This window comes from Tardiphaga sp. 619_E2_N8_4, assembly GCF_051810905.1.
Taxonomy (GTDB): Bacteria; Pseudomonadota; Alphaproteobacteria; order Rhizobiales; family Xanthobacteraceae; genus Tardiphaga; species Tardiphaga robiniae.
The window spans coordinates 1,304,124-1,532,948 of sequence record NZ_JBPWQJ010000001.1 but is presented as its reverse complement, the minus strand read 5'-3'; the positions used below and the strand labels follow the sequence as shown (position 1 = coordinate 1,532,948).

Sequence of the window (228,825 nt, the reverse complement as noted above, 5' to 3'; positions counted from 1 at the left end):
TAGCCGATCGCCCAAACGATGGTGAGATAGAAAGTCATCACCCACCAGCGCGGCAGCGGCGTGTTGAGTTCTTTGATGCCGTCCCAGGAGTGACCCGTGGTGGTCTTGCCAGTGGCCTTGTCGAATTCGCCTTCGTGATCGCTCATGATCTGATCAATCCTCTCGCAACGGCTGACGCGCGGCTGCGTCAAACATCGCCTTGTTGCGGGGCCACAATGCGTAGGTCAGAATTGCAATGAAGATTCCGACAAAGACCGGCGTCCAGAATGTGAGGACGAGGTTCGACGCGAAGTTCTCGACGGTCAGGATTGCGCGCATGCTTCCATCTCCTCAGCGGAGGTTTGCTTTTTCGTTATAAAGTTTGAAATCGACCAGCGTGCCCAGCATCTGCAGATAGGCGACCAGTGCATCCATCTCGGTGGGCAGACCCGGCTTGCCATCGAAGTTACGTGCCACCGATTTCGGATAGCGCTTGAGCAGCGCGTCGGTATCGCCATTGTCGGGATCGGCCTGGGTCTTCAGGTCCGCCACCGCATTGGTGATCTGATCGTCCGTATAGGGCACACCCACCGCGCGGTTGGTGCGCAGATGATCGGCGACGTTCTCGGTGCTGACAGGCGTCTCGGCCAGGAACTTGTAGGACGGCATCACCGATTGCGGCACGATGGCGCGCGGATTGCTCAGATGCGTGACGTGCCATTCATCGGAATATTTCGCGCCGACACGCGCGAGATCCGGACCGGTGCGCTTCGAGCCCCACTGAAACGGATGGTCATACATGCTCTCTGCCGCCAGCGAGTAATGCCCGTAGCGTTCGACCTCGTCACGCAGCGGCCGCACCATCTGCGAATGACAGAGATAGCAGCCCTCGCGGACATAGACGTTGCGTCCCGCCAGTTCGAGCGGCGTGTACGGCCGCATGCCCTCGACGGCTTCGATGGTGCTCTTGAGATAAAACAAAGGTGCAATCTCGACGATGCCACCGATGGCGATGACGAGAATGATACCCACGATCAGGACGATCGAGTTCTTCTCGAAGATTTGGTGCCGGCTCCAGAACGACATGATTGATCCTTATTCAGCCGGCTGCAACGTGGCGCCGGGGCTCGACAGCGCGCCCTCTTCCGCTTCGCCGACGCGCACGGTCATCCACAAATTCCAGGCCATGATCAGCGCGCCAATCAGGAACAGACCGCCGCCCCCGGCGCGGATGATGTAGAACGGGTGCATCGCTTCGACGCTTTCGATGAAGGAATATTCGAGGAAGCCTAGCGACGTGTAGGCACGCCACATCAGACCCTGCAGGATGCCCGACACCCACATCGCGGAGATGTAGAGAACGATGCCGAGCGTCGCGATCCAGAAATGCCACTCGACCAGTTTCAGGCTGTAGAGTCCCTTGCGATTCCACAGCCACGGCACCAGGCAATAGAGCGCGCCGAAGGAGACGAAGCCGACCCAGCCGAGCGCGCCGGAATGCACGTGACCGATGGTCCAGTCGGTATAGTGGCTGAGCGAATTGACCACCTTGATGGACATCAGCGGACCCTCGAAGGTCGCCATGCCGTAGAACGCCACCGACACCACCAGCATGCGCAGCACCGGATCTGTGCGCAGCTTGTCCCATGCGCCGGACAGCGTCATGAGGCCGTTGATCATGCCGCCCCAGGAGGGCATCCACAGCATGATCGAGAAGGTCATGCCGAGCGTCTGCGTCCAGTCGGGCAGTGCCGAATAGTGCAGGTGATGCGGACCCGCCCAGATGTAGAGGAAGATGATCGCCCAGAAGTGCACGATCGACAGCCGATAGGAATAGACCGGTCGCTCGGCGCGCTTCGGAATGAAGTAATACATGATGGCGAGGAAGCCGGCGGTAAGGAAGAAGCCCACCGCGTTATGGCCATACCACCACTGGAACATGGCATCCTGCACGCCGGCCCAGGCGACATAGGACTTGGAGCCGAAGACCGAGACGGGCAGCGCCGGATTATTGCCGAGATGCAGCACCGCGATGGTGATGATGAAGGCGAGATAGAACCAGTTGGCGACGAAGATATGCGGCTCCTTGCGCTTCACGAGCGTCATCAGGAATACCAGCAGATAAGTCACCCAGACGATGGTCAGCCAGAGATCGGCATACCATTCCGGTTCGGCATATTCCTTGGATTGCGTGACGCCGAGCAGATAGCCGGTGCCGGCAATGACGATGAAGAAATTATAGCCGAGCACGACGAACCACGGCGCAAGATCGCCAGCGAGCCGTGTGCGGCAGGTCTTCTGCACCACGAAGAACGAGGTCGCGATCAGCACGTTGCCGCCGAAGGCAAACACCACCGCCGACGTATGCAGCGGCCGCAGCCGGCCGAACGAGGTCCAGGGCAGATTGAAGTTCAGGTCCGGCCACGCCAACTGCATGGCGATCAGCAGACCCACCGTGAAGCCGGCGATGCCCCAGAACACCGAGGCCGCAGCAGCGAACTTGATCGGTCCGAAATTGTAATTCGGCCGCCCGTCGATCTCCTGCGGTGGCAATGCGCCGCGCTCGAAATAACGATTGAGGATGACGAACACGGAGGCCAGGCTGGCGAAGCCGGCCAGCGTCACGTGGAAGGCATAGGCTGCATCTTCCGCCTTGGCCGCTGCGATGATGGAGAGAAATACGGTGGCCACGAGGATCACGGTCAGACCGGCCTCTCCGATCGTCATCCACTTCACGCTGTCAGTCTGGTTCGTCATGATGATTCTTTCCCGAGCACGCACCCATCAATCACGGCGGCGCGCTCAGTGAATTGATTGAAATCAAAGTCGGGGGAAGCTCGCTTGCTGGCTGCGCGAGGCGTCAGGCGAGAGCGGGAGCCGCGACGGATTCGGTGTCCAGCAGCCGGATGCGGCCCGGCAGAATCTCGATCGTGCCGCGGCGTTCGAGCTTGGCCAGCGTCCGGCACACGGTCTCGACGGTGAGGCCGAGATGATCGGCGATATCGCGCCGGCTCATCGGCACCGGCAGCGGATCGACATCGCGGCCGAGCCGTGCCAGCCGGTCGCGCCAGTACGTCAGGAACACGATAAGCTTCTCTTCCGCTGCACGGCGGCCCAGCGAGAACATCTTGTCATGCGCGTCGGCGATCTCGGCCGCCATCAGCGTGACGATCTCGTTCAGCACATAGGGCCGGTGACTGGCGAACTGCGCGAATTTCTCACGCGGGATTTCCCACACCACTGCAGGACCGATTGCAGCGGCGGACACTTCATGATGCCCCTGCGTTGCGATCTCGAGGATGTCGCCCGGCAGCGCAAAACTTGTGATCTGGCGACGACTATCGCATTCGGTCCTATAGATGCCGACCACACCCTCGACCACGCTGAAGCATTTGCCCGCCGGCGCTCCCTGCGTGAACAGCACATCCTGCGAAGTATAGGGCACCCGCTCGCCCAGGGCCATCAACTGGCGCAGATCGGCGGCGCCCAGATGAGACAGGAAGCCGCCCGGCTGCGCAGCCGCATTCGCACAAGGCGCAGCGAACGACGATGCAGCCATCAGCTTTGTCATGCGCTCCCCGGGTTTCGTTGGCCTCGCGGAGGTGCGGGGCACTTTTAGATAACCGGATCAGCGCGGCACACATTGATACACATCAATCGCCTCTTACCTCTCCCCGCATCTTGCGCGGGGAGAGGTCGGGTCGCGCGTGATCCGGGTGAGGGGCGGCGCACTGCAGTTGCCGCCTAGCAAGACCTATCGAATCGAAGAAGCGGAGATGGCAGTGGCTGAGGTGCCACGCCCCTTACCCCACCCCTCTCCCCGCGCAGAGCGGGGAGAGGGAGCCGGCCGCGTCTGCCGCAACTATTCAACTCTAACGCGGCCGGATGAAACTAAAACCTCTCGCTTTCGATGGCCGCAACCGTCCCGGCATCGAGCAGATGCTGGCCCCAACCGCGTTTCGCCAGCGCATGCGACAGCTTCGGCGACACTAGCAGCAACAGCACAGTCATCATCAGCGGCACTACGCTGAGCCAGTCGATGCGCACCGGCGTGAGCTCTTCGGTGCTGCCGGCATAGTCGCCGCGGCGACGCAGGATATCGCGGCAAATGCATAGCAGATCGCGCCTGTCGCCGCCGCGCTGCGCACTGCCGAGCAGCACCTGCATGGCCTGATGCGTGACCACGCCCTCTCGTGTCGTCGGTGCGACATCCGGCGTCTCGCCCAGGGAAACGCGCAGCAGCAGATCGACCAGATCGACGCCGGCCAGATAAGCCGCCATCGGCTCCACCAGCCGCGGATTGCAGTCGATATAGAATGGCCCGCTGTCATCGTCCGGCATGATGAAGTCGATCGACAGCGCGCCGTGCCAGGCGAGATGCCTACCGATGGCCGCGAGATCGCCGCGCACGCGGTCTCGCCGCACGCTGCGCTTGATGGCATCGCCGCCGCCGGCGCCCTCCATGATCTGGCGAGTGACGTGAAGGCCGACCAGTTCGCCCCGGCAGAACACACCCTGCGCCTTCTCGGTCGCGCCCGTGACACGGGCCTGCACCAGTACTTCGCCGGCAAAGCCGTTGCCGGCCTCAAGCTCTTTCATTGCCAGCGCGAGGTCGGCATCATTGCGCACCATCCAGACGCCACGGCTCGCAGTGCCGATCGCTGTCTTGATGACGCAGGGAAAACGGACTGCAGCACGAAGCGTATCGGCGCCGGCGACGATCTGGGTCTCGGGTTGCGGCAATCCAAGCTCGCTCAGCATACGGCTGAAACCGGCCTTGCTATGCGCCGCCCGATAGCTCGCGAAGGGCGGCAAGGCTAGGCCGGCCAGCGGCCTCAGCCGCTCCTGCACCCTGGCGAACAGGAAGCCCTGTTCGTGGATCGGCAGCAGCACGTCGTAGTTGCCCGTCGCCAGCAGGCCTTCGATGAACCGCAGGAAGCCCGAGGGATCGTCCCTCATTCCCGGGCAGCGGCGATATATGCGGACAAATCGCGAGAACCGCGCCAGCCCGGCAGCGGCGGGATCGCAGACATCCACCACATGGCCGGCGAGGCCGAGCACGGTGACAGCCTCCCGCGCGGAGGTGCTGGTGCCTTCCGACAGCAGGATCCGCAGCGGCTTAAAATTCGGGCTGCTCGTCATCATGCTCAATCATGTCGCATTCCCGGGCCGTGGTCGCGTTTCCCGATGCCGCCCTGCACGGGCCGCAACACCTGCATGTCGCAGCGCTGATAGACATTAACCTGCTGAGAACGTAGGCATAGCGCACCTTTTCGAGGCTGCAAAAGCGGCCGTCAGCCGCCTTGGGTGGAAACGCATATGGTCGATATTCCGGCCTCGACCTCGCATCTCGCGTCGCGTGACCACGTCCCTTCGGCGACGCGGACGCTGACGGCGATTTCCACTGCGCATTGGGTCAGCCACTTCCACATCTTCGTACTGCCAATGCTGTTCCCGTTCCTGAAGGACCGGCTCGGCGTCGGCTATATCGAACTCGGCTTCGCCCTCACTACCTTCGCTGTCGTCTCTGGCCTCACTCAGGCGCCGATCGGCTATCTCGTCGACCGCATCGGCGCGCGCAAGATCCTGATCCTTGGCGTCATGCTCGGCGGCTGTGCGCTGATCGCGCTCGGCCTGTTGCTCAGCTATCCCGCGCTGATCGTCTGCGCCGCGCTGCTTGGCCTTGCCAACAGCGTCTATCATCCGGCCGACTACGCCATCCTTGCCGCGCATATGGACGAGTCGAAGATGGGCCGCGCATTCTCGATCCATACCTTTGCCGGCTTCGTCGGCGGCGCAGTCGCGCCTCCCCTGATGGCGGCACTGCTGGTCGGTATCGGCGGCCAGGGCGCGCTGATCGTCGCGGGAGCCATCGGCGTGGCGATCGCACTGATGCTGATCGTGGTCGGCATTCCCGATGCCGGCGCGATGGCAGATGGCGATGACGCAAAGGGCGCCGAATCGCCGAAGGTCAGCATGATGACCCCGGCGATCCTGATGCTGACGCTGTTCTTCACGCTGCTGTCGCTGTCGCAGAATGGCATCAACAGCTTCGGCATCGTCGCGCTGATGAATGGCTACGGCACATCGCTGTCATCGGCGAATATCGCCCTCACCGCTTTCCTCGCGGCCAGCGCCGTCGGCGTGCTTGCCGGCGGCTGGCTGGCCGATCGGACCAGACACCACAGCCGCGTCGCTGCCGTGTGTTTCACGATCAATGCCGCCATCATCTGTGCCATCGCAGCGTTCACGCTGCCGACGCCGGTGATCGTCGCGGCCATGACCACCGCGGGCTTCCTCGGCGGCGTGCTGACGCCGTCGCGCGACATGCTGGTGCGCGAGGCCGCCCCTCCCGGCGCCGCCGGCCGCGCTTTCGGCATCGTCTCCACCGGCTTCAATTTCGGCGGCATCATCAGCCCCATCCTGTTCGGCTGGTTCATGGATCACGCGCTGCCGCATTGGGTGTTCGGCGCCTCCGCCTGCTTCATGGCGGCGACGGTGCTGCTGGCGCTGGTGTCGGAGCGCAAGCGATAACGGGTTGTCGTCCCCGCCTGCGTGGGGACGGCGGGGAGCGGTTCTGTTATAGTCTCCGCCGCATGCTCACGGTTCGCCACCTCACCAAATCCTATCGCTCAGCCCAGGAACAGGTCGCCGTTCTGCGCGGTGTCGATCTCAGCGTTGCCGCCGGCGAGAGCGTGGCGCTGACCGGCGAATCCGGCAGCGGCAAGAGCACGCTGCTGCATCTGATCGCCGGTCTCGATGAAGCCGACGGCGGCGAGATCACCCTTGGCGACATCGTCGTCACCGGCCTCCACGATTCCGCGCGCGCCGCGCTGCGCCGCGACCGGCTCGGCCTCGTATTCCAGCAATTCAACCTGATCCCGTCGCTGTCGGTCGCCGACAATCTGGCATTTCAGGCGCGCATCTCCGGCAAGCACGACGCAGCCTGGCAAAGCGAACTCACCGAACGGCTCGGGCTTGATGCGCTGCTCAAGCGCTATCCCGAACAGCTCTCCGGCGGCCAGCAACAACGCGTCGCCATCGGCCGCGCGCTGGCCTCGAAGCCGCTGCTACTGCTCGCGGATGAACCCACCGGCAATCTCGACGAGGACACGGCTGACGAAGTCTTGAGGCTGGCGCGCGATCTCGTCGCCCGCACCGGCTGCGGTTTCCTGATGGTGACCCACAGCGAGCGTCTTGCTGCGACACTGGATCGCCGCATCCATCTTCATGCCGGATTGATCGCGTGAGACGCGCGCTCTGGATCCTTGCAGTACTGCTCAGCCACTGGCGCCGGCATCCGATGCAATTCGCCACGCTCCTGATCGGCCTGATCGCCGCGACCGCATTATGGAGTGGCGTGCAGGCGCTCAACCAGCAGGCGCGCACCAGCTATGACCGCGCCGCCGCCGCCTTCGGCGGCACGCGCACGCCGATGCTGGTCGCAACCAATGGCGGCGCGTTTTCGCAACAGCTCTTTGTCGATCTGCGCCGCGCCGGCTGGCCGGTCTCGCCCGTCGTCGAAGGCCGCGTGCAAATCGGCGGCCGCTCCGTGCGCCTGCTCGGCATCGAGCCGGTGACCATGCCTGTCGAAGCCAGCGCTGCGACGGAGATCGGCAGGACCGGCGCGCAGGCCTTTCTCACACCGCCCGGGCAGGTGCTGGTCGCGCCGGAAACACTGACCAGCCTCGGCCTTACTGAGGGTGCGACGCCTGCGCTCAACGACGGAGCCCTGCTGCCGCCGTTGAAATTGCAGCCGCAGCTCGCGCCCGGTGTGCTGGTGGTCGATATCGGCATCGCACAGAAACTGCTGAAGATGCCGGACCAGATCTCGCGCCTGCTGATCGGCAGCGCCAAGGGTCCCCGCGCGTCGCTCGGCAGCGTCGCCGGCGATCGGTTGCGGCTGGTGCAGCCGGATGCCGAGACCGATCTGGAACGTCTCACCGACAGCTTCCATCTCAACCTCACCGCCTTCGGCCTGCTATCCTTCTTCGTCGGGCTGTTCATCGTCAATTCGGCCATCGGCCTCGGCTTCGAGCAACGACTGCCCATGCTGCGCACCTTGCGTGCCTGCGGCGTCTCGGCGCGGCAGCTCAACAGTGTGCTGATCCTCGAACTCGTCAGCATCGCACTGATCGCCGGCGCCATCGGTCTCGTCTGCGGCTATTTCATCGCCGCATCGCTGCTGCCCGACGTTGCGGCCAGCCTGCGCGGGCTCTATGGCGCGCAGATCCCGGGGCAACTCACGCTGAAGCCCGAATGGTGGTTCGCTGGTCTCGCGATTTCCATCATCGGTGCGCTGCTGGCGGCGACATCGAGCCTGCTGAAAGCTGTCCATCTCCCCTTGCTCGCCACCGCACAGCCCTATGCCTGGCAACAGGCACAGCATCGCTGGCTGCGACTGCAAGGCACGGGCGCATTGCTCGTGTTCATCGCTGCCGGACTTGCGCTCTGGTTTGGCGATTCACTGATTGCTGGCTTCTTCGTGCTTGCCGCATTGCTGCTCGGCGCAGCGCTCGCATTACCGGTCATTCTCGGCATCGTCCTTGCCGGCGGTGAACGCAGCACGCGACGGCCACTCGTCACATGGTTCTGGGCCGACAGCCGGCTGCAGCTCTCCGGCCTGTCGCTGGCGCTGATGGCGCTGCTGCTGGCGCTCGCCGTCAATGTCGGCGTCGGCACCATGGTGGAGAGTTTCAGCCGGACCTTTACGGGATGGCTCGACGGGCGGCTGGCGTCCGAGATCTATCTGAACTCGGCGAGCGAGAGGCAGGCGAGCGAGATCAAGACCTGGCTGAAGACGCGCCCCGACGTGCAGGCAGTTCTGTCGGGCAGCCGCACTGACGTGCAGTTCAACGGTGCGCCGATCGAGCTTCTCGGCTTCGCCGATCACGCCACCTATCGCGATCAATGGCCGCTGCTGGATTCAACCAGCGACGCATGGGATCGCGTGCGCAGCGGCGACGGCGCGCTCATCAGCGAACAACTCTCGCTGCGCATGAAGCTCAAACCCGGCGATCGTCTGGACGTGCCGACGCCGACCGGTACATGGCCGATGGACGTCGTCGCCGTGTATGCGGATTACGGCAATCCCAAAGGCCAGATCGGCGTGAACATCGATGCGCTGGTCAAACATTTCCCTGACATCTCGCAGACCCGCATGGGCCTGCGCGTCGCACCTGCGAATGTGCCGGCGCTGATCGCAGCCATCCGTACGCGCTTCGGCCTCGACGGCCGCAACGTCGCCGATCAGACGACGGTGAAAACGGAATCGCTAGCGATCTTCAACCGCACCTTCGCGGTAACGACCGCGCTCAATGCCTTCACGCTTGGCGTCGCCGGCGTCGCACTCCTTACCAGCCTGCTCACGCTGAGCAATTCGCGCCTGCCCCAACTGGCGCCGCTCTGGGCCATTGGCATCACGCGTCGCCGCCTTGCCGGCATCGAGTTGTTGAAGACGCTGTCGGTCGCCTTGATCACCTCACTGCTGGCGCTGCCGCTCGGTCTGCTGGTGGCGTGGTGTCTGATCGCCATCGTCAATGTGAAGGCCTTCGGCTGGCGCCTGCCATTCCATGTGTTTCCGCTGCAACTGGTCCAATTGCTCGGCGTCGCCATGCTGGCCTCGCTGCTCGCAGCCTTGCTACCGATCCTGAAACTGCTGCGCATGCAGCCGGCCACACTGGTGAAGGTATTCGCCAATGAGCGCTAGCCTCATCACGCGTCGCAATTTGATCGGCGGCATCGCGCTGCTCGGGCTCGGCGGTTCACGCACATTCGCCCAGGGCTTTGCCGGCCTCGGCCGCGACGCCGAAGGTTTTGCGGCTGTCGTTCCGGGCCGCCCCCTCATCTTTCCGGCTGATCACGGCCCGCATCCGGATTATCGCATCGAATGGTGGTACCTCACCGCCAATCTCACGGACGCATCAGGCAATGCCTATGGCGCGCAGTGGACGCTGTTTCGACAGGCGATGGCAGCCGGCGCGCAGGGCGACGGCTGGGCGACGCCGCAGATCTGGATGGGTCATGCGGCGGTGACATCTGCAAAGTCACATCATGCGACAGAAACCTTTGCCCGCGGCGGCATCGGCCAGGCCGGCGTGACGGCGATGCCGTTCCGGGCATGGATCGATGCATGGGAGATGCGCGGCATCGAAGGCTTCAACCACAGGTCGGTTGCGCCGCTCGATGTGTCGGCATCGTCAGCGGATTTCAACTACCAGCTCCGTCTGGACGCAAAGCAGCCGCTCGTGCTGCAGGGCGATAGCGGTTACAGCCGCAAATCCGAACGCGGCCAGGCATCGTATTACTACAGCCAGCCCTATTTCACCGCATCGGGCGTGCTGACCATCGACAGCAAGGAGATTGCCGTCACCGGCCACGCCTGGATGGACAGGGAATATTCGAGCCAGCCGCTCGCTTCCGACCAAACCGGCTGGGACTGGTTCTCGCTGCATCTGCCCGATAACGCAAAGCTGATGCTGTTTCGTCTCAGGCAGAAAGATGGCGCGCATTATTTTGCCGGCAACTGGATCACCGCGGACGGAAAATCCGAACAGCTTGCCTCAGGCGCTATAGATATGACGCCGACGGTCATGACGGAGATCGCCGGCCGCAGGATCCCGACGTCATGGAAGGTATCGATCGCATCGCGCGGATTGCAGATCGCGACCTCGCCGCTGAATGCCAGGAGCTGGATGACGACGAGCTTCCCCTATTGGGAAGGGCCGGTGAGCTTCACCGGCAGCCACAGCGGCGTGGGTTATCTTGAGATGACGGGATATTGAGGCTGTTACCTAACCTCTCCCCGCCCTTTGCGGGGAGAGGTCGACCGGCGAAGCGCAGCGAAGACGGTCGGGTGAGGGGCATGGCACACTGCCTACCCGATCACCCAACTCTCTGATCGCATCATCATCCGATCCGCGAATACGAGCTTGCGGCGAACGCTGTACCTTGCCCCCTCACCCGGAGCCGTCGCTTCGCGTCGACTCCGACCTCTCCCCGCAAGCGGGGAGAGGTTAAGGAAGCGAAGCTTACTTCGTCAGCGGGCAGCCGCTCTCGGCTGCGGTCGGATAGGCCTTGTCGCCGGGCACCACGGCGAGCTGCTTGTAGTAATCCCATGGCTTCTTGGATTCCGACGGCTTCTTGACCTCGAACAGATAGAGGTCCTTTACCATGCGGCCATTGGCGAGCACCTTGCCGCCCTGGGCGAAGGCGTCATCGACCGGAAGTTCCTTCAGCTTCTTCGCGACAGCTTCGGAGTCCTTGGTGCCGGCCGCCTTCACCGCCTTGAGATAGGACAGCGTCGACGAATAGGTGCCGGCCTGGATCATGTTCGGCATGCGCTGGGTGCGCTTGAAGAAGCGATCGGCAAACTCACGCGACTTGTCGTCGCGGTCCCAGTAGAAAGATTCCGTCAGCACCAGGCCTTGCGCCGCCTGCAGCCCGAGGCCATTCACTTCGGCCAGCGTGAGGAGGAGACCGGCGAGCTTCTGGCCGCCGGCGACGATGCCGAATTCAGCCGCCTGCTTCACGGCGTTGGTAGTGTCGAGGCCGGCATTGGCAAGGCCGATGACCTTGGCCTTGGACGCCTGCGCCTGCAGCAGGAACGACGAGAAGTCCGACGAGTTCAGCGGATGGCGAACGGCGCCGAGCACCTTGCCGCCCTTTGCCTTCACAATGTCGCCGGTGTCCTTCTCCAGCGAATAGCCGAAGGCGTAGTCCGCGGTGAGGAAGAACCAGGTATCGCCGCCAGCTTCGGTCAGCGCGCCGCCGGTGCCAACACCCAAGGCGCGTGTATCGAACGACCAGTGGAAGCCATAGGGCGTGCAGGCATCGCCGGTGACGCGCGACGAGGCCGCGCCGACCACGATGTCGATCTTCTTCTCCTGATTGGAGAGCTCCTGCACCGCGAGCGCCACCGACGAGGTGGTCAATTCAGTGATCATGTCGACGCCTTCGACGTCATACCAGCGCCGCGCGATCGAGACGGCGAGATCAGGCTTGTTCTGGTGATCCGCGGTGACCAGTTCGATCTTCTTGCCGAGCACCTCGCCGCCGAAATCCTCGATCGCCATCTTGGCGGCTTCGACCGAATATTTGCCGCCGTAATCGGCATAGACACCGGACTGATCGTTGAGAATGCCGATCTTGACGCCTTGCGCCGAGGCCGGCGCGGCCAGGAAAAGACCGCACAGCGCAGCCGTCGACAACAGTCCGAACTTCATCAATGCCTCCCAGGTTTTCAATTTGGGCGCACGCTATGTGAGAAGCTCGGGACGAACCAGATAATCTTTCGACTTAGCCGAAATGTGCAGATCAGCCTTGCGTTAGTTCAAGATCACTCCCAACGACGATTGCTGCAACGCACGCACGCTGTCACTGCATCCGCTTTTTCAGCGCCGCGTCGATACAGGCGAGTTCCCGCTCGATCTCCGCGACCATCGAGACAGGATCGGTGTCGGAGATCAGGTGCATCTTCTCGTATGTCCCATCCTGAATGCTCTTCAGGATGGCCAGACGATCGTCCCGATAACCCTGCAGGCGCTCGAAATCGCCGCGCTCGGCATATTTCGCGATGAGTTTCTCGAAGACAGTGCTCATGGGTGGAGTTCCTTGGCATCAAAAGCGCGGGGACAAAATGCCCCGCGCCGTGAACGGTCGGCGATCACAAACCGCGCAGCACCAGCCGGTTGAGACGGCTCGCAAACGCGGCCGGATCTTCTGGCAATTCGCCGTCGAGGATCTGCGCCTGCTCGAGCAGCAGGAACGCGATGTCGGACGCTTCGCCGCCCGCCGCCTTGTCGGCACCGGCGATCTTCGCCACCAGCGGATGACGCAGATTGATCTCGAGGATCGGCTTGGTGACGCTGCCGCGATTCTGCATCGCCAGCATGCGCTCGAGCTCGCGATCCGGACCGGCGCCGCCGGCGACGAGACACGACGCCGACGTGGTCAGACGCGTCGAGACCTTCACGTCGGAGACGCGATCGCCGAGCGCTTCCTTGATGACGGCAATGGTCGCCGCCTCATCGGTCTCGGTCTTCGGCTCGTCCTTGGTCGCGTCTTCATCAATGCGCGGGATCAGATCGAGATTGACCTCGCCCTGGCTCAGCGACTTCAGCGGCTTGCCGTCGAAATCGAGCGGCGCCGACGACCAGAACGCATCGACCGCGTCGGTCAGCAGCAGCACTTCGATGCCGCGTGACTTGGCGGCTTCCAGCTTCGGATTCGACTTGAGACGATCGAGACTGTCGCCCGCGAGATAATAGATCTCGGTCTGGTTCGGCTTCAGGTCAGCGACATAGTCTTTCAGCGAGCGCTTCTCGCCCGAGGTCGTGGTGAAACGCGACAGCGCCAGCAGCTTCTCGCGACGCTCGAAATCCTCATAGATGCCTTCCTTGATCACCGGGCCGAAGGCGTCCCAGATCTTGGTGAAGGTCTCGGCATCCTTCTCGCTCAGCGTCTCCAGCTCACCGATCACGCGGGTCGCCACGGCCTTCCTGATTTGCGCGAGCTGTGGATTGTTCTGCAGCATCTCCCGGGAGAGGTTCAGCGGCAGATCCTCGGCATCGATGACGCCGCGGATGAAGCGCAGATAGGACGGCAACAGGTCCGCATCGTTGGTGATGAAGACGCGACGCACATAGAGCTTCACATGGCCCTTGCGGTTCGGCTCAAACAGGTCAAACGGCTTCTGCGATGGCGCGAACAGCAGCACCGCATAGGAATAGCGGCCCTCGGCACGGTAATGCAGCGTCATCGCCGGTTCGTCATAGGCATGCGCGATAGACTTGTAAGCCGCGCTGTAATCCTCCGGCGTCAGTTCGGACTTGGAACGCTGCCACAGCGCGCTGGCCGAATTGATCTGGCGCGGCTCAGCATCGCCGTCCTTGAGCATGATCGGAAACTGGATGTTGTCCGAATAGGCGCCGACAATGCGCTCGATCTCATAGGTCTCGAGATATTTCTTCGCGTCTTCCTTCAGATGCAGCACGATGGACGTGCCGGTCGGCACGCTCATGCCGTCGCTGACCTGGCCGATCTCGAAACCGGCACCGCCGGTCGAGGTCCAGGTGAAGGCATCATGGGTGCCGGCGCGATGGCTGGTGACCACGATCTTCTCGGCCACCATGAAGGCGGCGTAGAAGCCGACGCCGAACTGGCCGATCAGGTTCGAGCCATCCTTGGCTTCGGTGAGCCGCGACAGGAACGACTTGGTGCCGGAGCGCGCAATGGTGCCGAGATTATCGATCAGCTCCTGGCGATCCATGCCGATGCCGGTATCGACGATCGACAGCGTACCGGCCGCCTTGTCCGGAATGACGGTGATGTTGGGCGACTGGCCGTCGGGGATCAGCTGCGGATTGGCGATCGCCTCATAGCGCAGCTTGTCGCAAGCGTCGGACGCATTGGAGACCAGTTCGCGCAGAAAAATGTCGGTCTCGGAATAGACCGAGTGAACCATCAGGTTCAGCAATTCGGCGACTTCGGCCTGGAACGGCTGGGAAACGGGTGCAGCGGTGTCAGTGGTCGTCATGAAAAGTGCCCGATACTGGTAAGGGAGAGATCACGCATATAGCGACGCGGATTTGCCGAGTCCATGGTTCGAACCGATGGTTTCCGCGCGAAAAGGCTGATCGGGAACTGAAACTCGCGACGCTACTTTGAAGCAGCGACCTGCGATGCGAGCAGAGCCGTGGTCGCATCGAGATCGACCAGCGGATAGACCTCGAACTGCGCCGGGATGATATCGGCCCATTCGTTCAGGATGCGATGCAGCACTTCATTGCCATCGACCTTGAACACCGCGACCACGCCGCGGCCGACGCGCGGATAGATGTGCTGGCAGACACCCGACGCCTGATACCCCGCCATCCACGGCCAGAAGCTCTGACGCGCGGCCGCCATGTCGGACGGACGATCGGCGCGCGGATTCGAGATCACCAGAAACAGCATCGCTGATCTCCTGTTGGCACACTCAGAGTGCGTCAACCCTGCAGCGCACCGTGATAGGCGCTTTCCAGCATGGCCAGGCATTCACGCGCACGTGCCTGCGCGATGTCGTTCGCGGTCTGGGAGATTTCGCGGAGATCGCGGATCGCCAGATCGACGGCGCTCAGTAGATCGATTTCACACTCATCGGCCTGGGGGGCCGCTACACGCATGGGGAAAGGGATAACTACACTCACTGGCACGCCCGCTCTTCACGATTGCAACGCTCGAATCACTCGCGACTCATTTGGCCTGCGAATGGTTAAGCCAATCGGTAGGAAGCAACGGATCTGACGTAAAACTGTCGCGCCGCCGTCAATCCTGCCAGCTCACCGGCGGGATCAGACCGACGGACGGGTCATCGCCAGGGTCATCCGACGGCTGGATCGTGGGCGCTTCGTCCTGTTCGGGCGTCGCGTCGATAATCATGGCCGGCGACGGAAGCTGTGGAACGGCCATGCTCTGCTGCCCGCGCCGATAAGATTCGAATTCGAGCTGTTTGGCGAAATACCGGAACAGGTCAGCCGCGTATTTGCGCTGCTCGGGGCTGGACGCCGAGGCGATCTGGAAGATCAATTCGTCGGACAGTTCCGACGTGGTCGCACCGGTCAGGTCTTCGAGAACGCTCATCACAATGGCTCGGCCTATGAAGCTTTGAGCCTGCACGAGTGTGGTTGATATCGCGTTGTTGGTCAGAGCAATCGGGGGGCGCGTGCATAAGCATCACTAATGACGCCCTAATTTGTACCGCTAGGGGGGCATCGAACGTCCTGCGGATGCGGCCGCGCATGCCCAGACGCAATGAGATAGTGCCTATTGCGCACTCTTGCCGCTTATTCGTGCAAGTCGGCGGAACCCGGCACACGGAAAATTAAGCCACGATTAACCATGACCGGGCAATAACCGGGAGGTAACTGATTGCTGTCAACGGGGATACGACGATGGTCTTGGCAATGAACCGCAGCAGTCATTCTGCGCATGCCAATGCAACCGAAGAGAACGACGATAGCTCCGATATCTCCGCGCTGATCGGGCGGTTGACCGCCGAGGTCAACGAGATCGCCTGCGAGAAAACCCGGTCGATCCAGCACATCACCAACCAGATGAAGATGCTGGCGCTGAACGCGCTGATCGAAAGCTCGCGCGCGGGAGCGCAGGGCGCGGGCTTCGCCGTCGTCGCGCAGGAAGTGCGCAATGTCGGCCAGCAGGTCGAGACCATCGCGCGCGATCTGGAATCCCAGCTCACAGCCCGCACCGGCAGCCTGATGGCGTCGATCGAGAAGATGACCGAGCGCTCGCGCGGCGAACGCATGGTCGACCTGTCGCTGAATGCCATCGAGCTGATCGACCGCAATCTCTATGAGCGCACCTGCGACGTCCGCTGGTGGGCGACCGACTCCGCCGTCGTCGACTGCGCGGCCGCACCGAGCGACGCCACCGTCGCCCATGTATCGGAGCGGCTCGCCGTGATCCTCGGCGCCTACACCGTCTATCTCGATCTCTGGCTGTGCGACATGCAGGGCAATGTCATCGCCAGCGGCCGTGGCGATCGTTTCAATGTGACGGGCCAGAATATCGCCGGCACCGCCTGGTTTCGCGACGCCCGTACGCTGCGCTCCGGCGACGACTACACCGCGGGCGACGTCGAGCGCCAGCCGCTCCTGAACAATGCGCAGGTCGCGACCTATTGCGCCAGCGTGCGCGAAGGCGGCAAGGCCAATGGCCGCGCCATCGGCGTGCTCGCGATTCATTTCGACTGGGAAGCCCAGGCGCGCGCCATCGTCGAGGGCGTTCGCGTCGACGACGACAAGACGCGCGTACTGCTGGTGGATTCGAACCTGCGCGTCATCGCCTCGTCCGACGGCCAGGGCCTGCTCACCGAACGCATCCCGCTGGCCTTGAACGGCCGCCGCAGCGGCTTCTATCACGACCGTTCGGGCGGCCTCGTCGCCTTCCATGCCACACCGGGCTATGAGACTTACAAAGGTCTCGGCTGGTACGGCGTGATCATGCGCGGCGCCTAGCCGCACGATCTAGTCAATGACGACTTCGCTGCGATAATCTCCCCTACGCCATGAGCGGGAGACAGCGATGACCGACGTCACTTTCGAACCGGCAATTCCGGTTCTGCGCATCTATGACATTGCTAAAGCGAAGGAGTTCTATGTCGACTTCCTCGGCTTTGCGATCGACTGGGAACATCGTTACGAGCCGGACTCCCCGCTCTACATGCAGGTGTCGCGCGGCGGCGTGAAGCTGCATCTCAGCGAACACTATGGCGACGGCACGCCGGGCAGCGTGGTCTATATCCGCGGCAGCAATATCGCGGCTTTCGCAAAGGAGCTGCATGACAAGCGGGCCCGTTTCGCGCGCCCGAGTCCGACCGATACGGCCCCAAAGATCACCGACCCGTTCGGCAATGTGCTGCGCTTCGATGACGCGACCAACACGCACTGAGCCCGCCGCTTCAGCCATCGCTGCAACGAGAGAACTTACCCGTTCAACCAGTTCCGGATCTTCGCGAAGAACCCCGTGTCACGTCGCACGCTGACAGGCCCCACGGCAATTGGCCGCACGGGCTCGCCATCCACGACCGGCGCTGCCCTTGCTGCCGCCAGCGCCATGGGCCCGACCTGCGCGAGGAACGCATGTTCATGGCTGCGCGTCAGCCGCGCCAGCGCGGCGTCAAATGGCAGCCACGCGACTTCGCTGATATCCTTCATCAACTTGCGTGACGGCGCGGCCGCGGCCTCCATGTGCCAGAAATGCACGACCTTGGTCCGTTCACCGAGCGGATAGGCCAGGGCACCGAGATAGTCATGCACCGACGCGGCATGGCCGGTCTCTTCCAGCACCTCGCGCTCGGCTGCGTCGCGCGGCGTCTCGCCATTGTCGAGCTTGCCCTTCGGCAACACCCAGTCGCCGCGCTTGCGCAGGCAGACCACGGCGAACAGCGGCGTCTCGCCCCGCTGCACGACAATGCCTCCCGCCGCCATGATGATATCGCGCGCCATGATTGTCCTTAACCGCTAACGCACAAAGACGCCATCGAGGTCATCCTCGATATGAGCACGAATGATGGAATCGAAGTCCGGTTCCGCCTGGAAACCCAGCGCCAGCGCACGTTTGGTATCGAACATCGTGGGCCATCCGGCAACCATCGCCATCGTGGCGGGATCTGGCACATGCTTGATGCGTGTCACAACACTGTCACCTGCCACGCGGCGGAGCGCCGCGATCATGTCCGCGACCGATGCCCGCACGCCGGGCATCATCACCGTGCGGCGTGCGCCGAGCTTGGCGCTGTCGAGCGTCGCGCCATGAAGCAGGAATTCCGTCGTCGCGCGCGGACTGGCATGTGTCTGCCCGACGTCGTCGGTTACCGGCAGCACCGCCTCACGCCCGGCCAGCGGCTCGCGAATGATATTGGAGAAGAAACCCGACGCTGCCGCATTGGGCTTGCCCGGCCGCACGCAGATATTCGGCAGGCGAATGCCGATGCCGTCGAAGAAGCCGCGCCGCGTATAGTCCGCCAGCAGCAATTCGCAGATCGCCTTCTGCGTCCCGTAGCTCGACAGCGGCGTGTGAAAGAAATCGTCGGCGATAGGACCGCTATAAGGCGCGCCGAAGGTCGCGATGGACGAGGTGTAGACGATGCGAGGGCGATAACCACCCCCCATCGCGCGGATCGCCTCGAACAGATTGCGCGTGCCGTCGAGATTGACCGCGTAGCCCTTGTCGAAATTCTGTTCGGCTTCGCCGGAGACGACCGCAGCAAGATGGAAGATCAGGTCAGGCTTTGACGCCAGCAGTGCTGCGGGCGCATCCGGTTTTGCGAGATCGACCATGATGCTGCGCGCGCCAACCAGATCGCTGGGGATCGCATCGGCCATCGCAAGATCGCCGATTTCCCCACCGCCGACATGACCGTCCTTCAGCAGCCGCTCACACAGCTTGCGGCCGATCATGCCGGCCGCGCCAATCACCAGAACCTTCATTCCTTGATCTTCACTCTTTGGGCGCCGACAGCTTGTAGATCTCCAGCGCGTCGGCATCGGCGCCGCGCACCGCCTTGCCCATGCGGAAGATCTGCGCCGCGAGCGCAGCCATCGGCACCGGCGTCGATGTGTCCTGCGCCACGGCGACGACCGTATCGAGGTCCTTGAGCATCGTGTGGATGTGGCCGAGCGGCGGCGAGTGAATGCCCTGTGCCATGCGCGGCACGAACAGTTGCAGCGGGATCGAGTCTGCAAAACCACCCGCGAGTGCTTCCGGCAGGCGTTTGGCGTCGATACCGGCATTCACGGCAAGTCGCGTCGCTTCGGCCAGCACCGCCATGGCGCAGCCGACGATCACCTGGTTGCAGAGTTTGGTCATCTGCCCGGCGCCGGTCGGCCCCATATGCGTGAAATTGCGCGCCATCGCCAGAATATAGGGCCTGACACGTTCGACATTGGCGGCCTCGCCGCCCGCCATGATCGCCAGCGTGGCTTCCTCAGCGCCCTTGGTGCCACCCGACACCGGCGCATCGATCCAGCCCATGCCGTTCGCCGCCTTCAACCGCGCCGCGATGGACTTCGTCTTATCCGGATGAATCGAGGAGAAATCGACGACCAGCTTGCCATTGCCGTCGGTGCCGGACAGGCCGTTGTCGCCAAACACCACTTCCTCTACCGCCGATGCATCGGTGAGGCACATGAAGATAATGCTCGCATGGGCGACGACATCACGTGGGCTGGCGGCGACTTTCGCACCGGCCTCTACCAGCGCAATGGCCTTGCCGGGCGAGCGATTCCAGACGGCCACATCGTAACCGGCGCCCAGCAACCGTTTGGTCATCGGCAGTCCCATCAGGCCGAGGCCGAGGTAACCGAGCTTCTCTTTGCCGCCCGCTGAATCCACCATTTTGACGCCGTTGTCCTTCTGCCGCCGAGCCACGCTGCTCGCATCTGCGAGCTATCTACGCTGCGTCCGCAGCCGCAGCAACGATGATATCAACGCCTGCGCAACTGCCAATTGTTGCGCCACAGCACGAATGAATGTTGGGCACGGACCTCGCTTGCCAGAATATTTGAAGCATGAAAGGCTTCAAGACAGTGGGGCTTTTCTTTTGGCCGTGTCTGGCCATCATCAAACGGAGTGAGCGGGCATGAAGCTGGGTTCTTCGAAGTGGCTGATGGCGGCGACTCTCGCGGCGGGGGCGCTGACGGGTGCGGCGCAGGCGCAGACGATTCCGACCATCAAGGTCGGCTGGACCATTCCGGCCGAGGAATCCAAATACTGGATGATGAAGCGCCCGACCGAATTCACCAATCTCGGCAAGACCTACAATATCGAATGGACCCAGTTTCAGGGTACCTCGCCTATGACGCAGGCGCTCGCCGCCGGCGCGCTGGATTGCGCCACCCAGGGCGTGCTGTCGCTCGCCAACGGCGTCAACGGCGGCAACCTCAAGGCCTATATCGTCGCGCAGCACGTGTCGGAAAAGCCCGGCAGCTTCTCGGTCTACTGGGCCGTGAAGGATGACTCGCCGATCAAGACCATCGCCGATCTCAAGGGCAAGAATGTCGGCATTTCCGTCATCGGCGGCGGCACCTATGGTCCGTTCAAGATGCTGCTGAAAGGCGCCGGCGTCGATCCCGAGAAGGACGTCAAGCTGATCGAGATCGGTTTTGCTGCGTCCGAAGATGCGCTGCGTCAGGGCCGCGTCGACGCCATCAACATGAACCAGCCATTTGCCGCGCGCATGGAAGCCAAGGGCGGCACACGCAAGCTGTTCTCGCTGAACGAGGCGATGCCGAACATCGTGCACATCCTTGAAGCCTGCCGCGCCGATTTCGTCGACAAGAACCCCGAACTCGCCAAGGCCTATGTCGCCGACATCACCCTTGGCATGAAGAAGGCGCTGGCCAACCGCGAGGAAACGCTGAAGGTCGTCAACGAAGTCATGAAGGCACCGATCCCGGTGCTGGAGACCTATCTGCTGAAGGAGAACGACTTCGCCCGCGACCCCGGCGCAGCACCGAACTTCCCGGCCATGCAGAAGATGCTCGATATCTATACCGAGGCCGGCATGCTGCCGAAGATGGACGCGATGCAGTTCAAGCACCCGACCATCGTCGCGCCGATCCAGTAGAGCAAGACACGACATCTCACTATATGATGTCCTGAGGCCACGCCCCACGGCGTGGCCTCACTGCATTGGACGACAAGACCAAGAAACGGACAGATCCCATGAAGAAATTGCGATCCCGCGTCACCACCGACGGCCTCGACCGTGCCCCGCACCGCGCTTTCATGCGCGCCATGGGCCTCGACGACGAGGCGATCGCAAAACCCATGATCGGCGTGGTGTCGATGAAGGGCGAGCAGACGCCCTGCAACATGACCCATGACTTTCAGGTCGACGCCGCCAAGACCGGTATTTCCGAAGCCGGCGGCACGCCGCGCGAGTTCTCGACCATCTCGGTCTCCGATGCCATCAGCATGAACCATGAGGGCATGAAGTTCTCGCTGCTGTCGCGCGAGATCATCGCTGACAGTATCGAAGCCGTGATGCATGGCCTCGCTTACGACGCGCTGATCGGCTTCGGCGGCTGCGACAAGACGTTGCCCGGCGTCATCATGGGCATGGTCCGCTGCAACGTACCATCGATCTTCATCTATGGCGGCAGTTCGCTGCCGGGACTGCACAAAGGCAAGACGCTGACCGCCCTGGACTCCTATGAAGCCGTCGGCGCCTTCATGACCGGCGACATCGACAAGCAGGAGCTGGAGGCCATCGAACGCGCGTGTCTTCCGACCATAGGGGCCTGCGCCGGCCAGTTCACCGCCAATACGATGGCGATGGTGTCCGAGGCACTGGGCATCACAATGCCCAATGTCTCGATGATTCCCGGCGTCTATGCCGAACGCGCGCAGTTCGCCCGGCGCGCCGGACGTCTGGTCATGGACATGCTGCGCAACGATGGCCCGCTGCCGCGCGACATCGTTACGCGCAAATCGCTGGAGAACGGCGCCGCCATCGTGGCCGCCACGGGCGGCTCCACCAATGCCGCGCTGCATCTGCCGGCCATCGCCAACGAGGCCGGCATCAAATTTACCATCGACGATGTCGGCGAGGTGTTCGCGCGCACGCCGCTGATCGGCAATCTGCGGCCGGGCGGCAAATATGTGGCCAAGGATGTCCATGACATCGGCGGCACTGCCGTCGTGATCCGTGCATTGCTTGAGAGCGGCCATATCGACGGCTCCTGCATCACCATCACCGGCCGCACGATTGCGGAAGAATACGGCCACGCCAACAAGGCCGATGGCGAGATCATCTACAGTTCAGCAAAGCCGATCATGCCCGATGGCGGCGTCGCGGTGTTGAAGGGCAACCTGTCCCCCGATGGCGCAGTGATCAAGGTCGCCGGACTGAAGAAGACAGTGTTCGAAGGCACGGCGCGCGTGTTCGAGGACGAGGAGAGCTGCGTCGCCGCGGTGAAGGACCGCAGCTACAAGGAAGGCGACGTGCTGATCATCCGCAACGAAGGCCCGGTCGGCGGCCCCGGCATGCGCGAGATGCTCGGAGTCACCGCGCTCATCTACGGCCAGGGCATGGGCGAGAAGGTCGCGCTGATCACCGACGGGCGCTTCTCTGGCGCCACCCGCGGCATGTGCATCGGCTATGTCTCGCCGGAAGCCTATATCGGCGGCCCACTCGCGCTGGTGCGCGATGGTGACAAGATCCGCATCGACGCGCCTGCGCGGCGACTGGATCTGATGATCAGTGATGCCGAATTCGCCGCGCGCAAAGCGGCGTGGACCCAGCGTCCGCCGCGTCATCGGGCCGGTGCGCTGGCGAAATATGCCAAGCTCGTCGGACAGGCCCCCGGCGGCGCCGTCACGCATGATGGCGGCGCGGAATGGCCGTGGTTTGAGTGAGTAGTCCTGGCGCCGGCAGTGCGCTCCTTCTCCCCGCACTGCGCGGGGAGAAGGTCGGGATGAGGGGCAAGGTAACGGCCTATCATCTCGCATGGTCTATCGCGTCGGGATCGGTGCGACCGTGAGTGCGATTGTGCGACGACTACAGCGCGCCGCCCCTCACCCGCCGCGAAGACGCGGCGACCTCTCCCCGTAAAGAACGGGGAGAGGTTAGAGCGCCGTCGCGGCCCTGAGCTCATCCGCCATCGCCGCCTTCAGTCCAACCGCCTCGATCGCGCGGCGCGCCGCCGCAACCAGATCCTGATTGCCTTTGGCGCGGCAGCCATCCGGCAGCAATTCGTTGTTCTCGAAGCCGACGCGGATATGGCCGCCGAGCAATGCGCCCGCGGTGACGCAGGCCGTCTCCTGCGCACCGAAGGCGCAGACACTCCAGTGTTCGAATGTTGGCGCACCGGGCGCGACGAACGGCAGCAGATCGGCCGGGTGCGACGTCTGCCCCGCCGTATAACGGCCGAGCACGAACAGCACCGGCAGCTTCTCGAACGGCACTAGCCCGCGCTTGCGAAACTCGGCCAGCCGCGCAGCATCCTGCGCATCGTAGAGAATGATTTGCGGTGTCGCGCGCTCGCGCTTCATCCAGCCGAGCAGATCGGCGAAGGCCTGCTCCTCGCTGGCATCGGGCACCAGTTCGCGCAGCGCCAGCGACGCCGCTTCCGGCTTCACCGCCTGCACCACCGCGCGCTGCTGCGCCGGCGTGTATTTGCCGAGCGCCTCGGAGGTGATCTGGATGACGAGCCTGTCGCCGACTGCGCTGCGGATCGCCGCGATGGCGTCCCGATAGGCCGCCGCATCGAGCAGGTGACTGCCGTCGGCGTTGCGCACATGGGCATGGATCATCGCCGCGCCTGCCTCGAGGCAATGCGCGGCCGTTACCGCCAACTCCGCCGGCGTCAGCGGCACGGCGGGATGATCGGCCTTGACCTTGCGGCCGCCGTTGGGGGCGACCGCAATGGCAACGGGTGACATGATTTACGGAATCGCTGCGATGACGGCGATCTCGACCTTGATGGCGGGGTCGGCGAGCTTCGACTCGACGCAGGCGCGCGCTGGGCCAACTTCGGGCACCCAGGCATCCCACACCGTATTCATGGCATCGCGGTCATTGATATTCGGCAGCCAGACGGTGGCGCTGAGGATATTGTTCTTGTCGGTGCCGGCTTCCTTGAGGAGCGCATCGATCTTGTCGAGCACCTGCTTGGTCTGCGTCTTGACGTCGCCCGAATATTCATCGGGCACCTGGCCGGCCAGATAGACGGTGTTGCCATGGATGGAAGCCTGGCTGAGACGCTTGCCGGGACCGAGACGCTTGATCATGCAGAAGTCTTTCATTGAGTGTGGAACGGAGTGACCCGGGCGCGACCATCCCCGCTCGGAACTGGCCCGTCAAGCCCATGACGCCACACGGCACAAGTGGCCCCGCGTGGACCACGTCCACTATTCCGCGGCGCGGGCCCGCTTCACGGCATCGTCCATCAACGCCTTTGGCGCTGGCAGCCGCAACCGGCGGCCATGCTGCAGATAGAGCAGCGCGACACGCTTCGGATCGGACAGGTTCCAGATTTCGACCGCGGGCAGCCGCCCCACCAGCGTCACGGACGGCCGATGTGCGATGACATGGGACAGGATCGCGGACTTTGGCCCCTTTTTGAATTTCCGGCGCACTTTTCGCGCGGCATTCTCATTGGCCGCGTGCCAGCGGATCTTGGGTCCGCGGCGACGGTTCAGAAGCCAAGAAAAGATTCGCAAAATGAATGGCATACGGCTTTTCTTTTTGCCCGGTTGCAGCGACGCTGGCGCGGTCGCGCACTCATTCTCTTAGAACGGATCATCGACAGGGGTAAAGCGGCGCGATCAAGGCGAAACGTCGCGATGCCATAGAGAATGAAGCATTCTCTCGGGAATGACGCGTTCTCCTGGGGGAACGACGCGTTTCCCGGGATATACGCGACCCTCGAATCAGGAATAGACCTGCGCCATGTCCGTTCCCGCCGGCGCCTCGCGTCAATCGAAAAATCAGCCAGACGTGTTCCAGACCTCGGACGCATTGTCCGTGCTGCATTCGGTGTTCGGCCTGCCGGGTTTTCGCGGTGCACAGGAAGATATTGTCCGCCACGTGACCGATGGCGGCAATTGCCTGGTGCTGATGCCGACCGGCGGCGGCAAGTCGCTATGTTACCAGTTGCCATCCTTGCTGCGCCCGGGCTGCGGCATCGTCGTGTCGCCTTTGATTGCGCTGATGCGCGACCAGGTCGCGGGCCTGCTCGAGGCGGGCGTCAAGGCGGCGGTGCTGAATTCCACCCTGTCTTGGGACGAAGCCAACGAGGTCGAGCGGCAATTGCTCGCCGGAGAACTGGACCTTCTCTACGTCGCCCCTGAACGTCTGGTCACGCCGCGCTGTCTGTCGATGCTCGGCCGCGCCAGGATCGCCCTGTTCGCCATCGATGAAGCGCATTGCGTCGCGCAATGGGGCCACGATTTCCGGCCCGAATATATCGGCCTCTCGGTCATCGCCGAACGGTTCCCGAACATTCCGCGCATTGCGCTAACCGCAACCGCCGACGATCTGACCCGGCAGGAGATCGTGCAACGCCTCCGCCTGGAAGACGCACCGAATTTCGTGGCGAGCTTCGACCGGCCGAACATCAAATACGAGATCGTCGACAAGACCAACGCGCAGAAGCAGTTGCAGGCTTTCATCAGCGACCGGCATTCCGGCGAGGCCGGCGTGGTCTATTGCCTGTCGCGTGCCAAGGTCGAGGACACCGCCGCCGCATTGAACAAGGCCGGCATCCTCGCGCTGCCCTATCACGCCGGGCTCGACGCACGCCTGCGGGAGACCAATCAGGATCGCTTCATCAATGAAGACGGCGTGGTGATCGTCGCCACCGTCGCCTTCGGCATGGGCATCGACAAGCCCGACGTGCGCTTCGTCTGCCATCTCGATCTGCCGAAGAGCATCGAGGCCTATTATCAGGAAACCGGCCGCGCCGGCCGCGACGGCAAGCCGTCGAATGCGTGGATGGCCTATGGTCTTTCCGACATCGTGCAACAGCGCCGCATGATCGACGAGTCCACGGGATCGGAGACCTTCAAGCGCGTCTCCATCGGCAAGCTCGATGCGCTGGTCGGCCTCGCCGAGACCGTCGATTGCCGGCGCACCCGACTGCTGGGTTATTTCGGCGAAGAGGCGACCGGCACGCGCTGCGGCAATTGCGACAATTGCCTCTCGCCGCCGAAAGTCTGGAACGGCAGCGTCGCCGCGCAGAAGCTGTTGTCCTGCGCCTATCGCACCGGGCAGAAATTCGGCGCCATGCATCTGGTGGACGTGCTGATCGGCCGCCTCACCGACAAGGTCAAGCAATTCGGCCATGACAAGCTGTCGGTATTCGGCATCGGCGGCGAACTCACCGAGAAACAATGGCGCGCCGTGATGCGGCAACTGGTGGCGCGCGGCTTTCTCTATGCGGACGCGGACGCGTTCAATGCGCTTAAGCTCACCGAAGAAGCGCGCGGTGTGCTGAAGGGCGAGATCGAGCTGATGTTCCGCGAGGAGACCGGCGGCACCGGCCGCGCCCCGCGCAGCAAATCCCGCCGCGGCGATCTTGCGGCACCGCGCAGCGACAACGCCAATCCCGATCTGCTCGCTGTGCTGCGCGCCTGGCGTTCCGAAGTCGCGAAGAAGCGCAACGTCCCGGCCTATGTCGTGCTACACGATGCCACCATCGATGGCATCGCCAGCGAACATCCCACCACGCTCGACCAGCTCCGCGAAATCCCGGGGATCGGCGACAAGAAGCTGGAGCATTACGGCGACGAGATCCTCGCGCTGGTGAATGCGACGCCGGGACGATAGCGGGCGATCGACGCCACCGATGTCTATCGGGCGGGCTTGTATCCCTTGATGACGGACTCCGACTTCTTCAGGGCCGCCACAAGTTCTGCCCCGGTCATCAATGCAGTCGTCTGGCTGGACTTGATGGCGCCGCCCGCTGCAATCGCGACGGCGATGGCCGCCATGCTCTCGATATCCGGCACATCGGCGATCAGCATCACGTCATATTCGCCCAGGCAATACCAACCTCCGATCAATGTTCCTCCGACAGCCTCCGTCGTCTGGCGTCCAACGGATTCAACGCGGTTCTGCGGATTCTTCATTTGCGCGGCCCATGATTCCGGCGTGTAGGCAGCCTGATACATATAGAGCGGCATGTTCGACCTCCGTCAGCCGGGATTGTCCTGACCTTTCACCGGGAGAACAGCGCGAGCTTCGCCATTTTCACGGCACGGCCTAACTCTATTCGCGCGATGATACCGGCTGCGATCTGCATGGTGGCGCCGATTGCCCAGCTCAAACAGATGATGCCAGCCGTCCTGGGGCGCACGGTTTCGCCCAGAATGATACTGGAGACTGACGTGATCGCCGTCACCGATGTTATGAAGGTACCGGCCGCAGTGAGCAGCTCCACCATATCCGCACTGTTGCCCAGCCCGCGCCATAGCGGCAGATGCATGCGGTAATCGGCAGGAACCTGGGGCAGATCGATCCCGAGATAGAAGCCGGTAGCCCCGTAAATGATCATGGCGAACACGACTTCACCCGAACCAATGACCTCGATGAAGCGGCCGACCTCGGCAACGAACAGCCCGCAGGCAGCCCCAACCAAAGCGAGTCCGGTCCGTTCGAGAATGTGCGCCAACCTGCTGAGGGTCGAGCGGGTATGCCACGATGCGCTGGGCTTGATGATCATGTGATCCTCGTCTGCCCATGAGCCTGTCGAGTGGGAGTTTTGAGGTCCGTCCTCCGCAATAACAAGCAGGAGTGCTTACCTAAATCGAGTGGGGTAGCGGTACCTGCTTCGGTGACATGTAAACACACGCTCGCATTCTCGCGGCGCTTGCGCGTCCGAGGTGTAAGCATTCCTTCCCGCCCCCTTGTGAGAGGGCGTGCGGAACGCCGGGTGCCCGTTGCACCCTTGGGCCTGATGCGATGCGGTCTTCCGCATGGGGTAATGCATCAGGACTTTCGGAGGCACCGAGCGATTGCCCAGCGTTCCGCCTGCGGCGTTTTTTCGGTTGCTTGCACTTTGCCTCGACGAACGCTCCGATCGCGAATTAAAGTCCCAAGGCGATGGGAAGGGAGCCTCAAGCGAGTAAGCCGAACGCGTTTTGACTTGGTCGTCCGTCACACTGTCCAGGGGTCTGTCGATCCCAAGGCCGGCCGTCTCCTTGCCAGTGGCAGTGCTGGCGCAGATCCGTCCTGCCCGAAGACAGACGTCCCCCATGAACCGCGTAACGCCGCATCTCCGGCGTCCACCGCATCCAGCCCCGCGAACGTGACGATCGCGCTCGCCCCTCTCATCGGGGCCGGACGATGGAGAATATAATCCATACAGGGATGTTGTCAATGGAAGATAGGAAAAATATCTGAAAACTGTCTCGCCGCCCCAAGCTGTCATTCCGGGGCACGGGCGCGCCTTCGCGCACGTGAACCCGGAATCCCAGCATGTTCAGCAAAACACACCGAGATTCCGGGCTCAGTCCGGTCCGCTTCGCGGTCCGTCCTGCCCCGGAATGACGAGCGTGGGTCGGGACTCCCCGGCATCGAACAATACGTATGACGCGAATACCGCCAAAGGCGCCAAAACCGCTGCATTCGTAAGTATCCGGCTACGCGACGAAACAAATCTCCGCTTCCACGAAACAATTTTCTACACGGACGCCATCGGCTGGAAACCGGCCGGGACTACACCTCCATGCAATAAGTAGCCGCGTAGACGGCAGGAGGCCGCCATGAACCACTCGATCCACAGCGCAGACCGCAGCACGCATCTGAAGATCGTCGTTGTCGCCCTGGTTGCCGGCATCGCGGTTGCAGGTTTCGGCATTGCCGCCCGCACGGGCACCAGCGACGGCACCCAGACGGCCCGCGTCATCAAGGCCGGTCAGCCGACCGCGCTCACCAGTTCGAACACGACGGCGGTTCGCTGATTATCGCATCAGGACACCGGACCGGTTTGACTTAAATCAGCGTGATGTGCCGCTGATCCCGGGATCAGCGACATGCGCCGGTGATGCCGGCGCACCGCGCGTTTCAACCTTGGCACCCTCGACAGCCCTTCTGCCCTGCCATAGTAAATCCTTGAGCGCATCGACGCGCCCGAAGATGCAGGACAGACCTTTGACTGTGACAGATGTGGCGCCGGGTGCAGGCGAAGCCAACAGCACCATTCGTCAGGCTTCCGCGACGAGCCCCCAAACTGCAACCGACGCGATCATCAATTCCTATGCCGGCCGATCGATGCCTATCGATCATCTGCGGACCTTCGTCACGCCCGAGATGAATTTCGCGACGCGCACCATCAAGGCGGGCGCACCGGTGCGGCCACTGATCTATAGCAAGCACACGCTGCCTGACTTTCCGATCGTCTCCAATGGCGCGAGTTACGACATCTACGACTATGTTTCGCGCAACCGCGTCGCCGGAATTCTGGTGATGAAGGACGACGAGGTTCCGCTCGAACATTACGATCTCGGTATCGAGGCATCGACACGCTGGCTGTCGATGTCGATGGCGAAATCCTTCAGCACCACACTGATCGGCGCTGCCATCCAGGACGGGTACATCAAGAGCGTCGACGATCCGCTGGTGACTTATCTTCCCGAATTTTCCGGCACCGCCTATGAGGGCGTCAGCGTGAAGACGCTGATGCAGATGACGTCAGGTGTGCGCTGGAGCGACGACCAGACCGACGCGAATTCCGAGCGCCGCAAGATGCTCGCATTGCAGGTCGGGCAGGAGCCCGGTGCCGTCATGCGCTACATGGCTGAGCGCCCGCGCGCCGCGGCGCCTGGCACACAATGGACCTATTCGACCGGCGATACCCATGTGGTCGGCGCGCTGGTGAAGGCCGCCACCGGCAAATGGCTGAGCGATTATCTCTCGGAGAAGATCTGGTCCAGACTCGGCATGGAGGCCGATGGCGCCTGGTGGCTGGAAGCGCCCGGCGGGCTGGAAGTCGCCGGCAGCGGCCTGTTCGCCACCCTGCGCGACTATGCCCGGTTCGGCCGGTTCATTCTCGATGACGGCGTGATCGATGGCACCCGCGTGCTGCCGGAAGGTTGGGTCCGCGAGGCCGGGGCCTCCAGACAGATCAACGGCCAGCGCGTCGATTACGGCTATATGTGGTGGATCGTGCCGGCGCCCGACGGCACGCTCGACGACGGCGCCTTCGTCGCGCGCGGCATTTTCGGCCAGATGCTGTACATCAATCCGAAACAGCGCGTGATCTGCGTGGTGCTGAGCGCACGCTCGAAGCCAACGACGCTGAACGCGCCGATTCTGGACAATGATTTCTTCAATGCGGTGGTGAAGGCGCTGAAGTGAGGCGCTGGCTCTTAACCTCTCCCCGCTTGCGGGGAGAGGTTAAGAGCCGCTCGCTTGTTCTACCCCACTTTGCTCCGCTTCGCCTGCGCCGCGACGCTCAGCTCGGGCCAGTCTTGCGCGATGGCCTCGATCAGCCAGTTGCGATAGCGGCGGATCAGTGGCGCGTCCCAGCGGTCGGCGCGGGTGATGAAGTGATAGATGCCGTCCGAATAAGGCTGAAAGCTCGCATTGCCTTTTCCGATCTCGACGAGGCGGCCGGATTCCAGCTCATGCGCAACCACCATATGGTTAGACAGCGCGACGCCGCGGCCGTGGATCGCAGCGTCCAGCGTCATGTGGCCCTGCCACAGGCGAGGACCGCCGAGGTCGAGTTCGTCATAGATGCCGTGCGCCGCCAGCCAGTGCGCCCAACTGTCGAAATCCTCTTCATGCAGCAGGCGCTGGCTGAGCAGATCGCGCGGCGTCTCGATCGCCGGCATTGAGGCCAGGTAGGCCGGGCTGGCCACCGCGACGATCGGCACACGCGCCGCCTCGATGCAACGCAGGCCGGGGGTGAGCTGCAGCGGGTTGCCATAGACCGACTCGAAGCGGATATCGATATCCGTCTCGTGCGAGGCGAAATCCGGCCGGCGATCGGTGGGGCGTAGCTCGATATCGACGTCGCGATTGGCCTTCTCGAACAATCCAATCTTGCGCGACATCCAGTGCAGCGCGAAGCCCGGCGCGCACCAGATCAGCAGGCGATGATTATCGCCGCGCCGCATCAGGTCGATGGTGGCATCGGCAATGGCATCCATCGCCGCCGCAATATGCCGATGATAGCGCACGCCGTCGTCGGTGAGCGAGATGCTCGACGACGTTCGGTCGATCAGCTTGGTGCCGGTCCATGATTCCAGCGTGCGCAGATGCCGGCTGATCACCGCATGGTCGCGCCCGAGGCTCTGCGCCGCGCGGCGCACGCCGCCGAGCCGCGCCACCGCATCGAAGGCACGCAGCGCCTCGAAAGGCGGGATCGACTTGCGCGACGGCGGGTTCAGCGCCGGGGCCGGCGCGGCTCCGGAGTCGTCCATCACGACAGGATTGGGGCCTGGACTGGAGACCGGCTTCATCATCCATCCACATTCGGTTGGCGGCACGACCGCCAGGCGGATCGTCCCAACGAGACAAGTATTCAGCGAAGCAAGAGACATGCCGGTGTGCACAGAAGCAAGTCGGCAGGGCTGCGGCAAGATGGCAGCCTAGCACGGTGCGCCCGGTGCACCACCATGCCCCTCATTGGCATCTTCCGGGTCATCTTGATGGCGTTACCCTCGTGAGATCTAACGATGGCTCATCGCGCCCTGCGCGGCGGCCGCGGCATGGGGATCACGACACTGACCGATCTGTTTCAACGGCCACGCTACCGCGACCCGCTCAATCCCGGCGGCCCCCTGCTGCCGCGCTCAGGCTGGAGCCGGGCGCCGATGCATCGCTGGACCTTCCAGCACATCCGCGAGATGACGCCGACCGCGCAGGTCTGGCGCGGCCCAGGCCCGGTAATGCCGATGCGCGAGAATTTGCAGGCGCTCGATACGGTTGCTTTCAGCTTTGACGGCCGCGATCTCAGTTTCGAGAACTTTCTGACGGACAATGCCACCGACGGCATGCTGGTGCTGCACCGTGGCGCCATCGTCTATGAGCGCTACTTCAACGATATGAAGCCGCACAGCCAACACCTGTCGATGTCGATGGCCAAATCGATGGTCGGCATGGTGGCCGGAATTCTCACCGACCGCGGCGTGCTCGATCCCAAGGCGCCGGTGACGCACTATCTGCCGGAGCTCGCGCGCACCGCCTATAGCGGCGCGACGGTGCAGCACGTGCTCGACATGACAACCGGTGTCGTGTTCGACGAATCCTACACCACGCCCGGCTCGCATATGGTCAAGCTCGGCTATGCCTGCGGCTGGCGCGTCAACGATCAGCCGGACTACCCGCGCACCATGTGGGAGCTGATCCTGACGCTGACCGAACAGGACCGTCCACACGGCGCGCTGTTCCAGTATCGCTCCATCGAGACCGACGTGCTCGGCTTCATCCTCGAACGTGCCACCGCAACTTCGCTGTCCGAACTCGTCAGCCGCGAATTATGGGCGCCGATGGGCGCGCAGGAGGACGGCTATTTCACCGTCGATCACGGTGGCTTCGCGCTGGCCGATGGCGGCTTCTGCGCAAGCCTGCGCGATTATGGCCGCTTCGCGCAGATGATCGTCAATGGCGGACGGTCCGGCGAATGCCAGGTCATTCCAAATGCATGGATCGACGAGACCCGCAACAACGGCAACACAGAGATTTTCCAAGGCTTCTTCCGCGAAACCCTGCCCGAGGGCGCCTATCACAACAAATGGTGGATCGAGGATCCCCGGGGGCGGGCCATGCTGGCACGCGGCATCTTCGGGCAGCTCATCTATATCGATCCAGAGTCCGAATTCGCCTTCGTCAAGCTCTCGACCTGGCCCGAGGTCACCAGCGTGCCCCGCGCCCGCGAGGCCGTCGCCACCGCGCATGCGATCCGCGATGCGCTCACACGATAACCGAAAGGCAGCGTGATGGGCCGCTTCCTGCTCGGACGTCTGCTGCAGGCGGTGCCGACACTGATCATCGTATCGGCAGCGATCTTTTTTGCCATGCGGCTGATCCCCGGCGATCCCGCTTCCGTCATGCTCGGCGATCTCGCGACACCCGAACAGGTCGAGGCGCTGCGCCGCGAGATGGGCCTGTCCGGCGCGCTGCCGTCGCAATATCTGACCTGGCTCGGCCATATTTTTTCCGGCGACTTCGGCAAGTCGATCTCATCCGGTGAACACGTGCTGCCGCTGATGCTCGATCGCTTCGCGGTGTCCGCAACCATCGTCGTCACAGCCGTGGTGTTTGCCGCGCTCATCGCGGTGCCGGCCGGCATGTTCGCGGCTTGGCGGCAGGGCACCTTTGCCGACTACGGCACCGTGGCACTCTCGACGCTCTTGTTGTCGATCCCGAGCTTCTGGCTTGGCCTGATGATCCTTCTGGTGTTCGGCATGTGGCTCGAATGGTTTCCCGTCATCGGCTACGTATCGCTGAGCGAGAATTTCCGTCAGGGCGTGCTGTTCATCTTCATGCCGGTGCTGACGCTGATCATGGTCGAACTCGGCCCGATCGTGCGCATGGCGCGCGCCTCCACCATTGAGGTCTCCCGGCTCGAATACATCACCCATGCCCGCGCCAAGGGCCTGTCCGAATCCGAGGTGATGTGGCGCCACGCCTTCCGCAACGCCTTTGCCCCGACCTGGACGCTGATCGGCCTGATCCTCGGCGGTTTGCTCGGCGGCATCGCCATCACCGAGACAGTGTTCACCATTCCCGGCCTTGGCCGCCTGCTGGTCGAGGCGATCTATGCCCGCGACTATCCGGTGGTGCAGGGCTGCATCCTGTTCATCAGCGTCATCTATGTCATCGTCAATCTGGGCGTCGACATGCTGTACCCGTTGTTCGATCCGAAGATCGCCCAATGACGCGGTATCTCCCCCGCCTCGCGCGCGGCCGCGCCAATCTCCTGATCGGCGGCGGCCTCGTCCTGCTGCTGGCCTTGCTCGCCATCTTCGGGCCGATGCTGGCGCCCTATGATCCGCTCAAGCTCAACCTGCGCGCCGTGCTGAAAGCACCTTCCGCATCGCATCTGTTCGGCGCCGACGAATTCGGCCGTGACGTGCTGAGCCGACTGATCTATGGCGCACGCACCACCGGCTGGATCGCGCTCGCCACCGTTGCCATCGCCGTCTCGCTCGGCCTGCTGTTCGGCATCGTCGCCGGCTTCCTCCGCGGTTGGACCGACCGCATCCTGATGATCCTCAACGACTCGCTGCTGGCCTTTCCAGGCCTGCTGCTGGCGCTGTTCATCATGGCGATCTCGGGCGCCAGCCGCGAGGCGCTGATCCTGGCGCTCAGCGTCGCCTATATGCCCGCCGTGGTGCGCGTCGCACGCGCCAGCGTGCTGTCGGTGCGCGAACGCGAATACATCGAGGCATCGCGAGTGATGGGCAATTCGGAACTCGTGACCATGGTGCGCCATGTGCTGCCGAACTGCATGGCACCGATCACGGTACTGGCCACCACGATGTTCGGCTGGGTGATCCTGTCGGAGAGCGCGCTAAGCTTCCTCGGCCTCGGCGTACCGCCACCGGCGCCGAGCTGGGGCAACATGCTGGCCTCGGGCCGGCCGTTCATCACCCAGGCGCCGTATCTCCTCATTTTGCCGGGCCTGTGCATCTCGCTGACGCTGCTCGGCATCAATATGCTGGGCGATGCGCTGCGCGACTGGCTCGACCCGAAGATGCAGGCGTAATGCGATGACGATGAAACCCGATCCATCGCAGCCCGTCATTGCCGCCGAGCATCTGACCGTGACCGTCGGCCCCGACGGCAACAAGCTCGTCGACGATGCCAGCTTCTCCATCATGCCCGGCAGCATGCTGGCGCTGGTCGGCGAATCCGGCTCCGGTAAAACCATGGCGGCACGCGCGGTGCTCGGCCTGTTGCCGACACCGCTGATCGCCGCACCCGGCAGCAGCATCAGGTTCCGCCACACCGAACTGGTCGGCATCGCGCCGCCGGCGCTGCGCAAAATCCGCGGCGCCCATATCGGGATGGTGTTCCAGGAGCCGATGGTGTCGCTCAATCCGTCAATGACCATCGGCCAGCAGATGGCGGAAGGTCTCAAACTGCATCATCGCCGGCTGTCGCGCGGCGAGATCCGCGAGCGCTGCCTCACGATGCTGAAGCGCGTCAGCATTCCCAACCCCGTCCATTGCCTCGACGCCTATCCGCATGAATTTTCCGGCGGCATGCGCCAGCGCATCATGCTGGCCTCGGTGATGCTGCTGAAGCCGGATCTTTTGATCGCAGACGAGCCGACCACGGCACTCGACACGCTGGTGCAGCGCGACGTGCTCGATCTGATGGTGGAACTGACGCAAGAGAACGGCACCGCGGTGCTGCTGATCAGCCACGACCTCGGCATGGTTTCGCATTATGTGCGCGATGTCGCCGTGATGCTGAAGGGCCGGATCGTCGAACAGGGTCGCAGCCTCGACGTGCTGTCGTCGCCGCAGCACGACTATACTCAGCGTCTCGTCGACGCGCTGCCGCGACGAAGCGCAGGCGGCTTACGCAACGCCCGCACGATCAAACCGCTGGTCGAATTGCGCGACGTGGTGATCGACTATGCGGGACGCCCGCGGCTGTTCGGCCGCCTTGAGGCCAAGCGCGCCGTTGATGGCGTCGATCTCACCATCGGCGAAGGCGAGACGCTGGCGCTGGTCGGTGGCTCAGGGTCCGGCAAGACCACGCTGGGGCGCGCCACCGTCGGCCTGATCACACCGACCTCCGGCAGTATCGCCTTCCGCGGGGGGCAGATCATGACCTGGCGCGGCCGCGCCGCGCGGCTGCAGCGCGAGGAAATGCAGATCATCTTCCAGGATCCGTATTCCTCGCTCGATCCGCGCCAGCGCATCCGCGACATCGTCGGTGAACCGCTGCGCCTCGATACCGCGATGGATGGCAAGGCGCGCGACGCCCGCGTGCGCGAGGTGCTGGACGAGGTCGGCCTGTCCCGGGATTTCCTGCGAAGATTACCGCATCAACTGTCCGGCGGCCAGCGCCAGCGCGTGGCCATCGCCCGCGCCATCGCAAGGCGGCCCGCATTCGTTGTCGCCGACGAGCCGGTGTCGGCACTCGACATGACGGTGCAGAAGCAGATCCTGAAGCTGATCCGCGAGTTGCAGGAGCGCTATGGTTTCGCCTGCCTGTTCGTCTCGCATGATCTCGGCGCGGTGGAACAGGTGGCCGATCGTGTGGCGGTGATGCAGAACGGAAGGATCGTCGAGGTCGGCAGCCGCGACGACATCTTCGATCGTCCGCAGCATGAGTATACGAAGCGGCTGCTGAATGCGGCGATGCTGCTGGATCGGAGGTTTGAGGGGGCTCACACTCAGTCCTCATCCTGAGGAGCGGTCGCCTCGACCGCGTCTCGAAGGATGGCAGCGTACTCCGGGGCCTTCGCCATCTCATGGTTCGGGACGCGCGCAAGGGCGCGCTCCTCACCATGAGGACGGAGTGCGAGGTATAGAGTGCCACGAAGAAACCCGGAGCCGTCGCTGGCTCCGGGTCTTCAAGTCTGCCGTAACGCTGCGGGCAGTTACGACTTCTTCCACACACCCCAGGCGCGCGGTTTTTCGAGCGGCCACGACTCGTAATTCACGAGTTTTGGCGAGACCGCCTCGATTACGGGATAGTAGTAAAGCCCGAGGATCGGCACTTCCTCTTCCATCTTGGCATGGAGCTGCTTGAGGACGGCCTTGCGCTCGTCGAAGCTGATCGCGTTTAGCGCCTTGAGATACAGCGCCTGCGCGTCCGGATCATCCCATTGCGAGGTCGGCGCCTTGCCCTTGTTGCCGATGATGGTGCCATACATCAGCATCGGGTCGGCACGGGACGAATAGCCGAACGACTGCAGCTGGAACTTGCCGCTCATCCAGTTCTCGAGCTGCGCCGCCCAGTCGATGACGTCGAGCTGCACGTTGAAGCCGGCGGCGTTGAGCATGGCCTGCACCACAACGGCATTTTCATACATGCCGATATAGCGCTTGTTGGTCTGCATCTTGATCGGCTCGCCCTTGTAGCCGGCCTCCTTCAGCAGCTTCCTGGCGGCTTCCGGATCGTATTTCGGCCAGGCCTGGAACGACTTGTCGAAATAGGCCGAGGATTCCGCGACGCCCGAGGGATTGAATTCGGTGAGCCCCATCAACTTGGTCTCGGCCATCTCCTTGAAGTCGATCGCATGTGCCAGCGCCCGGCGGATCTTGACGTTCGACATCAAGGGGTCAGTGGTCTGGATCAGGATCGCCGACAGTGACAGGCCCGGCGCGGTCTTCACGACGGCGCCGCGCTTTCTCATTTCCTCGATGCGCGAGACCTGCAGATAGGTAACGATATCGACCTGTCCGGCGAGCAGCGCGGTTTCCGCCGCGGTCTTGTCGGGGATGACGACGAAACGCACCTCGTCGAAATAACTGGTCCGATCGCCGCCGAAACCGTCGCGTTTCTGCTTCGACGGGACATAGTCCGCGAACCGCTCCAGCGAGACATATTGCTCCTTGCGCCATTCCTTCAGCCTGAACGAGCCGGAACCGATCGCCGCCCCCGCGATCCAGTTGCCGTCAGCGTCGACATTTTTCGGGCTGGCGATCCAGAAATTGCAGACGATATCGGCAAGCCGCACCAGGAACAGCGTGTTCGGCTTGTCGAGCGTGAAGACCACGGTGCCGTCGTCCGGTGCTTCCACCGACTCGACCTTCATGCCGCGCGACCCGTCGAAGCTTGCGGCGCAGACCCATGGCGCACCGGACTTCGGGGCCGCCATGCGGCGGTCCCACAGCCACTTGACGTCGGCGGCCTTCACCTTGTCGCCGTTGTGATAGACCATGCCGTCGCGGAGCTTGAAGCTGTAGGTCTTGCCGTCCGGCGACACGTCCCAGCTCTCGGCGGCGGCGGGGCCGATGGTCATGTCGTTCCTATGCGCGACAAGCTGCTCATAGATATGGTTGAGGACGTGATCGGTGAGATTGTCGCTGCGCGACGCGTCGAGCGTGCGGATATCCGCCGTCATCACGATCCGCATTGTGCCGCCGCGGATCGGCTCCTCGGCGGCGGCAGCGCTTGCGAATGTGAAAGCCGCGACAATGGCGGCGAAAGCAGATCTCATCCTCATGCGGCTCTCCAAATCACGTTGCACAAATGTCTAAAGTCCAAAGTTCCGTGCCGTCTGGTCGAGTGCGCGCTTGAGCTTGTCGACGAGTTCATCGATCTCGGCATGAGTAATGACCAGCGACGGGCTGAGTACGATCGACTGGCCGACGGCGCGAACGATCAGGCCCTGATTGTAGGCGGCCTCGCGGCAGAAGACCCCGGCGCCGTCCTCGACCGTGAAGATCTCGCGGGTGTCCTTGCCCTTGACCAGTTGCAGCGCCGCCAGCGTGCCGATGCCGCGCACCTCGCCCACGACCGGATGCTGTTCGAATTGCGCCAGCGCCTGATGCAGATAGGGGCCGATATCGTCGCGGACGCGATCGACCAGGCCTTCGCGTTCAATGATGTCGATATTGGCGAGCGCCACCGCGCAGGCGACGGGATGGCCGGAATACGTATAACCATGGGCAAGCAGTCCGCCACTGCCAATCGTCTCGAACACCCGCTTGTTCATCGCAACCGCGGCGATCGGCAGGTAGCCGGAGGACAGGCCCTTGGCTAGCGTCATCAGGTCCGGTGTGACACCATAGGTCTGCGCGCCGAACCATTCGCCGGTGCGGCCAAAGCCGCAGATCACTTCATCCGCAATCAGCAGCACATCGTATTTGCGGCAGATGCGCTGGATTTCCGGCCAGTAGGTCGAGGGCGGATCGATCACGCCGCCGGCGCCCTGCACGGGCTCGCCGATGAATGCCGCAACATTCTCCGGTCCGAGTTCGAGGATTTTCCGCTCCAGCGCCTGCGCGGCCTGCAGCCCGAATTCCTCCTTGGTCAGCTCGCCGCCGAACATGTACCAGTGCGGATGCTGGATATGCGCGAAGCCGGGCAGCGTGCCGCCGTCCATGGCATGCATATGCGGCATTCCGCACAGGCTCACGGCTGCCAGCGTGCTGCCGTGATAGGCCATGGTGCGACTGATGAAGGTGCGCTTGGCCGGCTTGCCCTGCAGCTTCCAGAAATAGCGCACCATGCGGACGATAGTGTCGTTGGCCTCGGAGCCGGACGAGGTGAACAGGAAATGGTCGAGGCCCTCCGGTGTGAGCTGAGAGAGCTTGTGCGCGAGCTCCGTCATGGCCGGCGTCGTCGACTGGAAATGGTTGCTGTAGAAGGGCAGCTCCGCCATCTGCCGTGTGGCGGCATCGACCAGTTCCTGCCGGCCATAGCCGACATTGACACACCATAGCCCGGCCATGCCGTCGAGAAATCTGCGGCCGTCACTGTCCCAGATCTGGCAGCCCTCGCCTCGCACCACGACGCGTGTCTTGCCGCCGGTGATCACGGCAGGATCGGTGAAGGAATGGACGTGATGCGCGCCGTCGAGCGCCTGCAAATCGCCGGTTGTTCTTGTTGTATCGAGCATGTTTTTCTCCGACGACGCCGGACAGCCACGAACAGGGCCAGCGTCAACGAAGGGATCATCGAATTGCCCAGGCGATTGCGGGAGATGCCAAACAGGGGGTCGGTGGTGCGCGCTGCGCACCGTGAGGGATGACGCTTCAATAAGAACTCGTCATGCCCGGGCTTGTCCCGGGCATCCACGCCTCACTTCACTTCTGTCAAAAACGTGGATGGCCGGGACAAACCCGGCCATGACGGCGGAGAGAGGCGTGCGCCGCGGCTCTACGCGTGGCGATCGAAATCCGCCGGGGTCAGTTCGATCGGCTGGCCATGCGGCGTGCGATCGGCGGCGTGGTCCCAGGCATCGCGGTAGCGATGCAGCGCATCCGCCGTCGTCACACCCTTCTCGGCGATCAGGTTTTCCAGCGTCGCTAGCCAGTGCCGGTAATAGGTCTCGCCGGTGTCGGCATCGCCGCCCGCCTGGGCGCGCTTGATCTCGGCAGCCAGCGCCGCAGCCCATTCCATCCAGGTGAACACGCCGCGCTCATGCAGCGTCACGGCCATGGCAAAGGCCTGGGCCTCCCACGGCTCGCGAAACACCGGACCCTCGGCGTCACAGGGGATGCTCGGGATTTCGGCCGTCGCACGCGTTGCAGCTTGAGTATTGGTCGTCATCACACCGGCTCCAGACATCAGGCGAATCCTACACCGACGTGCGCCTCACGCAAATGTCGCTGCGTGACGCGCATGGCAGGTGTCTAATTCCTGACCTGCGAGAAAAACTCCAACATAAAGCGCGATATGCGGCGCGTTGCCCCGTCTGCAGGCTCACACTGCACAATCTGCGATCTTGCTCCGCTGAATAATTTTGGCGTACCCGTCGCTGCACTCGATCCCGTGAATAAAAGGTAGACTTAAGATGGAAAAGCCAAGCCTCATCCTGACCGGAGGACGCGTGTTCTGTGGTCTCAACGAGGGCTTTGTCGAAGCCATCGCGATCGCATCGGGACGCGTGCTGGCGACCGGTTCGGCCGAGATAATCGCCGAGCTTGCCGGGCCGGATACGCGCATCATCGAACTCGCCGGCCGCACCGCCATCCCGGGCCTGAACGATGCGCATATGCATCTGCTGCCGCTCGGCCTGACCATGACCGAGATCAATTTGCGGCCGGAGACCGGCGCCAACAGCATCGGCGAGATCCTGCGCCGCGTCGCCGAGAAGGCGAAGACCGCCAAGCCCGGCGAATGGATCAATGGCCGCGGCTACGACCATTACGAGCTCGCGGAAAAGCGTCACCCCACCGCGGAAGAGCTCGATCAGGTCGCGCCGAACAATCCGGTCTATCTCAAGCGCACCTGCGGCCATGTCGCTGTGATCAACACGCAGGCGATGCGCGCGGCCGGCATCGGCCATAACACGCCGCAGCCCGATGGCGGCATGATCGAACGCCGCGACAACAAGCTCACTGGCCTGCTCGCCGAACGCGCGCTACGCCTGATTGTCGATGCCGCGCCGAAGCCCAGCGCCGAACGTTTGCGCGATGCGATTGACCGCGCCAGCCGGTTCATGCTCGAGCAAGGCTTCACCAGCGTGATGGATGCCGCGGTCGGCATGGCCGCGGGCATGGATGAGATCGATGCCTACGAGCATCTTGCGAAATCGAACACGCTGCCGATCCGCACCTGGGTCTGTATCTACGGCAACACCGACGGCATCGGCGATCAGGCCCATGCTGCAGGTTATCGCTTCGGCCGCGAGGTCGGCATGCTGCGCTATGGCGCGATGAAAGTGTTCGGTGACGGTAGCGCCGGCGGCCTCACCGCCGCGATGTCGGAGCCCTATCTCGTGGGCGATCCCGAGAACCGCGGCATCTTCTGCTACACCGACAAGGAAATGCACGACTATCTCGCGCATTATCACAGCCTCGGTTACCAGCTCGCGATCCACGCCATCGGCGATGCCGCCATCGAACAGGTGCTGTCAGGCATCGAGAAAGCCTCGACGGCGGAGAACCCTATCCTCGGCCGCCGCCATCGCATCGAGCATTGCGGCTTCCTGAGCGACAGCCAGATCGCACGCATGGGCGCCGCGGGCATCGACCCGGTGCCGCAGCCGGTCTTCATGTATGAATTCGGCGATCTCTACATCACCAATCTCGGCCAGGCGCGCACTGATGTCGCCTATCCCATGCGCAAGTGGTTCGACGCAGGTCTGCATCCGGCGGCGAGTTCGGACGCGCCGGTGTCCACCACCGATCCGTTCAAGAACCTGTTCACGATGACCACGCGCATGTCCAACCGTCATACATTGCTGGGCGAAGGACAGAAGCTGTCGATGGCGGAAGCGATCCACGCCTACACCTATTTCGGCGCCTATACGCAATTCGCCGAAGATCGCATGGGCCGTCTGGTGCCGGGCCAGCTCGCGGATATCGCCGTGCTCAGCCACGACGTCTTCACCTGCGCGCCCGAGGAAGTCGAGAAAGACACTCGCTGCGATCTCACCATTCTCGGTGGCGACGTCGTCTTCGACAGGCTGGGTCAGGTCGCGGTCGCGGCGGAATAGAGAGCGCAAGACGCGGCGATATGCGGTCAATGCCCGCTGTTCAGTCGTATCGCAGCAAAGATCTGTTTGACGGAGGCCCTTGCCGTAAGGGCGCCGCTTCGTCTGTGCATAAAGGTACCGTCGCCAGATGACGTGGCGACGGCTGCCGATTCAAAAACGACACAGTGCCTCAGCGGACGCGCTTGCGACAGGAGGCACCTGTTCCGCTGACCGCTGCACGGCATTGGTCGATCGTGTCATAACTACAATCGGTGCCCCGCGACTGTGATTTGGCGCACCACGCCCTCCCCTTGGCTTCGCTCTGCGTGGTGACGAATACCATGCTCGCGCTCGCCACAATCGTGGAAACAAGCAGGGACAATAAGAAACGCTTTTTCAGGTTCTGCATCGCATCCTCCTTTTCAATCGTCGGAATAATGGATGACGCGATTGCATCACGATATCGGGTGTTGACCTGATCCGGGCCGCGGAATCACCCCTGCGATCACAGCGAAAGATCGTGACGCGCTGGAATGGCTATCGCAGCCGCAACGGTGCAATCGTATCGCTCACCTGCAATAGCGATGCGATACCGGGTGGGATCTTCCGCTCGATGTGCGGATCCAGCAACGACCATGGCGCCAGTAATACCGGTTATGCCAATGCCGCCTGTGACTCCCCACGGCCGCTCCGGTGGCAGCACCAATAGCCGCGCCGCGTCGGCCGCCGACGGCGCCGCCAATGATGGCACCGGACACTGCGCCGCGTCCTGCTGCGCTTTGGGCAAGCGCATCCGCCAGCGGAACCACAGCGGAAAGCGTGAGTAAAACGAGCAAGGTTGAGATCCGGCGCATGCGTTACTCCCTGGAAATTGATTCTTATGGCCGCCGCCCACATGTCCCAATTTGAAATGCACTTCCAGAGCCATGGCTATCGGGGAAAACCCTCGGTCGGTGCGCGTGCCGCGCCTGGAGAGTCCCTACGCCGTCATCTGGTCGCGGAACCAATACCGGCCGCATGTGTCGGCGCCTTACTAATTATTCACTGGGACCCGCCTCCCTTCCGAATTATTGGAGGCGATGCGATACTATTTCCATATCCTGCACGGGCCGAAAGTTTTTCCCGATGAGGTCGGAAGCCGCCTTTCGAATGCGAAAATTGCAATCACGCAAGCGCAGGCCCTCGCTACGGAGTTGAGCAAGGCCGGCGCGCTTTGCAGGTCCAGCCTGGTGTTCGTTCTGGACGAGAACGGCAACCGGATCTTCAGATGCCGGGCCAACTGACGGCTTCGCATATGGCTGCCGTCGCATAGGCGGACGGGGACGTCGCCGAAGAAGTTACCGCGTATCAGGGTAAAGCCCGATACCCGCTCAGGTGCTTTCCCCTATATCTCCCGTCGGGTTTCAATTTTTCCGGGCCATCTTGCACCACGTCGTCATTTACGGGGGTCGGTCGTGCGGGCCAGAATCTTCAGATTTGCAAAGATCCTGATGGCGTTTGTCGGCATCGCGCTGATGACGATCTTCGCTGTCCGCATCTACGATTCGCAGCGCGGACTGCCACTCGAGACATGGCATACCTACGTTCCGCATGAGCTCCATGCGAGCAAGCTGGATACTGCCGACTGGGCGCAATACATGGCGGCTGAGGCGGAGCTTTTCGACGAAGTCCAGCGCGAGGTATCGCAGAAGCTCGATGCGACAGAACGTGTGCCACCCAATCGGTACTTCGAAGGCAGCCCGGTCTATCCCCCGCATTTCGTGCAGGATTTCAACCGCTCCTTTGTGCTGGAGCCGAAGGGGAAGCCGATCGGGGCGGTCGTGCTTCTTCATGGCCTGACGGATTCCCCCTACAGCCAACGCCATATTGCGCGCTTTTACCGCGATCAAGGTTTCCTGGCGATCGTCCCAAGGCTGCCGGCACATGGCACGGTTCCAGCTGCACTGACCGATATCGCGTGGGAAGACTGGATGGCTGCCACGCGGCTCGCAGTGCGGGAAGTGAAGAAGCGTGTGGATTCGCCCGTGCCGCTGCATCTGGTGGGATTTTCCAATGGCGGCGCGCTGGCCATCATGTATGCGCTGGATGCCATCGACGACGAAAAACTGTCACGACCCGACCGCCTGATACTGATCTCGCCGATGGTCGGCATCACGAGTTTTGCACGGTTCGCCGGCCTTGCGGGATTTCCGGCAATTCTGCCCGCCTTCGCCAAGGCCGCTTGGCTCGACGTCGTTCCGGAGTTCAATCCCTTCAAGTACAATTCATTTCCGGTGAATGGCGCGCGTCAATCGCATCTTCTGACCAGGGCTCTGCAACGGAGGCTCGCGCGCTATGCGAGCGAAGGCAGACTGAGCCGGTTTCCACCCATCCTGACATTCCAGTCGCTGATGGATTTCACCGTCAGCACGCGGGCCATCGTCTCCGATCTCTATGCCCATCTGCCGGCCAATGGGAGCGAACTCGTTCTGTTCGACGTCAACCGCACCGCCCGATTTGGCCCTCTGCTGCGCACCAGCACCGACACCGCGCTGGCGCGCATTGTACCCGCCGGCCCGCGGCGCTACCGCCTCGCCGTCATTACCAATTCCGGTGACAATAATGACGACGTGATCGAGCGTGTGACCGAGGCCGGCACCGTCGACGAGCATTCCCGCCCGCTCGGCCTGAACTATCCACGGGGCTTCTATTCGCTATCACACGTGGCGCTGCCATTTCCGGTCAGCGATTCTCTCTATGGGGCGGAGCCGGACAAGTCCGAGGATTTTGGCGAGAACCTCGGTACCCTGGCGCCGCGCGGCGAACGCAATGTGCTGATCGCCAGCCTCGACTCGCTGATGCGGGCGTCATCAAACCCGTTCTTCCCCTATATGGTCGGCCGGATCGGTGAGAGCATTCTCACCCCCGCAAAGACCGCCCAACCTGCCCGATAAAGCGGTGACCGATGATAAATGCCGACTATCGAAGAACGAGATTGGATATGCCTAGTGCCAGATTCAATCCGATCTGGCCCTCGACAGAGAGCGGCTGCAGCGTGATCGTACGGCGGGATCCGCCGACGAGGACATTGGCGCCAAGACCCAGGCCGATGGCAACATTTCCGCTTGCCCCGACATAGCTGCCTCTCAATGTGCCGCGGCCGATATTACTGTTCCGCGCAAAGACGCCCCAGAACAGTGTCCCTCCTCGGGTTACGCCAACATCGAGGCCAACCCGCCTGATCGTGCCCCTGTAACTATATTGCCGCGCAGCCACGGTGGACAGGAAGACACATTGCATCTCCTGGCGTGAGCCTAGAACCAGCCCAACTCTCGGACCGGTGCTGCATGTCAGTCCGCCGACGCGGAAAAGCTGTTGCGCATGAGCCGGTGCGGATAGCATCTGCGGGATCAGGAAGGCACATGCCACGGTCAATATGCGAATGCTGAACATCTGCTTCCCTCTCGGAGCCGCGACAAAATAACCAGGCTTCTGCCGGACGAGGCTAGCCGTCAGCACGCAATAGGTAATCGGGAAAAACCCTGAAGAGGTCGTGATGAGTACCCGGATTGCCGGGGAACATTGATCTGGATTCAGGTACGCGCAGCAACGCTGTCCCCGCGGAAAATTCCAGGCCATGCGCAGAGGCCGGAGCGCCACAACTACGGCTGCTTTGCCTCGCTTTTGGCCGAATCCGGAAACTTTAAAATTCGGTAAGAAAGTGGCGGCGCCGATGGACAAACGCCATCTTCAGCTTAGGCGACCGCTCCTGAAACTTCCCAGATATCGCGGGCCCGGATGGCCGGCCGCAAGAGCCCAATCGTCGTTATCTCTGAAGAGAATGGTCGGGTGATGTTTGGATCAATCAAGGCGTTCATCTCGCGTGCGATGGAAGACGCCAATCAACGGAAAAACGTCGAGCAGAGAGAGCTTCTCATCGTGACCGCGGCATTGCTCATCCGCGTTGCCACCGTCCATAGCGAGCTATCGAATATCAGGCGCGCCAGATTGCATGCTATTTTCAAATCGCATTATGGGCTCGATGACACGGCTACGACTCAGCTGCTCGTTGATGCAGATGCAGTCGCCCGTAGCGCGGTCGATCTCTATCGCTTTACCCGGCAACTCAACGAGTTCCTCGATGACGATGGACGTCGACGGATCGTTCAACTGATGTGGGAGATCGTTTACGCGGATCAGCGGGTGAACGAATTTGAAGAGAATCTGATCTGGCGTGCGGCAGACCTTCTGGGTGTATCGTCCCGGCAGCGTGTCGAGCTTCGACAGCGCGTCGTCGCTGACATAAAGAATTTGGCCGCGGTGTCAGCCTGACGCGATCAGGCGCATCCTAGAGATGCCGATCTTCGGCATACTCACTGGGCCAACAGCACCACTCCGAGAGCCAGTGTTAGCGCGAGCAGTGAAATTCCAGCCACGTGCCATTGGCGAAACGTGCCTTCCGCTTGCTCGATGGTCCTGCCCCAGGCCGGAGCGATCTTCACGCACCGGTCCAGAACCACGACTATGTCTCCCTCGGGAATATGGGGCAGCCGTCGCACCCAGCGCCACAGCACTGCCGCCAATATGGCGCCCAGCAGAACTGGAAACAGGGCTTTCCACAGCAGTTCGGGCGCCAGAGGATTGGGCAGCATCCCTTCGGGGACCGCGAGGAATAGCGCCCATGGCACGATGAGCGACGCTACGGCAGTCGACAGCCATGGCCAGAACAGGCTCGGCGCAGCGGTCGCCTCGTAGTCCGTTGATGACGTCGTCACCAGGCCTCGCACGAACTGCAGCATGAGCAGCGTCGTGCCGACAGCAGACAGCGTTGCAACCGTGTTGGCGGCCCCGTCTCCGAGCGGTCCGTCGACCACGATTTTTGCCAGCGCACCGCCGGTCAGCGGGAGACCGCCAAGGCCGACGGCAATGATCGCCACTGGGACAAGGATGGGCAGCAGATATCGGCGACCGGTCGCCGCGATCACACCGACGGAGAGAAACAGCGCACCTTTGACCAGAACGTGGTTCGCAGAATAGAAGATCGCCGCCAGTGCAGCGCGGCCATCTCCGGCGATCATGCCCATACCGATGACGGCCACGATGAATCCCATCTGGCTGACGCTGGAATAGGCCAGCACAACCTTGGGCCTGCGTTGCGTCATTCCAATGACTACGCCGTAGAGCGCCGCGAACAAGCCGGCGGCTGCGAGTAATGTTCCTGCATAGGGCAATGCTGTATCGAGGGGGAGAAAGCGGATCATTCCGAGGATGCTTGCCTTGACGGCTGCACCACTCAGCACTGCGGCCGCCGGCGCCGGCGCTGCTGCATAGGCCCGTGGCATCCAGACGTGAAATGGAACAAGGCCAGCCTTCATGCCAAAGCCTGCGATCAACAGGCCGATGATCAGGTCGCGGTGCGGCGACGTCGGGAGTGCGGCAGCGGCATCGCCGATCAGCAGCCCATCGCCGGGAATATTCATCGCGAGCAGCACGAAGGCGATGAGCAGCAATGTCTCCGCCAGCAATCCAAGGCCGATATAGAGTGCCCCGGCCCGCCACGCATCGGCCGTTTCATGCTGGATGATGAGGCCACAGGCGCCAAGCGTCAGCATCGCCAAAAACAAATAGAAACCTACCATGTCGGCAGCGAGAAAGACACCGATGCACCCCGTCAGTGCGGTGAGCCAGCACACGGCGAACCGCCCGCGGTTCGGCCTGCCCTGCAGATAGGGCGATGCGTAGGCCCCGGCCGTGATCCACAGCAGCGCAGCAACGCCGAGCAGCAGCGCCCCGGGGAGATCAAAAGCGAAAGTCAAATGCAGACGGGCGGGGCCGACGACAAGCGGAGAATCGTCGGAGACAAGGAGCACGGCCACAAATGCAGGGACCGGAGCAAACGCCAGATACGAAGGTATTCGCAGCAATGCCATTGGCCAGAGGCAAGCCAGCAGCATCCCGAGCGGAAAGAGCAAGGCGAAAGCCAGCAAGGGATAAGCCTCTATCATCGCTGCCAAGCCATCGGCGCCTCCGGGCGCCCAACTTGCAATACATCGATCGGACCGAGCGCCACGAGCCCCAGCAGAACCGAGAGCAACGCCAGCCCCAGCGCCGCCACTTCCTGATACTTCGGCACCGCGGCGTGCAATGTCAGCGGCGCGCTTGGTGGGCCCATCGCCCGCGACAGCACGATGAAGATATATGCGCTCGTGAGCAGCCCGCCTGCGATGATCACGATTGCCCACCACCATTGTGCCGTTGCAATCGTCGCCTCCAGCAACAGCCACTTTGCCAGAAAGCCACCCGTCGGCGGCAACCCGATCAGGCATAGGCCACCGAGGCCAAAGGCGAACATCGTCATGGGAAGCGCCCGCGCGATCCCGCCAAGCTCCGAAATCTGGTCATGTCCAAGCGCGGCATAGACAAGTCCGGCAGCCATGAACATGGCTGCCTTGGCGGTGGCGTGCGAGATGGCCTGGAGCATGCCTCCCGTCAGGGCATCGCCATACTGGAGATGCAACGGGTCGGCAGCGAGCGGAAACATCAGGAACAGATAGCCGATCTGCGCGACCGTCGAATAGGCGATCAGCAATTTGAGCCGTCGTTGGCGTAGCGCAACGACATTGCCGCATATGATCGCCGACGCCCCCAGCGCCCCAAGGAGTTGACCGCCGGCTACGTTCAGCAGACCCGGCATGGCGTCGAACCAGAGCCGCACGACCAGAAAGAATGATCCCTTCACCACGACCGCTGACAGAACCGCGCTGGCTGCCGCCGGTGCGCCGGCATGCGCCGGGGGAAGCCAGAGATGCAGTGGAAAGAGCGCGGTTTTGGCGAACAGCCCCACCGTCATCAGCGTGGCAGCAGCGAGCGTCGCTGGTTCAAGACGCACGCGCTGCGACATCAAGACGATGTCGAGGGTCCCATAGCTGCCATACAGCAAGGCCGTTCCGACCAGATAGAGGATCGAGCCCAGCAGCGCAAAGAGCAGATAGCGCAATGCTGCCTGCAAGGTCTCCCCGCGACCATCGAGACAGACCAGCGGCACCGCAGCGAAAGTCAGCAGCTCGAGCGCAACGTAGAGGGTGAACAGATCGCCGCCGAGAAAGATCATGTTCATCGCGCCCGAGATCGCCATGAGCATGACCCAGAATACCATCGGCGCGCGGGTTTCAACGGACGCTGCGCGACTGTCGAAATTCGCATGCGCAAACACGCCGATGAGACAGATCACGATGGCCATGGCCACCATCATCGCGACTGAAAGTCCGTCGGCGCGCAGCGTGATGCCGAGCGGGGACTGCCAATTACCCACAATGTAGCTCAGCGACGTTTCGCTTTGCCATATTTTCAGGAAGACGATGCATGCCACGCAGAGGCCTGCGGGCAACAGGAACGCAGCAATCCTTTCGGCGTACCGCCCGCCAAGGACAAACGACAGCAGGATGCCGACAACCGGCAATATGATGGCCAGAACAAGAAGCGCCCCGTCGGCAGTTGTCGCCTCAAGCGCGGTTGCAGCCGGCATCAGGATTTTTCCTCGCCGGTTTCAGAACTGTCGGAACCGATCGAGGCGCGGCCGGTCTCATCCCCAAGACGCTGCACCAGCGCGACAGCCATGGCCGTCGCCGCGAACGCGACGACAATCGCGGTGATCACCATCGCCTGAGGAACAGGGTCACCACCGAGCCCGGCCGCTGCCGCCCGCCTGGCGATAATGCCGAACAGCAGAAACACACCGCTCCCGAGCAAATTGAATGCAAGGATCTTGCGTAGCGGCTCGGGATTCGTGATGAACCCGTACAGTCCGATGCCCACCAGCGCTGCGCCACACAAGCCGAACAGCGTTGCCGCGTTCATTGCTGTGGTGCCCGTACCGGGGGTCCTGCGGCCAGCATGCCAAGCGCCACAGCGATCGACAGCGTGAGAGCGGCTTCCACGGCGACAATCAGCGGTTTGGCGTAGCCCGCCGGGTAAGCCAGGAAAGCGTCAGCGAATACCCATCCAGCGAGGCCAATGGCAAGGAACAGCACCGGCCCGGCGACGAGCAGACCACGCAGCCAGAGCCGACCGATCGCAGGAGCCCTCTGTAATCCTGCGACAATGACAAGGAGCCACATCGCGGCCAGCACCGTGCCGCCCTGAAAGGCGCCGCCAGGGTCTTTCGCTCCGACCCAGCACATATAGATTCCGAACACGATTCCCACCGGCGGCAGAAGCTGAGCCAGAAAGATCAGCGTGGGATCGGGCTTTGCGTAAACCTGCAAGCCGGGCATTCCACCCCAGGCATGATCTGGCGCCAGCGACCAGACCCCGAGCAAAGCGAGCAGCAGGACCACCTTTTCGAGCAGCGTGTCGAGCGCGCGGAACACGAACAGCACGCCGGCGACAGGGTTGCCGAGACCACTCGGCGGCAGGTTTACCATCACGGTGGGCGCGAGTGTCGGAATAGCCTCCGGCGGATAGAAGATGGCAACGGCAAGACCCGCCGCGACCAGCGCACACAATGCACCTGCGGCAAGCCACAGCGGATAACCAACCCTTACACTGTCGACATTCACGGAGCGGGAACGCGCAACGGCGCCGAGCAGCAACAGGCCGGTCATGCCGCCGCCGATCGCCGCCTCTGTCAGAGCCACATCGACAGCGTGGAGCCGGACCCATGCCATGGACAGAAGCAGCCCATAGACGACGAACATGACAACTGCGGCGAACGCAGTGCGCACAAGGATGGCTGAAGCACCGATCGTCAGGATCAGCGCAACGAGAGCGACATCGAAGACGGAGGCAATGCTCATCCGTCCGCTCCGTGGTGGCGTACCGCACCGGCGATCAGTTGGGTGACGACCGCCCCGGACAGCTGGACCAGCAGCCAGACGATCACCAATTTGACCGCGAACAGCAGGCTGCTCGTCTGCGGCAGCAAGCCCAGAACGATCAGGCCAAGACCGAGATTGTCAACCTTGGTCAGGGCGTGCAGACGCGTCAGCGTATCCGGGAAACGCAACAGACCCACCGTGCCCGCAAGGAAGAACAGCGCTCCTGCGGAGACCGCGCAAATGGTCAGGATATCCATGACGAGGCTCATGCGCCCCTCACTCCCCTTTGGCTTCGGATGACGCGCCGGACGCGTCTCTGACGAATGCGACGGCCGCAAATGCTGCGAACAGCGCGAGCATCACACCAACATCCATGACAGGCGGCGTCTCGGTTGCGACCGCGAGCAGAAGGAGGATGGCGACTCCTCCCGTGCCCAGCAGTTGGACGGCCATCAGGCGGTCCACATCGGCCGATCGCCGAAGAATGGCGAACAGGCCCAGCGCCACCGTCAGCAGCACAAAGACCGAAGCACCCAACAGTAGGCTAGGCATCGGACCTTGCGCCTCCGAGCGCCCCCATGCACAGGGTTTCCTCCATCGACAATTGTTCGACGACGGGCTGCGTCACATCGAGACAATGAATGGCCAGACTGCCGTCATTCGACGTTCCGCACGGAAGCGTACCCGGCATCAGGCTCATGATCGCGCAAAACGTATTTCGCTTCCTGCCCGGCGGCTGCTGCGCCTGATAGGTGATAAAGCCCGGCTGCAGCGGCAGTCGTGGGTGAAGCGCCCGCAGCGCAACGTCCGCTCCCGCGACAATCGACTGATAGAAAAAGTGCAGGACGAATCCGGCAAACTTGATCGGGCGAAAGCCCCACTGTTCGACAGGAAGCAGCTTGAGGCTCGCCCAGGTCGCTGCGGCAGCTGCAATCAGACCGGGGCCCCAATCGCCGGGATCGCCGCGCGTCAGCGCCAGCCAGAAGCCGAAGAAACCGATAGCGCGGATCACAGCACTGCCGATGGCATCCGACCACCTCGCCGGACTCGCCTCGCCAATATTGCCGGCCTTGATCAAATTCATTGAAGCCACCCTAACGACTGTTGTCCGTACTCCGCTTTGATTTCTGCTTGCTCTTCGTATTGTAAACGGGCTGCTGGGGCTCCTCGACGACGATCGGGTGCTGCGGAATCTTCAGACGATCGATGCGCACGTCGTCCCGCAAGGCATCCCGGTCCATCCGGTCGCCACGCTCGACGGAATCGCGTGGCTCCGCGCTGGCGGCGAATGCCGTACAGATGAAGAGAATAGCGGTACCTGCCGCCACAATCGAATTCCGCATGACCGCCTCTTGTGTCCTGATCGCTAAAACGCGAAGTCGAGCCGTGGGCCGATCAGCCAGTCTCTGTAGTGACGCAGCGCCACGTTTGAGTTTCGCGCCTCGTAGATGACGTTCGTGGTGAGCGATACGTTGCTGGCGATGTTGTATTTCAGGCCGAGAGACGCCGAATAGATCTGGTCCTGCCGGTCGCGGTTCAAGCCGTCTGTAAACCAGAACGCTTCGATGAAAGGCGTGCTGACGATCGACCATTTCGAATTCAGCTCGACCTCGATGCCAAGCAGCGCATCGGCACGCCAGCGCCTGGCCTCAGCGAGATCGGAGAAACGATAAGTGAGCTGGAGGAGCGGCGAGAGCGTGACATTGTCGAAGCTGAAATCACGCGCGATAGCGCCGGTGACGTCGTGGGAGGTGAAGGCGAGATCGCGAAACACGCCGTCGTAGTCATATCTGTTTTCGTAGGTGGCGCTTATTCTCCAACCATACAGATTCTTCGTCAGCCGCGCGCCCAGACGCGCAATGGCGGCATTGCCGTCGTGCTCTCTGGAAAATGCCTCAAACTGAGCACGTGCAAAAATACGGTAGGACAGGTCCGGCGCAAGTTTGCCGTCCAGCCGCAAGCTCACATCGGGCTCATAGTAAAAATCCCCCCGCCGGTCGTCGCGCGAAAACAGGGCATTGGCCGTGTAGGTGGGCGATAGGGATCCAACAACGCTCCATGTCGGGCTCATCGACGTGTATTCGACCTTTCTGAGCTCGGTCAGATCGATGTCGGCAGCTACTGCCCCGCTGGCATAAAGGAAGCTTGTTGCTGCCAGGACAATTCTGGATCCACGCATTGCACACTCCCCAGACAACTACTCTCCGTCGGTCGATGGTGCTGGCTTCGGTATTAACAATCCCACGATCTCGCTCCCCCGAGCAGAGAATGGTCGATTGCGTTAGTAATCCACGGCATCGCGGATGATCGGGCAGGTCATACAGTGACCGCCGCCACGGCCGCGACCGAGTTCGGCGCCGACGATCGTAATCACCTCGATGCCTTCCTTGCGGAGCAACGTGTTGGTGTAAGTGTTGCGGTCGTAGGCGTAGACGACACCTGGCGATGCGCAAACGAGGTTGGCGCCACTGTCCCACTGGGTCCGTTCCCGCTGGTAGTCACTGCCACCGGCTTCGACCACGCGGAGCTTCTTGAGGCCCAATGCTTCCTCTACAACGCCGACAAACGACTTCTTCTCGGCATGCAACTCAACACCGCTCGGATGATCGCTCGGACGATAGGAATAGGTACGTGTCTGGTTCATGAAGTCAGGCGCGAGCAGCACGCAGTCGCGGTCGGCGAATGTGAAGACAGTATCGAGATGCATCGCCGCGCGGATCTTGGGCATTGCCGCAACGATGACGCGCTCCGCGGCCTTCTTTTTAAAGAGGGTCGCGGCAAGCTGGCTGATCGCCTGGCGTGAGGTGCGTTCGCTCATGCCGATCAGCACGACGCCCTTGCCGATGGGCATCACATCGCCCCCCTCCAGCGTCGCCAGTCCATGATCCTCTGTCGGGTCACCCCACCAGACATTGACGTTGCCGGCAAAATCGGGATGAAATTTGTAGATCGCTGTGGTGAGGATCGTTTCCTCGTGTCGCGCCGGCCAGTACAGTGCGTTGAGGGTGACACCGCCATAGATCCAGCAGGTCGTGTCGCGCGTATAGAGCGTGTTCGGCAGCGGCGGGAGAAGATATTCAGTCGCCCCCGCGGCCTCCTTCACCATCCTGAGTGCCGCGCCCCCATGTGCTTCGGGAAAGTCATGGGTCGACAGGCCACCGATCAGCGTTTCCGCGAGCTTTCGGTTGTCCAGCCCGGACAAGTAGCTTTTGAGCTCGTCGATGAAGCCAAGGCCAACCTGGTTTGGCACGACCTGATTGTCGAGGATCCAGGCCTTGCCCTCCGGGACTGCCAGCGTCTCGGCGAGCAGGTTATGCATCTCAACGACATCGACGCCGCGGTCCCGCATTTTGGTGACGAAATCGAAGTGGTCGCGCTTCGCATTATCGACCCAGAGCACGTCGTCAAACAGCAACTGATCGCAGTTGGACGGGGTCAAGCGCGTATGGGCCAGGCCCGGGGCACAGACCAGGACCTTGCGCAGCTGGCCGACTTCTGAGTGCACACCAAACGGGACTTTTTTTGCACTGGCCATATTGAACTCCCATCGGTTTCCTAGATGCTGATATAGCCGGTGGCGAGGCCGTGGATGCCGATAACGCATCCGACCACAGCGACGCCGAACAGGACCCATTCTGCCGGAGAGAAGAGCTGCTTGTTGAGCTCCCTCCGTGTGATGAAATACAGGATTGTGCCGGGCGCGTAGATGATGAAACCAAGCAGCAGAAATTTCATACCGCCGGCGAACAACAGGAAGATCGTGTAGGCCGTCGCCAGAACAGCGATGATCGTGTCCTTGCGAAGATCGCTCGGATCGGTCTCGTAAGTCTCCTTGCGATAGACCAGCATCAGCGCGAACGCCGCCGAGAGGAAATACGGAATCAGCGACAGGTGGCTGCACAGCGAAAGAGCGAAGGTGAAGGCATCGTCGGAGAACAACGTCGCGATGAGAACAGCCTGAACCAGCAACGTGCTCATCAGGAGCGCCATTGATGGGACCTGGTTTGCGTTTTCGCGCGCCAGGAAGGCCGGCATGTCTTGCCTCTTCGCGGCGACCGACAGCACTTCGGCAGCCATCAGGGTCCAGGCAAGATAGGCCCCGAGCACCGAGATAATCACGCCGATGCCGATGAAGATGGCACCCCAATGACCAACGGCCGCTTCGAGCACGCCGCCAACCGAGGGTTGACGCAGTTGCGCCAGTTCTTCGCGGGGGAGGATGCCGTATGCAAGAATGGACACCAACGCGAACAAGGCCAACACGGCCAAAAATCCCGTTACAGTCGCAATACCGACGTCCTCGCGCCGTTGCGCGAAGCGGGAGTAGTTGCTGGCGCCTTCGATGCCGAGAAACACGAAGACCGTTACCAGCATCGTCGCCTTGATCTGCGCGAAGAGATTTCCGTAGTCCCCGCTTGCGCCGCCCCAGAGGTTTCCGACGAACACATCCGGCTTGAAGAAGAAGATCGACAGGACGACGAACAACAGCAGCGGAATGAGTTTGGCAATCGTCACGATCTTGTTGATCGCTGCCGCCTCCTTGACGCCGCGCAGCACAAGGAAATGGAACGCCCAGACACCGACCGACGATAGTGCGATGGCAGTGACCGTATTGCCCTGACCGAGCGCTGGGAACAACGCGCCGAGCGTCGACTTGATCAGAATCCAATAGGATACGTTGCCGACGCAGGCACTGGCCCAGTAGCCAAAGGCGGAGAAGAAGCCGACATAGGGCCCGAACCCCTCGCGCGCATAGGCGTAGACGCCCGCATCGAGATCCGGCTTGCGGTTGGCCAGCGTCTGAAACACAAATCCCAGCATCAGCATGCCGGCACCGGCGACGGCCCACGCTATCAGCGCTCCATAGATGCCGGTGGCTTGAGCAAAGTTACGCGGTATCGAAAACACACCGGCGCCGACCATGCCGCCAACCACCATGGCCGTGAGCGTCCAAAGCGGCAATTTCTGGTCACCTGCACTGCTCATGGCCAAAGCACTCCCATGTGCAGAAGCGGTCGGCCTGCAGCAAATGGGACATGCAGGCGACCACCTGCGACCGGGGCCTGCAAGACGCATCGACAGGATTGAGGAAAGTGACGGGTTTGAGAAAGGTTCGGCCGCGAAGAGCGTGCGCACCGATTGTGTTGCGCAGCCTCATACGGTGGCCGCAGGAGCCACGCCGGTGCGCGCAAGGCGCGGGCAGATGTAAACAACATCAGGTCCTGCACCGGGCGTCCCCTTCCAACATCAACTACTGGAAAGAAGAGCACATTCGGGATGCACCACGATATCGGGTGATGCCCTAGATTGAAGACCGGGAGTTACCCTAAGTGCCGAAGCGTCCGGCGTGAAACGGATACGATCTGACTATGCTTGCGTCGATCGGAGCGGCTCCGGCGCCCTCTCTTTTCCCCCGAACCATGCCACATACAATGTGGGCAGAAAGATCAGAGTGAGAACCGTCGCAACCAACAGCCCACCCATGATCGCAAAAGCCATCGGTCCCCAGAACACCGTTGGGGCGATCGGTATCATGCCGAGCACGGTCGACACGGCCGTCAGCATGATCGGGCGAAAACGAGAGCTTGAGGCATCCAGCGCGGCGTCCCACACGCTTTTCCCGTCATCGCGCTCAGCGTCGATCTGACCGATCAGGATCACCGCATTTTTTGTGATCATACCGAGCAGCGCGAGAATGCCCAGAATCGCAACGAAGCCGAGCGGTCGGCCTGACAGCAGAAGGGCGGCGACCACGCCGATGAGCCCAAGGGGCGCCACGCTCAGGACGAGAAACAGCCGCTGAAAGCTCTGGAGCTGGATCATGAGGACCGTAAACATGATCAGCAGCATCACCGGCACAACGGCGATGACCGATGCCTGCGATTTCTGACTTTCTTCGACCGTTCCGCCAACAACGATCCTGTAGGATGGTGGAATGGTCTTCGTCAGAGCCGCAATGGCCGGCGTCAGCGAATTGACGACGGATTCCGGAATTGCACCGGCGGTGATATCCGTCTGCACCGTCAGGGTCGGGACACGATCGCGCCGCCAGATCAGGGGATATTCCTGCTCGTATTCGAAAGTTGCAAACTGGCTGAGCGAAACCGTCTGCCCGCCTGGCAGCGGAACTTGCAAATTACGCAAGTTGGGCAATGAGACGCGCTGTTCATCGACCGCGCGAGCAACGATATCGATCAAATAGATATCATCGCGAACCTGGGTGACCGTGGTGCCTGAGATGACCGTATTCAGCACGCCTGCCAGGGCTTGAGAACTCAACCCCAGCAAACGCGCCTTGTCCTGATTGACCCGAATACGCACCTGCCTTGCCGGCTCGATCCAGTCAAAATTGACACCATTCGCCTGGGGATTGGCGGCGACGACCTGAGCAAGCTTGAACGCAATTTCGCGCACCGTGCCTGCGTCAGGACCACTGACACGATATTGGACGGGCCAGCCGACCGGCGGCCCCAGCTCGAGGGGCGAGACCCGTGTAATCGCACCGGGAAAATCATTCGCCAGAAGCGTCTCCAGCTTTGCGCGGATACGTTCACGCGCTGCGACATCCTTTGCGACGACCACTGACTGGGTAAAGAAATCATTTGGCAGTTGAACATTGAGCGGAAGGTAGAACCGGATAGCACCGCGGCCCACATAGGTGCTCCAGCGCGCAACGTCTGGGTCGCCCTTCAGGGCGGCATCGAATTTCTGTGCGGCTGTCTGGCTGGCATAGATGGATGCGTTCTGCGGTAGGCTGATATCGACGAGCAATTCCGGACGATCGGACGACGGGAAGAATTGCCGGGGGATGAACGGGAGAAGAAGAAACGAACCGACGAAAAGCACCAGCGAGAGCGCGATGGTCAGCCATTTCGCCCGCATGGCGAATATCAGGAAGCCGCGATACCACCTGAAAACCCTGCCGGGGGCGTCTGTCTTGCGTTCCTTCGGCGGCTTGAGGATGACAACGCCCATCAGCGGAGCAAAGATCACGGCAACGAACCATGAGACGATCAGCGCGATACTGACAACGGCAAAGAGGGAGAACGTGTATTCTCCCGCAGAACTCGCGGCAAAGCCGACAGGCACGAAGCCCGCGATGGTCACCAGTGTTCCTGCCAGCATCGCAAACGCATAGGTGCGAAAGGCAAAGCTGGCAGCCTGGACCTTGTCGTCGCCTGCGGCCAGGCGATTCAGGGTGGCATCCGTGGTGGTCATCGCATCGTCGACGAGGAGCGCGAGGGCGATAATGAGTGCGCCGAGCGATATGCGCTGCATGTCGATTCCCGCAAGCTTCATGATCGGGAACACGATGGCGAGTGTCAGCGGTATGGACAGCGCAATGATCAGGCCCGGGCGCACGCCGAGGCTGATAAAACTCACCACGAGAATGATCGCAATTGCCTGCAGCAGCGACATCATGAATTCGGAGATGGCGCTCTCGACCGTGACAGCCTGGTCGGCAATGAGCTTCGGTTCAATGCCAATCGGCAGATCCGCCGTGATCGCAGCCATCGCCCGCTTGAGGCTCTTGCCGAGCGCGAGAATGTCTCCGCCGTCACGCATCGATATGGCCAGGCCGATGGCCGGCTCGCCATTGACGCGAAACAAAGGCTGCGGCGGATCGGAATAGCCGCGCGTAATCCGGGCGATGTCGCTCAAGCGGATCATGCGGCCGCCGGCAACAAAGTTTATGTCAGCAACATCCTGCTCGGACTGAAATGCGCCGGACACCCGAAGCGATAGTGTCTCGTCGCCCGTTTGAATCGTGCCAGCTGGCCTTATGATATTTTGCGTCTGGAGAGCGGACAGCAGTGCGGTGCGGTCGATGCCAAGGCTTGCCAGTTCCTTCATCGAAAATTCAACGAAGATCCGCTCGTCCTGAGCTCCCAGCAACTCGATCTTCGATACGTCGGGGACAAGAAGAAGCTTCGAGCGGACGTCTTCCACATAGTCGCGAAGCGCGCGGTGCGTGAAACCGTCGCTCGTGAAGCCATAGATAATTCCGAACGTATCGCCGAAATCATCGTTAAACCCGGGTCCGACCACCCCTGCCGGCAGCGTATGGCGGATGTCACCAATGTTCTTGCGGACCTGATACCAGGTGTCGGAGACTTGTTTGGCGTTCGCGTTCCCCTGCAGGTTGACGAAGATTGTGGTGACGCCTGCCCGCGTGAAACTGCGCAGGAAGTCCAGATGCGGTGTTTCCTGCAGCTTGCGCTCGAGCCGCTCGGTGACCTGTTTGACGGTCTCCTCAACCGTTGCTCCGGGCCATGCCGCCTGAACGATCATCGTCTTGATGATGAATGACGGGTCCTCGCTGCGACCGAGGCGCAAGTAGGACAGGACACCGAAGATAACGGCAACAATCATGACATAAACCACCAGGGAACGGTGCTTAAGTGCCCATTCCGAGAGGTTGAAGCCGGTCATTGCTCTGACCCAAGAAGACGTATTTTCTGGCCGGGGTGCAGCGCCTGCACACCCGCGGTCACGATGACCTCCCCCGTGTCGAGTCCCTGAGACACCACGACCTGCGCTTGCTCGAAGCGCAAGACGTCCACGTTTCGGATCGAAACCGTGCGACTCGCGGGATCGACAATCCAGACTGCGGGCTGTTGATTGGCCCTCGTCAATGCCGATGCCGGGATCTCGATCATGGGGACGGCATCCATTTCCATGCGCCCCACGACGGTCGCGCCAAGCCGCATGGCCGCCGGCGGATCCGTCAGGCCAACCTTGATTTCAAAGGTGCGCGTGACGGGATCGGCCTGGGCGCCGACCTCACGGACACGACCGTGAGCCGTCACCGCGGGATCGTCGGTCAGGCTGACGGCTATTTGCGGATCGCTCGGTGCCGATCGAAAAAATTGAGCCGGTACGTCAAAGACTGCGTCGCGGCCATCTTGCCGCGCCAGCCTGAGAATCATTTGCCCAGCCTGAACAACTTCTCCGGCGCCAGGTCCGACAGCGGTTATGACGCCCGGTGCATCTACCTTCAGCTCGGTAAAGCTCACCAGATCATGTGCCGTCTTGAGCTGGGCCTCGGCGGCATCGACCTGCGATTGAGCGGTTTGTTGCGCCTGCGTTGCCTGGTCGTAATTGACGCGGGTGGTCCAGCCCTGTGCAAGCAACGTCTGCTGACGATCGAAATGGTTGCGTGCCTGGGTCAGTTGCCCCTGCGCGGCCGCGACTGCCGCCTGGGCCTGGCGCAACGTGTTCAACTCATTCTGGGATTCAAGCCGCCCGATGACCTGACCGGGCTGCACCCGATCTCCGGTCTTCCCGTTGTTTTCGATCAGCCGACCCGAGATACGAAATGCCAGCGCCACCTCGTCTTCCGCTTCGATACGGCCGGTGAATGAAAGCGGCGCGCCCGCAATGCTCTTCGCAACAGTGACTGTACGCACGGGCCGCACGACAGGAGCGGCTTCATCAGACTCTCTGCCGCACGCCGTCAGCAGAAACGCCGGCACAATTGTTAGAATAATTATAATCGTCCGATATCGTGTAACTCGACATAGGTAGGCATGACGCGCATACGCAGGCATAAAGAAACCCTCGCTGAGCAAAATTGCACACCAGATTCGCTGACCACCTCGCAAAAGCAGATAGCTGGCTTTTGCCTGCGTGATCGCCTGCCCGCCAATTCTTCTATGACTCAAACTATTCTGGGGGTGCGGATATCTACCCGGTATCGGGGAAACTACTGATCGCACCAACGATTCTCTGACGCGCTGCTGGACGCTCTCAAACCGTAGCGGGATTCATGCGCCCTGTTGATGACGACAAGGTTCCTTGTGCAAAGCAAACGCGGCAATTAACTGAAATTACTTCTATTGTTACTTCGTATATTTCGAGACTGAGTACAGTCAGTCGCACATCGGACGATCTGGCGACATCTTACTTGACGCCGATTCAATCAAGGGTATTTAGTAAGGATAACTTCGCGCAAGAGAACGATGGCATTTAACCTTAGTGGTTACTCGCTACTCGATCCAAGATGCATCGGACTACATGATGGCCCACAAGGCTCACGTAGACGACTCGTGTCGAATTCACGTTCGGGAAAAGATCGTGGTTCACGACACTTTCAACGGCACCGCTAGTGCACGAGCAAAATCGAAACTTGGCAAATCAGGCCCTGGTAAGCAGCTCTTAGCGCTTCAGGAGGATATGCAGCAGCGGATTGCATCAGACCTTCACGATTCGACTTGCCAGCATCTGCTGGCCGCGAGTTTGAATATGATGCGAATGAGGTGCGCCGTTGCTGGCATCGGCAGCGCCATAAAAATTTGTGATGAGATCGATGCGTCGATCGGTGAGGCCCTTAGGGAGATCAGGGCATTTACCTACCTCCTGCATCCCCAGAATTTGCTCGACGGCGGATTGAAGTCGGCGATCGAGGAGTTTGTGGTGGGGCTTTCATCGCGGACATCGCTGGAAACGCATCTCAAGATCGATGCTGCGGTCGATGCATTGCCTAACGAAACGCAGCGCTCATTGCTGAGAGTTATCCAGGAAGCCCTCGCGAACGTCTTCAGGCACGCGAAAGCGACGCAGGTGACTATCTCGATCAAGGCCACAGACATCAACGTCACGCTTCGGATCAGCGATAACGGCTGCGGAATGCCGATTTCTCAGGCGAGAGATCGCCATAAGGCAGTGCCGCTTGGTGTTGGAATTCCGGCCATGAGAACGAGACTGGATCAGATGGGAGGCACATTTGAGATCCACTCGTCATCCACAGCGGCATGTAGCGGGACAACGGTGTACGCGACTATTCCACGAGCCATCTCGCGCAAAGGAAACAAACCAGCGGGTATCCACCAGGGCGACCGAGGATCGACGAAGATCCGACCGTCGCATGGCTAAAGGTCAGCTAACGGATTCAACAATCTGACGCTCAGCGAGGGCAACGAACTCCAGGGGCTGGATCTTCTCGATGAAAGTATTTTGCCGCCTGTAAGGAAATGACATCGGAGTACTGAGGACCATGAAGCAGATTATGATAGCCGATGATCATGACGCGGTGCGGGCTGGAATTCGTGCAATTCTGGAACGACGTCCCGGATGGGAGGTCGTTGGCGAGGCTCGCGATGGTAAAGAAGCCGTTGCTTGCGCCATCGAGAAGCAGCCGGATGTCGCTATCGTTGATTACTCGATGCCATTCATGACCGGCCTCGAAGTTGCGAGGCGGATGAAGGAGTACAAACTTCCAACAGAGGTGCTTATCTTCACGATGCACGACTCGATCGCGCTCGAGCTACAGGCATCTCAAGTTGGCGTTCGCGCATTCCTGCGAAAATCCGATGCCAACAAAATGCTCCTGGCGGCCGTTGAATCACTGATGCATCACAGATCGTTTCATGCCGGCGAGACTTGCGGCACAATGGTCGGATCATCCGACGGAAATATTGGCACAAGCCGATCGCTTTCGCCGCGAGAGAAGACAATCGTTAAACTGGTTGCCGAGGGTTACAGCAACAAGCGTGTAAGCGAGACCTTGAATTTGAGTATCAAGACGACCGAGACCCACCGAGCTGCGGCGATGCGCAAGCTTAACGTAAAATCGACTGCAGGTCTGGTTCGGTACGCCGTACGAAACAATCTAGTAGAAGCGTGATTGCGCAAACATGGTCGACGGCCTTCACGGATTTGGCAGCCGTGACGCATATCATTTCGAGGCGGTCGTTCTAGCGAGCTGCTTTCGTCAATTGGATATGGCCAGTGGTTCCAACGAATGGGAACGGCACTGTGAAGCAGATCTTGATTGCAGACGATCATGAAGTCGTGCGATCCGGATTGCGCGCGATCGTCGAAAGCCGTGCGGACTGGGCTGTGAGCGGAGAAGCGAGCGATGGCAGGGCTGCGGTCGCCATGATCAGGGAGTTGAAGCCCGATATAGCAATTGTCGACTATTCCATGCCCGTCCTGAATGGTCTGGAGGTGAGCCGTCAGATCAAGTTGCATTACCCCCGGACGGAGGTGCTCATCCTGACAATGCATGAAAGCAATGAAATCCTCACCGAATCCCTCCTGGCAGGGGTACGAGGCTTCTTGTTAAAGTCAGATGCGCGACATCATCTCATTGCAGCGATCGACGCATTACTCAATCACCGGCCTTACTTCACCGGTGTGGTCGTGGAAAAATTGCTTCACGACTACCTGGCCAGCAAGAAGGACAAATCGAAAGTCCTGCTGTCGTTACGCGAGCAGAACGTTGTCCAGCTGATCGCCGAAGGACACACCAACAAGTCCGTCGGCACGGTACTGAATCTCAGCGTGAAAACTGTCGAGGCCCACCGCGCATCCGCTATGCGCAAACTTGGAGTTTCCTCCACTGCCGAACTGGTCCGGTATGCAATTCGCATGAAACTGATTGGACCCTAGCTGCCATAGGAAATGTGGGGGACCATGCCTGAGCCGAGAGTGGATCAAGCCATCCTGGCCAAGGACGTTCGAAGTCAGGATCTTCCGACGGCAGGCGCGAACGCCGACCGGCGGCTGACCCTCGGGGGAGCACTCGTTATTCTGGGTGTTGCCAGCGGCATCTTCCTCGCATGGCGCGCGTCGTCCAGCCTTCTCATCATATTTGCGGCGATCTTGCTTGCATCACTTCTCGATGCCTGCGCTCGGTCGCTTGGTCGATACATTCCGATCGGGCGCGCGTGGCGGCTAACCATCGTGATCGTCATCCTGACAGCAGTGATCGTGCTCGGCACAATATGGGGGATTGGAAAAATCCCCGAGCAGGCCCGGATCCTGATGCGCGTCATGGACGCCCAACTGGATATCCTGCAACAACGTCTGCTGGCTTTTGGCGTGGATCTGTTCGGCCCGGACGGAGGGCGCGACTTTTCCCGCTGGTTTCCCGATCACGACAAGCTCTTTGGCCACGCGCAATCGGCCGTCGGGACCGCCTCGAGCTTTCTTGCCAATACGCTCGTCATCATATTTCTTGGCCTTCTCTTTTCGCTCGATCCGCAGGCCTATCGCGACGGCGTCGTATTGTTGGTCAAGCCCTCCTCGCGCGAGCGCATGCGTTCTGTTCTGGATGAAATGGGCGCCGTGCTGCGCTCATGGCTCATGGGACAACTGATCCGGATCGTCCTGATGACCGCCTGCGTGTGGCTGGCGCTCTATTTGCTCGGGCTTCCAAGCGCCTTCCTGCTCGGCCTGCAGGCCGGCCTGTCGAACTTCGTGCCTTATCTCGGGCCGATATTGGCCAGTATCCCCGTGGGATTGGTGGCAATGCCGCTTGGCCCCTCGATGGTGATCTGGGCCATCGGGATCTACACCGTTATTCAATCCATCGAGGGCTATGTGATCGGCCCGCTCATTCAGCGGCGCGCGGTGGAGCTGCCGCCCGCATGGACGCTGGTCGCCATCGTCCTGCTCGGCTCTCTGTTCGGCGTCCTGGGAATTGCGCTTGCGATGCCGCTATTCGCGATCGGGCGCGTCGCCGTTCTTCGGCTCTATGTAGAGGACTGTCTGGGAGATAACTTGAACGACGGTCCTCACCTTAGATAGGCGCGGGAAGCTCCGACTAGATGGAAATATTGCCCATCGCAAGATTGTAGAGGCCAGCAGCCGCTGCCACGAGGATCGCTCCGAACAGGATTCCCTCGGCAGACGCAAAGACCGTTGCTTTCTGCTCCCGCCGCGCGATCACAAACAGGATCGTGACCGGCGCATAGAGAAGCGCCGAAAGCAGCAGGAAGGTGGGACCGCCTGCGTAAATCATCACAGCCGCGTAGATCGTGGCAAGCGCACCGCGCACCCAGTCGATGGCGCGGCTACGCGGCTCTGTCCGATATGTTTCCCCGGTCCATGCGAGCTTAAGTCCGTATGCCGCGACAAACAGATAGGGAATGAGCGTCATTGAACTCGTCATCTTCAATGCCAACGTAAAGGCATACTCGGCAAAATAAGTAACGAGCAGGAACAGCTGAATCAGGCAGTTGGTAAGCCACAGCGCCCCTGCGGGTACTTTATTGACGTTCTCGCGCGTGAGGAAGCGCGGCATCGTGCCGCTGACGGCTGCGGAATGGAGAACCTCGGCGGCGAGCAATGACCAGGACAGATAATTTCCAAGCACGGAGATCAGCAGGCCGATGCTGATGAATACCTTGCCCCAGGGTCCCACGATCGCTTCCAATACGCCCGCCATCGACGGCGTCGCGAGCGCGCTTAGCTCTGGGCGGAGCAGAATTCCATAGGACAGCATGGTGACCAGGACAAGCAAAGCAAGCACACCGAGAAAACCCAGAACCGTCGCGATCCCAACATCATTGCGGTCCCTTGCATAGCGCGAGTAGACGCTTGCTCCTTCGATCCCCACAAACACGAATACGGTGACGAGCATCGTGTTGCGAACCTGGTTCGACACACTGGCAAAGCTCGGCTCCTCACCGCCCCAGAAATTGAGCGCGAAGACGTCGGCCTTGAACGCAAAAGCGGCAACGACGATGAACAGGAGTATCGGTATCATCTTCGCGAATGTCGCAATCGTATTGAGCGCAGCAGCTTCCTTGATGCCCCGGAGGATAAGGATATGAACGCTCCAGAGCAGCAACGAAGCGGCCACGATCGCAACGGGCGTGGTGCCGTCGCCAAACACCGGAAAGAACTGTCCCAATGTCGCTTTGATCAGCACAAGACACGCAACATCGGCAAGGCAGCATCCGATCCAGTAACCGGCCGCAGATGCAAAGCCGGCATAGTCACCGAAGCCAGCTTCAGCATAGGCGAAAATACCCGTATCGAGATCGGGCCGACGCCGGGACAGCGTCTGAAAGACGAAAGCGAGCATCAGCATTCCGGTGCCGGCGATGCACCAGGCAATCAGGGCGCCGAGACCGCCCGTGGCGCGACCGAATGCCGATGGTAATGCAAAGATCCCGGAGCCGACCATCGAGCCGACCACGAGCGCAATCAACGCGCCGCGCGAGAGCTTCTGATCGGATGAATTGGATGATGTTCCCATTTTTCTGTTGAACCTGACGCTCGAAGACGATCGGTCGAATGAAGAAGGACCGGTATTGGCGCAGCAATAGGAGGGCACCGTTTCCGGATCCCTCCTAGATCGTTCCGGCTATCCGTTTGCACCTTCTGCAGTCGACGACACGGTGTCATCCTCATCGAGTAGAACAGCCGCCCTGGAAAGCCGGTCGAAGAGTTTTCTGCGAGCTGCAACGGGTGGCCAGGCGTAAAGAAGGATTTCCGAAGGCTTCCAGATCGCAACCCAGCCCAGAATAAGAAAGCTCTCTGACAGAACCCTCGAAAACGGTCCCTCCGTCATTCGCTGAGCGAAGACCCAGCCGAGCAAGAGGCAAATGAAAAGGATCACCATTCCGACGACGAGTGACAGCCGGCCGGTCTTGAATAACTCGCTCAGTTCGTGCGAGACGGCCTGGCTTCGAAGGCCAAAGTAGTATCTGACGGCGGCAGCGATATCGGACGCATGCGTTTTCCGGAGTTCATCAGGCGGCAGATAGATGACGATTTCAATTAAGACACGGTCGGAAAACTCCAGCGCGCGATCAACGATATAATCTTCAGCCTGTAGCGCGAGATCAGTCTCGCGGAACGGAGACGGATCGAGCGTATCGAAGAGCTGCGATACCTTGCGAAGCTTCATTTCTATTCGCCCGACTTGTGCCCCTTCGGTCGAACGGTTTCTCATAGCCTTTCTCGATCGTCTTCGAGCAACACAGCTTGCTGGCGCGGCCGTCGCAGGGAACGTCCGACGAGCCGAGAAATCCCAGCAGATCATTGACGCTGCCACCAGTACAATCAGGTGTTTCCCCTAGGGCGAGATGCAGATCCAGATTAGGGAACGCCGATTGCGCCGCGTTTGTTGCGTCCAGCGACGCCTCACCCAGGCGGGAAACAAATTGGCAGCTGCGAGCTCATCGGGAAATCCCCTAAGTCCACTAAGGTGATCATCCGATATCGCATCGGCCTCACAGAAGCTTAGGCTCGCTTTTTGAAGGAGGTAGCGCCGTTTCGGAATTCGCGACAGCGGACAGAATTACGACTGGATCGCCGATGAGTGAACTGGACCTGCCGCCGAGCCGGGATACTGAGGACATTCGCTTCAGAACGAGAAGTATCGTCCTCAGGCAGCTCCCCTTTCTCGCGATCCTCGCGCTCGCAATCGCGGGCGTGGCCTATACGAATTTTTCAGGCAAACCGCTCATTGGCTATTGGGAGTTCCTCGCCCTCGCAATTGGTGTCGTATGCGTCGTGACTGAATGGACCGAGCTCGACGACAGGCAGGCTCGGGTTCGACTGGTATGGACCCAAGCGCTTCACTGGATCGCTGTTCTTGTTACGATGAACATCATGCTGCTGGCAGGCGTTCAACAGCTTCTGCCTGCGCCTGCGACGAGTCTCGTGCTTTTGATGTTGCTGGCGCTTGGCACTCTTCTCGCCGGCCTGAACTTTATGTCGCTGCAAATGGGCTTTCTCGGCCTCTCAATGGCTCTGGCAGTTCCCGCGATCTCCTGGATCAAGCAATCGGCGCTCTTTCTGATTCTGGTTGTGGTCTTCGTGATCGGCCTTGCCATGTCTTTCTGGTCGCTCCGGACGGATACGCGTCGATCGGAGCGAACGGCGTCTTCACGGCCTGCCTCGCCGGGCGATCCGGTTGCCGGTCACGAAGACACATCGGACGAAGATACATCGGACATCGAAGCAGCTCGCCGGCGCCTTGGGCTAAGCGACGATTAGCGGGTCTGACAAACCAGGAAGCTGCGTTAGGCCGCATGGAGATGCGCAGCTTTTTCATTTAAGAGTTTCCGTGGGAGCGATCCTTGTTGGGAGATGTCATGAAGCGCTTTATTGCTGCGGCAGGTTCAGGGCTGATTTTCTTGTGCGCTGCGTTCTCCGCGACTGCAGACCCTCGCGACTCCGTCGAGCGCGGTCAAAGACTGGATTCTGAAGCAATTCGAGACGATGTCCGCACCAACCGCCTGAAGACACCAGCGTCACCGCTCAACGTCGAACAACCGCGGCAAACTCAAGGACAGACACTGCACCGCAGAGGGCGACCACGCTTGCACGCCATGCCGCGACCTCCGAGCGAGCGACAATTGCGGTTGCGCCGGCAACAAAAATCAGTCGAGTGACGCTAGCGTAACGTCAGCGTCGCTATTCCCGCGGCAAGGCTCACGCCGATCTGGCGCTCAAGCGACAGTGGCTGGAGCATCACGGTCCTGCGAGATCCCCCGATCAGAACATTAGCGCCCAGACCCGGGCCAAACGCCACACTGCCACTCGCGCCGACGTAATTTCCACGGAGCGTACCCCGACCGACCTGTGAGTTTCGGGCGAAGACCCGCCAGACCAGCGCGCTCGACGGAGTCACACCGAGATCCAAGCCGATACGGCGCACCGTTCCCTCATAGATGTACTGCCGTGACGCATTTCGTATCCTGAACACGCATCGCAGCGTCTGACGCGAGCCGATAATCAGGCCGATCCGGGGATTGCTCATACATGTCAGCGTTCCTGCCCTGAATGCGGCAGAGGAAGCCGGCAGCGATGAAACGCAGAGCAAAAGGGATGCGCCGAAAAGTCCAAGCAGGGCCTTCTTGATCATGGGAGCCTCCACTTTCTGCGCGAGAATATGGCAGTGGCTATTCAGCGCCGCAAGATCGCCACGTCAGGCACAACTCACAAGCTGACTCGATTTCGATTCGAATAGTTACGACGCGATGCGGCTCGGCGCGGTTCTTCTCGTCGATACATTTCCGCAGACGATTGCGAGTAGCAGCATTACGCGATCGATGGCCTTGCGGTCGTATCCTCCGCTGCATCCGCATGGTCAAGCGCGCCCGCCAGCACGTCGATCCGCTCCGGCTCAAGCAAGCAAAGCTGCTCATCCGGCCCTGCCGCAAGCCTGTGAATATAGAAGTGCGTGCTCGTCGCATCAGCAGCGGCCATGACCGGTGACGGCGCCGAAATGACCTTCAACGCGCCAAAGGTGCCGATCCAGTCGATATGGCGATGTCCGTGCATGACGACGGCTCGATCGGCAAAGGCCTCCAACCGACGTACAAACCAGCTGCCGTTGATCACAGCCGTGCCGATGCGTTCCGCGAACGCGGTCACTGGCATCGGATACTCCATCAGGTGATGATGCAATGCGATTATCCAGCGCGCTTTCGGGAACTGAGCGATAAAAGCCTCCAGCCGGCGAGTCTGCTCGATCGAGACGAGGCCAAGTGCATTGGTGAAGGAGAAATGTGTTTCAGCATTGGAATTGAGAAGCGCTATGCCGAGTCCATTCTCCTCCGGAGGCGGAACCACCATCGGATACAAGTCATCGAAGATCCCACGTAACCGGGCTGCACGCTGCAGGCCACCAAGACCCGCGAAGTCGGCCATCTGACGGCGATACGGCGCCAACGCGTCGGTCAGTGTCGTCGTATGACCTTTCGCGTCTTTCACAACAAACGCACGATCGCCCTGAATGGCAGCGATGGTCGAAAGCGTGCGGACCTGTCTCAACCGTTTGCCCGGACTGAACGGGAGATCCAGCCGTGCCGGATTCGCCCGGTCCACGATATTGATGTCGTGATTTCCGGGCAGCACGAAGGTGCGCGCGACGAGGTCCGGATAGTGTGACAGGACGTCCAGAAACTCCGCCCATTCGGTCGCCCGTCCGGCATCGGTCATATCGCCGCTGACAAGCACATGGTCGAGCGGATCAACGGCGTGAATGGCGGCTAGCCGCGCCATCACCTGCTGCAGACGCTCATTTCCCTGCGGTCCGGCACGCCCGCTTTCAATGCGAAAACCGTATCGTTCGCCGACCACATGGAGGTCCGACAAATGAGCCACACGCCAGATCCCGGCATGCGCCGGCGCTGCATCGAACGCGACAATGTCCACCGGCTGCGCCATACGGGCATCGGCCAGACCCCAGACAAGCGATGCGCCGGCAAGATAGCCGCATATCAGGACTGCGGCATTTGCCAGCGTTGGAATGATCAAACGATGAGGAACACCAAGATCTTCAAGGCCTCCTGTCCAGCGCGAGGCTGGCCACGCCCAGATTGCCACCGCCACGGCACAAATGGAGATGGCGATTCCTGCCGCGGCCGAATTCACCGCGCGCAAGCGCGCTCTTCCACGCACGGTCAGATGTCTCCCCAGCATCTTCTCCGTCAGATGCTGCAAGCCCTCGCGGCCGAGAACATATCCAGGCTGGACAGCAAGCGCATTAAGAGACCAGAAGTTGGTCTCGGCGACCCGAAACAGAGGCTTCCAGCCGATCCAGCCCAGCGCGACGATCCCGATTGCCACCAGCACCGCGCCGATCTCCGTCAGGACGAGAACCTTGTCCGACAGAGTTGAGAGCCAGGCAGAGGCGACCAATGCCGCGAGGCCCAACGACACCGCCGGCAATAACAACGATACTGTCCAGGCAAACAGGAGCTTCGGCAGACTGACTTCAACAAGCAGGCTCCCGGCCATCGAGAGCAGGGTTCGCTGTTCAGGGCTGGCGGCATCGTCCTCGATATCGCCCCTACGCGGGTCGATCGTTTCCTTGTTCCACTCCTTCGTTGGCTCGTCGTCTCCCGCATCCCCTCTCTTCATGGCATCGCCTCTTGCGAGCAGGCATGTTCCTGTCACCAGAGTGACGCTATCACATCTTCGACGACATCCGCGCGCGTCAGGGTTTGACCCGATTCAACATCACCGCTCGTATGATGTAATTACCGAAGCATGGCGAGAGATGAGCGCGGCAAATAGAGACAGGTCACTGAAAATATCACTCAATTTCTCAAACATGTTGCGGCATGCAGATCTAATTAGGCGGTTCAAGACTTCTGAAAATTGAGACAGCGAGGCATACCCATATCGAGCGCATCTTCCCGTTCTGATTGACGGACTACGCCTTTGGTAATATCCATTCGCCCCGTGCGATATCAAAAATCAGGCTGATAAAAAGCCGGAACGGAGTCCCATGGACTCGCAATCGATCGCAACACAGGCTGAACGGCCTGATGTCCCGACTGGGCAATCGACCTGGTCGGAGACTGTTCAAGGGCTGGCGCCTGAAACCCGTCGCCGCTTCACAACAGCTTTCATGGGTGAACTATCATTCGCGGCCGCCATTTGCGGGCCCATGCACGTCCGCGCCTCACCGTTGATCTTGCGATGCCGGCGCCATTCGGAGTCGCTACGATTATCCGCTCTGCCATGCAATTCCGGTGCCTCCTTATATCCCTGACGTTCCTTTTCTATCCGTGAAAGGAGAAGTTCTATGGAAGCGATGGATCGGCGAAACCTCTTGCAGGGCCTTCTGTTCAGCGCGGTCGCCACGGGCCTTGGCACGAGCGTCTTTCTGACGACTGCCAAGGCCGCGCCAATCCCGCTGCAGAAAGACCTTGCCAACAAGTTGGAGCCCCTCACCGAAGACGCCCAGGTGGTTGTGGCAGGCCGGCCGCCACGCAGGGTCCTTCACCACCCGCATCGATCGTGGCGACGTCGTCGCCGTGTGTGTTGGTGGCGCCATGGTCGCCGCGTCTGCGCTTGGCGCTGATGGTGTGAAACGCATGCGCTGTGACACGGGCGGCCTCAAATCATAGCGCAAAAGCAGCGCAGGAGCGGGAGGACAAGATGACGACGTATGGCAATAGTTCCTCGGTAAGCGTCACCGGCTTGTCTTCACCGCCGTTCTGGATATGCGTACTGCTTGGCATCGTTCTGATTTTGGCCGGGCTCCTGATCCTCGGCGACGTCGTTCTCGCCACTGTCATCAGCACGCTGTTCATCGGCTGGACGGCCATTGCCGCTGGCGTGTTCGAAATGATCCATGCGTTCTGGACCAAGGGATGGGGAGGATTTCTCTGGCAGATCCTCCTCGCCATTCTCTACGTCGCATTCGGCATCGTTCTGGTGCAACAGCCCGTCGCCAGCGCGATCATCCTCACCTATGTCCTCGGTATATTGCTGCTGGTTTCCGGCGCCATTCGCGTGCTGCTTGGATTTAGCCGCTGGAGCAAAGGGGGCTGGATCATGCTGGCTTCAGGACTTTTCGGCGTTCTGGCAGGTCTAGTTATTCTGACAGGTTTTCCCAAGACGGGCCTGTGGGTCCTCGGCTCTCTGCTGGCCGTCGACATGATCTCCCACGGTCTGGCGTGGCTCGCTTACGCGTGGCAGCTGAGAACCAAGGCAGCATAGCGGCAGAAGGAACCATCAACGACGAAGGCCACGTGGCACGTAGAAATCTCTCAGTCAGGAGGAATAGAAATGTCAGATCTCGTTGCGATCATCTATCCATCCGAGGCCAAAGCCGAAGAGGTGCGGCAGCGTCTGTTCAAGCTGCAGAAGGAATATCTGATCACGATCAGCGATGCCGTTATCGCGGTAAAAACCGAAGCCGGCCCCGTGAAACTGAACCAGCTGATGAATACCACCATGGCCGGCGCGGCCTCCGGCAGCTTCTGGGGATTATTGATCGGCGTGCTGTTCCTGAATCCCCTTCTCGGCGTAGCACTGGGCGCCGCATCCGGTGCATTGGGCGGCGCACTGACGGACTATGGCATCAATGACGACTTCATGAAGGAGCTATCGGCAAACCTTCAGCCGGGAAATGCGGCGCTGTTCGTTCTCATCAAGAGCATCACTGCAGACAAGGTGCTCAAGGAAATCCAGGACGCCGGCGGCACCGTGCTGAAGACGTCCCTGGACGATGCCAAGGAGCAGGCGCTCAGGAACGCGCTCGCCAAGGCCACAACCGAGCCCCAGGCTCAGGCAGCACCAGCGGCGTCGACGACCACGGCATCCAAGCCCGCTGCCTGAGTTTGCTTGGGCTGGCATGGGTACAACAGAAGCGCTCGGCGTAGATATCTGCGCCAATTGCTCTTGTGCGTATCGTCGCCGTAAATAACGAAGTCCGCCTGATCTTGCGCAGATCAAGCGGACTGTTGAATTTGCGTTCGAGGTGTCGTTGTTAGGCCGGCGGCTTACTCCACCTTACCCATTTCCTTGAGCACTTCGTTGGCGGCTTTGAAGGCATCGAGGCCGGCCGGGATGCCGCAATAGACCGTGGCGTGCAGCAGCACTTCCTTGATCTCGTCAACCGTGACGCCATTGGTGATTGCGCCGCGCGTGTGCAGCTTGATTTCCGGCGCGCGGTTCAGCGCCGTCAGCATTGCGAGGTTCAGCATGCTGCGGGTCTTGCGATCGAGGCCCGGACGATTCCACGCATAGCCCCAGCACCATTCGGTGGTGATGTGCTGGAACGACATCATGAAGTCATTGGTCGACTGCATCGACTTGTCGACATAGGCCGCGCCGAGAACTTCGCGCCGCGCGGCAAGACCGATGTCGAACATTCCGCCGAGTGTGATGTTCTGATCGTAGCTCATATTGTAGTCCTTCCGTTTGCGATTGCTAAGGGTTCGACGTCGTTCGCCCGTCTGCCTCGATCATATGCCGAGATAGGCCGCGCGAACGGCAGGATTTTCATTTAATTCTGCAGACGTGCCTTGCAGTGCGATGCGACCGCTTTCCAGCACATAGCCGCGTGTCGCGACGTCGAGCGCCAGTCCGACATTCTGCTCGACCAGCAATATCGAGGTTCCTCGACTGTGGATCTTGGTGAAGGCGTCGTGCATCTCCTCGACGACCTTCGGAGCCAGACCGTGGCTCGGCTCATCCAGCAGCAACAGCTTCGGCTGCAGCATCAGCGCGCGCCCGACAGCGACCATCTGCTGCTCACCGCCCGAGAGCGTGCCGGCCAACTGGCCGCGCCGCTCCCGCAGACGCGGAAACAGTTCGAAGATGCCTTCCATGCGCGACGACAGATCCTTGGCATGGCGCGCGGTGAAGGCACCGAGCATCAGGTTTTCTTCCACCATCATATCCGAAAACACATGGCGCCCTTCGGGAACATGCGCGATGCCCAGCGTGGGGATGTCATGCGAGGCGCGGCTCGACAGATCATTGCCTGCAAAACGCAACGTGCCGGTGACATGCGGCACCAAGCGCGAGATCGCGCGCAGGATCGTACTCTTGCCCGCGGTATTGGCGCCGATGATGCAGACGAACTCACCTTCGAACATCTGCAGATCGATGCCGTGCAGGACTTCGATCTCGCCGTAACCGGCATTGAGGCCCTTGATCTCGAGCAATGGCTGAGACGCACTCATTTGTGGGCCTCCATCGAACGGCCGAGATAGGCTTCCACCACCACCGGATCGTTCGCCACCTGCTCCGGCGTGCCATCGGCCAGAAGGCGACCGAAGTTCAGCACCAGGATGCGATCGCAGATCGTCATGATTGCGCGCATATGATGCTCGACAACCAGCAGCGTGATGCCGTCGTCGCGCAGCGAGCGGATCAGGTTCATGATCTCCTGCATCTCAACCGGGTTGAGCGCCGCCATCACCTCATCGAGCAGCAGTACTTTGGGGCCGGTGCACAATGCGCGTGCCAGTTCGACGCGCGCACGCTCGGGGAATGAGAGATTGCCGGCAAGCTTGTGAGCAACGGATTTGAGCCCGACGCGGTCGAGGCAGATCAACGCCTCCTTGCGCGCAGTCTCTACATCGTGGCGCAACAGGCCTGCGGTGAGCACGTTGTCGAGCACCGAACTTTCGGCAAACAGCGCCACGTTCTGGAACGTCTTGGTCATGCCGAGCGCCGCGACCTTGTGCGGCTTCTGGCCAACGACGCTGGTGCCGTCGAGCTGGATCGAGCCACTGTCCGGGCGAATGAGGCCGACCAGCGTACTGAAGAACGTCGTCTTGCCGGCACCGTTGGGCCCGATCAGGCCGACGATCTGTCCTTTCGGCACCGAGAATGTCACGTCGGACAGCGCCTGAAGCCCGCCGAAGCGACGCGAGATGCCACGCACATCGAGAATGGTCATGAGCGTGCCTTGCTCGAGAAGCGCGCCATCAGCGAATCGAACACGGTGATGAAGCCCCGTGGACGCCACAGAATGACGGCGATCAGAATGACGCCGAAGATCAGTTGCGACAGGCCCGCCGCGCCCGACGAGAACAGATCGTTCATCAGCTCCTCCACGGGGATGATGAACAATGCGCCGAGGATCGGACCGATCGCCGTACCGACGCCGCCCAGAATAGCGATCAACGCGACACGAATGGAGATGGACGCGGCGCTGAACACCGTATCCGGATCGAAGAACACCGCGACCTGTGCATAAAGCGTGCCCAGCATGGCCATCAGCACGCCGGAGATCACCGCAGTCTGCAGCTTCACCTTGGTGGTGTCGATGCCGATCACTTCCGCAGCAGCCGGATTTTCCTTGATGGCGCGCAGCCGATAACCCATGGCACTGCGCCGGATCGCCTCGAAGATGACCGTCACGATGATCAGGGCAATCAGCGCGATATAGGCATGCGGCAGCAGCTGCTTGAACGAATAGGCCGCGATGCTGGGCGGCACGAACGGCACCGAGAGGCCGACCGGCCCGCCGGTGAGCGACGTCCAGACATTGGCGATGACGCGCATCACCTCGCCGAACGCCAGCGTGGCCAACGCAAAGTAGTGTCCCTGCAATCGCATAGTCGGGACGGCAATGATCAGTGCCGCAACGCCACCGAGAAAGCCGCCGGCAAACATGCCGATCCACGGGCTGATGCCGAATTTCAGCACCAGGATGGTGGATGTATAGGCGCCGATGCCGAAGAAAGCTGCGTGGCCGAGCGACGTCTGATTGGCCAGACCGCCGATGATGTTCCAGACCTGCGCCATCGCTGCGAATAGCAGCGTGAAGGTGAGCACGCGGATCCAGTATCCGGTCGGGCTGAGCAGCAGCGGCAACACAGCCGCAATGGCGATCACAGCCAGAATTGCGATCCAGCGTTTCATCGGGATGCTCCCACGAGGCCTTGCGGCCTCACCGCGAGCACGAAGATAAAGACGATGAACAGAATGAGGTTCTGCAACTGGATCGGAAAGAACAGCGAGGACAATGCCTGAATGACGCCCACCGCGAGCCCGCCAACGACGGCACCCGCAACGCTGCCGAGACCACCGAGCACAACGACGGTGAACATCAGCACGACGAACTGGCCACCGACCCCGGGGAAGACAGTGACATAAGGCAGGATCACCGCGCCGCCGAAGGCCGTGAGGCCGACGCCGAGTGCGAAGGCGATCTTGTACATCAATGCCGTATCGATCCCCATCAGCTGCGCAGCCATCGGGTTCTGCGCCGTCGCGCGCATCGCCCGGCCGAACCAGCTCGTGCGCATGAACCACCACAGGGCCAGACCGCAGGCCAGCGACATGCCGAAGGCAATCAGATACGGCACGCTGATGAACAGCGCGCCGAGCGACAGCGACATGGTCTGGTAGGACGTGGTCACCGAACGAAACTGCGAGCCGAACAGCAGCAGCGATCCATTTTCGATCACGATCAACAGACCAACGGTGAGGAAGATCTGCGCCACCGAGGGCGCCTTCAACACACGCGCGATCAACTGCCCCTGCACCAGCCAGCCGATGCCGAACGCCACCGCGAAGGACAGCGGCGCGGCCAGCACCGGATCAAGGCCGAGATAGGCCCAAGCGAACCAGGACACGAACATGCCGATCATCAGGAATTCCGCCTGCGCGAAATTCACGATGCCCATCACGCCATAAACCAGCGTCAAGCCGATGGAGATGACGGCGTAGACGCCGCCCACCAACAACCCATCGATTATTGCTTGTAGAAATGACACTGCGATCTTTCTTCAGTTCGTCAGGATTTCCAGACCGCAGTGCCCTTGGCGACGTCCTTCGGCCAGACCGTGACGAGCTCCTTGTTGCGCCATTGCGCCATGACGGGAACGGACAGGGTATTGAGGCCGGTGCTGTCGAATTCGACGGCGCCGCCGGTCATCGCCTTGGTCCAGCCACCGGTGAACTTCGCGCCGCGCAGCGCCATGGTGACATCCTCGGCCCTGGCCGACTTCGCCTTCTCGATCGCCTGCACCAGCACGTCGAGCGCGACGGCGTGTTCCAACGCCTCATGCACCATGAAGTAGCCAAAGCGCTTGCGGAAACGCTCGGTGAGATCCGGCGCGAGATCGTAATTGGCAGGCGCGATCGACAACACGTTCTCGGCGAATTCGCCGAGGCCCTTCTCGAAATCCGGAATGACATAACCGGCAGCACCACCGATGGCCGGGATCGTGATGCGCTGCTGGCGCATGGTGCGGATCAGCAGCAGGCTGTCGTTGAGATAGGACACCGGGAAGACGGCCTGGGCACCGGACGCACGCAGTTTGTTGATCAACGGCGTGGTGTCGGTGATCCCCAGCGGATAGGCATCGTCCATCGCTATGTCGATATTGGCTGCCTTGGCAGCGGCACGAAGGCCGGCCGCCTGCGCAGTGCCATAGGCAGTGTCTTCATACATGATCGCGATCTTGTCGATCTTGGCGCCGGATGCCTGCGCAATCGCCAGCGTGTAGTCGAGCTGCGCCTTGCCGAGCGCAGATGCCTTGGCGACGATCTGGAAGATGTTCTTGAAGCCGCGACCGGTGATCTGGTCGGCGAAGGACATGGTGAGCAGCGGAATGTCGCGACGCTCCGTGACTTCCGAAATCGCAATGGTCAGCGATGACGCGAATGCGCCGAGGATCGCGGTCACTTCGTTCTGGGTGATGAGGCGCTGCGCGACGGTGCCCGCGGTGGTCGGCGTCGAGGTCGCGTCCGCCACGATCAGATTGATCTTGGCACCGCCGAGCGCCTTGATGCCGCCGGCTGCGTTGATCTCATCGGCGACCAGCTCGATGCCGTTGCGCGAATTGATGCCGAACTGCGCATTGGCGCCCGACAGCGGCATGATCACGCCGATATTGACCGGCTTCGCCTGCGCGCGTGCCGACGAAACAATCATCGGGCTGGCCAGCAGAGACGCGGTTCCGGCGAGCAGCGAACGTCGGCTCAGGCCACCACGATGGGAGGTTGTCTTGGACATGGGCGTTTTCTCCGAATGCAGAACGGCCTTTGCGGCTTCGTCGGCAATTCGACATAAAACAGACGAGCGGTCAAGCTGCTTGACAGATTGTCTGATAGGCGGTCAACTTGACGCATGGCAAAGATCGAATCGGACCTGAATGTCTCGCGGGAATCGACCAGCCTGCGACTGCTGGTTGAAAATCGACTACGCTCTGCAATCGGTAGCGGGCTGTTCAAGCCTGGCCAGCGGCTGATCGAGCGTGAGCTGTGCGAACAGGTCGGCGTCGGCCGCACCTCGATCCGCGAGGCGCTCCGGCAACTAGAGGCAGAGGGCCTCGTCACCACGATCCCGCATCGCGGCCCGATCGTCAGCACCATCAGCGTCGAGGAAGCCGAACAGCTCTACGATCTGCGTGCGCTGCTGGAGGGTTATGCCGGCCGCGAATGTGCGCGGCTGCGCGATCCGGAGATTATCGGACGGTTGCGCAAACAGTTCGTCCAGATGGGCGCCGTTGCCGGTCAGGAAGACCGCAGCGACCTGTTGGCCGCCAAGACTGAATTCTATGCTGCGCTGCTCGAAGGCTGCGGCAATGTTTTCGTCGAACGCTTTCTGAAGATGCTGCTGAACCGCGTCACGGTACTGCGCATGACATCGATGACCCAGTCCAATCGCATCGGCCGCAGTCTTGCCGAAATCGAGACCATCCTTGTGGCGATCGAGGCCGGCGACGAAGATGGCGCCGAGCAGGCTTGCGTCCAGCACATCAAGAATGCCGCCGCGATAGCGCTGGAAGCGTTGCGGCGCGATAATCCCTGACAAGCGCGATCACCTGCCGCGCCAGATATCGCATAAAATAAGAACTTGAAGAGGAACGCCCGTGTCGAATTCAGCCGCCATCAATCCGCCCGCCAAGATCGCCGTCATCGGCCTCGGCAATATGGGACGCCCCATGGCCGCATGCATTGCGCGCGCAGGCTATCAGGTGGTTGGCTTCGATACGTTTGCAGAAGCCCGCGCCAAATATGCCGAAGCCGGCGGCACGTCAGCTGCGACCGTCGATGAAGCCGTTAAGGACGCAGCCGCGGTCATCACGCTGCTGCCAGATGGCAAGATCGTGCGCGCGGCCGTGGAAGGCTTCAAGGCGAAGCTCGCGCCGGGCACGGTGGTGATCGATATGAGCTCCTCCGCTCCGATGGGCACGCGCGCGCTCGGCGAAGAACTGATCGCGGCAGGCCTTGCTTTCATCGACGCACCGGTGTCGGGCGGCGTGAAACGCGCCGTCGACGGCACGCTGGCGATCATGGCCGGCGGCGACGGCAAGACCATCGATCGCGCCGATCCCATGCTGAATGCCATAGGCAAGTCGGTGTTCCGCACCGGTCCGCTCGGCTCCGGTCACGCCGCCAAGGCATTGAACAACTACGTCTCGGCAGCAGGCCTCGCCGCTGCCGCCGAAGCCGTTGCCATCGGTGGAAAGTTCGGCATCGATCCGAATGTCCTCGTCGACGTGTTGAATGCCTCCACCGGGCGCAACAATTCGACCGAAAACAAGCTCAAGCAGTTCATCATTCCCGAGAAATACACATCGGGATTTGGGCTGGCCTTGATGGCGAAAGATATCCGCACCGCCGACGAGCTCGCACACCAGATCGGCGTCAGCGCGCCGCTGGCAGACGAAGTCGCTGCATTGTGGGATGCTGCACTGGAGAAACTCGGACCGTCGGCCGACCATGTCGAGATTGGCCGCTATCTCACTGCCAGGAAGTAGGTAACGTTGGGCATGGGCCTGATCGACGAGCTTCGCAATCGACTTGCGGTCGCGATTGCCGCGCCGGAGGTGCAGTCTTTTGCGCGCGGACTGGATCTTGAAATTCAGTTTGGGATCGATGAGGCCGCCGTCGCGATCGCTTGTCGCAACAACCAGCCGGTTGTCAGTATACCCAGCAATGCGCCGGATATCGCGCTATCTGGACCAGCCACAGCATGGCTGAAGGTGCTGGCGCCCTGCCCGCCGCCGACCTATCATTCGTTTTCATCGATCCAACTGCGCAACACCAGCTTCACCGTGACCGGCGATGCGCTGGTTGTTGCGCAGGCCCGCGCATTTCTCGAGGCCGTATTCGCGAATCTGACGACGCCGGCCGCGCATGGGGTCGAAGTCGATCTCACGCGCCTTGAGGGCCGCTATCACCGCGTGCACAGCGCCGGCGGACAGATTGCCGAAATCTATTCAGAGGCCACGGGCACCGGCAGGCCAGTGCTGTGCCTCCACACAGCCGGAGCGGATACGCGGCAGTTTCACGGCGTGATGTGCGATCCCGAACTCGGGCGCGACTGGCGCCTGATCGGCTTCGACATGCCGCATCACGGCCGCTCGATGCCGCCCATCGGCTGGGATGGCAGCATCTATCAGCTCGATCAGCCGACCTATCTGGACTGGTGCGCGAGCTTTATCGAACAGGCGATCGGTGAACCCGTTGTGGTGATGGGCTGCTCGATGGGCGCCGGCATCGCCATGGCGCTCGCCGCAGAGCGACCTGATCTCGTTAAAGCCGTGATCGCGCTCGAAGCGCCTGTGCGCCCACGCGGCCGTCGGAACGAGTATCTCACGCATGCACGCGTCAATGGCGGCTGGCATTCGGCAGCCTATGTGCGCGGATTGATGAGCCCGTCCAGCCCCACTGAGGATCGCCGACGCGCTGCCTGGATCTATTCGCAGGGTGCGCCGGGCATCTATGACGGCGATCTGGCTTTCTATTCGGACGAGTTCGACGGCGAGCAGACCGCCAAGCTCATCGATGGCCACAAGATCCCCGTATATCTCCTGATCGGTCACTACGACTTCTCCGCCACCGTGAGCGATGCCTACGCGCTCGCCGAATGGATCGAGGGCGCCGTGGTGACAGAGATGCCGGAGCTCGGGCATTTTCCGATGACAGAGAATCCGCCGAAAATGCTGGACTATCTGCGTCCCGTCTTCCAGGCACTGCGGAGTTTGCCGCTTTGACTTCGCGGAAATCAATCCGGCGGCTGCAGCCCCGGTGACGCCACCCAATTTTCGACCTTCGCGTAAAACCGAAACTGCTGTGCTTTCTTAAGCAACTCGTCTCTCTTCGGGCCGGGCTCCAAGGCGTCAGCTCGCTCAGCGCAATTTTTCGCCATTCGCGCGTAGTCACTGGGTGTCATATGCGAATCCCCCGATTCGGCGTTGGCATACTACCAATCTAAATCTGGGCGAAAATTAGTTCTGAAGATCAATCTTAAGCCGGCGCGATATCTGAGTATTCACAGACACGGCTACATCGACGTTTTTTGTGCCACCATGACGGTCGGATCGGCCAGGCTCGGTACGACGATCAATCTCTTCACGGCGCCTGCCTTGTAGGCCTGCAAGAACGTTGCGTAGTCCTTGAACGATACGCAACCGTTCGAATCTCCCTTTGGTCCCATCAGGTAGCTGTGCGTAAGCAATCCGGCGCGGCCAAACAGATCACCTTGACCCACCGGCTTCATTCTCAATGCTTCAACGCCGTGAAACGGCTTCTCTCGCTTGCTCAGTTCATATATCTGCGGTGGCGTCGCGCCTCGATCATGGACATGGACTTGCGCTGGATCGTCCATCAGATCGCCAAGTCCGGAGTGAGCCTCGAGCCTCGTTCCGTCGGGCATGTAAACGGTGCGCGCGGAAATGTCGTAAAGTGCCGTCCGCGTTTCCGCCAACGTTGGAGGTGCACTGTCCTTTCCGTCACCGGAGATTCCACCCTCGGGTGACGCAGATGCCAAAACAGTTTCAGACGGCTGTAGCATCGCGAAGACTTTTTTAAGTGCTGCGCTCACGTTGGACAAAGGATCAGACGGTGTTGACGCTTGATCGGGCAGAGACACAGCAATCAAATTGGCCGCTGACGGTCGGACTCTCGGTAGCGGCACTTTTCCATTCACCGCCGAGATTCCGAGCGAACTGTCGGCGGGAAGCACTGGCTGCGATCGCATTGCTTGCGCGAGCTGCGACTTAGCCCGCTGAACTTCCAATTCGACATTAGAAGCCGACACTTCAAAATCAAACGCTTGTGGAAAACGCTGAACGAACGAGACGTCGTCGAGCTGGGGACTACTTGGATTTTTGGCCTTAAAGAAGCTCAGTACATTTTGAGGCTCTCGAACATACGCGCATAACGTCAGGGCCGCAGCGAGGGCTCCGACAGACGCAGCAGCGATAACAATTCGAGATCTACGCAATTGATGCCCCGGACACGACGCAAAAAGGCTACCCAATGATTCAGGCTCAAATCAAGCCAACGAGCCTGACGTATTAGGCCATTTTGGCCTTGCCAGACTTTGCGCCATTCAGGAAGGTCCGTCTCCCAGAGCGAGAGATTCCTTTTCCAATCCAGCCTGCCGATACAGGCTCCTTAAAAACCTGGCCATCGACGCAGGCGTCATCCTGTTACCGCGCGCGGGACGCGGAAGGACGACGGCCGGCTCGCAATGGATCAGATGGTTAAGAGGGGTGCTGGCGGAGAGAGTGGGATTCGAACCCACGGTACGGTTTCCCGCACACACGCTTTCCAAGCGTGCGCCTTAAGCCACTCGGCCATCTCTCCGGCGCGCCTTCTCATGACGGGCCGGAGCGAGATTTGCAAGGGACCGCCGGCCCGGCCCGGCGGTTTTTCTCAAATTATTGAAGGATATAGGGAATTCGGGGGAGCCTTGGCGCCGCCTGCTGGCCCTGGCGAGCGGCGAATCGGCTTGCGATGCGTCGGCACTGCCCCCGCGCCAGCGGGACCTGCCCATTTCGCCTGGGCGGCGCCGCGGCTCAGTGGAACCGGCTACCGACCCCAGCGCCCAGCGATTGGACCGGCCAGAGTACGGCCGGCTCAACCGGCAGCGTTTCCACCGGCGTCTTGTCATTGGCGACATGGGCTTGCTGAAGCGCCTCGACGAAATCGGCGAACCAGTCCTGAATGGTGCCGGCGCGCAGCTTCGCCATCATGGCTTCCCAGCGCATCCGGCGCTCCAGTAACGGCATCGAAAATGCGGTCGCGATGGTGCGCGCCATGCCGTCCACATCATGCGGATTGACCAGCAGGGCCGTATCGAGCTCGTTGGCGGCGCCGGCATATTTCGACAGCACCAGCACACCGGGATCGACCGGGTTCTGCGCAGCGACATATTCTTTGGCGACCAGATTCATGCCGTCATGCAGCGGCGTAACGAGGCCGACCTGCGCGGTGCGATAGAGGCCAGCGAGCACGGTCTGGCTGAAGCCCTTGTTGAGATAGCGGATCGGCGTCCAGTCAACTTCGCCGTGACGCCCGTTAATATCGCTCACCAGCTTCGCAAGCTGGTTCTGCAGATCGCCATAGGCCTCGATCGTGCCGCGCGACAGCGTCGCGATCTGCAACAACGAGACCGAGCGCTTGAGCTGCGGCTGCCGCGTCAGCATGCGATCGAATGCATCGAGACGATTGACGAGGCCCTTGGAGTAATCGACGCGATCGACGCCGATGGCGAGTTTCTCGCCGTTCAGGCTGCGGCGCAGCCGCGACACATCGGGATGCGACGCCGCCTTGGCAGCATGCGCAGCAAACTTCGCGGGATCGATGCCGATCGGAAATACCGCACAGCGCGACACACCGTAACGCGACATCACCACACCCCCCGTCGTGTCCAGGCCGAGCTCGCCATCGACATAAGACAGGAAGTTGTCGCGATCATCTTCGGTCTGGAAGCCGATCAGATCGTAAGCGAGCATTGCCTCGACCAGTTCGCGATGATGCGGCACGCCGCCAAAAATATCGCGTGCCGGCCACGGCGTATGTAGGAAAAAGCCGAGCGGATGCCTCACGCCAAGCGCACGCAATTCTGCGCCGAGCGCAAGGAAATGGTAATCCTGAATCCAGAACGCAGTGTCGGGCTTGCGGAACCGCAGCAGCGCGCGCGCGAAGAACGAATTCACTTCGCGATACGACTCATAATCGTCGTGCGACGTGCAGATCAGGTCGGTACGGGAATGCAGCGCAGGCCAAAGCGCCGAATTGGCGAAGCCTTCGTAATAGCCACCGTAATGCGCGGCAGGCAGATCGAGCATTGCCAGCGCACCGGCGCCAAGCGCCTCAATTTCGGCAAACGGTTCCTTTTGCGCGCCGTCGCGCACGCGGCCGCTGGAACCCACCCAAATCGCGCCAGATTTCTCCACCACGGGCAGCAAGGCTGCTGCCAGACCGCCGGTCATCGGCTCATTCGCCGAAGCGCGCGATACTCGGTTTGAGACTACGACGAGATTCACAGGGTCCCCTCCTGATTGCACACATTGATAAACGTCCGTTCATCAATATGGTTCCTCGTCACCATTCGACCCAATTGAAACCAAATTCGGGCACGCGACGATGGAACTCACCTTTCAGTGAGTTCCATCTGCATCGGTATCAATGACATGAGGTGAATCACTTCGATTTCGCTGCATCGTCGATCAGCAAGCGCGCGAGCCATGCGCGCACATCGCGCGGCTCGTCGAAGTGACCCGACACACCTTGCGCACGGCGACCGACGGAGAATGCGAGACCATTCATGCCGGGCATGATCGCAAATACAGATTCGTCGGTGACATCATCGCCGATGAAAATCGGACGGCGCCCGCTGAACGGCTCATGCGTCATCAATTCGATCACGCCGGTCGCCTTGGTCACACCAGCGGGCTTGATCTCGCAGACAGCCTTGCCGGGCAGCACTTCGATCGGCGCATTCGGCAGATCGGCACGGATCGCGGAGACCGCATCATAGATCGCCTTCTCCGCATGCGGCGCGAGACGGTAGTGCAGCGCGAGCGCATAGCCCTTGTCCTCGAGCAGAATGCCCGGGCTCAACTTTGCAATGGCAGCAAGGCGACGCTTCAATTCCTTGTCCATCGGCGGCGCGCCTGACGCGACCGATTCATTGTCGCCTGACAATCGCATTTCGGCGCCATGACCGCCGACGGCAGGAAACTGCATCGGCGCAAAGATCAGATCGATATCGTTGATCGAGCGGCCCGAAACGAGCGCCATGGCGCCATTCGTGCGCTGCAGCAGCTTGCCCATGGACGTCGCCAGATCCGGCGGCACCCACACTTCACGCGGCGTCGGCGCCAGATCGAGCAGCGTACCGTCGATATCGAGCAGCAGCGCACATTCGCTAAGCCGCGGCAATTCCGCACCCGGATACAGCACCTCTTCAGAATGCGGCGCATCGTCGACAGGGATTTCGATAATTTTCTGAGACATGTCCATGAAGTTACTCCACGACGGCCAGCGGCCGTGCAACTGATTCAAGCGGCTGGCGTTCCGCCGCGACGGCATAGCGCCAGCCGACGATCGCAGCCACGATCATCAGAACAGCGCCAAACAGGTAGCCGGCAAACACGCTGTTGCGCGACCCGGTATCGATCAGCACGCTAAACAGCGCCGGGCCGGCAACGCCGCCGATCCCGGTGCCGATCGCGTAGAAGACAGCGATCGCCAATGCACGCACCTCGATCGGGAACGTCTCGCTGACGGTGAGATAGGCCGCACTCGCCGCCGGCGATGCAAAGAAGAAGATAATCATCCAGGCGATGGTCTGGGTCTGTGCACTCAACACATCGATCGAGAACAGATAGCCGGAGATCGCAAGCAAGATGCCCGACATCCCGTAGGTAACCGCAATCATGACGCGGCGCCCGAGCGTATCGAACAGCCGGCCGAGCAGCAGCGGTCCGAGAAAATTGCCTGCGGCAAACGGCAGGATATACCAGCCGACATGGTTGGACGGGATACCGAAGAAATCCGTCAGTACCAGCGCATAGGTGAAGAAGATCGCGTTGTAGAAAAACGCCTGCGACGCCATCAGCACGAGTCCGACCAGCGACCGTTGCCGATACAGCACGAACAGTGTCTGCGCGACTTCCTTCAGCGGCGTATGATCGCGCATCGTCAGCCTGATCTTCGGCAGCGCGGCCAGAACCGACGGCTTGGCCTTCTGGTGCGCGGAGATTTCGATCTCAGCCACGATCTCCTCTGCGCGCTGCGGCTGACCGTGGATCATCAGCCAGCGCGGGCTTTCCGGAATCCACATCCGCATGAACAGTACGATGAGACCCAGAATGGCGCCGGTGAAATAGGCCAGCCGCCAGCCATAGGATTGTGAGATGACTGCGGGGTCCAGCAGGACGATGGCACAAACGGCGCCCATAGCCGCTCCCAGCCAGAAGCTGCCGTTGATCACCAGATCGGTCCAGCCGCGATAGCGCGCTGGGACAAGCTCCTGAATCGTCGAATTGATCGCGGTATATTCCCCGCCAATGCCGGCACCCGTCAGGAATCGAAACACGGCATAGCTGGCAAGATTCCATGACAACGCTGTCGCGGCAGTCGCGGTGAGATAAAGCGCGAGCGTAATGAAGAACAGTTTCTTCCGGCCGATGCGGTCCGTCAGCCAGCCGAAGCCCAGCGCGCCGATCACAGCGCCTGCAAGATAAGCGCTGTTGGCAAAGCCGACATCGAGGTTCGAAAACTTCAACGCAGGATCTTCCTTCAGCGCGCCGGATAGCGCCCCCGCCAGGGTCACCTCAAGGCCATCGAGTATCCATGTGATACCGAGCGCCAGGACAACCCGTGTGTGAAAGCCACTCCAGCGCAGCGCATCCAGGCGCGCGGGAATATCGGTTTCGATGATACGATCCGAGTCAGAAGCTGACGTCTGGCTCGGCATCGGCGAAGCCGCGATATCCGCGCTGCTCAGATTAGCCATGCCGCCTTGCTCCTGAGCATTTGCTCGCTACCCCACGGACAAGCGGAAATCGACATCAACGCGAAAAGCCCGAAACCTTGCGGTGACGGGTGATTCAGCGCCAGAGGGTTACATTCTCCGTGAAACAACCCACGAAGAGCGCGTTGGTTCCCATTTTATGCGGGGAAGTGGGACCTAGAGCGAAACGGCGTAATGCTCGTATTCGCCGCGTACCAGTTCGATATGGGCACGCATCGCCGCCGCGGCGCCATTGCGATCGCCGCGCATGATGGCGACGACGACGCGGTCATGCTCGGCCTGCGATTTCGCGAGACGACCGAGATTGCGGAACTGGGCTCGCCGGAACGGCTGCACCCGCACCCGGGTCGCAAGCGTGATCTCGGCGATATATTCGTTCTGCGAGCCCGCATAGATCGCGTTGTGAAAACGCTCGTTCACTTCGTGGAAGCGATCCGGATTGCCGTCGTAGCTCAGCACCCGCAGCTCTTCGTGAATGGCCTCCAATCCGTGACGTTGCACGGCCGGCATCCGTTCGGCGGCGAGACTCGCACATATCGCTTCGAGCTCGGCCATCGCCTCGAACATGCCGGTGAGACGATCGATCGACGGCTGCGCCACGACGGCACCGCGATGCGCGCGCGAGTCGACAAGGCCGCTGGCCGTGAGCTGACGCAACGCTTCACGAACGGGCGTGCGCGAAACATTGAAACGCTGTGCCAGATCGGTTTCGTCGAGTGAGGTACCGGGGGGCAGCACGCCGCGCACGATCTCGTCGGCCAGTTGCAGGCGGAGTTCTTCGGCGCGCGTCATCTTGCCGGTGATAGTCCCGGCACGGTCAACCCGGCTGACCGGCCCGGCGATGCCCGCCTTGCGGCGCGGCTTCCCCGGCTGGATCAGCATGTCGTCGAAACTCATCCCTTGGCGCCCTGCGGTTCGTCGATCAGGCTGACAGACGCCGCCACGATTCGCCAGCCTTCCGGAAAGCGGATCCACGTCTGCATCTGTCGACCGACCTTACCCGGAGCCGTGTCGCGATAAAATAGCGTCGAGGCGACCGCAGTGTCGCGGCCATAGGCGGAAATCACCGTGCGCGCAGTGCGGCGCATCAATCCGACCGGCGAGCGTGCACCGCGAAATGCCTGGATCTCGTCATAACCGTAGAGGTTTTCACCCATCCCATAGCGCAGCGTCCGCGGATCGTTGCGAAACAATTCGCCAAGCACCGCCGTATCGTTGGTCGTCAGTGCCTTCTCATAACGTGCGAAGGCGGCGCCCACTTCGGCGATGACGTCCGGCAGATCGATTTCCATGTCAGAACCCTTTTGCGCGGGGCGCGGCAACGACGCCGGCCCGCTCCAAAGCATAAGCGACGCGCAGCGCGATGTCTTCCCGCCACGGCGCCGCAATGATCTGCACACCGATCGGCATCGGATCGAGCGGCACGGGGACGGCGACCACGGGCAGACCGATGAACGAAATCGGCTGGGTATGGATGCCGATATTGGCGCGCACGGGCAGTTCGACGCCGTCGAGCACGAAAGTCGCCTGCCCCAATTTGGGCGCGATGCAAGGCGTCGCCGGCGCGATGATCACATCGACGTCCTTGAACAGTTCGAGCACCTTCGCGCGGTACCAGCGACGGAATTTCTGCGCCCGATCGACCAGCGGCGCCGGCACCATGGCGCCGGCCAGCAAGCGGCCACGCACTGCCGGATCGAAATCATTGGGACGCGCGCGCAAGCGATCCAGATGCAGCGAGGCGCCTTCAACGGTCGAGATGACATAGGCCGCCGAACGCGCGCGGGCGACCTCGGGCAGCTCGATGTCGCGCGTGACACCGAGCGCCTTGGTGACACGCGCAACGGCTTCCTGGGCCTCGGAAAACAGGTTCTTGCGGAAGTATCCGCCGGCTGCAGCGATACGGAGGCCGCCGATATCCTGTCCAATCAGCGCCGTCACCGGCTCGATGGCGCGGGTTGAACACGCGGCATCCTCGGCATCGGGTCCCTGCATGGCGTCGTAGGACAGCGCGAGGTCCTCGACCGATCGTGCGAACGGGCCGAGATGATCGAAGCTCGCGACAAACGGAAACGAGCGCGCCCGCGACAGCCGGCCGTAAGTCGGCTTCAGGCCGAAGATACCGCAAAACGACGACGGCACGCGGATCGATCCGTTGGTGTCCGACCCCAAGGCAAGCGGCACGAGACTGCCGCCGACGGCGCCGCCGGAACCGCCCGATGAGCCGCCGGTCATCCGGGTCACGTCATGCGGATTCCGCGACGGCCCGTCATGAATATTCTCGCCCGTAAAATCATAGGCATATTCGCCCATATTGAGCGCGCCGACCAATATGGCACCCGCGGCTTCCATGCGTTCGACCAGTGTCGCATCGCGGGTCGAGGTCGAACGATCGCGATTGATCCTGGAACCGGCGCGGGTCGGCAGGCCGGTGACATCGAACAGGTTCTTCACCGCAAACGGCACGCCTGCCAGCGGGCCGACGCTTTGACCGGCGGCAATCGCGGCATCAAGCGCCTTGGCCGTTGCACGTGCGCGCTCGGCAGTGACATCGGTGAATGCGTTCAGGAGCGGATTGTGCTGCGCGATCCGCGCCAGCGCAGCTTCGGTGACAGCGAGCGCCGAGATTTTCTTCGCGGCAACCGCCTGGGCGATGTCGGAGGCCGGGCGCCAATCGCCTTCGGGGGTGATAACGGGATCAAGCTGCATAGATGCTCGCCGGCTCGGTTTCATCTGGCAGCGAAAACTCGTCGACCATTTTAGCCATTTTCAGCGTCACCGCGAGATTGGCACGGACGGACGGCTTCCACGCGTCTTCGATCGGCAGCGCCAACGCCCCGGCGACGGCGTCGATATAGTCATCAAGCGGTTCGGCCACGGTCCCTCTCTCGATCTGTCTCAATGAACCGGCAGCGGCGGATGCGGGATCGCCGACAGCAGTTCCTTCGTGTAGTTATCCTGCGGTGCATCCAGCACAGTCTCTGTCAGGCCCTGCTCGACGATCCGCCCGGTGCGCATCACGATGACACGATCGCACAGCAAACGCACCACATTCAAATCGTGCGACACGAACAAATAGCTCATTCCCATCGACTGTTTCAGGTCCTGCAGCAGGTTCAGCACCACCGCCTGCACGGAGACGTCGAGCGCGGCGGTCGGCTCGTCCAGGATGATCAACTTCGGCTGCAGCGCGATGGCCCGCGCAATGCCGACGCGCGCCTTCTGGCCGCCGGACATCTGATGCGGAAAGCGATCGAGCAATTCGAGCGGCAGCCCCACCTGTCGCGCGAGGTCTTCGCATTTTGCACGCAATGCATCGGAGCCCTTGATATCGCCGAGCTGCATGATCGGATCGGCGATGGCCCGCGCCGCCGTGAAACGAGGATTCAGGCTGTCCGTGGGATCCTGAAACACCATCTGGATGCTCTTGCGCAGCGGCAACCGCGCAAAGGAATTCGGCGCCATCTCGCCGATCTCGTCGCCATCGAAGGAGATGCGCCCCGAGGTCTTGTCGATCAGCCGCATCACCATCATCGACGTCGTGGACTTGCCGCAACCGGATTCGCCGACAAGACCGACGCTCTCGCCGTGGCCAACCGTAAAGCTGATGCCATCGACAGCACGAAACTTGTCCGGCTCGGTCGGCGGCTTGCGCGAGAACAGTTTTGCCAGAGAGGCGGTTGCGCCCTGGCGGGCATATTCCTTGACCAGATTTTCGACGGTGAGAAGGGGCCTCTGCTCCCTCTCCCCGCTTGCGGGGAGAGGGTCGGGGTGAGGGGGAGTCAGAGATTCACTCGCCGGCTCCCCCTCACCCAACGCGCTGCGCGCGTCGACCTCTCCCCGCAGGCGGGGAGAGGTAAGAAGAGCCTGCACCGGCATTGCCGCGCGTTCTTCGGCCGGCAGCAGATCGCGCAGCGAGACGCCAAGCCGGGGCGTCGCCTGCATCAATTTCTTCGTATAGGCGTGTTTCGGATTGGCGAAGATATCGGCCGACAGCGCCGTCTCGACCACCCTGCCCCTTTCCATCACCACGACACGGTCGCAATAGGCAGCCGCCAGGCCGAGATCATGGGTGATCAGGATCGTCGACATGCCGCGGCTCTTGGTGAGCTCGACGACCAGATCCATTACCGCCTTCTGCGTCGTGACGTCGAGGCCGGTGGTCGGCTCGTCAGCGATCAGGAGCTGTGGATTGCAGGCCAGCGCCAATGCGATCACCACGCGCTGGCACATGCCCCCCGAAAGTTCGAACGGATAGGCGTGATAGCGCTCGCGCGGGCGCGCGATCTTGACCTGCTCCAGCGCCTCGATGGCTTTCTCCGCGCGGTCTGCACTACCGGCCTGCGCATGTTGCCGCAACACGTCCTCGATCTGGTCTCCGACCTTGCGGATCGGATTGAGCGCCGCGCGCGGATTCTGGAAGATCATCGAGATTTCGCGGCCGCGTAGGTCGCGCATCTGGTTCTCGGTTGCGCCTTTGATATCGACGCCGGAGAACATCACCGAACCTTCAGCGATCTTGCCGGCGCGGTCGAGAATGCGCATCACCGCATAGGACGTGACGGATTTGCCCGAGCCTGACTCGCCGACGATGCCCAGCGTCTCGCCCTTGGCCACAGAAATATTGACGTGCTGCACGGCCTTGACGATGCCGCGCCGCGTGGCGAATTCGACAGTGAGGTCACTGACGTCGAGAAGCGGTTGAGCGGTCATGTCCGGGCCCTCAGGTGCGTCGCTGCGGATCAACGATGTCGCGCAGACCGTCGCCCAGCAGGTTGAAGCAGAACACCGCGATCATCAGCGCGAGGCCGGGAAACAGTGCGATCCACCATTCGCCCGACACCATGAAGGACGCGCCTTCGGCGACCATGATGCCCCATTCCGCGGTCGGTGGGCGAACGCCGAGACCGATGAAGGAGAGGCCCGCGGCATTGAGGATCGCATAGCCCATGGTCAGCGACATCTGCACGATCATGATCGGCATGATGTTCGGCAGGATATGCACCAGCAGGATGCGCATCTCGCTATTGCCCGACAACCGGGCCGCCTGCACAAAGCCGGCCTCGCGGCGGACATTGGCTTCGGCGCGAGCGACACGCGCATAAAGCGGGAAGTTCACGATGGCGGTGGCGATGATGATGTTCTGCACGGTGTTGCCCAGCGCAGCGACGATACCCATGGCCAGCACGAACAGCGGAAAGGCCATGATCGTATCGGCAATGCGGCCGACGATGCGATCGGTCCAGCCGCCGAAATAGCCCGAGGCGATGCCGGCGAGGCCGCCCATGGCGAACACCAGGATGACCGAGGCAATGGCGATGACGAAATCGAGCCGGGTCGCGACGATGACGCGGCTGAAAATGTCGCGCCCGAGCTGATCGGTGCCGAACCAGTGCGCCGCAGATGGCGCCTTCAACGCCTGCGCCGTGTCGCTGGCGAGCGGATCGTAAGGTACGATGTAAGGACCGAACAGCGCTGCGAACACGATCAGCACCAGCAGGCCGAATGCAAACGCCGTGACGCGGTTTTCACCGAGGATGTAACGGGTGTGTGACAGCGTCGCGGCAAAGCCGGAGGTACGCTTTGCGGGCGCAGGCTGCGACGCGGGAACGGCTTCGGAATCGACAGGCGTGACAGCGTTCATGGTTTCCCCCTCACCCTTCCAGCCGCACGCGTGGATCGATCACGCCGTAGAGAATGTCGATGATCAGATTGATCAGCACATACATGACCGCCATGGTCAGCACGAAGCCCTGCACCGGCGCGAAATCCGACGAGATCAGAGCTTCGACCGCGTAGGAGCCGATGCCCGGCCAGGCGAACACCTTCTCGACCAGCACGTTGGCACCGAGCAGGAACGAGAACGTCATCGACAAGGTGGTGATGACCGGCAGCATCGCATTGCGGAAAGCGTAAGTAACGATCACGGCGCGTGGCGACAGACCGCTGGCGCGCGCCGTGCGGACGAAGTCGGACGACAGGATCGCCAGCATCGAGGCGCGGGTCATGCGCGCGATCGGCGCCAGCGAGAAGATCGCCAAAGTTGCCGTCGGCAGGATCAACTGGTTGAAGGCGGACCTGAAGGCTTCCCAGTCACGAGCGATGAGACTGTCGATCAGATAGAAGCCGGTCACGTTGGGCGGCGTCGACGCGAACACGTCGAGACGTCCGAGCGGAGCCGGCGACCAGCCCAGCCTGAAATAGAAGACATAGACCAGTACCAAGCCGGTGAAGAACACCGGCAGCGATACGCCGGCCGTCGTCGTCACCCGGCAGAGATGATCGATCCACGAGCCCGGCCGGGTGGCGGCGAGAATGCCGAGCGGAATGGCGATCATGACCGAGACCAGCAGACCCAGCAGCGTCAACTCGGCCGAGGCCGGCAGGCGATTGCGAATTTCAGTCGCCACCGGCTGGCCGGTGGTCAGCGAGTTGCCGAAATCGCCCTTGGCCAGATCCGCGGTGTAGCGGAAGAACTGCTCGATCAGCGGCTTGTCGAGACCGAGCTTCCTGCGAATTTCCTCGATCGCCTGTTTGTCCGCCGACGGCCCTGCGAAATAGGCCGCGGGATCGCCTGGCAGCGCGCGCGTCAGCAGGAATGTGACGATGACGACCCCGATCAAGCTCGGGATCGCGAACATCAGTCGTTTGCCGATCAGGCTGAGCATGACACATCACGCCTTCACGAGCGCGCGATAATCGAGCCGACGATGGAACCAGTATTGGTAGCCGGAGATGTTCTTCTGCATCGCCACGTTGACATAGGGCTGATACAGCGGGATCCGCGGCACATCAGTGAAAGCGAGATCGACGAAGCCCTTCACATCGGCATCATAGGCGGCCTTGTCGCCGGTTGCGGCGGCGGTGCGCGCACCGTTGATGAGCTTGTCCATCTCGGGCGACTTGTAGCTCATGGTGTTAAACACCGAATTGTCGCCGTGATAGCACCAATAGAAGAAGTATTCGGGGTAATCGAGCCAGCCGGAGAACACGTTGGTGTAGAGCGGCATCTCCTTCTTGTTCAGCTCGGTGCGCCAGTTGGCGCCGGGGATCTTGTTGATGGTCGTCTTGATGCCGATCTGGCCGAGGCTTTCCTGCACCAGCACACAGAGTGGCTCATTGACGACAGCGAAGCCGAGATCGAATGAGATCGTGGTCTCGAAGCCATTGGGATAGCCGGCCTCGGCCAGCAGAGCCTTCGCCTTCGCCATGTCGGTATTGTATTTATGCGGCTGCGGCCATGCGACTTCGGTGGGCTTGTCGGCTGATGCGCCGTACATCGGATTGGCGAGACCGAACAGCACGGCATCGACGATCTTCTGATAGGGCAGCGCATAGGCCACGGCCTGGCGCACCTTCGGATTGTCGAAGGGCGGCTTGGTGACATTCATGCCGATATACTGGATGCCGTTGCTGAACGGCAGCGACACCACGTCGAGCTTGCCGTTGGCCTTGATCTCCTGGAAATCCTTGTAGGGCAGTTCATAGGACATATCGGCATCGCCGCGCTCGAGCAGCGCGCGCCGGTTGCCGGCCTGCGGCACCATGCGCCAGATCACGCGCTTGATCTTCGGCATCGGGCCGGAGACCCAATCATCATTGCGCTCGAGGATGACTTCGGTGCCCGCGGTCCACTTGGTCACCTTGTAGGCACCGCCGCCTGCGGTCTGCATCTTGGTATATTCGAGACCCCACGGATCCTTCTCGGTGGCGTTCTTCTTCACCAGCTCGGAATTGATCACGCAGGGGACGATAACAGCGAGATCCGGAATCGTCAGGCGATCCTTGGTGGCGAAATCGACGCGCACGGTATGATCGTCGACGATCACGAACTGCTCGGGCTTTTTCAGCGAGCCGGCACTCATCTGGAAGGTCGGAAAACCGCCGACGCTGACCGAACGATCCAGCGACCACTTGACGTCCTTTGCCGTCACCGGCGTGCCGTCGTGAAACTTGGCGTTCTTGCGCAGCTTGAAGGTCGCCGACATGTCGCCAATGGTCATGTCCTCGGCGAGTTCGGGCTTGAACTTGTCGCGGTCGTAATAGGGCACGCCGCCGGGGCCGGCCTTCATCTCGTGGCCGATCAGGCGGTCGTAGCAATTCCAGGACACTTCATAGCCGGGCACATTGGTGCCGACGCCATGAATGTCGAGATTGTTGGGACCGCTTTCGGAGACGATCAGCAGGGTTTCGGATCGGGCGTCTGCCTTGGCGGACGAAAAGATTGCCGGGCCGGAGACCATGGCGCCGGCCGCGGCGCCTGTGGCGGTTTTCAGAAAATCACGACGCTTCATTCTTGCTCTCCCCAAGGGCGCGAGTGGATCGGCTTGGGAACAGACATCGCAAACTTCGTGCCAGAGCTTAACGAACCCCTAATGCGCGCCTAGGCATCTGATAAACCTTGCATTTCTGCAACGCCTCCGACGGTCAGCATCGCCAGAGACTCAATCACGTTGCATACAAAGATATTGATATGCATAAAATTTAGACCGCCCCGCGTACTTGCCCGGTCATTACTCGCCCGATTCCGGCTTGACATAAACGGCTTCCGCCTCCTTATTGCGAATAGTTCGCATTAGCATTCGCATCAGATCAGTAACCTTGGGGAATGGCGTGAGTTTGAGGTTGTGGGCGTCGATCACGGGAGCAGCGTGCCTCTCATCAATCTGGATTGGAGAGGCGAAGGCCCAGGAGGGGCAAACGCTGTCGGAAATCGTGGTCAGTGCCGAGCGGCAGAAGGAAGCAGACGGCTTCCAGTCCACCACTCTGCTCACGGGTGACGCCCTGCAGCGCACGACCTCCGCCTCCATCGCCGACCTGCTGGCCACCCAGCCGGGCGTTGCCGCATCGACCTTTGCGCCGGGCGCGAGCAGGCCGAATATCCGCGGCCTCGACGACTATCGCGTTCGCATTCAGGAGAACGGCATCGGCAGCCAGGACGCCTCGGATTTCAGCCAGGACCATCAGGTCCCGGTGGACCCGCTCTCCGCCGACAAGATCGAGGTGATCCGCGGTCCCGCAACGCTGCGCTATGGCAATCAAGCCATCGGCGGCGTCGTCAACGCCAGCAACAATCGTATTCCGGAAAATCTCGTGCCGGACAATTTCAGCGCGCGCATCAAGGGTAGCGGCTCCTCGGTGGATAGCAGCATCGACGGTGCGGCCAGCATCGATGCGTCAGGCAACAATGTCGCCATTCACGTCGATGCCTTCGGCCGCAGCGCCGGCGATTATAGAATTCCCGGCGGCGGCGTGCAGGCCAATACAAGGCTGCGCTCGGAAGGCCAGTCGGTCGGCGGCTCCTACATCTTCGATGGCGGCTATATCGGCACCGCGATCCAGCACATCACCAGCCTGTATCATATCCCCGGCATCGCCGAATCCGCGTCGCGGACTCGCATCGATCTCGAACAGACCAAGGTGACCAGCAAGGGCGAATGGCGCGCGCCAACCGACGGCATCGCAGCGATCCGCTATACGTTCGGCGTCAGCGACTACAAGCATGGCGAGCTCGGCATCGGCAGCAACGGCGTCGATGGTCTGCAGAACACCATCACCAACAAGGAAATCGAAGGCCGCTTCGAACTGGACCACGCCGCGGTCGCAACGCCGCTCGGCGCATTGACCGGAAGCTGGGGCGTGCAGGCCAGCAACCGCAAGCTCGCCACCGCGGGTCTGCTCGGCGGTTTGCTCGCACCGACCAATACGGACACCGTCGCAGGCTTCGTGTTCGAGCAATTGCAGCTCTCGGACACACTCAAATTCCAGGCCGCCGGTCGTATCGAAAGCCTGTCAGTATCCGGCATGGCGCCAATCTTCCCCAGCAATTTCCTGCCACCACCCGACACATTTTCCGAGACCGCAGCGACGCGCGATTTCACCCCGAAGAGCTTCAGCTTCGGACTGCTGAAATCACTGCCCTGGGACATGGTTGCCAATCTGAGCGTACAGCGTGCGCAGCGCGCGCCTGCCGCGCCCGAGCTTTATTCGCGCGGCTCTGACGGCGCATCCGGCACCTTCGTCATCGGCAATCCGGATCTGAAAATCGAAACCGCAGAGTCGGTCGAAGTCGGCCTGAAACGTAGCAGCGGCCAGCTTCGCTTCGAGGCGAGTCTCTACTACACGCGCTATCTCGATTTCATCTTCAAGCAGGTGACCGGCAACTTCTGCACCGACACTTTCGCAAGCTGCGGCGCGACCGGCCCACTGCTGCAAGTGGCCTACGGTCAGCGAGATGCGAACTTCCGCGGCGCCGAGTTGATGGCACAACTCGATGTGACGCCGCTCAGCGACGGCATGCTCGGGATCGACACCCAGTTCGACGTGGTCCGCGCGACCTTTGCCGATGGCAGCAATGTTCCGCGCATCGCACCGATGCGTGTCGGCGGCGGCGTCTGGTGGCGCAGCGCCGAATGGTATGCCCGTTTGGGCGTCCTGCATGCATTCACGCAGAACGACATTGCGCTCAATGAAACTTCGACGGCCGGCTACAATCTGCTGAAGGCTGAGGTGAGCTATACCCACACATTCGCGAAGGTCGACGGCGGCCTGCGCGACATCACCTTCGGCGTCACCGGAGACAATCTGCTCGACGAGCAGGTCCGCAACCACATCTCCTTCAAGAAGGCGGAGGTGTTGCAGCCTGGACGCGGCGTGCGGCTCTTCACGAGTATGAGATTTTGAGCCCAATGACCTTGGAATCGCTCCAGTTTGGGCCTCAACTCGGCCTCCAGAGGGCGACATCGTTCACATGCGAAGGTATTCTTCGCCATCATCTCCCATTGCAAACTTCGACCGACGGAATGCAGCCCCTATGACAAGATCCTGGTCTCCCATCGCAACTGTATTCCTGGCGGTTGGCGGAACGGCGGCGGTTCCGCAGTTTGCTGTCGCTGCGACCACGGAAGCGTTGCTTCCGCATAATCTGTCCCCATGGGGCATGTTCATGAACGCCGACATCGTGGTGAAGGCCGTGATGATCGGGCTTGCCATCGCCTCGCTGGTGACCTGGACGGTCTGGCTCGCAAAGACCATCGAACTCAACCGCGAAACACGGTCTGCCAAACGGCGGCTCGACATACTGGAAAGCGACACGACGCTAGCCCAGGTCGAGCGCGACAGCGCCAACGCCCGCGATCCTGTGGCCCAGCTCATTCATTCGGCAGTGCGCGAGACTGCCCTCTCCCATGGATTGTTTGATGACGGCTTCAAGGAGCGCATTGCGCTCCGCCTTGAGCGCGTCGAACAGGCTATGTCGCGCCGGATCTCCCGTGGCATCGGCGTGGTCGCAACGATCGGTGCGACTGCGCCCTTTGTCGGCCTGTTCGGAACCGTCTGGGGCATCATGAACGCCTTCATCGGTATTTCGGAAACCAAGACCACCAACCTCGCCGTCGTCGCGCCGGGCATCGCAGAAGCCTTGCTCGCGACAGCACTCGGTCTTGTCGCAGCCATTCCGGCCGTGGTGATCTATAACCAGCTCGTTCGCAACATCACGACTTACCGTGCGCTGCTCGGCGATGCCTCCGCACAGGTCATGCTGCTGATGAGCCGCGATCACGGTCGTCGCGGCATGCCGATCTCGCGGGCGGCGGAATAGATCATGGCTGCAAGATTAGGTGGACGCTCAGGCGGCGGTGACGACCTCGAGGTCAACCACGAAATCAATGTGACGCCTTTCATCGACGTGATGCTGGTTCTGCTGATCATCTTCATGGTGGCGGCGCCGCTTGCAACGGTCGATCTCGGTGTCGATCTGCCGGCAAGCGCCGTAGAACCACAGCCGCGCCCCGACAAGCCGGTCTTCGTCACCGTCAAGCCGGACCTGACGATCGCCGTCGGCGAAGACATCATCCCACGCGATACGCTGAGCGGCACGCTAGATGCTGCGACCAAGAACAACAAGGACGAGCGCATCTTCCTGCGCGCGGACAAGGTCGTGAGCTATGGCGATCTGATGGAAGTGATGAACCTGCTGCGCAATGCAGGCTATCTCAAGATCGCGCTGGTCGGCCTCGACGGACGAACCTCTGCGCCATGAACGTCTTTGCGCTACATGCGCCGACCGACAGCGTCGGTCTTCGCTGGACCGGGTCGGCGATCGCTATCGTCGCGATCCATGCCGGCCTGATCGCTGCAGGCATCTGGTGGTACCATCAACCGAACCCGCCGGGCGTTACGATGCCGACCATCATGATCGACATGGCGCCGGCCACCGCCGCGCCTGAAACGCAACCACTGGATATCGCGCCCGGCCCCGAGATGCAGAAAGCGGAATCGCCGTCCGAGCCACCGCCCGAACCGGTTCAGCAGAAGCAGGTGGAAGAACAGATCCCGCCGACGCCGCTGATGGAGAAGCCGGTCGTCGAAGCACCGCCCGAGCAGAAGACCGAGCCGACGCCCCCCCCGCCCGAGCCTGCCAAGATCATTCCCGATCCGCCAAAGCCGGTGCCGGAAAAGCCCAAGCCGAAGCCAATACGCGCCGAGATCAAGAAGAAGCCCAACGATACGCCAGCAGCGCCGCAGACCACTGCGGCACCGCGCGCAGAACGTGTTGCGCCTGCAGCATCGGCTGCAGCGGCCGGTGCCTCGAGGGCAGCGTCTGCGTCTTACAATCAGCTCGTTCAATCACACTTGCAACGCTTCAAGCAATTTCCCCAGAGTGCACGCACCGGTCAGTCAGGCACGGCAGTCGTCAGGATCGCCTTTACACTCGATCGCAGCGGTCGCGTGCTGTCTTCTCGCCTCCTGGGATCGTCGGGAAATCAAGCGCTCGATGCCGAAACGCTCGCCATGGTTCGTCGCGCGCAGCCATTCCCGGCATTTCCGCCGGAGAAGACCGGCGGTACAGAGGCGTTCAATGTTCCACTGCGATACGACCTTCGTTAGCAACAGCCGAAGATCGTGACGCGCCGCGACCGGGCAGATATCACTGCACCGGATTGGCGCGCTCGAACTGGCGCAGCAGTTTGTTACCGCGCTCTGCTGCAGCGTCGAGGGCCTCCTGCGCAGGCTTCTTGCCGCTGAAGGCCTGTTCCAACTCATCCTCGATGGCGTCGCGGATCAGCGTGAACGAGCCGAGGCGCAATCCCTTCGAATTTTCCGTCGGCGCCTTGAGCGTGATCTGTTCGATGGATTTCACGGTGCCGGGGTTGCGGTCGTAAAAACCCTGCTGGCGCGTGAGTTCATAAGCGGCGCGTGTGATCGGCAGGTAACCCGTCTTCTGATGCCAGGTCGCCTGCACTTCAGGCTGCGAAAGAAACGCAAAGAACTTCGCGACGCCCTTATATTCTTCGCGCGGGCGATCGCGCAGCACCCAGAGCGTTGCGCCGCCGATGATCGAATTCTGTGGCGCCGCCGTGACATCCGGCCAATACGGCATCAAGCCATAGCCGACCTCGAATTTCGCATTGGCGAGAATGTCGGCGCGGGTGCCTGACGAGCCCAGAAAAATCCCGCATTCGCTCTTCTGAAAGCGTGGCTCAGCCGCTGTCGCACGGCCGCTGTAGTCGAAGACCTTGGTCTTCTGCCATTCGGCAAGTTGCGTAATATGCCTCACCATCAGCGGATTGTTGAAGGTGAGCACGGCGTCCAATCCACCAAGGCCGTTGGACTTGGTCGCCACCGGAATGTTGTGGAATGCCGAGAAGTTCTCGACATTGATCCATGACGGCCAGGCCATCGTGAAGCCGCAAACCGCGCCTGCCGTCCGCAATCGCTTGGCAGCTGCGCCGAGTTCCGGCCAGGTCCGCGGCGGCTCGTCCGGATTGAGTCCGGCGGCACGGAACAGATCCTTGTTGTAGTAAAGGATCGGCGTCGACGCATTGAATGGGAAGGACAGCATGTTGCCGGCCATGTCGGTGTAGTAGCCCGTAATGGCTGGCAGATAGGCTGACGGATTGAACGCCTCCGCCTGATCGCGCATCAGCTCATAGACGGGATAGGTTGCGCCTTTGGCGGCCATCATGGTGGCCGTCGCGATTTCGTTGACCTGGACGATGGCCGGCTGGGTCCGGGACCGGAAGGCAAAGATCGACGCCGTGACGGTCTCGGTATAGTTGCCCTTGTAGACCGGAACGATGCGGTAGCCCGTCTGCGTGGCGTTGAAATCCGCGGCCAGCTTTTCAACGTGCCGGCCGAGTTCTCCGGACATCGCGTGCCACCACTGAATGTCGGTGGCGCGTGCGGGCGTCGCCGTCTGGCTGACTGTCACCACGAGCGCGAGATATCCGAGCGCCGCCTTCAACTTCATTTCATTCTGCCCTTACAACGCCGTCGGCTGCCGGCCTGCTGTGCTAATCATTCTTGTTGGGAGGCCAAAGCTTCCGCCGCCCAATAAAATAATGATTCCATTATAGTTTTGATCGAAATTGCCCCGCACGATGGCGTTCACCGGACACGATCTGCCGCAGCACTCTGTTGCGACTTCGCGGCGTTCGGTTCAATCGGGACTGCGCCAGTTCAACCAGTTGTTGCAGGTTAATAGCCAGCACCGCCTGTATTTGCTACATTGAACTGTCTCGCAACCTCAACGAAACTCTTTCAGACTATAAAGATCGAGTTGCCGGGTTGTGATGCACGGCTGTCTCACCGATTGAACCTTTCGCAAGGCCGAATGACACACCTGTGGTGACGAGCCCGCACAACGGAGTTTCTGAAGGACAGGACGAGCTGGCGGCGCGAGGCCGGACCGGCCTCGTCGCGGCTGTCCGTGCGATTCCGATCCGCTGGCGCATTTTGTCCATCGCAGCCCTGAACTCGGCGGTCGTCCTCGTCCTGGCGGGATTGATCTGGAGCGGCTCGCGGGTGCTGTCCTCCGCCTGGGACGATGTGCGCCAGGTCCGGCAGTCCGATCAGGTTCTCGCCCTGCTCGAGAGCGAGACCGGCCGGCTGCAGAACCTGATCCATCGCTATATCAATCAGCCCAGCCCCGAACTGTTCGCCGAAATCCTGCTATTGCGCGAGGCTGTGCTCGGGACACTGAACACCCGTGCCTCCACCGACCCCATGCTGTCCGGCTCGGTTGCCGAGCTGGAGCGTGTCACCGAGCGCTTCCTCAGCGGCTTCGGTGAATTACGGACGCTTCAGACAACCATTGCCAAGACTTATGAGGAACAGGTGCTCGGGCCTGCCAAGGACATGGCGGGACTGTACTCCATCATCGAGGGCGCCACCGGCCAGCGTGACGCGCTGATCTGGCCGGCACTCGGCAAGTCGCGTGAGGCATTCACCGCGATGCTGGTCGCCGCCAACGCCTATTATCTGTCGCTGGCATCCGCCTCGGCCGAGGATGCACGCCGCAACACAGAGACGATCGAGCGTACTATCCCGGTCATGACCGACCTCGCCGACAATGATCTGCAGCGTATTGCGCTGCAGCGGCTCAAGGGACGCTCAGTTGCACTCCGCCAAGGGCTCGCAAAACTGTCCGAACAGCTCTCCAGCCGCACGGACCTGCTGCGCAATTCGATCGATGCCAGCCAGGCCGACACGATTGCTGCGATCGATGGCCTGTCCGTCAAGATGCGCCAGCGCGAGCAGTCCGCGCAGGCCACTTTCGACCGTACGCTGACGGCGATCTCCCGCAATGTCATGGTCATCGCGGCGGCCTTTCTTGGGCTGATCATCACCGCAGGCATCATCATCGCGCTGAGCATTCGCCTGCCGCTGCAGCAGATCATGGCCTCGATGCGGGCGATCACCTCGGGCGACTATGATCGCAAGGTCCAGGGCACGGCCGCCAAGGACGAGGTTGGCGCCATGGCCCGCGCCGTCGAGGTGTTCCGTGAGAACGCCGTCGCCAAGCGCGAAGCCGAGAACGAGCTGCGTGCATCGAAAGAGAAAGCCGAAAGCGCCTTGCTCGAACTAAATGCCGCACAGCAGAATTTGATCGACGCCGAACGGCTGGCCGCCCTTGGCGGTCTGGTCGCCGGCGTGGCCCACGAGGTCAATAATCCGATCGGCATCAGCCTCACCGTGGCTTCAAGCTTCGCGCGGCGCTCCGAAATGTTCGAGGCCGAACTGCGCTCCAATGCCCCGCTGCGGCGCTCGCAATTGGAAGAATTCGTCAAGACATCACGCGATGCGGCGCAGCAACTGGTCGCCAACCTGCATCGCGCCGGCGAGCTTATTCAGTCCTTCAAACAGGTCGCCGTCGATCGGTCCCACGCCGAACGGCGGCAATTCAGCCTCTCCGAGGCCACCGATCAGATCATCGCCAGCCTGCGCCCCGTCCTGAAAAAGGCTCCGATCACACTGACGGTCGACGTGCCGGACGGGCTGATGATCGATGGCTATCCCGGGTCCTACGGCCAGATCCTGACCAATCTGTTCCTGAATGCGGCCAATCACGCATTTCCGGACGGCAAACCGGGCGCCATCGCTATCACCGCCAAGCCGCGCGGCACCGACGACATCGAGATCAGCTTCTCTGACAACGGCGCCGGCATGAGCCCGGACGTCCAGCGACAGGCTTTCGACCCGTTTTTCACCACGCGCCGCAACGAAGGCGGCACCGGCCTTGGCCTCCACATCGTGTACAATCTGGTGACCCAACAGCTGGGTGGCCGGATGATGCTGGAGTCAAGACTGGGACAAGGCACGACATTTCGCATTATCATGCCGCGGGCCGCCACTGGCGCCGCCGGATCATTTGACGGGACTACGCAATGGCCGACCAGGACGATGTCCTCTACCTGATTGAAGACTCCGGTGATGTCCCGGAAGAATCCAATAACCGAAAATGGAAGATCGCGGTCATCGACGATGACCAGGCCGTGCATGAGGGCACGCGCTTCGCGCTGAGCGATTACACCCTGAACGGCCAGTCGCTGGAAATCCTGTCGGCCTATTCCGCTGCCGAAGGCCAGGCCCTAATGCGCGAGCATACGGATATCGCGGCCGTGCTGCTCGACGTCATCATGGAGACCGACGCGGCCGGCCTCGAACTGGTCGAGTTCATCCGCAACGAACTGCACAACGAAACCGTTCGTATCATCCTGCGCACCGGCCAGCCCGGTCAGGCGCCGGAGCGCCGGGTCATCGTCGACTACGACATCAACGATTACAAGGCGAAGACCGAACTGACCGCCGACAAGCTGTTCACCTCGCTGACGGCCGCGCTGCGCAGCTATCAGCAACTCGAACGCATGGTGCAGACACGGCGCGGCCTCGAAATCATCATCGACGCCGCCTCGACGCTCTATGATTTCAAGTCGATGCAGCGGCTTGCCGAAGGCGTGCTGACGCAGATCGCCTCGCTGCTGAATGTGGATTGCGCCGGCATTCTGGTGCTGCGCGATGGCGGCGTTGTCGGCGACGACTATGCCGTCCTCGCCGGATCAGGCTGTTACAGCCGCTTCATGGGTACCGCCACCTCGCAGTCGCTCGATCCGGACCTGCGCCAGATGGTCGAAGATGCCTTCAAGCGCCGCAAGCATGACTTCGCCGACCATCGGACAGCGCTCTATATTCGCACCGGCAGCGGCCGTGAGGTTGTCGTGCTGCTGCAGGCGGAGCGGCAATTGTCGGAGACCGATCGTTCGCTGGTTGAGATCTTCGGCAGCCGGCTGTCGATCGCCTTCGACAACGTGATCCTCTATCAGCAACTGCACGAGGCCAATACGCAGTTGGAAGACCGCGTGGCGCAGCGTACCCGCGCCCTGATGCAGGCCAATCGCCGGCTTTCCGCGCAGTGGCTGCGGCTGCAGCGCGCCAACGGCTTCAAGAACGAGATTCTGGGTACCGTCGCCCATGACCTGAAGAATCCACTCGGCGTGATCCTCGGCCGCACCGAGATGCTGACCGAGCTGATATCCGCGGGATCGCCGAAGGAAAACATCTCCGCGCAGGTCGATCACATTCGTGACGCCACCAAGCGACTGACCTCGATGGTCGATCACCTGATCTCCGACGCCATGGCGGACGCCTTCGATATCACCATCCGCCGTGAGCCGGTCGATCTGGCGACGCTGGTCCGGGACGTCGCTGAAGCGAACCGGCCGTCTGCGGTGAACAAGCAGCAGGACCTCTCCGTCTCGGCGCCGGACCACCACGATCTCACCATGTGCGATGCCGACCGGATGCGCGAAGCGATCGACAATCTCGTCAGCAACGCCATCAAATACAGCCCGATCGGCGGCAAGATCGCGCTGCTCATCACAGGCGATGCCGATTATGTCCGCATCAGCATCAGCGACGAAGGTCCCGGCCTGTCGCCGGAGGATCTCGACCGCCTGTTTGGTCGTTTCCAGCGGCTTTCAGCCAAGCCGACCGGTGGTGAAAGTTCAACCGGCCTCGGCCTGTCGATCGTCAAACGCATCATCGACATGCATGGCGGCGAGGTGAATGCACATAGCCCCGGCCAGGGCGCCACCTTCACCATCCTGCTGCCAGCCACCAGTGAGGGCCTGTCATGAGCCAGAGCCCGCATATCGTCATCGTCGACGACGAAGCACCCGCCCGCGAGATGGTGGGCGACTATCTCAAGATGCACGGCTTTGCCGTGACCCTGTGCGACGGCGGCAAGAGCCTGCGCAGCGAGATCGAGACCAAGGTGCCGGATCTCGTGGTGCTCGACCTCAACATGCCCGAGGAAGACGGGCTCTCGATCATCCGCGACCTCAAGAGCCGCATCAATGTGCCGGTGATCATGCTCACTGCCACCGCGAGCCCGATCGACCGTGTCGTCGGCCTCGAACTCGGTGCCGACGATTACATCGCCAAGCCCTGCGAACTCCGCGAATTGATGGCGCGCATCCGCTCGGTCTTGCGCCGAAGCACGCCGGTGAAGGGCGCAGCAACAGACGCAACGCCTGCCAAGGAGAGCAAGGATCATCTCGTGCGCTTCGGCACGAAATGGCTCGATCTGGAAGCGCAGGCCCTGCGCGATGATGAGGGCAACGAACATCCGCTGACAGCCTCTGAATTTGGCCTGCTCAAGGTATTCGCCGCGAATCCGAAGCGCGTGCTCTCGCGCGAACGGCTGCTCGAACTGGCCAATGCCCGCGATGCAGAGGCTTTCGACCGGGCGGTTGACCTACGGATCATGCGAATCCGCCGCAAGATCGAGCCCGATCCGACGAAACCCGCCGTGATCCGTACAATTCGCGGCGGGGGCTATTTGTTCTCCCCGGTGGGCGACAAGGCCTGAGCACCCCTTTTGGAATCTATCTCATTCAATTTACACGCATTTCACCTCTGAATGTTTCGTCGCAAACCCTGCGATGAAACAATTCTCCGGTTCCATGAAACCATTTTCCGCTTTTGAAGCAGACGCCCTGAAACCGGGGCTCCTTAACAATCCTCCCAACGAAGCCGCAACGCGGTCTCTTACGGGAGTTAGTCATGCAGAACGTCATCGCCCTCAATGCCGCCGGTCAGCAGGGTATCATTACGGCCCGCGCCACCTCGGATGAGATGCTGCTGGAGAATATCGCCAGCGGCGACCGCACAGCGATGCACACGCTTTATGCCCGGCACAATGTGCGGGTCTATCGCTTCGTTCTCCGCATGCTGCGTGACACGTCGGCGGCGGAAGATCTGGTCAGTCAGGTATTCCTCGACGTGTGGCGGACCGCCAGCCAGTTCGAAGGCCGCTCGCAGGTCTCCACATGGCTGTTGTCGATCGCACGCTTCAAGGCACTGACCGCGCTACGCCAGCGTAAATATGAAGACATCGACCAGGACGATGTCATGGAAATCGCCGACCAAGCCGATACACCTGAGGCGTCGCTCGATCGCAGCCGCACCAGCGCCATTCTTCGCGCCTGTGTCGCCAAGCTGTCGCCGGCGCATCGCGAGATCGTCAACCTCGTCTACTATCATGAGAAGTCAGTGGAAGAGGTCGCCGGCCTGATCGGTATCCCCGCGTCGACGGTGAAGACCCGGATGTTCTACGCCCGCAAGCAGCTCGCCGATCTCCTGAAGACCGCCGGCATCGACAGTATCGCAGCGTAATCTGCCGCGTTCCTTTTGCTCCAACGTTCCAGACGTCAGTTCGCGTAAACCTCCCCACCTCCAGCGACCCGGACGGGATGCCCCCTTCCGGGTCGTATTCTGTTTGGAGCTACGGCTTTGTCATCGTCGGCGGACGCACGAACTTCCGCACCGACCTGCGCAATACATCTGACAAAATTGGACAAATTGTCTACGAGTCCAACGGCGAACGCCAATGTGGGCAGATGGACAGCCTTTTCAAGACGTTGCCGAATCCGGGCGGCCAACTAACAAAGACCTCGCGCAGTTTCGCCCGCGCGCTCTGCATGATAGAACACGTCCAGACTACACATGGACGGATGCAGATGTTCGAAGGCTTTGACCCTGTCATACTAGCCCGAGCGCAATTTGCGTTCACGATGTCATTTCACATCATCTTTCCCGCGTTCTCCATCGGGCTAGCGAGCTATCTCGCCGTGCTCGAAGCGCTCTGGTTGTGGACCGGGCGCGACGTCTTCCTCAACCTGTTCAATTACTGGCTCAAGATCTTCGCCGTGGCCTTCGGTATGGGCGTGGTCTCGGGCATCGTGATGTCCTACCAGTTCGGCACCAACTGGTCGGCCTTCTCCGACAAGGCAGGACCGATCATCGGCCCGCTGATGGCCTATGAAGTCCTCACCGCCTTCTTCCTCGAAGCGGGCTTTCTCGGCGTCATGCTGTTCGGGCTTCAACGCGTCGGACCCAGACTACATTTCTTCGCCACGCTGATGGTCGCGATCGGCACGCTGTTTTCGGCCTTCTGGATTCTCTCGGCGAATTCCTGGATGCAGACGCCGGCCGGCTACACTATCAACGCTGCCGGCCAATTCGTTGCGGCCGACTGGTGGAAGGTGATTTTCAATCCGTCCTTCCCGTATCGTCTCGTGCATATGGTGCTGGCGGCCTATCTCACCACGGCTTTCGTGGTCGGCGCGGTCGGCGCCTGGCATCTGCTCAAGGATACGCGCCTGCCCGGCCCGCGCGTGATGTTTTCCATGGCGATGTGGATGGCGACACTGGTCGCGCCGCTGCAGATTCTTGCCGGCGATCAGCACGGCCTCAACACGCTCGAGCACCAGCCAACCAAGATCATGGCCATGGAAGGCCATTTCGAGAGCCATCCCCATGGCGCACCGCTGATCCTGTTCGGTCTCCCGAGCCAGGCCGAAGGCAAAGTGAACTACGCCATCGAGATACCCAAGCTCGGATCGCTGATCCTGAAGCATGACCTCAATGCGCCGATGGCCGGGCTCGATACTGTTCCGCGCGAAAACTGGCCGCCGGTGCCGGTGACCTTCTGGTCGTTCCGCATCATGGTCGGCATCGGCTTTCTGATGCTGGGGCTGGGACTGCTGAGCCTCTTCATGCGCTTCCGCGGCAAGTTCTATGAGTCGCGTTTGCTTCACAGCTTTGCGCTAGCGATGGGACCGGCCGGCTTCATCGCCGTGCTGGCCGGCTGGGTCACCACCGAAACCGGGCGGCAGCCGTTTACGGTGTTCGGCCTGCTGCGGACCAGCGACTCGGTCTCGCCGCTGGCGGCGCCGGCCGTTGCGTCGTCGCTGATCGCTTTCGCCATCGTCTATTTCCTGGTGTTCGCCGCGGGCACGATCTATCTGCTCCGGCTCATGGCCGCGCCACCGCATCATGATGAGCAAGGCCCGGCCGGCAACGTCCCGAGTCGCGCGGCGGGCATTACCCCGGCCGTAGGCGCAACCGCATCGGGGCGCGCGTCATGATCGATATCGCGGTCGTCTGGGCCTTCATCATCGCCTTTGCCGTCTTCGTCTATGTCGTGATGGACGGCTTCGATCTCGGCCTCGGCATGCTGTTTCCACTCTTCCCGAAGAAGGAAGACCGTGACGTCATGATGAACTCGGTCGCCCCGGTCTGGGACGGCAACGAGACCTGGCTGGTGCTCGGCGGCGGAGGGCTGATGGCGGCGTTTCCGCTGGCCTATGCGGTGCTGATGCCGGCGCTCTATACGCCGATGATCGTGATGCTGCTGGGGCTGGTGTTTCGCGGCGTCGCCTTCGAATTCCGCTGGCGCACCACGCGCGAGCGCAATCTGTGGGACATCGCCTTTGCCGGCGGCTCGCTGATGGCCACGCTCGCGCAGGGCGTGGCGCTCGGCGCGATCCTGCAAGGCATCGTCGTCAACGGTCGCCACTATGGCGGCGGCTGGTGGGACTGGCTGACACCGTTCAGCGTCCTGACCGGACTCGCACTGATGGCCGGCTACGGCCTGCTCGGGGCCACTTGGCTGGTGCTGAAGACCGAAGGCGCGTTGCGCGATCAGGCCTATCGGCTGAGTTGGTGGCTGCTATTTGCTATGCTCGCCGCCATCGGTCTCGTCAGCATCGCGACGCCATTTCTGGATGCCGAATATGCGCGGCGCTGGTTCGCCTGGCCCAACATCATCCTGACGGCGCCGGTGCCGATTGCAGTTGCAGCCATCACGGCGCTCTTGATGCGAAGCCTCGCGGCCAAACAGGATTACCGGCCGTTCTTCCTGTCGCTGGCGCTGTTCGCATTGTCCTATGCCGGATTGGGCATCAGCATGTGGCCCTATATCGTGCCGCGCAGCATCACCATCTGGCAGGCCGCGTCGCCCGACAATAGCCTGCATTTCATGAGCTACGGCGTCGCCGTGCTGGTTCCCATCATCCTCGGTTACACCGCCTGGGCCTATTATGTGTTTCGCGGCAAGGTTCGCGCTGGCGCGGGCTATCACTGATGACACCTGCGTCGCAGCAAAAGCCCGTCCCTTCAGACAAGCGCCCGCTGATGCAGCGCCTGTTGTGGTTTGTTGCGCTGTGGCTGGGCGGCGTCGCCAGTGTGACCCTCGTCAGCTACGTGCTGCGACTGTGGATCGCACCGAAATAGACGCGGTGACCTTTAATCAAATCGTCACCCGCGGACGGCAAATATGCCGGCGACTCACGACGTCCGCGCGCGGACCGTCGCCCGCTGATTTCATGGTTCCCGTGATTTGGCTGGGATGATACAGAATATCGGACGCGAAACCGGAGATACCTGCGATGATCAACATCCGCCGCCTGCTTGGCTTTCAGCTCGTCGCCGCAGCCAGCCTGATGTTGTCGATCACGCAAGGCCTCGCCCAGCAACCGCGCCCGGATGTCGGCGACGAGCCCGGGCTGATTGCCGACGACTCCGTTCAGCTTGAACCGGAATTCCAGAAGCAGATGGTGCTGTACCGCACCACCGAGGCACCGGGCACCATCATCATCGCGACCTCAGAGCGCCATCTCTATGTGGTGCAGGGCAATGGTCGCGCGCTGCGTTACGGCATCGGCGTCGGCCGCGACGGCTTCCAGTGGCAGGGCCTCTTGAAAATCTCGCGCAAGGCGGAATGGCCGGACTGGACGCCGCCGCCGGAAATGATCGCGCGTCAGCCCTATCTGCCGCGCTTTATGGCCGGCGGCCCCGGCAATCCGCTCGGCGCCCGCGCGCTCTATCTCGGCGCCACCGTCTATCGCATCCACGGCACCAACCGGCCCGACACCATCGGCACCGCCGTATCGTCCGGCTGCTTCCGGCTGGTCAATGCCGATGTCGCCGACCTCTATGAGAGGATCCCGGTGGGCACCAAGGTCATCGTACGGCAGAAGCCTGAAATCTGATCTGCGCCTCGCCGCACAGCTCTTCGATCCAGTTTTTCTCTGACATATTTTTCTCTGAATACGGGGCGGACGTCGCATGGGGATGAAGCGGACTTTCACGACCGGGCTGGCCATCGGCCTGGTGGTTGCCACTGCAGTGGCTGCGGCTGCGATCACCTATGAGCGCTACGACACCAAGACGCTGAAGCGCACCGTCAAACGCGACGCAGTACTCTGCGGCGTCAATACCGGCCTGCCCGGCTTCTCGTCGCCGGATGCGCAGGGCACCTGGACCGGCTTCGATGTCGACTTCTGCCGCGCCGTTGCCGCTGCGATCTTCAACGATCCAAAGAAGGTGACCTTCGTTCCGCTCGACGCGTCGGATCGCTTCAAGGAGCTGCAGAGCCGCAAGGTCGATATCCTGTCGCGCAATTCCACCTGGAGCATGTCGCGCGAAACCAATTACGATCTCTATTTCCCCGCCGTATCCTATTATGACGGCCAGGGCTTCATGGTGCCGAAGTCCCGCAAGATCGATTCCGCATTGGAACTCGATGGCAGCAAGGTCTGCGTCCAGGACGGCACCACGACGGTGCTGAACCTCGCGGACTACTTCCGCAGCAACAACATCAAATATACCGAAGTGAAGTTTCCAAAGCTGGACGAAGTCCTGAAGGCCTATAATTCCGGCCAGTGCGACACCTTCACGGCGGATGCCTCGCAGCTCTATGCGCTGCGCCTGACCATGAGCAAGCCCGACGATCACCTGATCCTGCCCGACGTCATCTCCAAGGAGCCGCTGGCCCCCGTGGTGCGCCAGCGTGACGACGACTGGATGATGATCGTGAAGTGGACGCTCTACGCCATGATCAATGCCGAGGAGCTTGGCATCACCTCGAAGAACATCGACGAAGCCCTGAAGTCCAAGAAGCCCGACGTGATGCGTCTGGTCGGCACCGAAGGCGCCTATGGCGAAGACCTCAGCCTCTCCAAGGACTGGGCTGCCCGCATCATCCGCCATGTCGGCAATTACGGCGAAGTCTATGACCGCAATATCGGCGAAGGCTCGAAGCTGAAGATTCCGCGCGGGTTGAACCAGATCTGGAGCGCCGGCGGCATTCAGTACGCCCCGCCGATCAGGTAGGTACTTAACCTCTCCCCGCATCTTGCGCGGGGAGAGGTCGACCCGGCAGAGCACAGCGACGCCGGGGCGGGTGAGGGGCATGGCACAGGGCCAGCGCCAATCTCTCACTCTCTAAGCAAAGAATTCCACGGGAAGCTTCGGCGCCCATCATCGGAGCGATCCGATGAACTGCCGATGAGGCGCGCGCCTGCCATGCCCCTCACCCGCCGCGAAGACGCGGCGACCTCTCCCCGCAAAGCGCGGGGAGAGGTTAAGAGCGCCCGCCTCAATAATTCTTCAGCCGCGCCAGTTGGTCCGCGTGATAATTGCTGTCCCCCAGCAATTCCTGGCAGACCCGCGCTCGCTTCATGAAGAAGCCGATGTCGAACTGATCGGTCATGCCCATGCCGCCATGCATCTGCACGCCTTCCTGCACGGCCAGCGTCGCCGTGGTGCCGGCCTTGGCCTTGGCGACGGCAATAGCGGCCGGCGCCGTCGGCGCGCCGTCGTCGATCAGCTGCAGCGCCTTCAGCACCGCCGCACGGGTCACCTCGATCTCGGTATAGAGATGCGCGGCGCGATGCTGCAGCGCCTGGAATTCACCGATCAGTTTGCCGAATTGCTTGCGCTCCTTGAGATAGGTCACGGTGCGGCCGAACACTTCGTCTGACAGGCCAACCATCTCCGCCGCGACGGCGCCGCGGCCGATATTCAGCACGCTGTCCAGCAATGCGCCGCCCTGATCGACATCGCCGAGCACGCTGTCGGCGGTAACCTCGACATTGTCGAACGTGATCCGCGCTGCATTGTGCGAATCCACCATCGCGGTGCGCTCGAGCGCGATACCCTTGGCCTTCGGATCGACCAGAAACAGCGTGAGGCCCTCGCGCTCACCCGGCGCACCTGCACTGCGCGCCGCGACGATCAGGAGATCGGCGGTGTGGCCATCGACGACAAAGGCCTTCGCGCCGTTCAGCTTGAAGCCATTGCCGGAGCGCGCGGCCTTCATCGCCGTCTGCAGCGGGCGATGCTTCGCGCCTTCGTCGATGGCCAGCGCCGCCAGCAGCGCACCATTGGCGATCTTTGTCAGATATTCCGACTTCTGGGCGTCGCTGCCCCGATTCAGCGCCGAGACGCCCAGCACAGCCGTGGAGAAGAATGGCGACGGCATCAGTGTGCGGCCAATCTCTTCCATCACGACGCCGGCTTCGACGGCGCCGAGCCCGCTGCCGCCGAACGCTTCCGGCACCAGCAATCCGGCAAATCCCATCTCGGAAAACGCACGCCAGTAGTCGCGCGAGAACCCGGTCGCATCCTTGGCATCACGCAGCTGCCGGAAATGACTGACCGGCGCCTTGTCGCCGATAAAGCCGCGGGCACTGTCGCGCAGCATGGTCTGTTCTTCGTTGAGGAGGAGAGGCATGGGTGTGATCCGATGATGAGGCGGTCTGGCGACCAAATTGATCCTAGCTCAGTCCTCATGGTGAGGAGGCGCGAAGCGCCGTCTCGAACCATGAGATGGAGTGCACCACCATCCTTCGAGACGCGGCCTTCGGCCACTCCTCAGGATGAGGGCAGAGTGAAATTCACGCCCCCGGCAAATCCAGAATGCGTTTGGCAACAATCCCCAGCATCACTTCGCTGGTGCCGCCTTCGATCGAATTCGCCTTGGTGCGCAGCCACGCACGCGGACGTGCGCCTTCATGCGAGCGCTGGCTTTCCCATTCCAGCGCATCGATGCCGCCCGATGACATCAGGATTTCATGGCGGCGCTTGTTGAGTTCGGTGCCGTAATATTTCATCGCCGACGAAAACGCCGGATGCGCCTGACCGGCTTTCGCCAGATCGACCGCGCGCTCTGCCGCACAGGCCAATGCGGCCTCATCGACTTCGAAACTTGCGATTTGCCCGCGCAGCATCGCATCGTCGAGGCGGCCCTGTTCGTCCGCCCCGATGGAGTCGGCAGCGACCTGGCCAAGCGGCCGGCCAGCACCGCGCTCGCCCATGCCAGAGATCATCGCACGCTCGTGCTGCAGCAGGTATTTCGCCACGTCCCAGCCGCGATCGACAGTGCCGAGCACATGCGACTTCGGCACGCGGACGCTATCGAAGAAAGTTTCGCAGAAGGGCGACTTGCCAGAGATCAAAAGGATCGGCTTGGTCGAGACACCCTTCGACGCCATGTCGAACAGGATGAAGCTGATGCCGTCATGCTTCTTGCCGGACGCGTCGGTGCGCACCAGGCAGAAGATCCAGTCGGCATAGTTCGCGTAAGACGTCCAGATCTTCTGACCGGTGATGAGATAGTCATCGCCGTCGCTCTCGGCGCGCGTTTGCAACGAGGCCAGATCGGAGCCGGCATTCGGTTCGGAATAGCCCTGGCACCAACGGATCAGGCCTGCGGCGATCTTCGGCAGATGCTCCTGCTTCTGCGCGTCGGTGCCATATTTCAGCAGCGCCGGCCCGAGCATGGAAATGCCGAACGACACCAGCGGCAGACGGGCGGAGATCGCAGCCATTTCCTGGCGCAGGATCTTCGTCTGTTCGCCGTCGAGGCCGCCGCCGCCATATTCCTTTGGCCAATGCGGCACGGTCCAGCCCTTGTCGCGCATCCGTTCGAACCAGAGACGCTGCGGCTCGGATGAGTACTTCGCATTGCGACCGCCCCAGAATGTATCCTCATCCGAACTCATCGGCCTCCGCATCTCCGGCGGGCAATTGGCCTCAAGCCAGGCGCGCGTCTCGCTGCGAAATTGATCGAGATCCGACATCAGCGTTTCCATCCATTTTGTGCGCGGGATGCCGAGCATCCGCAATGTTGTTGGGCGAAGCTTACTCGCCACTTCGTGGAATTCAATGGCCTGCTGCAAAGCGGAAGTAGTCAGGCTCGCCATTCCGGTGTATCGCCAGAGAACAACGAGCAAAAACACACGAGGAAACAACATGCGTCTCAAGTGGCTTTCGCCTGGCGAAATGTCTCCCGACCAGAAGTCCATCTATGACGAGTCGATCGCCAGCAAGCGCGGACGCCCGCCGGAGCCGATGATGGCCTGGCTCGCCAGCCCGAACATGGCCCGGCACGCGACCCGCCTCGGCGCGTTTCTGCGCTACGACACCACGCTGACACCCGCGCATGCCGAGCTGGCGATCCTCGTCACCGCGCGGCACTGGACCGCGCATTTCGAATGGTATGCGCACAAGAAGATGGCGCTCGACGGCGGCCTCGATCCCGCCATCATCGAAGACATCAAGAACCGCCGCACGCCGACCTTCAGCGAGAAGAAGGCGCGGGTGATCTATGACGTCGCCAAGTCGCTGCACGAGGCGCAGGGCCTGTCCAAGCCGCTCTATGACGAAGCCACCGAGACGCTGGGCGCCCAGGGCCTCGTCGAGATCATCGGCCTGTGCGGCTACTACACCATGGTCTCGATGACGCTGAACACCTACGAGTTCGGCCTGCCGGACGGGCTGGTCTCGGAACTTGCGTAGGCGATGCCCCTATGGGTAAAGCGCCGCGAGACCCATCAATCCAATTCCTGGAAACGATGGGTTTCGCGAAGACGCTCTACCGATCCTGCGATCGCGTGACTAGATCGTGCTGAGCGCCATACCCCTCAGGAGTTTCCCATGCCCGACCAAACCCTACCGATCCCCGCAGGCACACGGATCGGGCATGTTCACCTGAAGGTTGCCGATCTTGATCGCGCGCTCGGCTTTTACCGCGACGTCCTCGGCTTTCAGGTCAAGCAACGCTATGGCGATCAGGCTGTCTTCATCGCCGCCGGCGATTACCATCACCACATCGGCCTTAACACCTGGGAGAGCAAAGGCGGCCAGCCGCCGGCGCCCGGCACCACAGGTCTTTTCCATACCGCGATCCTGTATCCCACCCGCGCCGCATTGGCCGACGCGCTGCACCGCGTACTCTCGGCCGGCATACAGCTTGACGGCGCCAGCGACCACGGCGTCAGCGAAGCGCTGTATCTGCGCGACCCCGACCAGAATGGCGTCGAGCTCTATTGGGATCGCCCGGAGGCAGACTGGCCACGGAATGGCGATGGCGGGATTGCGATGTTTACCAGGCGGCTGGATGTTGAGGAGCTGCTGAAGCAGCGGCAGACATAAACTCAGTCCTCATCCTGAGGAGCCGCGCCCTTCGCGCGGCGTCTCGAAGGATGTGCCAAGCAGCTCATGGTTCGAGACGGCGCTACGCGCCTCCTCACCATGAAGTTAGAGCTTTGCTCTTCCGCCCCCGCACCATGATCAATACTGCTGCGGCCACCTGCAACGCCATGCAGACATAAAACGGCACGGCGTAACTGCCAGAAAAATCGCGCAGCCAGCCGACGATGCCCGGACCGAAAGCGTAAGTGACCTGCGTCGCCGCCGTGATCAGGCTAACCAGCACCCCGAACGAGCGGGCGGCAAATTCGCGCTGCACGATCAGCGCCGGCAGCGTGATCAGATTTCCAACCGAAAAGCCGAACAACGCGCAGGCAAAGAACACCAGCGCCTCATTGCGCGAATTGATGATGATCGCAAGCGCCGTCGCCTGGCTGAGAAACGACAGCGCCGATGCCAGTCGCTGATTGAGCCGGTCGATCACTGTCGAGAACAGCACGCGGCCAACCACCGCCATCAGCGTCAGCAGTGATACCGCGGCTGCCGCGCGCTCGCGGCCGATCACCGGATCGAGAAACGAGATCAGGTGCACGATGAAGCCGACCTGCGCAAACAATCCGAACGCAAAAGCAATGGTGAGCGTCAGGAACGCCACGTCGCGCATCGCCTCCGCGCGAATGCGTGTCGACGATGGCGCGCTGGCCGTAACGGCAACACCGCCTTGCGCAGCGCTCGCCGCACGATGCGGCGGATGGCCGACGAAGATGATGATCACCGGGACGAGCAGCACAAGCATCGCGATCGCTGCTGCGATAGTCGCGCCGCCAAAGCCGAAGGCATTGCTCGCCGTCACCATCAGAGGCACGCCGACGATGCCGCCGAAACTCGCGCCATTCAGCGCAAGGCTGATGGCCATACCGCGCTTCTTGTCGAACCACAGACCAAGCGTGTTGGTGATGGCGCCGAGACTGGTGCCGGCCCACCCGAATGCGAGCAGCACATTCACCGCATAGAGCTGCCAGGGCGACGTGATCTGTCCGAGCAGGATGGTGGCAAACGCCATCACGCCGACGCCGGCCAGCAAACAGTTGCGCGGCCCGAGCGCACGCATTGCTTCACTCACGAATGCGACGAGCAACGCGCCGACGAGATAGAAAAACGTGGTGGCCGTTGCGATGGTCGAGGCCGGCCAGCCATGCACGCGCTGAAGTTCCGCGAGATAGACGCTCTGGCCATAGAAGCCGAGCGCCCAGCCGAATGTCGCGAGCAGGAAACAAACACCGACGATACGCCAGCCGTCGTAACGAGCCGATGTCTCGTCATTTACCTCGGGCTTCTTCGGCCCAGTCGGAGTCGCGTCCATTCCGGATCTACTTTCATTACGTTTCGTCCATCATGCTGCTCTGCGACAACACGCCGCGCTGATGTACCACCGTGATTAGAATTAACCACCCGTTTTACGGGCCAAAACGCTTTTGGATTAACTTCACAATCAAGCCATTCAAATCTTCACACCCTTGGCAGCTGCATTCGGCAGCGCCATATGGTATCGTATTGGATATGGAGGATTTTGAACCGTGAATGCGCTCGCCGAAGTGACTGAACAGACCGACCGCTCGCTCCTGATCGTGGAGGACGACAAGCCGTTTCTGGAGCGTCTTTCGCGTGCGATGGAAACACGCGGCTTCACGGTCACGTCCTGCGACTCCGTTTCCGAAGGTCTCGCCCAGATCAGCAAATCAGCGCCCGCTTTTGCCGTAGTCGATCTTCGTCTCGGTGACGGCAACGGCCTCGATGTCGTGTCAGCGCTGAAGCAACAGCGTCCCGATGCGCGCGCCATCGTGCTCACCGGCTATGGCAACATCGCCACCGCCGTGACGGCGGTGAAGATGGGTGCTGTCGACTATCTGTCGAAGCCGGCCGATGCCGACGACGTCGTTGCAGCGCTGCTTGCGATCGACAATGACAAGTCCGAACTGCCGAACAACCCGATGTCGGCCGACCGCGTGCGCTGGGAACACATCCAGCGCATCTATGAAATGTGCAATCGCAACGTCTCAGAGACCGCACGTCGTCTGAACATGCATCGCCGTACGCTGCAGCGCATTCTCGCCAAGCGCGCGCCGCGCTGAGCCTTCTTTAAAAGCTAGATTTCGTTCGGCAGGGCTGCATGACCTTGAGGGTCGTGCAGCCTGTTCAGTCTGTGCGCCGCGGTCATAGCAAAGCGCAGCATCATGCCCTTGCGCGTCGGCGCCGGCAGACGATGCTCCGGCGCATCGCAATGGACATGTGCCCCATAGGCATCCGCCACGATCAAACCGGTATCACCGGGAAAGATCTCGCATGGCAGATCCTGCGTAAAGGCAAAGAACAGCCGGTCGCAATGCGCCCGATACTCGGGCCATTTCTGATCCGCCCGCAGATCCTCCAATGACGATTTGATCTCGACGATCCAAATATCGCCGCGCTCGTTCAGCGCGACCAGGTCCGCCCGCCGTCCGGACGGCAATGATAGTTCGCTGACGCATGAGAATCCCAGCGACCGCAGCAGCCTTGTGGTTCCGCGCGCAATGGCCAACGCCGTCTCCGACTGGCGGCGATCGAAAATCAGCGCGGGGGTGTGAACGGCATTCGATTCCATGGCGACAAACTTAGCCGATTTCGGCGGGGCCGCCCATCACGTCTCCCGCCGGTCTGCCGCACGCTTGCCGCAAGCCGGACGCAAGTTTTCCGCAAGCGACGACGTGCGCCGAAAATCGCTGCAGCCCGGATTACGGAGACATCTCATGAGCTTAGCCCATCTCGGTCGCGTCGTTCTGCTCGCGGCTGCCGCAACTTTGCCGCAAGCGATTTTCGCCGGTTCCGCGCAGGCCAAGCCGACCGTCGAAGTCGCCTTCGTGCTCGACACAACCGGTTCCATGAGCGGGCTGATCGAAGGCGCCAAGCGCAAGATCTGGTCGATCGCAACCACGATCCTCGACAGCAATCCCGACGCCGACATCCGTATGGGTCTCGTCGCTTATCGCGACATCGGCGACGACTACGTGACCAAGACCTTCGACCTCACCACCGACATCCAGGATCTCTATGGCAACCTGCTGCAGGTCCGGGCGAAGGGTGGCGGCGACTGGCCGGAAAGCGTCAACGAGGCGCTCGATGTCGCCGTCAACAAGCTGCAATGGACCAAGGGCAACGATGTCAGACGCATCGTCTTCCTGGTCGGCGACGCACCGCCGCATATGGATTATCAGCAGGACACGAAATACACGACCACGCTCGAAGTCGCGAAGCAGAAGGACATCATCGTCAACGCTGTTCTCGCAGGCGCCGCCCGCGATACGGAGAAGGTCTGGCGCGACGTTGCCCAGCGCGGCGACGGCCGTTTCATCGCAATCCCGCAGGATGGCGGCCAGATCGTCATCATCGAGACGCCCTATGACGAAGAGATCATCATCCTGCAGAACGACATCAACAAGACGGTGATCCCTTACGGCCCCCGCGCACTGCAGAAGCACACCGAGAACAAGACACGACAGCTCTCGGAAGTCGCAGCGGCGGCGCCCGCCTCGGCAACGGATATGGCAAGCTACATCAACAAGCGCGCGAAAGTGTCGTCGGAAGCCGTCACCGGCGGCGGCGACCTCGTCAGCGACGTGTCCGCCGGCAAGCAGAAACTCGACAGCGTGAAGGAAGATGAATTGCCTGAGGCCATTCGCAAATTGTCGCCACAGCAGCGCGCCGATGAACTCGGCAAGCAAATGAAAGATCGCAAGGCGCTGAACGACAAGCTGACCGCGCTGGTGGCCAAGCGCGATGCATACCTCATGACCCAGCGCGACAAGGCGCCGGCCAAGGCGTCGTCCTTCGACCGCGAGGTGGAGGCGACGCTGAAGGTGCAGTTGAAGAAGTAGAACGCGGTCGTCCTTCCTCCCCTCTCTCCCAGCGCAGCGAAGCTGCGCGCCGTGCGAGAGGGTGCCTGAGCGAAGCGAAGGCGGGAGAGGGCCTTGAGCGAGCGCCCCCTCTCCCGTCTCGAACTGCTTCGCAGTTCGATCCACCCTCTCCCACCAGTCGCGGCTGCGCTGCGCCCCCGGGGAGAGGGGAAGAAGAAACCGCCCAAATTCCTCTTTTCTCGCCCGCAAAAATCAGCATTGTGGCGCGATGACAGATGAAACCGAACATAAAGCCCAGGCCGGCGGCACCATCATTCCGGTGACCCTGTTTCAGCAGAACTGCATGTTGCTGTGGGATGAGACCACGCGGCAGGCCGTGGTGATCGATCCCGGCGGCGACGTACCGCTGATCCTGGACGCCATTGCCAAGGCCAATGTCAAGGTCGAACAGATTTGGCTCACCCATGGCCATATCGACCATGTCGGCGGTGCCGACGAACTGCGCGAAACGCTGAAGGTCGAAATCATCGGCCCGCATGTCGCCGATACGTTCCTGCTCGAACATGTCGAGGACAGCGGCGCGAAATACGGCATGACGGGCACCCGCAACTTCATGCCTGACCGCTGGCTCAATGAAGGCGACACCGTCAGCGTCGGCGGTCTGACCTTCGACGTATTGCACTGCCCCGGTCATTCGCCCGGCAGCGTCGTGTATTACAGCAAGGCGATGAAATTCGCCCATGTCGGCGACGTGCTATTCGCAGGCTCCATCGGGCGGACCGATTTCCCCGGCGGCAGCCATGAGACATTGATCAATTCGATTACGACGAAACTGCTGCCGCTCGGCGACGATGTCGGGTTCATCTGCGGTCATGGCCCCGGCTCCAGCATCGGCCAAGAGCGCATGACCAACCCGTTCCTCACCGGCCAGGCATAATCCCGCCATGAGCGACGACAGGGCTTCCGGGGAGCAAGGAGCGCTTTCCAAGCACATCCTGCCGAGCTCCGGGACGATGATCGGCGTCTGCGCGACGCTGATCGGACTGGTCAAGATCATGGAGCCGCAGATCGGCCCCAGCCGGGTCGATGAATATTCGGCCATCGCCTCGCTGTTCTTTCTCGCCAGCGCGGTCGCGTCCTACACGTCGATGCGGAAGTCGCAAAACCGCCAACTCAGCGAGCGCTGCGAGTCGATTGCCGATCAGTGCTTTCTGGGAGGTCTCGTCGCGATCACGGTAATCATCCTGTTTTTCGCCTACGAAGTCATCTAGCCGGATCAGTCGGCTCGAGCGGGATCGGCCCAGTCTTCTATCTGCGATGCCGCAATGGTGCGCTTGGGTTGATATGGATTGAGGGTGCCGGCTGTAGCGGTCCAGCCTTTGGCCAAGATTTCCCGGGCGAACAGTTTTGCATCGATTTCGGATTTGAAGGTCCTGGTCGTACGCACACCGTTTGTCGCACGAGTGTCGGACTTCACGGATTTGTCGGGGCCAAACGCCACATACCAGATATCGGGCTTCGTCATCATGGTGTAGTAACGCGAATTGTGACGAAAAGTTGCACCTCGTGTGGCATGTGCGGCGCCAATTTTGCTTAGCGCTTGGTCGTATGCCGCGGCTCGACAATGTCCGATACCAGGCCGAGCTTCTCCAGCAGGCGAATCGTCAGATAGGTGGTATCGAACTCCCACCAGCGATGGCCATGGCGCGCGGAACGCTGATCGGCGTGGTGATTGTTATGCCAGCCCTCGCCATGGGCGAGGTAGCCAATGAACAGATTATTGCGGCTGTCCTCATCGGTCGCGTAGTTGCGGTAGCCCCAGATGTGGGTGACCGAATTGACCGCCCAGGTCTGATGCCAGACGAAGACGGTTCGCACGAAGACCGCCCAGATGACGATGCTCAAAGCGAACTGCACGGCCTCGGCCCATGAGCCGCCCCACAGCAGTTTGCCGGCCAGGCCCGCAAAGAAGAAGACGTTGATCTGGATGAGCAGGATCTTCAGCTGCCAGAGATTGCGCTCCAGCGCGACATAGAGCGGATCGCGCAGGACGTCCTTGGCATATCGTTCATAGATGCCGAGGCGGGACAGGTCCGGGTTCTTCACCAGCAGCCAGCCCATATGGCCCCAGAAGAAGCTGGCAAGCGGGCTGTGTGGGTCCGGCTGCTCGTCGGACTTCTCGTGATGACGGCGATGGATGGCAACCCAGCGCGCCGGCGTATCCTCGGCGCAGCAGATCGCCACGACAACGAAAGCGTGCTCCAGCCATTTCGGACACTTGAAACCACGATGCGTCAGCAACCGGTGATAACCGATATTGATGCCGATGAGGCCGAACAACCGCGCTGCGATGACCGCCACGATCACCGCTGTCCAGTTGAAGAACATCGGCATCAGCGCGAGTAGTGCGAGTGCGTGAAAGGTGGCGATGGTGAGCGTATTGAGCCAGTCGATGCGATAGGGCTGCACGCCGTCCGGCAAAGCGAGACCTGTCTCGGTACGATCGGCAAGGGGAATGTCCAGTGCGATGGCAGGGGCGATCTGATCGCGATTGCTGGTAGCCATCGTTCTCCGCATCCGGGCGATTGACCGCCGCGTGGTGCTCGTGTGATTCCCCGGCACTTCTCTACGCGAGAACATCGGCGCTGACTACAGATACGCCGCAGGCCATAGATGGAACAAAACGGGCCGCCTGAAGGCGGCCCGTTCGAAAAGTCATTTATTGATCGGCTTAATCGATCACTTCCACGATGCGATGGGTGCGCGGCTCGACGAGAACAGTGCGACCATTGACCACGGTGTAGCGGTATTCACGGGCGGAATTGTATTCTGCCGGAACCTCGTAATAGGTCACGCCGCTCTCAGGCAGCACGGCACCGACACGAACTTCGTTGCTATAGGTGTAGGATGGGCGACGCTGTTCCACGACATAGCTGCGGAACCGCGGACGATCGTCGACACCGAGCACGCCGGCTACGCCGCCGACAACACCACCGATGGTGCCGCCTACGATAGCGCCCACAGGACCAGCTGCGCGCTCGCCATCGCGCGCACCACGCTCAATGCCTCCGGGGACACCCTGAGCCTGAGCAACGGCGGGAAGAGCCATCATGGCAACGATGGCAGCGGTTCCAAGAAGACGGCGGATCATGATGATCTCCAGTTTTGATTGATCGGTATTGCGCCGATACAAGCTCGCGGCCGCACAATGGTTCCGGCGATTGAACTGTTAGAACCTGCGCATCGAGGCTGAAATATCTGTAGAGATATGGAACCGGAGGGCTACGCCTTTTATTCTGACGCGTTTTCTAGACGCGAACCGGTATCCACTTCGCTTGAAAACGCTTTAGCTCGTGACCATCGCGCAGATGCGTCGCAGGAAATGATCGAGGTCGAACGGCTTGGTGATCATCTCCATCCCAGGCAGCAGAAAGCCTTTCGCCATAACGACGCTTTCGGAATAACCGGTGATGAACAGGATCTTCAAGTCCGGCCGCGCCTCGCGCGCTTGATCGGCAAGCTGACGGCCGTTCATGCCGGGCAGCCCGATATCGGTGACCAGCAGATCGATATTCGGCGTCTCGCGCAGGACCCGCAAGCCCGACGGACCATCAACTGCCTCAAGCACGCGATAGCCTTCGTCCTTCAACATATCGACGATGACAGAGCGCACCACCGGCTCATCCTCGACCACCAGCAGGGTTTCGCCTGCGGCCACATGCTGATCGCCCTTCAGCGGGGCCGCATCCTGTGCGGCAGCGTCTCCCTCATGGCGCGGCAGATACAGTTTCACGGTCGTCCCGATATCGAGCCTGCTGTCGATGCTGACATGTCCGTTGGATTGACGCGCGAAGCCGTAGATCATCGATAGGCCGAGGCCCGTGCCCTGCCCGATCGGCTTTGTCGTGAAGAACGGATCGAAGGCGCGCGCCACGACCTCCGGGCTCATGCCGGTTCCGCTGTCGCTGACGCTGATGCAGATATAGTCGCCGGGCGTCAGAGCCGGCGCATTGGCATTGATGGCATCGACGCGCACATTCTGTGTCGCGATCTTCAGGTGCCCACCATCAGGCATCGCGTCCCGCGCATTGATCGCCAGATTGAGCAACGCGCTCTCCAACTGGTTCGGATCGCACAGCGTGCACCACAAATCGGGCGCCGCCGCGATATCGAGATCCAGCGTCTCGCCGATGGTCCGGCGCAACAGATCCTCCAGCGAGACGATCAGCATATTGGCATCGACGCTTTTCGGAATCAGCGGTTGCCGCCGCGCGAAGGCCAGCAACCGGTGCGTCAGCGCAGCCGCACGATTGGCCGAGGTCATCGCAGCGTCGATATAGCGCGCGATATTGTCGGTGCGACCCTGACCGAGCCGTGTCTGCATCAGGTCGAGCGAGCCGACGATGCCGGTGAGCAGGTTGTTGAAGTCATGCGCGATGCCGCCGGTGAGCTGACCGACAGCCTCCATCTTCTGCGACTGCCGCAGCGCCTCTTCAGTATTTTTAAGGCGTTCGGCAGCAGCCTTCTCGGCAGTGACATCGCGCGCCACGCAATAGATCTGGTTCTGATCCGGCACCGCCGTCCAGGACAGCCAGCGATAGGAGCTATCCTTGTGGCGAAGGCGATTCTCGAAGCGGATCGTCGGCTCGCCGGCAGCAAGCTTATCGACCTCGGCCATCGTCCTGGCCTGATCCTCGGGATGCTCAAGCCAGCGCGAGGTCTTGTTGAGCAGCTCGGCCTCGCTCCAGCCAAGCGTGCGCGTCCAGGCCGGATTGACAGTGCGCCAGACGCCATCATGGTCGGCGACCATCAGGAGATCCTGCGACACGCTCCAGATCCGGTCGCGCTCACGCGTCTTGTCGCGCACGCGCTGCTCCAGCGTCTCATTGAGGTCTGCAAGTTTTGCCGCGAGCTGACGCGCCTCATCCTCGCTCTTGCGCAGCGCCTGCTCGGCCAGCACCTGATCGGTGACGTCGGTATGCGCACCGACCAGCCGCAGCGGCTTTCCCGCGTCGTCCCGCTCGATATAGGACCGCACTGAAATCCAGCGGGTCTGGCCATCGCTCGGGCGAATGATGCGATACTGCACAGTATAGTCGCGCACGCCGCTTTTCACCGCGTCGCGAAACTTCTGCTCCGTCGCCTCGCGATCCTCGGGATGGATGCGACGCACCCAATCTTCGTGCGACTCGTTGGCCGCTTCCGGCGGCAAACCATGAACGATCAGATATTCGGGCGATCGACGATTGCGGAAGCCGGTACGCAGATCGACTTCGAGACCGCCGATCTGGCCGATCTGCTGCACGCGCGCGAGCTCTGCTTCTCGCTCACGCAAGACAATGGTCGCTTCATGATCCCGGGTAACATCGCGGCAAACCACCAGCACACCGCCGACGCCGTCATCCAGATCGAGCGGACTGTAGCTGTAGGTCCAATAGCTGTGTTCGAGCTTGCCATTGCGCGTCATGGGGATCAGCTGGTTTTCGTGCCAGGTGGCACCGCCGCCACTCATCACCTGCGCGATCTGCGGGCCGATGATGGGCCAGATCTCGTGCCAGAATTCACGGCCGCGCGCGCCCAGCCCTACGTGATGCTGTTGTGCATCCATGGTCAGCGCATAGGCATCATTATAGAACTGGATGAGGTCCGGTCCCCACCAGATGAACATCGGGTGGTTGGTATTCAGAACGATCCGGATCGCGGTGCGCAGACTCTGCGGCCAGGTGTCCGGTGCTCCGATCGGATGCGACGCCCAATCGTAAGCACGCATCAACGCCCCCATCTCGCCTCCACCGGCGAGAAAGTCGGGCGAATTCGGTCGATGGGCATCCAACATGCGCGGGCAATCGGTACGCAAGACCAGTCTGACGTATCTTGAGAACTTAGCGCCCTGTCAGACCTGGCGCAAATCGGCGCCGATCACGCCCTGTTACTTGTCAGGGTGACTTGATGAGACCGGCGGCCGTGAGGGCACGGGTAATGGCACCGTTGATATCGATAGACCGCCGTCCTGCGGGATCGCGGCACGCGCCACCTCGATCGCCTGACGTGCGCGGCTTTTGCGTCACCAATGAGACAACAGCATCCGCCGGCGCGGCGGGTTCCACGGCTGCAGCTTCGACATTGCGCGGTGCAAGCTGCCGGGTAAGGCCGAAGAACTGCGCGATATGATAGGAGGATGAGATTCCGGCTTCGAGGAGGAAGGCACCGGCGGCACCATAGGGCTCGTCCTGTCCGGCAATCGCCAGCGGCGTGCCATGCGCCATGTCGGTGATCGTGAAGGATTCCACGACGGTTTCACCGTCCTTGTTCCACCACACCTCACGCGGATAGCCGTCGACATCCACCGCCGACATCGGCGCCGGCGGCAGGCCGTGAAGGTCGAGCCATTGCTTGACGATCTCGCCGGCATTGGCCGGATTGACGGTGCGATCGGCACTACCATGCCAGACGGACACTTTCGGCCACTCACCGGTATGCGGCGATGCCTTGCGCACGAGGTTGCCGAGATCGTTCGCGGCACGCGGCGCCGCGCGATACATACCGCTCAGCGCTTCCTGCATGGTGGTGGCGATACCGTAAGGCAGGCCCGCAATGATGGCGCCGGCCGCAAACACGTCAGGATAGGTTGCGAGCATCACCGAGGTCATCGCGCCGCCGGCCGACAGACCCGTAACGAAGATACGCTTGCGGTCCACATCGTGGTCCACGGCCATCTGCTCGATCATCTCTCGGATCGAGAGCGCTTCGCCGCTATCGCGCGCGATGTCATCGGCATTGAACCAGTTGAAACAGGTGTTGCCATTATTGGATGACTTCTGCTCGGGCATCAGCAGCGCGAAACCATAGCGCTCGGCGAGAGCAGACCAGCCGGTGCCGTTGTCATAGCCCGCAGCATTCTGGGTGCATCCGTGCAGCACGACGACCAATGCCGGCTGCGCTGCCAGCGTGGCGGGCACGTAACTGAACATACGAAGGTCGCCGGGATTGCTGCCAAAACCCGTTGATTCGCTGATCGGGCTCAAACCTGCCGACGCACGGCCGCGCGCCAACCCCTGCAACGTATTGATTCCGGGCGGTTTCGGGAGATTGCGGAGGAAATCGATATTATCGGCAAGAGACACGGCAGCTCCTAGGTCGTCAGGCTTATACAACAGTACCGACGACATATGGTTGCTGCACTGCAAAATAAAACAAATACGGTTTCAATATACCTATCAACGAAACGAGAGGCGCCCCGGACGCTTCCGAAATTACCTATATTGCAAAGGAAGCCCCGCAGGGCCGGCCATAACATGGCCAAGTCATACGGGGCGAGTCGGGGAGAGATGACGAGTTACTGTTTCATCTCGTTCTTCATCATCTTGTCTTTCTTCATGCCGTCCTTGTGCATGGAATCCTTCTTCGCGCTATTTTTCGACATTCCCTGGGTGCCCGTGGCCTTGGTCTCGCCTTCCTTCGCCGTCGTGCCGGTGCCCATCTTGGTCGAATCCTGGCCGGAGGGGCCGGTCGCCTGGGCAAAGGCTGCGAACGGAGTAGCGCCGATGGCCGTGGCGCAGATCGCAACAAGAATGGTTTTCCGCATGGGTCAGCTCCTGTTGAGTGAACGGCCTTCAACGCGACGTGGTTCGAAACGTTCCTGTTCCGTCGGCCGTCAATTACCGGTTCCGCACACGGTTTCGCGATTGACGTCACACCAGACCGACGATGTGCAAAAGCACACCCGCGCCTGCACAAGCCAACAGGATCTGCAGCAAACCAATCCTCAGATAGAAGACCCCGAGCAGCGCCGCGACCGACAGCGCGACAGCCCATCCATTGACGCTCTGCAGAACCGGCATGTCGAAGCTGAGTCCGAGCGTGCGAACAGGTTTCACCTCCCGAAACATCGTGTGGATGGCGAACCATATCGCCAGGTTGAGGATGACGCCGACCACTGCGGCGGTAATCGCCGCCAGCGCGGCGCTCAGCGCGCGGTTGCCACGAAGAGCTTCGACGAACGGCGCCCCGAGGAAAATCCAGAGAAAGCACGGCGCAAAGGTCACCCAGGTCGCGAGCAATCCACCAAGCGTGCCCGCCAGCAGCGGCGGCAACATCCCCGGTGCGCGGAAGGCGGCCATGAAGCCCACGAATTGCAGCACCATGATCAACGGACCAGGCGTGGTTTCGGCCATGCCAAGACCATCGAGCATCTCGCCCGGCTTCAGCCATGCGTAGTGATCGACGGCCTGCTGCGCGACATAAGCGAGAACCGCATAGGCACCCCCAAAGGTGACCATCGCCATCTTGGAGAAGAAAACGGCAATCTGGCTGAACACGTCATTGCTGCCGAATGCCACGAGCAGCACAGCGACGGGCGTAAGCCACAGCACCAGCCAGACGACCGCAACGATGAGCGACTGCCGTACGCTCGGCCGGGCATGGAGAGGAAGTTGATCTCCGAGCAAACTATCAGCTTCGCCGCCGCCTGATGACCCGTGGCCCGCACTCACCGTGAAGGCCGACAGACCGGCCCGACCTCCGAGAAAGCCAATCACTGCCGCACCGAAAACGATCACCGGGAACGGCACATCGAGAAAGAAGATCGCGAGGAAGGCGATGGCTGCCAGCACGCGCATCACATCGTTCTTCAGTGCACGGCTACCGACCCGCACCACCGCCTGCAGCACGATCGCGAGCACCGCGGCCTTCAAGCCGAAGAACAGCGCCGCGACGAAGCCGACATTGCCGAATGCAGCATAAATCCAGCTCAGCACCATGATGCAGATCGCACCGGGAAGGATGAACAGCCCGCCGGCCATCAGCCCGCCAGCGGTCCGGTGCATCAGCCAGCCGATATAGGTCGCAAGCTGCTGCGCCTCCGGGCCCGGCAACAGCATGCAATAGTTCAGCGCGTGCAGAAACCGGCTCTCCGACACCCAGCGCTTCTCATCGACGAGGATGCGATGCATCACCGCGATCTGCCCGGCCGGACCGCCGAAGGAAAGCAACGCGATCCGCAGCCACACCGAAAATGCCTCCGAGAAGGAAACGCCGTGGGTCTGCGGCTCGGGAATGGCCGGTGGTGTGACCGAAGTCGCTTCCGCCATCTCAAGCTTTCGTCTTTGCTGTCGGCCAGTTGTGGGTTTCGGTGCTGGCATCGCGGCACCAACGATAGAACGCATCGTACAGATTCAGTCCAGCCTCAAGCTGCTCGAGATCGTCGGCATACATCCGCGACAGGCCGAGTGACGCCGCCAGCAGGCCCGGCGCTTCCGGGGTGAGATCGAGCCGCGCTGTATCCGCCGCGCGGACAATGGTAGCCAGCCGCAGCAACGGCGGCGTGGCGAGGCCGAATTCCTCGATCATCACATCGAAGGTACAGAGCTCGCCGCGATGGCTCCAGAACACGCCTTCGATATCGAAGGGTGCAGCATCAAATTTCTCGCCGACGGCCGAGACTTCCGACGGCGCAACGAACATGAACAGCGCCGCCGGATCGATGAAACGCCGGATCAGCCAGGGACAGGCAATGCGGTCGATCTTTGGGCGCTCCCGCGTCACCCACACGGTGCGGCCCTGCGGGTTTTGCGGCGGCAACTTGCCGGCGGGAACGCGCGGCAGGCCTGCACTCTCCCATGCGAGATATCCGCCTTCCAGAACCTCTGCCGGGATACCGGCCTCGCGCAGCAGCGCGGCAACGCCGTGACTGAGCTTGAGACCTTTCTGGCAGATCACCATGGCGGACCGACCGCGCAGCGCCGCGGCCCAGCCATTCACGTCGCCAAATGGCCGCCGGACCGAACCTGGCAGGAGAAACGGCGACAGGGCGAAATCCTCGTCGGTGCGAACATCGACGAGCGCGGGACATTTCGGCGTCCCGATCAGGCGAACGAGTTTTTCAACGGAAATGCTGTTAATCGATGACATGGCGCGTCCTTGCAGGAATGCGGGACGCGATACTTGGGCATGTCGCCTCGTGGGGAGATCGCTTTGTCCCCATGCCCCAATATCAAGCCATCGCGATTGACCTGTCAAGGCGCGTGCTGGACGATCAAACGCCGTGCTGGAATTCTATACGTTGCCCGCGCGGCGCATCCACAGCAGAAAGCCCGCACTGGCGGCGACCGACAACACGCATAATGCGAGGCTTGCGAGCAGCGCGGTGACTGCCGATGCTGCGGATTGCACCGCGAAATAGACCGCGCCGATCGCAGCAACGCCGGCTGCATTGGCGATTTGTGTCGTGGTGCCGTACATGCCCGAGCCGGCTCCCGCGCTCGACGTTTGTACGGTCGACAGCACGGCACTGGACAGCGGCGCCATGACCAGACCCTGGCCGTAACCGAACACGGCAAGCGGTACCGCCAGCAGCGATGCAGACGACGCGTTGACGGCCAGCACCGTTGCAGCCAGCGCGGCAAGACCGATGACCTGCACCGCACACCCCTCGATCGGCACCAGCGTGCCACGATGGCGCGCCCGCATTCCGCTGTGACGCGATGCGACAACGAAAGCCAGCGCCAGCGGTACGAAAATAAAACCGGCCCGCAGCGGCGGCATGTGCAACGCGTTCTGCATGAACAACGTCATCACCAGGTAGAATGACAGATTGGCGAAGAAGAAAAAGAACACAGCACACAGCCCGCGCATGAAAGCAGCATCCGCCAGCAACGCCAGATCGATCAGCGGCATGCCACCGCGCAACGCAACGCGGCGCTCCAGCCTGACGAAGCCGGCGATCACTGCCGCGCCCGTAGCCATCGCCAGCCACACAGACGGCGCCCAGTGCAATTCGTGCCCGAACAGCAGCGGGCCGATTAGACCGAGCAACCCGGCGAACAGCACCAGCGCACCCCGTATATCCAGCCGCGTGCCTGGACGGCGAGGAACGGATGGCATCAGCCGCCACGCCGCCGCGATGATGACAAGCCCCATCGGTACATTGACGAAGAACACCGCACGCCAGCCGAGGCCTGCAAGGTCCATCGTCACCAGCAGGCCACCGAGCAGAAAGCCCGCAGCGCCGGCAAGGCCCAGCACGATGCCGTAGACGGCGAAGGCGCGGGCGCGGGTTTCATCGACAAACAGCACGTGGATGGTGGCCAGCACCTGCGGCACCATCAGCGCCGCAGTGGCGCCCTGCGCCAGCCGCGCCAGAATCAGCTCCGGTCCGGATTGCGCGAGCCCGCACCACAGTGACGCCAGGGTGAAGCCGAGCACGCCGGCGAGAAAGGTGTTCCTAGTGCCGTAGATGTCACCGAGCCGACCGCCGGTGATCACCAGCGTCGCATATCCGATCAGATAGACCGCAATCACGGCCTCGATCTGCGCCGCGCTGGCACGAAGCTCGACCGCGATGGTTGGGATCGCGACATTGACGATGAAGGCATCGACCCCAAACATGAACTGCGCCGCAACGACGATCGCCAGCACCCACCAGCGGCGCGCCGAGTCGACAGGATTGGCAACGATCTGATGCATGGTAGCGCCTCGCTCAACGGTTCGGCCTGAAGCAGCCGTCCGCTTTGATCCCAGCTTCCAGTCATCGGGTCGATTACCTCGGAGGTAGCTTTATTCAATTGAACTCCTCCATCGGAATTGGTCGGCGCGCTGACCGCAGGCCCGGCGTCGCAGGTCTATCTCCCCGTCCAAGTCACACCGAATTTGCATTCCTCGTGCAGGAAGATACCGCCTGTGGCCCGATTGCTGCATGGCGAAGCGATTGCATATGCCGGCCCTTCCGGTTTTGAGGCCTCTTCGATGTATGACTACGACACGATCGTGATCGGCTCCGGCCCCTCTGGCCGGCGCGCTGCCGTCCAGTTCGCCAAGCTCGGTAAATCGGTGCTGGTGGTGGAGAAGGGCCGACGAGTCGGCGGCGTCTCGGTCCATACCGGCACCATTCCATCGAAGACCCTGCGCGAGACCGTGCTCAACCTGTCCGGCTGGCGCGAGCGCGGCTTCTACGGCCGTTCCTATCGGGTGAAACAGGACATCGACGCCCACGACCTGATTGTGCGGCTGCAGAAGACACTCGACCACGAGGTCGAGGTGCTGGAGCATCAGTTCAGCCGCAATGCCGTAAAGACGGCGATCGGCGAGGCACGTTTCACCGGACCGCACCAAATCGAGATCGCCAATGAGAAGAACGAGATCAAGAATGTCACCGCCGGCCATATCCTGATTGCCTGCGGCACCCGCCCGTTCCGGCCGGATTACGTGCCGTTCGACAACAAGACCGTGTTCGACAGCGACGAGATCATCGACCTGCCGAAACTGCCGCGCAGCCTCGCAGTCATCGGCGCCGGCGTGATCGGCGTCGAATATGCGACCATCTTCAGCGCGCTCGATGTCGCCGTCACCCTGATCGAACCGCGGCCGACCTTTCTCGACTTCATCGACAAGGAGCTGATCGACGAATTCATGCACGAGCTGCGCGACCGCAATGTCGCGCTACGGCTCGGCTCCAAGGTCAATGCGATCGAGCAGAACGCACATGGCCAGATCGTCACCCGGCTCGCTGACGGCCGCAACGTCACGTCCGAGATGTTACTGTTCGCCGCCGGCCGCGTCGGCGCGACCGACCGACTCAATCTCGATGCTGCCGGCATCGCCGTCGATCACCGCGGTCGCATTGCCGTCGATCCCGTAACGCTGCAGACCAGCGTGCCGCATATCTATGCGGCGGGCGATGTCATCGGCTTTCCTTCACTGGCCTCCACATCGATGGAGCAAGGCCGCGTTGCCGCCTGCCACGCGCTCGGGATGGAGCCGCTGGCGCCCCCGGAGTTCTTTCCCTACGGCATCTATTCGGTGCCGGAGATTTCCACGACCGGACTCACCGAAGAGGAAGTCCGCCAGAAGGGTATTCCCTATGAAGTCGGCGTCGCGCGGTTTCGCGAGACCTCGCGCGGACATATCATGGGCCTGGATAGCGGCATGATGAAGATGATCTTCTCGACCAAGACCCGCCGCCTGCTCGGCGTGCATATTCTGGGCGAAGGCGCGACCGAGCTGATCCATATCGGCCAGGCCGTGCTCAACCTGAAAGGCACGATCGACTACTTCATCCAGAACACGTTCAACTATCCGACGCTGGCCGAGGCCTACAAGATCGCCGGGCTGGATGCATGGAACAGGATGACGGCGCGGTAGCGCAGAAGCGCCATGGCCACATGGATTCGTGGCCTGACGTCACGCGTGGCATGCCCAGGTCCTAGCCGCGCTTGCCACCAATCGAGATGAACGCCATGAGACACGGCTCCGGCAACGGGTTGCGCCAGCGATGGCGTGTTCCGTTCTGCACGACGCAGTCGCCCTGACGCAAATGGACTTTCTGTCCATCGTCCAATTCCAGCGTCATCTCGCCGCGAACCACGACTCCGTAATCGATCGTATCCGACGTGTGCATGCCTGGCGCATCGCGCTCGAAATGATCCCCCATGCCCGGGACCTTGTCCGACAACTCGCGCAGCCCGCTTTCCATTGTGACGCCGGGCGGCGGCTTCCAGCCTTCGAGCCGCTTGGGCGGATACGAAATCAGACGAAACATCGTTCCTCCCGGGCCGGGAAAAGCGCGCGTTCCCTTGAGCATCGGGTCCGGCTCCAGGCCGGTGAGGCCGGGCACTCCCTCGGTCATGTAGAGTTCGTAGAATGTCAGGCCGGGATTGGCATCGATCTCCACGACCTTGGATGTGACATCGAAGGACTTGAACACCGACTTGCCGGCTTCATCGCGGCCGGTCACGACCCGCTTGGGCGGTGGCAGCTCGCTCGCATCTTTCGCATCCGAGCTTTGCGGTAGCGCGGCCAAAGCGCCGCCGGCGGCGATGGCCGACAGCGCCTGGAGCAGTTGGCGCCGATCGCTGCCTGCAAATCGTTCGGTACCCTGCGCGGCATCCAGAGACCCAGCATTCGAAGGCTTAGGCTTCTGACGCGACAACCACCGCCATGAGAACTTGCTCATCTGCATTCTCCATCGCGTTTTATCGTCAGCACATCGCTGTGCCGCGAGGCTGATCAGGCCGACATGACGTAGGGGATGCTGCCGATAATGGCGGCAAGCTGGAATGCGTTCGACAGCATGCCGCCCCAATGCATCCGTCGGAGCCGGCGCACGGCCTCGGCATCACCGGCGTCTCGTGCGCTCATCTGACTATCCATCCGCCGCAAGAACCAGCCCCGCGCCCAGATCGCAAAAGCCGCGATCAAGCCGATGCCGATGGTGAAAACCAGTCGACCAGCCAGTGCAAAGGCCGTTGTCGCGATGACACCGGCGATAGCGACCATCAGAAAATAAGAGCGGAACAGGCCCCGCAGTAACTGAGTCACTTCCGGGATATCCAGCCTCACCAGCAGAAAGGCCGGTGACGACAGCAGAAAGAAGCCCATCGAGAAAATCAGAAGGACCATAGAGGCCAAGGCGACGGCATCGGGCGTCATGCAATTAGCCTTCTATCTGTCCGGGCAACAACCTTTCCATCAACTTCCGATACCAATATCCCCGTGGGCCTCTTCGACACTATTGGGCTTTGGTCGAATCTGGAGAGATATCTCTTCTCCAATAGAACAGCGCCTATCCGAAGGACCTGACACCGGCGAGCCCACCCACCCCCAACATCCGTTGCGATCAGTTCAGCTTCACGACTTCCACACGCCGGTTCCTGGCGCGGCCGTCATCCTGGTCATTCGATGCTGCAGGTGCGAGCATGCCGACACCGGCTGCGCGCAGGCGCTTGCCGTCTGCACGAAAGCTCGTAGTGAGCGCTGCGACCACCGACTCGGCGCGGCGGCGCGACAGATCGAGATTGTAGTCATAGGCGCCCTGATTATCGGTATGGCCAACGATCAGCACGGCAAGCTTCGGATCGGATGACAGAAGCCCTGCAATCTCCTGCAGGGTCGGCGACGATTCCGGCTTCAGGTCGGCCTTGCTCGTATCGAAGAATATCCCGTACAGCGCAACGCGGCCGGTAGAGCCGATGGTCTTCGCCATCTCGTCGGCCTTTACCACCACCATCTTCTGCTCACGCGGCTTCGGCTCGACGATATGCACGACGGCCACGGTGCGTTCGTTGAAGGCCTTGCAGTAGAGATCGTCCTTCACGAGATAGGTCTGCACGGTGACATAGGCTTCGCCGCCAGCTTGCGGGATCTTGGCAGCGAAGAAGCGCTGATCGTCGAGATGAGACGCCATGGCGCATTTGCCATTGGAGAAATCACCGTCTTTCAACTGCGCCTCAGTGACGAAATACATCAGCAGGCTCATATCGCCGCCGCCGCCCGCAGCCGAGCGCGTCGGATCGCCGCCGCAGTCATCGGTCTTGCAGCTATAGAGCACCTCGCCGCCGGCTGCCTTAACCACATCCTGATAGTTCCGCAGCACTTCGAGCGGCGAGCGGTTGGCCGGCAGCAGATAGGTGATGCGCGTACGTGCGCCTTCCACTTCAAGCAGCTTGTTCGGCTTGTAGACCTGATTGTTCATCCGATCGCGATCGCTATCGCCGGTCTTTTCCAGTTTCGACAGCGGGATGGTGAAGTCAGTGAAGGCGAGGCGCTCGTAGCTGATGATGAAGGAACCGTCATAACGCTTCAACAACGCGCTATCGCGCGCGCCGGGAACATCCTTGTTTGGAATCGTCGCATCGGCCTGTGCCGCACACGCACCGAACAGAACAAACAAGCCAACCGTCAGAATGCGTCCGAGCATGAGTCATGCGTCCCCGTTTCAGGAGCGCACACGATGACGATTTGGGACATGTAAACAAGCGGACTAAAGCGCAGCGAATGGCCGCGCAGCCATGTCCGGTTTTCATTGAACCGAACGGTGCTGCGCGGCGACCAATCTCGTTAAGTCCAAACGGGTTTTAGCCCCACGGACCGCGCGGACGCGATTGACCGCTGTTCCACGGGCCAGTTGCTTGAGGCGCGGATCGCGTCGGTACCTGCGACTGAGCACCCATCTGCCCCGCAAGCTGCTGCAGCGCTGCGATTCGATTCTGCGTCGCGGGATGCGTGGTGAACAGATTGTCCATGGCACGCCCCGACAACGGATTGATGATGAACATATGCGCTGTCGCCGGCGCGCGCTCGGCATCCTCGTTCGGAATCTGATGCGCGGCGTTGTCGATCTTCGCCAGCGCCGAAGCGAGCCACATTGGCTGGCCGCAGATCCGCGCGCCCATCTCGTCGGCGGCATATTCACGCGTGCGGCTGATCGCCATCTGCACCAGCATGGCCGCAAGCGGCGCCAGGATCATCAGTGCGATCTGACCGATGACGCCCGGGCCATTATTGTTACGGTTGCCACCGAAGAACATGCCGAACTGCGCGATCATCGAAATCGCACCGGCGATGGTCGCTGTGATGGTCATCAGCAACGTGTCGTGATGCTTGATATGCGCCAGCTCATGCGCCACCACGCCTGCGAGTTCCTCGCGCGACAACTGCTGCATCAGGCCGGTGGTCACGGCAACGGCCGCGTTCTCCGGATTCCGGCCGGTCGCAAAGGCGTTCGGCTGCGGATTGTCCATGATGTAAATCTTGGGCATCGGCAGGCCGGCATTGTGGGCGAGCTCGCCGACCATGCGATACAGGTCCGGCGCGTTACGTGCATCAACCGGCTGGGCGCCGTGCATCGACAACACCGCGCGATCCGAATTCCAGTAGGCGAACATGTTCATGCCGGCGGCGACCACCAGCGCGATCATCGCACCCGACGCGCCGCCCATGAGATAGCCGACACCCATGAACAGGGCGGTCATGCCAGCCAGCAGAATCGCAGTTTTGAAGTAGCTCATTGGTCCTCCTGCCCGCCTGCGGAAAACGCTGCGGTGCAGGCATCAAATGGTGATCCGCCCGATCGTTCCGCAAGACGGCATTGTGCGGCAGCGCGTCGCGGCCATGCAGCGGACTGCATTGAATGCCGCGACATGTGGCCATAGGCTGCGCGCAACGAAAACATTAAAAAACATTACAAAGAGGAAACACTATGGCTCGCGTGAAGTTCGGCGCCTTTCTCGCACCGCATCATCCGATCGGCGAACATCCGATGCTGCAGTTCCGGCGGGACCTCGATCTCGTCGAGCAGCTCGATGCGCTCGGCTACGATGAATTCTGGTGCGGCGAGCATCATTCGTCGGGCTGGGAGATGATCGCCTCGCCGGAAATGTTCCTCGCCGCGGCAGGCGAACGTACCAAGCGCATTCGCCTGGGGACCGGCGTGATCTCGCTGCCCTATCATCATCCCTACAATGTCGCGCAACGCATGGTGCAGCTCGACCACATGACCGGCGGTCGCGCCATTTTCGGTTCCGGCCCCGGGGCTCTCGCTTCCGACGCGCATACGCTTGGCATCGACCCGATGACCCAGCGCGACCGCCAGGACGAAGCCATCGCCATCATCCGTCGGCTGTTCAACGGCGAACGCGTCACCGCGAAGAGCGACTGGTTCACCATGAACGATGCCGCGCTGCAGATCCTGCCGCTGCAGGAGGAGATGCCCTTCGTGGTTGCGTCGCAGATCTCGCCGTCGGGGATGACGCTGGCCGGCAAATACGGCATCGGCATCATCTCGCTCGGCTCGATGTCGACGCAGGGATTGATGGCGCTGCCGACGCAATGGGGCTTTGCAGAGGATGCCGCGAAGAAGCACGGCACCACGGTGGACCGCGCCAACTGGCGTGTGCTGCTGTCCTGGCACATCGCCGAGACGCGCGAACAGGCCGCGCGCGAGGCCGGCCCCGGCCTGATGCGCTGGCACAACGAATACAATGTCGGCACGCTGCAGCGGCCGGGCCTGCAGCCCTTCACCTCACCCGAGGACGCAGTCGAAAAGACGGCGGGCGGCGAGAATGCGGCCTCGACCATCGGCACGCCGGATGACCTCATCAAGACCATCAAGAACCTGATGCAGGTCTCAGGCGGTGTCGGCACCATCATCGGCTTCGTGCATGACTGGGCCAATCCGGAGAACACGAGGCGCAGCTGGGACATGGTGGCGCGCTATGTGGTGCCGGAGATCAACGGCTACATCGCGTCTTTGCGCAAGTCGCAGCAATTCGTGATCGAGAACCGCGAGGTGTTCGAGCGCGCGGGCCAGGCCGTGATGGCCAAGATCATGGCCAACGACAAGGCCGCCGCGGCGCTGCCGCTCACCGGACCAGGGCGCGTAGCGATTCCGCTCGTCAATGCACCGGATCTGCAGAAGAAGGGGTAAGCCCGGCTCAGGCCTTTCCTCCGTCATTGCGAGGAGCGAAGCGACGCGGCAATCCAGCTCTTCACTTCGGCAAAGAAAGACTGGATTGCTTCGCTGCGTCGCAATGACGGGGAGAGGCTGGCGGCCTACTTCCCGTAGTAATCCTGCGCCGTTTCCCACGCCGCCGTCTGCAGCATCTTCGCAGTCGCTTCATCGAGACCCGCGAGATACGGATTGCCCACCGGCGAGCGGCCCGTCAGCGCGGCGAAGACCACGCAGGACGCAAGGTATGTGCCTGCCATGCTCGGATGACGCCTGTCGGGCTGGTACAGATTGAGCTCGGGCTGCTTCGCGCGCACCCTGGCAAATGCCAGACCTGCCGGAATCACCAAGGCATTGTTATCATTACCGGCGACCGTATAGGCCTCGGCCAGTTGCTGCGTCATCTCCGGCTTGTCTTCATAGGCCCAGGACATGAAGAAGACCGGTTTCGCGCCATGCGCCCTGACGATGTCCGCATCCTTTTTCGCATATTCAGTAAAGACCGACTTCAGCTTGGGATGGATCGGGCACTGGCTGCAATCCATCATGATCGCAGCATCGAACAGCCGCTCCCGCTTGTTGAAGATGATGTTGTTATTATCATCGAAGGAATAGGACGCGATGGCATTGGGTCGAAAGTAGCTCTCGACATCGTGCCATTCGAAGCCGGAGCCGCCGATGGTCACCGAGGTCGCCTGATAGCTCGTCCTCTTGGCGGGGTCGGCAGCGCGCACCATCCCCAGCACGTGGCTGTGCATGCTGTTGTTGAAATAGAAGAAGCTGTTGCCGATGAAGATCTCGGTCTTCGGAAAATCGGGCCCCAGCGACGTGACCTTGGGTTTGGTCTGCGCTTGCACCGCAACGGACGCACTGGCCATGGCAGCAAGGGTCGCCACGGCGACAAGCAAGACTCGCAAAGTTCTGGACAATGGATTGTCTCCCGGTTCTTATTATGTGCGGATATGCGTATCGATAGCATAGGTCGGTGCGGATTGCGCCGGCCTCGATCGCGGGAGGCAGACAGCGCCATGCCCCATGAGCTCGATTCCCATGACCTCGATCCCCTGATCCTTGATCTCCTGGAATGGATCGCGCGCGAACCCAGATCCCATGCCGACGTGCTCGATGCATGGCGGACGTCGTGCCCGCGACTGACGGTGTGGGAAGACTGCATCGACCGCGGATTTGCCACACGCATGCACATCGCCGGACATGGCTCCGTCGTTCAAGTGACGGCCGCAGGCTTGTCCTTCCTGCAACGGCATGGACGCGTCATGCCAAAGACGCCAGCCTTGACCACCGCAACTAGTCCAGCGGCATCGTAAGCTGCGCGCCTTCATCGGCCACAAACACTGCGATCAGCTCGGCCGGCTCCGTATTGCTCGCATTGGCCGAGACGAGATGCGTCGAGCCCGGCGGCTCGAAGAATGACTGCCCAACCTTGAAGATTTCGACCGGACCGCCGCCGAGCTGCGAGCGGATCTCTCCCTTGGTGATGTAGGCTGTCACCGTGCCGGAATGACGATGCGGCGCGCTGAAGCCGCCGGGTCCATAGGACACGCGTACAATGGTCACGCGCTTTCCCGGCACATTCGGCAGCGCATGCGATGTGATCAGTTCCACCGCATCGCCGGGATTGGCGCTGGAGCCAGCGTTGACGGCGCAAAGCGGCGCCAGAACAATCGACAAGGCGTCCATTGTCGCCGGAAGTGCCTTGCCAAGGGCAATTGCACACATCAATCCTGCTGCAACAGCAACGGACACATAGTGGGCTTCAGGCAGCCTCGGTGCGACCGCATCGCATGTGATGGACATTCTTCGCTCCCCTGCCCGTCAGCCATTGTCCTGGCCGAACGCCTTGCGCATCGCGACATAGCCTTGCTGCTGCTGGCTCCAGTTGCGACCACCGGTGACACCGCCATCGACCACCAGATCGTTGCCATTGACGAAAGACGACTCGTCGCTGGCGAGGAAGACGGCGGCATGAGCGATGTCGTCCGGCAGACCAGCGCGCGGGATCGGCTGCGCAGCCTTGAATGCCTCGCGCATCAGCGCCGGCGTCTGCTCGGCTGCTTCCACCGATAGTCCCAGCGCCTTGCCGAAGATTCCGGTCGCGATGGCGCCTGGCGAGATGCTGTTGACGCGCACGCCGCTCTCACCGAGCTCCATCGCCACGCATTTGGTCAGATGGATGACCGCGGCCTTGGCGGCGCCGTAGACCACCGAGGACGAGTAGCCGGCGAGCCGGCCGGCAATACTGCCATTGTTGATGATGCTGCCCGAGCCCTGCTTCTTCATATACGGGGCGGCATGTTTCATGCCGAGCATGACGCTGCGTACGAGTGTCGCCATCGCCGTATCGAAACGATCGACATCGAGGCCTTCGATACCACCGGTTTGCGCCGGACCGCCGGCATTGTTGAACAGGCAATCGATGCGGCCGAATTTCTCGACCGCGTGACCGATCAGTGCACTCATCTGCGCTTCATCGGTAACGTCGGTCTGACGGAAACTGCAATTTGCGCCGAGCTTCAAAGCAAGCGCATTGCCTTCCGACGCACGACGCCCGGCAATCATAACTTTCGCACCCTGCGCGATGAAGATTTCCGCCGTACGGTATCCGATGCCGCTCGTTGCACCGGTGATGACTGCGACCTTGTTGTCGAGACGCCCCATATCGTTTCCCCGTTTGTTTTTATGGCCGGCATTTGACGCCCCGAACCTGCGCCCGCGCAAGGCGTATTTTGAGTCAGCGCGACTCGCAGCCCGCTGAATTTGCAGATGAAGCGGCGCACTTTCCAAGCCACAACCGTCGGAGAGTCCCGAGAATTACGATTAAGGAAGTTCTAAGACGCATCTGCGTATCGTGCAGCATTGTACCGCCATCCAAGCATGGCTCGCGATTGCTGGAGACCTTTTCCGTGAAGCTGCTCAATAACCTGCCGATTTCCGCCAAGCTTGGGCTTCTCGTCACCGTCACTCTGATCGGTCTCTGCCTCGCCGGCGTGCAGGCGACGCGCCTCGTCAGCGCTGAGATGCGCAGCTCTCGCATGGAGCAGGTTCTCGCCATCGTCGAAACGGCGCGCAACATGGCGCTCGGTCTGCAGAAGCAGGTGACAGCCGGCGAGTTGACGAAGGATGCCGCGATCCAGGAATTCGTCAAGCGCGCCCGCACAATGACTTATGACAAGGGCAACGGCTACGTCTTCTCCTATGACATGAACGGCATCGCGCTGGTGACGCCGGATCCGAAACAGTTCGGCACCAACCGGCTGGACGTCCCGACCAACGGCCGTGCGCTGACCCGCGAGTTGCGCGACGGCGTCGCCGCCAAGGGTGATGTCACGCTGTATTACGAATACATGAAGCCGGGCACGACCGAATTGATCCGCAAGTTCTCCTATGCGGTTGCCGTGCCCGACTGGAATCTGTTCGTCGGCACCGGCGCCTATCTCGACGATCTCGATGCGAAGATGACGCCGATCATCTGGTCACTGGCGACAGCGATCCTCGGTATCGCGGTCATTGCCGGTCTGATCGCCTGGTTCATCGCCCGCAGTATCACGAGGCCGCTGAGCCAGCTCGGCACCCGCATGCGGGATCTTGCTGACGGCAAGCTGGAAGCCGAGATTCCCGGCGCCGATCGTCGCGACGAGATCGGCGCGATGGCCACGACCGTGCAGGTGTTCAAGGACAATGCGATCCGCATGCAGGGCCTCGAGCAGGAAGAGGTAGCCGTCCAGCAGCGCGTCGCCGCCGAACGCAAGTCGGCGATGAACAGCCTTGCCGATGGCTTCGAGCAAAGCGTCAACGGCGTCGTGAAATCGGTTGCGACGTCCGCGGCCGGAATGCAGGCCACCGCATCGTCCATGACCAACACCGCAAGCGAAACCACCGATCGCGTCGCCAGCGTCAGCATGGCGTCCGAGAAGGCGCTGAACAACGTGCAGACCGTTGCCGCTGCAGCGGAAGAACTGACCGCTTCCGTCGAGGAAATCTCGCGGCAGGTCGCGCAATCGACCGAGATCGCGCGGCAGGCCGTTGGCGAAGCAGACCGAACCAACGCAACGGTTCAGCTCCTGTCCGGCGCAGCCGAGAAGATCGGCGTTGTGGTGCAGCTGATCGACACGATTGCAGCACAGACCAACCTCCTGGCGCTCAATGCCACCATCGAGGCTGCCCGCGCGGGTGAAGCTGGGCGTGGCTTCGCGGTTGTCGCCTCGGAAGTGAAGGCCCTGGCAACCCAGACAGCCAAGGCGACGGAGGAAATCTCGGCGCAGGTCGCCAGCATGCAGTCGACGACCGGTGATGCCGTCTCGGCGATCGGCAATATCAGTGCGACCATCGAGAAGATGAGCGAGATTTCGATGGCGATCTCATCGGCCGTCGAGGAGCAAGGCGCCGCGACCCGCGAAATCGCCCGCAACATTCAGGCCGCGGCCACCGGCTCTAGCGAAATCGCCACCAATATCGGCAGCGTCAACGCAGCGGCCTCCGCCACGGGACAAGCGGCCGGCCAGGTTCTCAACGGCGCGCGTGAGCTCGACGGGCAGGCCAGCATGCTGCAATCGGCGGTGACGGACTTCCTGACCAAGGTTCGCGCGGCCTAAATCAGGCGACCGACCACCGAAGCTTCGATCGATACGGGCCGTTCCGCTTACAGCGCGGGGCGGCCCGATGCCTTTTTGGCGCTGTATGCCAGCGTGGTCAGAGCTGCTTCATCCGCGACGGGACGCTGCGTAGCTGCCAGCAGCGGCGCATCGACATATTGCCGGATACCGTTGTGATCCATCACGAAGAGCGGCCTCGTGTTCTTCATGTTGACGTCCTCGACCATCGCCATGCGACGGTTGTCGAGCATGAACCAGCGGCCATCGAGACGGGCGGCCGCAACGGCGTGATCCTCCTGGCGCAGCGTGTCGCGCAGGATCACGACCCGCAGATCCTCGGCCGCAACGCCGGCGGCACGTAATGCAGTGAATTTGGCGATGGCATAGTCCTCGCAATCGCCTGCGCCAGTGGTGAGCAGTGCCAGCGGCGAGCGCCAGACATCCGTTGCGCCATAGAGCACAAGATCATCACCGGGCCGAACCGCCAGATTGATAGCGCGATTGACCTCGCCCATACGGGCGCGACCATCGCGGGCACTGGCGTCGCCGATGATGCCGAGAAACTGCGCCGCCTCCGGCGAGCAGCGGACGGGCGTCTCGGCACAAAGCTCAAGGGCAAGCTGCTCGTCGTCCTGCTCGCGTTCCACCCCGCGCCACTTGGCTTTGAGCTCGCCTTCCGGCAGCGCCGATGTGGCCAGGCCAAACGGCTCCGCAGGCCGTTCGACAGTGCCGATCGCCTGGTCAGGAAAGGCCGTTCCGGCCGTGAGATCGGCGGGTGCCGCGAAAATCGCCAGCCCCAAGGCCAGCACAGACGCGCAGCGCACCCGCGCAGAAGCAGAAGTCCACATCATAGACGCCCCATCTGTCCGGGCATCGGCAAGCTGGGCTGCTCGCACGTGACCGGATCGTTTGTGGGGCCATCTTGAGGCGGCTGATTTTCGACGAGATTAAAAGGGGTTAGCCGGGTCGGCGAAGTTCGCGGACAGGCTGAAAGAGGCCTAACCGGCTTTTCGACAATTTTATCGAAATCGCCGAAAAGCTCATGCCGGAGGATTATATGACCTCAGGCATTCGTTCCGTCGGCCTCGAGTTCCGTAATCGGAACACAGGTCGAACGCGGAACATCGTTAATGAAAATTTACTATATGGATCAATGGCATTCGGCCGATTTCACAAAGCGGCCGATAGCTTGAAAAGGTGATGCGCAGACGTCCACTATCGCATTGCACCCCGCGGTGGTATGCATGGCTCGCAAATTAGCTAATTAATAACCATAACCATGCGCGGTAGAAATTGAACTACGCGGGTCCATTCGAATTTTCGCAATCTGGCGATGCTCCGGCCGAACCAACGGCTGGCGGCGGCAGTATTGGCCATACGTTTTCCGCTCATACGGCCGGTTCCGCGATTGTCGTGCAGGATGCGAACCTGCTGTTCTCCGGCGACTACAAGCGCTCCGGCGTCGATCTCGTGCTGTCCAAGGACGGTCACGAACACGTCATCTCCGACTATTTCAAGGGTTCGCTGCGCGCAGCTCTGTCGTCGCCCGATGGCGCGCAGCTGTCCGGCGACCTCGTCACCGCCCTTGTTGGTGAAGTGCAGGTCGCGCAGCTCGGCGGCGGCGCCAATGCTGCCGCGCAAGTTATTGGCACCGTCAGCAAGCTAGCCGGCAGCGCAACTGCGATCCGCAATGGCGTCTCCGTGATGCTCAATGTCGGCGATCAGGTGCAGAAGGGCGACGTTGTCCAGGCCGGCGGGGACTCATCGCTGACCATGACTTTCATCGATGGCACCGTGTTTGGCCTCTCGGCCAATGCACGCATGGTGCTGAACGAGATGGTCTACGATCCCCAGGGATCGGCGAACTCATCCTTGCTCAGCCTCGTGCAGGGCACGATCACTTTCGTTGCCGGCGAAACTGCCAAGCATGGCAACATGCGCGTCGATACGCCCGTTGCCACCATGGGCATTCGCGGCACCGCCGTACTGGTCGAAATCGGTTTCGAGGTGCCCGGACAGGGCGGCGCACCGCCGGTGAAATTCCAGGTTCTGGTCGAGCCCAACGGCGTGACCGGCTCTTATGTGCTGTATAGCAAGACCAGCGGCCAGGCGATCGGCACCGTCAATGCGGCCGGTCAGGTCACCAGCGTGCTCGGCAATGGCGATACATCCACAGGCATCGCCGATCCGCTGACGCCGATCGCACGGGCGATCATTGAGCAAACGCTGCAGACCTATTTCCCGAACTACGTTCCGAACGCCAATCCGCGCAGCAACGGATCCGGCGGCGGTTCATCTCCGGGCGATCCTAATTCCGGCACCAGTCCGGATCCCTTGAAATTCATTATTCCGGATTTTCTGCCGAACCAGCCCTACACCGTCCCGATCAAGCTGCAGGGCGATGGTTCCACTACGCCACCGACTGATGTCACCTTCACGCGCTTCAACACCGCGCCGATCGTCACCGTCGCTCCGGTTGTCGTGATGCTGCCGGTTGACAAGACCAGCTTTGAAATCAAGGATCAGGTCCAGATCACCGATCCGGATAGCGGCGACGTTGCGACACCCTATGTGCCGGGCACCGCGCATATCATTTCGGCGAGCGGTCCGAGCGGCACACCCACGTCGCTTGACCTCAAATCGCTGGTCACCGTCGATCCACAAACCGGTCATGTCAGTTACGATCCGGCAGCGTTCAAGTTCCTCGCCGCAGGACAGAAGGCCGTCTACACCATCGGCTTCGACAGCCAGTCGGGACCGGACACAACCCATGAGACGCTGACCTTCACGGTCGATGGCTCCAATGATGCGCCGGTCGTTGCATCTGCGCTGACAGGCGCCGCAACGCAGAGCGCTGCCCCGCAGAGCTTCGATCTGCTCGCCGGCGCATCAGACGCCGATCTCGGCGAAACGGCGACGCTGACCGTTGGCAACCTCAAGTTCGCGCTGAATGGCGGCACCGCACAACAGGCCGCACCGACCGGCGTGACACTGACCGGCACCACCCTCCATGTCGATCCACACGCCTTTGCCTATCTTGGCGAGGGTCAGACGGCGACGATCACTGTCACCTACAGCGTCATCGACCCCCATGGCGCGAGTGTGGCGCAGACCGAGACGATTACGATTACGGGCACGAATGACGCACCGGTGATCGTATCTACTGGTACCACCGCTGCCGCGACTGCCGATTCGATCGGCACCGGCGGCGTGACTGCACAAGGTGACATCGCATTCTCCGACGCCGATCTCACCGATGTACATCAGATCACGTCAACGAGTAGCGCAACGACGATCGGCTCATTGAGTTTTGGCACGATCACGTCGGGCACCGGTGACGGCTCTGGTAGCAGCTTTGGCTGGACCTATCATGCAGACCCCGCCCAGGCAGAAGCGGCACTTCTCGCTTCAAGCAACGGTATAGTGACGGAAACGTTCACGGTTACCATTGCCGATGGTCACGGCGGCACGGTCAATCAGACGATAACAGTTACGCTGGCAGCCAATATCTGGATTGGATCAGGCACGAACAGCACTTTCGCGCTCATCGAGACCGAGGGGGCACAAACCAGTAATTGGAACGACCCGACTAACTGGTCGCAAGGCGTTCCAACGGCGTCCCAGATCGTGCTGATCAACACGGACACAAACATTAATCTCGACGTTAACGCGGTTGTCGGATCATTGCTGATTGCCGCCTGCACTTCGATTTTTCTGACGACCTCGGGTGGTGCGCATACGCTGACTGTTTCCAACGACTTCATCAATGCGGGAAACATTGAGCTCGCGCCCGGCACTTCGTTGGAAGTTACTGGCATCGTACAGAATACCGGCACCATCGTCATCGATGACTTCTACACACCGTCCGGCGCGGCGCTCGTGATTGATCATACCGTTACGCTTGAAGGCGGCGGCTGGGTGACACTGGCCGGATCTGCCGACAGGATTTCCAGCGGCACCACCGATGCCAAATTGATCAACGTCGACAATACGATCGACGGCTACGGCAGGCTGGGCGATGGACATCTCGACATCACCAACCAGCATCATGGCAACATCATTGCTGACACGCACTACAAGCTGGTCATCGACGTTCGTTTTTCGGACTTCATCAATTGCGGCACCATTGAATCGAATTCCTGCGGCGGTCTCGAAATCAAAGGCGATCTGGTCAATTACGGGACCATCGAAGCCTATGCCGGCCTGTTCGAGATCGGCGGCAACGTCACCGGTCACGGCACCGCGAAAATCAGCGGCGGCAATCTCGAATTCGGCGGCTGGTCGGATGCCAATGTGACATTCTCCGGCGTCAGCAGCGACGAGTTAATCCTCGATCGCGGCTCTCACTTCGTCGGGACTGTCTCTGGTCTGTCCTATGGCGACACGATCGACCTGAAGGGCATCTCGCCCTGGCAGCTCTGGTTCGACCAGCACGACGGCGTCGTCGATGTGCATTACGGCTGGGGCAAGAATGACTATTTCACGCTGACCGATCCAGGCGTGCTGAAACATCTCGACATCGACTCCGACCATCACGGTGGCACCGAGATGACCTGGAGCAATGACGCGCCTGACATCGATACGTCGTCGGCTGAGCTTTCCAAGCTCCACGACGGCTATTTCAAGATTTCCGACGTGTCCGTGTGGGACAAAGATTGGTCCAGCGGTGAGAACTATAAGCTGGACATCAACGGCACGGTAGTGAAGTCGGGATCGCTGTCCTCGATAGATCATTACCTCGAAGACGGTTTCACCTTTAAGCCTTCCAGTTCAGACGCGCCTCAAGCCACCGTTGCAGTCACCGTCACTGACGGATTCGGCGCTAGCGAACATGTCAATTTCATCTTCAATACAGCACCTCTCCAGTCCAATACGCAGGTGTCACTGAACGGCACGACCGGAAATGACGTTATCTTCGCAACGGCCAACAAAGATACGCTGACAGGTGGCCATGGCTCGGATCAGTTCGTCTTCGGGTCGCATAGCGGATCGATCGATCGGGATATCGTCACGGACTTCGAGGTCGGCACCGACAAGATCGTGCTCGACCACATTCGTGGTGTGCCCAATCTTTCAGGCCCCTTCGGCGATTTGAAGCTGACCCTTTGGGAACTGTCCGGCGGAATCGAGCAGAAGGGAAACAATACCCTGATCCATCTCGATGGCGGTGACACGCTGCAACTCAATAACGTGCACATGTCCCAGCTTCACGCCAGCGACTTCATCGTCCACCCCTATTCCAACGTGGCGTAACGCGGCACCGTTAACCGTCCCGCGGACAGCACCTGCACAAGTCGCCTGACTGATGGCATAATGGCCGTCAGATCGGGGCTTGGGGTGGCGCTTGGTACCTGACGAGCGACCGTCCGCATGATCCGCAAAGGTTTGACGATGCAGCGTGGCCTGTCACGAACCTCCAGCCTGCCAGCGCGGACCGAGCTCGGCGATGCCTTGCGGGCCTGCCGCGGCGCCTTTCTGGGCGTCGGGCTGATGAGCTGCATGATCAATATCCTGTATCTGACCGGCTCGTTCTTCATGCTCGAGGTCTATGACCGTGTGCTGCCAAGCCGCAGCGTGCCGACTCTCGTCGGTCTCATCGTCCTGGCCGGCGGCCTTTACGTGGCTCAGGGTATTCTCGACCTGCTGCGCGGCCGCATTCTGGTGCGGATCGGTAGTTCGCTTGACGAGGCGCTGAGCCCTCGCGTGTTCCAGACCGTGGTGCGACTGCCGCTCCTCGCCGGCGGACACAACGAAGGCCTGCAACCGCTGCGCGACCTCGATAACGTCCGCTCGTTCCTCTCTGGCATGGGGCCGAGCGCACTGTTCGACCTGCCATGGCTGCCGCTCTATCTGGCGATCTGCTTTGCCTTCCATCCGATGATCGGCGTCACCGCATTGGTCGGCGCAGTTCTGCTGGTAGGCCTGACGATCCTCACGGAAATCATGACCCGCGAACCTGCGCGCGAGGCCAATGGTCTTGCGGCACGCCGCAGCGGGATTGCCTCGGCCAGCCGGCGCAATGCCGAAGTCGTCGTCGCGATGGGCATGGCCGGGCGTCTGACGCAGCGCTGGCGCGAAGCCAACGAGACCTATCTGGCCGGCAACCAGCGCACCAGCGATGTGGCCGGCGGTCTCGGCGCCATCGCCAAGGTGATGCGCATGATCCTGCAATCAGCGGTGCTCGGTGTCGGCGCCTATCTCGTGATCAATCAGGAAGCCACCGCCGGCATCATCATCGCCGGCTCGATCCTCAGTGCCCGCGCGCTGGCGCCGGTCGATCTGGCGATCGCGCACTGGAAGGGTTTTGTCACCGCCCGGCAGAGCTGGCATCGGCTCAACGGGCTGCTATACGCTCTGCCGGATCAGGCAGCTGTTACTCAGCTGCAGAACCCGTCGCAGAAACTGACGATCGAAGGCGTCAGCATCGCACCGCCGGGTGAGCAGAAGATCACGGTGAGCGACATCACGTTTGCACTCGCGGCCGGCAACGGCCTCGGCATCATCGGACCGTCGGGCTCCGGCAAGTCATCGCTGCTGCGCGCGCTGGTCGGCGTCTGGAAGCCGGTGCGCGGTCATGTCCGGCTCGACGCCGCGGCGCTCGACCAATGGGCGCCGGACGATCTCGGCCGCCATATCGGCTATTTGCCTCAGGATGTCGAACTATTCGCAGGCTCCATTGCCGACAATATCTGCCGTTTCGATCCCGATGCGAAGGATGACGACATCATCACCGCGGCAAGGCAGGCCGGCGTCCACGACCTCATCGTCGGCATGCGCGAAGGCTATGATACGCAGGTCGGCGATCACGGCGGCGTTCTGTCCGCCGGCCAGGCGCAACGCATCGCGCTGGCGCGCGCGCTGTATGGCGATCCGTTCCTGATCGTTCTGGACGAACCGAATTCCAATCTCGATACCGAAGGCGATGAAGCGCTGACCAAGGCCGTGCGTGCGGCCCGTACGCGCGGCGCCATCGTCATCGTGGTTGCACACCGGCCGATCGGCATCGAAGGCGTCGACATGTTGCTGGTGCTGAAGGATGGTCGTATGCAGGCCTTCGGACCGAAGGAGACCGTGCTGGGTCAGGTTCTGCAGCGCCCGGCAGCACAGCCGATCAAGATCGTCGCCGACGGCGGAGTAGCCAAGCCATGACTACGCCGCTGACAGGATCGCGCCGCTCGATCCGAATCCACCTCATTATCGGCCTCGTTGTTGTGCTCGTGCTCGCAGGCGGTTTGGGCGGCTGGGCATCGACGGCGCAAATCTCCGGCGCCCTGATCGCGCCCGGCTCGGTGGTCGTCGATTCTAACGTCAAGAAAGTCCAGCACCCGACCGGCGGCGTCGTCGGCGAAGTGCGCGCCCGCGACGGCGACCTGGTAAAGGCCGGCGATGTCGTCGTGCGTCTCGACGACACCGTCACCAAGGCAGGCCTCGCCATCGTCACCAAGAACCTCAACGGATTGTGGGCACGCGCGGCGCGGCTGGAAGCCGAGCAGCGCGGCGTCGATCGTATTACGTTTCCACCGCAGCTTATCGAGCAGATCGCGGATGACGACGTGAAGAATGTCATCGCCAGCGAGACCAAGCTGTTCAACGTGCGCTCGACCGGCCGCGTCGGCCAAAAGCAGCAGCTGCGCGAACGCATTGCGCAGCTCAACGAGGAGATCGCCGGCCTCACCGCGCAGGAAACTGCCAAGACCCGCGAGATAGCGCTGGTGGAGAAGGAATTGGTCGGCGTCCGCGGATTGTTCGACCAGCAGCTGGTGCAGATCTCGCGCCTGACCGTGCTGGAGCGCGACGCCGCGCGCCTCGCCGGCGAACGCGCGCAATTCATCGCCGCCCGCGCCCAGGCCAAGGGCAAGATCACCGAGATCGAGCTACAGATTTTCCAGATCGACAAGGATCTCGTCAGCGAGGTCTCCAAGGATCTGCGCGAGACCAATGACAAGATCGGCGAATTCGTCGAGCGCAAGGTCACTGCCGAGGACCAGCTGCGCCGCATCGACATTCGCGCGCCGCAGGACGGCATGGTGCTGCAATCCACCGTGCACACCATCGGCGGCGTCATCACCGCCGGCGACGCCATCATGCTCATCGTGCCGCAGACCGACAATCTGTCGGTGGAAGCCCGGGTCAATCCGCAGGATATCGACAAGCTGCAGATCGGCCAGAAGACGCTGCTGCGACTCTCCGCCTTCAACCAGCGCACCACGCCCGAGCTCAACGGCGCCGTCAGCCGCGTCTCGCCGGATACGACAACGGATCAGCGCACCGGACAGAGCTATTACACGATCCGGATTTCGATGCCGGCATCGGAAGTCGCCAAGCTCGGCGATGTGCGCCTGATCCCCGGCATGCCTGTCGAAGCCTTCGTGCAGACCGGCGACCGCACCATGCTGTCCTATCTCGCCAAGCCGCTGAGCGATCAGTTGATGCGCGCCTTCCGCGAGAAATGACCCGCCAACCATGAAGCGCATGCGGCGAGTGACACGGCTGGCGCGGCGGTTCGGTTGGGCACGTGCATTCTGTCTTGTCTTGCTGCTGGGCCTCGCGCTGCTACGCATCGCTGACCCGCCCGCCATCGAGGAATTGCGGCTGCGCGTCTTCGATACCTATCAAGTGATCCAGCCGCGCATGAAAACGGCGAAGCCCGTCACGATCGTCGATATCAACGAGAAGAGCATCGCCAAGTACGGCCAGTTTCCATGGCCACGGACGCTGCTCGCACAACTGGTAACGCGGCTGACTCAACTCGGCGCTGTCGTCATCGCCTTCGACATCGTGTTCCCCGAGCCGGACCGGCTGAATCCGGCGTTGGCTGCCGACGGCTTTGCCGGCCTCGACGACGATCTGCGGGCCCGACTGAAGACGCTGCCGAGTAACGATCAGGTATTCGCCGACGCCATCAGGCGATCCCGCGTGGTGCTCGGCGAATCCGGCCTGCCTTATGAGGTTCCGGGCCTAGACAAGGCGTTGCCGACCACCGGCCTCGCAACTCTTGGCGGCGAGCCGCAGCGTTTCATGGTGGATTTCCCGGGACTGTTACGCAATATCGACGTGTTGGAGAAAGCTGCCGCAGGCCGCGGCCTGTTCTCGATCCGCAACGAACGCGACGGGATCGTGCGCCGCGTGCCAATGCTGATGCTGACCCAGGGCGTGACGATGCCCTCGCTGAGCTTCGAGATGCTGCGCGTCGCCTCGGGCGCCGACACGATCCTCGTCAAGTCCGATAGCGCCGGCATCAAGAGCATCCGCGTCGGAGGCTTCGAAATTCCGACCGACAGTGAAGGACGGCTGTGGGTGCATTTCGCCAAGCACGATCCCAGCATCTATGTCTCCGCCGCCGACGTCCTCGACGGCACTGTGCAACCTCAGGCGATCGCACGGCATCTGGTGCTGATCGGCACCTCGGCGGTCGGCTTGCTCGACACCAAAACGACACCGCTCGACGCAGTGATTCCCGGCGTCGAGGTTCATGCGCAGGTGCTGGAGAGTGCGCTCACGAAGACCGTGCTGTCGCAACCCGCCTATACGCGTGGCGCCGAACTGTGCATTGCGATCATTCTCGGCATTATCGTGATCTGGCTCGCCCCGATGTTCGGCCCCGTCACCCTTATCATCATGGGCGCCGTGTTTGCGGCGCTGCTCGCCGGTACATCCTGGTATTTCTACACGCAGCACCGCCTGCTGATCGACTTCACCTATCCCTTGCTCTCGACCACACTGATCTATCTCACGCTAATCTTCAGCAATTTCGTGCGCGAGCAGGCGCAGCGCCGCCGCATCCGCTCGGCCTTCAGCCAGTATTTGTCGCCGGCGCTGGTGGCTCAGCTCGCCCAGTCGCCGGAGAAACTGGTACTTGGCGGCGAGGAGCGCGAAATGACCATCATGTTCTCGGATGTACGCGGCTTCACTACGATCTCGGAATCCTACAAGCACGATCCGCATGGCCTGACCACGCTGATGAACCGCTTCCTGACGCCGCTGACCAATGCGATCCTCGATCGCAAGGGCACCATCGACAAATATATGGGCGACGCTGTCATGGCGTTCTGGAACGCGCCGCTCGATGACGACCAGCACCAGATCAATGCCTGCCACGCCGCGCTCGACATGCTGGATCGCATCGACGCCCTGAACAAGCTGCGCGAAGACGAGGCCACGCAAGGCGGCCACGTCTATATCCCGATCAATGTCGGCATCGGCCTCAATACCGGCATCTGCGTCGTCGGCAATATGGGATCGGATCTACGCTTCGACTATTCGGTGCTCGGCGACAGCGTCAATCTGGCCTCGCGTCTCGAAGGCCAGTCAAAGGAATACGGCTTTCCGATCATCGTCGGCTCGAAGACCGCGCTCGCCGTCAAGGACAAGTTCGCCATTCTCGAACTCGACTTCATCATGGTGAAGGGCAAGAAAGAACCGGAAGTAATCTACGCCATCGCCGGACGTGAGGACGTGACGCATTCGGAGCGCTTCCAGACGCTGCGCAACCTGACCATCGAAATGCTGGCTTGCTATCGTAGTCGCGACTGGGACGGCGCATTGTACGCCGTCGAGCGCGGCCGCAATTCCGATGTCGCGAATGCGCTCGAGAAGCTCTACGATCTCTATGAGAAGCGCATCCGCGCCTATCAGGAGACCCCGCCACCAGCGGACTGGAACGGCTCGTTTGCATTGCTGACGAAGTAATCCCCGCGTAGGGCGCAATAGCAAAGCATATTGCGCCACCAGGCGGTGGGTTACGCTGCGCTAACCCACCCTACAATCTGCGGATCAGATTTCGCGCAGTGCCCGCATGCTGGGCACGCTGACTTCGGCGAGCTTCAGATTGTCTTCGTTCTGGTCGATCGCCACATATTGCCCGTCCCAATAGGTCAGCGCGGTGTGCGGGACCGAGGTGATGACATCGCGGACGCGGCCGATAACGATGGCATGGGAGTGACGCTCGATGACTTCCTCGACGTCGCAATCGATCGCCGCAAGGCTGCCCGCCAGCAGCGGCACGCCGGTTGCCCGGGTCACCCACTGCGCGCCGACGAAACGCTCTGCACCCTTCAATCCGCCCTTGCCCGAAAATCGCTCGGCCACGTCCAGCTGATCAGCCGACAAAATGTTGACACCGAAGGCGCCGTAGCGCTGCAGCAGCGGCCAGGACGACGACTCCCGGTTGACGCTGACGATCAGCGTCGGTGGATCGACCGACAGCGACGAGACCGACGTCACCGTCATGCCGGTGATGTCCTTGCCGCGCCCGACGGTGATGACGCTGACACCGCCGGCCAGCACCCGCATGGCGCCACGGAATTCTTGCGAAGAGACCTCGCGATCGGAAGAAATCTCGCGATCGACGGTGACGTTACGAACGACGGAATTCATGGCAGCCTCGCAGGTCACAATCGTCTCATAAACCAGTGGCGTCGGCTCCCGGGCCGAGCAGATTGCGCAGGATCGAACCTTCCAGCGCCGCAAGATCTGCCGAGCCGCGCTGCCGCGGCCGGGCGATATCGACATTGATATCGTGCGCGATACGGCCGTCTTCAATCACCAGCACGCGATCCGCTAGCGCCACGGCCTCGGACACGTCATGCGTCACCAGAATCGAGGTGAAGGTCTGGTCGTGCCACACGCGGCCGAGCAACTGCTGCATCGAAATACGCGTCAACGCATCGAGTGCGCCGAGCGGCTCGTCGAGCGCCAGTACGCGCGGATGGCTGACCAGTGCCCGCGCCAGCGCGACACGCTGCTTCTGGCCACCTGACAAGACGGACGGCCATTGATCGCGCTTCTCGGCGAGGCCGACTTCCGTCAATGCACTTTCAGCGCGCGCCTTGGCGTCGGCCGATGTCCGGTCGGTACCCAGGCCAACTTCCACATTCGAGAGCACACTGGCCCATGGCAACAGGCGCGGTTCCTGGAACATCACGCGGATGTCCTCCGCGCGGGTTTCCTCACCAAAGCTGATCGTGCCGGCAGTCGGCGCGTCGAGGCCTGCGATCAGGCGGAGCAGCGTGCTCTTGCCGCAGCCGCTCTGGCCGACAATGGCCACGAACTGGCCAGCAGGAATATGCAGATCGACGCCGCGCAGCACTTCATTGCTGCCGAAGGATTTGCGGAGGCCGCGGATGGTGAGCGACAGACCACGAGACTTCTGCTCGGACGGACGCCGCGCCTGCGTGGCGAGGGCCTGTTCGAAATCGACGGGCGCATCGATGATCTGAGCATCGGCATGGCTGAGGCGAAGAGACTGTTGCACGGTCATTTCAAATTCTCGCTTCCGAATTTTGCTCAATGTTTCTGAAAAGCCGGGTGCCAGGACAATGTCAGCCGTTCCAGCGCGCGCGAGGCGCTGTCGGCGACCTTACCCAGCAGCGCATAGATCAGGATGCTGAGCACCACGACGTCGATCTGCATGAATTCACGCGCCTGCATCGCCATGTAGCCAAGGCCCGACGAGGCCGCGATGGTTTCGGCCACGATCAGCGTCAGCCACATGATGCCGAGCGCAAAGCGCACGCCGACGAAGATCGATGGCAGCGCGCCCGGGAAGATCACACGGCGGAACAGCTCGCTATTGCGCATGCCATAGATGCGGCCCATCTCGATCAGCTGCGGATCGACGGTGCGGATGCCGTGCAGCGTGTTGAGATAGATCGGGAAGAATACGCCAAGCGCAACCAGGAACAGCTTGGCCGACTCATCGATGCCGAACCACAGGATGACCAGCGGGATCAGCGCCAGATGGGGCACGTTGCGCACCATCTGCAGCGTCGTATCGGTGAGCTTGCTGCTGAGCTGGGACAGACCGTTGGCCAGACCGAAGGCAAAGCCGATGCTGCCACCGATCAGGAAGCCGACGGACGCACGCCAGAACGACACCCAGATATTCTGGGCGAGTTCGCCCGAGATCACCAACTTCCACCCGGCCAAGGCAACATCGGTCGGTGCCGGCATCACACGCGCCGGCACGTAGCCGGTGACGCACGCAGCCTGCCAGACGAGCAGGATGACCAGTGGCACGATCCATTGGGTCAGGCCATCGATGCGCGGCAAGCGAAAGCTGCGAACGCGGGGAAGGATTTCAACAATGCTCATGATGGGTGCCTGTCGGAATTACGAGGCGCTCTGCGCGCGATGCTCATTGGCAACGATTTCACCGACCGGGCCGGTGCGCGTGCGTAGCGATGTGACGTTGTCGTGCTGTTGCAGCGACAGCAGCGGGAAGACGAGCTCGGCGAAGCGATAGGCCTCCTCGAGATGCGGATAGCCGGACATGATGAAGGTATCGACGCCGACGTCCTGATATTCCTTGATGCGCGCCGCCACCGTCTGCGCATCGCCAACCAGCGCCGTACCGGCGCCACCACGTACGAGGCCAACACCGGCCCAGAGGTTCGGGCTGATCTCGAGCTTGTCGCGACGGCCGCCATGCAACTGCATCATGCGCTGCTGGCCGACCGAATCCTGCCGGGCCAATGTCTTCTGCGCATTGGCAATGACGTCGTCGGTGACATATTGAATGAGTTCGTCGGCAGCCTTCCATGCGGCTTCGTTGGTCTCGCGCACGACCACATGAAGACGGATGCCGAAAGACAGCTTGCGACCGCGCTTTTCGGCAGCAGCCTTGACGCGCGCGACCTTCTCGGCGACTAGCGCAGGCGGCTCGCCCCAGGTGAGATATTTGTCGACGGTGTCCACCGCGACATCGATGCCGGCATCCGACGAGCCGCCGAAATACAGCGGCGGGCGCGGCGACTGCACCGGCGGGAAGATCAGGCGACCGTCTTCAATCTGGATATGCTTGCCCTGGACATTGACGGTCTTGCCGGCCAGCAGGTCGTTATAGACGTTGAGGAATTCGCGGGTGACGGCATAGCGCTCGTCATGCGGCAGGAAAATGCCGTCGCCCTTGTTCTCGACCGGATCGCCGCCGGTCACGACATTGATCAGGAGGCGACCGTTGGTGACGCGGTCCAGCGTTGCGGTCATGCGCGCGGCGACGCTCGGCGATTGCAGGCCCGGCCGGACGGCCACGAGATAGCGAAGCTGTTCGGTCCACGGGGCCACAGCGGATGCGACCACCCATGAATCCTCGCAGCTGCGCCCCGTAGGCAGCAGCACGCCGAAATAGCCCAGCTGATCGGCGGCCTGCGCGATCTGACGGAGATATTTGAAGTCGATGTCGCGCGCACCATGGGTCGATGCCAAATAGCGTCCATCGCCGTGGGTCGGCAGGAACCATAGAACATTGGCTTTGGATGGATTGCTCATCGGTGACGTCTCTCTCGCATCGGGCGACCATTGCGGCACCGCGAGAGGATGGTGTCATGACATAAGTCTGTCGAGTGGCCTGGGAAAATAGCGACGCGCGCACTGTGACTTACATCAATGACGAGGCGTTCCTTTCAAACTTCCGGGCATATGCAGCGCATTTTTCTCCACCAATCCTGCATCCCGCAGCGATCACAACCGCGTGGGTCGGAATGCAAGAGCCCGACCGGCGATCAGCGCGACTGAGTGGAGAATTTCATGCTGAGATCGCGGCGCGTGACACTCAGATTGTTTTGCTCAAAGGCTCATCATGAGAATGATCGTACAGGCCGTCATTGAGCAATCTGGCGCTTTCGCCGCCGTCATTGACGCTTTGTTAATGACGTCAGCACCGCTACCGGTCCAAATCGTGCGGCATTTACACAACTACCCGCGTTTTGCGAACCGATTTAACCAAATCGACAAGGCGTTTTGCGAGGCTCGGCCACCATGCAGAACGCATCCGCCCCAGGCTCGTCGGCCTCTCCAATAGACAGCGACCGCCCGACCGCAACCTCTTCGACCGAGGCTGCTACCGGATTCGTGGATAGCGATGCCGCACGCGAATTGGAGATGCTGCGCGAGATCGTACGCATGCTGCCGGCCTCCGTCACTGTGCAAGACGATCAGGGCGACTTTCTGCTGGTAAATGACGCCGCGGCAATCCAGTTCAATGCATCGGCAGACCAGTTCAACAGACCCGATCCGCAGTCGGATTTTCTGGTGCAGGCACTGACGCATCGACGCAAGACTGCACTCGACCTGCTGCAGTCCGGCCGCTCCGCGGTGTTCGAGGAACGCGTCAATTCCGAACGCGACCGGCGCGTGTTCCTGACCACGCATCGCCCGGTGCGTATCGGTGACCGCAGCGTGATACTGTCCAGCGCCACCGATGTGAGCCGGCAGAAGGAGATGGAAGAAGAGCTGTTTCGCCGCGCCTATTACGACGAGCTGACCGATCTGCCGACGCGGCGCGTGATCGAGAAACATGTCGGCGACATCATTGGCCATTCCGGCGAGACATCACATTTCGCGCTGGCCTTCCTCGACATCGACAATTTCAAGCACATCAACGACTATTACGGTCACAGCGTCGGTGATGCGCTGCTGGTGCAGTTCGCCAAGCGACTGGCGCTCGACCTGCGCGGCACCGACATGCTGTCGCGGATTTCCGGTGACGAATTCCTGCTGCTGCTGAACCCGATCCAGAGCCAGCAGGAGGTCGCCGAATATCTGGAGCTGCTGGTGCAGCGGCTGCGCGCTCCGTTTTTCATCGACGGCTCCGAAGTATTCGCCTCTGCATCGATCGGTGTCAGCCTCTATCCCGAACACGGCCGCAACTATGACGCGCTGCATCAGAACGCCGATATCGCGATGTATCGCGTGAAGAATGAGACCAAGGGCGCTGCGGTGTTCTTCGACTCCAGCATGGAGAGCGAGGCGCTGACCCGCATGGCCACCGAACAGTCATTGCGGCTGGCGATTCTCGACAAGCGGTTCTGCTGCGCGTTTCAGCCGAAGGTCGATATCCGCAGCCAGGAGATCAAGGGTATCGAGGCCCTGGTGCGCTTGCGTAACGACGATGGCGTGATCCAGGCGCCCAGCACCTTCATCAATCTGGCGGTCGAACTCGGCCTGATTGATGAGCTCACCCATCTGGTGCTCGCCGAGATCATGAAGTCGATCGACCTGATCGACGAGACCTTCGGCGCCACCGCCAGTATCAGCATCAACGTCGCCGCCAAACAGGCTGGCAATCCGGAATTCATGCGCACCTTTGCCAGGGCGATCGAGGAGACCGGCTGCCCGACGCGCTTCATGGTCGAAGTGACCGAAGACGCATTCGTCGCCAAGACGCATTTCCAGGACGACATCCTGCCGATGTTCCGCGCGCTTGGCGTCGGTATCTCCATCGACGATTTCGGCGTCGGCTATTCGTCGTTGTCGGCGCTGGCGGATATCACCGCCGACGAAATCAAGATCGACCGATCCTTCATTACGGACATCCACAAGCGCCCGCGCAGCCAAGGCATTCTCCGCGCCATCGAGTCGCTCAGCGAGGCGCTGGGCATGACCGTGATCGCCGAAGGCGTCGAGACCTTCGAAGAACTGGCCTATCTTCAGGCCGCGACCAAGATCCGCTATGCGCAGGGCTATTATTTCTCCAAGCCGATTTTTCTGGAAGAACTGCAGCCACAGGCACGCACCAGTAGCGACCTGCGCGGTGCATCATCGGCTCGTCCGGCAGCAGATGCCCGCCCCGCCTATTCCCGCTCCGGCGGCCGGGGTTATTGAGGCACCGCCCTCTCCCCGTCATTGTCATCCCGTAACCACATCCCATCTGTTAAGGGACTGAAAACCGCGCGCTACGCATCACCAGAGAGCCCCCATGCCCGTCGTCCCGCTGTTTCTGAATATCCTCTGGATCGTGTTCGGCGGATTGGGAATGGCAGTCGGCTGGCTAATCGCGGCCGTTGTGATGGCCATCACCATCATCGGCCTGCCCTGGGCCCGCGCCGCCTTCAATATCGCCGCCTATACGCTGCTGCCGTTCGGCCAGCGCGCCGTTGACCGCGAGGCCGTCACCGGCCGCGGCGACATTGGCACCGGCGTTTTCGGCCTCCTCGGCAACATCATCTGGCTGGTGCTGGCAGGCTGGTGGCTGGCGATCGGCCATCTCCTGGCGGCGCTGGCCCTGGCGATTACCATCGTCGGCATCCCCTTTGCCTGGGCACATCTGAAGCTCGCCGGCATCGCACTCTGGCCGATCGGCAAGGTCATCGTACCGGCCTAACGCGCATTGCGTTGAACGAATTCAAATTTTCTCGTTGAGACTGCGCCGCGCATACGCGTGATTAACTATTTCGCTCAATGGTGAAACGAGGTGGGCCTCGGGCGCCGGAGTGATTATGCGTAAACTTCCTTTTTTGATCGTTGCAGGTTCTTTCACGGCGGTTGTCGCCGCGGGCGCTGGCGCCTGGCATTTCTTCGGGCCCGCCGGCGCTCAGACCAGTGCGAAAGCCGATAAAGGCGAGCTCACCACCGCCTCGATCGACACGCGCGTGCCGAAGTCGAATTCGACCGCACCGGCCGAGCCGGCGCCGCGCGTGCAGGCTGTCGCAGCCGCACCGGCTGCCATGCCCGTGGCTCCCGCGGTGGAAAAGCGCCCGGCCATCGCCAAGCCCGTCTGCAACAATCCGAACGCGCTCGGCGTGTCACGCACCGTGCAGATCGACACCACCGGCGGCCCCGGCCTCGGCATGTCGCAATATCGCGACTATGACTTCCTGCAGCCCGGCGAAGTCGTGCTGACCTTCGACGACGGCCCGTGGCCGGTGACCACGCCTGCCGTGCTGGCTGCGCTCAGCGCGCAATGCGTGCAGGCCGTGTTCTTCCCGATCGGCAAACATGCCACCTGGCATCCCGCAGTGTTGAAGCAGGTGATCGCGGCCGGCCATTCGGTTGGCACCCATACCTGGTCGCACCAGAATCTGGCCAGCAAGACCCCACAGGAAGCCAAGGACGAGATCGAGCGCGGCATCAGCGCCATCACCCTGATGGCCGGGCAGCCGCTGTCGCCCTTCTTCCGTTTCCCGCAATTGCGCCAGAATGCGGAGCTCAAGGCCTATCTCGCCGAGCGCAACATCGCCGCCTTCTCCATCGACATCGATTCCGAGGACTTCCGCATCCACAATGCCGGCAAGCTGGTTGCCTCGGTGATGGAAAAGCTGAAGAAGAAGGGCAAAGGCATCATCCTGATGCATGACCTGCACAAGTGGTCCGCCGCCGCGGTGCCGGACCTGCTCGCTCAGCTCAAGGCCGGCGGCTACAAGGTCGTGCATATCCGCGCCAAGGACACGCTGCCGACGATCGCAAGCTACGACGCCGCCATCGCCGCCGAGCTGGAGCCGGTGAAAACCAGCAATGCGCGCCCGATTTCCAACGTGATCCAGACGGTCGACTAGCACCTGATCCACTCGGGTTGAACCCAATCGAGGCCGGGGCGGCACCGCTGCCCCGGCCTTTTTGTGTTTCGTGGCGAGGCCCGCGGCGAAACAAAACGATCCCCGGACGAAACCATTTTCCGCACCGACGCAGACCGCCCGAAACCGGGCATGGTTATCCATCTGTCCAACGAAGCGGCACACAGCGCCGCCCAACAGGGACAGTCACATGCGCATCATCGGTTTCATCCTTGCCTTCTCGTTCGCCTTTGCCGGTCCGTCATTCTCTGGCACCGCGATGAACGACCTGCCGGGTATCGGCACCTTTTCCTACAACGGCGCGCAGATTGCCCCTGATACGGCGACCGCGAAATTCGCCTATCTGACGCTCACGCGTCGCGCCTGATCGCACCCCTCCCCTCCGATATCCCCAGACACAGAAAGCCATCACCATGACCTCATTCAGCGCACATCTGATCGGACACACCCTCAAGGCCGCCACTGTCGGCGCAATCCTGATGCTGTCGGCGACGGCGAGCCATGCCCAGTCGGCGAGCCCTTTTGCCGGCTTTGACGGATCGTGGAGCGGCAGCGGCACCGTGTCGCTGTCGGATGGCTCCTCCGAACAAATTCGCTGCCGCGCCACCTACAACGTCGTCGGCGGTACCGCGCTGAAACAGTCCCTCCGCTGCGCCAGCGACAGCTACAAGTTCGAACTCAGCAGCGATGTGAAGAGCCAGGGTAATCAGGTGACCGGCACCTGGGGCGAAGCCAGCCGCAATATCTTCGGCAATCTGCAGGGCAGCGCCGGCGGTGGCCAGATCGATGTCTTCGTCGAGGCCGCCGGCTTCGCCGCCAACCTGACGCTGACGACCAAGGGCAACAAGCAGCTGGTCTCGATCAGCTCCAAGGGTCAGATCCGCGACGTCTCGATCAATATGATCCGGAGCTGAGGCAGAACCTATGCGGCTTGATGCTGTCGACCCACAGCATCAAGCCCACTGCCTGACACGAGTGTTTTGATGCCCGGTTGCCGCCTGCGCCTGATCACGCGAAGCAGTGGGTTTTCAATTGTGAGATGCACGATGATGCCCGCGCCGCCGGCTATGGCGACATAACACAGCATCATCATTGTCGATGCTTCGGGCGTCGGCAGCTGAAGCCATCGCTCATTACCTGTTTTCATGACGTCGAAAACGATCGGATGCGTGAGATAGATGGCGTAGGACGCATTGCCGATCAGAATAAGCGGCTGCCAGGTTATGGCACCGCCGGCATATTCGACAAACAGCGCACTGGCGACAATCACGACCGGCGCGGCTGCGGCGAGCGCCATATAGACCGACGGCGTGACGCTGTTTGCCCATAGCGGTCCCACGAATTGGGACCCATAGCAGAGTGTGACGAGTGCGGCGCCGATCCAGACAATGGAGCGTTGTGGTGCAGCGGGAGCAAAAACCTGCAACGCATAGAAGATCGCGATCCCGGCGATGAAGAACTTCGTATAGTCGAAGGACAGATAGTGGCAGGCAGCCGCCATGCAGACGGCGGCCGCGGCATAGTTCAACGCCACCAGGCATCCGACAACGATCAGCGGCGCCAGACGGCGGCTGATCACAAGCGCGGCTGCGAAGATCAGATAAAAATACACCTCGTAGTTCAGCGACCAACCGACATTCAGGATCGGATATTTGTCACCGATCGGCGCGAACATCAGGCTACGGCCGACATAGGCCCAGAGCGGCTCGGACGAACGGCCATCCAACGGCTTTGCCCATGTCTCTGCCTCAAGCAGCGCAGATCCGAACATCACGACAAGAAGCACGGCTGTGCACAGCCAATAGAGCGGTGCGATCCGCTCCAGGCGCTTAGCGAGAAAATCGTCATCACCCTTCCGGGTGATGAAACACATGATGAAGCCGGAGATGACGAAGAAGGTGGAGACCCCGAAGAATTCGGTGTGCCAATCGCCCGCGAACTTGTAGCCGGTGTGGAAGAACACCACACCAAGGGCAGCTACGCCGCGCAACACCTGCAGATTTGACAGCATGGGGCTCCCTCGACCGCCCGTCGCGGTCGGGGGCAAACCTCTGGCAGAGACGAGAGTTCCGCCGATCCGGAACTCTTGCGGGACAAAGAAGGCGGCGAGGTGACGCCAGCGGTCAGAAGCCGTAAAGCCGCGCCGGGTTGTCGACCAGGATTGTCTTGCGAATGGCGGCGTCGGGCGCCCACATCGCGAGCTGGTTCAGCAGGCGGCCATCGTCGATCTGATGGAGCGGCGTGACGTCCGTCGGCTTCTTGCCGGGCGGTGTCACCGAATCCGGATGCGGCCAGTCGGTGCCCCAGATGATCCGCTCCGGATTGGCCGCGATCAGCGCCTTCGCCAGCGGTGCGACGTCCGGGTAATCCGGCCCTTGCGTCGAAGCGCGGTAGGCGCCGGAAATCTTCACATAGGCCTTGCCGGCTTTGACGAGGTCGAGCAGGTCCGCAAAGCCCGGCTGATCCAGCCCGAGCTTGGCTTCCGCGCCGCCGAAATGATCGAATACCAGCGGCATCGGCGCACTGGCAACAACCTCCTTGATCGCAGATACCAATGGCAGATTGGTGAACATCTGGATGTGCCAGCCGCGCGTCTTCATGCGCTCGATCGCAGCCAGCAGACGCTGCTTGCCGATGGCGGGGTCGCTCACGCCGCTGGTCGCAAGATTGATCCGCATGCCGCGAATGCCCGCGGCCGTCATGGCGTCGAGCTCGCTCTCCGGTGTCTTGTCATCGATGACAGCAACGCCGCGCGCGTCGCTGCCGCGCGCCTTCATGCCGAACAGGGTCGCCGAATTATCAGTACCGTAGATGCTGGGCGTGACGATCACCACGCGCTTGACGCCGAGTGCCTTGTGCAGCGCCGCCATTTCCTCCGGCGACGCCAGTTCCGGCGTGTAGACGCGGCCTGCAAAAACGGGAATTTTTCGGGATCGCCATGAATATGGGTGTGACAGTCGCAGGCGTCTGCAGGCACCTGGAAATTCACCGGCGTCGCCGGCTGCGCGGCCTTGCCAACCGCAAATCTATTGCTGAGCACGACCGCTCCCGCGATTGAAGAGAGCAGAACACCGCGTCTTGTGAACATTGGTTCCTCCCTGATGTCGTGACGCCATTTTGGGCCGGCGTTCACTTGATTGAGGCCAACGTGATCGTTTCGCGATCCATGTCAAGTGTGCTTCCACATGCTGCAGAGCAAAGACGACGGGGATCGCCTTCCTGCTGCACAGCCCCATGTCGAATTGGCTGTGCAGCAGCTCGCTTGCAGTCATGTCACGGTTTGCGGACGGTGACGCGCAGAAACGTCGCCTTCACCGAAGTCGCCGAAGGATCAGAGCTTCTGTTCTGGCTCTCGAAGAGCTTTACAAGCTCGCCCTTCAAGGTGTCGGCGCGACCGTCTTTTTCAGCCGCATCGAAGGCATTCATGGTCGGACCGTAATAGGCCCTGAACTGGTCGACGAACTTTGCGGGCGTTCCGGCAAAGTTGAATTCGTAGGAGTCACGAGCGAATGAGATATTTGGCTTCGGAATGCCGGCCGATGTGAAGCGCTCGACAACATTGTCCTCGACACCCCAGGTCATGGGACTTACGAACCCTTCCGGCGGAGGAGGCGAATAGGACGAGCTGATTTTAAGGATCTGCGCCACCAGAGTGGGATCGTTCGGGATCCAGTTTCCCATCACAATCCGGCCGCCCGGCCGCGTGACACGAACCATTTCCCTGGCAACATCCGATGGCCTGGGCGCGAACATCGCGCCAAAGATGCTGACAACGAGATCGAAACTGTCGTCCTTGATATCTTTCAGATTCGACGCATCGCCTTCCTGAAAACGACACGTAAGCCCTTCCGCCATCGCGCGCCTGTTGCCAGCCTCCACCAGATTGCGTGCAATATCGACGCCCGTGACATTTGCCCCGGCTTTTGCTGCTGGAAGCGCTGTCGTGCCATCTCCGCATCCAAGATCGAGCACATCACTTCCGCGCGTGATCCCTATCGACGCGACAAGCGCTTCGCCGCTGGCACGCATCGTCTCAGCGATACGGGTGAAATCACCTTTCTCCCAAAGAGCCTGGTTGGGATTCATAGGACATCCTCCAATGTTCGACATGGGAACGGCCGGCGCCTGGGTCGGTTCGCAGAACGGCGCCTGGGTAGCCGGAGTTATGTCACTCGGCTCCTGTTCTAGGTTCAGCATTCACGATCGGACGTCCCGCTGCCAAACACAGCGTGATTGAGCAAATGGACGAGGTTCCGGGACAATCACGGGGGGCGCAACCTGGTCCCCTCGCCCCCTCGAAATACCCCACACACCCGCGGCGCGAGCGCTTCTGCGCATCCCGCCCCGATCCGAACGTGCGACCGTCGCCCGAAAGAGGGCACGCGCACTCCAACCGAGCCATTTTCGCCGAATCCGGCCCCGGCCAGCCGTTGCCGCCGCCCGGCCAATCGGCTAAATGGACGCTCAAGCACCCGTAGCTCAGCTGGATAGAGCGTTGCCCTCCGAAGGCAAAGGTCACACGTTCGAATCGTGTCGGGTGCGCCAGATCTTGCCGCGCCGCGCTAGGCGGCCTTTGCGGGGTCAAGCCCAACGGATTGCGCCTCAGAGCTTTGCCTCCGTTAAGCCGTTCGACCATCAGCACGCAGCGTCTCGTCGATGACATAATCGACCATCGCGTCCTGCAGATGATATTTGCGAACATGCTCGCGCAGATCCAGTGCCATCTGGCGCAGATGCGGCTTGTCGCTCAGTCCGCGCTCGATCACGGCCGACAGACTGCCCGGGGTTACGTCGTACAACAGAACATGCTCGTGTTCTCGAACGGGCGCGTGACGCTCGACCGTCGGATAGTTGAGAACCGGCACCGTCAGGCATTGCGCCGCCTCGGCGGTTCGATAGCACTCCCAGCTATAGCCCGACGGCGACCAGGCCAGCCATGCGCTGGAAAGCCGCCGCAGGAACTCGTCATGCGGTAGCCTCTCATGCGGAATATCGACCTTGAGACCCTTGCTTCTCAACGCCTCGAGTTCTGAAAGACCGACACGGCGCACCCACGAATTTTCCGCAACCTCGCCAACGAAAAACACGTCAGATGTCTTTTCCGGAGGTTCGCTATCGGTATCGACCCTTGTTGCAGGAAGCGAAATGGGGCGGATCTTCGCCAGACGTTCGTTCCAGCGCCGATTGCGCCGTATGCGCCGCGTCGGAAGTGCCGGATGGGCCGAGTGGCAGAGAATGTGCCACCGATCGACGGGAAGCTCGCGTTTAAAAGCCGCGGTAGCCTTGTCGAGCAGAAAAAAGTTATGCGAGCCGACGATGAAGGCGTCGTTCATATCCAGAACGGCGATCGGCACGGGAGGCTTCACGAATCGTAGCCAGGAGACGCCGAACACTCTTGTCATCGCGGAGAGCGGGCGAAGCGGCTGCCGGAAGAAAGCGCGTAGCCAGTAGCGCGGATGCCACGCCGGGCGTAGTGGCATATAGACGATGATCAGGTTGTATTTCCCGCGTCGCGCCTCACGCATCGCTTTGATGAATCGCCAGGGCGTGCAGTCGGCAAAGCCTTTCGCCGCTCGCCCGCGAGGGATCGGACGTTCCCCCGTCCAAAGCACATCCGTCTCTTCGGGATAGATATCCTTGCAGTAGTGCCAGGAGCCCAATTCGAGGATTCTCGGTCTGGTCCTATTTGGGCTTTCTGCCGTCGCACTCACCGATGGAATTCCTTAACAGACGAGGCCAGATCACGGGAGTTGCAATAGAACGGGTATCACCATCACGGATTGACGCGCGACACGACATGAATGCAACAAAAAAGTGCGTCTGACGAGGGCGAAGAAGGCTGCAACATGCCCGTCTGCAAGCGTTTTTGGCGAGCTGGCCTCAAGGCGCCTTTTAGCCTCTCCCAAAGCCGCCTGCGATCCGACACCCTTCATCCGCTTGCTGCACCGGCTGCAGTATCTACAACATTCGGCGGGGACCGCTGCTCAACCTGTTGAAGGTCGGCGGGCATTCCAATTTTCGCTTTCCGCACCGCGACCGCTGACGCGGCGGGATCAGTCGATGAGCGACCCCCGCGCCACCACCCATATTCCATGTCTTCAACTGGGTGCACCACGCGCTGCAGCCACATCCTCTACAGGACATGATGAAGCATGACATCCTGAGCGCGCGGCGGACTGGATCCATACCTGGTTGGTCATGAAGCTGATCGCATATCAGGGTGGACAAGGCCGAGCGTCGGCACGTCAGATAACCGAACTGTCGGAGCTGAAGGACAGGCGCCAACAAGACAATCAATGTCGAGCGAATGCCAAAGGCAGAGCCCATGCCGCAATGCGGCGGGAGCACCATGCCGGTCCTCTTTCAAATCGATCCACTCCAACGACCTTGGTGACAGAAGGTCGTCAACAAGGGACTCGTTTTGAATGGATCGAATTTGACAATTCGCAACGTGACTCAGTCGGCAGTGCCTTGTGGCTCGGGCGGCTCCTGATCAGGCGCATCACCAAGTGCCTTTCCCCGGGCGAGACTCCGTTCTTCCTGCACCCTGATATTATGCATCAGAGCTGTGAGGCGACGGCCGGTGATGGGCTGACCATCGCCCTGGGTAACGCCCTGCGCAGCAAGGCCCGCAGCAATCTCGGTCCACGTCGCGCCGTCTTCACGGTGCATCCGTTCCAGTTCCCGAAGGTTCTTTCGAATAATTTCAGTCGCGCCAGATTTGATCTTGCCGATCGGCGAATCCTGCCGTTCGGCTTTCAACAATTTCACGTAATCGCGAAGGCTTTTGAGATCGATATCCATGGCCACGGCAATAGTGTCGGTTTCTTAAAACGCCACTTCATCAACCGATGAATAGCCCCTATCGATCTATTATCAAGATTTACGGCATTTAACTCAATGCGCGGATTTACCGATTTGATCTGATAGACTTTGGAGTGAGGCAGCTCGACTCATCTATATTTTTACGAATCAATTTCAATATTCTTTGGGTCGACTTTAATTTGATTGTCGCGCATCTCATTGATCGTGCGTGCGCCATTCTCCATTATTCGATCAAATCGCCACCCCGTGACGATCGTGAGATGGGCGGCTAGCATCTCGCGACCACACGAAGACCACACCGATAACTACACAACTCCTATGCGCTCTTGTGCACGACATATCGGTGCGGACGGCACCCCATCATCGTTCGAACAATCTGCATCGTCGTGCGATGAAGATCGACCGTCGGTTGATCGTTTGCGCACACATCTATCTCGACGGCTTCGCGCAAGCTTCGCTTGTTACGCCGCTCTTACGATTTGATTGCCACTGCAGACAGTCATGACCAATGCAAAGATCAGCATGACGATGTCCAAGAAACCGTCGGATTCACAGTCGACCGCTGTGGAAAACGGCAGCCTGTTTCGTGAGCAATCACCGAATTTACACTCCACGCCAAAACCTCATATCGCTGCTGCCGCTGCGATCGACGAGCTTCTCGCCAGCGAAGCGCGGGCGAATATGCAACGCGCTCGCATTTCCACCCGCGAAGAGCCGATCAAGGCAAAGGTGCGCTTCACTGTGCCGCCCGCCCGTATTGTCGCAAGACCGTTACAATCGCCGGCATGGAAAGCTCCATTCTTCTCCCTGGCGATGGTCGTCGGCCTGTCAACGCTCGTTTCCGCTGGCGCGATTGCCTATCTGCTCCTGCGGCCGATGACATCTTCAGCCGTATCTGATGCGGATCTTCGCAGCATTCGCGATTCCGTCGCGCAGCTACGACGGCAAGTTGCGGAGATGACCGGCGATGTGGCGAGCAGTCGCGCTGCCGCTGAAGCTGCCCGTACGCAGGCCGCCGAACAGGCAAGCCGCGCACAAGATCGCGCCGACCGCGAACAAACGGCTCTGGCTGCGAAATTTGCACGCATTGCCGATGAGAAAGCGCAAGCGGTACAGGTCGCAGCCACGCTGGCGAACACTGCCGATATCACCGGCACGGTGCAGCCTCAGGCGCAACGGCCAGCAAGTACGTCACGCGAAGTTATTCCCGGCTGGCACGTGCGCCGCGCCTATGATGGCGTCGCAGTGCTCGAGGGGAAAACCGGCGTGATTGAGGTCGTGCCGGGGCAGGATGTCCCTGCTCTCGGGCGGATCCAGGAAATCAAGAACGAAAACAACCGCTGGCAGGTTCTAACCAGCAGAGGCGTCATCCTTTCAGGTCGCTGAATTGATGCCTCGATCTGACTGATCGATACTAACGGCCACGCACAGGCAGGATGCTCGTGACACGCTGGATGACTACCAAGGACGACGCCGACAAGATCGGCAACTTCGGATTCGTATCGAGCGATCCGAGCGCCCTATATGGCACGCTCTTGAGAGCGGATATCAGTATTGGCCGATGCCGACTGATATCGGACCCACGCAATCGCATGTTGCTGCCCCGCACATGACGAACAGACTCTCGCTCCATATGCCCGCGCACGACAATCAATGCGTTTTGCCGTGTGGTACTGCACTGGTTCAAACCGGTGAAGTCGCGATTGCATCTGTGACGACACGCTGTGAGATAGTTCGATGCAAAAAGGATCCGACTAAATCGTCGCCCTTCATGAATTATCCACTTGTTAGTTTGCTTCAACTGCATGGTTTGCATGCACGACTCTTTGCAAATTTGTGCACCTCGACTACTTGATGATGCGGTATCATCTTGATGACCAGTATGCCGATTCGCGTGTGTGACAACTCGGGCAAGTCCAGCCGATCAAAGCGCCAGATATCGACGATACGGCACGCGATCGGCCACTTCCCCCGTTTTGACATTAGCGCTGGTTCGGTTCTGCCACCGACCGTGCACGACCATGAGATGTCATGTCGTGTTCACATAGCGAGAGGGAGCTCTCTGAAACTACGGATGAATGCAAGCCGGAGAATGTGAGCTGACCGCATCACAGCATTGGGTATCCCGTAAAAAGCGACCGGGCCTCCCATTTGCAAGTCAGCGAATCGTTCAAAGGCCCATCCATCCGCTCAAGTAACTGTTGTGTTGCGTCTTCAAGACAAAAATGGGGCGAGTGCGCCTAATTCGACCCCATAACGATATCAAGGCGAACACGCAGGGGATTAAAATGTTTGTTGTAATCGATGACCGAGAGGGCGTCACACAAGGCTATGCGGCCGGGTTTGATCGCGAAGGGGTTGTATCGATTGGCTTCACTTCTACAGACTTTCGCGATTGGCTGGAATGTGCCGTTGGTAATGATTTAACTGTCATTCGGGCCTTTCTGCTGGGCGATTGTCCGGATCGGACGAGCATCCCATCCAGTATCCGCAACAGGTCACGGGCGCCGATTATTGCGCTCAACAGCCTGAAGCACCTCAAGCAGACCATTGAGTTATTCGAAGCTGGCGTCGATGACGTCGTTCACGCACCGGTCCACGTCCGCGAGATCATGGCACGAACGGCAGTTATTCGCCGCCGCACCATCGATCAGCATGAACCGGCACAAACGAGCGTAATTCGTGTCTTTCTCGATGGCCGCGACCCGGAGGTTGCCGGTCGCACTTTGATTCTGCCACGACGCGAACTACGCATTCTCGAACACCTGGTCGGGCATCAGGGCAAATGGCTGACGAAGACCCAGCTCTTCAACGCCATCTACGGTCTGTTCGATGCCAGCTTCGATGAGAATGTGATCGAAAGCCATGTGAGCAAGCTGCGCAAGAAGCTACGCGATCATCTCGGCTTCGACCCGATCGAATCGAAGCGTTATATGGGTTACCGGCTGGACGATCTGAAGTCTCGTCCCGCTCACGAAGCGCCTATTTCAAAGGCGAACTAAGGCTCACGCCTTACGCGCAAGAGGACGCCGACTACGGCGTTGGCGTCCACCGCCTCCTCGAACTGCTGTGCAAGACACAGAGCTTCTCGCGCAACACGAAGTACCACACATCCACCACGCTAGATCATCGAGTATCACCGTACCACAGCGATGACCACTCGCTGTAGTCTCAGCGGCGAATCTGATCCGTCGACACATAGTTGAAATCCTGCACCAGGACTTCCTGCAGCGCGTCCGTCTGCAGACGCTTGTTGACCTGCGCGCGCACCGTCTGTGCGAATTGTGTGAGGTCGTAACGACCGAGATTCTTGAAATCGAGCTTCTGGTCGCCATAGATCATACGGAATGCTTCATCGACGACGAACGGCTCCGGCGGCACCGGCAGCTGACGCAGGACTTTGGCGTTAGCGGTGAAGACGAGTTGGGTGACGATATAGCCCTGAACGCTGCCGTCAGCGATCATCGGCACATTGATCACCTTGACCTTTTCATAAACCAGACCTTCAGGTTGGTCCTGCTTCGCGGGCAATGCGGCCGCAGTCTCCTTCCAGTAGGAGATCCCGAAACTGGTACCCACAGTGACGAGGCAGGCCCAAATGCCCGTGATCAGCAGCTTCATCATTTGCGCTTGCCTGCGATCGCCAGGGAATAGGTGCCGTCCGATTCAACCTCCTGGATCGAACGCGCGATGATGGCCGAGACCTCACGCACCGCATCGAGATGGATCTGTAACGCCGCTTGATTACGAATCAGGCTGGCGCGCAACAGTGTGAGTTGCGGCGCGACACGCGGATCGTTCTTGATGTCCTGAGTCAGCCGCATCGCGCGAGTCAGCTCGAGCAGACCACGGTTCTTGCGCTGGCTGAAGCCGTCGAAATCCACTACGGCGCGAACCTCAAGCTTCTCCGTCTCTTCGTCGATGGTTGCTTTCAACCGATCAATCGCGGTCAGCGCGCTACTTTGGGTGCCGAGCCATTGGCCAGGCGTATCGTCCCCCTCGCCGAAAATGGGGGCCTCCTGCACAGCCGATTCAGGAAGGTCGGTCTCAGGCAAGGCCAGAGCCTGCGCCTCGACGGGGATGACTGAGGTCTGCTGTTCGATCTGTTCCATGTCGATCTCTACTGTCATGGCCGGATTCGGCCGTTAGCCTTCGGAAGTTGGAGCCGATGTCGGGCGCGATTTGGCCAGTTGCTTGGCGATGCCGACGCCGTTGCCCTTGGCCATTTCATTGCCGATCTGCTCGGCGAGCATCGAACGCCAGACATTGCCGGCGGTACCCTTGCCGAATACGTCCTCCGCATCCTTCGGCAGCATCGTTTCCACGAACATCTGCAGCACGAAGGCTTCGAACTTGCGGTAAACCGGGTTGCTTCCCTCAGCCTTCCGGATGATCGGCGTTGACACTATCTCTCCGCCGCTGACGGGGGCAGACTTCGCGCTCTGGGCGGCCTGCCCTGCGGCAAACTCGTCGGCGACCGCAGATGCGAAGTTCGCATCGCCCGCCGGCGCCATACGCTCGAGCCTCGTTGCCGCGACACGTTGAGCGGCCGGATCCGCCGCCTTCATGACATCCGCAATTAGATCGTTCGATACCGGGGCGACTGTCATGTCACGCCCTGCATAGTTGTGAGAGCTTTCATCGGCCTATCCTCCCTCGATCGAGCGCCGCACGGCCTTGTCGATTTCGTCGTCCAGAACCCGCTTTTCGTCGGCCCGAACCGTGCGTCCGACCGCCGACTTCACCATTTTCAGCGCATGCTTCAGCTTGCGGCCTTCATCGCGTGCATGCACCGCCAGTCTTTCCTTGGCCTTGGCCACGACGCCTTGTTCGATGCTCGCGGCGCGCAAACTCTGGCTCGCCGTCTGCACGGCGAGGTCCGGAAGTTTGCTCTCGTCATTGAAACCTTCGAGAATGACGCGCTGCTTTTCCTCGAGCTGGTTTTCTCGTGCCTGGCATTCCATCAGCTGCCACTCGGCAATCCGATGCAGCCTGGCCTGCACGGCGGCGATACGGCGGATCTTGCGGTCGCGCTTCTGCATGGCTCGTCACCCGGACAGCCAGGACGCGAAGGCGATGCTGAATTGCAGCACCATTTCGCGGCCCGTGAGATAGAGCAGCAGTAGACCGCCAGTGAGTACAAATGGAATCGAGATAAAGTAGACGGGAATGCTTGGCGTCAGTTTATTGGCGAGACCGACCGCGAAATTGACGATGACAGCATAGATAACGAAGGGACTGGCGACCCGGAGCGCCAGCGTAAAGGCCATGGAGAGATGATCTACGAGTTGCGTTAGCCCGCCCTCGGCGCTGATCCCGGTTGCCGGCAACCAGATCTGATAGGACCCGACTAGGCCGCGCAACAATTCCCAATGCTGGTCGGTTACAAAGAAGACCACCGTCGCAGTCAGCGTGATCAGCGGCACCAGCGCCGGCACATGCTCGCCATCGTCGGCGACACCAGGGAGGGTCAGACCGATCCCCGACGCGACGAATGTGGCCATCGTTTCCAGCGCAGCGAAGAACATGCGTGCAGTGAGTCCAATGACCAGGCCCACCATCAGCTCGGACATGATCAGGCGGAGGAGATCCGGCGCCGTCGCCGCTTCCACAGCCGGGCGAACCGTGGACTCCAGCAGGGGCGTGAGCATCAGAGTGACGCTGATAGCGAGGAACAACCGGATCTGCGTCGGGATATTGACGCGGGAATAGCCCGGCGCCACCATCATGCAAGTCCCGATGCGGCAAAAGATCAGGAACGTGGCCAGGATGGAGACCGAGCTGCTTGCGATCAAGATACAGCTCCGAGCGACATCACCTCGGCCCCCCGCGCGATTTCCACATGCGACAGCACCGGCAGCGTGGGGAACATGCGCTCGGTGATCATGCGAACATAAGGACGGACGTCAGGCGGCGCGACCAGCACCGCAGTGTCGCCATTGGCCGCCGCCTTACGGACCGCAACCGACACGTCATCCGCAAATTGCTCGACCAGCCGCGGATCGGCGTCGAATTCCACGATCTCACCCTTGCCGTCGCGCTTGATGCTCTGATGGAAGGCGAGGTCCCAGCGATTACCGAGGCGGAGCACCTTGAGCACGCCGTTGTCGGCGAAATCACCGCAGATCTGCTGCGCAATGCGCATCCGCACATGCTCGGCCACATGCTCGGAACGACGCACATGCGGCGCGATCTCGGCGATGGCTTCCAGAATGAGATGCAGATTGCGGATCGAGATCCGCTCGGCGAGCAGTAGCTTGAACACCGCCTGCAGCCCGGAATAGGAAATCTGCGATGGCACCATATCCTCTATCAGCCGCTTGTATTCGGGATCGAGCCGATCGATCAGTGCCCGGGTGTCCTTATAGGTAAGGAGCTGGGCCAGATTGTTGCGGACGACCTCGCTGAGATGCGTGAGCAGCACCGAGATATTGTCAGCGATCTTGAATCCGTCCTGTTTGACTTCATCAATAAACGTCTCCGGAACCCACATCGCCTTCATGCCGAAAGCGGGTTCGATCGTCTCGTCGCCCGGAACATCGGGCTTCCGATCGCCGTCAAACAACACGAGGGACTCGCCGATACGTAGTTCGTGATGGGCCACGACGGTGCCGTAGATCTTGATACGATATGACTTCGGCCCGATGGAGAGGTCATCGGTCAGCTTGATCTCGGGAATGACGAAGCCATATTGGGCAGCGAAACGCCGCCGAACCTTGGCCACGCGGTGCGCCAGTTCGCCATGGGCATTCAGCATCTGAATCGCAAGCTGGCTACCGACGCAGAGCTCGACATCGGAGGTCTTGAGCAATTCCTTGACGGAATCCCTGTTCTCGATCTGCGCTTTTTCCTGAACCTGCGCGATGCGCGCCTGCTCCACCTTCGCGCGGGCGGCCTGCTGGCGCGGCAGCGTAAAGCTCATGAAGGCCATGGCGCTGCCAAGCAGCGCGAAGGGCAGGAATGGAAGTCCGGGCAGCAGACCGAGCGCGAACATCATCATCGCGGCAACTGACTGGGCGCGCGGATACTTTCCGAGCTGCTTCAGCACCATCTGCTCGGCAGAGCCGCGGGTACCGCCCTTGGAGACGAGCAGACCGGCCGAGAGCGACACAATCAGTGCGGGGATCTGCGAGACCAGGCCGTCACCGACCGAGAGTTTGGTAAAAACATCAGCGGCGCGTGACAGCTCCATGCCATGATGAGTGACGCCGATGATGATGCCGCCAAAGATGTTGATGGCGGTGATAATCAGGCCGGCAATCGCGTCGCCGCGCACGAATTTCGAGGCACCGTCCATGGCGCCGAAGAACGAGCTCTCTTCCTCCAGCTCGTGGCGCCGACGCTGCGCTTCCTTGTCATCGATCAGACCAGCCGACAGGTCGGCGTCGATCGCCATCTGCTTGCCGGGAATGGCGTCAAGCGAAAATCGGGCGCCGACTTCGGCGATACGCGTCGCACCTTTGGTGATCACCACGAAATTCACGGTGACGAGAATCGCAAAGATAATGAGGCCGATGACGAAGTCGCCACCCATCACGAATTTGGCGAAACCGGCGACAACATAGCCGGCGGCGTGCTCTCCCTCACCGCCATGCGACAGGATCACGCGCGTGGTCGCCACGTTCAGCGCCAATCGCAGGATGGTGGCGATCAGCAGCACGGTGGGAAATGCCGAGAAATCCAGTGGCCGCTGAATCCACAGCGACACCATCAGGATCAGCGCGGACAACGCGATCGAGAAGGCCAGGCCGAGGTCGATCAGGATCGTCGGAACCGGCAGCACCAGCATCACCAGAATGGTGACGATGCCGAATGCAAAGGCGACGTCCGTGCCGGCCCGCCGTTCGGCCGGCAGGGCTGAAATCATTACGTCGGCCATGGCAAGTCTCGCGCGAATATCATGGCCGCACTGTGCAGCGCCGACCTTGCGTGAAGATGGTGAAGACGGTGGCGGCTAGAAGCCGCGTTCGATCCGGCCGTAGAGCACTTCGGTGAAGGCAAAGATGTGGGCTCCCATGAAGGAGCCGGTGACGGCGACCACGATTAACATCACCACGATCTTGGGGATGAAGGTCAGCGTCATTTCCTGTACCTGAGTCAGCGCCTGCAGGAGGGCAATGACGATGCCGACGAACATCGCGGAACCAACCGCCGGGCCGGCGGCAACGATGATGGTCCAGATCGCCTGTTGGGCGATATCGAGGGCGTCGCGCTCGTTCATGGCTCAGCTAATGGTAATGCCGGGCCCGAGCTGGACCTTCGTACCGTTTTCGAGCGTCGCAACTGCACCGCCCTGGATGATATAGACTTCCTTGATCTTGCCGGTCGTGCTCGTTCCGCTTTCATCCGTGAACGAAGCGGTGCGGCCGATCAACCCTTCTGCCTGGGTAATCGCGCTGGTCGACAGCAGCGTATCGAGCTTTGCATTGGTCTGAACCGCCTGCTCGACGGACGACAGCTGTGCAAGCTGGCTCATATATTCGGTTGAATCGGTCGGATTGGTGGGATCCTGGTTGCGCATCTGCGCGATCAGAAGCTGCAGGAAGCCGTTGTAGTCGATCATGTTGGTCGACGACGTCGACGTCGTCGTACTTGTGGTGGATTTCGCGGTATCTACGCCGTTGACGATCATCTCGCTCTCCCTGGGTTAGGCCACGACCGGCAGCAGCATGTCGGCGCCGCTCAGGATCGCCTGTTCGACTTCGAACAGAGCCCGGATCTTCCGCAACGCCTCGTAATAACGTTTAGCCTCGACGAGCTCCTCGATCGCATCGAGGCCCTGCAACAAATCCTTGTTGTCCGCCGCCGCGTAGATCGCGCAGCGCTGATGCCCAAAGACCGCACGCGCCTGTTCGATATCGCCCGGGCTCATCAACATCAGTTGTACAACGAAATAGAGCTGCCGAAGCGGCGTTGTCGCATCGGCGACCTGCATGACCTGACTTTCGAGCAGGAAAGTCACGTCGTTGATCAGTTCCAGCGTCACCTTACGGTCGACCCGCAAAACTGCGCCGTTAATATAGATTTTCTCGCCCGATCGCAGCGATATACACATTGGCTTCTTCATGCCAGCGAATCCCGGATGACGATATTGATCGCAACGAGATCGCTCACGTCCGACAACTGCCCTTCACGGAGGCGCTCGGCTTCCTTGATGACCCAGAGACCAATCGAAATCAGTTGCGCTCGCAACTGCTCCGGCAGGCCGTTTCGCGGATTCGACAGATCTTGTATGAAGAAGGTCCAGAGATTACGAATATAGAGTAAGGCATCTGTTTCTTCGGATGAAGCAAGCGCTCCGCTCTGGATTTTCTGAAGTAGTTTAATTCCGTGATTGAGCGCTTGTTGTTCCCTGGATCGCGCCTCGCGGCCGCTATCCTCGATTTCCGCGTCGTAACCTGCCAGTGTCATTTCAATCGATAACCTGTTGCTTCATAGATCAGCCCACCTATCAGAGATAATTGAGGATGCTGAGGTTCTGAATTTGCGCGGTCAGCGCATGCGACATCTCCAACTGATTTTTCAGGGAGTTGACCCGGACGGATGCCTCTTCCGGATCGACCACTTCCATAGCGTTGATCTGCTTATTGACGATGTCGGTCTGCACCTTGAGACGACTGGTAGCATTTGTCGTCTGTTCCTGCGCGGTTCCGAGGCGTGCACCGACACTCGCAAGGTCGGACACCGAACCGCCGACCAGCAGCAGCGCCTTGTCTGTAACGGCCTGGAACGCGCTCTGATTCAGAGTTTCCAGACCAAGCCCGCTGAGCATCGTGTAGGCCATCGCCAGGTTCCGGAATGCCTTGTCATTGGCGCTGGCGGAGGAATCGACGGTTTGTGTCGTAGAGATGCGACTGCGCATGACCTGATCGGATGCCGACGACCAGTTCGTTCCCCAGGCCGGATCGTCGAATTCGGTCGCAAACGCATTGTCGAGGAAGTTATTCATGGCGGCGGGGGTGATATTTACGGCAGCCACGTCACCGGGCGGAAAACCAAAAGCGGCAGTAAAAGCCGCATCGATTGCCGTCTTGCTAGCCGAACCGGTCTGATAAGGCGTCATCGGCTGTTGCGCCGTGTTGATGCCGGCGAACAGATACTGTCCGTCCATCGAAACATTGAGCGTCGTGAGAAGCGACTGGAGGTTCGACGCTGCCGGCTGGGCGATGATGACGCCGCCATTTGCCGAATTGCGCGCCGCCAGCAAATCCTTCTGGAAGGACTGTGCCGTCTCGATCAATTGCGAAACACGCTCCTGCGTGACGTCCAGGCGGGCACTCACGAGTGCATTGGTATCGACGATTTTCTCCATATCGAGAAGCTCCGCACGCAGGGTCACGTCGCGACCCGTGAGTGCACCAAGACTCCCCCCGACGTCAGCGAGCCTTCCTGTCGTCGCCTCCTTGGTGGCCTTTGAGATCGCCACCTGGCTTTTCGACGCGGAGATGCGCAGGGTGGTCGAGATCGAGTTCGATGAAATGAAATTTGTAGCCATATCGATTACCCCACCGCCATCAGAAGTTCTTTCAGCATGTCGTCAATGGTTGAAATCAGCTTCGACGATGCCGAGAAGGTGCGTTCGACCTGCAACATGAAGGTCATCTCGTCATCCATATTAACGCCATTGACGTTCGACAACGCATCGGCACTGCGCTCCAGTAGCGTCTGGCTATAAGTGGCGTCGTCGCCCACGCTCTTGCGCTGCGATTCCAGCCAACTCACCGATGAGCCGGCGAAGTCGATGAGGCTGCCGCTTGGCTTGCCGAGCGCGGCCGGATCGAAAGTTCGGGATGCCGCTATACCGTCGACGACGCTCTGGATGCGCGCGAAGAAGCCTGCCTCTCCGCCCGTGTTGTAGACGTAGTTGGCACCATTGATGCCTCCGTCACGAATCAGGCTCGGATTGCCACCCAGCGCCTGATCGACCAGATTGGTAACCTTGATCGTCCCGGCGAGCCCGACATTGATCACGCCCGTGGTCGGCATTCCGGGTCCACCGGCATAGGTGAAGAGGCCGGTTTGGTCTGGTCCAGCGGCGGCACTCTGATCCTTTTCGGCAAAAATCTCGATCACGGCGCGCGCAACTTCGTCGAGCTGATTCTGATAGGTCACCATCTTGTCGTCGCGAAGCGTCGCGAGACCAGCGAGCTTGCCGGAGCCGATCGGCATGATCGCGTTAGCGCCGGTAACGGGAACGCCATCGACGACCACAGCGTTACCCGTTGTGGCGGCCGTGTAGGAATTTGTCGGAGCGAAGGTTACGGAGCGAGCGGTACGCTCGAACAACGTGACCCCGGAATCCGTATAGACAACCATGTCATTGTTTGCGCGGGTGGCAAACGTGATCCCAACCTCCTGGGACAGCTTCGACAGGATACTATCGCGCGTATCAAGGTAGTCGGTGACGTCGGAGCCGGAGATCGTTCCCTTGATGATCGCCGTATTGACCGTCTCGAATTGCGCCAGAAGCTGATTGATATTCCCGACCGACGTCGCCATTTCGGCGTCGGCATCCGCGCGAACAGTCTGCACGGTGTTGGTCGAATCGTTCAGCGATGCGGCAACATTTTTGGCCGCCGTGACGGCGGAATTCGCGAACGTTACGTTATCCGGCGCCGATGCATATTGCTGCAGGGCGCTTTTCAGCTTGGCCAGTTGCGCCGCGGCAGACTGATCGAGCTCGGGGTCGTCGATGGTGACAGCCGCAACCTTCTGCAGACCGTTATAAAGGGCATCCTGCTGTGCGGTGTTCGATACCGCCTTGACGACATTGTTGAACAGACCGGCGCTGGCGGCCCGCTGAATACCACTGACATAGACACCGCTGCCCGGCTGGGAAACGATCAGAGCATTCTTGCGGGAGTAACCGTCCTGATGCAGGCCGGCGACGTTGCGCGAGATGACGGAAGACTGGACGCCCGACGCCATAAGCGACGAGCGGGCCGAATTGAGTGCGACCGTAAGTGACATTGGAGACTCCCGTCAGTGATCCGCGCTGTGCGTCAGCGCTTCAGGTTGACGAGTACGTCGAGCAGGTCCGCGCCGGTCTGGAACACCTTGGAATTCGCGGTGTAGCCACGCTGCGACTCGATCATCGCCGTGAGCTCGTTGGCCAGATCGACGTTGGATGCTTCGAGCGCTTCCGGCTTGATGGTACCGAGACCGCTATTGCCCGCGAAATCGACCTGGATGTTGCCGGAGTTGGTGCTGATCGAATAGACATTCCCGACTTCGGGCGAGAGATTGTCGGGACTCGGTACCGTCGCCAGCGGGATCTTGTAGCTCGCGATTCGCGTGCCGTCGTCGAAGATCGAATACATGGTGCCGTCTGAGCTCACCTCCACACGGTCGAGCGCGCTCGGCGCATTGCCGTTGGTCGTGGCCTTGAACTGGAACTCGTCTGCGACCTGCGTCATACTCGACATATCGAAAGTGACGGGCGAGCCGCCCGGGATTGTGAAGGCCATCGAGGTCGGGCTCGCGGCAGCGAGGCGGCCCTTGCCGGTGGCGCTGACGTCGAAGGTAAATGTCTGGGTGGTGCCCAGCTGCGACCCGGCTGCATAGGGGAAGCCGCCGCCTGCTGCCGCGCCTGCGCTGTTGTAGATCTGCACATCCCATGTATTGGCGGCTGTCTTGAACATGTACATGTCAAGTTTCACCGCATTTCCAATATTATCGTAGGTGATGACCGACGTTTTCGACGTAAAGTTCGGCGGTCCGGCGCTGATCGCAGCATTGGAATCCAGGTTGGCGCTACTGATGCCTGCCTGGGTCGTCGGATTTCCCAGCAAGGACTGCTGCGCGATGTTTACGACCTCGAGATTGCCGAGGCCGTTGGCAACGACGTTCGGCTGGGCGCCATTCTTGATGTTGTAGCCCATCAGATAGTAGCCACCGGTATTGTAGAGATTCCCCTGGCCATCCGGAACGAAAGAGCCAGCGCGCGTGAGGTAAGGCGTGCCTCCTGCGTCGCTGACAACAAAGAATCCGTTGCCCTGGATCGCCAAATCGGTCGCGGACGTCGTGTAATTCATCGTACCGGGATCAGAGATCGCGTAACGAACCTGCGTCTCGACACTACCGGAATTGTAGTTTCCGGTTCCGCTGCGAAGGATCAGAGAGGAGAATTCCGTCGAGGCGCGCTTGTAGCCCGTGGTATTCACGTTCGCGATATTGTCAGCGACCGTCGCCAGTTTGTTCGACTGCGCGTTCATGCCGGAGCCGCCTGTGCGCATCACCCCATACAGACTCATCGATTATCCTCCGTTTCACGTGTGAAGTATTAGAGTTGAAGTTGCTTGCGCGAGGCTGGCGGTTATCCACAGGGTCATCGTGACGCAGTGCGCTCAGCGCAAAAATCTCGGGCCTTGCTCGTCCACGACCCAAATCCGCTCGCGACAAGGCTGCCGATAACACTGCAGATGTAGCGTTTTTGGCCGACAGTATTGGTCGGCCCAGCATTGTAGCGCGCGACAGCCATCGTCCAGTTTCCCTCGCGCTCACGCAGGTCTTTCAGAAATCGTGCGGCGTAGTCGACATTGCGCGCGGGATCGAACATCGCCTCTACACTTGGAAATTTTTCCCCGTGATAGCGATGATTGATCTGCATGCAGCCGAGATCGACCAGCTTGGCGCCCCTGCTCTTCTCCTCGGCGAAACGCGCAACGGCATTGCGCAGATCGGTGGCGAGCACCGTCCGGCCATCGACATTGAGCGCATAGGGATTCAGCACACCCTTGCGCCCGGTCTCGCTGAGACCGACCGCAAAGAGAACGCCGAGTGGCACATTGTGGCGGCGTGCCGCGCGCGCCATCTCCCGTTCGCACGGCCCCTCGGCTTGAGCGTCCGTTACAGCGCTAGATATAAACAGTGCTGCTGCGAACCCGATTGCTATTCTGATCCTGCTGCCGCTCCGGCGACCTTGGCGATTGCTCATGATCCTGCCTGTTATGCCGTGCGCCGCTCTGCGCATCGCCGGACGACCGGCCCGAAGAACCACCGTCCGCCTGCGATCCGCCTGACGACGGCAGCGAAGAACGTTGATCGGACGGCGCTTGTTGTTGTTGCTGCTGACCGTTGTTCAGATTTGCGTCGGGGGTGCGGGTATGATCGATCGCCGCGATGTCGAACGTGTAGCCAGCCGACTGCATGGCGTCGGTGAGCGCACCGCGCTCCTGCCGCAGCATCTGCGTGGTTTCGTAGCGATCCGCAGTGAGATGAATCTCCACGGAATCGCCGGCAAGCCGCATCTTCACCGTGACAGAGCCGAGATTGGGCGGATCGAGTTCAAGCGTCATCATGCGCACCGGCCGGCTATCCGCAGCTTTGTTCGTTTCGAGCCCCGGCGCGTCAGCCGCGCGAGCCCCTTCAGGTGATGCGACGGTCACCAGATCAGTAGCCATCCGATCGACGATCTTCTGCAGCGTCGTCACCTGTTGCACGGGTTCGAAATGCGTCTCTTGCTCACGGACGACCGCCTTCGCAACCGGAAGCGACTTGGTATCCGTCGTCTCGACCGCCAACGTAAATCGTTGCGTGGTGGCCGCATCGGCGTCAGGCACGTCGGCTGTTGCGGCGTGAATGAGCTTCGTGGGATCGCGCGGAGCATCATCTGCCTTCACGTCCGATACCGAAATGCGAGACGCCGCCTTGTCATCACTTGGCAAAGGTGAGTGTGCGTGATCGAGTTTGGCCATTACCGCGCTAAGCGCGGGATCCGGTCCGCGCCAGGGTGCAGATTTTGTCGCGCTCTCGTCGCCCTTCGTGGCCTTTGAATCGTCATCATCGGCTTGATCGTCGCTGACGTTTGGCTTTTGCGCGACTTCACCGGTCAATTCCGCAAGAACGGATGCCGCGTCGAGTATCGGCTTTGCGTCGACGATTTTCGCGTTATCGGCTGTCTTGGCAACATGCGGCGTGACTGTTTTGGTCTCCTTTGAGACCAGACGGAGCTGCTCGCGAAAGTGATCGGCCTTCTCCTTGCCGTCCTTGGCATGGGCACCGCCGTTCAATCCGCCTTTCGTCCCAGCCTTTCCGGCCGCTGTCTGGCGAAGCGCTGCCATCAGGAGATCGGCATTGTTCATCGGGTTTTCTCCTTTAATTGCTCCTGCGACGCATCGAGCAACTTTTGTGCCCGATCGACGGCAGCGAGAGAGCGGCTGAAATCAATGCGCGGCCGCATGGCCGTCTTCGCTTCGCTGCTTCCGTCGCTCTTGGCTTTTGCCTCCGGCAGCGCCTTTCGAACATTCAGTCCAATGGCAAGCGCCGCGCTTTGCAGTTCGACATCACGTTCGGATAGTTTTGCCTTGTCGATCTGCTCAAGCTCGGCGATTGCCGTACTGTGTGCAGATGTGGCAACGCGTGCCGCGGCCCGGTACAGGCGCGCGCGTACGCGCTCGGCGCTGTCGTCATCGGACAATGCGAATACACGGTCGGCGGCGAGCACTGTCATTTCAGTCTTGCCGCGAACCAATGCCGTTCTTGCAATAAGAAGATAGAGTGCCCGCTGGCTCGCCCGATCAAGATGATCGAGCACAGCGACAAGACGCGGGAAACGATCGGGGCGCTGTACGAAGCTGAAGCGTGCCACAGAGAGCGCAAAGCGCTGGCGGAAATTGCCTGCATAGATAGAATGCCTATATCGGCGAAAGTAGCGCACCGCGAGGGCTTCGAACTTGTCGAAGTCGTCGTCCTGTCCGACGATGAAGATCTCCCGACGCAGTGCCGCTTCCTCGACCAGCGTGCCCGGCATCATCAGCCGCACCTCGTCAAGCAATGCGATCGCGACCTTCAGGTCGTCCTGTGCAACCAGTGCCGATTGCACCAGCGCGATCTCGGCACCGAGTGCCGCAGGCAGGCTGCGTGGCTTGATATTGGCGAGCTTCGACTTCGCTTCGTCCGTGCGCCCTTCGACATAAGCGATGGCGCCATCGACAATAGCCTCGTCAATATTCAGCACGTTGCGGGAGCGGAGGCTCGCAACCACTTGGGGAGACCCGCCACTCAAGAGGAAGGTGACAGCTGCACGCGAATTGCGCGGCTCCTTCCAGACGGTGGCATCGGCTTTCAGGAAGTTCTCACCCAGGCGCTTCAGCAGGGCGGGTTGGGAATTGTGAGCGTCGAGATCGCCGCGCGCGATCTGATCTTGCAGCATCTGCAATGAACGAACCATCTGATACGGCTCGCGCATTTGGTCGTCGGCCGGCTGCGCATGTGCACTGCCAAGACAGGCTAGAAGCGTTGCTGCAATGATCCTGGCGCTGGTCATAGCACGGGAGCACGGATCAGAAGCTCGATCCGCCGGTTCTGCGCGGCAAGCGGGTCGTTCTGAATTTTCGGCCGGCGGTCCGCATAGCCCTCGATGCGCTCGACCCGCCCGGCGTCGAGGCCGCCGCGCACCAGCATGTGATACGCCATATGCGCACGCGCGGTCGAAAGCCGCCAATTGTCATATTCCGACGTGCGATAGACACGGCTATCGGTGTGACCACGCACGATGACCTGGCCGCGGTTCTGCGCAATCATCGGCGTGATCTTGTCGAGCGCACGAACGAGACCGGGCGTGGGCTCGGCCGAGCCGTTGGCAAACATTCCGTAGTTCACGTCGTCCGTCAGATTGATCAGAAGTCCTTCGGGGGTTTCCCTCACTTCGGCCACCGGACGCGCCGGTCCAATGGCGGCCAGCGCCGCCGAGATCGCGGCCTGGAGCTTGGCGGCGTCCATCGGTTGGGCCTTTTCGGCCTGGGCGGGCGCCTTGTCAGGCTGCGCTTGGGATTTGTCGGCCGGTGCTGCGGTCTTGTCAGCCTGCGCCGGTTGCGGGCGACCCGCTGCCGGATTGGACTTGTCGCCATCGTCGGCAAACAACCCGGCGGGCTTCGGCGCCTCCTGCTTGTCGGATTTTGCGGGAGTTGAATTCGATCCGAACATCTCCTGCCCCGGGGTGCCGGTGGCATCAGGTTTGGCGTCGAGCGGACGCTGCTCCTGGCCCTCGCTTGCTACAGCAACATCTTCGCCGAATGGTAGGCTGCCGGCGTCCTTACGTCCCGACAGCTTCTTCTCGAGCGACGAGATCGACGCCATCGGCCAGTTGATCGGATCGAAGGGGTCTCGATAGGCCTCTCCGCCCTTCAGCCCTTCTTTGCGATTTGGGTCGAGCGCCGCGCTGGTCTGTCCCGGACGCGGAGGACCGCCGGCAATCTCCGAGAGTACAGCATAAGGATCGCGAAACAACGTCGCCTCGCCATAGCGTGGCTGCGGAGGCTGCGGGCGCGCAAGCGCATCCGTCGGCTGACCTGGCTCCGGGTGCGGCCACTTGCTCTCGCCTTCCACGGCCTTGCCGGGGTCAACCCGCCGGGCATCGTTGATGCCCTTGCGATCCGGCGTCGAGTCCGTCAGCTTGATCGGGTTGAAGTAGGTGGCCACGCTTTCGCGCGTTTCCTGATTGGTGGCATTGATCAGCCACATCACCAGGAAGAATGCCATCATCGCGGTCATGAAGTCGGCGTAGGCGATTTTCCAGACACTGTTCTTCGTCTCGCCGCTCTCTAACGAACTGCGGCGGCGGATGATCACTATTTCTGGTGGAAGCGGATCGGCCATCTCAGCTTTGGACCGCCATTTTCAAGCGCTCGGTCCATATCTTGAGCTGGGTCTCAAGCACGATCTGGTCGACGACAATCGACGCTTCCGTTTCGGGGCCGGCACGCAACTCCGATGCAATCGCGCGGACGCCGAGCTTGCTGCGGATCAATTCAAGCAAGTCCGATGGACCGGTGATGCGCAGGACCGGGCGGCGGCTATCGGTTGTGATTGACGACAAATGCTCGATGAACGCAGCGACGGCCTGTTTCTGTACGACGTTACTGATGAGCGGCTCGAGAAGTCGAGCGGCTACGCCAGCGATTCTTCCCTGCAACTGGTCGCCCATTTCGGCGATATCACCGGCGAGCTTGGCCGCCGTCTCGTTGAGCAATTGCTGCCGTTCTTCGGCGGCCTGCACTGCAAGTGCCTGCTTCTCCTGCTCCAGGCGCTGCTCGAATTCGGCGAGTGCACTCGCGTAACCTTCGGCGCGACCGCGCTCATAACCATTATCCTCCTGCACGGGGAGCGGCTTTGGCTGCATCTGCGGCTGCGGCTGCGGCTGCGGCTGAAACAACGGTTGCTGCTTTGCCTTCTGCAGAAGCGGCTGATGTTGCGGCTGCACGCTGGAGTGATGCAGATGGTCGAACGGAACGACGCGGCTGCGTGTCTTTGGCGGCTCCGGTCGATCGAAGTCGGCGATCAAACGTGCGACTTGCTCTGCGCTCATACCGCTTCCTCTTGCCTGATCCATTGTTTAAGAATTGCCGCCGCTTGCTTCTCATCGAGCTGAATGATCTGTTCCAGCCGCTTTTGCGGCGTATTCTGCATACTGCTCGAGACATCCTGGATAAGATTGGGCGGAGCTTCGCCTCCTGACAGAGCCGCGGTCGCCATCGTGCTACCGCCACTGAGCAGCGCATTCGTCTCCGCCTGGAACTGCGTCGTCTCGTCCGTCTTCGCGCTGGCCAGGATCGTATTGATTGCCGGGCGCAGACCGAACCAGATCAACATGCCGGCCACGGCCAGGATGGTGATGGCACTCACGAGACTACCCGCCTGACGCATCATCACCTCTGTGAAGGTGATCGACGGCACCGGCGCGAGATCGCGCGCACCTTCCATGAATTCGACCGCCGAAACCTGAATCTGGTCGCCGCGCGGGCGATCGATGCCAGCTGCGGTCGCCGCAATCTGCGAGATCTCCGCGACCTTGGCTTCGATCGCAGCATCGCTCACCTTATCGCCAAGGCTCGCAATCAGACGCGGCCGGTTGACCAGAACGGCGAGGAACATCTTGTTCACCACGAAACCATCGCTCGTGGTCGTCACCGTCTTCGACGACACTTCGTAGTTGGTGATGTCTTCGCGGCGCTGCTTCTCATCATTCTGATTCTTGGCACCGGTCGCATTGACCTGCTGATCTGGCAGGTTCTGCTGAACGGTTGTCGGCTGCTGTCGATCGAGGCTCTGCGATGTTTCCTTCTCTCGTACAGCGCGCACAGAACGCTGCACCCGCGAATCTGGATCGTAGACCGTCTCGTTGGTCTGTTTCTTATCGGTCGACAGCTGGGTCGCAACGCTGACCTCGAAGTTATCGAGCCCCAGATAGGGTGTCAGTGCCCGGCTCACATTCTCCTGGATCGAGCGGCTGACGACCTTCTGCAAGTTCGCCATCGTGGTTGGCGTTGCCCCGACGCTGCCGCTGCCATCATCATCCGAAAGCAGCGAACCGTCACTATCGAGCACGGTGACCTTGTCCGCGGTCATTCCCGGCACGGCCGCAGCTACGAGATGACGCACCGAACGTGCTGTGCGTGCATCCGCCGGGCCATCGGTCCGCAATACGACCGAAGCCGACGGCGGCGACTGCTCACGCCGGAACGAGCCACGCGCAGGCATCACGATATGGACGCGCGCCGCCTTGACCCCTTTGAGAACCTGGATCGTCCGCGCAATCTCGCCCTCAAGCGCACGCACGCGCGTGATTTCCTGCATGAACGACGTCAGGCCTAGCGAGCCAATCTTGTCGAACAGCTCATAACCGCCGCCGGTGGTGCTGGGCAGGCCCTTGTCGGCCAGCAACGTACGCGCCTGCGCCGTCTGGCCGGGACGGACATAGACCGTATCGCCCGCCGTATTCAGATCGAAAGCGATATTCGCGTCGCGCAGCACCGAGCTGACACGCGTCACGTCCTCGCGGCTAAGACCCGAATAGAGAACATTGTATTCCGGCCGGCTTATGTAGTACGCGCCGCCGCCAACACCGCCGAACACAGCGAGGCCAACCACCGCGAGCAAAATGAGACGCTTCGTACCCAGCTCAAGCAGATTGTTCCAGAGCTTCTGCGCGTGCTCGCGATTGACCATAAATACCCCTGCCCACTTCCGAATCGATCATCGATTGCGAAGCTTGTCCGAGGGTTACGGAGAGCTGGAAAGCGAAATGGCCGCGACCTATGACGGTCGCGGCCATTCCCATTCACGATGCGAGAGCGATTAGCCGCGGAACAGCGACAGGATGCTCTGGCTGCCGGCGTTGGCGATCGACAGCGCCTGGATGCCCAGCTGCTGCTGCGTCTGCAAGGCCTGGAGGCGGGTCGATTCGGCGTTCATGTCTGCGTCGACGAGCTGGCCGATACCGCGATCGAGCGAGTCGGTCAGAGTCTTCACGAAGTCCTGCTGCAGACCAATGCGGTTCTTGATGGCGCCGAGATTGGTGGCGGCATCGGTGATCTTGCTCAGCGCTTTGTCTGTACCAGAGATGTAAGTCTCGAGCGCAGTCAGATCGGAGGCGCTATCGGTGAACTTCGAGATGTCCAGATTAGCGACGCTGAAGGTAGTCCAGCCACCATTCTTGTAGACGTCGTAGGTCTGGTCGAGAACGCCTTTTTGGGTCGCCACATTGGCGGTAGCCGCTGGCTGTAACGCAACGGTACCGCCGGTCGCGCCACCATTGGTGCTTGTGGTGGCGATCGAGGTCGTGCTGGCGTTCTTGATCTCAAGCGTCTTGCCATCGGCATTAACACCAACAGTGAGGCCCTGGATGCCCAAACCGTTAAGTGCTTTGGCGACGTCCTGAATCGTGGAAGTCTGCGACACGTTGATCGTGGTCGTCGTAACAGCTCCACCAAGAGGCGTGACCGCGAAAGCGATCGTGCCCGTGGTCGTCGCGGGCGGGCCAGCCGCACCGACAGTGGCCGGATCAAAAACGAGGGTCGACGTCGTGGCGGCAGCGTGAGCCGTGATGTAGGCGGCGTCCAGCGTCGTATCGTAGAGCTTGATGGCGTCGAGGTCGATGGTGAGCGTGTCCACCGAAACGACACCGCCGGCGCGGGAGAAGGACGACACGACCGACTTGGTCGAGTTGTAGGTGGGGTCCTGTGAGTCGACCGAGATCCAGTTTTCACCGTTGAACACGGCCGAGTCGGCAGTGTTCTTCAGCTGCTTCTGGAGTTCGGTGATTTCGCTCTGGATCTTGGCGCGGTCAACACCCGGGGTACGGGCAGCAACCAGTTTTTCCTTGATCGACGAGACGACGTCGACCGTGCCTTCGAGGCCGGTATACATCGTGTCGATGGTCGCAGCGCCGAGACCGAGAGCGTCCTGCACGGCGCCCAGAGCCTGAACGTCCGAACGCATCGTGGTAGCGATCGACCAGTAAGCGGCGTTGTCCGACGCGGTCGCCACGCGATAGCCGGTCGAGATGCGGTTCATCGTGGTGGAGAGGTTGGCATCGACCGAGCGCAGAGTCTGCAGCGCGGTCATGGCCTGGGAGTTGGTCATCAAGCTAGACATCGTATGTCCCTTTAATTTGATTGATTTGCTGGGGACATACCGGACTTTCACCGGTACGAGAGGGCGGCATCATGCCTTTGGAATGTCGATATCTGATCGACCCAACCTGTCGTGAATTGCAAGCTAGCCGCCAAACCTTACCCAAAGCTGAAGGGAGCGGCGGCTCGTATAGTTAACAGCGATCATTTGATTCGTCACTTACCTTGTGATGAATCAAATGATCTAGAGAAACGACTTCACAAGACCAACTGCGAGCAAATTCCAGCCGTCGATCAATACGAAGAATAGTACCTTGAACGGTAGCGCGAATACCGTGGGCGGCATCATCATCATGCCCATCGACATCGTTAGTGTTGCAACGATCATGTCGATCACCAGGAACGGCATGACGACAAGAAAGCCGATCTCGAATGCACGGCGAAGCTCCGACACCATGAAAGCCGGGATGATGATTCGCAGATCGACCCGCTGACCGTCGAGTTTGACCTTCATACTCTCGGCTGCGAGGTTCTCGAAGGTCTGCAGATCCTTTTCACGTACGTGCTGCAACATAAAATCCCGGAACGGATCCGTAACCCGCGAATAGGCTTCCTGTTCGGTGATCTCATTCTTCATCAGGGGCTGAAGGCCGTTCACCCACGCGCGATCGAAAGTCGGCGCCATCACATAGAATGTGAGAAACAGCGCGAGGCTGATCATCACGATGTTCGCCGGCGTAGTCTGCAGACCGAGCCCTGTGCGCAGGAATGAGAGTGCGACGACGAATCGCGTGAAGCTCGTCACCATGATGAGCAAGCCCGGCGCCAGCGACAGCACTGTCAGCAGTGCGACCATCTGAATGATTCGCCCGCTGGCACTACCCTCGCCATGCGGAAGCAAGGTCGATAGATCCGGAACCTGCGCTACTGCTGCCGTCGGCAGAAGCACAAGGAGCAGGATCGGAATGATACGCTTCATTGCACCACCAGCGTCTCGATGATCAACTCACGGACCCTGCCGCTCGAACGCGTAAGCGCGCGCTCATTCAAGTCTTCGCGTAGATACTGCAGACCGCGGGCACCCTCGATCTGCGCGGGAGTGAGCGTGCGCAGATAGGCTGCAACATCCTCGCCGATGCGGGCGACAACGATACTCGCCTCCTCCTCGGTCAATTTATCGGTCACGATCGATGCCTCCATGCGAATCCAGGCATTTGGTGGCGCCGCCAGATTGGTCACGACCGGCGTGATCTTGCGCAGGCGATCATTGGCATTGAAGGCCGACGAGATCGGCTTCTCCGGGACTTCCTTCTGGCTTTCGCTGATGCGCTGGAAAGTCGACATCAAATGCAGACTTGCCAGCGCTCCTGCCCCGACCGAGAGCGCGGTGACGAGCAGCAGGGCTCCAAGCCACTGCATGACCCCGGGGCGCTGGCCTTCATTCGCTGTGTTATCGGCCATGATCGATTCCCATCAGAACGGCGCGACCTGGTCGTAGACCTGCTGACCCCAGTTCGGCTGCTGCACTTCCATGGACCGGCCGCGCCCGCCATACGAAATGCGGGCTTCGGCGATCTTCTCATAGGCGATGGTGTTGTTGCGGCTGATATCGATCGGACGCACGATGCCGCCGACATTGACGATGCGCATTTCGTAATTGACGCGCATCTCCTGCGAGCCGCTAACCAGGAGATTTCCGTTCGGCAACACGTCGACAACGACGGCAGCTACCGAGAAACGCACTTCTTCGTTCCGGTCGATCTTGCCAGCGCCCTTGTTCGATGACTGGGACTTGACGTTAGTGTCGAAGTTTCCGGCAGAAAGCCATTTGGCGATATTGGCCGAGTAATCGGACTCAACCTTGATCTGCGAGTCGCGCGACCGATCCGTCTTGTTGTCGAGGATCGCCTTGTCGTTCATCAGAATATTCACGGTCAGAATATCTCCGACCCGCGTCGCCCGCGAATCGCGATAAAGATCCTTACGGTCATTCCAGATCGAGTGAGGGCCCGCGCTACGATAGGCTCGTCTCTCGATCGGAATTGCGCGCGCATCAACCTGCATACCGTTGCCGATCGGCGACATGTAGGGCGCCTGGCCAACCTCGGCGAGATTACTGGCGCAACCGGTCAGGCACGACAGTGCGACCGGAATCAGAATCACTCTCAACCACATCATTTCTTGGCTTTCCCGTCGTCGGTGCGACGCATCCCGGCAAGCGTGTCGGCGAGGTGCGCGCCACGTGCCGGCTCCATTTCATTGAGGATCGCGCTGGCGACGCGGACCCTCAGCTTGGCAAGTACGGCAGCTGCCGTATCGTCGGCCATGCTGGCGATCTGCTGCGCCGCAGCTTCGGGGTTCATGCGCGAATAGATTTCAACGACGCTGTCTTCCGCCTTCTTGAGAAATTCTTCGCGCAGCTTCAGCCATTCCTCATATTCGGCTCGCTTGGCCTCAAGTTCGGCAATGCGTAGCTTCAGCTTGGATTCCGTCGCTTCCAGCTCTTTCTGCTGCCACGCCACACGGGCATCGAGCGCCTGATCTGCGATGTTGCTGCAAAAGCGCGCGACGTCGGATTCCTGGGAGTTCGCGGCTGCGCTATCCTTTTTGTCGATTGCGCCCGTGGTCAGCACCGAATCGGCAGGCGGACGCACCACCGGGTCCTGCTTGTTGGCAGCCGGGCGGGGGCGCGCGACTTGCGGCGTCTTTGCAAATTCACCGAGGTTCAGCGGCTTTGAGAGCTTCTGCTCGGGTTCGGCCGATGCCTGTGTGGACAGCACCGTACCGACCACCATGAGGAACTTGATCGATCGATTTGCGACGCGCGCCATTCGTGTTCTCGTGATTCAGCTGAGCGAGCGTTGCACGCTTTGGCTTGCGTGACGCTGACCCGGGCTTACTGGATGACGAGTTCCGCTTGCAGTGCGCCGGCCGCCTTGATCGCCTGCAAGATCGCGATGATTCCCTGCGGTTTCAGGCCGATCTGATTGAGACCACGCACCAGACGCTGCAAGTCTGCGCCACGCAGAATGGCGATTTTGGCGCCGGGCTCATTGGCTTCGATGAAGGTCTGCGGCACCACCACGGTCTCGCCGCGCCGCGCAAACGGCGACGGTTGCGACACGATCGGCGCCTCGGTGATTCGCACCGACAGATTTCCATGGGTGACCGCCACTGTCGAAATCTGCACGTTCCGGCCGATGACCACTGTTCCTGTGCGTTCGTCGACCACGACCCGTGCCGGCGTATCCGGCTCGACCAGCAGTTCCTCGATCTCGGCGATAAAGCGCACCGGCGAGGTGCCACGCGGTCGGGACAGTACGATAGTACGATAATCCCGTTCGAAGGCTACGGCCTTTTGGTAACGGCCACTGCCATGCGCGTTGATCGCATCCATGATGCGCGTTGCGGTGACGAAATCCGGGTTTTTTAACTCAAGGATGAGCGATTCCATCTCGCTGAAGCGGCCCTTAACCTCTCGTTCGATCAGCGCGCCATTTGGGATACGGCCAGCTGTGGCCACACCCTGGCTAAGCGTTTGTGCAGCGCCTTCGACGTTGTAACCGCCTACAGCAATAGCACCTTGCGCGACAGCATAGGTTTCGCCATCGGCGCCGCGTAACTGCGTCATCACCAGCGTTCCACCAAGCAGGGATGATGCGTCGCCCAATGACGAGATCGCGACGTCGATTCGCGAACCACCCGCGACAAACGGCGGCAGGTCGGCCGTCACAACGACGGCGGCCACGTTGCGCGTGCGCAATGACGTGCCACGGATATTGATGCCCATATTGTCGAGCATCGATTGCAACGACTGTTCGGTGAACGGCGCATTGCGCAACGTGTCACCGGTGCCCTTAAGGCCGATCACAAGGCCATAGCCGAGGATTTGGTTCTCGCGTACGCCCTTGAGATTGGCGATGTCCTTCACGCGCACAGCGGCATCTGCTGTCGAAAGCGAAAGCGAAAGCAGGAGACTGCAAAGGAGACGCAGCATCATCCGTTCTGAATCCGTACTGATCCGTCCTGCTGGACGATGCCCCGGATGGTGACGCCGGTATCGAGGTTGCGAAGCTGCACCATCATGCCGGCACTGCCCGACTGCAGGGATGTTGCATAGGTGACGATAATGAGCCCATCATCCTCGACGAGCACTTTCACCACCGCGCCGCGGGTGACGGCCTTCAGATCTTCGAGACCGTTGATCGGAATCAGGTGCCCCGCCAACAGTGTACGACGCGCAATGCGGCCAACGAGGGACGCACGGTCGTTGATGAACGCGCTTGCGCCCTGAATATTGGGCGCAAAGTTGCGGTCCATGATCATTTCATCCCTGATGACATCCCCGGGATAGATCGTTGTGGCCGGCACGGGATAACGGACGGCATCTTCCGCAGCATTTGCGACGCCTGTGATGCCGGCCGCGAGCACGAGGCTCACGACCCAGCGGGTAACGATGGTAACTGCGCGCATCAGGCCGAGATCCCGTTCTGTGGATTACCGCATGCCCTTCGAGATGGTCGATGCCATCTCGTCAGCCGCCTGGATGACTTTTGAATTCATTTCATAAGAACGCTGCGCCGATATCAGCTCGGTGATTTCCTTCACCGGATCGACGTTCGAACTCTCGAGATAGTGTTGATGCAGCTTGCCGTAGCCAATGTCGCCTGCGAAGCCCACAACGGGCACGCCGGATGAAACCGTCTCGCGATAGAGATTTCCGCCGAGTGGGTCCAGACCGGCTTCATTGGAGAAGTTCGCGAGCGAGAGTTGCCCGAGCTGAACAGGCGCAACGGTCCCGTCGACCTTCGCGAAGACCTGGCCGGACTCGTTGACAGTGACATCCACGGCATTCTGCGGGACGATGATCGCAGGCGTCACCAGATAGCCGTCCGGCGTCACCAGCTGGCGGTTTTCATTCAGGTTGAATGCACCGGCGCGTGTGTAGAGCGTCTCACCATTCGGACCGGCGATCTGGAACCAGCCGCGGCCATTAATGGCCATGTCATAAGTGTTGCCAGTCTGCGCCATGGCGCCCTGCAGATGCAGCTTGCGCACGGCAGCCGAACGCACGCCGAGACCGAGCTTTGCGCCTTCAGGTACTGCGCCCTCACCGCTTCGGTTGGGAACGCCCTGCGCGCGGTCGATCTGATAGAACAGATCGGTGAATTCCGCGCGGGATCGCTTGTACGAGGTCGTATTGATATTCGCGATATTATTCGCGATCACTTCGACATTAAGCTGCTGCGCGCCCATACCGGTGGCAGCAATGGCCAGAGCTCTCATGATTAAACCTCAAATCGCCATTCGGCTGACTTCTTGATACGCCTGAACGACCTTGTCGCGGACGGCGACAGCCATCTGCAATGACCGTTCGGCAGACATGACCGCCTCAACCACCTTCTGTGCCGAGAGCTTGCCGTGGATGGACTGGATTGACGCGGCTTCGCCGGCCTTGATCGAACCGATGGCATCGGCTGCGACCTGTTCGAGGACGTTGTTGAAACCGACGGTGGCCGCACCGGGTTGCACCGCGGGTGTCGCGGAATTGATGACTTCGCTGGTTTTGGCGAGCTCACCAGCACTGCTGATGACTGAGGATACCGCTTCAAGCATGGTTAGCTCCTCAAGAGATCGATGGTCATCGACACCATGGATCTCACTTGTTTGATGACCTGTAGGTTGGCCTCGAAGGACCGGTTGGTTTCCCGCATGTCGCCCATTTCAATCAACGAGTTCACATTGGGCAGCTTCACGTAACCGGTTGGATCGGCAGCCGGGTGGCCTGGCTCATAGTCCACGCGGAACGGCGCCTGATCGGTTCCGACATCCTTCACCTTGACCATGCGCACACCAGCGGCACGGTCCATCTCGGCTGTGAAGGTCGTGGTCTTGCGGCGATACGGATCCGAGCCTGGCGTGCGGCCGGTTGAATTGGCGTTAGCAAGGTTCTCCGACACGACACGCAAGCGGGTCGACTGCGCTTCGAGGCCGGAACTTGCGATCTGAACAGATGCTTGTAACGGATCAATCATCGTCATTTCCCTCAGGTCTTCATGCTTGTCATGAACATGCGATGAAACGATTTGACGATCGCCGTATTCAGTGAATAGTCGCGATTGATATCGCCAGCCTTCAGCATCTCCTGCTCAAGGCTGACAGAGTTGCCGGAGTGCACGGTTTCCCAGCTCTTCTCCTTGCGCATGCCCTGGGCCTCAACTGAAGAACCGGTCGTGATATGCGCCGGTGACGTCACCGTCACGGGCACGACCTTCGATTCAATAATCTTGTTGAACGGCTCGATGTCCTGCGCGCGATAGCCCGGCGTGTTCGCATTGGCGACATTCGCCGAGATTGCGGACTGCCGCAGCGACAGCCATCGCTCATGCGATGAGGCAACATCGAAGAGATAGACGGGTCCCACTTATCCCCCAGGCAAACATGATTCCTTGATCATGGTTTACAAATGGAAACTTGTCCGAGGCTGGAGATGCGCATCACGACATGCGCGGAGCGCTTACGCGTTCGTCTTCTGCTTTCGCGAATGCAGGAAGTAGATGATTTCCGCGACAGGGCGGAAAAACTCCGACGGAATCATCTTGTCGATGTATGCGACATCATACATCGAGCGCGCCAGCATCTTGTCTTCCACCACCGGAACACCATTCTTCTCTGCGATTTCCCTGATCTTCAGCGCGATCAGGTCCTGCCCCTTTGCAAGCACCGTCGGCGCAGCGTCTTCGCCCTGCTTGTACTTCAGCGCAATCGCGTAATGCGTGGGGTTCGCGATCACCAGCGTGGCGCGCGGAACGGCCGCCAACATCGACTTGCGAGCGCGATCGCGTGCCAACGAACGCAACCGTGATTTGACGATCGGATCGCCTTCAGCCTGCTTGAACTCGTCTTTGATCTCCTGCTTCGTCATGCGCAGTTCGCGGCGCCAATGGAAGCGTGCCCAGACGAGATCGAGCGATACCAGGACAATGGTCGCAATGCTGATGGCGGAGACGAGCCGCATCGCGGTAGTCAGCACTAATTCCGGAACGGCCGCCGGATCGCTAAACAATGCATTCACGGCCACGGCCTCCTCAGCCCGCAGGACGATCATCACGACCAGACTGATAGCAACGAACTTGAAGACCGACTTTCCGAATTCCACACGTCCCTGCGCGCCGAAGATTCTGCCCCAACCTTTCGCTATTGAGATGCGCGAGGCTTCCGGCTGGATGCGATCGAACACAATTCGCGGTGCGTTCTGCAGGAAAGATGACGCCAGCCCGGCCAGCATCAGGACGATAACAATCGGAATAACCAGTCCCGCCGCACTCATACCGACCGCGGTGAGCAACTCAATAGCATCCGTTCCATTACGGATGCGGATGCCCGACGGATCGTCGATCAATCGGGCTAAAGTGAATGTCAGTTTTCTGACGTTGTCGGTGGTCAGAAAGCTTTGAATAATCAGCAGTGCGAGCATAGAGGCGAAAATCGGCGCTTCGCGCGAGACCGGGATTTGGCCCTTCTCGACGGAATCACGAACCTTCTTCTCTGTCGCCTCTTCGGTTTTACTGTCCTTATCGGGTTCGTCAGACACAATGCTCTATCTTCAGGTGAATACCGGCTGATCTTCTTGATCGGGGTTGAGTTCAATTTCGCCGCGTCCGGCCATATCGAGCGCAAGATCGGTAATGGCGCGCCGGGCATCCAGGATCTCGCGCTGATTGGCGGGGATACCGTTTGCCAGTTCGTGATCCACCAGACGACGGGTGCGTGAGGCGAGCGACGACAGAATGAGCTCGCGGAATGTCGTATCCGATCCCTTGAGCGCCATCACCACACGGTCCGTCGGCACCTGATCGAAGATCAGCATGCGTGCCTTGGCGGTCAGGTTCACGATGTCGTCGAAGGTAAACAGCATGCCCTTCAGAATCTCGGCCGACTTCGGCCGCGATTCGGTGAGGTTTTTCAGCGATTCCTCCATCTGCGTCCGCTCCATCTTGTTGATGATGTCAGCCATGCGCGGATAGGTGTCGGATGCCAGGTTCCGAGCGAAGTTGATCATGAAGTCTTCGTGCATCGTTTTCTCGATAATGCCCATGGCATCCTCGACAACCGGCTTGAGGCTAAGCATGCGCCGCATCAGGTCGTGCCGGATATCCGGCGGAAGATGACTCATCACGCGGGCAGCACATGCCGGCTTCACCCGCGAGAGAATGAGTGCAGCGGTTTGCGGATGCTCCTTGAGAAGATAGTTGGCGAGCAGGCTTTCCGAGACGAGAGAGATACGCTCCCAAACTGACTTGGTCTTGTTGCCCAGAACTTCGGAAATGATGTCAGTAATCTGTTCCGGCGGCAGCACGCCGTTGAGCAGCTTCTCCAGCTCACCGACAGTGCCGAAGATATTCGGACCTTCCGAGAAATTCTGAGCGAATTCCTCGATGATCGCCTCGAGCTCAGGCCCCGAGATGGGCTTGAGCTCAGCGGCAGCGCGCGTGACCAGTTTGATCTCTTCGGGATCGAACTCCCGAAGCAGGCCGCCCGAGAGCTCACGCCCCATGGCCAGCAAAAGAGCTGCCGCTTTCTCGGTACCACCCAGCGGTTTGATGCTGGTGCCGGCGCGCTTAGCAGGTGCATTGAATGCCATTAGGAATATCTCTTTGGGAAAATCTCTTTAAGCGTCCGGATCCCCTGCCGCTCCTCCGACGATTTCCGTCAGCGATACACCGAAACGCGAATTTTCGTCTTCCACGACCACGACCGCACCGCGCGCAACGATGCGTCCGTTGACGACGACTTCGACAGGCTCGCCCACACGGTGATCGAGCGGAATCACTGCGCCACGGCCAAGCTTCATCAGATCCGCGACCGGCATGGTGGCTGAGCCGAGCAGCACCTGCACCGTGACCGGGATGCGCAGGATAGGTTCAAGATTTGTCAGCCGGCTGGTTTCCTCGGCAGCGCGAGCCGCGAGATCTGCCAGTTTGCCGAACGACGCGCCGTCAGCCTTGAGCGGGTCGCTAGCTGTAGCGGTCGCTGCGCTTACTGGATCGATATCGAATGGTTGCTTCATATCCCCTGCCTTCTTGAAAACTCAGATCTTGGCCTAAGCCGGATTTTGTGCCGCAGTGCGAGTATCGATTTCCGCGATAGCTTTGCGCGCCTCATCTATTTTGTCGCCAAGCGCCTGAACCATTTGCCGTCCGTCCGAACTGAATTCGCGTACCATCAATACCATGTCGTCCACCGTCTCATTGGTCTTGCCGACCACCGCAGTGAACTCCCCCTGATGTGCGCGCAACTTCACGAGTTCACGATGCATCTTGGTAACGCGAATGCTCGTGAAGAGCAGAGCCGCAAAAAGGATGATGTCAACGAGCGAGGATACCATCGATAAATTCCCGTTTTTGGTCGGCCGATTCCTTGACCTGCAGTGAATAGACGCCATTCATTTGGCCGAGCTGGCACCAGAACAGGCGTTGATCATTGCATTCGAGGCGAACCATCGTGTCCGGCGTGGCGTTAAGCTTGAGCACCTGGCCGACGTGAAATTTCGCGACCTCACCGAGAGTAAACTGTCGCTCTTCGAGAACCGCCTTCAGAACGACTTCAGTCCGTTTGATCTCGCTGTGCAACTGACGGCTCCAGTTCGGATCGGTGGATGCCGACTCACCGGATACGATCTGCGACAGCGACTGCCGGATCGGATTGAGCGCTGCGTGCGGAATGACGATGAACATCTCGCCGCCGCGATCGAGACCCTGCAGCAGGATCTTCGCACACACGGCCATGTTGTTGAGGCGGCCGATCGCAAGATAGTCCATGCGCGTCTCGACACGTTCCAGGTTGAACGTCACGTCGGAAGCGCGGTCGAATGACGCCTGCAACGCCTTGCCAAAGCGCTCGAACAGCGATTGCGCGACATGCAACTCCACATTCGAGAATACCCGCGGCATATCCAGCGGCGGCTCCGCACCATCGGCGCCGAACAGGAGCTCGATCATGGTGTAGACGAAATCGCGATCGAAACCGATCAGGATGCGCGCATCCCATGCTTGCGCATAGAACACCGCGGCAATGGCTTCGCCCTCATAGCGATCGAGGATATCGGAGAGGCGATCGCTGCCCACGCTGCTTAGCGAGAAATACGACTGCGAGGGCGACATGGATCGCAGGCTTTCGGCACAAAGATTCGTCATCTGGTCGAAAATCACATGCAGCATCGGCATGCGTTCGACGGAAATTCCGGCAGCCCCTAAAAGTTGATCTGATCCTTGATCTACGCGGCCTGACTTTACTTCTGACATCAGGCCCGTGCTCCCGCTTTCGCCGAGGATTCAGCAGGTGCCGCCTTCGCGGGACCGCCGGAGATGGTTTCGCTTTCGACGACATCAATCGACGGGCGTTCACCGGGGCCAATCATCTTGCGGCCGTGTTCGATCGCGATCTGCGGCAGGGCCCCATTCATGAAGGCGAGCAGTGACTGCTTGACGATTACATACATCCGCGCGCGCTGCTCGCGCACCAGCTTGATCTTGTGGGCCAGCGGCGCGACAAGACCGTAGGACAAGAAGATGCCGGCGAATGTGCCGACCAGAGCCGCGCCGATGAAGCCGCCGAGCAATTTCGGGGATTGGTCGAGAGCGCCCATCGCCTTGATGACGCCGAGTACCGCGGCGACGATACCGAGCGCCGGAAGTCCTTCGGCTACCATCATCAGCGAGCCATATGGTTTCATCTTGCTGCGAATGATGGTTTCGATTTCCTCGTCCATCAGCGCTTCGATCTCATGCGGCCGCGCGCTGCCCATGATGATCAGGCGGAAATAGTCGCAGATGAAGTGCAGAAGCGGCTCATTGGCGAGAACGGTCGGGAAGGCGGTGAATATTTCTGACGATGATGGATCGTCGATATGAGCTTCCACCTCGTTGCGACCCTTGTTTCGTACCTCGCGCATCAGAGAATGCAGAAGCCCGAGCAGATCGAGGTAGTGGCGTTGCTTCGGCACTGCGACCGTCAATGCCTGCACGGTGGCGCGGCCGGTGTCGACCACGGTTTTCCAGGGATTCGCAATGACATAGGTGCCCAGCGACATCCCCATGATGATGACGAACTCCCAGGGCTGCCATATCACGCTGAGATGCCCGCCCATCGCGGTGAAGCCGCCGATCAGACTGGCGAGTGTGATAATGACGCCAAAGAGAATGCTCAAGCGCACCGCTCCAAATTGAGGATACGATTCACTTAGGCAACGATGCTTGCACGAGGCTGACATCGGCCTGCGCCGGCCAGCCCCGCGCAAGCTTGTGCGGGGAGTTTGAGGCCAGTCTCGCCGCATGCGCCCGCAGACTGGGAACCCACTGCCGATGGTCTCGACAATCGCAAGCTACCAGCTGATCTCCAAGAATATCGTCAAATCGTTGCAGCAGACGATGGAGAAGCCGGACGTGTCGAAGGACACGGAATACTACCTGTCACACATCCGCGATGTGAAGACGATCGACGAATTCATCGGCGACTATCGATTGTTCAGCTATGCCATGAAGGCTTACGGGTTGAGCGACATGACCTATGCCAAGGCGTTCATGCGCAAGGTTCTTACGGAAGGCGTCGCCAGCTCGACCACGTTCGCCAACCAGCTTTCCGACGCCCGCTACCGCGAATTCGCCACCGCATTCGACTTCGCCAAGCTGGGTGACCAGGCGACGAGCACGACCGCCGCGCAGGTCGGCACCGTCGAGAAATACGTCCGGCAGCAACTCGAGGAAGACGCTGGATCGCAAAATGAAGGCGTTCGTCTGGCACTCTACTTCGAGCGCAAGGCGCCCAAGATCACCAGCATCTATCAGATTCTCGCTGATCCGGCGTTGATCAAGGTCGCCCAGATCGCGCTTGGCATTTCACCGATGACCTCGATGGCGGATGTCGACAAACAGGCGAATATGCTCAGCGCGAAAGTCGACATCGCGGATTTCCAGACCCCCGAAAAGCTGCAGACGTTCCTGCAGCGTTTTTCGGTGATGTGGGAGATGGAGAACGGAACGTCCACCGCCCAATCGGCTTCAAGCACCCTCATCACGCAGCCGCTCGAAATGGGCCTCAGCACGGACGTGCTGACCACCCTGCAGAACCTGAAAATCGGACGATAAAATGCAATCAGCGCTCTATGTCAGCCTCTCGGCCCAAGTCTCGCTTGAGAAGCGACTCGAAACCATTGCCAACAACATGGCCAATATGAAAACCGCCGCGTTCCGCGCCGACGCGGTGAAGTTCGAGACTGCAATGTCGCGCGCAGCAACGCAGGCGGTCGCGTTCTCCTCGCCCGGCGAAAACTTCATCTCGCGCAAGGAAGGCGCTATTACCCAGACCGGCAATACCCTGGACGTGGCGGTCACCGGGAACAGCATGGCCGCGTACCCCGGCGGCCCCGATCCCGGCCACACGACGTGGATGGCGTTTGCTGGGCCGAACGGCACCGTCTATACGCGCGATGGCCGCATGCAGATCGACATCAACGGGCAGCTTCAGACCCTCACCGGCTATCCAATCCTCGATTCAGGCGGCACGCCGATCATCGTCGATCCCGACGCCGGCCCGCTGACGATCGTGCGCGACGGCACCATTTCGCAGGGCCGAATCCAGGTCGGTCAGCTTGGCCTGTTTGACATCGCTCCGGACGCAAAGCTGGAACGATTCGGAACGTCAGGCGTGATTCCGAGCAAGCCGGCGACCACCGCGCTCGACTTCGTCACGGTCGGCTTCCAGCAGGGCTACGTCGAAGGATCGAATGTCGATCCTCTGACAGAACTCACGCAGATGATGACCGCACAGCGCACCTTCCAGAGCGTCAGCTCGTTGATCGACAATTCCGAAAGTACCATGCAGAACGCCATTCGCACGCTGGGCGATCCAAAAGCCTGATGCCTGATGTGACCGGCGGGAGAGCTCGATGAACGCGCTTGAAAAACTCGAATCGACCATCGCAACCCTGCGCCGGGACGTGCCCACGGTTCGTGTCGGTGGCATGGTGTCCGAGGTGACGCCGACGCATTTTCGCGTCTCCGGCCTATCGCGCTATGTTAGGCTCGGTGAATTGATCGGACTGGAAATCGACAAGCAGGTTCATCTCGGTGAGGTCGTGCGGATCGATACTGACGGCGTAACGGCCAAACCATTCGATTCCCACTTTGCTGCCGGCCTCGGCGTTCCCGCCTTCCGAATGCCTCCCAAGACACTGTCTCCACATCCGGCCTGGAAAGGTCGCGTCATCAATGCGCTCGGTGAGCCACTGGATGGCGCCGGCGACATGCCGGTCGGCGAGCGCGAGATGCAAACGGATGCTAATCCCCCGCCAGCGATGAGCCGCTCGCGCGTGAGCAAGCCGCTCCGTACCGGCGTCCGCGTCGTGGATCTCTTCACACCGCTCTGTATCGGCCAGCGCATCGGCATTTTCGCTGGTTCCGGCGTCGGCAAAACCACCCTTCTTTCGATGCTGGCACGCAGCGCCGGCTTCGACACCGTCGTCACTGCACTTGTCGGCGAGCGTGGACGAGAAGTACGTGAATTTCTCGAAGAATCGCTGGTCCATCACAAGACCCGCGCGATCACAGTCGTCTCAACGAGCGACGAAAGCCCGATGATGCGTCGACTGGCGCCGAAGACGGCGATGACCATCGCCGAATATTTCCGCGATCGCGGTGAATCGGTGCTGTTGATCGTCGATTCGGTAACGCGCTTCGCCCACGCATCCCGTGAAGTCGCGCTCGCTACCGGCGAGCCGGCGATCGCACGCGGCTATGCGCCGAGTGTCTTCAGCGAACTTCCGCGGCTGCTGGAGCGTTCAGGACCGGGCCTCGAAGGCCAGGGCTCCATTACCGGCGTCTTTGCCGTGCTGGTCGATGGTGACGATCACAACGAGCCCGTGGCAGATACGGTGCGTGGTACGCTGGACGGGCACATCATGCTCGATCGCGACGTCGCCGATCAAGGCCGCTATCCGGCCGTCAATGTGCTGTCATCGGTGTCGCGCCTCGGCCAGCATGTGTGGTCGCCGGAGGAAGCTAATCTGGTGCGTAAGCTGCGCGCCATGATCGCCCGCTTTGAGGACACCCGCGACCTTCGCCTGATGGGCGGCTATCAGCCCGGCCGCGACAGTGAACTCGATCAGGCCGTCCAGCTCGTGCCCAAGATCTACGACGTGCTGCAACAGCACCCGACCGACCCGTCCTGCGCCGAGCCGTTCCAGGAATTGCTCAGCGTGATCAAGACCGCAATCGGGTAACTGCGCTCCCGCGTTTTAGACACCCGGGATCGTATCGAGATTGGCTGCCGCGACGATCGCACCGGATCGCACAAGGCGCAGCGACTTCTGAATGTCGTCGTGAAAATATCGATCCTCGTCGAGATGGGCGACGTCTGCCCGGATCCGTGCTCGAACGTTTTCCAGACGATCGCTGGACTTGAGCGGCGCATGGAAATCACAGCCCTGCGCGCCCGCCAGCAGCTCGATGGCAATGACGGCCATCGCATTCTCGATCATCGGCAACAGCCGGCGCGCCGCATGGGCAGCCATCGAGACATGATCTTCCTGATTGGCCGATGTCGGAATCGAATCGACGCTGGCCGGATAAGCCCGCTGCTTGTTCTCAGATACCAGCGCCGCGGCCGTCACTTGCGCGATCATGAAGCCGGAATTAAGCCCCGGCTTCGGTGTCAGGAACGCGGGCACACCGGATAACACCGGATCCACCAGCATGGCGATCCGGCGCTCTGAGATCGATCCGATCTCACAGATCGCAAGCGCCATCATATCCGCCGCAAAGGCAACCGGCGCTGCATGGAAATTGCCACCGGAGATCGCGATATCGTCCTCGGCAAAGACCAGAGGATTGTCAGAGACGCCATTCGCTTCGGTGAGAAGCGTGGTGGCCACCTGTCGCAAAACGTCCAGCGCGGCGCCCATCACCTGCGGCTGACAGCGGAGGCAATAAGGATCCTGAACACGGACGTCGCCGGTGCGGTGCGACTCGCGAATCGCGCTGCCGGCGAGAAGTTCCTTCAATGCCTGGGCCGAAACGATCTGCCCTTCATGTTTGCGTAGTTGATGGATGCGTGGATCGAACGGCGTATCCGAGCCACGCGCGGCGTCGGTGGACAAGGCACCACTGACGAGTGCGGTCCTGAATAGGATTTCGGCCTCGAACAATCCCGCAAGTGCATAGGCCGTCGAGAACTGCGTGCCGTTCAGCAGCGCCAGTCCTTCCTTGGCCCGCAGCTCGATCGGCTGCAGACCCGCACTAGCGAGCGCCTCCGTCGCCGGCAATCGCCCGGACGTCGTCAGCGCCTCGCCGACGCCGATCATGACCGACGCCATATGCGCGAGCGGGGCCAGATCGCCGGAAGCACCGACTGATCCCTGCGCGGGCACGATGGGCGTGATGTCATGCGCAATCATGGCGCTAAGCAACTGGACCGTCTCCATGCGGACGCCGGAGAAACCCTGCGCCAGGCTCGCAAGCTTGAGGCACATCATCAGCCGCACCACCGGCGCTGGCGCTGGATCGCCGACGCCCACGCAATGCGACAGCACGATGTTTTTCTGGAGGGCCGTGATGCTTTCGGCTTCTATGCCGACATGTGCAAGCTTTCCGAAGCCTGTATTGATGCCATAGACGGGTTCGCCCTTGGCGACGATCCGGGCAACTGCCGCAACACTGGCATTGATGCGGGGAATACAGCTCCCATCGAGAACTGGTACTGCCCCCCGATAGATCGACCGCCAGTCCGCCAGCGTCACCGTACCCGGTGTGAATCGCATCGTCATTAAAGTGTCTCCAGGCCATCTGTAGATGGCCCAAGGCAACACATTCAACGCTGCGCTTCAATGTTTGCGCGCAACAAAAAGGCCAGCCTTGCGGCTGGCCTTTCAGCTGATCGACAGTCAGATCGTGCGCTGCGACGTGCGACGCAGCGTCACGTTTGCCTTATGGCTTCCAGCCGCCGCCCGGCAGATTACCGTGATAGGGCGTGTTGCGGCAGTGGCCCCACGGACCGCGCCAGTAACCGGGAGGGCAGCCGTTCCCCATTACGGGAGCTTCCTGATAGTAGCCGCCCGGGAGTGGGCCGTAATAAGGTGTATAGCGGCAGCCACCATAGGGACCGCGCCAGCCGTTCGGACCGCATCCACCCGCAACCGGGATCACGTGCGCTTCGACAGCGATGCTCTGGCCCATCATCGGCGCAGCACTTGCCTGCGTCGAGACGATGAACATGGCGACGAGACATGCCGCCATCATGTGCAGAATTTTGGTCATTCTATTCCTCTCGATGAGTTGAAGATCACTCGGCCCCGACGAAAGCGTCTTCGCCTTGCCGCGCGATGCGCAACCCGAAGATGCATTGGTCTTTATTCTGCTTAGAGGCACGGGATACCGTTGGCAATTCCGTTCTATCAATGCACCGGCACAACCCGTTCGGTTAGTTATCCGCCCGTTAAGAACGGCGAACAGAGCTGCCGCGCGAAGTACTTCATCAGTGTAGTTCCCTTTAAACGAAGATGCAGCGACGTGTTGGAGCTATTCCAGAGACCGGAACCCTGCATCCGATCCCGCTGCGATCGAAGTGCGGCGACACGAGCGACTTCAATTGCCGCAAGGCCTTTGCATGATAGCCGAGTTGCGTGGAGATCGGTTCTCGCGCTACCACCGGCCGCCGTGCAATCGCTTGATGAAAGACACCCGTGCTTCCCTGGAAACTGATCGATACGACCGAAGTCCCCGGCGGCGGCGTGCCGCTGCGCCTGATGCAGCGCGGGCACGAATTCACCATCAAGCTCGGCCAGAACGAATTGATGAGCAGTCGGCTGTTCGGCTCCGAGGAAGCACTGGCGACGCTCACCTGCTTTCGCCTCAAGGACATGAAGGCGCCGCGGCTTTTGATCGGCGGCTATGGCATGGGCTTTACATTGCGCGCTGCGCTGAAGGTGCTCGGCCCGAAGGCGAAGATCACCGTGGTCGAACTGGTGCCCGCAATCGTCGCTTGGGCGCGTGGCCCAATGGCTGAGCTGTCTGGCGACAGCCTGAGTGATCCGCGTGTGGAGATTGTCGAAGGCGATGTCGTCAAAGTCATCGCCGGCGCGCGCGGCAGATATGATGCGATCCTGCTCGACGTCGATAACGGGCCCGAAGGCCTGACGCGAAAATCGAATGATGCGCTCTATGACCTGAAAGGGTTGCGCGCGGCCCAGGCCGCGCTCAGTTCGGGCGGCGTACTGGCCGTCTGGTCGTCATTTCCTTATGACAAATTCACGGCGCTCCTCGGCAAGGCAGGCTTCAACGCCGAGGAAATCAAGATCCGCGCCACCGGCACACGCGGTGGCGCCCGTCACGTCATCTGGCTGGCGACGAAGCCAAAAACATAGCCGTCGCCGCCATGAAGATGGATCTTAATAGGCAATCGAACGACGACTGCGGCGCGGTTCGGCATAAGGCTGCGGGCTGAACGCCAGACGCGGATTGACGATGCAGTCGACGCCGCGACCCGATGCAGTGGCCTGGCACGCTTCATAGCTTGGATAGGAGCAATCGGTCCCAAAAGCCTGCGACTGGATGCAATAGGGATAGGTCGGGGCGGCAGCTGCAGGGCTGGAAGCCATGGCCGAGACACCACCAACAGCCAACACGGCCAGCATCAGATTGCGCATCACGTATTCTCCTCCGCGGCAGCGGTCCTGTGACATCCCCAGAAAGCAACAGAGCCTGCGGATGAACGTTCCCGCAAGCTCCAGTACATCCCGGTCTTGTGATTACGCGCTTACGCTGGCGTCATCACAAGGGTTAGACACCATAGTGCCGCATGGGTTCATTCGACCTTAAGGCCCGCGGCTTTGACCACTTTCTCCCACTTCTCGGTCTCTGCGACGATCATCTTACCGAACGCTTCCGGCGGTCCGATCAGCGGTTCGCCGCCGAGATCGACCAGCTTGGCCTTGACGGCCGGATCCGCCAGCACCGCATTAACGTCCGCGTTGAGCTTGGCGATAATCTCCGGCGGCGTCTTCTTCGGCGCACCCATGCCGAACAAAGCGCTGGCCTCATAACCCGGCACGGTTTCCGCGACGGTTGGCACATCGGGCAACAGCGACGACTTCTCGGTGGTCGTCACCGCCAGCGCACGAAGGCTGCCCGAGCGGATATGCTGGATGATTGACGGCATGTTGTCGAAGATCACCTGGACCTGACCGCCGAGCATGTCGGTGATCGCCGGCGCAGCACCGCGATAGGGCACATGCTGCATCTTGGCGCCCGACAGCATCATGAACATCTCACCGGATAGATGCACCGAGGTGCCGTTACCCGACGACGCCATGTTCACCTTGCCCGGATTGGCCTTCACATAGGCGATGAATTCCCCGACGGTCTTCGCCGTGATGTCCTTGTTGACGGTCATCACATTGGCGGTGCGATGGAAGGCGGCGACAGGCGCGATATCACGCACGAAATTGAAGCTCAGCTTCCCATAAAGCGTCGCGTTGATGTAGTTCGCCGGATTGACCAACAGGATGGTGTAGCCGTCGGGTTCTGCATTCACGACAGATTCGGTGCCGATATTGTTGCCGGCGCCCGGCTTGTTCTCGACGACGAATTGCTGGCCGGTTCGCTCGGATAGCTTCTGCCCGATCAGGCGGGCCAGAATATCGGTTGCACCGCCAGCAGGATAGCCGACGACAAAGCGAACCGGCCGCGTCGGATAATCCACGGCCAGCGCCGAGCTGACGGGAACGAGAGCGGTTGCAGTAAAAGCAGAAAAGCCAAGCGCAATCAGACCGATCGCGGCACGACGTGACGTCATATTTTATTCCCTCCGGCTGCCGCAACTTTGCGCGCGGTCAGCGTGTGTTAAATTGACAACGGCCGTATCTACCAAACAATTCAACTATCGACCAGTGCGACACTACTGCGGCACCAGCCCAAAGAAACGTCAAGGACCATTTCATGTCCCTCACCGTCACGGCCCTCGATCATCTCGTCCTGAATGTCACTGACGTCCAGCGCTCAGCCACCTGGTATCAACGCGTCCTGGGCATGGAAGTGAGGGTGTTCGATCCCGGTCCGGGAAAGTTACCGCGCACATCGGTGAGTTTTGGCGTGCAAAAGATCAATCTGCGGCCGATCGGCGCCGATAAGGTCGAGTGGTTCACGGCGGATCATGAGATGGCCGGCAGCGACGACCTCTGTTTTCTCACTGCATCACCGCCCGACGCCGTGGTTGCGCATCTCGGCGCTTGCGATGTTGCTATCGAGGAAGGCCCGGTGGCCAAACAGGGCGCGCGCGGCACCTTGCGCTCGGTCTATTGCCGGGATCCCGATGGGAGCCTGATTGAAATTTCGTCTTACGAAATAGGCTGATCCTGCACGCGTTGCGGTTTGCGCACCGCTGCCGCTGATGGCACAACATCTTCCGTAAAAACAAGAATAAGAAAGCCGCACCCGCGTAAGCGGTCGCTCCGGCGGCTTTCGACGGAGGATGCATGCCCCACCCCGCGACGAATCCCGCCATGATTCCCGGTTCGATCGGCCCGTTCGACGGCATGGACGTGCCGTGGCTGCTGCGCATGCACGCCGAGACGCGTCGCGATCGCCCTTTCATCATCTGGTCGCCATTCGATGCGCCGGCGCGGCCATGGACCTATGGCGAGTTTCACGAGCGCGTCGGGGCACTTTCCGCAGGCCTTGCCCAACGCGGCATCGTCCAGGGTGACTATGTGCTGATCCATCTCGACAACTGCGTCGAGATGCTGCTGGCCTGGTTCGCCTGCGTCGAACTCGGCGCCATCGCCGTCACCACGAATACCCGCTCGTCGGCTGCGGAGATCGAATATTTCGCCGATCATTGCGGCGCCGTCGCCGCCATCACCCAGCCATCCTATGCCGAGCTCGTCGTCGCAAATTGCCGCAAACTGCGCTGGATCGCGGTGACGTCGCACAACGCCGGCGCGTCGGCCGACGGCCATGCAGTGGGCAAGGCTGAGCGGTTCGAATCCCTGTTCGCTGACAGCGCCGATCGTCCGCGACGCCCGGTCGACCCTTGGGCGCATTGTAGCGTCCAGTATACGTCAGGCACCACATCGCGGCCCAAAGCGGTGCTGTGGACCCATGCCAATGCGCTGTGGGGCGGCAAGGTGAATGCTGCGCATCAGGACCTGCATGCGTTCGATACGCATATGACCTATCTGCCGCTGTTCCACACCAACGCACTGGCCTATTCGATGCTGGCGACGTTGTGGGTCGGTGCCTCCCTCGTGCTTCAGCCGCGTTTTTCCGCGCGCCGGTTCTGGAACGTGGCGCTCGAACATCGCGCCACCTGGCTGTCGACCATCCCGTTCTGCATGAAGGCGCTGCTCGAGCACGACGTGCCGAAGCATCATTTCCGGCTGTGGGGTGCGTCGTTCTGCGATCCGCCGGCCTTCGCCAAATTCGGCGTCAAGATCATCGGCTGGTGGGGCATGACCGAAACCATTACTCACGGCATCATCGGCGAGGTCGATCAGCCCAACACGCCGATGGCCATCGGCCGCGCCGCAACCGAATATGGCATCCGCGTCACCAACGACGACGGCACGCCGACTGCTGTGGGTGAGACTGGCAATCTCACGATCAAGGGCATTCCCGGCCTGTCGCTGTTCAAGGAGTATCTGCACAACGAAGCTGCGACCTCAGACAGTTTCGACACCAACGGCTTCTTCATCACTGGCGACCGCGTCACGCTACTCGAGCGCGGCTATATCAAGTTTGGTGACCGTGCGAAGGACATGCTGAAAGTTGGCGGCGAGAACGTTGCCGCGTCCGAGATCGAGCAAGTCGTCATCACGGTGCCCGGCGTTCGCGAGGCGGCCGTCGTCGGCAAGAAACATCCGATGCTGGATGAAGTGCCGGTGGTTTTCATCATCCCGCATGCCGGCGTGGCGCAGGCGCCACCCGCGCTGCATGACAATGTCATGGCGGCCTGCAAGAGCGGGCTGGCGGATTTCAAAGTGCCCCGCGAAATCCATTTCGTGGACGAGATGCCACGTTCAACTCTCGAGAAAGTCGCCAAGGCCGAGTTGCGCAAGCTGCTGGCCTGAGGCGAACGGCGCTTACGCGCCGAGCGCCACCGGGCGGAACACCTGCAGCAATTGCTGGTCGATCTTGTCGCCCATCTGCTCCATGATCTCGAATGCCTTGGCATGCGTGAAGGCCATGCGATAGGCGCGCCGCTCCACCAGAGCCGCGTGGATGTCGACGATGGTCATCAGGCGCACGATGTCGCTGATCTGGTCGCCGGCCAGCGCATCGGGGTAACCACTGCCATCCAGGAACTCGTGGTGATGCAGCACCACGTCGAGCATCTCGCGCGGAAAACTGCCCTGCGCCACGAGCGCTTCGAAGCCGAGACGCGGATGTTTGCGCATCTCGAGCGTCTCGTCCTCAGTGAGCTTGCCCGGCTTGTCCAGAATCGACACCGGGATAAACGCCTTGCCCACGTCGTGCACGAGAGCTGCGCGCGTGAGACGGCGCTGATCTTCGTCGCGCATGCCGAGATGCTGCGCAAAGGCCACCGCGAAACCAGTCACGAACAGGCAGTGACGATAGCTGTGATTGTGATGACGGCCGACTGCGGCCAGCCATTCGCGCAGCGATGTACGCTTGATGGCCTTCAGAATCTGGTTCTCTGCCTGCATCACGTCGTTGAAGGTGAGCGGCACGCCCGCCGGCAATTTCTCGAAGATCTTGACCATGACCGCATGCGCCGCCTCGACGCCGCGATTCAGCGCCTTGCCGCGTGCGGAGAAGTCCTCGTCATGCGGGTTTGGAAATGCCGCGCGAATACGCTGCATGATGCCACGTGCATCGAACGGCCGCGCGATCGTATCGGTGGCGCCGAGCGCCCAGGCCTGCATGGATCCGTGATGCAGCGAGTCGGCCAGCACGAACAGGCGCGGTATCGCTTCATAGGATTTGTGGCGCAGCTTGTTGCGCACGCGCTGCACGGCCTCTGCCGAACGCAGATTGATATCGACCACGATACCCGACAGCTCGCTGGGCGGTGTCTCCGGAATGGCTGACGTTGGGACAACATCGACTTCGCCGACCTTCTGCAGGATATCGACGAGTTCGCTGCTGTGATCGCTGCGGTCCGATGCCAGAAGCAGTCGGCGGCGCGCCGGCGATTGGTTGACTGAAGCGGTCATATGCCCTCGATCTATTGCGGCGAACGGGCCGCAAGCAGGACATACATACCTTGGAACAGGGTTCTTGAAGCTTAATGGGTATTGTTAATGCTTCCTGATCGTCCCCCGGAAGGTTTCATTCCGGCGGATAGCACTATCAGTCGGTTAGGGCTTTCGCGAAAACTTTAAGCAATGCCGCCTTGCGCCGGAATCCGATCCGGAAAACAATCGCGCCATGAAGACCATCAGGTTCATCCTCGGCGTCGCGACCGCCCTCGCCGTCACGGTTCCAGCCCACGGGCAGCCCGCCGAGACGAGGCCCGATCTGCCATTCACGGCAACCCTTTCGAACGCCACCCCGCTGGCTTTTGGGATGGCGGCGGATGACGCCGCCCGTATCTTGGGCACCCCGCTAACCTATGTCAGCGGCCGACCGGGCGATGAGATCTATCTGGCGATCCGCACCTTCGGCGGCAGCGGCTTCTTCGACCGCCGCGACCGCCTCTATCTCCAGTTTCGCAAGGGACGCCTGACCGGCTGGAAGGGCGACTGGGGCCGGCATTGGATGTGGCAGTAGCCGCTTTGTGAGTAGACCCGTGCTGTCGCCCGCGCCAAACAGACCTCACCCCTTAACAACGATATGGAATACCTCGTGGGACAAGACATCACGCTGACTGCATCTGACGGCTTCAAACTCGGCGCCTACCGCACCCAGCCTGAGGGCAAGCCCAAGGGCGCCGCGGTGGTGATCCAGGAGATCTTCGGCGTAAACGACCACATCCGCACGGTCTGCGATCGCTTCGCTGTGCAAGGCTATGTGGCGGTGGCGCCGTCGATCTTCGATCGCACCGAACCCAACTTCCAGTCCGGTTATTCGCCCGAGGAAATCGCCATCGCGCGCAAGTTCGTTGCTAATCCGGATTGGCCCGCGATGCTGCGCGATACCCAGGCCGCCATCGATTCAGTTGGAGATATCGGCAATGTCGGCATCATCGGCTTTTGCCTTGGCGGCAGCGTTGCCTTCGCCGCCGCCACGAAGCTGACGGGCCTCAGCGCCGCCATTGGCTATTACGGCGGCGCCGTGGTGCGCTTTGCCGACGACAAGCCGACCGTCCCGACGCAGCTGCATTTCGGCGAAAAGGATCACGGCATTCCGCTGTCGGACGTCGAGACCATCCGCGCCAAGCGGCCGGATGTGGAGATCTTCGTCTATGACGGTGCCGAACACGGCTTCAATTGCGATCAGCGCGCCAGCTACAACAAAGCCAGCGCGGATGTTGCGAGAGAACGGAGCCTCGCGTTCCTCGCGAAGCATCTGAAGTAAGCCGCCGCCCTCTCCACGTCATTGCCGGGCTTGACCCGGCAATCCACCTTTGCGGCACCAACAAGCGCTTGGGCAAAGCTGAATACCCGGGTCAAGCCCGGGTATGACGACTGAGAGGGAGCAGCCTCGATCTTTCCCTGCCAGTCGGGAGAGATTGGAACATCACTCGCCCTTCACGCCCGCTGTCTTTGCCACCGTCGCCCAGCGATCGAAATCGCGGCGCAGGCTCTTCTCGAAAGATTCGGGGCTGTCTCCGACCGGAACGAGATTGACCGCCTGCAGGCCGGCGGTCCCCTCCGGCGAATTGATGATGCGACCGAGCTCGGCCGACAGCTTGCTCACAATGTCCTTCGGCGTCGCTGCTGGCACGAAGACGCCGACCCAGCCTTCAGCCTCGAAACCGGGATAGCCGAGTTCGGCCATGGTCTGCACGTTCGGCAGCTTGGGCTTGCGTTTCTCGCCGCCCACTGCGAGCGGACGGATCTTGCCGGCTTCGAGCTGCGGACCGGCCGTGGTGAAGTCGAGGAAGGCCGCCGTGACCTGATTGCCGAGCAAGTCGTTCAAGAGCGGCGCGGCGCCACGATACGGCACATGGGTCATATCAATGCCGGTGTTCTTCTTCAGAAGCTCGCCATAAAGATGCGACGTCGTGGCATTGCCAAAAGTGCCGTACGGATATTTTCCGGGACTGGATTTGGCAAGATCGACCAGTTCCTTCACGGACTTCATCGGCTGCGCTTCGGGCACGACGAGCACGATCGGCGAGATCGCGACCTGCGTGACGGGCGCGAGATCTTTGAACGCATCGTAGGGCAATTTCGACATCAGGCTCGGCGCCTGGATGATCTGCGTGATTGCGATCAGCACCGTGTAGCCGTCGCCCGGAGCCTTGGCAGCGAAATCGTTGCCGATCACGCCACCGGCGCCCGGCTTGTTCTCCACGGTGACGGTCTGCTTCCAGGACTCCTGCAGCTTCTGCGCCAGTAGGCGCGCCGCGACATCGGTGGCACCGCCGGGCGCATAGGGCACGACGAAAGTGATGCGCCGATCGGGATAGGATTGCGCGGTCTGCGCAAATGCTTGCGAAGACAGCGCCGCTCCCAGCGCCACGATGGCTGCCAGAGTGATGCCGCGCATCACGTTGACCGACGGACTGGTCTTCATCTCTTCTCCCCCTGATATCCATATGTGCCGACATGGCGGCGCATTTCAGCGAGTTGGCCTCGCTTGATCATTGCTACAGGGCGGGAGACGATTCTGATACAGAGCAACGCGTATCCTGACGCCAATGCGCCGATACATCGCAGTCAATTTCATCGCGGGAAAGCGCGTCTATTCCGTGAAGCGGAGAAAATCGCGTGTGAGGTGATGACCGCGATCGATGCGTGCGATCAGAACCAGCGCTCGCTGACCAGCACCGTATCACCGGGATTGATCGGCGTGCCCAATGGCACCACGGCGCGGTACGAGCCCTCGACGGTGGTATGGGTCAGCGTGACTTCATCACGCTTGGCGCGTGGCGAAAAACCACCGGCGATGGCGATCGCGCTCTCGACGCTCATATTGGGCACGTAGGGATACTGTCCGGGAGCGGCAACTTCACCGAGGATGAAGAACGGACGGTAGGCTTCGATTTCGACAGCCACCGACGGCTCGCGAATGAAGCCATTGCGCAGGCGTCCGGTGATGCTCGCGGCCAAAGCAGCGGGCGTCATGCCGCGCGCTGGCACGCGGCCGATCAGCGGCATGGTGATCGCGCCACCGGCATCGATGGCGTAGGAATTGGTGAGACCTTCCTGGCCGTAAACCACCACGCGCAGCTTGTCGCCGGCATCGAGCTTGTACTGCGCATCATAGGTCGAGACCGGGGGAGCATAAGCAACCGGCACTGCTGCCGGCCCGTAACCCGGGCGACCGTAAGCGAGCGTGTCGAGATCGGCAGCCGGCGCAACCACTGCAACAGGACCCGGTCTCCGCATGCAGCCGGACAGAGCCAGCGCGGCAACCGCGACAATCAGGGGCAGACGAAACGCGCGGGCAGACGACACTGGACATATCCCTCATAGAGGCAGCCTCGGTTTTGGCCTCTTATGGTTAAAATTCCGTTGTCGTCGCCGTCCATCAGGCAGCAAAAAGCCCGCCTTCGGGAGCTCCGAAAGCGGGCTTTTGACGTTGTTTATCTACACTTAGCCGTGGTCAGCTCAGGCCGTGACACCGACCCCGATCGGGCACGACACACCGGTGCCGCCGAGACCGCAATAGCCGCCGGGGTTCTTTGCCAGATACTGCTGGTGATAGTCCTCGGCAAAGTAGAACTTCCCGGCCGGCGCGATCTCGGTGGTGATGGTGCCGAGGCCCTTCGCGGACAGTGCCTTCTGATACGCCGCCTTCGACGCTGCGACGGCATCGCGCTGTGCATCGCTGAAGGTGTAGATCGCGGAACGATACTGCGAGCCGATGTCGTTGCCCTGACGCATGCCCTGGGTCGGATCGTGGCTCTCCCAGAACGTCTTCAGCAACTGCTCGTAAGAAATCTTCTTCGGATCGAACGCCACCAGCACCGCTTCGGTGTGACCGGTACGGCCCGAGCAGGTCTCTTCATAGGTCGGGTTCGGCGTGAAGCCGCCGGCGTAGCCGACCGCGGTCGTATAGATGCCGTCGCCGAGCTCCCAGAACTTGCGCTCAGCACCCCAGAAGCAACCGAGCCCGAACACCGCCCGCTCAACTCCTTCTGGATAGGGCGGCTGGATGTTGCTGCGATTGACGAAGTGATGCTTGGCAGTGGGGATCGGCGTATCGCGACCGGGCAGTGCTTCGGCGACGGTCGGCAATGCAGCGGTCTTGCGCATGAAAAACATGGATCATCTCCCGGCGCGCTCGCGAACGAAGTGGACTCCGGTTCGCTGGACGAACGCGCAGATCTGGGGGCCAACAGCACCCGCGAGGCAGAACCGGATTCACTCCTGCCGCGCGGCGTATCTCAGGTGGCAATATAGGTATCTACGAGGGAAACGGCAGGTGTGTTACGTCGTCGAGCGCCGTTCAATTCCGCGAATAGCCGATCAACGGCTTGCTTGGCCGAAACAACAGCATCAGCACGATGCCGAGCACGCCCATGACGGCCCAGGCCGGCTGGTTGAGCAGCAATTTGAGAAGCCCGCTGAGGAACGGCGCATTGGCATCGACCATCGCCTGGAAGGAACGCTGGCTGGCCTGGTTGATGTCGTTCCAGAACTCCCCGAGCCGGGTCAGCCGCAGCGCTTGATCGGCAATCGAGCGCGCCCCATCATAGACTAGGAACACGAACCCACCGGCCAGCAATAACAGCCCTATCAGGCGGAAAAACCCGCGGATCATCCGAATCCCCTCATCGCTCTCACCCCCGGCAATACCGGGCAAACCCGAGAAATTCAACCTCATCAGCAACTTAACCGCCACTCTGCGGCTGTTTTTCGTCTAAAGGCGCAGCCGGAAGGCGTTGACGGTGGAAATCGGGCACTCTATAAGGAGCGCCAATGGCGGTGGGCGCAATCCCGCCGCCGCTGTTCTTTGAGCGGCGCGCCCCGTGAGTTTCGAAACGCGTGAGCTTTGCCGCTCCGGGGATAGCATTTTCAGGAACACCCCGGAAACAGATCAGCGTTGGCCGCAGTCGAGCGGCAGACGTCAATCAGCCCGGCGCCCGAGACGGGACGCTGCTGAAGGATAGTGAGATATGGCCAATACGACCTCCGCCAAGAAGGCGACGCGCAAGATTGCCCGCCGCACCATCGTCAACAAGTCCCGCCGCACCCAGATGCGCGGTGCAGTCCGCACCGTCGAGGCGGCGATCAAGAGCGGCGACCGCGAAGCGGCGCTGAAGGCGATGAAGCTCGCCGAGCCCGAACTGATGAAGGCTGCTCAGCGCAACCTCGTTCACAAGAATCTCGCAAGCCGCAAGGTCTCGCGTCTCGTCCATCAGATCGCGAAGCTCGCGCAGTAATCTGACGACAACATTCTTTCCAAAAAGCCCGGCTTCACGCCGGGCTTTTTTTATGCCGCAATGCGTTCGCGCTATCGCGTCACAAATTCTGATGAAGCGCAAAGACCGCCGCGCGCTTGCGCGATGCGCGTCTCGTCATGTCTCTTCAACGGCACAGCCGGAACGCACAACGCATCACACCGAGTGCCAATCCGCGTTATCGCTTGCGTCAGCGTGATTCTGAAAAAGCAACAGCGCCACGCCGCCAGCGCGAGTCCGATGTCTAGGGTTACCCTGACTCAACGCACAGAAAAAAACGCGCGGCTCTAATCACTTATCGGCATAGCGAAGCGGACCAGTTTGAAAACGCGGACTCGGCCCCTTCATTCGTAAATGAATTATGAATTTCTTTTTTCGCTGGATCGAATCTGCAACGGCACTGTCACATTACGATTCAGCGCGTTGATTCAAAACCTTGACGCATCGTCAAAAAAATCACGACGTGTTCCGGGCTGCGCAAGTGAGGCTTTTGCGGGGCACCTGAAAAATGATTCCGTTGCGAGAAACCGGGCGTGCTGTATTTCTTTAATCACTCGCGGCGCCCGCGGTTCTTCAGATCAGAGCGATTTAAGAACCAGGACGGACCTTAGGATCAGCGACGGTCTTCAGGTTAGCGACACCTTCCAAGCTTTGATCGGATCGCAGCCCATAGCAATATGGGAAGGGTTGTTCTGTGTCGAAATTTCTCGGGTATCCATTCGGATGCTTTGAAAAGAAATGCGCACCGGCCAATCGCAACCAGCAAAGCTGACGGTGCGGAAGTAAGCGGGCAGGCGAGCGGGCAAGACGACGATACGGGAATGCGACTGAACGAGTTTCGATGTTCAGCGTTGCGGACTGACTTTGAACCACATGTGAACTGACATCTTGCCGCGAGCGACCGCGGTGAGCGGGGGAGGCTTTATGCGCAAATCGACCACGACAGCATTCCAGCGACCGCGATCTGCGTCTCGTTCAGATACGGCGATCCACACCTCCGCCCACGTTCCCGACAGACCCTCCAGTACGCGCTGACCTCGCGACGAGGTCCTCTTCGACACCACTGATCTGACCTCGGCCGGATGGCCGTTGGCGGAGCTGTGCCCGAAGACGACGCGTCACACGAGGTCGCACCGCGTCTCCATACGCGGACATTCATCGGCAGCGTTGTGCCGGACACTCACTCTATCTGAAAAGTTCTCTGACAATGGCTAATATGGAACAGGATCACTGGTCTCGCGTGAAAGGTCGGCTGCGGTCGACGGTTGGCGAAGACGTTTACTCCAGCTGGTTCGCGCGGATGGATCTCGAAAGCGTGCAGGACGACAGCGTCCACCTTTCGGTACCCACCCGATTCCTGAAGAGCTGGATCCAGGCCCACTATGCCGAGCGCGTGCTGAACGCCTGGCAGGCCGAGATGCCGCAAGTTCATCGCGTCGATCTCACCGTGCGTTCGGCGATGCGCAACGTTGCGCCCGCCAACAAGGAAGCCGCAGCGCCGACCGAAGCGCGCCGCACCGAGACGTTCAACAACCGTCCCGCGCCCGAACTCCGCGCTACGGCCACCGCGCCGGTGTCCGCAAGCCATGAAGCACTCGGCGGCTCGCCGCTCGATCCGCGCCTAACTTTTGCGAGCTTCGTGCTCGGCCGCGCCAACACGCTGGCCCATGCTGCCGCGCGTCAGGTCGCCGAAGGTCGCCGCGGCGATCCGGTGATGTTCAACCCGCTTTACATCCATGCCGGCGTCGGCCTCGGCAAAACCCATCTGTTGCAGGCCGTGACCTGGGCTGGCAATTCCGGCCCCGACCGCAAGGTGCTGTATCTCACCGCCGAGAAGTTCATGTACGGCTTCGTCGCTGCGCTGAAGACGCAGACGGCGCTCGCCTTCAAGGAAGCGCTACGCGGCATCGACGTGCTGGTGATCGACGACATGCAGTTCCTGCAGGGCAAGACCACGCAGGCCGAATTCTGTCACACACTGAACGCGCTGATCGATGCCGGCCGCCAGGTGGTGATCGCCGCCGATCGTCCGCCGTCGGATCTGGAAAGCCTTGACGAACGCGTGCGTTCACGCCTCGCCGGCGGTCTCGTCGTCGAAATGAGCTCGCTCGGCGAAGAGCTGCGCCTGGGCATCCTGAAGTCGCGCGTTGCTGCGGCCCGTGCACATCATGCCTCGTTCGACGTACCGGAACCGGTGCTGGACTATCTGGCCCGCACCATCACCCACAATGGCCGCGATCTCGAAGGCGCAATCAACCGCCTGCTGGCGCATTCGAAGCTGAACGCCACGCCGGTGACGCTGGAAATGGCCGAACGCGAAGTGCGCGACCTGATCCGCCCGCAGGAGCCGAAGCGGATCAAGATCGAGGACATCCAGCGTGTCGTCGCGCGTCAGTACAATGTCAGCCGGTCCGACCTCCTGTCGTCGCGCCGCACCGCCAATGTCGTGCGCCCCCGTCAGGTTGCGATGTATCTGGCCAAGACCCTGACGCTGCGCTCGCTGCCGGAAATCGGCCGCCGCTTCGGTGGCCGCGATCACACCACGGTTCTGCATGCCGTACGCAAGATCGAGGCGCTGGTCGGCAAGGACGTGGCCCTGCAGGATGAGGTCGAGACGCTGAAGCGCCAACTGCAGGAGTAAAAGCGTCCCCGCCCCCGACGCGCCAAAGCGTGCGCCGGGGCAGGACGAGGGTGTTAACCGTCAAAACATTGGGGGCCGGAAGCGCATCTCTCTTGCGCTTCCCGGCCATCCACGCCACCTTGCGGTCCCCCGCGGGATTGAGCAAAATCCACTTGATCGAGCTTGCGGGTGTCATCGCCGCGGCGCCCATTCGGGCCGCCAGGCATTTCCACACGACACCGGATTGAATCGGGCGGGTTTTGTTATGAAGGTCACCGTCGAACGCGCGCAACTCCTGAAGTCGCTGAGCCACGTGCATCGCGTGGTCGAGCGCCGCAACACGATTCCGATCCTGGGCAACGTACTGATCCGTGCCGAAAATGCCCGGCTGTCGCTAAAGGCCACCGACCTCGACCTTGAAGTCACGGAAACCCTGGCCGCCGAAGTCGGCACTGCCGGTTCCACCACCGTGCCTGCCCATATGTTTTACGACATCGTCCGCAAACTGCCGGACGGCTCCCAGATCGTGCTCGAAGCCGATGGCGACCGCTCGGTGATGGCGATCCGCGCTGGGCGTTCGCGCTTCACGCTGCAGACGCTGCCGGAGAATGATTTCCCGGATCTCGCCGCCGGCGAAATGACGCACTCGTTTGCGCTGCCGGCCTCCGACGTCAAGCGCCTGATCGACCGCACGCAGTTTGCGATCTCCACCGAAGAGACCCGCTATTACCTCAACGGCATCTATCTCCATGCCGCCGGCACCGCAACCGCGGCGACCCTGCGTGCCGTCGCCACCGACGGTCATCGTCTGGCGCAGATCGACCTCAAATTGCCCAAGGGCGCCGACGGCATGCCGGGCGTCATCGTGCCGCGCAAGACGGTCGGTGAAGTGCAGCGCCTGATCGAGGATTTGGAAGCCGAGATCACCATCGAGCTGTCGCAGGGCAAGATCCGCTTCACGCTTGGCAATGTGGTTCTGACCTCGAAGCTGATCGACGGCACATTCCCCGACTATGGCCGCGTAATCCCGCAGAACAACGACAAGGAACTGGTGATCGACAAGAAGGACTTCGAGAATGCGGTCGACCGCGTCTCGACAATCTCCAGCGAGCGCGGCCGCGCCGTGAAACTCGCGCTGTCCGCGGGCAAGTTGGTGCTGTCCGTGACCAATCCGGATTCCGGCAGCGCGACGGAAGAGCTCGAGGTCGAATACGCCTCCGACGCGCTCGATATCGGCTTCAACTCGCGCTATCTGCTCGACATCGCTGCCCAGATCGAAGGCGAAGTCGCCGTGCTGCGCCTCGCCGATCCCGGTTCGCCGACGCTGGTACAGGACAAGGACGCCAAGGGCGCCCTCTATGTGCTGATGCCGATGCGGGTGTGAGTCTTTCAGGTGTCGTCCCCGCGAAAGCGGGACCCATAGCCTCCGAAGAACTAGTTGCAGCCAGGTAGCCACGACTCTGCCGTTTTAATTGTGCCGGCCGTGGTTATGGATCCCCGCCCCGCATGCGTCTTCGGCGCACTAGGCGGGGATGACAACGGAGATTGGCGCGGCGCGTTGCGACGGCTTTAGTTGAGTCCCATATTCACCAATGACCGCCTCCCGCATCCATCGCCTGTCGCTTACCAATTTCCGCAGCTATCGCGCGGCATCGCTGGAGGCGTCGGCGGACATGGTCGCCCTCGTCGGCCCGAACGGCGCCGGCAAAACAAATTGCATCGAAGCGATCTCGTTTCTGTCGCCCGGCCGCGGCCTGCGCCGCGCGACGCTCGAAGACGTTGCGAATAACGAAGGCGACGGTTCCTGGGCCGTGTCGGCGACTGTCGAGGGTGAGGTTGGTCTCGCCACACTCGGCACCGGCATCGATGCCCCCGCGGCAGAAGGTGCGTCCACCAGCCGTCGCTGTCGTATCGACCGTGAGCCGGTAGGCTCTGCCGCAGCGTTTGGCGATCACCTCCGCATGGTGTGGCTGACGCCAGCCATGGACCAGTTGTTCATGGGCGCCGCCTCCGAACGCCGGCGCTTCTTCGACCGCCTCGTGCTGGCCATCGACAAGGATCACTCCGGTCGCGTCTCCGCGCTCGAGCGAAGCCTGCGTTCGCGCAACCGCTTGCTCGAAGACCGGAACAGCGACGCCCACTGGCTCGACGCCATCGAGCGGGAGACAGCCGAACTCGCGGTCGCCGTCGCCGCGACACGGGGCCAGACTGCAATGCGGCTCGCAGAGATGCTCCGCGTCCGCGGCGAAGCCTCGGCCTTTCCATCCGCACTCATCATGCTCGACGGCTGGATGGAGAATGCGCTGGTCAATGAACCGGCCACAGCGGTCGAAGATCGTTATCGCCAGATCTTGCGCGATGGTCGCCCGCGTGATGCCGCCGCCGGCCGCACGCTCGACGGCCCGCATCTCACCGATCTGCAGGTGATCTATGCGCCGAAAAACATGCCGGCACGCGATGCCTCCACCGGCGAACAGAAGGCCCTGTTGATCGGGCTCATCCTCGCCCACGCCACGCTGGTCGCCGAGATGACCGGCATCACGCCGCTCCTGTTACTTGACGAAGTCGTCGCCCATCTCGACCCTGATCGGCGCAAGTCGCTGTTCGGCGAACTCTCGAAATTGGGCGCCCAGGTCTGGATGACCGGCGCCGATCCTGTTGCTTTCGCAGAAATCGGCCCATCCGGCGAGATTTTCGACGTCGCCAATGGGCGTATCACGCGGCGCCAGCCGGCCGGTTGAACCAAAGCAACACCTCCTACAACTCACTCTGAGTGCCCCGCGCCAATGATATCGCGGCCCTTGTGACGCACCTTTTTGCATGCGCGCCAGCAAACGCCGGAGACTTTCTGTGATGTTTTCAAGCAAGCACGGGACGCAGGTACGGGCCAGACGCTATCTGTTGGCCCTGCTCGTCAGCACCGCCATCGCTGGCGGCTCGCTGGCCTGCCGTGCGGAAGACGGCCTGGTGGATGTGAGAACGCTGCCGCATATCGAAGGCGCGACGGCCCGGCCGGAAGCCACCAAATATCCCAACCTCAGCGCCAGTTATTTTGGCGCGGGCACTGTGGCGGACACCATTGCCAGCACCAGCAGACTACTCGCCGCCGATGGCTGGATCGCCTACACGCCGCCACTCGAGGGATCAGATCGCAGTCGCTGGTACAAGAAGGGTGCGCAGGGTGTGTCGGCCTCTTTTATGAGCGACGGCAGTAGAACCGATCGGTCGGGCGTCAGCTACAGCTCGCAGCGCCTGGAAGTGAACCTGCCTTTCCCCGATCGTGCGATCGATATCGTCTATGACGAACGGCGGCCGTATCTTGGATGCACGACGGCTGAAACCGTTGATGCGACGCTCGCCTTCTTTCAGAAAGAACTCGCTACATTGGGCTGGTCGCCGCTGTCCGCGGGCGCAGCCGAGGCGCGTTGGCCGAATGCGAAGATCGACGAGACGATCGCGAATGGCGTGCGCGTCTATTTTTCTCGTGACGGCAACACGCGGCAATTGCCGGTGATGCTGACCTTGCAGCGGAGCGCCGATAACAAGACCAGCGTCGAAATTCGCGTCGCGCCCTTCGCGCTTCCGCAAGATCTCGCTGCGGGCCCTGAATCCGCAGGCCTGCCGCGACCGGAACGCATTAAATCCGCAGGAACCACGGGCAGCGCGGATTCCATCAAGCGTGAAGCGCATGCGCTGATCCCGGCTGAACTTGGCCCGGTGCTGGCCTTCTATCGCCGCGAACTCGGCAAGAAGGGCTGGGTCGAACAGAGCAAGGACACCGTCGTCACCGCCGATCGCGCCTCGCTCGCATTCACATCGCCGGAAGAGACGGCAACGATGCAGATCGGTCGCAAATACGATCTGGCCACCGTGCAGATAAACGTACAGGTTCTGCCATCGGTGATCACTGCGCGCGCCAAGGCCAAGAAGGAAGCAGACGACCGCTTTATCAAGGATGCACTCGCGTTCGGGCAAGCGGCTATTGCCGAAGCGGATGCGAAGCGCGCAGCGGCACAAGCCGCGCGTGGGCCGGAAACTGCGTTGCGCGCGATGGACGGTTCGAGCACACCGATTCCCGTCCCCGACACCGCCAGCGAGATCGACTTCGACGGCGCCGATGGCAGGCTCGCATTCACCAGCTCATCAAGCGTCAGCGCGTTGGCGGATTTTTACCGCAGCGGAATGAAGACGCTCGGCTGGAAGAGCACGCCGTCAGTCATCAACAATCCCAATATGGTGGTGTTGAATTTCAGCAAGGCCAAGCAGAGCATCTCAATGACGGCGATGCAGATGGGCCCGAAGGTCAATGTCACGGCGACAGGCTCGGGCCTGAAGGGCGTGCCAGTCGCGGCCGTTGCCAACACCACCACCACGGGCAACGCCAAGAGCGCCGAACAGGTTCTCGAGTCCGATGGCGACACCGATTATCCCACGCCGAAGCAGCGGACGTTGCGATCGCTGGGTACTTCAGGGCTGCCAGGCGGCGCGCCGTTCAGACATGAGTTGAGTGCATCTGTGCCTGCGGGACTGGACTCGGTTCTGGCGTTCTACCGACGCGAACTCACGCAGCGACAGTGGCAGGAAGATACGAAGAGCGCTGTCATCAAGCCGGACAGCGCCACGCTCGCCTTCAAGGCCCCCGATGGGCCGGCCATGCTGAAGCTGGAACGCCGCAACAACGAGACCACGGTCAGTCTGGTGGTGCGCCATCCCGCAGAAGCGACGAAGGCGGGCATCCTGCCTGCACTGGGCAAGGTTCGGCTGCTGTTCGGCAATATGGGTGACGCGGAAGTGTCGGTCAGCGTCAATAACAAGACGATCAAGGTCGCGCCCGGCGTGGGCGGACCGCAAAACCCGAACGGGCCGACGATGGAACTGCCGCCCGGCGCCTACAAGCTCACGATCAAGGCCGCGGGCAAGCCCGCGCATGACAGTACGATCAAGGTGGCGGCCAACGACAGCTGGGGCCTGATGGTTGGCCCTGACGGTCGGGATATCCTCCCGCTGCAGCTCTACTAAGGACAAAACGTGCAAGCGCGCCAGCGCGCGCGTCCGCCACTGCATTGGGCCATGAGATATCGTCTGTTGTAGACCACGTTCGACAGCATAAATATCTGGCCATGCTGATATTTTTGGCCGTTCATCTGTCGCGGATCGCACGCGCGTTCGGAACCGAAATGCGTTCGCTTCCGATTCCCGGACCGCGCATGATCGATGAGGCCGAATGCATCTGTTCGGTGCTGCTGGCAATCGTCTTGTCGCACGCCATCGGCGCGGAGAATGTCGGCTGGGCCGCGTTCTCCGGATACATGGTAATGCGCTCGCATGTCGCCGAAAGTTTTACGCGCGGCATCCTCCGCGTGATTGGGACGCTTGCTGGCGCAGGACTCGCGCTTGCCGCTGCGCCTTTGCTGCTGCGCCAGCCGGTGCTGCTGAGTCTCGGTCTTCTGATCGGTGGCAGCATCACCCTTTATTTCGCCATCGTCGGCCGCCGCGCCTATGCTTGGCTGTTCACCGGCCTCACTTTCCTGATGGTGCTGATCGAAGGCATGGAGCATGCGCGCGAGCCGATCCTGCGATTTGCCTCGACGCGCGTGCTCGAAGTGCTGGCCGGTACCACCGCCTGCGTCATCGTCAGTGCGATCTCGACCTGGACAGTGCGGCGCGCGCTACCGAATCCGGACAACAATCTGCGCGCCAAGCCGGTCGACCAGCCGATGCGGCAATGGCACGCCACGGTAGCGCGTCACGCTCTGGTCGGCGGCATTGCATTGGCACTGATCCCCTGGGCCTGGCAGTGGCTCGGCATCCCATCGCTCAGCCAATCCAGCATCACGATCTTCGCGGTCATGCTGGTGCCCGCCGCATCGCTGGCGGAAGGCATGCTCAGCCCGGTTTCCTCGCGCATGATGAACCGGCTGGTTGGCTGTCTCGCGGGCGGTCTGCTGGCCAGCGCAATCCTGCTGGTCAGCCAACATTCGCCTGTCGTGATGACCATCGGACTCGCGCTCGGCGTCATGATCGGCCGTCACATCGAAAATGGCCCGCCCTCCATGAGTTATGCGGGCCTGCAATTCACTTTGGCCTTCCTCGTGGTGCTGGTGCCTGACAACTACGCCAATGCCGCCCTGGAGCCCGGCTATGACCGCCTGTTTGGCATTCTGTTCGGAATGGTTCTGCTGGAGCCGGTCGTGCTGGCCGCGCATTTGATCGCCCGGCGCGGCCTGAAGGGGACCCCCGCCAAACCGGCTGCGGGATTGGCCGAAAAATAGCCTCTCGGATGCACGCAAGCCGGGCATTTCGACGCCCGGAACAGGCGCGAAATCAGGCTACGAAAACGGCCTCAAATCGGCTTGAAATGACGCCAAAAAAACCTATTTATTCAATAGCTTGCTGCGCGTTACTTTGCGCTAGGCGCAATGCGCCTTTCGTGGCACAAATAGAGCGATTCAGACGCCGTTTTCCGCGCTGATTCGGCACACCTTCGAAGGCCCCTACATGACTGAACCAGCCCGGCAACCCATCGCCGACACTGAGCATGCCATTCCCATCGAATACGGTGCGGAATCGATCCGGGTCCTGAAGGGACTCGACGCCGTCCGCAAGCGCCCGGGCATGTATATCGGCGACACGGACGACGGTTCCGGCCTGCATCACATGGTCTATGAAGTCGTCGATAACGCGATCGACGAAGCGCTTGCGGGTCACGCCAGCGCCGTCGAAGTTATTCTGAACGCCGATGGCTCGGTGACGGTGCGCGACGACGGTCGCGGCATTCCCGTGGACATTCACAAGGGCGAAGGCATTTCGGCAGCCGAGGTCATCATGACCCAGCTCCATGCCGGCGGAAAATTCGACCAGAATTCCTACAAGGTGTCCGGCGGTCTGCACGGCGTCGGCGTCTCCGTCGTCAACGCGCTGTCGAGCAAGCTGATCCTGCGCGTCTGGCGCAACGACAAAGAGCACCGCATCGAATTCGCCCATGGCGACGCTGTGGCACCACTCTCGGTGGTCGGCGATGCCAATGGCAGGCGCGGCACCGAAGTGACGTTCTATGCCTCGGCGGAAACCTTCACGACACTCGAATACGATTTCGCGACACTCGAACATCGTCTGCGCGAGCTCGCCTTCCTGAATTCCGGCGTCAACATCAGATTGTCGGATCTGCGTCATCCGGTCGAGAAGACCGAGAACATGATGTATGAGGGCGGCGTCGAGGAATTCGTCAAATATCTCGACCGCAACAAGAAGGCGATGGTGCCGACGCCGATCGTAATGCGCGCCGAACAGAGCGGCATCAGTGTCGAAGTCGCGATGTGGTGGAACGACAGCTACCACGAGAACGTGCTGTGCTTCACCAACAACATCCCGCAGCGCGACGGTGGTACCCATCTGGCCGGTTTCCGCGGCGCGCTGACGCGCCAGGTCAATGGCTATGCCGAAGTTGTCGCCAAGAAGGAAAAGATCGCGCTGACCGGCGACGATTGCCGCGAAGGTCTCACTGCCGTCCTGTCGGTGAAAGTGCCCGATCCGAAATTTTCATCGCAGACCAAGGACAAGCTGGTGTCCTCGGAAGTGCGTCCGGTGGTCGAGAACGTTCTCAACGAAGCCCTCGCCTCGTGGTTCGAGGAACATCCGACCGAAGCCAAGATCATCGTCAGCAAGGTGATCGAGGCCGGCGCTGCCCGCGAAGCCGCCCGCAAGGCCCGCGAACTGACCCGGCGCAAGGGCGCGCTGGATATCGCCTCCCTGCCCGGCAAGCTCGCCGACTGCCAGGAGCGCGATCCCGCCAAGTCCGAACTGTTCATCGTCGAGGGTGACTCGGCAGGCGGCTCCGCGAAACAGGGCCGCAACCGCGAATTCCAGGCCGTGCTGCCGCTGCGCGGCAAGATCCTCAATGTCGAGCGCGCGCGCTTCGACAAGATGCTCGGTTCCGAACAGATCGGCACGCTGATCACGGCGCTCGGCACCGGCATCGGCCGCGACGACTTCGACCTGTCGAAACTGCGTTATCACAAGATCATCCTGATGACGGACGCCGACGTCGATGGCGCGCATATCCGCACGCTGCTGCTGACGTTCTTCTTCCGCCAGATGCCGACGCTGATCGAAGGCGGCTATCTCTACATCGCGCAGCCGCCGCTCTACAAAGTGACGCGCGGCAAGTCCGAGCAGTACCTCAAGGACGAACGGGCGCTGGAAGACTACCTGATCGAGACGGGTCTCGACGATTGCATCTTCAAGCTCGCCTCGGGCGAGGATCGCACGGGCCGAGATCTGCTGGCGCTGGTGGAAGATGCCCGCGTCATCCGCTCGACGCTGAACAACCTGCACTCGCGCTATAATCGCAAGGTCGTCGAGCAAGCTGCAATCGCTGGCGTGCTCAATCCGAGGGTCACCGCTGATCTCGCCACCGCCAACGCCGCCGCCGACTACATCGCCAAGCGGCTGGATGCGCTGGCCGACGAAGTCGAGCGCGGCTGGATCGGTGAATTCCGCGAAGGCCAGGGCTTCTTTTTTGAACGCACGATTCGCGGTGTGAAGGACGTCTCCTTCATCGACGACGCCCTGCTCGGCTCCGCCGATGCGCGCAAGCTCGACGAATATGCCGGCAGCCTGCAGGAAGCCTATCCGAAATCCGGCGTCCTGCGCCGCAAGGACATCGAATTCCCGATTCACGGCCCCGTCTCGCTGTTCGAGGCCGTCACCGACGCCGGCCGCAAGGGCGTGGCCCTGCAGCGCTACAAAGGTCTGGGCGAGATGAACCCCGGCCAGCTCTGGGAAACCACGCTCGACACCAATGAGCGTTCGCTGCTGCAAGTCCGGGTCAAGGAAGTCGACGAGGCCGACGACATCTTCACCAAACTGATGGGCGATGTGGTCGAACCGCGCCGCGAATTCATCCAGGACAATTCGCTCAGCGCGAATGTGGACGTGTAAGCGGATCGCGTCCCAGAGATAAAACTGAAAAAGGCCCGCCATTCTTGGCGGGCCTTTTTTGCGTTTATCCTACTTCTTCACCAGCGGGCAGCGCGACTGCGCCAATGGCTGGAAGGCCTGATCGGCGGGTACCGTGGCGAGCAGTTTGTAATAGTCCCACGGTGCCTTGGATTCAGCAGGCTTCTTCACCTCGAACAGATACATGTCGTGGACCATACGACCGTCTTCGCGGATCTTGCCGTTCTTGTAGAACACGTCATCGACGGGCAGTTCGCGCATCTTGTTCATCACCTCTTCGGTACTGTCGGTGCCGGCGGCCTGAACCGCTTTCAGATAATGCAGCACCGATGAATATGTGCCGGTCTGAAGCATGTTCGGCATGGCGTTCACCTTCCCGTAGAAGCGCTTCGACCACTTCCGCGTCTCGTCGTTCATGTCCCAATACGACGCCTCGGTGATCGTCAGCCCCTGAGCCTCTTTCAATCCGAGACCGTGAACGTCGTTGATAAATCCCGCCAGCGCCGAGAGCTTCTGGCCGCCTGCCGTCAAGCCGAACTCTGCCGCCTGCTTGATCGAATTGATGGTGTCGCCGCCGGCATTGGCGAGCGCCACAACCTTGGCCTTGGACGACTGCGCCTGCAGCAGGACGGAGGCGAAGTCCGCGGTCCCGACCGGGTGTTTCGTCGCACCGGCGACCTTGCCGCCCGATGCCTTGACGACATCGCCAGTGTCTTTCTCGAGGCCTTGACCGAACGCATAGTCCGCCGTCACGAAATACCAGGTATCGAAACCCTGGCTGACTAGCGCCTTACCTGTGCTGTTCGCGATCGCGAATGTGTCATAGGCCCAATGAACCACATAGGGTCCACACACCTCGTTCGTGATCCGGGTCGATCCCGGCGAGCTCAGCGTGATGATCTTCTTCTTCTCCTTGGCGATTTCAAGGACGGCCAAAGCAGGCGACGACGACGCAACGTCGAGAATGGCATCGACCTTGTCGGTATCGAACCATTTGCGTGCAGCGTTGGCGGCAATATCGGGCTTGTTCTGGTGATCTGCGAATATGACTTCGATCGGCATGCCGAGGACCTTGCCGCCGAAATCCTCCACGGCCATCTGCGCCGCAGTCACGGCACCCTT

215 protein-coding genes, 2 tRNA genes and 2 pseudogenes (2 of these 219 running past the window's edge) are annotated in these 228,825 nt (G+C 61.1%); 80 read left to right on the top strand and 139 right to left on the bottom strand.

Going from position 1 to position 228,825, the window contains the following annotated elements; genetic code table 11:
* The 6 genes from ccoP to AB8A23_RS07295 all read right to left on the bottom strand — a co-directional run.
* Window positions 1–146, bottom strand: the start of a protein-coding gene (ccoP, locus tag AB8A23_RS07320; protein ID WP_231078862.1) for a cytochrome-c oxidase, cbb3-type subunit III. 730 nt of this gene lie to the left of the window's left edge; 146 of the gene's 876 nt are visible here — the first part of the coding sequence; its start codon is at window positions 144–146; its stop codon lies off the left edge, out of view.
* A 7-nt stretch (window positions 147–153) separates the two neighbouring features.
* Complete coding sequence (locus tag AB8A23_RS07315) at window positions 154–318, bottom strand: cbb3-type cytochrome oxidase subunit 3 (RefSeq protein ID WP_068729582.1); 165 nt, start codon at window positions 316–318, stop codon at window positions 154–156.
* Between the two features lie 12 nt (window positions 319–330).
* A complete protein-coding gene (ccoO, locus tag AB8A23_RS07310) occupies window positions 331–1,065 on the bottom strand; it encodes a cytochrome-c oxidase, cbb3-type subunit II (protein WP_093757551.1) in 735 nt (244 codons plus the stop codon).
* A 9-nt stretch (window positions 1,066–1,074) separates the two neighbouring features.
* Window positions 1,075–2,706, bottom strand: coding sequence for a cytochrome-c oxidase, cbb3-type subunit I (gene ccoN / locus AB8A23_RS07305; protein ID WP_439060552.1), 1,632 nt, complete (start codon window positions 2,704–2,706; stop codon window positions 1,075–1,077).
* Window positions 2,707–2,839: 133 nt separating this feature from the next.
* Window positions 2,840–3,550, bottom strand: a complete 711-nt coding sequence (locus AB8A23_RS07300) for a Crp/Fnr family transcriptional regulator (protein WP_439060033.1) — start codon at window positions 3,548–3,550, stop codon at window positions 2,840–2,842.
* Between the two features lie 320 nt (window positions 3,551–3,870).
* Window positions 3,871–5,124 carry an ATP-grasp domain-containing protein gene (locus AB8A23_RS07295; RefSeq protein ID WP_439060034.1) on the bottom strand — a complete coding sequence of 418 codons (1,254 nt, stop codon included), beginning with the start codon at window positions 5,122–5,124 and terminating at the stop codon, window positions 3,871–3,873.
* A 174-nt stretch (window positions 5,125–5,298) separates the two neighbouring features.
* On the opposite strand from AB8A23_RS07295, the gene AB8A23_RS07290 reads away from it, so the two are divergent.
* The 4 genes from AB8A23_RS07290 (at window position 5,299) to AB8A23_RS07275 (ending at window position 10,763) form a co-directional block, all read left to right on the top strand.
* A complete protein-coding gene (locus AB8A23_RS07290) occupies window positions 5,299–6,513 on the top strand; it encodes an MFS transporter (protein ID WP_439060035.1) in 1,215 nt (404 codons plus the stop codon).
* A 62-nt stretch (window positions 6,514–6,575) separates the two neighbouring features.
* The gene (locus AB8A23_RS07285; protein WP_439060036.1) at window positions 6,576–7,229 is read left to right on the top strand and encodes an ABC transporter ATP-binding protein; all 654 of its coding nucleotides are present in this window, start codon (window positions 6,576–6,578) and stop codon (window positions 7,227–7,229) included.
* On the top strand, window positions 7,226–9,688 hold the full coding sequence (locus tag AB8A23_RS07280) for an FtsX-like permease family protein (RefSeq protein ID WP_439060037.1): 2,463 nt from the start codon (window positions 7,226–7,228) through the stop codon (window positions 9,686–9,688). Before AB8A23_RS07285 ends, AB8A23_RS07280 begins: the two co-directional genes overlap by 4 nt.
* A complete protein-coding gene (locus tag AB8A23_RS07275; protein ID WP_439060038.1) occupies window positions 9,678–10,763 on the top strand; it encodes a lipocalin-like domain-containing protein in 1,086 nt (361 codons plus the stop codon). Before AB8A23_RS07280 ends, AB8A23_RS07275 begins: the two co-directional genes overlap by 11 nt.
* A gap of 246 nt (window positions 10,764–11,009) precedes the next feature.
* On the opposite strand, the gene AB8A23_RS07270 is transcribed toward AB8A23_RS07275, so the two are convergent.
* The 6 genes from AB8A23_RS07270 to AB8A23_RS07245 all read right to left on the bottom strand — a co-directional run bounded on the left by AB8A23_RS07270 (window position 11,010) and on the right by AB8A23_RS07245 (window position 15,600).
* Window positions 11,010–12,203 (bottom strand): ABC transporter substrate-binding protein, encoded by a 1,194-nt coding sequence (locus AB8A23_RS07270; protein WP_089267812.1) that lies wholly within the window; start codon window positions 12,201–12,203, stop codon window positions 11,010–11,012.
* A gap of 151 nt (window positions 12,204–12,354) precedes the next feature.
* Complete coding sequence (locus AB8A23_RS07265; RefSeq protein ID WP_089267813.1) at window positions 12,355–12,579, bottom strand: hypothetical protein; 225 nt, start codon at window positions 12,577–12,579, stop codon at window positions 12,355–12,357.
* A 64-nt stretch (window positions 12,580–12,643) separates the two neighbouring features.
* On the bottom strand, window positions 12,644–14,515 hold the full coding sequence (gene htpG / locus AB8A23_RS07260; RefSeq protein WP_439060039.1) for a molecular chaperone HtpG: 1,872 nt from the start codon (window positions 14,513–14,515) through the stop codon (window positions 12,644–12,646).
* A 122-nt stretch (window positions 14,516–14,637) separates the two neighbouring features.
* The gene (locus AB8A23_RS07255; RefSeq protein ID WP_093757559.1) at window positions 14,638–14,934 is read right to left on the bottom strand and encodes a DUF3303 family protein; all 297 of its coding nucleotides are present in this window, start codon (window positions 14,932–14,934) and stop codon (window positions 14,638–14,640) included.
* A gap of 32 nt (window positions 14,935–14,966) precedes the next feature.
* Window positions 14,967–15,143 (bottom strand): hypothetical protein, encoded by a 177-nt coding sequence (locus AB8A23_RS07250; protein WP_210269243.1) that lies wholly within the window; start codon window positions 15,141–15,143, stop codon window positions 14,967–14,969.
* Window positions 15,144–15,285: 142 nt separating this feature from the next.
* Window positions 15,286–15,600 (bottom strand): hypothetical protein, encoded by a 315-nt coding sequence (locus tag AB8A23_RS07245; protein WP_089267817.1) that lies wholly within the window; start codon window positions 15,598–15,600, stop codon window positions 15,286–15,288.
* A 323-nt stretch (window positions 15,601–15,923) separates the two neighbouring features.
* Between AB8A23_RS07245 and AB8A23_RS07240 the strand changes: the two genes are divergently transcribed.
* The gene (locus AB8A23_RS07240; protein ID WP_244528141.1) at window positions 15,924–16,994 is read left to right on the top strand and encodes a methyl-accepting chemotaxis protein; all 1,071 of its coding nucleotides are present in this window, start codon (window positions 15,924–15,926) and stop codon (window positions 16,992–16,994) included.
* Between the two features lie 67 nt (window positions 16,995–17,061).
* Entirely contained in the window at window positions 17,062–17,427 is a 366-nt protein-coding gene (locus AB8A23_RS07235; RefSeq protein ID WP_309942205.1) for a glyoxalase superfamily protein, read from the top strand.
* 35 nt (window positions 17,428–17,462) lie between these two features.
* Here the strand turns inward: AB8A23_RS07235 and AB8A23_RS07230 are convergent, their stop codons facing one another.
* From AB8A23_RS07230 to AB8A23_RS07220, 3 genes are read right to left on the bottom strand one after another with little or no spacing between them, the layout of a single operon-like run.
* On the bottom strand, window positions 17,463–17,984 hold the full coding sequence (locus AB8A23_RS07230; RefSeq protein WP_089267820.1) for an NUDIX hydrolase: 522 nt from the start codon (window positions 17,982–17,984) through the stop codon (window positions 17,463–17,465).
* A 15-nt stretch (window positions 17,985–17,999) separates the two neighbouring features.
* Window positions 18,000–18,968, bottom strand: coding sequence for a D-erythronate dehydrogenase (denD, locus tag AB8A23_RS07225; RefSeq protein ID WP_439060040.1), 969 nt, complete (start codon window positions 18,966–18,968; stop codon window positions 18,000–18,002).
* Between the two features lie 10 nt (window positions 18,969–18,978).
* Window positions 18,979–19,875, bottom strand: coding sequence for an NAD(P)-dependent oxidoreductase (locus AB8A23_RS07220; protein WP_439060041.1), 897 nt, complete (start codon window positions 19,873–19,875; stop codon window positions 18,979–18,981).
* 271 nt (window positions 19,876–20,146) lie between these two features.
* Between AB8A23_RS07220 and AB8A23_RS07215 the strand changes: the two genes are divergently transcribed.
* Together AB8A23_RS07215 and ilvD are read left to right on the top strand one after the other, a co-directional pair.
* Window positions 20,147–21,106: an ABC transporter substrate-binding protein gene (locus AB8A23_RS07215; protein WP_244528142.1), complete on the top strand. Its 960-nt coding sequence runs from the start codon at window positions 20,147–20,149 to the stop codon at window positions 21,104–21,106.
* A gap of 98 nt (window positions 21,107–21,204) precedes the next feature.
* On the top strand, window positions 21,205–22,899 hold the full coding sequence (gene ilvD, locus AB8A23_RS07210; RefSeq protein ID WP_439060042.1) for a dihydroxy-acid dehydratase: 1,695 nt from the start codon (window positions 21,205–21,207) through the stop codon (window positions 22,897–22,899).
* A gap of 210 nt (window positions 22,900–23,109) precedes the next feature.
* On the opposite strand, the gene AB8A23_RS07205 is transcribed toward ilvD, so the two are convergent.
* From AB8A23_RS07205 to AB8A23_RS07195, 3 genes are all read right to left on the bottom strand, one after another.
* The gene (locus AB8A23_RS07205; RefSeq protein ID WP_439060043.1) at window positions 23,110–23,925 is read right to left on the bottom strand and encodes a 3-keto-5-aminohexanoate cleavage protein; all 816 of its coding nucleotides are present in this window, start codon (window positions 23,923–23,925) and stop codon (window positions 23,110–23,112) included.
* Between the two features lie 3 nt (window positions 23,926–23,928).
* Window positions 23,929–24,273 (bottom strand): RidA family protein, encoded by a 345-nt coding sequence (locus tag AB8A23_RS07200; protein ID WP_120288051.1) that lies wholly within the window; start codon window positions 24,271–24,273, stop codon window positions 23,929–23,931.
* 120 nt (window positions 24,274–24,393) lie between these two features.
* A complete protein-coding gene (locus tag AB8A23_RS07195; RefSeq protein WP_147421582.1) occupies window positions 24,394–24,621 on the bottom strand; it encodes a hypothetical protein in 228 nt (75 codons plus the stop codon).
* A gap of 313 nt (window positions 24,622–24,934) precedes the next feature.
* Here AB8A23_RS07195 and recQ point away from each other — a divergent pair, with 313 nt between their 5' ends.
* On the top strand, window positions 24,935–26,812 hold the full coding sequence (gene recQ / locus AB8A23_RS07190) for a DNA helicase RecQ (RefSeq protein WP_439060044.1): 1,878 nt from the start codon (window positions 24,935–24,937) through the stop codon (window positions 26,810–26,812).
* Between the two features lie 23 nt (window positions 26,813–26,835).
* Here recQ and AB8A23_RS07185 read toward each other — a convergent pair whose 3' ends face one another.
* Complete coding sequence (locus AB8A23_RS07185; protein WP_116659949.1) at window positions 26,836–27,168, bottom strand: GYD domain-containing protein; 333 nt, start codon at window positions 27,166–27,168, stop codon at window positions 26,836–26,838.
* 35 nt (window positions 27,169–27,203) lie between these two features.
* Window positions 27,204–27,707 carry a hypothetical protein gene (locus AB8A23_RS07180; RefSeq protein WP_210269244.1) on the bottom strand — a complete coding sequence of 168 codons (504 nt, stop codon included), beginning with the start codon at window positions 27,705–27,707 and terminating at the stop codon, window positions 27,204–27,206.
* Between the two features lie 1,042 nt (window positions 27,708–28,749).
* Between AB8A23_RS07180 and AB8A23_RS07175 the strand changes: the two genes are divergently transcribed.
* Together AB8A23_RS07175 and AB8A23_RS07170 are read left to right on the top strand one after the other, a co-directional pair.
* Window positions 28,750–28,947 (top strand): hypothetical protein, encoded by a 198-nt coding sequence (locus tag AB8A23_RS07175; protein WP_089263559.1) that lies wholly within the window; start codon window positions 28,750–28,752, stop codon window positions 28,945–28,947.
* Between the two features lie 196 nt (window positions 28,948–29,143).
* Window positions 29,144–30,343 (top strand): serine hydrolase domain-containing protein, encoded by a 1,200-nt coding sequence (locus AB8A23_RS07170; protein ID WP_439060553.1) that lies wholly within the window; start codon window positions 29,144–29,146, stop codon window positions 30,341–30,343.
* Between the two features lie 59 nt (window positions 30,344–30,402).
* On the opposite strand, the gene AB8A23_RS07165 is transcribed toward AB8A23_RS07170, so the two are convergent.
* Window positions 30,403–31,533: a LysR substrate-binding domain-containing protein gene (locus tag AB8A23_RS07165; protein WP_439060045.1), complete on the bottom strand. Its 1,131-nt coding sequence runs from the start codon at window positions 31,531–31,533 to the stop codon at window positions 30,403–30,405.
* 135 nt (window positions 31,534–31,668) lie between these two features.
* Here AB8A23_RS07165 and AB8A23_RS07160 point away from each other — a divergent pair, with 135 nt between their 5' ends.
* The 4 genes from AB8A23_RS07160 to AB8A23_RS07145 are packed head-to-tail and all read left to right on the top strand — an operon-like array spanning window position 31,669 to window position 36,363.
* Complete coding sequence (locus AB8A23_RS07160; RefSeq protein ID WP_439060046.1) at window positions 31,669–32,916, top strand: serine hydrolase domain-containing protein; 1,248 nt, start codon at window positions 31,669–31,671, stop codon at window positions 32,914–32,916.
* 15 nt (window positions 32,917–32,931) lie between these two features.
* Window positions 32,932–33,873, top strand: a complete 942-nt coding sequence (locus AB8A23_RS07155; RefSeq protein ID WP_439060554.1) for an ABC transporter permease — start codon at window positions 32,932–32,934, stop codon at window positions 33,871–33,873.
* Complete coding sequence (locus AB8A23_RS07150) at window positions 33,870–34,703, top strand: ABC transporter permease (protein WP_439060047.1); 834 nt, start codon at window positions 33,870–33,872, stop codon at window positions 34,701–34,703. The genes AB8A23_RS07155 and AB8A23_RS07150 overlap by 4 nt, the downstream gene beginning before the upstream one ends.
* A 4-nt stretch (window positions 34,704–34,707) precedes the next feature.
* Entirely contained in the window at window positions 34,708–36,363 is a 1,656-nt protein-coding gene (locus AB8A23_RS07145) for a dipeptide ABC transporter ATP-binding protein (RefSeq protein WP_439060048.1), read from the top strand.
* Window positions 36,364–36,554: 191 nt separating this feature from the next.
* On the opposite strand, the gene AB8A23_RS07140 is transcribed toward AB8A23_RS07145, so the two are convergent.
* The 3 genes from AB8A23_RS07140 to AB8A23_RS07130 form a co-directional block, all read right to left on the bottom strand.
* Window positions 36,555–38,126: an ABC transporter substrate-binding protein gene (locus tag AB8A23_RS07140; protein WP_439060049.1), complete on the bottom strand. Its 1,572-nt coding sequence runs from the start codon at window positions 38,124–38,126 to the stop codon at window positions 36,555–36,557.
* A gap of 30 nt (window positions 38,127–38,156) precedes the next feature.
* A complete protein-coding gene (locus AB8A23_RS07135; protein WP_439060050.1) occupies window positions 38,157–39,524 on the bottom strand; it encodes an aspartate aminotransferase family protein in 1,368 nt (455 codons plus the stop codon).
* 260 nt (window positions 39,525–39,784) lie between these two features.
* Window positions 39,785–40,177: a nitrile hydratase accessory protein gene (locus tag AB8A23_RS07130; protein ID WP_439060555.1), complete on the bottom strand. Its 393-nt coding sequence runs from the start codon at window positions 40,175–40,177 to the stop codon at window positions 39,785–39,787.
* A 244-nt stretch (window positions 40,178–40,421) separates the two neighbouring features.
* Between AB8A23_RS07130 and AB8A23_RS07125 the strand changes: the two genes are divergently transcribed.
* Window positions 40,422–42,068 carry an amidohydrolase gene (locus tag AB8A23_RS07125; protein ID WP_439060051.1) on the top strand — a complete coding sequence of 549 codons (1,647 nt, stop codon included), beginning with the start codon at window positions 40,422–40,424 and terminating at the stop codon, window positions 42,066–42,068.
* A gap of 169 nt (window positions 42,069–42,237) precedes the next feature.
* Here the strand turns inward: AB8A23_RS07125 and AB8A23_RS07120 are convergent, their stop codons facing one another.
* Window positions 42,238–42,456, bottom strand: a complete 219-nt coding sequence (locus AB8A23_RS07120) for a DUF3551 domain-containing protein (RefSeq protein ID WP_089263548.1) — start codon at window positions 42,454–42,456, stop codon at window positions 42,238–42,240.
* A 96-nt stretch (window positions 42,457–42,552) separates the two neighbouring features.
* Entirely contained in the window at window positions 42,553–42,975 is a 423-nt protein-coding gene (locus AB8A23_RS07115; RefSeq protein WP_439060052.1) for a hypothetical protein, read from the bottom strand.
* Between the two features lie 151 nt (window positions 42,976–43,126).
* On the opposite strand from AB8A23_RS07115, the gene AB8A23_RS07110 reads away from it, so the two are divergent.
* Complete coding sequence (locus AB8A23_RS07110) at window positions 43,127–43,330, top strand: DUF6894 family protein (RefSeq protein ID WP_439060053.1); 204 nt, start codon at window positions 43,127–43,129, stop codon at window positions 43,328–43,330.
* Between the two features lie 207 nt (window positions 43,331–43,537).
* Window positions 43,538–44,980: an alpha/beta hydrolase gene (locus AB8A23_RS07105; protein WP_439060556.1), complete on the top strand. Its 1,443-nt coding sequence runs from the start codon at window positions 43,538–43,540 to the stop codon at window positions 44,978–44,980.
* Window positions 44,981–45,005: 25 nt separating this feature from the next.
* Here AB8A23_RS07105 and AB8A23_RS07100 read toward each other — a convergent pair whose 3' ends face one another.
* Window positions 45,006–45,767 carry a DUF992 domain-containing protein gene (locus AB8A23_RS07100; protein WP_439060054.1) on the bottom strand — a complete coding sequence of 254 codons (762 nt, stop codon included), beginning with the start codon at window positions 45,765–45,767 and terminating at the stop codon, window positions 45,006–45,008.
* A gap of 57 nt (window positions 45,768–45,824) precedes the next feature.
* Here AB8A23_RS07100 and AB8A23_RS07095 point away from each other — a divergent pair, with 57 nt between their 5' ends.
* Complete coding sequence (locus AB8A23_RS07095; protein ID WP_439060055.1) at window positions 45,825–46,358, top strand: TerB family tellurite resistance protein; 534 nt, start codon at window positions 45,825–45,827, stop codon at window positions 46,356–46,358.
* Window positions 46,359–46,399: 41 nt separating this feature from the next.
* On the opposite strand, the gene AB8A23_RS07090 is transcribed toward AB8A23_RS07095, so the two are convergent.
* The 13 genes from AB8A23_RS07090 to AB8A23_RS07030 form a co-directional block, all read right to left on the bottom strand.
* Window positions 46,400–47,896 carry a proton-conducting transporter transmembrane domain-containing protein gene (locus AB8A23_RS07090; RefSeq protein ID WP_439060056.1) on the bottom strand — a complete coding sequence of 499 codons (1,497 nt, stop codon included), beginning with the start codon at window positions 47,894–47,896 and terminating at the stop codon, window positions 46,400–46,402.
* Window positions 47,897–48,027: 131 nt separating this feature from the next.
* The gene (locus tag AB8A23_RS07085) at window positions 48,028–49,551 is read right to left on the bottom strand and encodes a complex I subunit 5 family protein (RefSeq protein ID WP_439060057.1); all 1,524 of its coding nucleotides are present in this window, start codon (window positions 49,549–49,551) and stop codon (window positions 48,028–48,030) included.
* Window positions 49,551–49,883 carry an NADH-quinone oxidoreductase subunit K gene (locus tag AB8A23_RS07080; protein WP_093757578.1) on the bottom strand — a complete coding sequence of 111 codons (333 nt, stop codon included), beginning with the start codon at window positions 49,881–49,883 and terminating at the stop codon, window positions 49,551–49,553. The genes AB8A23_RS07085 and AB8A23_RS07080 overlap by 1 nt, the downstream gene beginning before the upstream one ends.
* Window positions 49,880–50,821, bottom strand: coding sequence for an MnhB domain-containing protein (locus tag AB8A23_RS07075; RefSeq protein ID WP_093757579.1), 942 nt, complete (start codon window positions 50,819–50,821; stop codon window positions 49,880–49,882). The genes AB8A23_RS07080 and AB8A23_RS07075 overlap by 4 nt, the downstream gene beginning before the upstream one ends.
* The gene (locus AB8A23_RS07070) at window positions 50,818–51,111 is read right to left on the bottom strand and encodes a monovalent cation/H(+) antiporter subunit G (RefSeq protein ID WP_093757580.1); all 294 of its coding nucleotides are present in this window, start codon (window positions 51,109–51,111) and stop codon (window positions 50,818–50,820) included. Before AB8A23_RS07070 ends, AB8A23_RS07075 begins: the two co-directional genes overlap by 4 nt.
* A 7-nt stretch (window positions 51,112–51,118) precedes the next feature.
* Entirely contained in the window at window positions 51,119–51,394 is a 276-nt protein-coding gene (locus AB8A23_RS07065; RefSeq protein ID WP_093757581.1) for a monovalent cation/H+ antiporter complex subunit F, read from the bottom strand.
* Complete coding sequence (locus tag AB8A23_RS07060) at window positions 51,387–51,926, bottom strand: Na+/H+ antiporter subunit E (RefSeq protein WP_093757582.1); 540 nt, start codon at window positions 51,924–51,926, stop codon at window positions 51,387–51,389. Before AB8A23_RS07060 ends, AB8A23_RS07065 begins: the two co-directional genes overlap by 8 nt.
* Before the next feature lie 10 nt (window positions 51,927–51,936).
* Window positions 51,937–52,185 carry a hypothetical protein gene (locus AB8A23_RS07055; protein ID WP_093757583.1) on the bottom strand — a complete coding sequence of 83 codons (249 nt, stop codon included), beginning with the start codon at window positions 52,183–52,185 and terminating at the stop codon, window positions 51,937–51,939.
* A 23-nt stretch (window positions 52,186–52,208) separates the two neighbouring features.
* On the bottom strand, window positions 52,209–53,021 hold the full coding sequence (locus tag AB8A23_RS07050) for an outer membrane beta-barrel protein (protein ID WP_093757584.1): 813 nt from the start codon (window positions 53,019–53,021) through the stop codon (window positions 52,209–52,211).
* A 102-nt stretch (window positions 53,022–53,123) separates the two neighbouring features.
* Window positions 53,124–54,377: an arginine deiminase gene (gene arcA, locus AB8A23_RS07045; protein ID WP_244528053.1), complete on the bottom strand. Its 1,254-nt coding sequence runs from the start codon at window positions 54,375–54,377 to the stop codon at window positions 53,124–53,126.
* A 20-nt stretch (window positions 54,378–54,397) separates the two neighbouring features.
* The gene (locus AB8A23_RS07040) at window positions 54,398–55,828 is read right to left on the bottom strand and encodes a basic amino acid/polyamine antiporter (RefSeq protein ID WP_439060058.1); all 1,431 of its coding nucleotides are present in this window, start codon (window positions 55,826–55,828) and stop codon (window positions 54,398–54,400) included.
* 381 nt (window positions 55,829–56,209) lie between these two features.
* Window positions 56,210–59,275 carry an efflux RND transporter permease subunit gene (locus AB8A23_RS07035; RefSeq protein ID WP_439060059.1) on the bottom strand — a complete coding sequence of 1,022 codons (3,066 nt, stop codon included), beginning with the start codon at window positions 59,273–59,275 and terminating at the stop codon, window positions 56,210–56,212.
* Window positions 59,272–60,393, bottom strand: coding sequence for an efflux RND transporter periplasmic adaptor subunit (locus tag AB8A23_RS07030; protein WP_439060557.1), 1,122 nt, complete (start codon window positions 60,391–60,393; stop codon window positions 59,272–59,274). The genes AB8A23_RS07035 and AB8A23_RS07030 overlap by 4 nt, the downstream gene beginning before the upstream one ends.
* Before the next feature lie 526 nt (window positions 60,394–60,919).
* Here AB8A23_RS07030 and AB8A23_RS07025 point away from each other — a divergent pair.
* From AB8A23_RS07025 to AB8A23_RS07010, 4 genes are all read left to right on the top strand, one after another.
* Window positions 60,920–61,717 (top strand): sensor histidine kinase, encoded by a 798-nt coding sequence (locus tag AB8A23_RS07025; protein ID WP_439060060.1) that lies wholly within the window; start codon window positions 60,920–60,922, stop codon window positions 61,715–61,717.
* Between the two features lie 121 nt (window positions 61,718–61,838).
* The gene (locus tag AB8A23_RS07020; protein WP_175367724.1) at window positions 61,839–62,468 is read left to right on the top strand and encodes a response regulator transcription factor; all 630 of its coding nucleotides are present in this window, start codon (window positions 61,839–61,841) and stop codon (window positions 62,466–62,468) included.
* A 131-nt stretch (window positions 62,469–62,599) separates the two neighbouring features.
* Window positions 62,600–63,235 (top strand): response regulator transcription factor, encoded by a 636-nt coding sequence (locus tag AB8A23_RS07015; RefSeq protein ID WP_093757590.1) that lies wholly within the window; start codon window positions 62,600–62,602, stop codon window positions 63,233–63,235.
* 39 nt (window positions 63,236–63,274) lie between these two features.
* Window positions 63,275–64,375 (top strand): AI-2E family transporter, encoded by a 1,101-nt coding sequence (locus AB8A23_RS07010; RefSeq protein ID WP_439060061.1) that lies wholly within the window; start codon window positions 63,275–63,277, stop codon window positions 64,373–64,375.
* A gap of 16 nt (window positions 64,376–64,391) precedes the next feature.
* Here AB8A23_RS07010 and AB8A23_RS07005 read toward each other — a convergent pair whose 3' ends face one another.
* Both AB8A23_RS07005 and AB8A23_RS07000 read right to left on the bottom strand, forming a co-directional pair.
* Window positions 64,392–65,831, bottom strand: coding sequence for a basic amino acid/polyamine antiporter (locus AB8A23_RS07005; RefSeq protein ID WP_439060062.1), 1,440 nt, complete (start codon window positions 65,829–65,831; stop codon window positions 64,392–64,394).
* Between the two features lie 108 nt (window positions 65,832–65,939).
* Window positions 65,940–66,485, bottom strand: a complete 546-nt coding sequence (locus tag AB8A23_RS07000) for a hypothetical protein (RefSeq protein WP_439060063.1) — start codon at window positions 66,483–66,485, stop codon at window positions 65,940–65,942.
* Between the two features lie 410 nt (window positions 66,486–66,895).
* Here AB8A23_RS07000 and AB8A23_RS06995 point away from each other — a divergent pair, with 410 nt between their 5' ends.
* Window positions 66,896–67,579, top strand: a complete 684-nt coding sequence (locus AB8A23_RS06995; RefSeq protein WP_439060064.1) for a hypothetical protein — start codon at window positions 66,896–66,898, stop codon at window positions 67,577–67,579.
* Between the two features lie 400 nt (window positions 67,580–67,979).
* On the opposite strand, the gene AB8A23_RS06990 is transcribed toward AB8A23_RS06995, so the two are convergent.
* Both AB8A23_RS06990 and AB8A23_RS06985 read right to left on the bottom strand, forming a co-directional pair.
* Window positions 67,980–68,450, bottom strand: a complete 471-nt coding sequence (locus AB8A23_RS06990; protein WP_439060065.1) for a DUF992 domain-containing protein — start codon at window positions 68,448–68,450, stop codon at window positions 67,980–67,982.
* A gap of 176 nt (window positions 68,451–68,626) precedes the next feature.
* Window positions 68,627–70,453 carry a metallophosphoesterase family protein gene (locus AB8A23_RS06985; RefSeq protein ID WP_439060066.1) on the bottom strand — a complete coding sequence of 609 codons (1,827 nt, stop codon included), beginning with the start codon at window positions 70,451–70,453 and terminating at the stop codon, window positions 68,627–68,629.
* A 1,026-nt stretch (window positions 70,454–71,479) separates the two neighbouring features.
* Here AB8A23_RS06985 and AB8A23_RS06980 point away from each other — a divergent pair.
* On the top strand, window positions 71,480–72,043 hold the full coding sequence (locus AB8A23_RS06980; protein ID WP_439060067.1) for an HdeD family acid-resistance protein: 564 nt from the start codon (window positions 71,480–71,482) through the stop codon (window positions 72,041–72,043).
* A gap of 69 nt (window positions 72,044–72,112) precedes the next feature.
* Window positions 72,113–72,664, top strand: coding sequence for a DUF1269 domain-containing protein (locus tag AB8A23_RS06975; RefSeq protein ID WP_089263522.1), 552 nt, complete (start codon window positions 72,113–72,115; stop codon window positions 72,662–72,664).
* A gap of 164 nt (window positions 72,665–72,828) precedes the next feature.
* On the opposite strand, the gene AB8A23_RS06970 is transcribed toward AB8A23_RS06975, so the two are convergent.
* From AB8A23_RS06970 to AB8A23_RS06945, 6 genes are read right to left on the bottom strand one after another with little or no spacing between them, the layout of a single operon-like run.
* On the bottom strand, window positions 72,829–73,233 hold the full coding sequence (locus tag AB8A23_RS06970) for a carboxymuconolactone decarboxylase family protein (protein WP_170849614.1): 405 nt from the start codon (window positions 73,231–73,233) through the stop codon (window positions 72,829–72,831).
* A gap of 60 nt (window positions 73,234–73,293) precedes the next feature.
* Entirely contained in the window at window positions 73,294–74,016 is a 723-nt protein-coding gene (locus tag AB8A23_RS06965; RefSeq protein ID WP_068729680.1) for an ABC transporter ATP-binding protein, read from the bottom strand.
* Window positions 74,013–74,738, bottom strand: a complete 726-nt coding sequence (locus AB8A23_RS06960) for an ABC transporter ATP-binding protein (RefSeq protein ID WP_175369151.1) — start codon at window positions 74,736–74,738, stop codon at window positions 74,013–74,015. Before AB8A23_RS06960 ends, AB8A23_RS06965 begins: the two co-directional genes overlap by 4 nt.
* Window positions 74,735–75,706, bottom strand: a complete 972-nt coding sequence (locus AB8A23_RS06955; protein WP_175369152.1) for a branched-chain amino acid ABC transporter permease — start codon at window positions 75,704–75,706, stop codon at window positions 74,735–74,737. The genes AB8A23_RS06960 and AB8A23_RS06955 overlap by 4 nt, the downstream gene beginning before the upstream one ends.
* Entirely contained in the window at window positions 75,703–76,563 is an 861-nt protein-coding gene (locus tag AB8A23_RS06950) for a branched-chain amino acid ABC transporter permease (protein ID WP_089263519.1), read from the bottom strand. Before AB8A23_RS06950 ends, AB8A23_RS06955 begins: the two co-directional genes overlap by 4 nt.
* A 20-nt stretch (window positions 76,564–76,583) precedes the next feature.
* Window positions 76,584–77,807 (bottom strand): ABC transporter substrate-binding protein, encoded by a 1,224-nt coding sequence (locus AB8A23_RS06945; RefSeq protein ID WP_175369154.1) that lies wholly within the window; start codon window positions 77,805–77,807, stop codon window positions 76,584–76,586.
* Between the two features lie 114 nt (window positions 77,808–77,921).
* On the opposite strand from AB8A23_RS06945, the gene AB8A23_RS06940 reads away from it, so the two are divergent.
* The 3 genes from AB8A23_RS06940 (at window position 77,922) to AB8A23_RS06930 (ending at window position 80,796) form a co-directional block, all read left to right on the top strand.
* On the top strand, window positions 77,922–78,605 hold the full coding sequence (locus tag AB8A23_RS06940; RefSeq protein ID WP_093757600.1) for a GntR family transcriptional regulator: 684 nt from the start codon (window positions 77,922–77,924) through the stop codon (window positions 78,603–78,605).
* Between the two features lie 61 nt (window positions 78,606–78,666).
* Window positions 78,667–79,557 (top strand): NAD(P)-binding domain-containing protein, encoded by an 891-nt coding sequence (locus AB8A23_RS06935; RefSeq protein WP_175369155.1) that lies wholly within the window; start codon window positions 78,667–78,669, stop codon window positions 79,555–79,557.
* A gap of 12 nt (window positions 79,558–79,569) precedes the next feature.
* Entirely contained in the window at window positions 79,570–80,796 is a 1,227-nt protein-coding gene (locus AB8A23_RS06930) for an alpha/beta fold hydrolase (protein ID WP_439060068.1), read from the top strand.
* Window positions 80,797–81,086: 290 nt separating this feature from the next.
* Here the strand turns inward: AB8A23_RS06930 and AB8A23_RS06925 are convergent, their stop codons facing one another.
* From AB8A23_RS06925 to AB8A23_RS06865, 13 genes are all read right to left on the bottom strand, one after another.
* A complete protein-coding gene (locus AB8A23_RS06925; RefSeq protein WP_246297916.1) occupies window positions 81,087–82,028 on the bottom strand; it encodes a DUF2778 domain-containing protein in 942 nt (313 codons plus the stop codon).
* Window positions 82,029–82,303: 275 nt separating this feature from the next.
* Window positions 82,304–82,393, bottom strand: a tRNA-Ser gene (locus AB8A23_RS06920).
* A 212-nt stretch (window positions 82,394–82,605) separates the two neighbouring features.
* Window positions 82,606–84,078 carry a trehalose-6-phosphate synthase gene (locus AB8A23_RS06915; protein WP_439060069.1) on the bottom strand — a complete coding sequence of 491 codons (1,473 nt, stop codon included), beginning with the start codon at window positions 84,076–84,078 and terminating at the stop codon, window positions 82,606–82,608.
* A gap of 157 nt (window positions 84,079–84,235) precedes the next feature.
* A complete protein-coding gene (gene otsB, locus AB8A23_RS06910) occupies window positions 84,236–85,051 on the bottom strand; it encodes a trehalose-phosphatase (protein ID WP_315844268.1) in 816 nt (271 codons plus the stop codon).
* A gap of 10 nt (window positions 85,052–85,061) precedes the next feature.
* A complete protein-coding gene (locus AB8A23_RS06905; RefSeq protein WP_439060558.1) occupies window positions 85,062–86,516 on the bottom strand; it encodes an MFS transporter in 1,455 nt (484 codons plus the stop codon).
* A gap of 213 nt (window positions 86,517–86,729) precedes the next feature.
* Complete coding sequence (locus AB8A23_RS06900) at window positions 86,730–87,455, bottom strand: GntR family transcriptional regulator (protein ID WP_439060559.1); 726 nt, start codon at window positions 87,453–87,455, stop codon at window positions 86,730–86,732.
* Window positions 87,456–87,466: 11 nt separating this feature from the next.
* The gene (gene hpxZ, locus AB8A23_RS06895) at window positions 87,467–87,865 is read right to left on the bottom strand and encodes an oxalurate catabolism protein HpxZ (RefSeq protein WP_120287485.1); all 399 of its coding nucleotides are present in this window, start codon (window positions 87,863–87,865) and stop codon (window positions 87,467–87,469) included.
* Window position 87,866: 1 nt separating this feature from the next.
* Complete coding sequence (locus tag AB8A23_RS06890) at window positions 87,867–89,282, bottom strand: AtzE family amidohydrolase (RefSeq protein ID WP_439060070.1); 1,416 nt, start codon at window positions 89,280–89,282, stop codon at window positions 87,867–87,869.
* The gene (locus tag AB8A23_RS06885) at window positions 89,272–89,451 is read right to left on the bottom strand and encodes a DUF4089 domain-containing protein (protein ID WP_439060071.1); all 180 of its coding nucleotides are present in this window, start codon (window positions 89,449–89,451) and stop codon (window positions 89,272–89,274) included. The genes AB8A23_RS06890 and AB8A23_RS06885 overlap by 11 nt, the downstream gene beginning before the upstream one ends.
* A gap of 20 nt (window positions 89,452–89,471) precedes the next feature.
* Window positions 89,472–91,286, bottom strand: coding sequence for a dipeptide ABC transporter ATP-binding protein (locus AB8A23_RS06880; protein WP_439060072.1), 1,815 nt, complete (start codon window positions 91,284–91,286; stop codon window positions 89,472–89,474).
* 10 nt (window positions 91,287–91,296) lie between these two features.
* Complete coding sequence (locus AB8A23_RS06875; RefSeq protein ID WP_439060073.1) at window positions 91,297–92,217, bottom strand: ABC transporter permease; 921 nt, start codon at window positions 92,215–92,217, stop codon at window positions 91,297–91,299.
* Between the two features lie 10 nt (window positions 92,218–92,227).
* Entirely contained in the window at window positions 92,228–93,241 is a 1,014-nt protein-coding gene (locus AB8A23_RS06870; RefSeq protein ID WP_439060074.1) for an ABC transporter permease, read from the bottom strand.
* A gap of 6 nt (window positions 93,242–93,247) precedes the next feature.
* Window positions 93,248–94,867 carry an ABC transporter substrate-binding protein gene (locus AB8A23_RS06865; RefSeq protein WP_439060075.1) on the bottom strand — a complete coding sequence of 540 codons (1,620 nt, stop codon included), beginning with the start codon at window positions 94,865–94,867 and terminating at the stop codon, window positions 93,248–93,250.
* A 319-nt stretch (window positions 94,868–95,186) separates the two neighbouring features.
* On the opposite strand from AB8A23_RS06865, the gene AB8A23_RS06860 reads away from it, so the two are divergent.
* From AB8A23_RS06860 to AB8A23_RS06845, 4 genes are all read left to right on the top strand, one after another.
* Window positions 95,187–97,256, top strand: a complete 2,070-nt coding sequence (locus AB8A23_RS06860; RefSeq protein WP_439060076.1) for a TonB-dependent receptor — start codon at window positions 95,187–95,189, stop codon at window positions 97,254–97,256.
* 130 nt (window positions 97,257–97,386) lie between these two features.
* Window positions 97,387–98,172 carry a tonB-system energizer ExbB gene (gene exbB / locus AB8A23_RS06855; RefSeq protein WP_120287491.1) on the top strand — a complete coding sequence of 262 codons (786 nt, stop codon included), beginning with the start codon at window positions 97,387–97,389 and terminating at the stop codon, window positions 98,170–98,172.
* A 3-nt stretch (window positions 98,173–98,175) separates the two neighbouring features.
* Complete coding sequence (exbD, locus tag AB8A23_RS06850) at window positions 98,176–98,613, top strand: TonB system transport protein ExbD (RefSeq protein ID WP_089263503.1); 438 nt, start codon at window positions 98,176–98,178, stop codon at window positions 98,611–98,613.
* Entirely contained in the window at window positions 98,610–99,461 is an 852-nt protein-coding gene (locus AB8A23_RS06845) for an energy transducer TonB family protein (RefSeq protein ID WP_439060077.1), read from the top strand. Before exbD ends, AB8A23_RS06845 begins: the two co-directional genes overlap by 4 nt.
* Before the next feature lie 40 nt (window positions 99,462–99,501).
* Here AB8A23_RS06845 and ugpB read toward each other — a convergent pair whose 3' ends face one another.
* Window positions 99,502–100,824, bottom strand: a complete 1,323-nt coding sequence (gene ugpB, locus AB8A23_RS06840; RefSeq protein ID WP_439060078.1) for a sn-glycerol-3-phosphate ABC transporter substrate-binding protein UgpB — start codon at window positions 100,822–100,824, stop codon at window positions 99,502–99,504.
* A 419-nt stretch (window positions 100,825–101,243) separates the two neighbouring features.
* Here ugpB and AB8A23_RS06835 point away from each other — a divergent pair, with 419 nt between their 5' ends.
* The 9 genes from AB8A23_RS06835 (at window position 101,244) to AB8A23_RS06795 (ending at window position 111,311) form a co-directional block, all read left to right on the top strand.
* The gene (locus AB8A23_RS06835) at window positions 101,244–103,271 is read left to right on the top strand and encodes a sensor histidine kinase (RefSeq protein ID WP_231081267.1); all 2,028 of its coding nucleotides are present in this window, start codon (window positions 101,244–101,246) and stop codon (window positions 103,269–103,271) included.
* A complete protein-coding gene (locus tag AB8A23_RS06830) occupies window positions 103,241–104,989 on the top strand; it encodes an ATP-binding response regulator (protein ID WP_439060079.1) in 1,749 nt (582 codons plus the stop codon). Before AB8A23_RS06835 ends, AB8A23_RS06830 begins: the two co-directional genes overlap by 31 nt.
* Entirely contained in the window at window positions 104,986–105,723 is a 738-nt protein-coding gene (locus AB8A23_RS06825) for a response regulator (RefSeq protein WP_184512339.1), read from the top strand. The genes AB8A23_RS06830 and AB8A23_RS06825 overlap by 4 nt, the downstream gene beginning before the upstream one ends.
* A 194-nt stretch (window positions 105,724–105,917) precedes the next feature.
* A complete protein-coding gene (locus AB8A23_RS06820; RefSeq protein ID WP_093757615.1) occupies window positions 105,918–106,529 on the top strand; it encodes a sigma-70 family RNA polymerase sigma factor in 612 nt (203 codons plus the stop codon).
* 344 nt (window positions 106,530–106,873) lie between these two features.
* Window positions 106,874–108,283: a cytochrome ubiquinol oxidase subunit I gene (locus AB8A23_RS06815; protein WP_439060080.1), complete on the top strand. Its 1,410-nt coding sequence runs from the start codon at window positions 106,874–106,876 to the stop codon at window positions 108,281–108,283.
* Window positions 108,280–109,281, top strand: a complete 1,002-nt coding sequence (cydB, locus tag AB8A23_RS06810; RefSeq protein ID WP_089263497.1) for a cytochrome d ubiquinol oxidase subunit II — start codon at window positions 108,280–108,282, stop codon at window positions 109,279–109,281. Before AB8A23_RS06815 ends, cydB begins: the two co-directional genes overlap by 4 nt.
* Window positions 109,281–109,430, top strand: coding sequence for a DUF2474 domain-containing protein (locus AB8A23_RS06805; RefSeq protein ID WP_120287497.1), 150 nt, complete (start codon window positions 109,281–109,283; stop codon window positions 109,428–109,430). The genes cydB and AB8A23_RS06805 overlap by 1 nt, the downstream gene beginning before the upstream one ends.
* Before the next feature lie 155 nt (window positions 109,431–109,585).
* Window positions 109,586–110,188 carry a L,D-transpeptidase gene (locus AB8A23_RS06800; RefSeq protein ID WP_089263709.1) on the top strand — a complete coding sequence of 201 codons (603 nt, stop codon included), beginning with the start codon at window positions 109,586–109,588 and terminating at the stop codon, window positions 110,186–110,188.
* Window positions 110,189–110,270: 82 nt separating this feature from the next.
* Window positions 110,271–111,311 carry an amino acid ABC transporter substrate-binding protein gene (locus AB8A23_RS06795; RefSeq protein WP_086936948.1) on the top strand — a complete coding sequence of 347 codons (1,041 nt, stop codon included), beginning with the start codon at window positions 110,271–110,273 and terminating at the stop codon, window positions 111,309–111,311.
* A gap of 265 nt (window positions 111,312–111,576) precedes the next feature.
* Here the strand turns inward: AB8A23_RS06795 and AB8A23_RS06790 are convergent, their stop codons facing one another.
* Together AB8A23_RS06790 and AB8A23_RS06785 are read right to left on the bottom strand one after the other, a co-directional pair.
* On the bottom strand, window positions 111,577–112,713 hold the full coding sequence (locus AB8A23_RS06790) for an acyl-CoA dehydrogenase family protein (RefSeq protein WP_439060081.1): 1,137 nt from the start codon (window positions 112,711–112,713) through the stop codon (window positions 111,577–111,579).
* A gap of 163 nt (window positions 112,714–112,876) precedes the next feature.
* Window positions 112,877–114,061, bottom strand: coding sequence for an acyl-CoA dehydrogenase family protein (locus AB8A23_RS06785; RefSeq protein WP_439060082.1), 1,185 nt, complete (start codon window positions 114,059–114,061; stop codon window positions 112,877–112,879).
* Window positions 114,062–114,233: 172 nt separating this feature from the next.
* Here AB8A23_RS06785 and AB8A23_RS06780 point away from each other — a divergent pair, with 172 nt between their 5' ends.
* Window positions 114,234–114,779 (top strand): carboxymuconolactone decarboxylase family protein, encoded by a 546-nt coding sequence (locus tag AB8A23_RS06780; RefSeq protein ID WP_093757618.1) that lies wholly within the window; start codon window positions 114,234–114,236, stop codon window positions 114,777–114,779.
* 138 nt (window positions 114,780–114,917) lie between these two features.
* Window positions 114,918–115,415 (top strand): VOC family protein, encoded by a 498-nt coding sequence (locus tag AB8A23_RS06775; RefSeq protein WP_439060083.1) that lies wholly within the window; start codon window positions 114,918–114,920, stop codon window positions 115,413–115,415.
* A 94-nt stretch (window positions 115,416–115,509) separates the two neighbouring features.
* On the opposite strand, the gene AB8A23_RS06770 is transcribed toward AB8A23_RS06775, so the two are convergent.
* Window positions 115,510–116,775 (bottom strand): MFS transporter, encoded by a 1,266-nt coding sequence (locus AB8A23_RS06770; RefSeq protein WP_439060084.1) that lies wholly within the window; start codon window positions 116,773–116,775, stop codon window positions 115,510–115,512.
* Between the two features lie 214 nt (window positions 116,776–116,989).
* Here AB8A23_RS06770 and AB8A23_RS06765 point away from each other — a divergent pair, with 214 nt between their 5' ends.
* Window positions 116,990–117,544, top strand: coding sequence for an ActR/PrrA/RegA family redox response regulator transcription factor (locus tag AB8A23_RS06765; protein WP_089263491.1), 555 nt, complete (start codon window positions 116,990–116,992; stop codon window positions 117,542–117,544).
* Window positions 117,545–117,558: 14 nt separating this feature from the next.
* Here AB8A23_RS06765 and AB8A23_RS06760 read toward each other — a convergent pair whose 3' ends face one another.
* Entirely contained in the window at window positions 117,559–118,053 is a 495-nt protein-coding gene (locus AB8A23_RS06760; RefSeq protein WP_439060085.1) for an MmcB family DNA repair protein, read from the bottom strand.
* A gap of 145 nt (window positions 118,054–118,198) precedes the next feature.
* Between AB8A23_RS06760 and AB8A23_RS06755 the strand changes: the two genes are divergently transcribed.
* The 3 genes from AB8A23_RS06755 (at window position 118,199) to AB8A23_RS06745 (ending at window position 120,573) form a co-directional block, all read left to right on the top strand.
* On the top strand, window positions 118,199–119,323 hold the full coding sequence (locus tag AB8A23_RS06755) for a vWA domain-containing protein (protein WP_439060086.1): 1,125 nt from the start codon (window positions 118,199–118,201) through the stop codon (window positions 119,321–119,323).
* 247 nt (window positions 119,324–119,570) lie between these two features.
* Window positions 119,571–120,239 (top strand): MBL fold metallo-hydrolase, encoded by a 669-nt coding sequence (locus AB8A23_RS06750; RefSeq protein WP_175369176.1) that lies wholly within the window; start codon window positions 119,571–119,573, stop codon window positions 120,237–120,239.
* Window positions 120,240–120,246: 7 nt separating this feature from the next.
* The gene (locus AB8A23_RS06745) at window positions 120,247–120,573 is read left to right on the top strand and encodes a hypothetical protein (protein ID WP_089263487.1); all 327 of its coding nucleotides are present in this window, start codon (window positions 120,247–120,249) and stop codon (window positions 120,571–120,573) included.
* Window positions 120,574–120,578: 5 nt separating this feature from the next.
* Here AB8A23_RS06745 and AB8A23_RS06740 read toward each other — a convergent pair whose 3' ends face one another.
* The 9 genes from AB8A23_RS06740 to AB8A23_RS06700 all read right to left on the bottom strand — a co-directional run bounded on the left by AB8A23_RS06740 (window position 120,579) and on the right by AB8A23_RS06700 (window position 130,765).
* A complete protein-coding gene (locus AB8A23_RS06740; RefSeq protein ID WP_093757625.1) occupies window positions 120,579–120,830 on the bottom strand; it encodes a hypothetical protein in 252 nt (83 codons plus the stop codon).
* Between the two features lie 65 nt (window positions 120,831–120,895).
* The gene (locus AB8A23_RS06735) at window positions 120,896–121,867 is read right to left on the bottom strand and encodes an acyl-CoA desaturase (protein WP_439060087.1); all 972 of its coding nucleotides are present in this window, start codon (window positions 121,865–121,867) and stop codon (window positions 120,896–120,898) included.
* Window positions 121,868–122,033: 166 nt separating this feature from the next.
* Complete coding sequence (locus tag AB8A23_RS06730) at window positions 122,034–122,453, bottom strand: DUF1236 domain-containing protein (protein WP_068730422.1); 420 nt, start codon at window positions 122,451–122,453, stop codon at window positions 122,034–122,036.
* Window positions 122,454–122,648: 195 nt separating this feature from the next.
* The gene (locus AB8A23_RS06725) at window positions 122,649–125,138 is read right to left on the bottom strand and encodes a PAS domain-containing protein (RefSeq protein ID WP_439060088.1); all 2,490 of its coding nucleotides are present in this window, start codon (window positions 125,136–125,138) and stop codon (window positions 122,649–122,651) included.
* Window positions 125,139–125,238: 100 nt separating this feature from the next.
* Window positions 125,239–126,426: an extracellular catalytic domain type 1 short-chain-length polyhydroxyalkanoate depolymerase gene (locus tag AB8A23_RS06720; protein WP_439060089.1), complete on the bottom strand. Its 1,188-nt coding sequence runs from the start codon at window positions 126,424–126,426 to the stop codon at window positions 125,239–125,241.
* A 212-nt stretch (window positions 126,427–126,638) separates the two neighbouring features.
* On the bottom strand, window positions 126,639–126,887 hold the full coding sequence (locus tag AB8A23_RS06715; RefSeq protein WP_093757628.1) for a hypothetical protein: 249 nt from the start codon (window positions 126,885–126,887) through the stop codon (window positions 126,639–126,641).
* A gap of 106 nt (window positions 126,888–126,993) precedes the next feature.
* Window positions 126,994–128,391, bottom strand: coding sequence for a chromate efflux transporter (gene chrA / locus AB8A23_RS06710; RefSeq protein ID WP_439060090.1), 1,398 nt, complete (start codon window positions 128,389–128,391; stop codon window positions 126,994–126,996).
* A gap of 1 nt (window position 128,392) precedes the next feature.
* On the bottom strand, window positions 128,393–129,211 hold the full coding sequence (locus tag AB8A23_RS06705) for a chromate resistance protein ChrB domain-containing protein (RefSeq protein WP_439060091.1): 819 nt from the start codon (window positions 129,209–129,211) through the stop codon (window positions 128,393–128,395).
* 144 nt (window positions 129,212–129,355) lie between these two features.
* Entirely contained in the window at window positions 129,356–130,765 is a 1,410-nt protein-coding gene (locus AB8A23_RS06700; protein ID WP_439060092.1) for an MFS transporter, read from the bottom strand.
* Window positions 130,766–131,044: 279 nt separating this feature from the next.
* Between AB8A23_RS06700 and sthA the strand changes: the two genes are divergently transcribed.
* On the top strand, window positions 131,045–132,439 hold the full coding sequence (gene sthA, locus AB8A23_RS06695; protein WP_089263704.1) for a Si-specific NAD(P)(+) transhydrogenase: 1,395 nt from the start codon (window positions 131,045–131,047) through the stop codon (window positions 132,437–132,439).
* A 61-nt stretch (window positions 132,440–132,500) separates the two neighbouring features.
* Here the strand turns inward: sthA and AB8A23_RS06690 are convergent, their stop codons facing one another.
* The 4 genes from AB8A23_RS06690 to htpX form a co-directional block, all read right to left on the bottom strand.
* Complete coding sequence (locus AB8A23_RS06690; protein WP_309942008.1) at window positions 132,501–133,250, bottom strand: cupin domain-containing protein; 750 nt, start codon at window positions 133,248–133,250, stop codon at window positions 132,501–132,503.
* A gap of 53 nt (window positions 133,251–133,303) precedes the next feature.
* On the bottom strand, window positions 133,304–133,726 hold the full coding sequence (locus tag AB8A23_RS06685) for a hypothetical protein (protein WP_089263479.1): 423 nt from the start codon (window positions 133,724–133,726) through the stop codon (window positions 133,304–133,306).
* 187 nt (window positions 133,727–133,913) lie between these two features.
* Window positions 133,914–134,993, bottom strand: a complete 1,080-nt coding sequence (locus AB8A23_RS06680; protein WP_120287513.1) for a DUF4892 domain-containing protein — start codon at window positions 134,991–134,993, stop codon at window positions 133,914–133,916.
* 157 nt (window positions 134,994–135,150) lie between these two features.
* A complete protein-coding gene (htpX, locus tag AB8A23_RS06675) occupies window positions 135,151–136,083 on the bottom strand; it encodes a zinc metalloprotease HtpX (RefSeq protein ID WP_120287514.1) in 933 nt (310 codons plus the stop codon).
* Between the two features lie 191 nt (window positions 136,084–136,274).
* Here htpX and AB8A23_RS06670 point away from each other — a divergent pair, with 191 nt between their 5' ends.
* Window positions 136,275–137,501: an LLM class flavin-dependent oxidoreductase gene (locus tag AB8A23_RS06670; RefSeq protein ID WP_120287515.1), complete on the top strand. Its 1,227-nt coding sequence runs from the start codon at window positions 136,275–136,277 to the stop codon at window positions 137,499–137,501.
* Window positions 137,502–137,626: 125 nt separating this feature from the next.
* Here the strand turns inward: AB8A23_RS06670 and AB8A23_RS06665 are convergent, their stop codons facing one another.
* Window positions 137,627–138,400 carry a DUF4886 domain-containing protein gene (locus AB8A23_RS06665; protein WP_439060560.1) on the bottom strand — a complete coding sequence of 258 codons (774 nt, stop codon included), beginning with the start codon at window positions 138,398–138,400 and terminating at the stop codon, window positions 137,627–137,629.
* 150 nt (window positions 138,401–138,550) lie between these two features.
* On the opposite strand from AB8A23_RS06665, the gene AB8A23_RS06660 reads away from it, so the two are divergent.
* The gene (locus tag AB8A23_RS06660; protein ID WP_120287516.1) at window positions 138,551–138,847 is read left to right on the top strand and encodes a hypothetical protein; all 297 of its coding nucleotides are present in this window, start codon (window positions 138,551–138,553) and stop codon (window positions 138,845–138,847) included.
* On the opposite strand, the gene AB8A23_RS06655 is transcribed toward AB8A23_RS06660, so the two are convergent.
* A complete protein-coding gene (locus AB8A23_RS06655; protein WP_175369187.1) occupies window positions 138,828–139,337 on the bottom strand; it encodes a cupin domain-containing protein in 510 nt (169 codons plus the stop codon). The genes AB8A23_RS06660 and AB8A23_RS06655 overlap by 20 nt on opposite strands.
* An 18-nt stretch (window positions 139,338–139,355) precedes the next feature.
* Complete coding sequence (locus AB8A23_RS06650; protein WP_175369188.1) at window positions 139,356–140,198, bottom strand: SDR family NAD(P)-dependent oxidoreductase; 843 nt, start codon at window positions 140,196–140,198, stop codon at window positions 139,356–139,358.
* 245 nt (window positions 140,199–140,443) lie between these two features.
* Here AB8A23_RS06650 and AB8A23_RS06645 point away from each other — a divergent pair, with 245 nt between their 5' ends.
* Window positions 140,444–142,132, top strand: coding sequence for a methyl-accepting chemotaxis protein (locus tag AB8A23_RS06645; RefSeq protein ID WP_439060093.1), 1,689 nt, complete (start codon window positions 140,444–140,446; stop codon window positions 142,130–142,132).
* A 47-nt stretch (window positions 142,133–142,179) separates the two neighbouring features.
* Here AB8A23_RS06645 and AB8A23_RS06640 read toward each other — a convergent pair whose 3' ends face one another.
* Complete coding sequence (locus tag AB8A23_RS06640; RefSeq protein WP_439060094.1) at window positions 142,180–142,983, bottom strand: transglutaminase-like cysteine peptidase; 804 nt, start codon at window positions 142,981–142,983, stop codon at window positions 142,180–142,182.
* Window positions 142,984–143,545: 562 nt separating this feature from the next.
* On the opposite strand from AB8A23_RS06640, the gene AB8A23_RS06635 reads away from it, so the two are divergent.
* The 4 genes from AB8A23_RS06635 (at window position 143,546) to AB8A23_RS06620 (ending at window position 152,821) form a co-directional block, all read left to right on the top strand.
* Complete coding sequence (locus AB8A23_RS06635) at window positions 143,546–147,385, top strand: VCBS domain-containing protein (protein ID WP_439066017.1); 3,840 nt, start codon at window positions 143,546–143,548, stop codon at window positions 147,383–147,385.
* A 138-nt stretch (window positions 147,386–147,523) separates the two neighbouring features.
* The gene (locus AB8A23_RS06630) at window positions 147,524–149,281 is read left to right on the top strand and encodes a type I secretion system permease/ATPase (protein WP_120288067.1); all 1,758 of its coding nucleotides are present in this window, start codon (window positions 147,524–147,526) and stop codon (window positions 149,279–149,281) included.
* Window positions 149,278–150,585, top strand: a complete 1,308-nt coding sequence (locus AB8A23_RS06625; protein ID WP_093757640.1) for an HlyD family type I secretion periplasmic adaptor subunit — start codon at window positions 149,278–149,280, stop codon at window positions 150,583–150,585. The genes AB8A23_RS06630 and AB8A23_RS06625 overlap by 4 nt, the downstream gene beginning before the upstream one ends.
* A gap of 10 nt (window positions 150,586–150,595) precedes the next feature.
* Window positions 150,596–152,821: a CHASE2 domain-containing protein gene (locus AB8A23_RS06620; protein ID WP_439060095.1), complete on the top strand. Its 2,226-nt coding sequence runs from the start codon at window positions 150,596–150,598 to the stop codon at window positions 152,819–152,821.
* Window positions 152,822–152,905: 84 nt separating this feature from the next.
* Here AB8A23_RS06620 and AB8A23_RS06615 read toward each other — a convergent pair whose 3' ends face one another.
* The 4 genes and pseudogenes from AB8A23_RS06615 to ssuD all read right to left on the bottom strand — a co-directional run bounded on the left by AB8A23_RS06615 (window position 152,906) and on the right by ssuD (window position 156,400).
* Complete coding sequence (locus AB8A23_RS06615) at window positions 152,906–153,508, bottom strand: flavin reductase family protein (RefSeq protein ID WP_439060096.1); 603 nt, start codon at window positions 153,506–153,508, stop codon at window positions 152,906–152,908.
* 25 nt (window positions 153,509–153,533) lie between these two features.
* A pseudogene (locus AB8A23_RS06610) lies at window positions 153,534–154,178 on the bottom strand (ATP-binding cassette domain-containing protein); the annotation flags it as partial.
* Window positions 154,179–154,417: 239 nt separating this feature from the next.
* Window positions 154,418–155,224 (bottom strand): aliphatic sulfonate ABC transporter permease SsuC, encoded by an 807-nt coding sequence (gene ssuC, locus AB8A23_RS06605; RefSeq protein ID WP_439060097.1) that lies wholly within the window; start codon window positions 155,222–155,224, stop codon window positions 154,418–154,420.
* A gap of 18 nt (window positions 155,225–155,242) precedes the next feature.
* The gene (gene ssuD / locus AB8A23_RS06600) at window positions 155,243–156,400 is read right to left on the bottom strand and encodes an FMNH2-dependent alkanesulfonate monooxygenase (RefSeq protein ID WP_068730429.1); all 1,158 of its coding nucleotides are present in this window, start codon (window positions 156,398–156,400) and stop codon (window positions 155,243–155,245) included.
* Between the two features lie 612 nt (window positions 156,401–157,012).
* Here ssuD and AB8A23_RS06595 point away from each other — a divergent pair.
* From AB8A23_RS06595 to AB8A23_RS06575, 5 genes are all read left to right on the top strand, one after another.
* Window positions 157,013–158,734: a putative bifunctional diguanylate cyclase/phosphodiesterase gene (locus AB8A23_RS06595; RefSeq protein ID WP_439060562.1), complete on the top strand. Its 1,722-nt coding sequence runs from the start codon at window positions 157,013–157,015 to the stop codon at window positions 158,732–158,734.
* A gap of 94 nt (window positions 158,735–158,828) precedes the next feature.
* Window positions 158,829–159,233, top strand: coding sequence for a YccF domain-containing protein (locus AB8A23_RS06590; protein ID WP_093757646.1), 405 nt, complete (start codon window positions 158,829–158,831; stop codon window positions 159,231–159,233).
* A 115-nt stretch (window positions 159,234–159,348) separates the two neighbouring features.
* Window positions 159,349–160,404: a polysaccharide deacetylase family protein gene (locus tag AB8A23_RS06585; RefSeq protein WP_439060098.1), complete on the top strand. Its 1,056-nt coding sequence runs from the start codon at window positions 159,349–159,351 to the stop codon at window positions 160,402–160,404.
* Window positions 160,405–160,612: 208 nt separating this feature from the next.
* A complete protein-coding gene (locus tag AB8A23_RS06580; RefSeq protein WP_175369197.1) occupies window positions 160,613–160,789 on the top strand; it encodes a hypothetical protein in 177 nt (58 codons plus the stop codon).
* 46 nt (window positions 160,790–160,835) lie between these two features.
* Window positions 160,836–161,336 (top strand): hypothetical protein, encoded by a 501-nt coding sequence (locus tag AB8A23_RS06575; RefSeq protein WP_309941971.1) that lies wholly within the window; start codon window positions 160,836–160,838, stop codon window positions 161,334–161,336.
* Window positions 161,337–161,344: 8 nt separating this feature from the next.
* On the opposite strand, the gene AB8A23_RS06570 is transcribed toward AB8A23_RS06575, so the two are convergent.
* The 3 genes and pseudogenes from AB8A23_RS06570 to AB8A23_RS06560 form a co-directional block, all read right to left on the bottom strand.
* The gene (locus tag AB8A23_RS06570; RefSeq protein ID WP_439060099.1) at window positions 161,345–162,433 is read right to left on the bottom strand and encodes an acyltransferase family protein; all 1,089 of its coding nucleotides are present in this window, start codon (window positions 162,431–162,433) and stop codon (window positions 161,345–161,347) included.
* Between the two features lie 112 nt (window positions 162,434–162,545).
* Window positions 162,546–163,510 (bottom strand): annotated as a pseudogene (locus AB8A23_RS06565) (amidohydrolase family protein).
* Between the two features lie 185 nt (window positions 163,511–163,695).
* The gene (locus AB8A23_RS06560) at window positions 163,696–164,508 is read right to left on the bottom strand and encodes a class I SAM-dependent methyltransferase (RefSeq protein WP_120287527.1); all 813 of its coding nucleotides are present in this window, start codon (window positions 164,506–164,508) and stop codon (window positions 163,696–163,698) included.
* Between the two features lie 382 nt (window positions 164,509–164,890).
* Here AB8A23_RS06560 and AB8A23_RS06555 point away from each other — a divergent pair.
* Window positions 164,891–164,967 (top strand) — tRNA-Arg (locus AB8A23_RS06555).
* 74 nt (window positions 164,968–165,041) lie between these two features.
* Here the strand turns inward: AB8A23_RS06555 and AB8A23_RS06550 are convergent.
* Entirely contained in the window at window positions 165,042–166,133 is a 1,092-nt protein-coding gene (locus AB8A23_RS06550) for a glycosyltransferase family 1 protein (RefSeq protein ID WP_439060100.1), read from the bottom strand.
* A gap of 487 nt (window positions 166,134–166,620) precedes the next feature.
* Between AB8A23_RS06550 and AB8A23_RS06545 the strand changes: the two genes are divergently transcribed.
* From AB8A23_RS06545 to AB8A23_RS06535, 3 genes are all read left to right on the top strand, one after another.
* Window positions 166,621–167,277, top strand: coding sequence for a hypothetical protein (locus tag AB8A23_RS06545; RefSeq protein ID WP_439060101.1), 657 nt, complete (start codon window positions 166,621–166,623; stop codon window positions 167,275–167,277).
* Between the two features lie 471 nt (window positions 167,278–167,748).
* Window positions 167,749–168,633 (top strand): hypothetical protein, encoded by an 885-nt coding sequence (locus tag AB8A23_RS06540; protein ID WP_439060102.1) that lies wholly within the window; start codon window positions 167,749–167,751, stop codon window positions 168,631–168,633.
* A gap of 902 nt (window positions 168,634–169,535) precedes the next feature.
* Window positions 169,536–170,249, top strand: a complete 714-nt coding sequence (locus AB8A23_RS06535; RefSeq protein WP_175369205.1) for a response regulator transcription factor — start codon at window positions 169,536–169,538, stop codon at window positions 170,247–170,249.
* Between the two features lie 169 nt (window positions 170,250–170,418).
* Here AB8A23_RS06535 and AB8A23_RS06530 read toward each other — a convergent pair whose 3' ends face one another.
* From AB8A23_RS06530 to motA, 36 genes are all read right to left on the bottom strand, one after another.
* Window positions 170,419–170,871, bottom strand: coding sequence for a hypothetical protein (locus AB8A23_RS06530; RefSeq protein ID WP_439060103.1), 453 nt, complete (start codon window positions 170,869–170,871; stop codon window positions 170,419–170,421).
* A complete protein-coding gene (locus AB8A23_RS06525; RefSeq protein ID WP_231078766.1) occupies window positions 170,868–171,359 on the bottom strand; it encodes a hypothetical protein in 492 nt (163 codons plus the stop codon). Before AB8A23_RS06525 ends, AB8A23_RS06530 begins: the two co-directional genes overlap by 4 nt.
* A 33-nt stretch (window positions 171,360–171,392) precedes the next feature.
* Window positions 171,393–171,857 carry a rod-binding protein gene (locus tag AB8A23_RS06520; RefSeq protein WP_175369207.1) on the bottom strand — a complete coding sequence of 155 codons (465 nt, stop codon included), beginning with the start codon at window positions 171,855–171,857 and terminating at the stop codon, window positions 171,393–171,395.
* A 36-nt stretch (window positions 171,858–171,893) separates the two neighbouring features.
* On the bottom strand, window positions 171,894–172,289 hold the full coding sequence (locus AB8A23_RS06515; protein ID WP_175369208.1) for a hypothetical protein: 396 nt from the start codon (window positions 172,287–172,289) through the stop codon (window positions 171,894–171,896).
* A gap of 6 nt (window positions 172,290–172,295) precedes the next feature.
* Window positions 172,296–173,042, bottom strand: a complete 747-nt coding sequence (gene fliR / locus AB8A23_RS06510; RefSeq protein WP_068729859.1) for a flagellar biosynthesis protein FliR — start codon at window positions 173,040–173,042, stop codon at window positions 172,296–172,298.
* The gene (gene flhA, locus AB8A23_RS06505; RefSeq protein ID WP_309941945.1) at window positions 173,039–175,126 is read right to left on the bottom strand and encodes a flagellar biosynthesis protein FlhA; all 2,088 of its coding nucleotides are present in this window, start codon (window positions 175,124–175,126) and stop codon (window positions 173,039–173,041) included. The genes fliR and flhA overlap by 4 nt, the downstream gene beginning before the upstream one ends.
* A gap of 75 nt (window positions 175,127–175,201) precedes the next feature.
* Window positions 175,202–175,468: a flagellar biosynthesis protein FliQ gene (fliQ, locus tag AB8A23_RS06500; RefSeq protein WP_089263448.1), complete on the bottom strand. Its 267-nt coding sequence runs from the start codon at window positions 175,466–175,468 to the stop codon at window positions 175,202–175,204.
* A 3-nt stretch (window positions 175,469–175,471) separates the two neighbouring features.
* Window positions 175,472–175,879 (bottom strand): flagellar hook assembly protein FlgD, encoded by a 408-nt coding sequence (gene flgD / locus AB8A23_RS06495; protein WP_439060104.1) that lies wholly within the window; start codon window positions 175,877–175,879, stop codon window positions 175,472–175,474.
* A gap of 15 nt (window positions 175,880–175,894) precedes the next feature.
* Entirely contained in the window at window positions 175,895–176,302 is a 408-nt protein-coding gene (flbT, locus tag AB8A23_RS06490; RefSeq protein WP_439060563.1) for a flagellar biosynthesis repressor FlbT, read from the bottom strand.
* An 8-nt stretch (window positions 176,303–176,310) separates the two neighbouring features.
* Window positions 176,311–176,658, bottom strand: coding sequence for a flagellar biosynthesis regulator FlaF (gene flaF, locus AB8A23_RS06485; RefSeq protein WP_068729866.1), 348 nt, complete (start codon window positions 176,656–176,658; stop codon window positions 176,311–176,313).
* A gap of 40 nt (window positions 176,659–176,698) precedes the next feature.
* Window positions 176,699–177,742: a flagellar hook-associated family protein gene (locus AB8A23_RS06480; protein ID WP_089263446.1), complete on the bottom strand. Its 1,044-nt coding sequence runs from the start codon at window positions 177,740–177,742 to the stop codon at window positions 176,699–176,701.
* A 5-nt stretch (window positions 177,743–177,747) separates the two neighbouring features.
* Complete coding sequence (gene flgK / locus AB8A23_RS06475) at window positions 177,748–179,217, bottom strand: flagellar hook-associated protein FlgK (RefSeq protein ID WP_439060105.1); 1,470 nt, start codon at window positions 179,215–179,217, stop codon at window positions 177,748–177,750.
* Between the two features lie 32 nt (window positions 179,218–179,249).
* Entirely contained in the window at window positions 179,250–180,500 is a 1,251-nt protein-coding gene (locus AB8A23_RS06470) for a flagellar hook protein FlgE (protein WP_068729872.1), read from the bottom strand.
* A 74-nt stretch (window positions 180,501–180,574) separates the two neighbouring features.
* The gene (locus AB8A23_RS06465) at window positions 180,575–181,060 is read right to left on the bottom strand and encodes a transglycosylase SLT domain-containing protein (protein ID WP_439060106.1); all 486 of its coding nucleotides are present in this window, start codon (window positions 181,058–181,060) and stop codon (window positions 180,575–180,577) included.
* 43 nt (window positions 181,061–181,103) lie between these two features.
* Window positions 181,104–182,330, bottom strand: a complete 1,227-nt coding sequence (locus AB8A23_RS06460; protein ID WP_439060107.1) for a flagellar hook-length control protein FliK — start codon at window positions 182,328–182,330, stop codon at window positions 181,104–181,106.
* Window positions 182,327–183,514 (bottom strand): chemotaxis protein, encoded by a 1,188-nt coding sequence (locus AB8A23_RS06455; protein ID WP_439060564.1) that lies wholly within the window; start codon window positions 183,512–183,514, stop codon window positions 182,327–182,329. Before AB8A23_RS06455 ends, AB8A23_RS06460 begins: the two co-directional genes overlap by 4 nt.
* On the bottom strand, window positions 183,511–184,845 hold the full coding sequence (locus tag AB8A23_RS06450; protein WP_439060108.1) for a MotB family protein: 1,335 nt from the start codon (window positions 184,843–184,845) through the stop codon (window positions 183,511–183,513). The genes AB8A23_RS06455 and AB8A23_RS06450 overlap by 4 nt, the downstream gene beginning before the upstream one ends.
* A gap of 1 nt (window position 184,846) precedes the next feature.
* On the bottom strand, window positions 184,847–185,554 hold the full coding sequence (locus AB8A23_RS06445) for a hypothetical protein (RefSeq protein ID WP_439060109.1): 708 nt from the start codon (window positions 185,552–185,554) through the stop codon (window positions 184,847–184,849).
* A complete protein-coding gene (gene fliF / locus AB8A23_RS06440) occupies window positions 185,551–187,194 on the bottom strand; it encodes a flagellar basal-body MS-ring/collar protein FliF (RefSeq protein WP_093757669.1) in 1,644 nt (547 codons plus the stop codon). The genes AB8A23_RS06445 and fliF overlap by 4 nt, the downstream gene beginning before the upstream one ends.
* A gap of 129 nt (window positions 187,195–187,323) precedes the next feature.
* On the bottom strand, window positions 187,324–188,622 hold the full coding sequence (locus AB8A23_RS06435; protein WP_439060110.1) for a flagellin N-terminal helical domain-containing protein: 1,299 nt from the start codon (window positions 188,620–188,622) through the stop codon (window positions 187,324–187,326).
* Between the two features lie 222 nt (window positions 188,623–188,844).
* Window positions 188,845–189,579, bottom strand: coding sequence for a flagellar type III secretion system pore protein FliP (gene fliP / locus AB8A23_RS06430; protein WP_439060111.1), 735 nt, complete (start codon window positions 189,577–189,579; stop codon window positions 188,845–188,847).
* A complete protein-coding gene (locus tag AB8A23_RS06425) occupies window positions 189,576–190,061 on the bottom strand; it encodes a flagellar basal body-associated FliL family protein (protein ID WP_439060112.1) in 486 nt (161 codons plus the stop codon). Before AB8A23_RS06425 ends, fliP begins: the two co-directional genes overlap by 4 nt.
* A 12-nt stretch (window positions 190,062–190,073) precedes the next feature.
* Window positions 190,074–190,769, bottom strand: coding sequence for a flagellar basal body L-ring protein FlgH (gene flgH, locus AB8A23_RS06420; protein ID WP_320447673.1), 696 nt, complete (start codon window positions 190,767–190,769; stop codon window positions 190,074–190,076).
* A gap of 5 nt (window positions 190,770–190,774) precedes the next feature.
* Complete coding sequence (locus AB8A23_RS06415) at window positions 190,775–191,431, bottom strand: MotE family protein (RefSeq protein WP_439060113.1); 657 nt, start codon at window positions 191,429–191,431, stop codon at window positions 190,775–190,777.
* A gap of 65 nt (window positions 191,432–191,496) precedes the next feature.
* The gene (flgI, locus tag AB8A23_RS06410) at window positions 191,497–192,597 is read right to left on the bottom strand and encodes a flagellar basal body P-ring protein FlgI (protein WP_439060565.1); all 1,101 of its coding nucleotides are present in this window, start codon (window positions 192,595–192,597) and stop codon (window positions 191,497–191,499) included.
* Window positions 192,597–193,073: a flagellar basal body P-ring formation chaperone FlgA gene (gene flgA / locus AB8A23_RS06405; protein WP_439060114.1), complete on the bottom strand. Its 477-nt coding sequence runs from the start codon at window positions 193,071–193,073 to the stop codon at window positions 192,597–192,599. The genes flgI and flgA overlap by 1 nt, the downstream gene beginning before the upstream one ends.
* A 24-nt stretch (window positions 193,074–193,097) precedes the next feature.
* A complete protein-coding gene (gene flgG, locus AB8A23_RS06400) occupies window positions 193,098–193,886 on the bottom strand; it encodes a flagellar basal-body rod protein FlgG (protein WP_089263432.1) in 789 nt (262 codons plus the stop codon).
* Between the two features lie 9 nt (window positions 193,887–193,895).
* Complete coding sequence (locus AB8A23_RS06395; RefSeq protein WP_068729891.1) at window positions 193,896–194,216, bottom strand: flagellar hook-basal body complex protein FliE; 321 nt, start codon at window positions 194,214–194,216, stop codon at window positions 193,896–193,898.
* A 2-nt stretch (window positions 194,217–194,218) separates the two neighbouring features.
* The gene (gene flgC / locus AB8A23_RS06390) at window positions 194,219–194,635 is read right to left on the bottom strand and encodes a flagellar basal body rod protein FlgC (protein ID WP_089263697.1); all 417 of its coding nucleotides are present in this window, start codon (window positions 194,633–194,635) and stop codon (window positions 194,219–194,221) included.
* Between the two features lie 11 nt (window positions 194,636–194,646).
* Window positions 194,647–195,024 (bottom strand): flagellar basal body rod protein FlgB, encoded by a 378-nt coding sequence (flgB, locus tag AB8A23_RS06385; RefSeq protein ID WP_092141368.1) that lies wholly within the window; start codon window positions 195,022–195,024, stop codon window positions 194,647–194,649.
* Window positions 195,025–195,117: 93 nt separating this feature from the next.
* The gene (gene flhB, locus AB8A23_RS06380) at window positions 195,118–196,194 is read right to left on the bottom strand and encodes a flagellar biosynthesis protein FlhB (RefSeq protein ID WP_093757675.1); all 1,077 of its coding nucleotides are present in this window, start codon (window positions 196,192–196,194) and stop codon (window positions 195,118–195,120) included.
* 12 nt (window positions 196,195–196,206) lie between these two features.
* On the bottom strand, window positions 196,207–197,244 hold the full coding sequence (locus AB8A23_RS06375) for a flagellar motor switch protein FliG (RefSeq protein ID WP_093757676.1): 1,038 nt from the start codon (window positions 197,242–197,244) through the stop codon (window positions 196,207–196,209).
* 27 nt (window positions 197,245–197,271) lie between these two features.
* Window positions 197,272–197,670, bottom strand: a complete 399-nt coding sequence (gene fliN, locus AB8A23_RS06370; protein WP_175369216.1) for a flagellar motor switch protein FliN — start codon at window positions 197,668–197,670, stop codon at window positions 197,272–197,274.
* Window positions 197,671–197,703: 33 nt separating this feature from the next.
* Window positions 197,704–197,988 carry a hypothetical protein gene (locus AB8A23_RS06365; RefSeq protein WP_093757678.1) on the bottom strand — a complete coding sequence of 95 codons (285 nt, stop codon included), beginning with the start codon at window positions 197,986–197,988 and terminating at the stop codon, window positions 197,704–197,706.
* Window positions 197,969–198,904 (bottom strand): FliM/FliN family flagellar motor switch protein, encoded by a 936-nt coding sequence (locus AB8A23_RS06360; protein ID WP_089263426.1) that lies wholly within the window; start codon window positions 198,902–198,904, stop codon window positions 197,969–197,971. Before AB8A23_RS06360 ends, AB8A23_RS06365 begins: the two co-directional genes overlap by 20 nt.
* Window positions 198,904–199,809, bottom strand: coding sequence for a flagellar motor stator protein MotA (gene motA, locus AB8A23_RS06355; protein ID WP_256461226.1), 906 nt, complete (start codon window positions 199,807–199,809; stop codon window positions 198,904–198,906). Before motA ends, AB8A23_RS06360 begins: the two co-directional genes overlap by 1 nt.
* Window positions 199,810–199,963: 154 nt before the next feature.
* Between motA and AB8A23_RS06350 the strand changes: the two genes are divergently transcribed.
* The 3 genes from AB8A23_RS06350 to fliI are packed head-to-tail and all read left to right on the top strand — an operon-like array spanning window position 199,964 to window position 202,878.
* Window positions 199,964–200,746, top strand: a complete 783-nt coding sequence (locus AB8A23_RS06350; protein WP_439060115.1) for a DUF1217 domain-containing protein — start codon at window positions 199,964–199,966, stop codon at window positions 200,744–200,746.
* A 1-nt stretch (window position 200,747) separates the two neighbouring features.
* The gene (flgF, locus tag AB8A23_RS06345) at window positions 200,748–201,518 is read left to right on the top strand and encodes a flagellar basal-body rod protein FlgF (RefSeq protein WP_093757679.1); all 771 of its coding nucleotides are present in this window, start codon (window positions 200,748–200,750) and stop codon (window positions 201,516–201,518) included.
* Window positions 201,519–201,546: 28 nt separating this feature from the next.
* Window positions 201,547–202,878: a flagellar protein export ATPase FliI gene (gene fliI, locus AB8A23_RS06340; RefSeq protein WP_089263423.1), complete on the top strand. Its 1,332-nt coding sequence runs from the start codon at window positions 201,547–201,549 to the stop codon at window positions 202,876–202,878.
* A gap of 15 nt (window positions 202,879–202,893) precedes the next feature.
* On the opposite strand, the gene hutH is transcribed toward fliI, so the two are convergent.
* Both hutH and AB8A23_RS06330 read right to left on the bottom strand, forming a co-directional pair.
* On the bottom strand, window positions 202,894–204,420 hold the full coding sequence (gene hutH, locus AB8A23_RS06335; protein WP_439060116.1) for a histidine ammonia-lyase: 1,527 nt from the start codon (window positions 204,418–204,420) through the stop codon (window positions 202,894–202,896).
* A 160-nt stretch (window positions 204,421–204,580) separates the two neighbouring features.
* Entirely contained in the window at window positions 204,581–204,910 is a 330-nt protein-coding gene (locus AB8A23_RS06330; protein ID WP_231078751.1) for a GCG_CRPN prefix-to-repeats domain-containing protein, read from the bottom strand.
* Window positions 204,911–205,335: 425 nt separating this feature from the next.
* Between AB8A23_RS06330 and AB8A23_RS06325 the strand changes: the two genes are divergently transcribed.
* Window positions 205,336–206,016: a spermidine synthase gene (locus AB8A23_RS06325; RefSeq protein ID WP_439060117.1), complete on the top strand. Its 681-nt coding sequence runs from the start codon at window positions 205,336–205,338 to the stop codon at window positions 206,014–206,016.
* A gap of 24 nt (window positions 206,017–206,040) precedes the next feature.
* On the opposite strand, the gene AB8A23_RS06320 is transcribed toward AB8A23_RS06325, so the two are convergent.
* A complete protein-coding gene (locus tag AB8A23_RS06320) occupies window positions 206,041–206,298 on the bottom strand; it encodes a DUF3551 domain-containing protein (protein ID WP_089263421.1) in 258 nt (85 codons plus the stop codon).
* A 158-nt stretch (window positions 206,299–206,456) separates the two neighbouring features.
* A complete protein-coding gene (locus AB8A23_RS06315) occupies window positions 206,457–207,446 on the bottom strand; it encodes a Bug family tripartite tricarboxylate transporter substrate binding protein (RefSeq protein WP_439060118.1) in 990 nt (329 codons plus the stop codon).
* Window positions 207,447–207,589: 143 nt separating this feature from the next.
* On the opposite strand from AB8A23_RS06315, the gene AB8A23_RS06310 reads away from it, so the two are divergent.
* Window positions 207,590–208,003 (top strand): VOC family protein, encoded by a 414-nt coding sequence (locus tag AB8A23_RS06310; RefSeq protein ID WP_439060119.1) that lies wholly within the window; start codon window positions 207,590–207,592, stop codon window positions 208,001–208,003.
* 122 nt (window positions 208,004–208,125) lie between these two features.
* Entirely contained in the window at window positions 208,126–209,718 is a 1,593-nt protein-coding gene (locus tag AB8A23_RS06305) for an AMP-binding protein (RefSeq protein ID WP_231078749.1), read from the top strand.
* A gap of 12 nt (window positions 209,719–209,730) precedes the next feature.
* Here AB8A23_RS06305 and AB8A23_RS06300 read toward each other — a convergent pair whose 3' ends face one another.
* The gene (locus AB8A23_RS06300) at window positions 209,731–210,825 is read right to left on the bottom strand and encodes an HD-GYP domain-containing protein (protein ID WP_089263417.1); all 1,095 of its coding nucleotides are present in this window, start codon (window positions 210,823–210,825) and stop codon (window positions 209,731–209,733) included.
* A gap of 214 nt (window positions 210,826–211,039) precedes the next feature.
* Here AB8A23_RS06300 and AB8A23_RS06295 point away from each other — a divergent pair, with 214 nt between their 5' ends.
* Together AB8A23_RS06295 and AB8A23_RS06290 are read left to right on the top strand one after the other, a co-directional pair.
* Window positions 211,040–211,381 carry a hypothetical protein gene (locus tag AB8A23_RS06295; RefSeq protein WP_439060120.1) on the top strand — a complete coding sequence of 114 codons (342 nt, stop codon included), beginning with the start codon at window positions 211,040–211,042 and terminating at the stop codon, window positions 211,379–211,381.
* Window positions 211,382–211,456: 75 nt separating this feature from the next.
* Window positions 211,457–212,128, top strand: coding sequence for a dienelactone hydrolase family protein (locus tag AB8A23_RS06290; RefSeq protein WP_439060121.1), 672 nt, complete (start codon window positions 211,457–211,459; stop codon window positions 212,126–212,128).
* Window positions 212,129–212,290: 162 nt separating this feature from the next.
* On the opposite strand, the gene AB8A23_RS06285 is transcribed toward AB8A23_RS06290, so the two are convergent.
* From AB8A23_RS06285 to AB8A23_RS06270, 4 genes are all read right to left on the bottom strand, one after another.
* Window positions 212,291–213,292 (bottom strand): Bug family tripartite tricarboxylate transporter substrate binding protein, encoded by a 1,002-nt coding sequence (locus AB8A23_RS06285; RefSeq protein ID WP_439060122.1) that lies wholly within the window; start codon window positions 213,290–213,292, stop codon window positions 212,291–212,293.
* Between the two features lie 227 nt (window positions 213,293–213,519).
* Window positions 213,520–214,176 (bottom strand): polysaccharide biosynthesis/export family protein, encoded by a 657-nt coding sequence (locus tag AB8A23_RS06280; RefSeq protein WP_439060123.1) that lies wholly within the window; start codon window positions 214,174–214,176, stop codon window positions 213,520–213,522.
* A 153-nt stretch (window positions 214,177–214,329) separates the two neighbouring features.
* Complete coding sequence (msrA, locus tag AB8A23_RS06275) at window positions 214,330–214,986, bottom strand: peptide-methionine (S)-S-oxide reductase MsrA (RefSeq protein WP_439060124.1); 657 nt, start codon at window positions 214,984–214,986, stop codon at window positions 214,330–214,332.
* 184 nt (window positions 214,987–215,170) lie between these two features.
* Window positions 215,171–215,485: a hypothetical protein gene (locus AB8A23_RS06270; protein WP_068729932.1), complete on the bottom strand. Its 315-nt coding sequence runs from the start codon at window positions 215,483–215,485 to the stop codon at window positions 215,171–215,173.
* Between the two features lie 355 nt (window positions 215,486–215,840).
* Here AB8A23_RS06270 and rpsT point away from each other — a divergent pair, with 355 nt between their 5' ends.
* From rpsT to gyrB, 7 genes are all read left to right on the top strand, one after another.
* The gene (gene rpsT / locus AB8A23_RS06265) at window positions 215,841–216,107 is read left to right on the top strand and encodes a 30S ribosomal protein S20 (RefSeq protein WP_068729934.1); all 267 of its coding nucleotides are present in this window, start codon (window positions 215,841–215,843) and stop codon (window positions 216,105–216,107) included.
* A gap of 1,225 nt (window positions 216,108–217,332) precedes the next feature.
* Window positions 217,333–218,766, top strand: a complete 1,434-nt coding sequence (gene dnaA, locus AB8A23_RS06260) for a chromosomal replication initiator protein DnaA (RefSeq protein WP_089263412.1) — start codon at window positions 217,333–217,335, stop codon at window positions 218,764–218,766.
* Between the two features lie 244 nt (window positions 218,767–219,010).
* The gene (gene dnaN, locus AB8A23_RS06255; RefSeq protein WP_089263411.1) at window positions 219,011–220,129 is read left to right on the top strand and encodes a DNA polymerase III subunit beta; all 1,119 of its coding nucleotides are present in this window, start codon (window positions 219,011–219,013) and stop codon (window positions 220,127–220,129) included.
* 208 nt (window positions 220,130–220,337) lie between these two features.
* Window positions 220,338–221,486, top strand: a complete 1,149-nt coding sequence (gene recF, locus AB8A23_RS06250; RefSeq protein WP_439060125.1) for a DNA replication/repair protein RecF — start codon at window positions 220,338–220,340, stop codon at window positions 221,484–221,486.
* 109 nt (window positions 221,487–221,595) lie between these two features.
* Complete coding sequence (locus AB8A23_RS06245; RefSeq protein ID WP_439060126.1) at window positions 221,596–223,764, top strand: hypothetical protein; 2,169 nt, start codon at window positions 221,596–221,598, stop codon at window positions 223,762–223,764.
* A gap of 158 nt (window positions 223,765–223,922) precedes the next feature.
* Window positions 223,923–225,017 carry an FUSC family protein gene (locus AB8A23_RS06240; RefSeq protein ID WP_439060127.1) on the top strand — a complete coding sequence of 365 codons (1,095 nt, stop codon included), beginning with the start codon at window positions 223,923–223,925 and terminating at the stop codon, window positions 225,015–225,017.
* A 226-nt stretch (window positions 225,018–225,243) separates the two neighbouring features.
* Window positions 225,244–227,685 carry a DNA topoisomerase (ATP-hydrolyzing) subunit B gene (gene gyrB / locus AB8A23_RS06235; RefSeq protein WP_231078742.1) on the top strand — a complete coding sequence of 814 codons (2,442 nt, stop codon included), beginning with the start codon at window positions 225,244–225,246 and terminating at the stop codon, window positions 227,683–227,685.
* Between the two features lie 69 nt (window positions 227,686–227,754).
* Here gyrB and AB8A23_RS06230 read toward each other — a convergent pair whose 3' ends face one another.
* Window positions 227,755–228,825: the 3' portion of an ABC transporter substrate-binding protein gene (locus tag AB8A23_RS06230; protein ID WP_439060128.1), read on the bottom strand. The gene runs 159 nt beyond the window's last position; 1,071 of the gene's 1,230 nt are visible here — the last part of the coding sequence; the start codon falls outside the window, past its right edge — the gene reads right to left on this strand; the stop codon is at window positions 227,755–227,757.

What these genes read in the sequence shown, in the direction of transcription:
- AB8A23_RS07315 (WP_068729582.1), bottom strand. Translation starts at nt 318, where the DNA reads ATGCGCGCAATCCTGACCGTCGAGAACTTCGCGTCGAACCTCGTCCTC.
- ccoO (WP_093757551.1), bottom strand. Translation starts at nt 1,065, where the DNA reads ATGTCGTTCTGGAGCCGGCACCAAATCTTCGAGAAGAACTCGATCGTC.
- ccoN (WP_439060552.1), bottom strand. Translation starts at nt 2,706, where the DNA reads ATGACGATCGGAGAGGCCGGTCTGACCGTGATCCTCGTGGCCACCGTA.
- AB8A23_RS07300 (WP_439060033.1), bottom strand. Translation starts at nt 3,550, where the DNA reads ATGACAAAGCTGATGGCTGCATCGTCGTTCGCTGCGCCTTGTGCGAAT.
- AB8A23_RS07295 (WP_439060034.1), bottom strand. Translation starts at nt 5,124, where the DNA reads ATGATGACGAGCAGCCCGAATTTTAAGCCGCTGCGGATCCTGCTGTCG.
- AB8A23_RS07290 (WP_439060035.1), top strand. Translation starts at nt 5,299, where the DNA reads ATGGTCGATATTCCGGCCTCGACCTCGCATCTCGCGTCGCGTGACCAC.
- AB8A23_RS07285 (WP_439060036.1), top strand. Translation starts at nt 6,576, where the DNA reads ATGCTCACGGTTCGCCACCTCACCAAATCCTATCGCTCAGCCCAGGAA.
- AB8A23_RS07275 (WP_439060038.1), top strand. Translation starts at nt 9,678, where the DNA reads ATGAGCGCTAGCCTCATCACGCGTCGCAATTTGATCGGCGGCATCGCG.
- AB8A23_RS07270 (WP_089267812.1), bottom strand. Translation starts at nt 12,203, where the DNA reads ATGAAGTTCGGACTGTTGTCGACGGCTGCGCTGTGCGGTCTTTTCCTG.
- AB8A23_RS07265 (WP_089267813.1), bottom strand. Translation starts at nt 12,579, where the DNA reads ATGAGCACTGTCTTCGAGAAACTCATCGCGAAATATGCCGAGCGCGGC.
- htpG (WP_439060039.1), bottom strand. Translation starts at nt 14,515, where the DNA reads ATGACGACCACTGACACCGCTGCACCCGTTTCCCAGCCGTTCCAGGCC.
- AB8A23_RS07255 (WP_093757559.1), bottom strand. Translation starts at nt 14,934, where the DNA reads ATGCTGTTTCTGGTGATCTCGAATCCGCGCGCCGATCGTCCGTCCGAC.
- AB8A23_RS07250 (WP_210269243.1), bottom strand. Translation starts at nt 15,143, where the DNA reads ATGCGTGTAGCGGCCCCCCAGGCCGATGAGTGTGAAATCGATCTACTG.
- AB8A23_RS07245 (WP_089267817.1), bottom strand. Translation starts at nt 15,600, where the DNA reads ATGAGCGTTCTCGAAGACCTGACCGGTGCGACCACGTCGGAACTGTCC.
- AB8A23_RS07240 (WP_244528141.1), top strand. Translation starts at nt 15,924, where the DNA reads ATGAACCGCAGCAGTCATTCTGCGCATGCCAATGCAACCGAAGAGAAC.
- AB8A23_RS07235 (WP_309942205.1), top strand. Translation starts at nt 17,062, where the DNA reads ATGACCGACGTCACTTTCGAACCGGCAATTCCGGTTCTGCGCATCTAT.
- AB8A23_RS07230 (WP_089267820.1), bottom strand. Translation starts at nt 17,984, where the DNA reads ATGGCGCGCGATATCATCATGGCGGCGGGAGGCATTGTCGTGCAGCGG.
- denD (WP_439060040.1), bottom strand. Translation starts at nt 18,968, where the DNA reads ATGAAGGTTCTGGTGATTGGCGCGGCCGGCATGATCGGCCGCAAGCTG.
- AB8A23_RS07220 (WP_439060041.1), bottom strand. Translation starts at nt 19,875, where the DNA reads ATGGTGGATTCAGCGGGCGGCAAAGAGAAGCTCGGTTACCTCGGCCTC.
- AB8A23_RS07215 (WP_244528142.1), top strand. Translation starts at nt 20,147, where the DNA reads ATGGCGGCGACTCTCGCGGCGGGGGCGCTGACGGGTGCGGCGCAGGCG.
- ilvD (WP_439060042.1), top strand. Translation starts at nt 21,205, where the DNA reads ATGAAGAAATTGCGATCCCGCGTCACCACCGACGGCCTCGACCGTGCC.
- AB8A23_RS07205 (WP_439060043.1), bottom strand. Translation starts at nt 23,925, where the DNA reads ATGTCACCCGTTGCCATTGCGGTCGCCCCCAACGGCGGCCGCAAGGTC.
- AB8A23_RS07200 (WP_120288051.1), bottom strand. Translation starts at nt 24,273, where the DNA reads ATGATCAAGCGTCTCGGTCCCGGCAAGCGTCTCAGCCAGGCTTCCATC.
- recQ (WP_439060044.1), top strand. Translation starts at nt 24,935, where the DNA reads ATGTCCGTTCCCGCCGGCGCCTCGCGTCAATCGAAAAATCAGCCAGAC.
- AB8A23_RS07185 (WP_116659949.1), bottom strand. Translation starts at nt 27,168, where the DNA reads ATGCCGCTCTATATGTATCAGGCTGCCTACACGCCGGAATCATGGGCC.
- AB8A23_RS07180 (WP_210269244.1), bottom strand. Translation starts at nt 27,707, where the DNA reads ATGATCATCAAGCCCAGCGCATCGTGGCATACCCGCTCGACCCTCAGC.
- AB8A23_RS07175 (WP_089263559.1), top strand. Translation starts at nt 28,750, where the DNA reads ATGAACCACTCGATCCACAGCGCAGACCGCAGCACGCATCTGAAGATC.
- AB8A23_RS07165 (WP_439060045.1), bottom strand. Translation starts at nt 31,533, where the DNA reads ATGTCTCTTGCTTCGCTGAATACTTGTCTCGTTGGGACGATCCGCCTG.
- AB8A23_RS07160 (WP_439060046.1), top strand. Translation starts at nt 31,669, where the DNA reads ATGGCTCATCGCGCCCTGCGCGGCGGCCGCGGCATGGGGATCACGACA.
- AB8A23_RS07155 (WP_439060554.1), top strand. Translation starts at nt 32,932, where the DNA reads ATGGGCCGCTTCCTGCTCGGACGTCTGCTGCAGGCGGTGCCGACACTG.
- AB8A23_RS07150 (WP_439060047.1), top strand. Translation starts at nt 33,870, where the DNA reads ATGACGCGGTATCTCCCCCGCCTCGCGCGCGGCCGCGCCAATCTCCTG.
- AB8A23_RS07145 (WP_439060048.1), top strand. Translation starts at nt 34,708, where the DNA reads ATGACGATGAAACCCGATCCATCGCAGCCCGTCATTGCCGCCGAGCAT.
- AB8A23_RS07140 (WP_439060049.1), bottom strand. Translation starts at nt 38,126, where the DNA reads ATGAGGATGAGATCTGCTTTCGCCGCCATTGTCGCGGCTTTCACATTC.
- AB8A23_RS07135 (WP_439060050.1), bottom strand. Translation starts at nt 39,524, where the DNA reads ATGCTCGATACAACAAGAACAACCGGCGATTTGCAGGCGCTCGACGGC.
- AB8A23_RS07130 (WP_439060555.1), bottom strand. Translation starts at nt 40,177, where the DNA reads ATGACGACCAATACTCAAGCTGCAACGCGTGCGACGGCCGAAATCCCG.
- AB8A23_RS07125 (WP_439060051.1), top strand. Translation starts at nt 40,422, where the DNA reads ATGGAAAAGCCAAGCCTCATCCTGACCGGAGGACGCGTGTTCTGTGGT.
- AB8A23_RS07120 (WP_089263548.1), bottom strand. Translation starts at nt 42,456, where the DNA reads ATGCAGAACCTGAAAAAGCGTTTCTTATTGTCCCTGCTTGTTTCCACG.
- AB8A23_RS07115 (WP_439060052.1), bottom strand. Translation starts at nt 42,975, where the DNA reads ATGGCTCTGGAAGTGCATTTCAAATTGGGACATGTGGGCGGCGGCCAT.
- AB8A23_RS07110 (WP_439060053.1), top strand. Translation starts at nt 43,127, where the DNA reads ATGCGATACTATTTCCATATCCTGCACGGGCCGAAAGTTTTTCCCGAT.
- AB8A23_RS07105 (WP_439060556.1), top strand. Translation starts at nt 43,538, where the DNA reads ATGGCGTTTGTCGGCATCGCGCTGATGACGATCTTCGCTGTCCGCATC.
- AB8A23_RS07095 (WP_439060055.1), top strand. Translation starts at nt 45,825, where the DNA reads ATGGCCGGCCGCAAGAGCCCAATCGTCGTTATCTCTGAAGAGAATGGT.
- AB8A23_RS07085 (WP_439060057.1), bottom strand. Translation starts at nt 49,551, where the DNA reads ATGCCGGCTGCAACCGCGCTTGAGGCGACAACTGCCGACGGGGCGCTT.
- AB8A23_RS07080 (WP_093757578.1), bottom strand. Translation starts at nt 49,883, where the DNA reads ATGAACGCGGCAACGCTGTTCGGCTTGTGTGGCGCAGCGCTGGTGGGC.
- AB8A23_RS07075 (WP_093757579.1), bottom strand. Translation starts at nt 50,821, where the DNA reads ATGAGCATTGCCTCCGTCTTCGATGTCGCTCTCGTTGCGCTGATCCTG.
- AB8A23_RS07070 (WP_093757580.1), bottom strand. Translation starts at nt 51,111, where the DNA reads ATGAGCCTCGTCATGGATATCCTGACCATTTGCGCGGTCTCCGCAGGA.
- AB8A23_RS07065 (WP_093757581.1), bottom strand. Translation starts at nt 51,394, where the DNA reads ATGCCTAGCCTACTGTTGGGTGCTTCGGTCTTTGTGCTGCTGACGGTG.
- AB8A23_RS07060 (WP_093757582.1), bottom strand. Translation starts at nt 51,926, where the DNA reads ATGAATTTGATCAAGGCCGGCAATATTGGCGAGGCGAGTCCGGCGAGG.
- AB8A23_RS07055 (WP_093757583.1), bottom strand. Translation starts at nt 52,185, where the DNA reads ATGCGGAATTCGATTGTGGCGGCAGGTACCGCTATTCTCTTCATCTGT.
- AB8A23_RS07050 (WP_093757584.1), bottom strand. Translation starts at nt 53,021, where the DNA reads ATGCGTGGATCCAGAATTGTCCTGGCAGCAACAAGCTTCCTTTATGCC.
- arcA (WP_244528053.1), bottom strand. Translation starts at nt 54,377, where the DNA reads ATGGCCAGTGCAAAAAAAGTCCCGTTTGGTGTGCACTCAGAAGTCGGC.
- AB8A23_RS07040 (WP_439060058.1), bottom strand. Translation starts at nt 55,828, where the DNA reads ATGAGCAGTGCAGGTGACCAGAAATTGCCGCTTTGGACGCTCACGGCC.
- AB8A23_RS07035 (WP_439060059.1), bottom strand. Translation starts at nt 59,275, where the DNA reads ATGACCGGCTTCAACCTCTCGGAATGGGCACTTAAGCACCGTTCCCTG.
- AB8A23_RS07030 (WP_439060557.1), bottom strand. Translation starts at nt 60,393, where the DNA reads ATGCCTGCGTATGCGCGTCATGCCTACCTATGTCGAGTTACACGATAT.
- AB8A23_RS07020 (WP_175367724.1), top strand. Translation starts at nt 61,839, where the DNA reads ATGAAGCAGATTATGATAGCCGATGATCATGACGCGGTGCGGGCTGGA.
- AB8A23_RS07005 (WP_439060062.1), bottom strand. Translation starts at nt 65,831, where the DNA reads ATGGGAACATCATCCAATTCATCCGATCAGAAGCTCTCGCGCGGCGCG.
- AB8A23_RS07000 (WP_439060063.1), bottom strand. Translation starts at nt 66,485, where the DNA reads ATGAAGCTTCGCAAGGTATCGCAGCTCTTCGATACGCTCGATCCGTCT.
- AB8A23_RS06995 (WP_439060064.1), top strand. Translation starts at nt 66,896, where the DNA reads ATGAGTGAACTGGACCTGCCGCCGAGCCGGGATACTGAGGACATTCGC.
- AB8A23_RS06990 (WP_439060065.1), bottom strand. Translation starts at nt 68,450, where the DNA reads ATGATCAAGAAGGCCCTGCTTGGACTTTTCGGCGCATCCCTTTTGCTC.
- AB8A23_RS06985 (WP_439060066.1), bottom strand. Translation starts at nt 70,453, where the DNA reads ATGAAGAGAGGGGATGCGGGAGACGACGAGCCAACGAAGGAGTGGAAC.
- AB8A23_RS06980 (WP_439060067.1), top strand. Translation starts at nt 71,480, where the DNA reads ATGACGACGTATGGCAATAGTTCCTCGGTAAGCGTCACCGGCTTGTCT.
- AB8A23_RS06975 (WP_089263522.1), top strand. Translation starts at nt 72,113, where the DNA reads ATGTCAGATCTCGTTGCGATCATCTATCCATCCGAGGCCAAAGCCGAA.
- AB8A23_RS06970 (WP_170849614.1), bottom strand. Translation starts at nt 73,233, where the DNA reads ATGAGCTACGATCAGAACATCACACTCGGCGGAATGTTCGACATCGGT.
- AB8A23_RS06965 (WP_068729680.1), bottom strand. Translation starts at nt 74,016, where the DNA reads ATGAGTGCGTCTCAGCCATTGCTCGAGATCAAGGGCCTCAATGCCGGT.
- AB8A23_RS06960 (WP_175369151.1), bottom strand. Translation starts at nt 74,738, where the DNA reads ATGACCATTCTCGATGTGCGTGGCATCTCGCGTCGCTTCGGCGGGCTT.
- AB8A23_RS06955 (WP_175369152.1), bottom strand. Translation starts at nt 75,706, where the DNA reads ATGAAACGCTGGATCGCAATTCTGGCTGTGATCGCCATTGCGGCTGTG.
- AB8A23_RS06945 (WP_175369154.1), bottom strand. Translation starts at nt 77,807, where the DNA reads ATGTCCAAGACAACCTCCCATCGTGGTGGCCTGAGCCGACGTTCGCTG.
- AB8A23_RS06940 (WP_093757600.1), top strand. Translation starts at nt 77,922, where the DNA reads ATGGCAAAGATCGAATCGGACCTGAATGTCTCGCGGGAATCGACCAGC.
- AB8A23_RS06930 (WP_439060068.1), top strand. Translation starts at nt 79,570, where the DNA reads ATGGGCCTGATCGACGAGCTTCGCAATCGACTTGCGGTCGCGATTGCC.
- otsB (WP_315844268.1), bottom strand. Translation starts at nt 85,051, where the DNA reads ATGTCTCAGAAAATTATCGAAATCCCTGTCGACGATGCGCCGCATTCT.
- AB8A23_RS06905 (WP_439060558.1), bottom strand. Translation starts at nt 86,516, where the DNA reads ATGCCGAGCCAGACGTCAGCTTCTGACTCGGATCGTATCATCGAAACC.
- AB8A23_RS06900 (WP_439060559.1), bottom strand. Translation starts at nt 87,455, where the DNA reads ATGCTGATCCAGCCGGGGAAGCCGCGCCGCAAGGCGGGCATCGCCGGG.
- hpxZ (WP_120287485.1), bottom strand. Translation starts at nt 87,865, where the DNA reads ATGGAAATCGATCTGCCGGACGTCATCGCCGAAGTGGGCGCCGCCTTC.
- AB8A23_RS06890 (WP_439060070.1), bottom strand. Translation starts at nt 89,282, where the DNA reads ATGCAGCTTGATCCCGTTATCACCCCCGAAGGCGATTGGCGCCCGGCC.
- AB8A23_RS06880 (WP_439060072.1), bottom strand. Translation starts at nt 91,286, where the DNA reads ATGACCGCTCAACCGCTTCTCGACGTCAGTGACCTCACTGTCGAATTC.
- AB8A23_RS06875 (WP_439060073.1), bottom strand. Translation starts at nt 92,217, where the DNA reads ATGAACGCTGTCACGCCTGTCGATTCCGAAGCCGTTCCCGCGTCGCAG.
- AB8A23_RS06870 (WP_439060074.1), bottom strand. Translation starts at nt 93,241, where the DNA reads ATGCTCAGCCTGATCGGCAAACGACTGATGTTCGCGATCCCGAGCTTG.
- AB8A23_RS06865 (WP_439060075.1), bottom strand. Translation starts at nt 94,867, where the DNA reads ATGAAGCGTCGTGATTTTCTGAAAACCGCCACAGGCGCCGCGGCCGGC.
- exbB (WP_120287491.1), top strand. Translation starts at nt 97,387, where the DNA reads ATGACAAGATCCTGGTCTCCCATCGCAACTGTATTCCTGGCGGTTGGC.
- exbD (WP_089263503.1), top strand. Translation starts at nt 98,176, where the DNA reads ATGGCTGCAAGATTAGGTGGACGCTCAGGCGGCGGTGACGACCTCGAG.
- AB8A23_RS06845 (WP_439060077.1), top strand. Translation starts at nt 98,610, where the DNA reads ATGAACGTCTTTGCGCTACATGCGCCGACCGACAGCGTCGGTCTTCGC.
- ugpB (WP_439060078.1), bottom strand. Translation starts at nt 100,824, where the DNA reads ATGAAGTTGAAGGCGGCGCTCGGATATCTCGCGCTCGTGGTGACAGTC.
- AB8A23_RS06830 (WP_439060079.1), top strand. Translation starts at nt 103,241, where the DNA reads ATGGCCGACCAGGACGATGTCCTCTACCTGATTGAAGACTCCGGTGAT.
- AB8A23_RS06825 (WP_184512339.1), top strand. Translation starts at nt 104,986, where the DNA reads ATGAGCCAGAGCCCGCATATCGTCATCGTCGACGACGAAGCACCCGCC.
- AB8A23_RS06820 (WP_093757615.1), top strand. Translation starts at nt 105,918, where the DNA reads ATGCAGAACGTCATCGCCCTCAATGCCGCCGGTCAGCAGGGTATCATT.
- AB8A23_RS06815 (WP_439060080.1), top strand. Translation starts at nt 106,874, where the DNA reads ATGTTCGAAGGCTTTGACCCTGTCATACTAGCCCGAGCGCAATTTGCG.
- cydB (WP_089263497.1), top strand. Translation starts at nt 108,280, where the DNA reads ATGATCGATATCGCGGTCGTCTGGGCCTTCATCATCGCCTTTGCCGTC.
- AB8A23_RS06805 (WP_120287497.1), top strand. Translation starts at nt 109,281, where the DNA reads ATGACACCTGCGTCGCAGCAAAAGCCCGTCCCTTCAGACAAGCGCCCG.
- AB8A23_RS06800 (WP_089263709.1), top strand. Translation starts at nt 109,586, where the DNA reads ATGATCAACATCCGCCGCCTGCTTGGCTTTCAGCTCGTCGCCGCAGCC.
- AB8A23_RS06795 (WP_086936948.1), top strand. Translation starts at nt 110,271, where the DNA reads ATGAAGCGGACTTTCACGACCGGGCTGGCCATCGGCCTGGTGGTTGCC.
- AB8A23_RS06790 (WP_439060081.1), bottom strand. Translation starts at nt 112,713, where the DNA reads ATGCCTCTCCTCCTCAACGAAGAACAGACCATGCTGCGCGACAGTGCC.
- AB8A23_RS06785 (WP_439060082.1), bottom strand. Translation starts at nt 114,061, where the DNA reads ATGTCGGATCTCGATCAATTTCGCAGCGAGACGCGCGCCTGGCTTGAG.
- AB8A23_RS06780 (WP_093757618.1), top strand. Translation starts at nt 114,234, where the DNA reads ATGCGTCTCAAGTGGCTTTCGCCTGGCGAAATGTCTCCCGACCAGAAG.
- AB8A23_RS06775 (WP_439060083.1), top strand. Translation starts at nt 114,918, where the DNA reads ATGCCCGACCAAACCCTACCGATCCCCGCAGGCACACGGATCGGGCAT.
- AB8A23_RS06770 (WP_439060084.1), bottom strand. Translation starts at nt 116,775, where the DNA reads ATGGACGCGACTCCGACTGGGCCGAAGAAGCCCGAGGTAAATGACGAG.
- AB8A23_RS06760 (WP_439060085.1), bottom strand. Translation starts at nt 118,053, where the DNA reads ATGGAATCGAATGCCGTTCACACCCCCGCGCTGATTTTCGATCGCCGC.
- AB8A23_RS06755 (WP_439060086.1), top strand. Translation starts at nt 118,199, where the DNA reads ATGAGCTTAGCCCATCTCGGTCGCGTCGTTCTGCTCGCGGCTGCCGCA.
- AB8A23_RS06750 (WP_175369176.1), top strand. Translation starts at nt 119,571, where the DNA reads ATGACAGATGAAACCGAACATAAAGCCCAGGCCGGCGGCACCATCATT.
- AB8A23_RS06745 (WP_089263487.1), top strand. Translation starts at nt 120,247, where the DNA reads ATGAGCGACGACAGGGCTTCCGGGGAGCAAGGAGCGCTTTCCAAGCAC.
- AB8A23_RS06740 (WP_093757625.1), bottom strand. Translation starts at nt 120,830, where the DNA reads ATGATGACGAAGCCCGATATCTGGTATGTGGCGTTTGGCCCCGACAAA.
- AB8A23_RS06735 (WP_439060087.1), bottom strand. Translation starts at nt 121,867, where the DNA reads ATGGCTACCAGCAATCGCGATCAGATCGCCCCTGCCATCGCACTGGAC.
- AB8A23_RS06730 (WP_068730422.1), bottom strand. Translation starts at nt 122,453, where the DNA reads ATGATCCGCCGTCTTCTTGGAACCGCTGCCATCGTTGCCATGATGGCT.
- AB8A23_RS06725 (WP_439060088.1), bottom strand. Translation starts at nt 125,138, where the DNA reads ATGTTGGATGCCCATCGACCGAATTCGCCCGACTTTCTCGCCGGTGGA.
- AB8A23_RS06715 (WP_093757628.1), bottom strand. Translation starts at nt 126,887, where the DNA reads ATGCGGAAAACCATTCTTGTTGCGATCTGCGCCACGGCCATCGGCGCT.
- chrA (WP_439060090.1), bottom strand. Translation starts at nt 128,391, where the DNA reads ATGGCGGAAGCGACTTCGGTCACACCACCGGCCATTCCCGAGCCGCAG.
- AB8A23_RS06705 (WP_439060091.1), bottom strand. Translation starts at nt 129,211, where the DNA reads ATGTCATCGATTAACAGCATTTCCGTTGAAAAACTCGTTCGCCTGATC.
- AB8A23_RS06700 (WP_439060092.1), bottom strand. Translation starts at nt 130,765, where the DNA reads ATGCATCAGATCGTTGCCAATCCTGTCGACTCGGCGCGCCGCTGGTGG.
- sthA (WP_089263704.1), top strand. Translation starts at nt 131,045, where the DNA reads ATGTATGACTACGACACGATCGTGATCGGCTCCGGCCCCTCTGGCCGG.
- AB8A23_RS06690 (WP_309942008.1), bottom strand. Translation starts at nt 133,250, where the DNA reads ATGAGCAAGTTCTCATGGCGGTGGTTGTCGCGTCAGAAGCCTAAGCCT.
- AB8A23_RS06685 (WP_089263479.1), bottom strand. Translation starts at nt 133,726, where the DNA reads ATGACGCCCGATGCCGTCGCCTTGGCCTCTATGGTCCTTCTGATTTTC.
- AB8A23_RS06680 (WP_120287513.1), bottom strand. Translation starts at nt 134,993, where the DNA reads ATGCTCGGACGCATTCTGACGGTTGGCTTGTTTGTTCTGTTCGGTGCG.
- htpX (WP_120287514.1), bottom strand. Translation starts at nt 136,083, where the DNA reads ATGAGCTACTTCAAAACTGCGATTCTGCTGGCTGGCATGACCGCCCTG.
- AB8A23_RS06670 (WP_120287515.1), top strand. Translation starts at nt 136,275, where the DNA reads ATGGCTCGCGTGAAGTTCGGCGCCTTTCTCGCACCGCATCATCCGATC.
- AB8A23_RS06665 (WP_439060560.1), bottom strand. Translation starts at nt 138,400, where the DNA reads ATGGCCAGTGCGTCCGTTGCGGTGCAAGCGCAGACCAAACCCAAGGTC.
- AB8A23_RS06660 (WP_120287516.1), top strand. Translation starts at nt 138,551, where the DNA reads ATGCCCCATGAGCTCGATTCCCATGACCTCGATCCCCTGATCCTTGAT.
- AB8A23_RS06655 (WP_175369187.1), bottom strand. Translation starts at nt 139,337, where the DNA reads ATGTCCATCACATGCGATGCGGTCGCACCGAGGCTGCCTGAAGCCCAC.
- AB8A23_RS06650 (WP_175369188.1), bottom strand. Translation starts at nt 140,198, where the DNA reads ATGGGGCGTCTCGACAACAAGGTCGCAGTCATCACCGGTGCAACGAGC.
- AB8A23_RS06640 (WP_439060094.1), bottom strand. Translation starts at nt 142,983, where the DNA reads ATGATGTGGACTTCTGCTTCTGCGCGGGTGCGCTGCGCGTCTGTGCTG.
- AB8A23_RS06630 (WP_120288067.1), top strand. Translation starts at nt 147,524, where the DNA reads ATGCAGCGTGGCCTGTCACGAACCTCCAGCCTGCCAGCGCGGACCGAG.
- AB8A23_RS06625 (WP_093757640.1), top strand. Translation starts at nt 149,278, where the DNA reads ATGACTACGCCGCTGACAGGATCGCGCCGCTCGATCCGAATCCACCTC.
- AB8A23_RS06620 (WP_439060095.1), top strand. Translation starts at nt 150,596, where the DNA reads ATGAAGCGCATGCGGCGAGTGACACGGCTGGCGCGGCGGTTCGGTTGG.
- AB8A23_RS06615 (WP_439060096.1), bottom strand. Translation starts at nt 153,508, where the DNA reads ATGAATTCCGTCGTTCGTAACGTCACCGTCGATCGCGAGATTTCTTCC.
- ssuC (WP_439060097.1), bottom strand. Translation starts at nt 155,224, where the DNA reads ATGAGCATTGTTGAAATCCTTCCCCGCGTTCGCAGCTTTCGCTTGCCG.
- ssuD (WP_068730429.1), bottom strand. Translation starts at nt 156,400, where the DNA reads ATGAGCAATCCATCCAAAGCCAATGTTCTATGGTTCCTGCCGACCCAC.
- AB8A23_RS06595 (WP_439060562.1), top strand. Translation starts at nt 157,013, where the DNA reads ATGCTGCGCGAGATCGTACGCATGCTGCCGGCCTCCGTCACTGTGCAA.
- AB8A23_RS06590 (WP_093757646.1), top strand. Translation starts at nt 158,829, where the DNA reads ATGCCCGTCGTCCCGCTGTTTCTGAATATCCTCTGGATCGTGTTCGGC.
- AB8A23_RS06585 (WP_439060098.1), top strand. Translation starts at nt 159,349, where the DNA reads ATGCGTAAACTTCCTTTTTTGATCGTTGCAGGTTCTTTCACGGCGGTT.
- AB8A23_RS06580 (WP_175369197.1), top strand. Translation starts at nt 160,613, where the DNA reads ATGCGCATCATCGGTTTCATCCTTGCCTTCTCGTTCGCCTTTGCCGGT.
- AB8A23_RS06575 (WP_309941971.1), top strand. Translation starts at nt 160,836, where the DNA reads ATGACCTCATTCAGCGCACATCTGATCGGACACACCCTCAAGGCCGCC.
- AB8A23_RS06570 (WP_439060099.1), bottom strand. Translation starts at nt 162,433, where the DNA reads ATGCTGTCAAATCTGCAGGTGTTGCGCGGCGTAGCTGCCCTTGGTGTG.
- AB8A23_RS06560 (WP_120287527.1), bottom strand. Translation starts at nt 164,508, where the DNA reads ATGAATCCCAACCAGGCTCTTTGGGAGAAAGGTGATTTCACCCGTATC.
- AB8A23_RS06545 (WP_439060101.1), top strand. Translation starts at nt 166,621, where the DNA reads ATGAAGCTGATCGCATATCAGGGTGGACAAGGCCGAGCGTCGGCACGT.
- AB8A23_RS06540 (WP_439060102.1), top strand. Translation starts at nt 167,749, where the DNA reads ATGACCAATGCAAAGATCAGCATGACGATGTCCAAGAAACCGTCGGAT.
- AB8A23_RS06535 (WP_175369205.1), top strand. Translation starts at nt 169,536, where the DNA reads ATGTTTGTTGTAATCGATGACCGAGAGGGCGTCACACAAGGCTATGCG.
- AB8A23_RS06530 (WP_439060103.1), bottom strand. Translation starts at nt 170,871, where the DNA reads ATGATGAAGCTGCTGATCACGGGCATTTGGGCCTGCCTCGTCACTGTG.
- AB8A23_RS06525 (WP_231078766.1), bottom strand. Translation starts at nt 171,359, where the DNA reads ATGGAACAGATCGAACAGCAGACCTCAGTCATCCCCGTCGAGGCGCAG.
- AB8A23_RS06520 (WP_175369207.1), bottom strand. Translation starts at nt 171,857, where the DNA reads ATGACAGTCGCCCCGGTATCGAACGATCTAATTGCGGATGTCATGAAG.
- AB8A23_RS06515 (WP_175369208.1), bottom strand. Translation starts at nt 172,289, where the DNA reads ATGCAGAAGCGCGACCGCAAGATCCGCCGTATCGCCGCCGTGCAGGCC.
- flhA (WP_309941945.1), bottom strand. Translation starts at nt 175,126, where the DNA reads ATGGCCGACGTAATGATTTCAGCCCTGCCGGCCGAACGGCGGGCCGGC.
- fliQ (WP_089263448.1), bottom strand. Translation starts at nt 175,468, where the DNA reads ATGAACGAGCGCGACGCCCTCGATATCGCCCAACAGGCGATCTGGACC.
- flgD (WP_439060104.1), bottom strand. Translation starts at nt 175,879, where the DNA reads ATGATCGTCAACGGCGTAGATACCGCGAAATCCACCACAAGTACGACG.
- flbT (WP_439060563.1), bottom strand. Translation starts at nt 176,302, where the DNA reads ATGTGTATATCGCTGCGATCGGGCGAGAAAATCTATATTAACGGCGCA.
- flaF (WP_068729866.1), bottom strand. Translation starts at nt 176,658, where the DNA reads ATGACACTGGCAGGTTACGACGCGGAAATCGAGGATAGCGGCCGCGAG.
- AB8A23_RS06480 (WP_089263446.1), bottom strand. Translation starts at nt 177,742, where the DNA reads ATGGCTACAAATTTCATTTCATCGAACTCGATCTCGACCACCCTGCGC.
- flgK (WP_439060105.1), bottom strand. Translation starts at nt 179,217, where the DNA reads ATGTCACTTACGGTCGCACTCAATTCGGCCCGCTCGTCGCTTATGGCG.
- AB8A23_RS06470 (WP_068729872.1), bottom strand. Translation starts at nt 180,500, where the DNA reads ATGAGTCTGTATGGGGTGATGCGCACAGGCGGCTCCGGCATGAACGCG.
- AB8A23_RS06465 (WP_439060106.1), bottom strand. Translation starts at nt 181,060, where the DNA reads ATGGCGCGCGCGGCACGCCGCCACAATGTGCCACTCGGCGTTCTCTTT.
- AB8A23_RS06460 (WP_439060107.1), bottom strand. Translation starts at nt 182,330, where the DNA reads ATGAACAATGCCGATCTCCTGATGGCAGCGCTTCGCCAGACAGCGGCC.
- AB8A23_RS06455 (WP_439060564.1), bottom strand. Translation starts at nt 183,514, where the DNA reads ATGACCAGCGCCAGGATCATTGCAGCAACGCTTCTAGCCTGTCTTGGC.
- AB8A23_RS06450 (WP_439060108.1), bottom strand. Translation starts at nt 184,845, where the DNA reads ATGGCCGATCCGCTTCCACCAGAAATAGTGATCATCCGCCGCCGCAGT.
- AB8A23_RS06445 (WP_439060109.1), bottom strand. Translation starts at nt 185,554, where the DNA reads ATGAGCGCAGAGCAAGTCGCACGTTTGATCGCCGACTTCGATCGACCG.
- fliF (WP_093757669.1), bottom strand. Translation starts at nt 187,194, where the DNA reads ATGGTCAATCGCGAGCACGCGCAGAAGCTCTGGAACAATCTGCTTGAG.
- AB8A23_RS06435 (WP_439060110.1), bottom strand. Translation starts at nt 188,622, where the DNA reads ATGTCTAGCTTGATGACCAACTCCCAGGCCATGACCGCGCTGCAGACT.
- fliP (WP_439060111.1), bottom strand. Translation starts at nt 189,579, where the DNA reads ATGAAGCGTATCATTCCGATCCTGCTCCTTGTGCTTCTGCCGACGGCA.
- AB8A23_RS06425 (WP_439060112.1), bottom strand. Translation starts at nt 190,061, where the DNA reads ATGGCCGATAACACAGCGAATGAAGGCCAGCGCCCCGGGGTCATGCAG.
- AB8A23_RS06415 (WP_439060113.1), bottom strand. Translation starts at nt 191,431, where the DNA reads ATGGCGCGCGTCGCAAATCGATCGATCAAGTTCCTCATGGTGGTCGGT.
- flgI (WP_439060565.1), bottom strand. Translation starts at nt 192,597, where the DNA reads ATGCTGCGTCTCCTTTGCAGTCTCCTGCTTTCGCTTTCGCTTTCGACA.
- flgA (WP_439060114.1), bottom strand. Translation starts at nt 193,073, where the DNA reads ATGCGCGCAGTTACCATCGTTACCCGCTGGGTCGTGAGCCTCGTGCTC.
- flgG (WP_089263432.1), bottom strand. Translation starts at nt 193,886, where the DNA reads ATGAGAGCTCTGGCCATTGCTGCCACCGGTATGGGCGCGCAGCAGCTT.
- AB8A23_RS06395 (WP_068729891.1), bottom strand. Translation starts at nt 194,216, where the DNA reads ATGCTTGAAGCGGTATCCTCAGTCATCAGCAGTGCTGGTGAGCTCGCC.
- flgC (WP_089263697.1), bottom strand. Translation starts at nt 194,635, where the DNA reads ATGATTGATCCGTTACAAGCATCTGTTCAGATCGCAAGTTCCGGCCTC.
- AB8A23_RS06375 (WP_093757676.1), bottom strand. Translation starts at nt 197,244, where the DNA reads ATGGCATTCAATGCACCTGCTAAGCGCGCCGGCACCAGCATCAAACCG.
- fliN (WP_175369216.1), bottom strand. Translation starts at nt 197,670, where the DNA reads ATGAAGCAACCATTCGATATCGATCCAGTAAGCGCAGCGACCGCTACA.
- AB8A23_RS06365 (WP_093757678.1), bottom strand. Translation starts at nt 197,988, where the DNA reads ATGGTATCCTCGCTCGTTGACATCATCCTTTTTGCGGCTCTGCTCTTC.
- AB8A23_RS06360 (WP_089263426.1), bottom strand. Translation starts at nt 198,904, where the DNA reads ATGTCAGAAGTAAAGTCAGGCCGCGTAGATCAAGGATCAGATCAACTT.
- AB8A23_RS06350 (WP_439060115.1), top strand. Translation starts at nt 199,964, where the DNA reads ATGGTCTCGACAATCGCAAGCTACCAGCTGATCTCCAAGAATATCGTC.
- flgF (WP_093757679.1), top strand. Translation starts at nt 200,748, where the DNA reads ATGCAATCAGCGCTCTATGTCAGCCTCTCGGCCCAAGTCTCGCTTGAG.
- fliI (WP_089263423.1), top strand. Translation starts at nt 201,547, where the DNA reads ATGAACGCGCTTGAAAAACTCGAATCGACCATCGCAACCCTGCGCCGG.
- hutH (WP_439060116.1), bottom strand. Translation starts at nt 204,420, where the DNA reads ATGACGATGCGATTCACACCGGGTACGGTGACGCTGGCGGACTGGCGG.
- AB8A23_RS06330 (WP_231078751.1), bottom strand. Translation starts at nt 204,910, where the DNA reads ATGACCAAAATTCTGCACATGATGGCGGCATGTCTCGTCGCCATGTTC.
- AB8A23_RS06320 (WP_089263421.1), bottom strand. Translation starts at nt 206,298, where the DNA reads ATGCGCAATCTGATGCTGGCCGTGTTGGCTGTTGGTGGTGTCTCGGCC.
- AB8A23_RS06315 (WP_439060118.1), bottom strand. Translation starts at nt 207,446, where the DNA reads ATGACGTCACGTCGTGCCGCGATCGGTCTGATTGCGCTTGGCTTTTCT.
- AB8A23_RS06310 (WP_439060119.1), top strand. Translation starts at nt 207,590, where the DNA reads ATGTCCCTCACCGTCACGGCCCTCGATCATCTCGTCCTGAATGTCACT.
- AB8A23_RS06305 (WP_231078749.1), top strand. Translation starts at nt 208,126, where the DNA reads ATGCCCCACCCCGCGACGAATCCCGCCATGATTCCCGGTTCGATCGGC.
- AB8A23_RS06300 (WP_089263417.1), bottom strand. Translation starts at nt 210,825, where the DNA reads ATGACCGCTTCAGTCAACCAATCGCCGGCGCGCCGCCGACTGCTTCTG.
- AB8A23_RS06295 (WP_439060120.1), top strand. Translation starts at nt 211,040, where the DNA reads ATGAAGACCATCAGGTTCATCCTCGGCGTCGCGACCGCCCTCGCCGTC.
- AB8A23_RS06285 (WP_439060122.1), bottom strand. Translation starts at nt 213,292, where the DNA reads ATGAAGACCAGTCCGTCGGTCAACGTGATGCGCGGCATCACTCTGGCA.
- msrA (WP_439060124.1), bottom strand. Translation starts at nt 214,986, where the DNA reads ATGTTTTTCATGCGCAAGACCGCTGCATTGCCGACCGTCGCCGAAGCA.
- AB8A23_RS06270 (WP_068729932.1), bottom strand. Translation starts at nt 215,485, where the DNA reads ATGATCCGCGGGTTTTTCCGCCTGATAGGGCTGTTATTGCTGGCCGGT.
- rpsT (WP_068729934.1), top strand. Translation starts at nt 215,841, where the DNA reads ATGGCCAATACGACCTCCGCCAAGAAGGCGACGCGCAAGATTGCCCGC.
- dnaA (WP_089263412.1), top strand. Translation starts at nt 217,333, where the DNA reads ATGGCTAATATGGAACAGGATCACTGGTCTCGCGTGAAAGGTCGGCTG.
- dnaN (WP_089263411.1), top strand. Translation starts at nt 219,011, where the DNA reads ATGAAGGTCACCGTCGAACGCGCGCAACTCCTGAAGTCGCTGAGCCAC.
- recF (WP_439060125.1), top strand. Translation starts at nt 220,338, where the DNA reads ATGACCGCCTCCCGCATCCATCGCCTGTCGCTTACCAATTTCCGCAGC.
- AB8A23_RS06240 (WP_439060127.1), top strand. Translation starts at nt 223,923, where the DNA reads ATGCGTTCGCTTCCGATTCCCGGACCGCGCATGATCGATGAGGCCGAA.
- gyrB (WP_231078742.1), top strand. Translation starts at nt 225,244, where the DNA reads ATGACTGAACCAGCCCGGCAACCCATCGCCGACACTGAGCATGCCATT.